The sequence below is a fragment of the Streptomyces sp. NPDC093252 genome, from assembly GCF_040683675.1.
Classification (GTDB): domain Bacteria; phylum Actinomycetota; class Actinomycetes; order Streptomycetales; family Streptomycetaceae; genus Streptomyces.
In genome coordinates this window covers 157859-346411 of record NZ_JBFBEM010000011.1, presented here as the reverse complement: position 1 = coordinate 346411, position 188553 = coordinate 157859, and the positions used below count along the sequence as shown (strand labels likewise).

The following is a 188553-nucleotide window of genomic DNA, read 5'->3' as shown; positions in this document are numbered from 1 at the left end:
CCGTGCGGCTCCTCGGCCGTCCCCTCCGACCTCGGGAAGAACTCGTACCAGGACCCGAACAGGGCCCGCTCCCGCTCCACCAGCAGCGGCAGGGGCGGGGACGAGGAGACCAGCTCCCGCAGCGGATGACGGCCGAGCACCCGCCCCACCTCCGGGGTCAGCGCCCCCGCCAGCCGGGCCGACGCGGGCCGCGACTCGTCCCGCAGCGCCGCCACCGCCTCCCGGACGGCGGTCCGTTCCGCGCCCTCCGGTACGCCCTCGGCGGCCCGCTCATGCAGCCGGGCGCCCTCCTCCAGCACCAGGGCGGTGTCCATGCCCGCCGGGATCTTGATACCGGCGTGGTGCCGCCAGGTGGCGATCGGATCGCTCCACGCCTCGACGGTGAACGTCCAGCGCCCGACGGCGTCCGGGGTGACCCGGGCACCCCAGCGGTCGGTGCCGGGGGCGAGTTCCCGCATCGGCGTCCAGGGGCCGGGGCGGCCCTCGGGATCGTGGAGGACGACATTCGCGGCGACCGCGTCATGGCCCTCGCGGAAGACGGTCGCCGAGACCTCGAACGCCTCGCCGGTCACCGCCTTCGCGGGCCGCAGCCCCTGCCGGACACAGGGGCGGACATCGAGCACGGGAATGCGCCCGACGCTGGTGGGAGCCGGGGGAGGGGGTGGGGGGTGAGGGGCGTCGGTGGTGGTCGGGGGTGCCGACGAGTCGTGCGTGCGGGGCATCACCGCTCCTGTCCGCGTCAACGAGGGTGGGCCGAGGGCTGTAGGGAGGACGGTTCGGCGGGAGGTGTCTGCGGGGCGTACCGCAGAAACCTTCCCACTCGGGTCGGGGCGGCAATCCGGCCCCGTGTTAACTACTCACGCGTATGCCCATCCATACGTTCTCTCCCTCCGCTCCGTGGGCAGCCTCTCGTGCGTGCCGAAGACCCACAAGGTGGCCGAGGGACCCGGAATCGGCCATACCGGCCACAGAGGGGCAGGGAGAGTGACCCGTCCTGCCCTGGTGGATCATCGAATGGGTGCCCGTCGGGGCAGCGCGGAGATGCCCGTGCGGGCAGCGCGGATACGACCCGTCCGGGCATCGGGGGTGTGCCCGTCCGGGCAGTGTGGATGCGGAGTGTGCGGGCAGGGGCGACGCGGGGGCCGGCCGGGCGGGCAGGGTGGGTGTGGCCGCGCGGGCTGTGTGGGCTGTGCGGATGTGCTCCGCGGGGGCTGCGTGGATGCGTTTCGCGTGGGCTGGGCGGATGCGCTCCGTGCAGGCTGTGTGGGCTGTGCGAGATGTGTGAGATGTGCGCGTGCCGGGCGGATGTGGCCGGGAGGTCCGGGTGGGCCGCGCGGACCGGACGTGCCGGATGTACAGGGCGTGCCGGATCTGCCGGACGTGCCGGGCGGATGCGGATGTGGTCTGTCCGGGCATCAAGGACGGCCGTTCAGGCTGAATACGCGGGTTTGGGGGCGGAGTCCCCGGCAACGGCACGATCACGCCAGTACCTTTTCAACCGACGTCGACGTCAATGACCGGTCATCCAGCGAAGCGCCGAGGTGGAATGTGAAGGCGATCCGTCGATTCACCGTCCGACCCGTTCTCCCCGAACCCCTCCAGCCGCTGAGCGACCTGGCGCGAAATCTGCGCTGGTCCTGGCACCCCGAGACCCGGGAACTGTTCCAGTCCGTCGATCCGGGGCGCTGGGCCGCCTCGGACGGCGATCCGATAAGGCTGCTCGGCAGTGTGCCGACCGCGCGGCTCGCGGAACTGGCGGAGGACGGGGAGTTCCTGGCCCGTCTCACCGCCGTCTCCGACGAACTGCGCGCCTACGTCGAGGGCGACCGCTGGTACCAGCAGCAGTCCCGGTCGGCGGAGCTGCCGGCCGCCGTCGCCTACTTCTCGCCCGAGTTCGGCATCACCGCCGCGCTGCCCCAGTACTCCGGCGGACTCGGCATCCTCGCCGGGGACCACCTGAAGGCGGCCAGCGATCTGGGCGTCCCCCTCATCGGGGTCGGGCTGCTCTACCGGCACGGCTACTTCCGCCAGTCCCTCTCCGGCGACGGCTGGCAGCAGGAGCACTACCCGGTGCTCGACCCGCACGAGCTGCCGCTGATCCAGCTCAAGGAGCCCGACGACACCCCGGCGCAGGTGATGCTGGCGCTGCCCGGCGGGCGTTTCCTCCGGGCCCGTATCTGGCTGGCCCAGGTGGGCCGCATCCCCCTGCTCCTCCTCGACTCCGACGTCGAGGAGAACGACCTCGGCGAACGCGGGGTGACCGACCGGCTGTACGGCGGCGGCAGCGAGCACCGGCTGCTCCAGGAGATGCTGCTCGGCATAGGAGGTGTCCGGGCGGTCCGTACGTACTGCCGACTGACGGGGCATCCCGCGCCCGAGGTGTTCCACACCAACGAGGGGCACGCCGGGTTCCTGGGCCTGGAGCGGATCAACGAACTGTGCGGCGGCGACGACGCCCTCGGCTTCGACGCGGCCCTTGAGTCGGTGCGCGGCGGAACGGTCTTCACGACCCACACCCCCGTCCCCGCCGGTATCGACCGCTTCGACCGGGACCTGGTGGCCCGCCACTTCGGCCCGGCCGCCGAACTCCCCCGGATCGAGGTGGACCGCATCCTGCGCCTCGGCGCGGAGAGCTACCCGGGCGGCGAGGCCCACCTCTTCAACATGGCGGCGATGGGCCTGCGCCTCGCCCAGCGCGCCAACGGGGTCTCCCTCCTCCACGGCCAGGTGAGCCGGGGCATGTTCGCCGGACTGTGGCCGGGGTTCGACGCCGAGGAGGTGCCGATCACGTCCGTGACCAACGGGGTGCACGCGCCGACCTGGGTGGCGCCCGAGGTGCTGCGGCTCGGCGGCACGTCCGCCGAGGACGGCGACGAGCGCTGGGACGCCGCCGCCGGGCTCCCCGACCCCGACCTCTGGGCCCTGCGCCGCACCCTGCGCGAACGGCTCGTGGACGAGGTACGGGACCGGCTCCGGGCCTCCTGGCGCCAGCGCGGCGCGGGCTCCGCTGAACTGGGCTGGATCGACGGCGTCCTCGACCCCGACGTCCTCACCATCGGTTTCGCCCGCCGCGTCCCCTCCTACAAGCGCCTGACTCTGATGCTCCGCGACAAGGACCGGTTGACGGAGTTGTTGCTCCACCCGGAGCGCCCGGTGCAGATCGTCGTCGCCGGCAAGGCCCACCCCGCCGACGACGGCGGCAAGCGCCTCATCCAGGAGCTGGTGCGGTTCGCGGACGACCCGAAGGTCCGCCACCGGATCGTCTTCCTCCCCGACTACGGCATGGCCATGGCCCAGAACCTCTACCCGGGCTGTGACATCTGGCTGAACAACCCGCTCCGCCCCCTGGAGGCATGCGGCACCTCCGGCATGAAGGCGGCCCTCAACGGCTGCCTCAACCTCTCGGTGCTGGACGGCTGGTGGGACGAGTGGTTCCAGCCCGACTTCGGCTGGGCGATCCCCACGGCGGACGGCGCCGCCGCCCTGGACACCGACCGCCGCGACGACATCGAGGCATCAGCCCTCTATGACCTCCTGGAGCAGCGGATCACCCCCCGCTTCTACGAGCGCGGCGGGGCCGGGCTGCCCGACCGCTGGATCGAGATGGTCCGCCGCACCCTGACCCAGCTCGGCCCGAAGGTGCTGGCGGGGCGGATGGTCCGGGAGTACGTCGAGCGGCTCTACGCGCCGGCCGCCCGCGCCCACCGCGCGCTGGGCCCCGAACAGGCCGCGGAACTGGCCGCCTGGAAGACCCGGGTACGGGCCGCCTGGCCGTCCGTGGGGGTCGACCACGTCGAGACCTCGGCGGCGACGGCCACGGCCGAACTCGGCACGGCGGTGTCGCTGCGCGTGCGGGTCGCGCTGGGTGATCTGCGCGCCGAGGACGTGGAGGTGCAGGCGGTCTCCGGCCGGGTGGACTCCGAGGACCGGATCACCGACGCGGCGAGCGTCCCGCTGAAGCCGGTGTCCGGCCCGGACACGTACGGGCGCTGGCTCTACGAGGGCCCGCTCTCCCTGGACCGCACGGGACCCTTCGGCTACACGGTCCGCGTCCTCCCGGCCCACCACCTGCTCGCCTCCCCGGCGGAGCCGGGTTTGGTGGCGGTGGCGTCGGACGCGGTGGGGCGGGAGGGGGCGGGGGTGCTGTTGCGGTGAGTTGGTGAGGGGGCGGGGGTGCGGGTGCGTGGGTACCGGGTTCGCGCAGTTCCCCGCGCCCCTGGAGGGGTCGTGGGTCCGCGCGGGTGAGTGGGGCTCGTTCGCGCAGTTCCCCGCGCCCCTGGGGGTGGCGGGGGTTGTGGTCGGGTGCGGCCCGGTGGGGCGGATTCGCGCAGTTCCCCGCGCCCCCAAAAACCCCCACGGCCCCGCACCCAACGACGGCGGGTTCCCCACCCCAGGGGCGCGGGGAACTGCGCGCCCAGCCACAACCCACCCGCACCCAACAACGGCGACGCCCGTCCGTCAGGGGCGCGGGGAACTGCGCGACCAACCCCCACGCACCCGCACTTGACGACGGCGATGTCCGTCCGTCAGGGGCGCGGGGAACTGCGCAATCAACCCCCACGCACCCGCACCCAACAACGACGCCTCCCCCTCCCCCTCTCAGGGGCGCGGGGAACTGCGCAAACCCGGTACAAACCTCACCCCGCATCCAAATGCGCACACAACCGCCGCAACGCCACCCCCGCCCGACGCGCATACGCATGCTGAAGCCCCCGAGTCGCAGCCCCACCCGCCTTCGCATACCACTTCGCCGGACGACTGAACGCCGTCACGGTCAGCCACACAGTCCCATCCCCCGTCCGCTCCACCACGAACGACTCCTCCCCGCACTCCGGATGCCCGTCGAGCGTGCCGTACGCCCACCCGGACCGGCGGTACTCCTCCACCGTCCACACCACCCGGCACGGCGCCTTGATCACCCCCGCCAGGGTGACCGTGACATCGACATCCGGCGCGGCCCGCTCGGCGGCGGCGTCGACGCCCATGCCCATCGCCCGGTGCAACTCCCACCCCGCGACCGCGTCGGCGGCCCGCCGGAACAGAGCGTGTCCCTCGCCGATGCGGGTACGGACCTGGAGCCGGTGGAATCCGGGCGGGCAGAAGCCGGGGTCGCGGGTGCCGCCGACATCCTTGTACGTGAAGGACATGGGCCAAGCGTAGGGCCTGAGATGAAGCGCCTTCAGAGGGTCCGGCGGGCGGAGGGGCGCTTACGTCGGGGTACGTCCCACTCGTCCAGCCGCTCACCGACCCAGGTCGGACTGACCTTGAACTCCCGGGCCAGCGCGCTGACGGACTGACCCTCCTCGTACTGCGCGATCACGGTCGCGCGCAGCCGGACGAACTCCGCCTGGGCGGCCCGCATCTCCGCGGTGGAGCGCGGCGCGGCCGGACGCCCCCGGAAGACATGCCCGGCGGCCCGGCGGTGCAGGTGGGCCGCGTAGAGGGGGCGGCGGGGTTCGCCCCATTCGTCGAGCCGCGCCCGCACCCAGCCGGCCGGGACGCCGTAGGAGGCGGCGATGAGGGCGACGGGTTCCAGTGCTCGGTAGCGGGCGATGACCGTCGGCCGGTCGGCCCGTAGGGCGGCCCGTGCCTCTTCCACCTCGACCGGATCCACAGGGCTGCCTCCCGGGCCGTCGCTCACAGCCGGGCACCCCGGCTGCGGGCATTGACCCGGGCCGTCTCGGCGTGCAGCCGCTCCGCCGGGGTGGCGGGGCGGGTGTCCTCCGGCCTGACTTCCCACTCGGTGCCGCCGCGCACGGGGCGCAGGAACCAGTAGGGCCCGATGGCGTCCCGGAATTCACCGACGCGGTCGCCTTGGCTGGTATCCACCATGATCGTGCCGGGTTCGGGAACACTCCGTGCGATCATAGGTATTCCTCTCCGTAGTTGCCTGACTACCGGGAGGCAAAGAGTGGCTGAGAGCTGGGAAGACTTCAAACTGCTCAGGTAGAACGAAAGGTTGGTGAACGGCCTTTGAATCGCAAGGAATTGAACCCGGACGCCTCGGCGCAAGCGGCCTTCGGCGCGCGTTTACGCAGCATGCGGGAGGGGCGCGGCTGGACCCAGGATCAGCTCGCGCTGCGTATGGACTATTCCAGCGTGCATATCTCCGCCGTGGAAACCGGCCGCAAGTCTCCGACTCTTCGTTTTTCGCGTAGTGCGGATGTCGCCTTCGGACTGGTGGGCGCGACGGACGCGTTCGAACGCGGGTATCGGGAGATCCGGCTGGGCGCGATGCTGGAAGGGTTCCCGGAGTACGTGAAATTCGAGGGCCGGGCGGTGGAGATCCGGCTCTTCAACATCGGCGTCATTCCCGGTCTGTTGCAGACCCCTGAGTACGCCCGGGTGCTGGCCGACAGCGCGATAAGGCGGGGTGCCATCACTCCCGAACAGGCCGAGCGGCGGGTCGCGTTGGTGGCGGAGCGCCAGGCGACGCTGCTCCGGACCGTGCCGCCCATGGTGTTCGTGACCATGGACGAGAGCTGTATTCGGCGGCCGGTCGGCGGGGCCGAGGTCATGGACGCCCAACTGGCGTCGCTGATCGAGTTCGCCGACCGGCCCAACACCCTGCTCCAGATGGCGCCTTACGAGATCGGCGAGCGCCGGACCTTCAACCTGCCGGTCAATCTCCTGACCATGCCGGACCGGTCGGTGGTCTACTACGCCGAGTCCCAGGCACAGGGAAATCTCGACCGGGAGACCACTTCCGTAGCGGCCGTCTTTACGGCATACCATCAACTACAGGCCGTAGCCCTGTCTCCGGCGGCATCCGTGGCCATGATCGAGCAGGTACGAAAGGGCATCCCGTGACGACCGACGACTCCCCGCGCTGGTTCACCTCGTCCTACAGCGACAACGGCGGCGACTGCGTCGAGGTCGCCACCAATCTCGCCGCCTCCGGCGGTGTGGTCCCGGTCCGGGATTCCAAGAGCCCGGCCGGTCCCATACTCGACTTCCCGGCCGACGCGTTCGCCACGTTCGTGGCGGGGGTGCGGGGCGGGCGGTTCGGGGCGGTCTGACCGCTTCAGCTTCGGAAGGAGGCACACCTGGTGACCGATCCGCAGTTCTTCACGTCCTCCTACAGCAGCAACGGCGGCGACTGCATCGAGGTCGCGGCCAACCTTGCCGTCCCGTACGGCATCGTTCCTGTCCGCGACTCCAAGGACCCGTCCGGTCCCGTTCTGGACCTCCCCGTCGCCTCGTTCACCTCCTTCATCGCGAGCGTCAAGCTCGGGGAGTTCAGGGCGGTCTGACGAGACGACCGAAGCCCCGCCATCCCCTCCCCGGGGGCCTGGCGGGGCCATCCCGCATCTGCTGCTACTCGGCAGCCCTCCCCTCGTCGGCGAACAAGAGCGTCGGTTCGGCGAGGATGTCGCGGGCGGCCTCGCTCTTGTAGATCTCGTCGACGCTGCCGAACCGGGCCTCGGCGTAGTCGAGGTCCAGCAGCGCGGCGGCCTCCCGGACGGATGCCTCGTCAGGTCCTTCGATCTCCAGGAAGGTGGGCAGGCCGGGCCAGGTGTCGAAGTCGAAGGCGACCTCGCCCAAGCGCCACTCCTCGCGGTAGTTCTCCTGGTAGCGCACCTCGGTGAGGCCGACCCGGCGCAGGATGTCGGCCATGGCGTGCAGGTCGGACACCTCGGTCTCGATCTCCTGGGTGCCGTCGATCACCGTGGCGTCGGTGACCTGCTTGAGCGTGAGCGTCGAGCGCGTGCCCTCGTCGCGCAGGCGCAGCCAGGCCCCGTCGTCGAGGACGTCGTTCTCGAAGATCTTGCGGGTGAGGAGGGTGCGGGGGAGCGCCTGAACGGCGCCGAGCGCGACCAGCCCGGCCCGGAGGCCGACGGTGTCGACGGCCAGAAACTTCGCCTCGTACTCGTTCTTCATTCGGCCTTCTCTCGGAAGCGGTCGGTGCGGGGGGACGTTCGGGCCGCGATGGGCAGGCCCATGCGGTGGGTGTGTTCGTGCGGCCTGCCGACGTGGGGTCGCTCGGTGAACTCGTCCGTGGACAGAGTGAGCAGGACTTCCCAGCCGTTGTGGAAGTGACGACGCAGTCGCTCGGGGGAGGTGTAGTGCTCGATCACGTGGTGACGTCTCTCGACCGGCATCATGAACTCCGCTCCGAACACGCCTCCCGTACCGACCAGACGTTGCATGCGGTCGACGAACTCGGCGAGCGGTCGGCGGTGGTTGGCACTGTAGTGCCAGGAACAACTGGTCCAGACGGCATCACACCTCAGCTCCAGCGGCGTACCGTTGAGGAAATCGCCCTCAACTACCTCTACGCGGCTGGTCAGTTCCTCGCGCTTCAGCCCGAAACGTCCTTGCCCCATCCGGCGCGGTGGCGTTTCGATGGCCGTGTGAACGACCGACTGCGCACGGTGCTCGGCCAGCGGGGAGTCTCGCCCGAGGCGCTTGCCGAGGTCTGCGAGGTGGATCCCAAGACGGTGAGCCGATGGCTGGGCGGACGGATCCCCCATCCCCGGCACCGCTTCCGGGCCGCGCGGCACCTGCGCGTGGAAGAGACCTTCCTCTGGCCGCCCGCCCCGCCCGAGCACCCCGGCCGCCCGCTCGACGGGTCGGGCACCGAACTGGTGGGCACCTATCAGAACCGCGCCAGCGTGCCACGCGATGTCTGGCTCGCGCTGCTGCGGGGAGCCCGGCACGAGATCAGCGTCCTCGTCTTCTCCGGCACGTTCTTCGCCCAGTCCAACCCCCACATCGCCGAGATGCTCTCCGAGCGCGCAGCGGACGGAGTGCGCGTGCGTCTGTGCTTCGGCGACCCGGCAGGGCGGGCGGTGTCCGTCCGGGGCCGCGAGGAGGGAATCGGCGACACCCTCGCCGCCAAGATCCGCGCCTCATTGACCTACTACCGTCCGCTGCTGGGCAGGTCGCCCTGCGCCCTGCGCCTGCACGACACCACGCTCTACGCGTCCTTGTTCCGCTACGACGACAACCTGCTCGTCAACCCACACATCTGGGGACAACCGGCCAGTGCCAACCCACTCCTCCACCTCAAGAGGGTGGACGGCACGGGGTGGTTCGACGCCTATGCTCGAAGCTTCGGCGCCATCTGGGCCGCCGCCCGACCGTGGGCGCCCGAAGAGGAGAGGACCGCCGGCCATGGGCAGGACCGAGTACTACAACGACCCGACCGCCCCCAAGGCGAACACCCTCATCCCGGCCAGCAACCTGCTGGTGGCCGATGAGACCGGTGCCATCCTTCTTCAGCGCCGCCGCGACACGGGCCAGTGGGCCCTTCTTGGCGGCGCCCAGGAGATCGGCGAGACCGCGGCCCAGTGCGCGATCCGCGAGTGCCTGGAGGAGACGGGCATCATCGCGGACATCACCGGCTTCCTCGGCGTGTACACCAACCCGAACCACATCGTGGCCTACACCGACGGCGAGATCCGCCAGCAGTACGAGAACACCTACATCGGCCGCCCCGTCGGCGGAGCGCCCACGATCAACGACGAGGCCGACGGGGTCCGCTTCGTCCAGCCGTCCGATCTGGACCGGTACGACATCCACCCCAGCATGCGGCAGCAGATCGGCGACTATCTCGCCGGTACTTATCCCTATCTGGGCTGAGCTGTCAGCGCCACCTCGATCCGCTCGACCGAGGAGAAGATCTCCGGTGCCGCCGACCGGATGAACCGTCCCACCACATGGTCCGCGCCGTAGCGGCCGATGATCTCCGCCACCCGCCGCTGTGCGGTGGTCCGGCCGCCGTCGGGCGTTGTCGTCATGTCGCAGTACACGAGGGCGTCCAGCAGAAGCGGGTCCTCCGGCAACGGGAACTCCGCCGCCAACTCCGCCCTCAGCCCCCGTTCCTCCGCCTCCAGGAGCGCGAACGAGTGGTTCGCCACCAGCCCGGTGACCCGCTCGCCCACACCGTGCTCGTCCCGGAGGAAGCGCGCTCCGTCGAGCGGATGAAACCCGGTGACCGCCAGCCGAGGCGCGTAACCCACGTCGTGCAGAGCGGCGGCGGCGACCAGCAGACCGGCTTTCCCGCCCAGGAGGATCCCCACCTCTGCCGCGCGGGCGGCCACCCCCACTGAATGCGCCCACCGCCGGGGGAGTTCGCGGCTGAGCTCCCTCTCGGCGAGCCGCCGCGCCTGCGCGGCAGGAAGGCCGTTCATGGTCTTCAGCCTGCCCAGCGGAGGGGCCGGGCAGACGGACGGTCCTCTGGAACGACGCGTCCGCGGGGACGCCGACAGCCCCGCCGCACTTCCCCGGAGGGAAGACGCGGCGGGGCTCAGCTCACCCAATGCCTGCGCCCCCTACGGGAACGTCAGCTTCCACCCGTTGATGTACCCGGTGTCCTGTGCCGCCACATCCTGGACGCGGAGCTGCCACGTGCCGTTGGCGGTTTCGGAGGAGGCGTTGACCGTGTACGTCTCCTGGACGTTGTCCGCGGAGTCGGAGCCGCTGGAGTTCTTGAGGCGGTACAGGGTGCCGTCCGGGGCCACCAGGTCGAGGACCAGGTCGCCGCGCCAGGTGTGGATGATGTCCACCTCGACCGGGAGCGCCGCCGGGGCGTTGCCGGTGCGGCCGGTGACGCTGATCGCGGAGTTCACGGCGGCGCCGTTGTCCGGGATGGAGACGTCCGTCGTGGACTCGAAGGACGTGCCGCCGGGGGTGCCGGAGCGGGTGCCGACAGCGACGGCCGCCCATGCGTCCTGTACGGCCTTGTACTCGGTGGAGGTGGTGCCTCCGTAGAGTTCGCTCGCTACCGCGAGGGTGCCGGTGCGGGCCGCCGAGTAGTTCGTGGTGGTGGTGAACTTGGTGGTGAGGGCCTTGAACCAGATCTGCTCGGCCTTCGCCCGGCCTATGCCGGTCACCGGCAGTCCGTCGGAGGTCGGGGAGTCGTAGGTGACGCCGTTGATGGTCTTCTGGCCGCTGCCCTCGCTGAGCAGGTAGAAGAAGTGGTTCGCGGGGCCCGAGGAGTAGTGGACGTCGATCGAGCCGATGCCCGAGTACCAACTGTCCTTGGACGCCCCGTCCTTGCTGGGCTTGTCCATGTACCGCAGGGGCGTTCCGTTGCCGTTGATGTCGATCTTCTCGCCGATGAGGTAGTCACCGACGTCGGAGGCGTTGTTGGCGTAGAACTCGACCGTCGTGCCGAAGATGTCGGAGGTGGCCTCGTTCAGGCCGCCGGACTCGCCGCTGTAGACCAGGCCGGCGGTGGCGGAGGTCAGGCCGTGGGTCATCTCGTGCCCGGCCACGTCGATCGACGTCAGCGGCTTGGCGTTGCCCGCGCCGTCGCCGTACGTCATGCAGAAGCAACTGTCCGACCAGAACGCGTTGATGTAGTTGTTGCCGTAGTGGACGCGGGAGTAGGCGCCGACGCCGTCACCGCGGATGCCGTTGCGGCCGTGCACGTTCTTGTAGTAGTCCCAGGTCAGCGCGGCCCCGTAATGGGCGTCGGCGCCGGCGGTCTCCAGGTTGGCGGCGGTGCCGTTGCCCCAGGTGTCGTCCGGGCCGGAGAAGAGGGTGCCGGTGCCTGAGGTGCCCCGGTTGAGGTTGTACGTGCGGTGGTTGCCGCGGGCGCCGTCGGTGAGGTTGTACGTCGTCCCGGACTGGGTCGTCGTCAGGGGGACCGTGCCGCTGTACTGGGTGTTGCCGGTGCCGTTGCGCACCGCCTGCCACTCGTACAGCTTCTTCCCGTTCGTCGCGTCGGTCACGACGTGCAGTTCCTGCGGGGTGCCGTCGTGCTGGAGGCCGCCGACGACCGTCTCGTACGCCAGGGTGGGGGTGCCTCCGGCGGCCCAGACCACCTTGCGGGGGGCCGTTTCGATCGCGGGGCTCTTCGCCTTCTCCGCGCGGGCCTCGGTGAGCGCCTGGCTCTCGGCCTTGGAGGGGGCGAGGGTGGGGGTGAGGGAGGGGACCGCGATCGTGGCGCGGGTCGCCCTGACCGTGCTCTCCGTCGTGCCGTTCTTCGCCGTCGAGACGACCAGGTCGCCGCCCAGTACCGGCAGCCCGCCGTAGGTCCGCTCGTAGCGGGTGTGCAGGGTGCCGTCCTGGTCCTTCGCCACATCCCGGACGACCAGCTTCTGCTTCGCGCCGAGGCCGAGTTCGGCCGCGGTGGCGGTCCTGTCGGCGTCGGCGGCGCGGATCAGCGCGGTGCGCTGCGCGGGGGTGAGGTCGGCGGGCAGGGCGCCGGGGTCGGCGGCGGTGACCGGCGCGGACCGGGGTGCCTGCTCGGGGGCGGCGGTCGCGGCGCCGGACTGCACGGCCGCGGCCAGGAAGGCAGCGACCCCGACGAGGGCGACGGCCGTGACGCGGCGGCGGCGCGGGGTGTGGGGGGTGTGGGGGGTGGGTCTGTGGGAGGGAGTACTGCTCAACACTGACTCCTTCTGCGTGGCCACGGGTCGCGCGGCCAGGGATGACCGGGCGGCCGAGAGACCGTCCGGGCAGAACGGGACACCAGATGCGTACGGCCCGGGGTGCTCCCGGCGGGGTGCGTGGGGTTGCCGGGAGGGGCCTTGGGAAGGGTGGCACTCGGGGAGTGGAGTTGTCAGGGGCGCGTCAAAGGTTGGCCGGAATTCGTTCGTTGGACAGGAGGGTGCGTTCGATATGCGGAGGGGTGGCGGGGCCCTTTTACTCTCCGTGCCAGGTCAAATGGGGTTCAAGGGTCGGTCAAGGGTGGGTTGCCGACGGGTCTCTCGCCGTGTCACTCGCGGTGGCTCGCCGTGCCGGGTCTACCGGGTCTACCAGGTCTGCCGGGTCTACCGGGTGTGCCAGGTGTTCCAGAGGCGGGCGTACGCGCCGTCCGCCGCCACCAGCTCGTCGTGCGTGCCGAGTTCGGTGAGACGGCCGTCCTCCATCACCGCCACCCGGTCCGCGTCGTGCGCGGTGTGCAGCCGGTGCGCGATGGCGATCACCGTACGGCCCTTCAGTACGGCGGCCAGCGCGCGCTCGGTGTGCCGGGCCGTCGTCGGGTCCAGCAGTGCCGTCGCCTCGTCCAGGATCAGGGTGTGCGGGTCCGCCAGCACCACCCGGGCCAGCGCCAGTTGCTGGGCCCGCGAACCGTCGGCCGCGTGGCCCCCTGCGCCACCGCCGCCACCGCCGCCGAGCCGGGTGTCCAGGCCGTCCGGCAGGTCCCGTACCCAGCCCTCCGCGCCGACCGCCGCCAGCGCCGACCACATCGCCGCGTCCGACGCCGCCGGGTCCGCGATCCGCAGATTGTCCCGGACCGTACCGAGGAAGACATGGTGCTCCTGCGTCACCAGCACCACCTGGCGGCGCAGTTGCTCCGGGTCCAGCGCCGCCACCGGCACCCCGCCCACCGTCACCGCCCCCGCGCTCGGCGCCTCCACCCCGGCGAGAAGCCTGCTCAGCGTCGTCTTGCCCGCGCCCGACGGGCCCACCACCGCGAGCCGCTCACCCGGCCGGACCGTCAGATCCACCCCGCGCAGCACCTCACCGCCCCGGTCGTACGCGTACCGCGCCCCCCGCACCTCGATCAGGTCGCCCGCCGGGGCCGCCGCCGGGCCCTCCTGCGCGGTGGACCGGGGTGCCCGCGCCAGCCCCTCCACCCGCGCGAACGACGCCCCGCTGCTCTGCAACTGCTCCACCCGCACCAGGATCTCGTCCAGCGGGCCGCTCAACTGCTGGAGATACAGCGCTGCCGTCACCACCGCGCCCAGGGTCATCGCCCCGTTCGCGTGCAGCGCCCCGCCGATCAGCAGCACACCGGCCACCGGCAGGACGTAGGAGATCTCGACGACCGGGAAGAAGACCGAACGGAGGGCGAGGGTGCGCAGGCGGGTGCGGCGGGCCGTCTCCAGGCGGTCCCGGCTCACCGCGGTGCGCTTGCGGGCCAGCCCGAACGCGTCCACCGTACGGGCCCCCGCCGCCGTCGCCGCGATCACCTCGGCGACCTCGGAGGTGGCCGCGCCCTCCGCGAGATAGGCGTCCCGCGCGCGGCGCAGATACCAGCGCAGGACCAGCGCGATCGGGGTCAGACAGAACACCCCGAGGGCCCCGAAGAGCGGGTCCAGGGTGAAGACGGCGACCAGGAGGAAGAGGGCCTGGACGCCGCTGACGAGGAGTTCCGGCGCCGCGTCGCGCAGGGTGGTGCCGACGACGGCGACATCCGCGGTGCCGCGGGCGGTGAGATCGCCGGTACCGGCCCGCTCCACGGTGGCGGCGGGGAGGTCGAGGACGCGGTCCACGAAGCGTTCGCGGATCCGGGCGAGGGTGCGTTCGCCGAAGCGGTGGCCCGCGTTGCGCGCCGCGCGGGAGAGGAGGAGCTGGGCGAGGGCGGCGAGGAGGATGCCGAGGGCCAGGTGGTCGATGGTGGTGACGGTGGTGCCGGTGCGGACCTCGTCGATGATGCGGCCGAGCAGCCAGGGGCCGATGAGGCCGGTGAGGGCGGCGAGGGCGTTGAGGGTGAGGACGGTGGTGAAGAGAGGGGTGTCGGCGCGGATGAGGGTGGTGGCGGCTCGGCGGACCTCTTGGCGGGTGGCGATGGGGAGGTGGGGTGGGGTTGGGGTTGGGGGTGGGGTGGCGGTGGGTTGTCGGGTGCGGGTGGGTGGGGGCTGGTCGGGCAGTTCCCCGCGCCCCTGAGGGGGTGGGGGTGCTGGGGTTTTCGTGCGCGGTTCCTCGCGGCCCTGAGGGGGGTGTGGTGCGGTTGGTCGGGGGCCCTTTCGGTCGTCCTGGGTTTCCGTCACTCGGGGTCGTCCTCCGTGGTTCGGGACACCAGGGTGCGGTAGTCCGGGTCGGTGTGCAGGAGGTGGGTGTGGGGGCCCGTGGCCGTCGCCTTGCCGTCGCGTACGTGGATCACCGTGTCCGCCTGGGCCAGGACCAGGGGGGACGTCGAGGTGAGGAGGGTCGTGCGGCCGGACCTCGTGGCGCGGACCCGGTCGGCGACCGCCGCCTCCGTGTGGGCGTCCAGCGCCGACGTGGGTTCCGCGGCCAGCAGGATCTCCGGGTCGGCGAGCAGCGCGCGGACCAGGCGGACGCGTTGCCGCTGGCCGCCGGAGAGATTGCGGGCCTGGGCGGTGAGGGGGGACTCGGCGCCGTCGTGGAGGGCCTGGACGATGTCGTCCGCGGCGGCTGCCCGCACCGCCCGCTCGAACTCCGCGTCCGGCCGGTCCTCGCCGTCCACCACCTCCCGGAACGGGCCCGCGAACAGGTCCGCCTCGTGATCGGCCAGCAGGATCCGCGCCCGGACCTGCGCGAGCGGGATCTCGTCCAGCCGTACCCCGCCCCAGGTCGCCGCCGATTCCGTGTGCCGGGCGAGACGGTCGAGGATGGCGGCGGCGTCGGCCGGACGGTCCGTGGCCAGCGCGGTGAGCCGGCCCGGCAGGACGCTGACGCCCGACTCCGGGTCGTGCAGCACCGACGGTTCGGCGGGGGCGTCCGCCGTCCCCGCGTCCGCCGCGGGCGCCAGCCGCAGGAACCGTACGACCCGGTCGGCCGCCACCAGCGCGCGGCTGATCTGGTGGGCGCACTCCACCAGGAACGCCATCGGGATCACCAGCACCGCGACATAGCCGTACACCGCGACCAGTTCGCCCGCCGTGATCTCGCCGCGCGCCGCCGAACGGGCCGCCAGCCAGCTCACCACCGCCAGGAACAGCGTCGGCAGACCGATGCCGAGCGCCTGCATCCAGCTCGTCACCCGGCCGACCCGGTAGCCCTGCGCGCGCAGCCGCCGCGAGTCGGCGCGGAAGGCGTCCGCGAAGAGGCTCTTGCCGCCGAGCCCGTTGAGGACGCGCAGGCCGCCTGCGAGATCGCCGATCCGGGCCGTCAGCAGGCCCTGCGTCTCCCGGTACGCCGCCTCCCGGCCCTGGATCCGGCGCATCAGCGGGCCGATCAGCACCACGATCACCGGCACCCCGAGCAGGATCACCCCGGCGAGCTGCGGCGACACCGACAGCAGCAGCGCCGCGACCACCGCGTACGCGACGAGGGAGCCGACGCCGGGGCCGATCGCCGTCATGGCGGTGGCGATGGTCTGGACGTCACCGACGCCGATCGTGGTGACCTCGCCCGCGCCGGTCTGCGGCCCCAGCCGGGAGCCGAGCCGTACCGAGTGGTCCACGACCACCTTGACCGTGCGGAAGTTGGCGTCCATCCGCACCCGGGTCATCGTGCGGTGCCGCATGATGCTCAGCCAGGCGTTCAGCACCCCCGCGCCGAACAGGGCCGCGCTCCAGCCGACCAGCGCCGGGTAGTCGCCCGCGGCGAGCCCCTCGTCGACCGCCCGGGCCATCAGGAACGGGGTCGCCGCGAGCAGCACCATCCAGACACTGGCCAGCATCGCCCCGGCCACCGACCGCCCCGGCTGGCTCCGCACCAGCCACCACAGATACCGGGCGGGGCCGCGCCGGTCGGGGGTGCCGGGGTCGCCGTACGTGTCGATCATGACGCCCCGCCGGGCCGCCGAGCGCCGGTCGCTCGGGCCACGCCCGGCCGGTCCCCGTTCGGCCCGTTCAACCCCGTCGTGCCCGGCCGGTCGCCGTTCAGCCCGTTCAGCCCCGTCGTGCCCGGCCGGTCACCGTTCAGTCCCGTCGCGTGGGGCTGGTCACCGTTCAGCCCGTTCAGCCCCGTCATCACAGGAGACCGGTCGCCGTTCAGCCCCGTCGCACGAGGCCGGTCACCGGTCAGTCCGGTTGCGCGAGGCCGAGGCCCAGCAGCAGCGCGCCCGTCGTCGCGAACAGCGCTCCCGGCCAGTGCGGCCATGTCCGCCACGCCCGCCGGGTCGGCCATCGGCGTCCCGCCACCTCGCCGATCGCCACCCCGGCCGCCGCGGGCCACAGCACCGCGAACGCGGTGGAGCCGAGCGACAGCCCGCCCGTCAAGGGGAGGGACACCGCGTACCCGGCGACCGCACCGCCCGCGGCGAGCGGGAAGCGCGGCCCGAACGGGTTCCAGCCCTCGGCCCCCGGATTGCGCCGCCGCTCCCGGATCGCCGGCACCAGCGCCGTGGCCTGCGCCAGGATCGCGACGACATTCCACAGCGTCGCCGGAACCAGGACCGCGAGACCGGCGGGCTCCGCCGCGACAACCTCTCCTGTCATGACAACCCCCTCCGCTCCGAACGCGCACCCCGCCCGGCGACCTCCCCGACGACCCCGCCATCACACCCGCCATCACACCAGACTCTCCCGCCACGCCCGGTGCAGATCCGCGAAGCGGCCCGCGCCCGCGATCAGTTCGGCCGGAGTGCCGTCCTCCACCACCCGGCCGTGCTCCATCACCAGCACCCGGTCCGCGATCTCCACCGTCGACAGCCGGTGGGCGATCACCACCGCCGTGCGGCCCTTGAGGACCGTGGCCATCGCGCGCTGCACCGCCCGCTCCCCGGGCACGTCCAGGGAACTCGTCGCCTCGTCCAGGATCAGGACCGCCGGGTCGGCGAGCAGCGCCCGCGCGAAGGCGACGAGCTGGCGCTGCCCGGCCGAGATCCGGCCGCCGCGCTTGCGGACGTCCGTGTCGTAGCCGTCCGGCAGCGCGGTGATGAACGCGTGCGCGCCGATCGCCTTCGCCGCCTCCTCGATCTCCTCGCGGGAGGCGTCGGGGCGGCCGATGGCGATGTTCTCGGCGACCGTGCCGGAGAACAGGAACGCCTCCTGCGTCACCATCACCACCCCGCGCCGCAGCTCCGGCACGGCGAGGTCGCGCAGATCCGTCCCGTCCAGCAGCACCCGGCCGCCGGTCGGGTCGTAGAACCGGGCCAGCAGCTTGGCCAGGGTCGACTTCCCGGCGCCGGTCGTGCCGACCACGGCGACGGTCTGCCCGGCCGGGAGGGTGAGATCGAAGCGGGGCAGCACCTCACCGCCCGTGCGGTACGCGAACCGCACCCCGTCGAAGACCACCTCGCGGCCCGGCTGCCCGGCCGACTCCAGCGGCGGCAGCGGACGGGGCCGTTCCGTCTCCGGCACCGACGGGGTCTGCGCCAGCAGCCCGGCTATCTTCTCCAGCGACGCCGCCGCCGACTGGTACGAGTTGAGGAACATGCCGAGCCGGTCGATCGGGTCGTACAGCCGCCGCAGGTACAGCACGGCCGCCGCCAGCACCCCCAGTTCCAGACCGCCGTCCGCCACCCGGTAGGCGCCCCACAGGACGATGCCCGCGACCGCCGTGTTGGCGATCAGCCGGGAGCCGACCACATAGCGGGCCATCTCCAGCAGCGCGTCCCCGTTGGTGCGCTCGTGGCGCCGGTTCAGCACCTGGAAGTCGGCGTCGTTCGCGGCCTCCCGGCGGAACGCCCGCACCGGGCGGATGCCGTTCATCGTCTCCACGAACTTCACGATCACCGAGGCGATGGCGGTCGACCGGACCCGGTAGATCCGGCCCGCCCGCCGCAGATACAGCCGCACCAGCCCGTACAGCGGGACGAACGACAGCACCGCAACCGCGCCCAGGCCCAGGTCCAGCCAGAGCAGCATCGCCGAGATGTAGACGAAGGAGAGGACGACCGTGAGCAGTTCCTGGAGGCCCTCGTCCAGCAGCTCGCGCAGGGACTCCACATCGGTGGTGGAGCGGGAGATCAGCCGCCCGGAGGTGTACCGCTCGTGGAAGTCCACACTCAGCGCCTGCGCGTGCCGGAAGATCCGGCCGCGCAGATCCAGCAGCACATTCTGGTTGACGTGCGCCGCGGCCCGGATGAACGCCGCCTGGAGCAGCCCGGACGCCAGCGCGCAGCCCAGATAGGCGACGGCCACCGCGATCAGCGGCCCGTTGTTCCCGTCCTCCCGCAGCGCCGGTACGGCCCGGTCGATGGCGTACGCCACCAGCAGCGGGCCCGCCTGCACGGCCGCCTGGCCGAGCAGGAGGAGGACGGCGGTCAGCGCGACGCGGGCCTTCATGGGGGCCAGCAGTGAGCGCAGCAGCCGGCCGGTGGAGCCGGGCGGGGAGGGCAGGACGTCCTGGTCGAAGGCGTCGGCGGCGCCGGGGTCCGGAGGGGCTTGGGGGAGGAGGCCGGGTTCCTCGGCGGTGGCGGCCTCGGTGGCGGCCTTCGTCGGCGCGGTCATCGTGCCCCGTCCTTCCCCGGAGAGGTGTGGCCCCCGGCGGCCTTCTCCGGAGAGGCATGGCCCCCGGCGGCGTCCACCGGTCCGTCCGTGCCCGACATCAGATGCGCGTACTCGGCGTGCGTGCGCAGCAGTTCCTGGTGGGTGCCGACCGCGGCGATCCGGCCGCCGGACAGCAGCGCCACCCGGTCGGCCAGCAGCACCGTCGAGGGGCGGTGGGCCACGATCAGCGCGGTGGTGTCGGCGAGCACCTGCCGCAGCGCCGCCTCCACCGCCGCCTCGGTGTGCACGTCCAGCGCGGACAGCGGGTCGTCCAGCACCAGGAAGCGCGGGGCGCCGACGACCGCGCGGGCGAGCGCGAGGCGCTGGCGCTGCCCGCCGGACAGGCTCAGGCCCTGCTCGCCGACCTCGGTGCCGGTGCCCTGCGGCAGGGCGTGCGCGAAGTCGGCCTGGGCGACCGACAGCGCCCGGTCCAGCTCGGCGTCGCCCGCCGGGCCGCCCGCGCCCATCAGCACGTTCTCCCCGACGGTGGCCGAGAAGAGGGTGGGTTCCTCGAAGGCGACGGCGACCGCGGCGCGCAGCTCCTCGCGGGGCATCGCGGTGATGTCGACGCCGTCGAGGGTGATCCGGCCGCCGGTGACCTCGTGCAGCCGGGGGACCAGTGCGGTCAGGGTGGTCTTGCCGCTGCCGGTCGCCCCGACCAGCGCCATCGACTCGCCCGGCCGGATGTGCAGATCTATGCCGGTGAGCAGGGGCGGGGAGCCGGGCGGGGCGTCGGGGTAGCGGAAGGTGACGTCGTGGAAGCGCAGTCCGGTGCCGCCCCCGGCCGACGCGGAGCCACCGACGGTCCCCGACCTCGGCCCCGACCCCGGCCCCGAATCCGCCCCCGACTCCGGCGCCGAATCCGATCCCGACCCCGATCCCGACTCCGGCTCCGCGTCCAGCACCTCGAAGTACCGCTCCGTCGCCGTCGCCGCCTCCTGGCTCATCGCCAGCAGGAAGCCGATGGAGTCCACCGGCCAGCGCAGCGCGAGCGCCGTGGACAGGAAGGCCACCAGCGTGCCCGCCGACAGCACCCCGTCCGCGACCTGGACCACCCCCACCACCAGCGCCGCGCCGATGGCTATCTCCGGCAACGTGATGATCACGCCCCAGATCGCCGCCAGCAGCTTCGCCTTGCGCAGCTCCGTGCCCCGCAGCGTGCGGGACAGCTCCCCGAACGCCCGCGCCTGGCTGCGATGGCGGCCGAACCCCTTGATGATCCGGATGCCGAGGACGCTCTCCTCGACCACCGTCGTCAGATCGCCGACCTGGTCCTGCGCCCGCCGCGCCACCGTCGCGTACCGCTTCTCGAAGATCACGCAGGTGACGATGACCGGAATCACCGGGCCCAGGATGACCAGCCCGAGCGTCCAGTCCTGGAGCAGCATGATGATCACGCCGACCAGAATGGTCACCCCGTTGACCAGCAGGAACGTCAGCGGGAAGGCGAGGAACATCCGCAGCAGCATCAGATCCGTCGTGCCCCGCGACAGCAACTGGCCCGAGGGCCAGCGGTCGTGGAACGCCATCGGCAGCCGCTGGAGGTGCCGGTACAGCGCGGCCCGCATGTCCGCCTCCACCCGGGCCAGCGGCCGGGCCACCAGCCACCGCCGCAGCCCGAACAGCAGCGCCTCCGCGATGCCGAGCAGCAGCAGGAAGAGCGCGCCCAGCCACACCCCCGCCGTGTCCCGGTCCGTGACCGGCCCGTCGACCAGCCATTTCAGGACGAGCGGGATCACCAGCCCGGTACAGGACGCGACGATGGCGATGAAGGCGGCGGTGAACAGCCGGGCCCGGACCGGCCGGACGAACGGCCACAGGCGCAGCAGACTGCGCACGGCGGAGCGGTCTCGCGGCTCCTCGGTGGGTGCATGGGTCGTGGACATCAGGAGCGAGCCTACGGTTCACCACTGACACTGCCCAGTGGGTTTCGCCCCGGGCAGACTCCGTCAATGGTCCTACGACCTGCGCGTTCACCGCCGGACACGGGCTCGGCACGGAGGAGAACGTATCCCCGGATCAGCCCTCCGTCCGCCCGGGACCAGCCCGCTGCCCGTCCCGGATCAGCCCTCCGTCCGCCCCGGGATCAACCCTCCGCCCACCCCCGGTCCGACCTCGGGCGGCCGTCGTATCAACCGATCGGCCGATGCCGGATCGAGCGGGTCGTCCGATGCGGCGCACCCCGCGCCGGCCCGAATCTGGGGGCATGCCCGTCATCGAAGTCAGCGAACTGCGCAAGTACTACGGCGGCCGGCCCGTCGTCGACGGAGTCTCCTTCACCGTCGAGGAGGGCGAGATCTTCGGCGTCCTCGGCCCGAACGGAGCTGGCAAGACCACCACCGTCGAATGCGTCGAGGGCCTCCGGGTCCCCGACGGCGGCCGGGTCCGGGTCGCCGGACTCGACCCCGTGGCCCAGCACGAACAGGTCGCCCGGATTCTCGGCGCCCAGCTCCAGACCAGCCGCCTCCAGCCGAAGCTCACCGTCCGCGAGGCCCTCGACCTGTACGCCTCCTTCTACCGCCGCCCCGCCGACTGGCGCCCGCTCGCCGAGCGCCTCGGCCTCACCGACCGGCTCACCGTGCCGTTCGCCAGGCTCAGCGGCGGCCAGCAGCAGCGGCTGTTCATCGCGCTCGCCCTGATCGGCGACCCGCGGATCCTCGTCCTGGACGAACTCACCACCGGACTCGACCCGCGCGCCCGCCGCGACACCTGGCAGTTGATCGAGGACATCCGCGCCCGGGGCGTCACCGTGCTCCTGGTCACCCACTTCATGGCGGAGGCCCAGCGGCTCTGCGACCGGATCGCGGTGATCGACCGCGGCCGGACCGCCGCCCTGGACACCCCCGAGGGCCTGATCCGCCGCTCGGCGGGCGGCACGGTCCTCAGCTTCACCCCGTCCCGGCCCCTGGACCCGGAGGAACTGCGCGAACTGGACCAATTGCCCGAACTGGTCTCCGTCGCCGAGCGCGACGGCCGGTTCACCCTCACCGGCACCGACACCACCGTCGACGCGGTCCTCACCCTCCTCGCCCGCCGCCGGATCACCGCCCATCAGCTCCGCGTCGGCGCCGCCACCCTCGACGACGCCTTCCTGGACCTCACGGAGAACCCCGCATGAGCACCGCCGTCCTGCGCACCGAGGCCCGGCTGTTCGCCCGCGAACCCGGCGCGCTCTTCTGGATCCTCGCCTTCCCGCCCCTGCTGCTCGCCCTCGTCGGCGCCGTCCCCGCGTTCCGCGAGCCCCAGGACGGCCTGGGCGGACTGCGCCTGATCGACACCTATGTGGCCGTCACCGTCCTCCTCGGCGTGATCGTCGCCGGGGTCCAGGCGTTCCCGGCCGGGCTGACCGCCTACCGCGAACAGGGCGTCCTGCGCCGGATGTCCACCACCCCCGTCCGCCCCGCCGCCCTGCTCACCTCGCACATGCTGGTGCACGGACTCGCCGGGCTGCTCGCCGCCCTCCTCCCGCTGCTCCTCGGCCGCCTCCTCTACGACGTGGCCCTGCCCGGGCAGCCCCTCGGCTATCTCCTCGCCCTGCTCCTCGCCGTCCTGGCCGCCCTCGCCCTGGGCGGGGTGATCGCGGCCGTCGCCCCGAACGTACGGATCGCGAACGCGATCGGTACGGCGGCGCAGTTCCTGATGATGTTCTGCGCGGGGGTGTGGGTGCCGGTGCAGGTCATGCCGGACCTGCTGGCCGACCTCGTCGGCTGCACCCCGTTCGGCGCCGCCGCCGAGGCCCTCGGCCAGGCCGCCCGCGGGGAGTGGCCCAACTGGTTTCCGCTGCTGGTGCTGACCATCTGGACGGTGGTGCTGTCGTCGGCGGCGGTGCGCTGGTTCCGCTGGGAATAGGGGAAGTGGGGCAAGCAGGGGACGACCCGTGACGCCGGAAGTGGACGAACAGATATCAAAAAGACATGAAGCGGACATGAAACGCCCATGAAGAGCACGGGCCGCGCCGGGCAGACTGAACGGATGGGCGGCGGCGACACGGACCGGGACATCGAACAGCGCTGGGAGCAGTTCCGCCGCTGGGGCCCCTACGGACTGCTCGCCGTGGGCACGGCGATGTCCGCGGCCACCGCCCCGGAGCTGATGCCGGACACCGCCGAGCGCTGGGCCGCCGGGGCGTTGGTGGTGACCTCGGTGGTGCTCCAGGAGAGCTTCGACCGGGCCCGCCACCGCGCCGAGCGGGCCGGACGCCCGCTCACCCCCTCCCCGCTCGGCCTGGCCTTCTTCCTGCTGCGCTGGGGCATCGGCCTCACCCTGATCTGGCTGAACCCGTTCTTCGCCTTCGCCGGCGCCATCGGCTTCTTCGACGTGGCCGAACTGATCGAGGGCCGCCGCGCCCAGCAGTTCGGGGTGTTCGTCACCGCCCTCAGTGTCTCGCTGGCCCAGGGCGGGGGACTGCCCCTGCGCGGCCCCGCGCACCTGGTGGTGCTCGCCGGGCTGGTCGCCGCCAACACCGCGCTGTACCTGGTGATCGGGCACATCTCCGAGAAGGAGGAGGCCCGCTCCAGGGAACGGGCCGCGACCATAGCCGAGCTGGAACGCACCAACGCCGCCCTCACCCGCGCCCTCGACGAGAACAAGGCCCTGCACAGCCAACTGCTGGTGCAGGCCCGCGAGGCCGGGGTGGCCGACGAGCGGCGCCGCCTCGCCGCCGAGATCCACGACACCATCGCCCAGGGCCTGACCGGCATCATCGCCCAGCTCCAGGTCGTCGCCGCCACCCCCGACCCCGGCCTCGCCCGCACCCACCTGGACCGTGCCGCCGACCTCGCCCGGCACAGCCTCGGCGAGGCCCGCCGCTCCGTGCACAACCTCGCCCCCGTCGCCCTCGCCGGGGACGGGCTGCCCGGGGCGCTGAAGAAGACCGTCGCCGACTGGGGCGACCGCACCGGCGTCCGGGCCGGGTTCACCGTCACCGGCACCGCCGAGCACCTCCACGACGAAGTGTCCGCGACCCTGCTGCGGATCGCCCAGGAGGCCCTGTCCAACGCCGCCCGGCACGCGGCGGCCTCCCGGGTCGGCGTCACCCTCTCCTACATGGGCGACGAGGTCGTCCTCGACATCCGCGACGACGGACGAGGCTTCGACCCGGCCGCGCTGCCCGGCCGCACCCGCATCGGCGGCTTCGGCCTGGAGGGCATGCGGGCCCGCGCCGCCCGGATCGCCGGGTCGTTCGCCGTCGAGTCCGAGCCGGGCGGCGGCACCGCCCTGTCGGCTCGCGTACCGTTGGTCCGCCATGAGCAGCCCTGACGACACCCCGCCGATCACCCTGCTCGTCGTGGACGACCATCCCGTGGTCCGCGACGGGCTGCGCGGCATGTTCGACTCCGCGCCCGGCTTCACCGTCCTCGGCGAGGCGGCGGACGGCGTCGAGGCGGTCTCCCGGGCCCTCGCCCTGGACCCCGACGTGATCCTCATGGACCTCCGCATGCCGGGCGGCGGCGGGGTCGCCGCCATCGCCGAACTCACCCGGCGCGCCACCCGCGCGAAGATCCTCGTCCTCACCACCTACGACACCGACACCGACACCCTCCCCGCCATCGAGGCGGGCGCCACCGGCTACCTCCTCAAGGACGCTCCCCGCGACGACCTGTTCACCGCGGTACGCGCCTGCGCGGAGGGCCGTACGGTGCTCTCCCCGGCGGTCGCCTCCCGGCTGGTCTCCGCCGTCCGCGCCCCCGCCCCCGCCGACGAACGGCTCTCCGCCCGCGAGCGCGAGGTCCTCGCCCTGGTCGCCAAGGGCACCTCCAACCGCGAGATCGCCCGCGCCCTGTTCATCAGCGAGGCCACGGTCAAGACCCACCTCACCCACCTCTACACCAAACTCGGCGCGAAGGACCGCGCGGCGGCGGTGGCGGTCGCCTACGAACGGGGCATCCTGGGCCGCACCTCGCCCTAGCCCCGCACCCTCTCCCTAGAAACCCACCCCTCTCACCCCGCCACCCGCAGCAGCAGCACCGCCCGCCCCGGCACCTCCACTCCCACCCCCGCCGGCAGGATCACCCCGGGGGCGGCCCCCTGCTCCTCCCTCGACGTGTCCACCACCACCTCGTACGACGCCGCCCACGGCGGCCCCGGCAGGACGAACTCCACCGGGTCCGCGCCCGCGTGCAGCACGGCGAGGAAGCTGTCGTCCAGGATCGGCGCCCCGTCGGCGTCCCGGCCGGGGATGTCCCGCCCGGAGAGATACATGCCGAGCGTGGCGGCGGGGGCGTACCAGTCGGCCTCCGTCATCTCCGTGCCCCGCGCGGTGAACCAGGCGAGGTCGCGCAGCCCGTCCGCCGAATGGGACCGCCCGGAGAAGAACGCCCGGCGGCGCAGCACCGGATGCCGGTGGCGCAGCGCGATCAGCCGCGCGGTCAGCCCGTACAGGGCGCGCCAGCCCGGGTCGGCCAGCAGGGACCAGTCCAGCCAGCCGGTCTCGTTGTCCTGGCAGTACGCGTTGTTGTTGCCGCCCTGGGTGCGGCCCAGTTCGTCGCCCGCGACCAGCATCGGCACGCCGGTCGACAGGAGCAGGGTGGTGAGGAGGTTGCGGAGCTGGCGGCGGCGCAGGGTGAGGATCTCCGGGTCGTCGGTCTCGCCCTCGGTGCCGCAGTTCCAGGAGCGGTTGTCGTCGGTGCCGTCCCGGTTGGCCTCGCCGTTGGCCTCGTTGTGCTTGCGCTCGTAGGAGACCAGGTCGCGCAGGGTGAAACCGTCGTGCGCGGTGACGAAGTTGACGGAGGCGTAGGGCCGCCGCCCGCCCCAGGCGTACAGGTCGCTGGACCCGGACAGCCGGTAGCCCATCTCCCGTACGTCCGGCAGCGCGTGGCGCCAGAAGTCGCGCACGGTGTTGCGGTAGCGGTCGTTCCACTCAGTCCACAGCGGCGGGAACGCGCCCACCTGGTAGCCCCCGGCGCCCACGTCCCACGGCTCGGCGATCAGCTTCACCCGGCGCAGCACCGGGTCCTGCGCGATCACCGCGAGGAACGGGGAGAGCATGTCGACGTCGTGCATCGAGCGGGCCAGCGCCGCCGCGAGGTCGAAGCGGAAGCCGTCGACGCCCATCTCGGTGACCCAGTAGCGCAACGAGTCGGTGATCAGCCGCAGCACCTGGGGCTGCACCACGTGCAGGGTGTTGCCGCAGCCGGTGTAGTCGGTGTAGTGGCGGGCGTCGTCCTGGAGCCGGTAGTAGCCGCGGTTGTCGATGCCCTTGAGGGAGAGGGTGGGGCCGAGTCCGCCGCCCTCGGCGGTGTGGTTGTAGACCACGTCCAGGATCACCTCGATCCCGGCCGCGTGCAGCGCCCGCACCATCCGCTTGAACTCCCCGACCTGCTGCCCGGCGGTCCCGGTGGCCGCGTACCCGGCGTGCGGGGCGAAGTAGCCGATGGAGTTGTAGCCCCAGTGGTTGGTCAGGCCCCGGCGCAGCAGATGGTCCTCGTGCGCGAACTGGTGCACCGGCAGCAGCTCCACCGCCGTGACCCCCAGCGACACCAGGTGCTCGATCGCCGCCGGATGGGCCAGCCCGGCGTACGTCCCGCGCAGTTCCTCGGGGATGCCGGGGTGGAGCTTGGTGAAGCCGCGGACGTGCAGTTCGTAGATCACCGAGTCCGCCCAGGGCGTCTTCGGCCGCCGGTCGTCCGCCCAGTCGTCGTCATCGTGGACGACGACCCCCTTCGGGACGTACGGCGCCGAGTCCCGGTCGTCGCGGACGGTGTCGGCGACCTCCTCCTCGGGCCAGTCCCGGACATGCCCGTACACCTCCGGCGGCAGGGTGAAGTCGCCGTCCACCGCGCGGGCGTACGGGTCCAGGAGCAGCTTCGCCGGGTTCCAGCGGGCGCCGGTCCAGGGGTCCCAGCGGCCGTGCACCCGGTAGCCGTAGCGCTGGCCCGGCATCACCCCCGGGACGAAGCCGTGCCAGATCTCGTGGGTCAGCTCCGTCAGGGCCGCCCGGGTCTCCCGCCCGTCCGCGTCGAACAGGCACAGCTCCACCGCCTCCGCCCCGCCCGCCCACAGCGCGAAGTTGGTGCCCGCCACCCCCTCCGCCCCCGGCCGGAACCGGGCCCCCAGCGGCGACGGGGAGCCCGGCCGCACCGGCACCCCCGGCGGCCGGGGCCGTTCGCGGACCTCCCGCACCCCGGCGGGCTGCTGCTCCGGCACGGTCCTCTGCTCGGCTGTGCTGGACACGTCGGCGCCTCCCGCGGCTCATCGCGCGACGCGGTCGGCCGGGGTCCCGGCGTCCCTTGCCGGGCGTCCCGTCACGTCGTCTTCCCCCCGATTCTGCCCAGCGGGCGGCTCGCACTCACGTTTCCCCGGGACGGGCATGCTCGTTGTGCACATTCGTGAAGCACGTACACGGGCGCGCGCGGCGCGCGAGCGTCGTTCCGGCCATCCTTCTGACCTGCGCGGCCCTGCTGGCCACCGCGTCCGGCTGCACCGCGAACGGCTCCGCGATCGACGAGATGCTCGGCAAACCACCCGCCCCTCAGGACATCATCCGCATCACCCCCGACGACCGCGCCGAGGACATCACGGCCGCGCCCCCCCTCGCCGTCCGGGTGAACGAGGGCCGGCTGGAGTCGGTCCGGGTGGTCCGGACCCAGGACGCCGAGTCCGGCGAGGTCCCCGGACGGCTCACCCCGGACGGCCGCGGCTGGCATCCGGAGGAGCCCCGCCTCGCCCTCGCCGCCCGCTACACCGTCGACGCGGTCGCCGTCGACGGCTCCGGCCGCCGCACCGCCCGTCACACCAGCTTCACCACCCGGGTCCCCGCCGAACGCTTCATCGGCTATGTCGCCCCCGAGCACCGCTCCACGGTCGGCACCGGAATGATCGTCTCCGTCGCCTTCAACCGGGAGATCACCCACCGCGCCGCCGTCGAACGGGCCGTCAGGGTCACCGCCGACCCGCCCGTCGAGATCCGCCCGCACTGGTTCGGCGCCGAACGCCTCGACTTCCGCCCCGAGCGCTACTGGACCCCCGGCACCCGCGTCACCGTCGAACTCGGCCTGCGCGATGTCGAGGGCGCCCCGGGCGTGTACGGGCTCCAGCACAAGACGGTCTCCTTCACCGTCGGCCGCAGCCAGGTCTCCCGCGTGGACGCCGCCGCCCACACCATGGAGGTGCGCCGCGACGGCGAACTCCTCGCCACCGTGCCGGTCACCGCGGGCGGCCCCAGGTCCACCACCTACAACGGCCGGATGGTGGTCGCCGAGATGTTCGAGGTCACCCGGATGAACGGGGCCAGCGTCGGTTTCAAGAAGTCCGACGGCAAGAGCGAGTACGACATCCCGGACGTCCCGCACGCCCTGCGGCTGACCGACTCCGGCACCTTCCTGCACGGCAACTACTGGGCGGACGACTCGGTGTTCGGCCGCACCAACGTCAGTCACGGCTGCGTCGGGCTGCGCGATGTGAAGGGCGGCGCGGGGGACACCCCGGCCGGCTGGTTCTTCGACCGCACCCTCGTCGGCGATGTCATCGAGGTCGTGCACAGCAATGACCGGACGGTGGCTCCCGACAACGGCCTCGGGGGCTGGAACATGGGCTGGAAGGCATGGACGGCGGGCAGCGCCGTGAAGTGAGGCCCCCGGCCACGGGGTTTGGGACGAAACGGTGACCTTCACGCCCGTCCGGCCCTCCTGACCATGTGGTTACGATGCGGCCAGCGCGCGCGGGACGCGCGGGCCCGGGGTCCGGGGAACCCGGCGAGAATCCCCGGGGCGGACCCCCGGGGCGGACCCCGGGGAGCCCGGGGACATCGGGGACACCGGGGGAAGGGGAGAGGGAACTTGACAGCGGGACCGATATCGGGGGCGTCGGTCGGGGCGCGCACCCACCGGACACGGGGCATCCACCGCACACACGGGCGCGCGGGAGCGCTGCTGGCGGGTGTGCTGCTGCTGACCGTGACCGCCTGCGGCGGCGGGTCGGAGCCGGGACCGGGCACCGACGAGGGCAAGGGCGCGGGCAAGGACTCCACGGCGGCGCGGAGCGAGGAGTCCCGGGCGGTCGTCTCGATCGCCCCCGAGAACGGCGCCAAGGCGGTCGACACCAGCGGCGACCTCAGGATCACGGCGGCGGGCGGCGAACTGACCGAGGTCGTGGTCGCGGACGCCGAGGGCGCCGAGGTCGACGGGACGATCGCCGCGGACGGCGCCTCCTGGACGCCGTCCCGCCATCTGGCCGCCGCCACCACCTACCAGGTGCGCGCGGTCGCGAAGGACGCCGAGGGGCGCAGCGCGACCCAGGAGTCCCGTTTCACCACCCTCACCCCGAAGGCCACCTTCACCGGCACCTTCACCCCCGAGGACGGCTCCAAGGTCGGCGTCGGGATGCCGTTCTCGATCCGCTTCGACCGGGGCATCACCGACCCGGCGGCCGTCGAGAAGGCCATCGAGATCACCACCGAACCGGCCGTCGACGTCCAGGGCCACTGGTTCGGCAACGACCGCCTCGACTTCCGCCCCGAGGAGTACTGGAAGCCCGGCACCGAGGTCACCGTCCGGCTCGGCCTGGACGGCGTCGAGGGCCGCCCCGGCGTCTACGGCGAGCAGGCCAAGACCGTCGCCTTCACCATCGGCCGCTCCCAGGTCACCGTGGTCGACGCCAAGAAGCTGACCATGGAGGTCAAACGGGACGGCAAGGTCCTCAGGTCCCTCCCGGTCACCACCGGCGCGCCCGGCTACGAGACCTGGAACGGCCAGATGGTCATCACCGAGAAGCACGCCGAGAAGCGGATGGACGGCGCGACCGTCGGCTACCCCGGTGAGTACGACATCCCGGACGTGCCCCACGCCATGCGGCTGAGCGACTCGGGCACCTTCATCCACGGCAACTACTGGGGCGGCAGCGCCTTCGGCAACCGCAATGTCAGCCACGGCTGCATCGGTCTGCGGGATGTGAAGGGCGCCTGGGACGAGAAGGCGCCGGGCGCCTGGTTCTTCGAGAACTCGATGCTCGGGGACGTGGTCGTGGTGAAGAACTCCAACGACGACACCATCGCCCCGGACAACGGCCTCAACGGCTGGAACATGTCCTGGGCGGACTGGACGGCGTAGGCCGCCCTCCGGCGGGACCCGGACCCAGACCCGGACCCGGTGTGACCGACCGCACCGGGCCCGGCCCGTTAGGCGCCGTTAACCTGCTGCCATGACCGTGAATCTCGAAGTCGCCGAAGGCGTCGGCACGCTCCGGCTCGACCGTCCGCCGATGAACGCGCTGGACGTCGCCACCCAGGACCGGCTCAAGGTGCTGGCCGAGGAGGCCACCGCCCGCGACGACGTCCGCGCGGTGGTGATCTACGGCGGGGAGAAGGTGTTCGCGGCGGGCGCGGACATCAAGGAGATGGAGAACATGGACCACACCGCGATGGTCCTGCGCTCCCGCGCCCTCCAGGAGTCGTTCACCGCGGTCGCCCGGATCCCCAAGCCGGTGGTGGCCGCCGTCACCGGGTACGCGCTCGGCGGCGGCTGCGAACTCGCCCTGTGCGCGGACTACCGGATCGCCGGCGACAACGCCAAGCTGGGCCAGCCCGAGATCCTGCTCGGACTGATCCCGGGCGCGGGCGGCACCCAGCGCCTGGCCCGGCTGATCGGCCCCGCCAAGGCCAAGGACCTCATCTTCACCGGCCGCCAGGTCCGCGCCGACGAGGCCCTCACCCTCGGCCTGGTGGACCGGGTGGTCCCCGCCGCCGAGGTCTACGAGCAGGCGCACGCCTGGGCCGCCCGGCTCGCCAAGGGCCCGGCGCTGGCGCTGCGCGCGGCGAAGGAGTCGGTGGACAGCGGGCTGGAGACGGACATCGAGACCGGGCTGGCGGTGGAGCGCACCTGGTTCGCCGGGCTGTTCGCCACCGAGGACCGGGAGCGCGGGATGCGCAGCTTCGTCCAGGACGGCCCCGGCAAGGCGAAGTTCCGCTGAGCACCGTGCCCGGAAGGCGCCGCGGGGCTTGCAATTGACGCGATGTCTCATTCCGGGTCCCTCGATGGGGCGGTTTATGGCAGCCTTAAGCCAGCCTTAAGTCTGCCGCGTCGAGGGAGACCGCCTGTTGCCATCCTCCGAGCCCTCTCCGCAGGTCGGACGCGCCCTGCCGGAGTCCGAACTGCCGACGGCATATGTCGATCGCATGCACCGGAATGGTTCGTTCCGGGGGGCGTATTCCCCCGGAACGGCCACGCCCGATCCACCGGACGGCCATGATGGGTCCATGGCGGGGCTGGACGGCATCGAACAGCCGCGGGGACACGGCCGTGCGACCGCGGCGCGCTGGTCGCCCGCGGTCGAGGACGAACGGGCGCTCAGGGCGCTGGAGTTGTACGGCAATCCCACCGTCGCCGAGGTCGCCCTCCCCTCCCGCCCCGAGTCCGCCGCCACCGCCCGCCGCCTCGCCCAGGTGGTGGTCCTGCGTGAATGGGGCTGCACCCCCAAGCTCACCGAGGACGCCGTCCTGCTGGTCTCCGAACTCGTCGGCAACGCCGTACGGCACACCGGCGCCCGGATCTTCGGACTGCGGATGCGCCGGCGCCGGGGCTGGATCCGGGTCGAGGTCCGTGACCCGTCCCGGGGACTGCCCTGTCTGATGCCGGTCCAGGAACTCGACATCAGCGGCCGGGGCCTGTTCCTGGTCGACCGCCTCGCCGACCGCTGGGGCGTGGACCTGCTGCCCCGAGGCAAGACCACCTGGTTCGAAATGCGCGCAGCCGACCGCTGACCCCTCACCCTCCTCACTGCCCTCACTGCCCTCTGAGCAGCACCTCCGACCCCACCGGAAGGTAACCCGCCGCCAGGAACGCCCGCAGACTGCGGGCGTTCCCCGCCGCGATCTGCGCCCACACCGGCTCACCCCCGGACAGCCGCCGCGCCTCGGTCACCAGCCGCCGCCCCGTCCCCCGCCGCCGCGCCCCCTCGGCCACCTCCACCGCGACCTCCAGCCGCCCCCCGACCCCGCGCCCCAGCACCAGCACCCCGCCCTCCCCGTCCTCCCACACCCGCACCCCGTCCCGCCGCCGCAGCGCGCTGACGACCCGGGGATGCGAGGGGTCCGCGACCTCCCTGAGCCCGGCGCCGGGTGCCCCCGGCAGCGGCCCCGCCACGGCCAGCACATCGACGGTGTCGGTACGGCGCCCGGTGCGGGCCAGCAGGGCGCCCAGGAAGGAGGGGTGCATGGCCGCGGCCAGCGGATCGGCCGGGGTGGCGGCCAGCGCCCCGTGCACCCAGGCGGGATCCTCGTCCGTGAAGACGACGGAGTGCGCGGTGAAGGCGAGGACCCCCGCGTCCCGCGGGTTGTCCTGGGGGACGACGACGGCCGACCCGTCGGGCGCCGGGAACACCCCCCGCCCCGCATCCGCCAGAATCTCCCGCAGCCCGGTCCCGGTCCCCGTCCCCGCCATCCGCCCCGCTCCCGTCCTTGAGTCTCCACCCGCTGGAAGGCCCAGACTCACACACATGATCGACACCGGCACCGGACTTCTCACCATCGGCAGCCTCGCCCGCGCCACCGGACTGTCCGTGCGCACCATCCGCTACTGGTCCAACGAGGGCGTCCTCACCCCGGTCACCCGCTCCCCGGGCGGCTACCGGCTCTACGACGCCGGGTCGGTGACCCGCCTCGAACTGATCGGCACCCTGCGCGAACTGGGCCTCGGCCTGGAACACGTACGGCAGGTGCTGGCCGGGGAGACCACGGTCGCGGACGTGGCGGCGGCGCATGTGGCGGCGCTGGACGCACGGATCCGGACGCTGAAGGTCACCCGGGCCGTGCTGTCGACCGTGGCGCGGGACATCGCCCCGGAATCGCCGGAGGCGACCCGGCTCCTGCGGGACCTGGCGCCTGTCGACAAGGACATGGACTGGACCGCCGTACAGGAGCGGCTGGAGGCGATGACCGACGAGCGGGTGGCGCGCTACCGGGAGCTGGTGTCCCGGGTGAAGGGCGGGGACCCGGCCGCCGCCCGCCGGGAGGAGTTCGCCTGGGTGGTCGCCGCCGTCCGCCATCGGGCGGCCCGATAATCTGACCCTCGTACACCTGCACAGACACGATGAAGGGGCGGATCGGTGGCGGACATCGAGGCGGCGCGCAAGGAGTTCGAGCGGATCGACACCGACGGTGACGGACAGATCACCGCGGCGGAGTTCAAGACCGCTCTCGCGCAGGGGGGCGACTGGAATGTCACCGAGGCGGTGGCCGAGGCGATCATCGCGAGCCGCGACCTCAACGGCGACAAGCTGCTGTCGTTCGACGAGTTCTGGGCGCACCTGAACAAGTGAGGCGGGCGAGGGAGGGGAGAGGCCCAACAGCCTCCTCCCTCCCTCCCTCTCCTCAGGCGCCGCCCGCCCACTCCTTGAGGGCGGCCATGGACGCGAAGTCCCCGACGTTCTGGTCCAGCGGGGTGTCCGTGTACTGATGGAAGCGCCACTTCGCCGTGATCCGGGGCTCGCCCGCCGTGACGTAGTCGGCGATCCAGAGACCGTCGCCCGCGTAGGAGGTGGTGTCGATGGTGAGCCAGAAGTTGCGGTTGCAGTACAGGACCACCCGGTTGTCCGGGCGGAGTTCCTTCACCTTCTTGAGGAAGCTGTCCTTCTCCGCGTTCGAGGCGTAGGTGCCCGCGCCGGTGGTCTCCCAGTCGACGGCGAGGAGGTCGCCGGGCTTGTCGGGGGCCTGGGCGACGAAGTACTCGGCCTGGGCGGTGAGGTTGCCCGGCCACAGGAAGTGATAGAAGCCGACGACCAGCCCGGCGTCCCGGCCGTGCTTGGTCTGGTCGATGAGCTTCGGATTGGTGAAGCTGCGGCCCTCCGTCGCCTTGATGAAGACGAAGGACAGCCCATCGGTGTCGTAGGTCGACGACTGGTGGGAACTGACGTCGATGCCGTTGAGCAAGGGGACTCCCGGAAGGGTGCGTGGGGGGGAAGGGGGAGTTGGGGTACCGAGGTCTGCTGGAGGGCCCATGCCCACGATCGTCGGCGCTGACGCGGGGCGCGCGTCAGCACTCGATGATGTTCACCGCGAGCCCACCGCGCGCCGTCTCCTTGTACTTCACCGACATATCGGCGCCGGTGTCCTTCATGGTCTTGATGACCTTGTCCAGGGACACCTTGTGACTGCCGTCGCCGCGCATCGCCATCCGGGCGGCCGTGACCGCCTTCACCGCGGCCATGCCGTTGCGCTCGATGCACGGGATCTGGACGAGGCCGCCGACGGGGTCGCAGGTCAGGCCGAGATTGTGCTCCATGCCGATCTCCGCCGCGTTCTCCACCTGCTCCGGGGAGCCGCCCAGCACCTCGGCCAGCGCGCCCGCCGCCATCGAGCAGGCCGAGCCGACCTCGCCCTGGCAGCCGACCTCGGCGCCGGAGATGGAGGCGTTCTCCTTGAAGAGCATGCCGATCGCGCCCGCGGCGAGGAGGAAGCGGACCACGCCGTCGTCGTCCGCGCCCGGCACGAAGTTGAGGTAGTAGTGCAGGACCGCCGGGATGATGCCCGCGGCCCCGTTGGTCGGGGCGGTCACCACCCGGCCGCCGGCCGCGTTCTCCTCGTTCACGGCCATCGCGTAGAGCGTGATCCACTCCATGGCGAGGGCCTGCGGGTCGCCCTCGGAGCGGAGCTTGCGCGCGGTGGTCGCGGCCCGGCGGCGGACCTTCAGACCGCCCGGCAGGATGCCCTCACGGGACATGCCCCGGGTGACACAGGCCCGCATCACCCCCCAGATGTCCAGCAGCCCCTCGCGGATCTCCGCCTCGCTGCGCCAGGCCCGCTCGTTCTCCAGCATCAGCGCGGAGATCGACAGACCCGTCTCCCGGGTGAGCCGCAGCAGCTCGTCACCGGTGCGGAAGGGGTGCTTCAGGACCGTGTCGTCCAGCTTGATCCGGTCGGCGCCCACCGCGTCCTCGTCGACCACGAACCCGCCGCCGACCGAGTAGTACGTCTTGGAGAGGAGTTCGGTGCCGTCCGGCCCGTACGCCCACAGGGTCATGCCGTTGGCGTGGTAGGGGAGGGCCTTGCGGCGGTGGAGCTTGAGGTCGGTGTCGAAGGCGAAGGGGATCTCCCGCTCGCCGAGCAGGCTCAGCCGCCCGGTCGCCCTGATCTCCTCCACCCGGTCGTCCGCCTTCTCCACGTCCACCGTGCGCGGCGAGTCGCCCTCCAGACCGAGCAGCACCGCCTTCGGGGTGCCGTGGCCGTGGCCGGTCGCGCCCAGCGAGCCGTACAGCTCGCAGCGGACGGAGGCGACGGCGGGCAGCAGGTCCTCGTTGCGCAGTCGGCGCGCGAACAGGCCCGCCGCCCGCATCGGGCCGACCGTGTGCGAGCTGGACGGGCCGATACCGACCGAGAACAGGTCGAAGACCGAGATGGCCACGGGAACAACCTCCAGAGCGGGCGGGGGCACACATCCTCGGATGCCCCCGCCGGGGAACTACAGGAACTACAGGAACTACAGGAACTGCACGAACTGCACGAACTACGGGGTGAGCGTCGGGTACAGCGGGTGCTTCGCGGCCAGGGCCGTGACCCGGGCCCGCAGCGCCGCCGCGTCGGCCTCCCCGAAGGGATCGGGCGCCTTGAGCGCCTCGGCGATGACATCCGCGACCTCGGCGAAGTCCTCCGCCGTGAAGCCGCGGGTGGCCAGCGCCGGGGTACCGATCCGCAGCCCCGAGGTCACCATCGGCGGACGCGGGTCGTTGGGGACGGCGTTGCGGTTGACCGTGATGCCGATCTCGTGGAGCCGGTCCTCGGCCTGCTGTCCGTCCAGCTCGGAGGCGCGCAGATCCACCAGGACGAGGTGCACATCCGTGCCGCCGGTCGCCACGGCCACCCCGGCCGCGCGGGCGTCCTCGGCGGTCAGCCGCTCGGCGAGCAGCCGCGCCCCCTCCACCGTACGCCGCTGGCGCTCCTTGAACTCCTCGCTCGCGGCGACCTTGAAGGAGACCGCCTTGGCCGCGATCACATGCTCCAGCGGGCCGCCCTGGAAACCGGGGAAGACCGCCGAGTTCAGCTTCTTCGCGAACTCCTTCGACCGGGCCAGGATGATCCCGCCGCGCGGCCCGCCCAGCGTCTTGTGGGTGGTGGAGGTGACGACATCCGCGTACGGCACCGGGTTGTCGTGCAGCCCCGCCGCGACCAGCCCCGCGAAGTGCGCCATGTCGACCCAGAGGTACGCCCCGACCTCGTCGGCGATCCGCCGGAACGCGGCGAAGTCGAGCCGGCGCGGGTACGCCGACCAGCCCGCGATGATCACCTTCGGCCGGTGCTCCTTGGCGAGCCGCTCCACCTCGGCCATGTCGACCAGCCCGGCGGCGTCGACGTGGTAGGCGACGACCTCGAACTGCTTGCCGGAGAAGTTCAGCCGCATGCCGTGGGTGAGGTGCCCGCCGTGTGCCAGGTCCAGGCCGAGGATGGTGTCCCCGGGCTGGGCGAGGGCGAACAGCGCGGCCTGGTTGGCGGAGGCCCCGGAGTGCGGCTGGACATTGGCGTACTCGGCGCCGAACAGCTCCTTCACCCGGTCGATGGCGAGCTGCTCGGTGACATCGACGTACTCGCAGCCGCCGTAGTAGCGGCGGCCGGGGTAGCCCTCGGCGTACTTGTTGGTCAGCACCGAGCCCTGCGCCTCCATCACCGCGACCGGCGCGAAGTTCTCGGAGGCGATCATCTCCAGCGTGGACTGCTGGCGGCGCAGCTCGGCGTCGACGGCGGCGGCGACCTCGGGGTCGAGGTCGTGCAGGGGGGTGTTCAGGGAGTCCTGGGCAGTCATCGGTGGGGGTCCCCTCAGCCGGCCGAGAAGGCGGTGTACTCGTCGGCGGAGAGCAGCTCGGCCGGCTCGTCGGCGATCCTCACCTTGAACAGCCAGCCGCCCTCGAAGGGGGCCGAGTTCACCAGCGCCGGGTCGTCCACCACGTCCTGGTTGGACTCCACGACCTCGCCGGTGACCGGGGAGTAGAGGTCGGAGACGGACTTCGTGGACTCCAGTTCGCCACAGGTCTCCCCGGCGGTGACCGCGGCCCCGGCCTCCGGGAGCTGGGCGTAGACGACATCGCCGAGCGCGTTCGCGGCGAACTCGGTGATGCCGACCGTGGCCACACCGTTCTCGTCGGTGGCCGACAGCCACTCGTGTTCCTTGCTGTACCGCAGTTCCTGGGGGTTGCTCATGGCCTGAATTCTCCTGTACGGGGATGGCTGGTGAGGGGCGGGGGCGGGGGGGAGTGCCGGTGGCACCCGGGGGTGCGGCGGGCGCAGTTTCCGTCGGTGTTTCCGTCGGTGTTTCCGTCGGTGTTTCCGTCGGTGTTTCCGTCGCAGCGTCCAGCGCTGCTTCGGCGCTACTTCCGGCGCTTGTAGAACGGCAGGGCCACGACCTCGTACGGCTCGTGGCTGCCGCGGATGTCGACGCCGACCCCGGCGGTGCCCGGCGCGGAGTGCGCCGCGTCGACGTACGCCATGGCGATCGGGCGGCCCAGGGTGGGGGAGGGGGCGCCGGAGGTGACCTCGCCGATCACCCGGCCGTCCGTGACCACCGGGTACCCGGCGCGCGGCACCCGGCGGCCCTCGGCGACCAGGCCGACCAGCACCCGGGGCGGGTCGGTCTCGGCCCGCTCCGCCGCGTCGGCGAGCGCCGCCCGCCCGACGAAGTCGCCGTCCTTGTCGAACTTCACCACCCGGCCGAGCCCGGCGTCGAAGGGCGTGAGGTCCGCGGTCAGCTCGTGCCCGTACAGCGGCATGCCCGCCTCCAGGCGCAGGGTGTCCCGGCAGGACAGCCCGCACGGGACGAGCCCGGCGGCGGCCCCGGCCTCGGTCAGCGCCTCCCACAGCACGACCGCGTCCTCCGGCTGCGCGAACAGCTCGAAGCCGTCCTCGCCGGTGTAGCCGGTGCGGGCGATCAGCGCGGGGACGCCCGCGACCGTGCCGGGGAGCCCGGCGTAGTACTTCAGGCCGTCGAGGTCGGCGTCGGTGAGGGACTTCAGGATGCCGGGGGACTCGGGGCCCTGGACGGCGAGCAGCGCGTAGGCGTCCCGGTCGTCGCGGACCTCGGCGTCGAAGCCGTCCGCCCGCTCGGTGAGGGCGTCCAGCACGACCTGGGCGTTGGAGGCGTTGGCGACCACCAGGTACTCGGTCTCCGCGAGCCGGTACACGATCAGGTCGTCCAGGATGCCGCCGTCGGCCCGGCAGATCATGGTGTAGCGGGCGCGGCCGGTGCCGACGGCGGCGATATTGCCGACCAGGGCGAAGTTCAGCAGGGCGGCGGCCCCGGGGCCGGTGACGGTGATCTCGCCCATGTGGGAGAGGTCGAAGAGCCCGGCCCGGGTGCGGACGGCGACGTGCTCGTCCCGCTCGGAGCCGTAGCGCAGCGGCATGTCCCAGCCCGCGAAATCGGTCATCGTCGCCCCGAGCGAGCGATGCAGGGCATCGAGCGCGGTACGGCGGGGTGCGGGTGCGGCACTGCTCATCGGTCGGTCTCCCAGGCATGACGGCACGGCAGGACGGCGGGACGGTCCTCTCCGTCACGGGGACGGTGAGGCGGTCCTCCCCATCTGTCATCGGAACCTGAGAGGTTCGCCATGATCATTGATCATCACGGCTTGCACCTTGGGTGGGGCCACCGCGCCACTGCGGCGGCGGCCCGCTTTTCAGATGTGCCTCGCCCGCGCGGTACGGGGCCTGAGAGATTCAAGGGAGGGACTTGCTCCTTCGGCGCCCCGGTGATCACCGGGGACTCTCCCGCGCGGATTCAAGCGGCCGGTATGCAGTTAGGGCCTGTCACAGGCGCCGCCATCATTGCACGCATCGGCCCGGCACGTCAGGGGGAGGCCCTCCGGGCGTCGGCCCGGGTATCGGCTCAGGCGTCGGCTTGGTGATCGGCTCGGGCATCGGTGACGTATGGGCAGGTTTGACAGGGCATGCTCAGTGGGCACGGAGATCGACAGCTCTCTGTAGCAGGCTTGTTGCGCCACGCTGACGGAATGACGAGACACCGCGAATTACCTTCTCTTTACACTCGACGGGGAGGGAACCTCGTGAACCGCCCCAGGGGAGGACGATCACGGTGAACAGGACCACGGCGTACGCGACCACCACCGGCGCCGCACTGCCCGGGCAGCCCCCCGCCCCGGCCCGGGAGGCATGCCCCCCGCTGCCCGCCCCCGTCGTCCGCGACCTGCGCGAGCGGGCCGGCCGCAGCCCCCACGCCCTCCTCTTCGGCCCCCGCGACCTGGTCGTGGTCACCGGCCTGCCCGGCAGCGGCAAGTCCACCCTGATGCGGCGCACGGTGAAGTCGGCGCGGATCGACTCCCAGGACACCCGCGACCGCTGGGACCAGCGCGCCCCGGCCCTCCTCCCGTACACCGTCTACCGCCCCCTGGTCCGGATCGCCCACTACACCGGGCTGTACCGGGCCCTGCGCACGGGCGAGGGGGTCGTCGTGCACGACTGCGGCACCCAGGCGTGGGTGCGGGCCTGGCTGGCCCGCGAGGCCCGGCGGCGCGGCGGCCGGCTGCACATCCTCCTTCTCGACGTCACCCCCGAGCAGGCCCTCCAGGGTCAGCGCGAGCGCGGCCGGGGTGTCTCCCGCTACGCCTTCCGCCGCCACCGGGGGGTCGCGGCGCGCCTGCTCCACCGCATCCAGAAGGACCGCCTGCCGACCGGCGTCGGCTCGGCGGTCCTCCTCGACCGCGCCGCAGCGGACCGACTGCGCCGGATCGGGTTCACGGGGTAGGGGACCGGGACCACCGGGTTCCCCGGGGTGAGGGGCGCCGGACGCCGGGGGTTCGGTCGGGGGCCCGACCCGGGCCGCGGCGCCGGGGCGCGGCAGCCGGCCACAGCACCACCCCGGGCACGACCACCGCGCCCCGCACCACCACCGCCCCCACCGCGCCCTCGCCCCCCTCGCCCGGTTACCCCCGGAGGGACCCTCACGCGCTAGCCTTTCCAGCCCGAAGAGCAGTGGCAGTGGCACGTGGTACTCGGCAGGCGGTAGCAAGATGGACTTCCCGGCGGATCTTCCCGCGGACTTCCCGGTGGGGGCGCACCCCCACCCGCACGGTGGCTGGCCCGGCAACGAGCTGGAGGAGGTGCTCTCCGCCGCCCTCGGGGTCCCGTCGGCCGGTCCGCGGATCGTGGAGGTGCTGGGCCGCAGCTTCCTCTGGGTGCCGCTGCCCAACGGCGGCGGGCCCGACAGCGGCCCCCTGGACCTGCCCACCACCGAGATCGACGGCCAGGTCTACGTCCCGGTGTTCAGCTCCGAGGAGCAGTTCCGCCAGGTCGTCGGCGCGCATATGTCGTACACGATCGCGCCCGCCGTCGAGTTCGCCCGGGGGCTGCCCCCGCAGGCCGGGATCGTGCTCAACCCGGGCGGCACCGTGGGCATCCCGCTGCCGCCGCCCGCCGTGGCCGAGCTGTGCCGGGCGGGCCGTACCGCGCTGGACGGGCCGGCCGGCGGCGGCCGGGTGCGGCTGTTCGAGCCGGACTGGCAGGACGACCCGGTGGACTTCCTGGCCGCCGCGTCCGCCGAGTTCGCCGCCCTCGGGGTGGTGGTGACGGCCCGTCGCTGCCTGGCCGCCGTCGAGACCGCCGAACCGGCGCTGTTCGTCGGGGTCGAACTCGACCGGTGGGACGGCGACATCCGGGCGCTGCCGCTGGCCGCCCTGGAGCGGGCGGTGACCGGCGCCCCGCCCAAGTGGCCGGTCAACCTCGTCCTGTTGGACGTGGCGCAGGACCCGGTGGGGACCTGGATGCGGGACCGGGTGCGGCCGTTCTACACGCGGGACGCGTGACCGGCTCGCGGCGGGCGCGCCGGGCCCCGGATCCGGCGTCGCACGTAAGCTAGTGTCACGGTCGAAAAAAGGGCGTTGCAAGCAGCCCACGAAGGGGCGGGGAAGACAGTGAGCGCGAGCGGCACCGCCGCAACCGGCCAGGTCGAGCACACCCTGCGACAGGTGACGCCGGGTCGGTACGACACCTACGAGGCGCTGCTGCACGCCCTCGCCACCCCCACCGCGGGCCAGATCTGGATGCTGCTCTGGCACGGCCAGGCCGGCTCCCCGGACGCCCAGTACGGAAACATGGAGGTCGAGGGCTACGCGTACGCCCCCTGCGTCACCTCCGCCCAGGAGCTGTCGGCCAGCGGCTGGAACCGCTCCTACGAGGTGGTCGACGCCCTCGACGTGGCCCGCACCCTCTACCCCGACCACTACGGCCTCTGGCTCAACCCGCACTCCCCGGGCGGCGGCGTCGGAGTGCCCTGGCTCGATCTGCGCCGGATCGCCCTCGGCCTCGACCGCCAGCCCGCCGGACCGCTCCGGCTGACCGAGCCCACCGTCGAGGTCCCCCAGTTCTACGCGCTGCTCGCGCAGAACGCCCACCGCACCCCCGCGCTGCGCTCCCTGCGCCGGGCCTGGGTGCAGCCCGCGCTCGGAGCGCCGTATCTCGCCATCGGCCTGGAGGTGTACGACACCTCCCCGACGGCGGTGGACGCGGTGCGGGCGATGATGCACCAGTCGATCGGCGCCTGCCCGGACGGGCTGCCGGTGTCCACGGTGGCGATGTCCGACGCGTACTGCCCGGTGGCGATGTGGATGCGGGCCAACGCCCGGCCGTTCTACGACCGGGAGGCACACGCCCCGGCCGCCGCTCCCGCCCCGGCCCAGGTACCCGGCGGCGGCTACGGCTATCCTCCGCCCCGGAGCTACTGACCGGTCACCCCGGGACGGCGGCCCCACAGCCACCGACCCCCATCACCCCCCCCCGGGCGGCAGCAACCCCGGCACCACCGACCGGCCGCCACCGGACAGCGACCCGGGACCCACCGCCCCCAGTCCCCGCCAATCCCCGCAAGTCCCCCCAGTCCCCGCCAGTCCCCGCCAGTCCCCCCAGTCCCACCGGGTCCCCGCCGGACAACCCCACCAAGCGCCCCCGCCCCACCCTCCCCTCGCCTTCCCCCGCGCCCCCGCGCGTTTCACCCCCGCCCTCCCCGCTGCCCACGTTCTGGACAGCCACGCCCCGCCGCCCGGTTCCGATCCCTCTCTCCGCGCGTAGAAGTGGGTGGATTAAAGGGCGTTCGGCTGACTTGTCTGGATTCATCCTTGTCCTGCCGCCGCCACCCGCTGTCCGGATAACGGAACTCCCAGGACAGCATCACGGTTACGCATCCATTCACCGTCAAGTCTGGCAACAGATCGCCAAAGCGTTGAAGACTCCCGCTCCAGGGGTGTGGACCAGGTGTGTGCCCCCTGTGTACGACGGACTGAAGACGCCGCCACCGCGGCAAGTGCGGGCCGGCTACCGCCGGTTGAGAGGGGTCCCTGCCAGATGACGGCACCAATCCACGAGCCGACCGCCGAGGCGGCCCCGAGCGCGGCCGAGGAAGCGACGGCGCCCGGCGCCGCGAAGGCCGTACAGGGCCGGTCCCTGGGCCGGATCGCCTGGGAGCGTCTCAAGCGGGACAGGCTCGCGCTCGCGGGCGGTGTCCTCGTGCTCCTGCTCATCCTGGTCGCCGTGCTCGCCCCCGTGATCACCTCGCTCGCCGGTCAGGACCCCGAGTCCCACCACGAGGACCTGATCGACCCGCTGTTCGGCACCCCGACCGGCTCCCTGGGCGGCATCAGCGGCGACCACTGGCTCGGCGTCGAACCCGTCAACGGCCGCGACATCTTCGCCCGGATCGTCTACGGCGCCCAGATCTCGCTGCTGGTCGGCTTTCTGTCCGCGCTGGTCGCGGTGGTGCTCGGCACCGTGCTGGGCATCCTGGCGGGCTTCTTCGGCGGCTGGGTCGACTCGGTCATCAGCCGGGTGATGGACGGTCTGCTGGCCTTCCCGCAGTTGCTGTTCATCATCGCCCTGGTCTCCGTGATGCCGAACGAGATGCTGGGCCTCACCGGCACCGGGGTCCGGCTGTTCGTGATGATCCTGGTCATCGGCTTCTTCGGCTGGCCCTACATCGGACGTGTGGTGCGCGGCCAGACGCTCTCCCTGCGCGAGCGGGAGTACGTCGAGGCGGCCCGGTCGCTGGGCGCCGGGCGCTTCTACATCCTGTTCAAGGAACTGCTGCCCAACCTCGTCGCCCCGATCATCGTGTACACGACGATGATGATCCCCACCAACATCCTCACCGAGGCGGCGCTCAGCTTCCTGGGCGTGGGCGTCAAACCGCCCACGGCCTCCTGGGGACAGATGCTCTCCAGCGCGATCGACTACTACGACTCGGACCCCATGTACATGGTGATCCCGGGCGTGGCGATCTTCATCACCGTGCTGGCGTTCAACCTCTTCGGCGACGGCGTGCGCGACGCGCTCGACCCCAAGGGCTCCCGCTGACACCGCCGTCCCGAGCGGCCGAACCCCCAAGCGACCCGTGGATCTTCACGGGGTCTCTCATCAAATCCGGAGGATCCGAGATCGTGACTACCCAACGCACCTCAGGGCGGCGCAAAAAGGCCATGGCCGCTGCCGCGGTGGTCGCCGCGCTGCTGGCCACGGCGGCGTGCGGCGGCGGCGGTGGCAACGACGACAACGATGGCGGCGGCTCGAAGAACGGCGCGGCCGGCTTCGACGCGGCCAACAACAAGGTCGCCCAGGCCGAGCAGGCCAAGAAGGGCGGCACGCTGAAGTTCGCCGCCGCCCAGGACGCCGACTCGTGGGACACCACCCGCGGCTACTACGGCTTCATGTGGAACTTCTCCCGCTACTACTCCCGCCAGCTCGTCACCAACAAGACGGAGCCCGGCAAGGCCGGCGCGGAGATCACCCCGGACCTCGCCACCGCGGTCGCCGAGGTCAGCGACGACGGCAAGACCTACACGTACACCCTGCGTGACGGTGTCACCTGGGAGGACGGCAAGCCGATCACGTCCAAGGACGTGAAGTACGGCATCGAGCGCCAGTGGGCGCAGGACGTGCTGGCCGGCGGTCCCGTCTACCTCAAGGACGTCCTGGACCCCGAGGGCGAGTACCCGGGCCCCTACAAGGACAAGTCCGCCGACAAGCTCGGTCTGAAGGCCATCGAGACGCCGGACGACAAGACCATCGTCTTCAAGCTGCCGAAGGCCAACTCGGACTTCGAGGAGATGCTGGCGCTGACCTCGGCGTCCCCGGTCCGCCAGGACATGGACACCAAGTCCAAGTACGGCCTCAAGCCGTTCTCCTCCGGCCCGTACAAGTTCGAGTCCTACGAGCCCGGCAAGTCGCTGACGCTGACCCGCAACACGAGCTGGGACCAGGCGTCCGACCCGGTGCGCAAGGCGTACCCGGACAAGATCACGGTGAACTTCTTCACCAACGCCAATGACATGGACGCCCGTCTGATCAACGGCGACTTCGACCTGGACCTCAACCAGACCGGCATGTCCCCGCAGGGCCGCACCACCGCCCTGAAGGAGCACAAGGCCAACCTGGACAACCCGGTCTCCGGCTACATCCGCTACGCGGTCTTCCCGCAGAGCGTCAAGCCGTTCGACAACGAGGCGTGCCGCAAGGCCGTCATCTACGGCGCCGACCATGTCTCGCTCCAGAACGCGCGCGGCGGCCCCATCGCCGGCGGTGACATCGGCACGAACATGCTCCCGCCGTCGGTGCCGGGCTCCGAGGGCCAGGCGTACGACCCGTACAAGCTGGCCACCGACAACAAGAGCGGCAATGTCGAGGAGGCCAAGAAGCTGCTCGCCGAGTGCGGCCAGCCCAACGGCTTCAAGACCACCATCGCGGTCCGCAACAACAAGCCGGTCGAGGTGGCCACCGCCGAGTCGCTCCAGGCGTCCCTGAAGAAGATCGGCATCGACGCCGAGATCGACCAGTACGACGGCTCCCAGACCGCCGGCATCATCGGCAGCCCCTCCAACGTGGAGAAGAAGGGCTACGGCATCATCATCATGGGCTGGGGCCCGGACTTCCCGTCCGTGCAGGGCTTCGGTCTGCCGCTGTGGGACAGCAGCTACATCCTGGAGAGCGGCAACAACAACTACGCGCTGATCGACGACCCGGCCATCGACGGCCTGTTCGACGACTACGTCAACACCCTGGACGACGCGGGCAAGACCCAGATCGCCCAGGACATCAACCACAAGGTCATGGAGGGCGGCTACTACCTGCCCTTCGTCTTCGAGAAGTTCATCAACTGGCGCTCGGACCGGCTGGCGAACATCTACACCTCCGACGGCTACAGCGGGATGTACGACTTCGTCAACCTCGGCCTGAAGTCGTCCGCCTCCGCGGAGTAACCGGTACACCCGCCGTACGGCACGAAAGGCAGGTGAAGGCCGGCGTGGCCGGACCGCGGACCATCTGATGATCTCGGGTGGTCCGCGGTCCGTGCCGCGGGCCGAGCGCTGTGCTCACTTATCTCATCAGGCGGCTGTTCGCCGCCGTTGTGATGCTGGTCGTCGTCATCGTCGTCGTCTTCAGCATCTTCTTCCTCGTCCCCAAGTGGGCGGGCGTGGACATCGCCACGAGCTTCGTGGGCAAGCAGGCCGACCCGGCCGCGGTCGAGGCCGTGCGGACCAAGCTGGGCCTGAGCGAGCCCATCTACGTCCAGGTCTGGGAGTTCTTCAAGGGCATCTTCACCGGTCGCACCTATGCCTCCGGCGGCGATGTCACGCACTGCTCCGCGCCCTGCTTCGGCTACTCCTTCCGCAGCGAGCAGGCGATCTGGCCGGTCCTCACCGACCGCTTCCCGGTCACCCTGGCGCTGGCCGTCGGCGCGGCGGTGCTGTGGCTGCTGATCGGCGTCACCGCCGGTGTGGTCTCGGCGCTCAAGCGGGGCACCCTGTGGGACCGCGGCGCGATGGTCGTCGCGCTCGCCGGTGTCTCCCTGCCGATCTACTTCACCGGTCTGCTCAGCCTCGCGGTCTTCTCCTACGGACTGGGCTGGATCGACGCCCAGTACGTGCCCTTCGAGGAGAGTTTCACCGGCTGGTTCGGCGGCATGATCCTGCCGTGGATCACCCTGGCGTTCCTGTACGCCGCCATGTACGCCCGGATCACCCGGGCCACCATGATGGAGATCCTCGGCGAGGACTACATCCGCACGGCCCGCGCCAAGGGCCTGCGCGAGACGGTCGTCATCCGCAAGCACGCCATGCGCTCCACGATGACCCCGATCCTGACCATGCTGGGTATGGACATCGGCGCCCTGATGGGCGGCGCGATCCTGACCGAGACCACCTTCAGCCTGCCCGGCCTCGGCCAGGCCGTGCTGGGCGCGATCAAGAACCAGGACCTGCCGATCATCCTCGGCGTCACCCTGATCACCTCGCTCGCGGTGCTCATCGCCAACCTCGTGGTGGACGTCCTGTACGCCGTGATCGATCCCCGAGTGAGGCTCGCATGACCGACCTGAGTAAGACCGGAGCGACCGGAGCGGCGGGCGGGACCGGAACGACCGGAGCCGCGGTGGGCGAGCCCGTGGCCGCCAAGGCGCCGAGCGCCTTCCTGGAGGTGCGCGACCTCAAGGTGCACTTCCCGACCGACGACGGCCTGGTCAAGTCCGTCGACGGGCTCAGCTTCCAGTTGGAGAAGGGCAAGACCCTCGGCATCGTCGGCGAGTCCGGCTCCGGCAAGTCGGTGACCAGCCTCGGCATCATGGGCCTGCACACGGCCGGGCAGTACGGCAAGCGCAAGGCGCGGATCTCCGGTGAGATCTGGGTCAACGGCACCGAGCTGCTGTCCGCCCCCGCCGACCAGGTCCGCCGGATGCGGGGCCGGGAGATGGCGATGATCTTCCAGGACCCGCTGTCCGCGCTGCACCCGTACTACACGATCGGCCAGCAGATCGTGGAGGCGTACCGGATCCATCACGACGTCGACAAGAAGACCGCCAAGCGGCGGGCCGTGGAGATGCTCGACCGGGTCGGCATCCCGCAGCCCGACAAGCGCGTCGACAACTATCCGCATGAGTTCTCCGGCGGGATGCGCCAGCGCGCGATGATCGCGATGTCGCTGGTCAACAACCCCGAACTGCTGATCGCGGACGAGCCGACCACCGCCCTGGACGTCACCGTCCAGGCGCAGATCCTGGATCTGATCCGCGATCTCCAGACGGAGTTCGGCTCGGCGGTCATCATCATCACCCACGACCTGGGCGTGGTCGCCGAACTCGCCGACGACCTGCTGGTGATGTACGGCGGCCGGTGCGTGGAGCGCGGCCCGGCCGAGAAGGTGTTCTACGAGCCCCGCCACCCCTACACCTGGGGACTGCTCGGCTCGATGCCCCGCCTCGACCGCGACCAGCAGGAACGGCTGGTGCCCGTCAAGGGCTCCCCGCCCTCCCTGATCAACCTCCCGTCCGGCTGCGCCTTCAACCCGCGCTGTCCCTACGCCGATGTCCCCAAGGACAATGTGACCCGTACGGTCCGCCCGGAACTGGCCGAGGTCGGCAGCCGGCACTGGGCCGCCTGCCATATGTCCCCGGAGCAGCGCGAGCGGATCTGGACCGAAGAGATTGCGCCCAAGCTGTGAGTGACGCCAAAGACGGAAACGACGGCAAGGCCGGGAGCACGAAGGTGACCATCCCCGCGCAGAGCGCCGAGGGGACCGCCACCCTGACGAAGGACCCCGCCCCCGGCGAGGTCCTGCTGCGGGTGAGCGGGCTCCAGAAGCACTTCCCGATCCGCAAGGGCCTGCTCAAGCGGCAGGTCGGCGCGGTCCGCGCGGTCGACGGGCTGGACTTCGAGGTGCGCGCCGGGGAGACCCTCGGCGTGGTCGGCGAGTCCGGCTGCGGCAAGTCGACCATGGGGCGGCTGATCACCCGGCTGCTGGAGCCCACGGCCGGCACGGTGGAGTTCGAGGGCCGGGACATCACCCATCTCGGGGTGAGCGGGATGCGCCCGCTGCGCCGCGATGTCCAGATGATCTTCCAGGACCCGTACTCCTCCCTGAACCCCCGCCACACCATCGGCACGATCATCGGCGCCCCCTTCAAGCTCCAGGGCGTCACGCCCGAGGGCGGGATCAAGAAGGAGGTGCAGCGGCTGCTGTCGGTGGTGGGGCTCAACCCGGAGCACTACAACCGCTACCCGCACGAGTTCTCCGGCGGCCAGCGCCAGCGCATCGGCATCGCCCGCGCGCTCGCCCTGAACCCCCGCCTGGTGGTGGCGGACGAGCCGGTCTCCGCGCTGGACGTCTCCATCCAGGCCCAGGTCGTCAACCTCCTCGACGACCTCCAGAGCGAGCTGGGCCTGACCTATGTGATCATCGCCCACGACCTCTCCGTCGTCCGGCATGTCTCGGACCGGATCGCGGTGATGTACCTCGGCAAGATCGTGGAGCTGGCCGACCGCGATCTGCTCTACAAGACGCCGATGCACCCGTACACCAAGGCCCTGATGTCGGCGGTGCCGATCCCGGACCCGTCCCGCCGGTCCGCGAAGAGCGAGCGGATCCTGCTGCGCGGGGACGTCCCCTCGCCGATCTCCCCGCCGAGCGGCTGCCGCTTCCACACCCGGTGCTGGAAGGCGACGGAGATCTGCAAGGCCCAGGAGCCGCCGCTGATCGAGCTGCGCCCCGGCCAGCAGGTGGCCTGCCACCACCCGGAGAACTTCGAGGACCAGGCCCCCCAGGACACCGTGCTGCTGACGGTGGCCAAGGAGGCGGCCGAGCTGGTCGCCGACGAGGTGCTGGCGGAGTCGGCGGAGACCAGCGCGGCGGTGGCGAACGCGGTGGCCGAGGATTCTCCCGAGGGCGAGTCCGGCGAAAAGTAGAAGAGACGCATGCGGCAAGTAGAAGAGACGCATGCGACACCCGCCCCCTGCCTTGTTTCATAAGGCAGGGGGTGTGTCTTGCGTCAGAATGTCAGGGTGCTCGAACCGTTCTTCAGCCCTTCCGTCCAGCACACGCTCGACCTGATCGGCATCTTCGTCTTCGCGATCTCCGGCGCCCTGCTGGCGGTCCGCAAGAACTTCGACGTCTTCGGCATCGCCGTCCTCGCCGAGGTCACCGCGCTGGGCGGCGGGCTGTTCCGGGACGTGGTGATCGGCGCGGTGCCCCCGGCCGCCTTCACCGACCTCGGCTACTTCCTCACCCCGCTCCTCGCCGCCCTGCTGGTGATCTTCCTCCACCCCCAGGTGGAGCGGATCCAGACCGGGGTGAATGTCTTCGACGCGGCCGGCCTCGGCCTGTTCTGCGTGACGGGCACCATCAAGGCGTACGAGTACGGGCTCGGGCTGCACGCGGCGGCGGCCCTCGGCCTGGCGACCGCCGTGGGCGGCGGCGTACTGCGGGACGTGCTGGCCAACGAGGTCCCGTCCCTGCTCCGCTGGGACCGCGACCTCTACGCCGTCCCCGCCATCGTCGGCGCCGTCCTGGTCGTGCTCTGCATCCGCTACGACGCCCTCACCCCCCTGACCAGCGGCCTCGCGGCCCTCACCGCCTTCGTGCTGCGCCTGCTGGCGATGCGCTACCACTGGCGGGCCCCGAGGGCGTGGAACCGGCGGTCGACGGTACGGGAGGGGGAGGGGGCGTGAACCCTCCAGGGGACCGGCCGCTAAAAGCTACCGCTTAGTATCTCATTCCTGTACCGTACCGCCATGGCTCAGGCATCCCAGGCGGTCATCGGCGACAGCGAGTTCGACCGCGACACCGCGGTGACCCGCCGCTCCGAGGGCGTCTACGACATCGACCTCTCGCCCGGCTGGACGATCCTCGGTGCCGTCAACGGCGGCTATCTGCTGGCCGTCCTCGGCCGCGCCCTCCGGGACGCGCTGCCGCACCCCGACCCGTTCACCATCTCCGCGCACTACCTCACCGCCTCGCACCCCGGCCCGGCGACGGTCCGCACGGACGTGGTCCGCACCGGCCGCACCCTCTCCACCGGCCAGGCGTCCCTGTTCCAGTACGACGACGAGGGCCGCGAGACCGAACGCATCCGGGTCCTGGCCTCGTACGGCGATCTCGACGCCCTCCCCGAGGACATCCGCACCTCCGCGCGGCCCCCCGCCCTCCCGCCGATCGAGGGGTGCTTCGGGCCGGAGGACGCCCCGGAACCCCTGCCCGGCGACTCCGCCATGACCGACCGCCTGATGATCAAACTCGACCCGGCCACACTGGGCTGGGCGCTCGGACAGCCCTCCGGCAAGGGCGAGATGCGCGCCTGGTTCGGCCTGGCCGACGGCCGCGACGCCGACCCCCTCTCCCTCCTGCTGGCGGTGGACGCCCTTCCGCCGACCGCGTTCGAGATGGGCATCCAGGGCTGGGTGCCCACCGTCGAACTGACCGTCCACGTCCGCTGCCGCCCGGCCCCCGGCCCGCTCCGGGTCTCCGTCACCACCCGCAATCTGGCGGGGGGTTTCCTGGAGGAGGACGCCGAGATCTGGGACACGGCGGACCGGCTGGTCGCGCAGTCACGGCAGTTGGCACGGGTGCGGACGGGCTGATCGCCGCGGTCGGCGACCGTTTGGCGGCGCCGCCTCGCCGTGCGGTACGGCGGCGGTACCCGGCCCCGCCGTCCCGGCTCGTCCCCCCGGCCCGTCCCCCCGGGGAACGAGCCCGGCGGTCCGCCGTAGAATCGGCACACCATGGCTTATCTCGACCACGCCGCGACGACTCCGATGCTTCCGGAGGCGGCCGAGGCACTCACCGCCCACCTGGGCATCACGGGCAACGCCTCCTCCCTCCACGCGTCCGGCCGCGCCGCCCGCCGCACGGTCGAGGAAGCCCGGGAGAGCCTCGCGGAGGCGCTCGGCGCCCGGCCCAGCGAGGTCGTCCTCACCTCCGGCGGCACCGAGGCCGACAACCTCGCCGTGAAGGGCCTGTACTGGGCCCGCCGCGACGCCGACCCGGCCCGCACCCGGGTGCTGGCCAGCCCGGTCGAGCACCATGCCGTGCTGGACGCCGTGCACTGGCTCGGCGAGCACGAGGGGGCCACCGTCGAGTACCTCCCCGTCGACTCCTTCGGCCGGGTCCACCCCGACGCCCTGCGCGAGGCCATCGCCCGCGACCCCGGCGATGTCGCCCTCGCCACGGTGATGTGGGCCAACAACGAGATCGGTACGGTGATGGCGGTCCGCGAACTCGCCGACGCCGCCGCCGAGTTCGGGATCCCGCTGCACTCCGACGCCGTCCAGGCGTTCGGCCAGGTGCCGGTCGACTTCGGGGCCTCCGGGCTCGCCGCGCTGACCGTCTCCGGCCACAAGATCGGCGGGCCGTACGGGATCGGGGCGCTGCTGCTCGGCCGGGAGTACAGCCTCGTACCCGTGCTGCACGGGGGTGGGCAGGAGCGGCATGTGCGGTCCGGGACGCTGGATGTGCCGGCCATCGCCTCCTTCGCCGTCGCGGGACGGCTCGCCGCCGAGCGGCGGGAGTGGTTCGGGCGGGAGATCGGGGCGCTGCGGGACCGGTTGGCCGACGCCGTGCGCACGGCGGTGCCGGACGCGATCCTCGGCGGCGACCCGGCACCCGGGGGGCGACTTCCGGCCAACGCCCACTTCACCTTCCCCGGCTGCGAGGGCGACTCCCTCCTCCTGCTCCTCGACGCCCAGGGCATCGAGTGCTCCACCGGCTCCGCCTGCACGGCCGGGGTGGCCCAGCCGAGCCATGTCCTGCTGGCGACCGGCGTCGATCCCGACCTCGCCCGGGGCACCCTGCGCTTCTCCCTGGGGCACACCTCCACCGGGGCGGACGTCGAGGCGGTCGCCAAGGCGATCGGCCCGGCGGTGGAGCGGGCACGGGCGGCCGGGCTGAGCTGAACCCCGCCGGGCCGCCGGCCGCTACGGACTCGGGCTCGGTGCGGGGGTGACGCTCGCCGTGGCGGCGTTGCGCACCAGCCCCAGATAGCGGTCCCAGTCCCAGTGCGGACCCGGGTCCGTGTGGTCCGTGCCCGGGACCTCGACATGGCCGAGTATGTGCTCCCGGTCGACGGGTATGCCGTACCGCGTGCATATCCCGGCCGTCAGCCGCGCCGACGCCTCGTACATCGCGTCCGTGAAGTCCTCCGGGCGGTCCACGAAACCCGCGTGCTCGATGCCCACACTGCGTTCGTTGTAGTCCCGGTTGCCCGCGTGGTAGGCCACGTCCAGCTCGCGGATCATCTGGGTGATCGCCCCGTCCTGCCCCACGATGTAATGGGCCGCCGCGCCGTGCCCCGGGTCCTGGAAGACCCGTACCGCGCTGTCGAAACTGCCCTGGGTGACATGGACGATCACCATGTCCACCGTGAAGTCGGCGGGGCGGTCCGCCCGGCGCCAGTTCGCCGAGGACGCCGCCACCCAGCTCGCGCCCGTGAAGTCCACCGCCCCCTCGACCCGGGGTTTCTCCACCCCCGGCACCTGCCACCACAGCCGCGACAACCGGTCGTGCGCCGCCCAGGCGCCCGCGCCGACGACCGCGGCCACACCGCCCCCGATCAGCGCCCGCCGCCCGATCCGCGATCCCGAACCGGACCCCTTCGTCTCCTCCATGTGATCGAGAACGGATACTCGCGGGCCCAGGTTCCCGGCCGCCCTTACCCTGGAGGGGCTATGACTGACACCCCGCAGCGCACCCGTCCCCTCCGCGTCCTCGCCGCCATGTCCGGCGGGGTCGATTCCGCCGTCGCCGCCGCCCGGGCCGCCGAAGCGGGCCACGACGTGACCGGCGTCCACCTGGCCCTCTCCGCGAACCCGCAATCGTTCCGCACGGGCGCGCGCGGCTGCTGCACCATCGAGGACTCCCGCGACGCCCGCCGCGCGGCCGATGTCATCGGCATCCCCTTCTACGTCTGGGACCTCGCCGACCGCTTCCGCGAGGACGTGGTGGAGGACTTCGTCGCCGAGTACGAGGCGGGCCGCACCCCGAACCCCTGCCTGCGCTGCAACGAGAAGATCAAGTTCGCCGCGCTGCTGGACAAGGCCCTCGCGCTCGGCTTCGACGCGGTGTGCACCGGCCACTACGCCAAGGTCGTCACCCTCGCGGACGGCTCCCGCGAACTGCACCGCGCCTCCGACATGGCCAAGGACCAGTCGTACGTCCTCGGGGTGCTGGACGAGCGGCAGCTCGCGCACGCCCTGTTCCCGCTCGGCGACACCCTCACCACCAAGGACGAGATCCGCGCGGAGGCCGAGCGGCGGGGCCTGGCCGTCGCCAAGAAGCCCGACTCGCACGACATCTGCTTCATCGCCGACGGCGACACCCAGGGCTTCCTGGCCCGCCGCCTGGGCACCGCCGAGGGCGCCATCGTGGACGAGTCCGGCACCCGCCTGGGCACCCACGAGGGCGCCTACGGCTTCACCATCGGCCAGCGCAAGGGCCTGCGCATCGGCACCCCGGCCCCCGACGGCAAGCCCCGCTACGTCCTGGACATCTCCCCGGTCGACAACACGGTGACGGTCGGCCCCGCCGCCGCCCTCGACGTCACTGCCCTCACCGCGATCCGCCCCCGCTGGTGCGGCACGGCCCCCACCGGCCCCGGCGCCTACACCGCCCAGCTCCGCGCCCACGGCGGCGAGACGGAGGTCATGGCGGAGGTGGCGGCCGACGGCGACCTGCACGTCCGCTTCACGGATCCGGTCCGGGGGGTGGCCCCCGGCCAGGCGATCGTCCTGTACGACGGCACCCGGGTGGTCGGCTCGGCGACGATCGCGACGACGACGCGGGCGACGGCGGCTGCGGCGGTCTGACGCCGCCCTGGTGGCGGCCTACTCTGCCGGGTCCACCTCGACCTGGTAGAAGCACAGATGGTCCTTGATCGGCGCCACGCCCTCCTTGGGCTCCGGATACCCCCACACCAGGTCGGCGGCGTCCGGCAGGGACCAGTAGGACGCCGTGCCCTTGAAGGGGCAGTAGGTGTGGGTCCCGGACGGGGTGAGGAGGTCCAGGCGGACGTCCTCGGCCGGGAGGTAGTAGCGCGGGGGACAGCCGGTCTCGCGCAGGACGAGGGCCCGGTCGCTCTCGGCCAGCACCTGGCCGTCGTGGACCGCGCGCACGCGGTCGGGGCTCGCTTCGATGGTGATCGTGTGTCCGTCAGCAGTCATGAAGGCGTCAGCGCGTACCGGCCCCGGGTTCTTCCCCGGCACACCCCCGTACGGTGGTCCTCATGCGTATCTGTGTCTTCCTCTCCGCCAACGATCTCGCCGACCGCTACACCCGCCCCGCGCGCGAGTTCGCGGAACTGATGGGCAAGGGCGGGCACACCCTCGTCTGGGGCGGCTCGGACACCGGACTGATGAAGGTCGTCGCGGACGGGGTCCAGGAGACGGGCGGGCGCCTGGTGGGCGTCTCGGTGGAGTTCCTGGCGGCGAAGGCACGGCCCGGGGCGGACGAGATGGTGATCACCCGGGACCTCGCCGAACGCAAGAGGCTGCTCCTGGAGAAGGCCGACGCGGTCGTCGTCATGGTCGGCGGCACCGGCACCCTCGACGAGGCCACCGAGATCCTGGAACTGAAGAAGCACGGGCACACCGACAAGCCGGTGGTGCTCTTGAACACCGCGGGCTTCTACGACGGGCTGAAGGAGCAGTTCCGGCGGATGGAGGAGGAAGGTTTCCTGCCGGTTCCGCTGAGCAGCCTGGTGTTCTTCGCGGAGGAGCCGGTGGGGGCGCTGGCGTATCTGGAAGGGACCCAGGGGGCCGTCTGACGACCGTTCGCCGGTGTGGTGCGAGCATGGCGGCATGGCTACACATGTGATCACCGGGGCCGGTTCCGGTATCGGCGCGGCCGTCGCCGCCAGGCTCCACGCGCGCGGGGACGGGATCGTGCTCCACGCGCGGGACGCGGGCCGCGCGAAGGAGCTGGCGGCGCGGTTCCCGGGCGCCCGCACCCTGGTCGGCGACCTCGCCGACCCCGGACGGCTCTCCTGGGCGCTGTCCCACCAGAGCCTCCCCGACCGGGTCGACTCCCTCCTCCACATCGCCGGGGTCATCGACCTCGGGGCGGTCGGCGACCTCACCCCCAAGACCTGGCGCCACCAGCTCGACGTCAATCTGATCGCCCCCGCCGAGCTGACCCGTCTCTTCCTGCCCCAGCTCCGGGCCGCGCGCGGGCACGTCCTGTTCGTGAACTCGGGTGCGGGACTGCGGGCCAGCGCCGACTGGTCGGCGTACGCCGCCTCCAAGCACGGCCTCAAGGCCCTCGCCGACTCCCTGCGGCACGAGGAGCACGGGAATGGGGTCCGGGTCACCTCCGTCTACCCGGGGCGCACGGCGACGCCCATGCAGGTCCGCACCCACCAGCAGGAGGGCAAGGACTACGACCCGTCGCTGTGGATCGACCCCGAGTCGGTGGCGACGACGATCGTGACGGCGCTGGATCTGCCCAGGGACGCGGAGCTGAACGATGTGACGATCAGGCCGGGGCGGTAGGGGGCGGCGTTTTGGGCGTTCCCCTTTTCACGTACCGAGACGGGTGGCTGGGTGGGCATAGGTCACGGGGGTCTGGGGGCGGAGCCCCCAGGGCGGTCACAGGGGCGCCGGGTACGTACCCTTCGGGGGTGAGTGAGAACACCCCCCGCTTCGGCGGAGCAACCGGCGTCGGGTCCATGCCGGGAGGCGACGCCAGGGAGACGGCCAGGACCGTCACCGGGACCTTCGAGGACTTTCCGTATCTCGCCGAGCTGCCCGCCCGGGGCCCCGGCGCCGACATGATCGGCCGTACCGCCGGGCTCCTGGTCGAGCTGTACGCGCGCGTGGAGCCCAGCGGCTGGCGGATCGGGGACCGGCCCGGCCGGGACACCCGCAGGGCCCGCTCCTGGCTCGGCGAGGATCTCGACGCGCTGGAGGAGTTCACCCAGGAGCACACCGGCCCGCTCAAGGTCCAGGCGGTCGGCCCCTGGACCCTCGCCGCCGCGCTGGAATTGCGGGGCGGCGAGGTCGCGCTCTCCGACCCGGGCGCCTGCCGCGACCTCGCCGCCTCCCTCGCCGAGGGCCTGCGCCTGCATCTCGCGGAACTGCGCCGCCGTATCCCCGGGGCCCGGCTCGTGCTCCAGCTCGACGAGCCGTCCCTCACCGCCGTACTGCGCGGGCAGGTGAAGAGCGCCAGCGGCTACCGGACCCACCGGGCGGTGGACCGCCAGGTGGTGGAGGGGACGCTGCGGGATGTCATCGGCGTCCATGGGGAAGGGCCGGTGATCGTGCACTCCTGCGCGCCCGACGTGCCCTTCGGGCTGCTCCGCAGGGCCGGGGCGCAGGGGATTTCCTTCGACTTCAGCCTGCTCACCGAGCGTGACGACGAGGCGATCGGGGAGGCGGTGGAGGCCGGGACGCGGCTGTTCACGGGTGTCGTGCCGGGCACGGACGGCCCATTGTCAGACCCTGCCGGTAGCGTCATGGGTGTCAGGACGCTGTGGCGCAGGCTGGGGCTGCATCCGGGCCTGCTCGCGGACGCCGTCACGATCACCCCGGCGTGCGGTCTCGCGGGCGCTTCGCCCGACTACGCCCGCAAGGCCCTCGCCCACTGCGTCCGGGCGGCGAGATCCCTCGCGGACAACCCAGAGTAACGGGAGGACGACACGGTGGCCGGCGACAAGCAAGCGGAGACGACGGCGGTGCCCGCCGAGGCACGCGAGAAGCACGCCAGGCTCGCGGAGCAGGTCGAGGAGCACCGCTTCCGGTACTACGTGAAGGACGCCCCGATCGTCAGCGACGCGGAGTTCGACCGGCTCCTGAAGTCCCTGGAGGCGCTGGAGGACCAGTACCCCGAGCTGCGCACGCCCGACTCGCCGACCCAGAAGGTCGCCGGGTCCTACGAGACGGAGTTCACGGCGGTCGAGCACCGCGAGCGGATGCTGTCGCTGGACAACACGTTCAACGACGAGGAGCTGGCCGCCTGGGCGGACCGCATCGCGCGCGAGCTGGGCGAGCAGGAGTACCACTTCCTGTGCGAGCTGAAGGTCGACGGCCTCGCCGTCAACCTCACCTATGAGCAGGGCCGTCTCACCCGCGCCGCCACCCGCGGCGACGGCCGCACGGGCGAGGACATCACGCCCAATGTGCGCACGATCGCCGAGATCCCGGACCGGCTGCACGGCGACCGGGTGCCGGACGTGGTGGAGATCCGCGGCGAGGTCTACTTCCCGATGGACGAGTTCGAGGCGCTCAACGCCCGGCTGGTCGAGGCCGGTGACAAGCCGTTCGCCAACCCGCGCAACGCGGCGGCCGGTTCGCTGCGCCAGAAGGACCCGCGGGTCACCGCCACCCGCCCCCTGCACATGGTGGTGCACGGCATCGGCGCGCTCTCCGGCTTCGACGGCATGGCCCGGCTCTCGGAGGCGTACGGCCTGCTCAAGACCTGGGGCCTGCCCACCTCCCCGCACAACCGGGTGGTCGACGACCTGGACGGCGTACGGAAGTTCATCGCCCACTACGGCGAGAACCGCCACTCGGTGGAGCACGAGATCGACGGGGTCGTCGTCAAGCTGGACGAGATCCGCCTCCAGGGCCGACTGGGCTCCACGGCCCGCGCGCCGCGCTGGGCCATCGCCTACAAGTACGCGCCGGAGGAGGTCAACACCAAGCTGGTCAACATCCGGGTGGGCGTCGGCCGCACCGGCCGGGTCACCCCGTACGCGCAGGTGGAGCCGGTGACGGTGGCCGGTTCGGAGGTGGAGTTCGCCACCCTGCACAACCAGGACGTGGTCAAGGCCAAGGGCGTCCTCATCGGGGACACGGTGGTGCTGCGCAAGGCCGGTGACGTCATCCCGGAGATCCTCGGCCCGGTCGCCGATCTGCGGGACGGCAGCGAGAAGCCGTTCGAGATGCCCGCCGAGTGCCCCGAGTGCGGTACGCCGCTCAGGCCGATGAAGGAGGGCGATGTCGATCTGCGCTGCCCCAACGCGCGCGGGTGCCCGGCCCAGTTGCGGGAGCGGCTGTTCTATCTCGCGGGCCGCAAGGCGCTGGACATCGAGCACTTCGGCTATGTGGCCGCCGCCGCCCTCACCAAGCCTCTGGAGCCGGGCGAGCCGCCCCTCGCCGACGAGGGCGATCTGTTCGACCTGACCGTGGAGCAGTTGCTGCCCATCAGGGCGTACGTCCTGGACCAGGACAGCGGGCTGCCCAAGCGGGACCCGAAGACCGGCGAGGAGAAGATCGCCACGGTCTTCGCCAACCAGGAGGGCGAAGCGAAGAAGAACGCGGTCGCGATGCTGGCCAACATCGCGGCGGCCAAGGACCGTCCGCTGGCCCGCTTCCTGACCGGGCTGTCGATCCGGCATGTCGGCCCGGTCGCCGCGCAGGCGCTCGCGCGGGAGTTCGGCTCGATCGAGCGGATCGAGCAGGCGAGCGAGGAGGAGCTGGCGGCCACGGAGGGGGTCGGCGCCATCATCGCCGCCTCGCTCAAGGAATGGTTCGCCGAGGACTGGCACCAGGAGATCCTGCGCAAGTGGCGGGCCGCGGGCGTCCGGATGGCGGACGAGCGCTCCGCCGAGGACGAGGGGCCGCGCCCCCTGGAGGGCCTCACCGTCGTCGTCACGGGCACGCTGGAGCACTTCACCCGGGACGGCGCCAAGGAGGAACTCCAGCGGCGTGGAGCAAAGGTGACCGGCTCGGTTTCGAAGAAGACAGCTTTTGTGGTCGTAGGTGACAATCCGGGGTCGAAGTACGACAAGGCGATGCAGTTGAAGGTGCCGGTGCTGGACGAGGACGGCTTCACCGTGCTGCTCGAACAGGGTCCCGAGGCGGCGACGGAAGCAGCGCTTCCGGTCGAGGAACCGACCGGCTGAGTCCAGCGTGCCACGCCCGCCGGGGGTGAAATGGCGGTCGAAGGCCACCCGTTCGGCGCATATCCGACGCATACGGGTGGCCGGGGCGCATTCGGGCAACCGTCGTCGACCGCTGCCCGTGGAAGCCCTCAGCGGCCTACTGTTGAGAGGTGCGCCTGCCGTGCCAAGCCGCGGCCGGGGCAGGCCCCGTGCTGTTCAGGAGCCGGGGAGAGGGCTTTCCGACGCGGTGCCCGGGTGGAAGCCGGGCAGCGGGCCGCCTGGCACGGGCACCGCCGGCCGTGAGAGGGACGGGAATGGAACCGACCGAGAGCGCCGCCCCGGACTCACGGCTGCGCCGACTGGCCGGCGCCTGGCGGGAGAGCCGTACGGCGCCGGGCCGGGCGGGCGCACCGGCGCGCGCGACGGCGCGGCCCCCGGCGGACGCGCCGGTCACCGTCCGGCCACCCGTGCTCCACACCGGCCCGCCCGCCCACGGCGACCCCGACGCCGAGCGGCACACCTGGCCCGCGCTCCCGGCGGCCGTCGTCGCCGCCGCGGCCTTCGTCCTCGGCGCCGGTTTCTACCACGCCTTCAGCAGCCGGCACGCGCTGTTCCCGTCCGGCGCGGTCGGCTGGTCGCTGGCGCTGCTCACCGGCATCGTCGTCGGCCACCTGGTGCTGCTCGGCCGCGCCCGCTGGAGCGGCGGCACCGGCTCCGGCGCCGCCCTCACCCTCGCCGTCCTGCTGCTCTACGGCTGGCTCCCGGCCGGCATGGTCAGCCTCACCGTCGTCGTCCTGGTCGGCATAGCCCGGCGCCACCGCTGGCGGCAGGGCGTCCTGGTCGGCGCGGTCGACATCCTCGGCATCGGCGCCGCCGCCCTGCTGCGGTCCTTCTTCGGCCCCGTGCCCTCGGTGGAGCGGCCCTGGCTGCCGGAGACCTGGACCCCGTACACCGCCACCGATGTGATCCTGGTGGCGCTCGCCTACCTCGCCGTCACCCGCGCCCTGCTCTGGTACCTGAACGCGCAGGGCGCCGGGAGGCTCCCCACCGTCGCCCGCACCACCCTGGTCCGACAGGGGCTCCTCGCCCTCGCCCTGCTCGGGATCGCCCCGCTGATCTGCGTCATCGCCATCGCCAAGCCGATCCTGCTGCCGCTGTTCGCCATCCCCCTGATCGCCTTCGACTCCACCCTGTGGATGGCCCGCGCCCGCGCCGAGGAGCAACTGCGCGACCCCCTCACCGGCCTGCCCAACCGCCAGTGGCTGCTGGAGCGCATCTGGACCGCGCTGGACGACGCCGAACGCATCGGCGCCCGCACCGCCCTGATGCTGATCGACCTCGACCGCTTCCGCTCGGTCAACGACACCCTCGGTCATCTCGCCGGGGACCGGCTGCTGCTCCAGACCGCCGACCGGGTGCGCGGGGCGCTGCCGCGCGGCGCGGAGGTGGCCCGGCTCGGCGGTGACGAGTTCGCCGTCCTGCTGCCGGTCGCCGACTCCATCACCGCCGCCACCCGCGTCGCCCGCTCCATCGTCGCCGAACTGGGCTCCCCGCTCGACCTCGACGGACTCACCCTGGTGCTGGAGGCCAGCGCCGGAGTCGCCGTCTACCCGGACCACGCGCTGGACGCCGAGGGGCTGCTGCGCCGCGCGGACGTCGCCATGTACCAGGCGAAGCGGGACCGCACGGGCGTCGAGGTCTACGAGTCCAAGCGGGACTCCAACACCCCCGACCGGCTCGGCCTGCTCGCCGATCTGCGCCGCGCGCTCGACGCGCACGAGGTGCAGTTGCACTACCAGCCCAAGGTGCGCTTCGACGGCGAGGTCGCCGGGCTGGAGGCGCTGGTGCGCTGGGTGCACCCGGAGCGGGGGAAGGTGCCGCCGGACGAGTTCATCGCCATCGCCGAGTCCTCCGGGCTGATGCCGCATCTCACCGAGTACGTGCTGGACACCGCGCTGGCACAGGTCGCCCGGTGGCGGGCGCAGGACCTGTTCGTGCCGGTCGCGGTGAACGTCTCGCCGCGCGATGTGCACACCCCGGGCTTCGCCGGGTCCGTCGCCGCCCGGCTGGCCCGGCACGGAGTGCCCGCGGGAGCGCTCCAACTGGAGATCACCGAGCATGTCCTCCTGGAGGACCCGCAGCGGGCCGCGGACACCCTCGCCGGGCTGACCGGGCACGGGGTGAAGATGTCCCTGGACGACTTCGGCACCGGGTACTCGTCCCTGGTGCATCTGCGGCGGCTGCCGGTGAGCGAGCTGAAGATCGACCGGTCGTTCGTGGCCCGGCTCGCGGTGGACACCGAGGACGCGGAGATCGTGCGCTGCACGGTCGATCTGGCGCACTCGCTGGGGCTGCTGGTCGTCGCGGAGGGCGTCGAGGACGACGAGACGTGGGAGCGGTTGCGCGACCTGGGGTGCGACGCGGTGCAGGGCTGGCTTGTCGCTGCCGCCATGCCGCCGGACGAGACGACGGCGTGGCTGCGGGCGCGGGGGGCTCGGGGGGCGTCGGGAGTGGTCTCCCACCCCGCCCGCCCATGACTCCCCGCCCGCCCATGACTCCCCGCTGAACAGGTCACCCTCGTCACCCGCCCTCCCCACCCCCAGCGGCTCCCCGTCACCACGACGGAGCGCACCGCACGCCACAGCGAGCCCCTCCCCGCGCGCCGCAGCGAGCCCCTCGCGTGCCACGGGGAGTCCCGCCCACCCTGGTCCCCCCAACCCGAGGCCCGCCCATCCCCGTCCCCCCCAACCCGAGCCCCGCCCACCCCCCTCCCCCCAACCGTTTAACGCCCACCCACCCCCTCCCCATAGGATTGAGCCAAACCACACACCACCACCCAGAGGATCGCTGCATGCCTGGCATTACGCGCGAGGAGGTCGCCCACCTCGCCCGGCTGGCGCGTCTGGAGCTGAAGCCCGAAGAACTCGACCACTTCGCCGGCCAGCTCGACGACATCATCGGCGCGGTCGCCCGCGTCAGCGAGGTCGCCGACCAAGACGTACCCCCGACCTCCCACCCGCTGCCGCTGACGAACGTCATGCGGCCGGACGAGGTCCGTCCGTCGCTCACCCCCGCGCAGGCGCTCTCCGGCGCCCCGGCCCAGGAGCAGCAGCGTTTCAAGGTGCCGCAGATCCTGGGAGAGGAGTGACCGCCATGACCGACAAGGTGACCGACAAGGTGACCCACACCGTGACCGACCACGTGATGGACGACAACAGCATCATCCGGCTCACCGCCGCCGAGACCGCCGCGAAGATCGCCTCCGGCGAGCTGACCGCCGTCCAGGTCACCGAGGCGCACCTCGCCCGGATCGACGCCGTCGACGAGAAGGTGCACGCCTTCCTGTACGTCGACCGGGAAGGGGCGCTCGCGCAGGCCCGTGCCGTGGACGAGAAGCGGGAGCGCGGCGAGAAGCTCGGCCCGCTGGCCGGGGTCCCCCTCGCGCTGAAGGACATCTTCACCACCGAGGGCATCCCGACCACCGTCGGCTCCAAGATCCTCGAAGACTGGATCCCGCCCTACGACGCCACCCTCACCCAGCGCCTCAAGGCCGCCGACGTGGTGATTCTCGGCAAGACCAACATGGACGAGTTCGCCATGGGGTCCAGCACCGAGAACAGCGCCTACGGACCGACCGGCAACCCCTGGGACCTCACCAAGATCCCCGGCGGTTCCGGAGGAGGCTCCTCCGCCGCGCTCGCCGCCTATCTCGCGCCCCTCGCCATCGGCACCGACACCGGCGGCTCCATCCGCCAGCCCGCCTCGGTGACCGGCACGGTCGGCGTCAAGCCGACGTACGGGGCGGTGTCCCGGTACGGCATGGTCGCGTTCTCGTCCTCCCTCGACCAGGGCGGGCCCTGCGCCCGTACGGTGCTCGACGCCGCCCTGCTGCACGAGGTGATCGCCGGGCACGACCCGCTGGACTCCACCTCCATCGACGCCCCGGTCCCGCCGGTCGTCGAGGCCGCCCGCAACGGCACGGTCGCCGGGATGCGCGTCGGCGTCGTCCAGCAGTTCCGCGGCGAGGGCTACCAGGCCGGGGTGATCCAGCGGTTCGACGAGTCGGTGGCGCTGCTCAAGGAGCTGGGCGCCGAGATCGTCGAGCTGGACTGCCCGTCCTTCGACCTCGCGCTCTCCGCGTACTACCTGATCGCGCCCTCCGAGTGCTCCTCCAACCTCGCCCGCTTCGACGGCCTGCGCTACGGCCGCCGCACGGGTGACGACGGCACCCACTCGGCCGAGGAGGTCACCTCGCTCACCCGCGAGGCCGGTTTCGGCCCCGAGGTCAAGCGCCGGATCATGCTCGGCACGTACGCCCTGTCCAGCGGCTACTACGACGCGTACTACGGCAGCGCCCAGAAGGTCCGTACGCTGATCACCCGGGATTTCGAGAAGGCGTTCGAGCAGGTCGACGTGATCGTCTCGCCGACCACCCCGACCACTGCCTTCGCGATCGGCGAGCGCGCCGACGACCCGATGGCGATGTACCTCGCCGACCTGTGCACCATCCCCACCAACCTGGCGGGCAACGCGGCCATGTCGCTGCCCTGCGGTCTCGCTCCGGAGGACAACCTCCCGGTCGGCCTCCAGATCATCGCCCCGGCGATGAAGGACGAGCGGCTCTACCAGGTCGGGGCCGCCGTCGAGGCCGCCTTCGTGGAAAAGTGGGGACATCCGCTCCTGGAGGAGGCTCCGTCGCTGTGAGCAATGCACTGTCCAAGGCCAAGGGCTTCAAGAAGTCCAAGTCCGGCACGTACCTGTCCATGGCCACCACCGCGTTCGGCGCGGTGGGTGTCGCCAAGCAGATCAAGAAGGCCCGCGCCGAGCACGACAATCTGCGGCTCATCGACGCGACCGTGTCCGCCGTCGCCATCGTCACCGGCCTCGCCATCCTCTACCGCGAGCTGAAGCGGCTGGGCGACGACGACGTCCTGCTGGGCTGAGAGGGAAGTTTCACCGTGACCACCACGACCGACCTGGTGTCGTACGAGGACGCCCTCGCGTCCTACGACCCCGTCATGGGCCTTGAGGTCCATGTCGAACTCGGCACCAGCACCAAGATGTTCTGCGGCTGTTCGACCACCCTCGGCGCCGACCCGAACACCCAGACCTGCCCCACCTGCCTCGGCCTGCCCGGCGCGCTGCCCGTCGTCAACGCGACCGGCGTCGAGTCCGCGATCAAGATCGGCCTCGCGCTGCACTGCGAGATCGCCGAATGGTGCCGCTTCGCCCGGAAGAACTACTTCTATCCGGACATGCCGAAGAACTTCCAGACCTCCCAGTACGACGAGCCGATCGCCTTCAACGGCTACCTCGACGTCCAGTTGGAGGACGGGGAGACCTTCCGCGTCGAGATCGAGCGCGCCCACATGGAGGAGGACACCGGCAAGTCCACCCACGTGGGCGGCGCCACCGGCCGTATCCACGGCGCCTCGCACTCGCTCCTCGACTACAACCGCGCGGGCATCCCCCTCATCGAGATCGTCACCAAGCCGATCACCGGTGCGGGCGAGCGCGCCCCCGAGGTCGCGCGGGCCTACGTCCGCGAGCTGCGCGAGCTGATCCGCGCGCTCGGCGTGTCCGAGGCCCGGATGGAGATGGGCCAGATGCGCTGCGACGTCAACCTGTCGCTGATGCGCAAGGACGCCGACACGTTCGGCACCCGCAGCGAGACCAAGAACGTCAACTCGCTGCGGTCCGTGGAGCGCGCGGCCCGCTTCGAGATCCAGCGCCACGCGGCCGTCCTGGACGCGGGCGGGACGATCGTCCAGGAGACCCGGCACTTCCACGAGGACACCGGCTCCACCACCTCCGGCCGGATCAAGGAGGAGGCCGAGGACTACCGGTACTTCCCCGAGCCCGACCTCGTCCCGGTCGCCCCGTCCCGCGCCTGGGTCGAGGAACTGCGCGCCACGCTCCCCGAACTGCCCCTGGTGCGCCGCAACCGGCTCCGCGAGGAGTGGGGGATCAGCGGCACCGAGATGCAGGCGATCCTCAACGCCGGGGCGCTGGACCCGATCGTCGCCACCATCGACGCCGGTGCCGACGCGGCCTCCGCCCGCAAATGGTGGATGGGTGAACTGGCCCGCAGCGCCAACGAGTCCGGTACGGCGCTGGAGGAGCTGGCCATCACCCCGGCGCAGGTCGCCCGGGTGACCGAGCTGGTGACCTCCGGCGACCTCAACGACAAGCTGGCCCGCCAGGTCATCGAGGGCGTCCTCGCGGGCGAGGGCACCCCGGACGAGGTGGTCGACAAGCGCGGCCTCAAGGTCGTCTCCGACGAAGGCGCCCTCGGCACCGCCGTGGACGAGGCCATCGCTGGCAACCCGGCCATCGCGGACAAGATCCGCGGCGGCAAGGTGGCGGCGGCGGGCGCGCTGGTCGGCGCGGTCATGAAGGCCACCCGGGGCCAGGCGGACGCGGCCCGCGTCAAGGAGCTGATCCTGGAGCGGCTGGGCGTCACCGAGGGCTGACCGGTCCTCCCCGAGGGGGCCGCACCGGCATCGGTGCGGCCCCTTTCGTATGTCCGTTTCCGGGTCGGGAACCCTCGGCGGCGGGTCCCCGTTCTTGTGGGTAACCGGTTCTTGTGAATAAACACACGAACCCGGCAAAGGATCATTTCCGCCTGTAAGAGTGGTCCGCGACTGCTCATCCGTTCTTTGCGGGCCGTTCAGCGCACGGACAACTGGTCCCGACTCTCCCCGGACTGTTCCCGACTGCTCCCGGTTCCCGGCCAAAGACCACCCTCCACCTCTGGGAGCACGTTCCGTGGCAGCCCTCGCGCGCTGGTGTGTCCGGCACCGCCTCGTCGCCGTACTGCTGTGGCTGCTGGCGTTCGGCGGGGTGAGCGCCACCGCCGCCGTCATGGGCTCGGCCTACTCCAACGACTACGAGGTCCCCGGCACCGAGTCCGGCCGCGCCACCCAGCTCCTCGCCGACGGCTTCCCCGGCGTCGGCGGCGAGGACGCCACCGTCGTCTGGCACACCGCGACCGGCACCGTCCGCGCCGCCGATGTCGAGCAGACCATGACCCGCGCCCTGGACGAGATCGCCGCCCTCCCCTCCGTCGCCGCCGTCAGCGGCCCCTACGACGACCAGGGCGCCGCCCGGATCAGCGCCGACGGCCGCACCGCCTACGCCGGGGTCACCTTCGACGGCCCGGCCGACCAGGTCGGCGAGGCGCCGGTACGGGCCGTGGTGGACACCGCGCGGGCGGCGGGGACCGACGGGCTCCAGGTGGAGGTCGGCGGCAGCGCGACCGGCGGGACCGCGACACCCGGCGGGCATCTCGCCGAGGTCGTCGGGGTCGCGGTGGCCGCCGTGGTGCTGTTCCTGGCGTTCGGCTCGCTCGCCGCCTCCCTGCTGCCCATCGCTACCGCCCTGGTCAGCGTCGGCACCGGATACGCCGGGATCGTGCTGCTGGGCCACGCCATGACCGTGGCCGACTTCGCGCCCATGCTCGGGATGCTGATCGGGCTCGGGGTGGGCATCGACTACGCCCTGTTCATCGTCACCCGGCACCGGCGCGGACTGAAACGCGGGATGACCGTCCCCGAGGCCGCCGCCCACGCCGTGGCGACCACCGGACGGGCCGTGGTGTTCGCGGGTGCGACGGTCTGCATCGCCCTGCTCGGCATGCTCATCCTCAGACTGAGCTTCCTCAACGGGGTCGCCGTCGCCGCCTCCCTCACCGTGCTGCTCACCGTCGCCGCCTGTGTCACCCTGCTGCCCGCCCTGCTCTCCCTGATCGGCATGCGGGCGCTGAGCCGCCGCGAGCGCCGCCGCCTCGCCGAGCACGGGCCCGAACCGGAGCTGCCCACCGGGTTCGCCGCCCGCTGGTCGGCGTTCGTGGAACGGCACCCCAAGAAGCTCGGCGCCCTCGCCCTACTGGTGATCACGGTGCTGGCGCTGCCCACCCTCGCCCTCCGCCTCGGCACCTCCGACCAGGGCAACGACCCCGCGCCCAGCACCACCCGCCAGGCGTACGACCTGCTCGCCGACGGCTTCGGCCCCGGCGTCAACGGCCCCCTCACCCTGGTCACCGAGGTGCACGGCGCCGCCGACAAACTCGCCCTCGACAACCTCGACGCCACCCTCCGCGCCACCGACGGCGTCGCCGCCGCCACCCCGGTGGTGTTCAACGCCGGCGGGGACACCGCGTACCTCACCGTCGTCCCCGAATCCGCCCCCCAGTCCGGCGCCACCAGCGACCTGGTCGACCGGCTGCGCGCGGACGTCCTGCCCCGCGCCGAGACCGGCACCACCCTCGACGTCCAGGTCGGCGGGGTCACCGCGGGCTACGACGACTTCGCGGATGTGATCATCGGCAAGCTCCCGCTGTTCATCGGTGTGGTCATCGGGCTGGGCTGTCTGCTCCTCCTCCTGGCGTTCCGTTCGATCGGCATACCGCTCAAGGCCGCCGCGATGAACGTCGCCGCCGTCGCCGCCGCCTTCGGAGTGGTCGTCGCGATCTTCCAGTGGGGCTGGGGCAGCGACCTGCTCGGCCTCGGCAGCGCCGGACCCATCGAACCCTTCCTCCCGGTGATCATGGTCTCGGTCCTCTTCGGCCTCTCCATGGACTACCAGGTGTTCCTGGTCGGCCGGATGTACGAGGAGTGGCTGGAGACCGGTGACAACCGGCGCGCGGTCCGGATCGGGCTCGCCGAGACCGGCCGGGTGATCAACTCGGCCGCCGTCATCATGATCTCCGTCTTCCTCGCCTTCGTCCTCAGCGGCGACCGGGTGATCGCCATGTTCGGCATCGCGCTGGCCGCCGCTGTCGCCCTGGACGCCTTCGTGCTGCGGACGCTGCTGGTACCGGCCCTGATGCATCTGCTCGGCGGCGCCAACTGGTGGCTGCCCAGGGCCCTGGACCGACGGCTGCCCCGGATCAGCATCGAGCCGCCCGAGTGCCGCACTGGGCGCCCGAGCCCTCCGGCGGCCGTCCATGAGAGGCTCTCGGCAGTCGCAGAACAGTTCGAAGGCCATGAGATCGAAGGCCAGGGTAGGGAGCGGAACCGGGATGTACGCGATATCGCTGGGTGACGACGGCGCCGAACTGCGCCCCCTGGAGGTCTGGCACGCCGAGGAGTTCCTCGCCCACCTCGACCGCGGCCGGGACTTCATCACCCGGTACATCCCCTTCGGCGCCCAGGCCACCGACACCGGTTCCGCCCGCGAGATCCTCAAGCGGTACGCCGACCTCCGCGCCACCGACAGCGGCTCCCTGCACGGGCTGTGGCTGGACGGCACCCTCGTCGGCGGGGTCCTGTTCCGGATCTTCGACACCGCCACCGGGGTCTGCGAGATCGGCTGCTGGCTGGAGCCCGCCGCCACCGGCCGTGGCCTGGTCACCCGCGCCTGCCGGGTCCTGATCGACTGGGCCGTGGACGACCGCGGCATGCATCGCGTCGAATGGCACGCGGCGAGCCTCAACACCGCCAGCGTCCGCACCGCCGAGCGCCTCGGCCTCACCCGCGAGGGCGTGCTGCGCGCGTCCTTCCCCTGGCAGGGCGTCCGCCAGGACACCGAGATCTGGGCGGTCCTGGCGGACGAGTGGCGCGCGGCCCGCGGCGATCATCCCCACAGCGATCATTAAGGGACTTCTCAGACTCGGTCCGTACGGTGCCCGGCATGGCAACGAAGACGACTGAAGAGGCGGCCGGCACCCCCGCCCCCGAGCACGACGAGGCGGCGGCCACACCCGTGCCCCTCCAGAAGGAGACCCCGGCGGACACCCAGGGCGCCGACCTCGACACCGAGACCCCGGACGAGCAGGACGAGACCGGCGAGACCGAGCCCCCGCTCGCGGAGCCCTCCTCCTTCGTCGGCCAGGGCGCCGCCGCCATCGTCGCCGCCGTCCTCGGCCTGGTCTCGCTCACTGGTGGCTGGATCGGTACGGTCGCCTCCGCGCGGGAGTCGCTGATCGGCCAGCTCCAGACCTCGTCGTCCTCGGACGTGGCCGCCCTGGTCAAGGAGGGCTACGGCGACGCCTGGAACGCCACCGCCCTCTACGCCGGCGCCTTCGCCCTGCTCGGACTGCTCGTGGCGGTCGTGACGCTGGTCCGGCCCGCGTTCGGGGCGCCGGGCGCGCCGCAGCCGGCCTGGATCAAGTCCGTGGCCTGGGCCGGAGCGGCCCTCGGTGTCATCGGCCTGATCCTGGCCGTCCTCAAGTACACCGAGCTGATCCTCGGCCTCCCGGCCACGAGCTGACCCCCTAGGGGGACCCTCCTCAGGGGGCCTCAGAACGTACGTAGGTCATTCCCGTACGTCCTGAGGCCCCTTAGCCGTTTCCAAGGCCCCGGCCGCCGTCGAAGATGCGGAACTCTCCCGATGTGGCGGCACCCCCTGGGAGACGAAGGTAGAGGCATCGCGGAGAACGCTCCGCGAGACCACCTCTCCCAGGAGCAGAGATGTACGAGTACGAGATCCACCGCTACCGCTCGGACGAACTGATCCGCCAGGCCGAGCAGGCGCGCCTGGCCCGCGAGACCGTCCGCCGGGGCCGTGACGCCCGCCGCACGGCGGAGCAACAGACCCAGGGAAGCGGCGCGACCGGCGAGGACCATACCTCCCGCCGCCACCGCCGCCTCCGCTTCCCCCGAGCAGCATGACAACGGAGGCCAGGGCCGGCGCCGGGACACCCCCGACGACCGGCCCTGCCGCACGCCCCGAAGGGGCACGGGGAACTGCGCGCCTAGCCACGACGCCGGGCGAGCCGAACCCTGAAGGGGCGCGGGGAACTGCGCGCCCAGCCCCCACGGCGGGCGAGCCGACCCCTGAAGGGGCGCGGGGAACTGCGCGACCAACCCCCACGGCGGGCAAGCCGAACGCCGAAGGGGCGCGGGGAACTGCGCGACAAGCCCCCACGGCGGGGAAGCCGGACATCGAAGGGGCGCGGGGAACTGCGCGACCAACCACGACGCCGGCCCAGCCAAAAGACAACCGCACCCCCCACCCCCTCACCCCGCCCCCACAGAAAACCGTTCTCCCGATGTCAGACCCCCATGCCATGCTCGCCCTCGTGGAGAACAGGTCCCTCAGCCCGGTATTCGTCGGCCGCGCAGACGAGCTGAGCGCGCTCGAAGACGCACTGTCCCGCGCCGCGACCACCCCCGCCGGAGAACCCCAGGTCCTCCTCCTCGGCGGCGAGGCGGGCGTCGGCAAGACCCGCCTCGTGGAGGAGTTCGCGGCGACCGCCGACCACCGCGGAGCGGTCGTCGCCCTCGGCGGCTGTGTCGAGATCGGCGCCGACGGCCTCCCCTTCGCCCCCTTCTCCGCCGCCCTGCGCGCCGTCCGCCGCGCCCTGCCGAAGGCCCTCGCCGACGCCGCCGCGGGCCAGGAGGAGGAACTCGCCCGGCTGCTCCCCGAACTCGGCGAGACCGGCGCCGGCCGCCACGACGAGGAGGGCATGGCCCGCCTCTTCGAACTCACCGCCCGCCTCCTGGAGCGCGTCGCCGCCGACCGCACGGTCGTCGTCGTCCTGGAGGACCTGCACTGGGCCGACGCCTCCACCCGCCACCTCCTCGCCTACCTCAGCCGCACCCTGCGCACCGGCCGCCTCGTCGTCCTCGCCACCTACCGCGCCGACGACATCCACCGCCGCCACCCCCTGCGCCCCCTGCTCGCCGAACTCGACCGGCTGCGCACCGTCCGCCGGATCGACCTGGGCCGCTTCAACCGCGAGGAGGTCGCCCGCCAGATCGCCGGCATCCGCGCCGCCGAGCCCGACCCCGCCCAGGTCGACGCCATCTTCGAGCGTTCCGACGGCAACGCCTTCTTCGTCGAGGAACTCGCCGTCGCCGCCAGCGAGGGCTGCCAGGCCGGGCTGACCGACTCCCTGCGCGATCTGCTGCTGGTCCGGGTCGAGGCGCTGCCCGAGAGCGCCCAGCGGATCGCCCGGATCGTCGCCGAGGGCGGCTCCACCGTGGAGTACCGGCTGCTCGCCGCCGTCGCCGGGCTCACCGAGGACGATCTGATCGAGGCCCTGCGCGCCGCGGTCGGCGCCAACATCCTGCTCGCCACCCCCGAGGCCGACGGCTACCGCTTCCGCCACTCCCTGGTCCGCGAGGCCGTCAGCGACGATCTCCTCCCCGGCGAGCGCTCCCGCCTCAACCGCCACTACGCCGAGGCCCTGGAGGCCGACCCCACCCTCGTCCCCGAGGGCGAGCGCCTGGCGCGCCTGGCGAACTACTGGTACCACGCCCACGACTCCGCCAAGGCCCTCCCCGCCGTCCTCGATGCCTCCGTCGCCGCCCGCCGCCGCCACGCCTACGCCGAGCAACTGCGGCTGCTGGAGCGCGCGATGGAGCTGTGGGACAGCGCCCCCGAGCCCGTCCGCACCGCCCTGCGCCCCGCCGACTACGCCGACATCTACCGCACCCCCGACACCGGCGACTCCGCCTGCACCCCGCTGCGCTATCTCGACCTGATGGCCGCCGCGACCGACGCCGGCCGCTTCTGCGGCGAGCGCGACCGCGCGCTGAAGATCACCAAGCGGGCCCTGCGGCTGCTGGACGAGGAGAACGACCCGCTGTTCGCCGCCTGGTTCTGGGTCCAGCGCTCCCGCCTGGTCCAGGGCAACGGCCGCGGCGACGGCTGGACGGAACTGGCCACCGCCCAGGACCTGGTCCGCGGTCTGCCCCCGTCCGAGGTGCACGCCGAGGTGCTCAGCAATGTCGCCGGCTGGTCCATGCTGCACACCCCGGGCGCCGAGGCCCTCGCCGCCGCCGAACGCGCCGTCGACTACGCCCGCATGGTCCACTCCCGGGAGATCGAACTCGACGCCCGGGTCACCCGCGGCATCCTCCTCGTCGACTCCGGCGGCACCGACGCAGGACTGGACGAGCTGTACGAGGTCCGGGATCTCGCCCTGGCCGAGGGCATCCCGCACGCGGCAGGCCGCGCCTACGTCAATCTCTCCCACGGCCTGGAGACCGTCAGCCGCTCCCAGGAGGCCGTCGAACTCCTCCAGGAGGGCGTCGGCTTCGCCCGCCGGTACGGACTGCTCGGCTCCGAGACCTGGATCTGGGGCAACCTCTCCGAGTCCCTGTTCTCCCTGGGCCGCTGGACGGAGGCCGCGGACGCCGCCGCCACCGCCCGCCGCCGCGGCCTGGGCGACAAACCCCAGGGCACCGGCGCCCTCTGCCTCGCCCAGATCGCCCTGGCCCGCGGCGACCTCGCCGAGGCCGCCCGCCAACTGGCCGCCGCCGACGCCCACTTCGGCACCCACGACCCCATGCCCCAGCAGTGGATACCCGTCGCCACCATGAGCATCGGCGTCGCCACCGCCGAGGGCCGCCTCACCGACGCCCGCGCCGCCCTCGACCGCGCCCTGGAAGCGGGCCTCCCGCCCGGCACCCAGGTCTACGGCTGGAAGCTCCTCGTCGCCGCCGCCACCGCCGAGGCCGACCACCGCACCCTGCCCGAGGCCGCCCGGGATCGCGAAGCCGCCCTCACCCGCATCCTGGACACCGCCAAGCGCCTCACCACCGGCGCCCCCGTCTGGCGCGCCCACGAGCAGTGGGTCCGCGCCGAACTCCACCGCGCCGACGGCACCGACACCCCCGACACCTGGTCCGAGATCGTCACCGCCTTCGAACACCTCGGACGCCCCTACGACCTCGCCCGCGTCCGCCACCGCCTCGCCGAATCCCTCCTCGCCACCGGCCCGGACGCCCCGGACACCGCCACCTCCCTCACCGAGGACCACCGCGCCCGCGCCACCGAACTGCTCCGCCTCGCCCACACCGTCGCCGACCATCTCGGCGCCCGCCCGCTCGCCGAGACCACCGGCCGGCTCGCCCAGCGCGCCCGCCTCACCCTCCGCCGGGACCAGGACCGTGTCCTCGGCCCCGCCGGTCCCACCGCCACCGGTCCCGCCGACCCGGCCGAGGCCCTCGGCCTCACCAGCCGTGAACGCGATGTCCTGCGCCTGGTCTCCGCCGGGCGCACCAACCGCCAGATCGCCGAGGAACTCTTCATCTCCCCGAAGACCGCGAGCGTCCATGTCTCCAACATCCTCGGCAAGCTCGGTGTCTCCGGCCGGGGCGAGGCCGCGGCCCTCTCCCACCGGCTGGGCCTCTTCCCCGCCCCGGCCGACGGCGGGCGTCTCGCGGCGGGATGAGGCGGGAACCCCCGGTCGTTGTGCCTGTGAATGCCTTTGAGGGCGCTGTGCCGAACCGCCGAGTCGGCGCCGCCGCGTCGGACCGCGACCAGGGAGAGCCATGTTCAACCCGTTCGAGGAACTCTTCGCCCCCGGCCGCAAACACACCAGCGACGAGCAGAACCGCCTGGCACTGACCCGCGAGGACGTGGGCGACGCGGACCCGGGCAGGGGCCCGATAGACCTGGAGTCGGGAAAGGTAGTGGTCCGCCCGACCCCACCCACCGACCCCACGACCACCCCCGAGCGCCTCGCGCCCACCCCGAACACTCCCGCCCCCAGCGAAGCTCCCCCCGACGCAGAACCCCCCACCCGCAGCAAGACCACCCCCCAGAACGACCACCTCCGCCCCTAAACCGCCGCCCCTCAAACCCGGCAGCGCCGCGCCCTACCGCACCTTCACCTCCAGAATCCGGTCATCCCCCTCCCCAGGAGACCCCCGACCGTCCGTCTCGCTCGTCACCACCCAGAGTCTCCCGTCCCCTGCCGCCACCACCGTCCGCAGCCGCCCGTACTCGCCCTCCAGGAACGACTGGGGCTCCGCTGCGGCCTCCGTGCCGTCCAGCGGAATGCGCCAGAGCCGCTCGCCGCCCAGACCGGCCATCCAGATCGACCCCTCGGCGAAGGCGATCCCGCTGGGGGAGGCGTCGTCCGTGCCCCACTGGGCCAGCGGATTCCGGAACCGGCTGTCGTCCGCCTCGCCCTCGACCTCGGGCCAGCCGTAGTTGGCGCCGGGCTCGATCGCGTTCAGCTCGTCCCAGGTGTCCTGGCCGAACTCGGCGGCGAAGAGGCGCTGTTCGGCGTCCCAGGCGAGACCCTGCACATTGCGGTGCCCCAGGGTGTAGACCGTCGAGTCGGGGAACGGGTTGCCCGGCGCGGGCTCGCCCTCCGGGGTCATCCGCAGGATCTTGCCGCCCAGGGAGTCCCGCTGCTGGGACAGCCCGGTGTCCCCGGCCTCGCCCGTGGCCACGTACAGCATCCTGTCCGGGCCGAAGGCGATCCGGCCGCCGTTGTGGGTCAGGCCCTTGGGGATGCCCCGGAAGACCGTGTCCGGGGCGCCGAGCTGCTGGCCGGCCGGCTCCTCGGGGTCATAGAGCATCCGCACCACCCGGTTGTCCCCGGTGGAGGTGAAGTACGCGTAGATCATGCGGTCCGAGGCGAAGTCGGGGGAGAGGGCCAGGCCCATCAGCCCACCCTCGCCCGCCGGGGCGACGCCCGGCACCTCGCCCACCTCCGTCCGCTGCCCGGTCCCGGTGTCGATCAGGGAGATCGTCGCCTCGTCGCGCGAGGAGACCAGCAGCCCGCCGTCCCCCGGGACCGGGGCGACGCCCCAGGGGCTGTCCAGGCCCTCCGCGACCGTGCGCACCACGTCCGCCGAGCCCTTGGCGGGCGGCGGGGCGTCGGAGGCGGGCCCGGACGGTGACCCCGAGCCCGCCCCGGGGCTCGGGCCCGTCGCGCCGCCCGTCGTACTCGGCGGGGAGGCGGCCCCCGGGTCGTCGGAGGTGCAGCCGGCCGTCAGCAGCAGCGCGGTCGCGGCCAGCACGGCCGTCACAGCATGACGTCGCACGATCAGATCCCTTCGACGCGGGTCGGCTCGGCCTCTTCCCGGCCCCTGCCCCGCCACTTCCCTCGCGGTCCCTCCTTGTCATACACCGCTCGCGCCCCACAGGTTCCCGATCAAGAAATCCACGCACCCTCCGCAGCCGTCCCCCCCTCATTCCCACGACCCCCGAGCCCCCACGCCCCCCACGCCCCCGCCGTCCCCTCACGCCCACTACCCCCACGCCCCCCCCGCGCACTCTCCGTCCCCTCACTCCCACGACCCCCGAGCCCCCGGCAGCCCCTCCAGCTCCGCCAGGTCGCGCGGGGTCAGCCGCAGCTCGGCCGCCCCGGCGTTCTCCGCCACCCACCGCTCCCGCTTCGTGCCCGGCACCGGGATCACCTGGGGCCCCTGGGCCAGCGTCCAGGCCAGGGCCACCTGCGCCGGGGTCGCCTGCGGCCCGTGCCGGGCGGCGATCCGCCGCAGCCCGGCGACGATCGGCTGGTTGGCGGCCATCATCTCGGCGGTGAAGCGCGGGTGCCGGGCCCGCATGTCGTCCGGCTCGAAACCCTCGCCCGGCGTCAGGGTGCCGGTGAGGAAACCGTTCCCCAGTGGCATCGCCGCGAGCAGGCCCACGCCCCGGGCGGCGCACCACGGCAGCAGCGCCTCCAGCGCCTCCGGCGACCACACCGACAGCTCCGCCTCGACCGCGCTCACCGGGAACACCTGCTGCACCCGCCCGAGCTGGCGGATCGTGGTGTCGTACAGCCCCGTCCCCCCGGTGCGCCGGCCGCCCCGCGCGCCCACCGCGCAGAAGCCCAGCGCGCGCACCTTCCCGGCCCGCACCAGGTCCGCCATCGCACCCCAGGTCTCCTCGACGGGGACCTCGGGATCGGGGCGGTGCAACTGGTAGAGGTCGATGACATCGGTCTGGAGCCGCCGCAGCGAGGCGTCACAGGCCCGCCGCACATAGCCGGGCCGCCCATTGGCCACGATGTGCTGCTCGCCGACCAGCAGCCCCACCTTGGTGGAGACGAACGCCTCCGCGCGGCGCTCCCGCAGCACCCGCCCCAGCAGCAGCTCATTGGTGAAGGGGCCGTACATATCGGCCGTGTCCAGCAGATTCGCGCCCAGATCCAGGGCCCGGTGCACGGCCCTCAGCGATGTGTCCCCCCGCTGCCGGGAGGAGCTGTACCCCCAGCTCATCGGCATGCACCCGAGTCCGACGGCCCCCACCGCGAGCGCCGCCGCGCCGATCGTCCTGCGCTCCACCTGCCCGTAACCCTCCCTGTCCGCGGCACCCAACCTAACCTCTGCCCGCGCCCGCCCCCGACGCCGCCCGGGGGAGAGGAATCCGGCGACAGCCTCTAGCCTCCTGACCATGAACCGCGCACAGATATGGCTCTCCCTCCCCCCGGACGACATCGAAGGGCTCCCGGAGGGACCCGACTACCGCTACTGGAACGGCGGTGACGAGTACCCGGGGGACCCGGCCGACTGCGTGTTCTACGTCGTGCCCTATATGAAGCCGCCCGGGATCGCCCTGCGCCCGATGCCCGCGATGCGCGCGCTGGAGGTGGTGCAGACGCTGTCCGCCGGTGTCGACCATGTGGAGCCCGGCCTGAGGCATCTGCGCCCCGGTGTACGGCTGTGCAACGCGCGCGGGGTCCACGAGGCGAGCACCGCCGAGCTGACGCTGGCCCTGATCCTGGCCTCGCTGCGCGGCATCCCGGACTTCGTGCGGGCCCAGGACCGGGGCGAGTGGCTCGGCGGCTTCCGCCCCGCCCTCGCCGACCGGACGGTACTGATCGTGGGGTACGGGTCCATCGGTGCCGCCATCGAGGACCGGCTCACACCGTTTGAACCCGCGCGGGTCGTGCGCGTCGCGCGCTCCGGGCGCACAACCGAACGCGGTCCCGTGCATCCACTCACCGAACTGCCCGCTCTGCTTCCGCGAGCGGATGTGGTGATCCTGTCCACGCCCCTCAACGACAGCAGCCGCGGCCTGGTCGACGAAACGTTTCTGGCGGGGATGCGGGACGGGGCGCTGCTGGTGAACATCGCCCGGGGCGGGGTGGTGGACACCAAGGCCCTGCTGGCCGAGCTGGAGAGCGGGCGGATCACCGCCGCCCTCGATGTCACCGACCCTGAGCCGCTGCCGCCCGAGCACCCGCTGTGGCGGGCGCCGGGCGTGCTCATCAGCCCCCATGTCGGCGGCCCCACCTCCGCGTTCCTGCCGCGTGCCCGGCGGCTGCTGGTCGACCAGGTGACCCGCTATGTGAACCGCGAGCCCCTGGCGAACGTGATCCTTACGACGTAACCTCCCGGCACCCGCTCACCGACCCACCGCCCGATCCCCGACCGCTCACCGCCCGACCGCCCCCGGATCACCGGGACTTCACCCGTGGATCCGGCCAACCGGCGTCAGGCAAAGGTGGGTTGACGGGTACAGCCCGCCGGGCCCGCGACCCCCGCACGCGGGCCCGGACCCCGCTTCGCGCACCCTCCGCAGTCCCCCGGAAGCGGTCCGTGCCCGCATCGCCGCTGGTCGTCACAGAGCGTAGAGAAGCTATGTCCCTGAGTGACGAGACTGGTGTATCGTCCCGGACAGGGGCTGCGCCGGGCGCCGTTCGGCGCCGGGGATGGACATTTCAGACTGCGAGGGGGGCGACGGGCGATGCACGGCCTATGGACGAACCATCCGACGCGGCGAGGCCGCCGGCGACGGCCCTGGCGCACGGCCGCGCACAGACGCGGGCATCACACGGGACACGGCGGCCATCACTGCCACCACCGCAGGCATGGCGACCGAAGGAACGGCGCACTCCGGGACCCGCGGGACCCCGCGGCGGCACGGACCGGGAGGCCCCGGTGAACTCGCTGTCACCTCCCACGGCCGCCCTCGACGCAGGGCCGCGCCCCCCGTCCGTACCGAGGCCCCGCCCCGCCCCGCCGGCCCTCGGCGGCGGCTGGAGCACCCTCCACCAGCTCGCCCTGGCCGTCGTCTGCGCGGGCTACGGCGTCGGCTCCGCCCTCGGCTGGGGCTCCGAGCAAGTCGCCCTGATCATGGGCGACTTCGGACTGAGCGCCGCCGCCGGTGCTGCGGCCGTCTCCTGCTTCCTCTACGCCCGCACCCGCCGGGTCCGCTTTCGAGCCGCCTGGCTGCTGTTCGCCCTCTCCTCGGCGATGGCCGCCATGGGCAACCTGGTCTGGGGCTGGTACGAGGTGGTCCTCGACCGCCCGGTCCCCACCCCCAGCTCGGCGGATGTGTTCTTCCTCTGCTTCGCGCCGCCCGCCATCGTCGGACTGCTGGTCCTGGCCAAACGGCCGGTGACCCGGGCCGGGTGGGTCTGCCTCGGACTGGACGCCTGGCTGATCGGCGGCTCGCTGCTCACCCTGTCCTGGAGCCTCGCCCTCGCCCAGACCGCCAGCTCCGGCGGCGCCGGCGTCGCCCACACCGCGCTCTCCCTCGCCTACCCGCTGCTGGACATCGCGCTGGTCAGCATGGTCCTCGCGCTGCACTTCCGGCGCACCGGCGCCAACCGCTCGGCCATCAACACCGCGATCGGCGCCCTGGCCCTGACGGTCATGTGCGACGCCCTGTTCACCTCACCGCTGCTGCACAGCAACTACCGCTCGGGCCAGCTCCTCGACGCGGGCTGGTTCGCCGGCTCGGTACTGCTGGCCTACGCCCCCTGGGCCACGGTCCGCTGCGCCCGCCGCGCCGCCGAGGCCCACCCGCGGGGGGCGCGCCCCCCGGCCCCGGGAGCGCGCCCCCCGCTGCCGCCCGCCGAGCAGCACGGCCGCTATCCGGCCACCCGCCCCATCACCGGCTCGCTGGCCGCCCTCACGCCCTATCTGGCGGCGGCGGTCTGCACCCTGGGCATCCTCTACAACGTCCTCAACGGCCGCAGCGTCGACCGCGTGGTCCTCTTCACCGGGGGCACGGTGGTGCTGGCGCTGGTGGTCCGCCAGGGGATCATGCTGCTGGACAACATCACCCTCACCCAGGAACTGGCCCACAAGGAGAACCACTTCCGCTCCCTGGTCCAGAGCTCCAGCGACGTCATCATGATCGCCACCCCCGCCGGGACGCTCCGCTATGTCTCCCCGGCCGCCGCGGGCGTCTACGGGCGGCCCGCGGAGGACCTGGTGGGCAGCGAGCTGGCCGAGCTGATCCACCCGGACGACCTGGGCTGCGTGGTGCACGAGGTGCGCCGCTTCCTGACCGCCAACCCGCTCGAAGAACCCATCACCCGGATCGAGTGCCGCTTCCGCTCCGGCGGCGGCGACTGGCTGAACGTCGAGTCCACCGTCAACCGCCACCACGGCGGCCTGATCTTCAACAGCCGGGACGTCACCGAGCGCGTCCGCCTCCAGGCCCAGTTGCAGCACAACGCCGAGCACGACCCGCTCACCGACCTGCCCAACCGCGCCCTGTTCACCCGGCGCGTCCAGCAGGCCCTGTCCGGCCGCCGCACCTCCGACCGCGGCCCGGCGCTGCGCAACACGGCGGTGCTCTTCATCGACCTCGACGGCTTCAAGGCCGTCAACGACACCATCGGCCACCAGGCCGGTGACGAACTGCTGGTGCACGCCGCCCGCAGGCTCCAGGACGCGGTCCGCCAGACCGACACCGCCGCCCGCCTCGGCGGCGACGAGTTCGCGGCCCTGATCGTCGGCGACGCCACCCGCGACCGCGCGGCCCGCGAGCGCCACATCCTGGAACTGGCCGACCGCCTCAGACTGACCCTCTCCCAGCCCTACGACATCGATGGCAACGACGTCCGGGTGGCCGCCTCCATCGGCGTCGCCTTCGCCGAACCGGGCCTCGGGGCGGGGGAGCTGCTGCGCAACGCCGACCTCGCGATGTACCGGGCGAAATCGGCCGGCAAGGGCCGCGTCGAGCTGTACAAACCCCAGATGCAGCAGGACGTCGTCCGCAAGGCGGAGCTGGCCACCCGGCTGCGGGCCGCGCTGCACGACGGGGAGTTCACCCTGCTGCACCAGCCGGTGGCGCGGCTGGAGGACGGGCGGATCACCGCGGTCGCCGCACAGGCGCGCTGGCGCTCCTCGCAGGGGGTGCTGTTCACCCCCGCGGAGTTCCTGCGGGTGGCCGCGGACGGCGACCGGACCGCCGAGCTGGGCCGGTGGATGCTCCAGGAGGCCGTCGAGCAGGCCGCCGAGCGCACCGCGAACGGACTCGCGGTGCCGGTCGCGGTCCGGCTGAGCGCCCGCCGCCTGCTGGACCGCTCCACCCCGCTCGGCTCCATCGAGACGCTGCTCACCCGGCACGGGCTGGCGCCCGGGGCGCTCCAGATCGAGCTGTGCGATCCGGAGGCCAGCGGCTCCCTGGAGGAGCTGGAGCGGCGGCTGGCCGCCCTCAGAAGGCTCGGCGTCCGGATCGCCCTCGACGGCTACGGCACCGGCTGCGCCCCCGCCACCGTCCTCGGCAGGCTCCCGCTGGACCTCGTCAAACTCGACCGCACCCTGGTCGAGGGGGTCGTGGAGTCCGCCCGGCTGCACAAGATCACCGCCGGGCTGCTGCGGATCGCCGGTGATCTGGGAATGCAGTCCGTGGCGGACGGGGTGGATCTGCCGGAGCAGGCGGTGGCGCTGCGCGCGATGGGGTGCACGCACGGACAGGGGATGGCGTTCTCGGGCCCGCTGGACGAGTACCGGCTGCGCCGGGCCCTGTCCTCGGGCCAGTGCCCGCCGCCCCACTCCCCGGCCGAACCCGCCTACGCGGGGGCGCGCGGCGAGCGGGCCATGGAGAGCAGCGGCGCCGGGATGTACGGCGGGCCGGGGGTCGCGGCGGTGTTCGGCGGCGGATCGGCACTGCGCTCACATCATGAGACTCCCATCCCACCCGCTTGACAGTGAGTGTGTGCGAGGGAGAGGGTCTGTGCCATGCGCACCCGAATTCTCGTACTTGGACAGCGCGTCGGCTGAGCTGGGAATCACCGGATCGAAATCCGGAAACCCAGCGACCACACCCGGCGCGCTCCCCTCGCTTGCCTTTCGGCACGAGGGGTTTTTTGTTGCACCAGAACCTGCCGTACAGCAGCCGCACAGCAGCCGTACACCGTACAAACCTCGCAAAAACCCTCAGCATCGAGAAGAGAATGCCGATGACCGAGCAGGCCACCGGGGCCCATCATCCGCAGCCGCGGCCCCGATCCGGAGGACAGCCGTCCGCCCCCGAGCACGTCACGGGTGCGCAGTCCCTCATCCGCTCGCTTGAGGAGGTCGGGGCCGACACGGTATTCGGCATTCCCGGTGGTGCGATCCTTCCCGCGTACGACCCGCTGATGGACTCCACCAAGGTCCGCCACGTCCTGGTCCGCCACGAGCAGGGCGCCGGGCACGCCGCCACCGGCTACGCCCAGGCCACCGGCAAGGTCGGCGTCTGCATGGCCACCTCGGGACCCGGCGCCACCAACCTGGTCACCCCGATCGCCGACGCCCACATGGACTCGGTGCCGATGGTGGCGATCACCGGCCAGGTCGCCTCCAAGGCGATCGGCACGGACGCCTTCCAGGAGGCGGACATCGTCGGCATCACCATGCCGATCACCAAGCACAACTTCCTGGTCACCAAGGCCGAGGACATCCCCCGGATCATCGCCCAGGCGTTCCACATCGCCGCCACCGGCCGCCCCGGCCCGGTCCTGGTCGACATCGCCAAGGACGCCCTCCAGGCCCGCACCACCTTCTCCTGGCCGCCGGTCATGGACCTGCCCGGCTACCGCCCGGTCACCAAGCCGCACGCCAAGCAGATCCGCGAGGCCGCCAAGCTGATCACCGGCGCCAAGCGGCCCGCCCTCTACGTCGGCGGCGGCGTCATCAAGGCCCACGCCACCGCCGAGCTGAAGGTCCTCGCCGAACTCACCGGAGCGCCCGTCACCACCACCCTGATGGCGCTCGGCGCATTCCCCGACGGCCACCCGCTGCACGTGGGAATGCCGGGCATGCACGGATCGGTCACCGCCGTCACCGCGCTCCAGAAGGCCGACCTGATCGTCGCCCTGGGTGCCCGCTTCGACGACCGCGTCACCGGCAAGCTGGACAGCTTCGCCCCCCACGCCAAGATCGTGCACGCCGACATCGACCCGGCGGAGATCGGCAAGAACCGCGCCGCCGACGTCCCGATCGTCGGGGACGCCCGCGAGGTCATCGCCGATCTGGTCCAGGCCGTCCAGAAGGAGCACGCCGACGGCCACCAGGGCGACTACACCGCCTGGTGGAAGGATCTCGGCCGCTGGCGCGAGACCTACCCCCTCGGCTACGACCAGCCCGCCGACGGCTCGCTCTCCCCGCAGCAGGTCATCGAGCGCATCGGCCAGTTGGCCCCCGAGGACACGATCTTCGCCGCGGGCGTCGGCCAGCACCAGATGTGGGCCGCGCACTTCATCCAGTACGAGCAGCCCGCGACCTGGCTGAACTCCGGCGGTGCCGGGACCATGGGCTACGCCGTGCCCGCCGCCATGGGCGCCAAGGCCGGGGTCCCCGGCCGGACCGTCTGGGCCATCGACGGCGACGGCTGCTTCCAGATGACCAACCAGGAACTCACCACCTGCGCCCTGAACAACATCCCGATCAAGGTCGCCATCATCAACAACGGCGCCCTCGGGATGGTCCGCCAGTGGCAGACCCTGTTCTACAACCAGCGCTACTCCAACACCGTGCTGCACTCCGGCCCCGACGACGTCAACCCGCAGGCCAAGGGCACCCGCGTGCCGGACTTCGTGAAGCTGTCCGAGGCCATGGGCTGTGTGGGCCTGCGCTGCGAGTCCCCCGAGGACCTGGACAAGGTCATCGAGGAGGCCAACGCGATCAACGACCGCCCGGTCGTCGTCGACTTCGTCGTCCACGAGGACGCGATGGTCTGGCCGATGGTCGCCGCCGGCACCTCCAACGACGAGATCATGGCCGCCCGGGACGTCCGCCCCGACTTCGGCGACAGCGAAGACGACTGAGCGAGACCGAGCGAGAGAGAACCTCACGACCATGTCCAAGCACACCCTCTCCGTCCTGGTGGAGAACACCCCCGGCATCCTCGCCCGGATCGCCGCCCTGTTCTCCCGCCGCGGCTTCAACATCGACTCCCTCGCCGTCGGCGTCACCGAGCACCCCGACATCTCCCGCATCACCATCGTGGTGGGCGTGGAGGAACTCCCCCTCGAACAGGTCACCAAGCAGCTCAACAAGCTGGTGAACGTGCTGAAGATCGTCGAGCTGGAACCCGGCTCGGCGGTGCAGCGCGAACTCGTTCTGGTGAAGGTCCGCGCCGACAACGAGACGCGCTCCCAGATCGTCGAGATCGTCCAGCTCTTCCGCGCCAAGACCGTGGACGTCTCCCCGGAGGCCGTGACCATCGAGGCCACCGGCTCCAGCGACAAGCTGGAGGCCATGCTGAAGATGCTGGAACCCTTCGGCATCAAGGAACTGGTCCAGTCCGGCACGATCGCGATCGGCCGCGGCGCCCGTTCCATCACCGACCGGTCGCTGCGCGCCCTGGACCGGTCCGCGTAGACACGGGAGCGGGCGGCCCAGGGGAAACCCCGCCGCCGCCCGTATTCCGAGACCCCGAAACTTCCCCTCCCCCCGCCGTCATACGGTGGGACGCACCATCTGCACCCCAAGGAGAGAACCCAAAGTGGCCGAGCTGTTCTACGACGCCGACGCCGACCTGTCCATCATCCAGGGCCGCAAGGTCGCGGTCATCGGATACGGCAGCCAGGGCCACGCCCACGCGCTGTCGCTGCGCGACTCGGGTGTCGACGTCCGTGTCGGTCTGCACGAGGGCTCCAAGTCCAAGGCCAAGGCTGAGGAGCAGGGCCTGCGCGTGGTCACCCCCGCCGAGGCCGCCGCCGAGGCCGACGTCATCATGATCCTCGTCCCGGACCCCATCCAGGGCCAGGTCTACGAGGAGTCCATCGCCCCGAACCTGAAGGACGGCGACGCGCTGTTCTTCGGCCACGGCTTCAACATCCGCTTCGGCTTCATCAAGGCCCCCGCCGGTGTCGACGTCTGCATGGTCGCCCCCAAGGGCCCCGGCCACCTGGTCCGCCGCCAGTACGAGGAGGGCCGCGGCGTCCCCTGCATCGCCGCCGTCGAGCAGGACGCCACCGGCAACGCCTTCGCGCTCGCCCTGTCCTACGCCAAGGGCATCGGCGGCACCCGCGCCGGGGTCATCAAGACCACCTTCACCGAGGAGACCGAGACCGACCTCTTCGGCGAGCAGGCGGTCCTCTGTGGCGGTACGTCCGCCCTGGTCAAGGCCGGTTTCGAGACCCTGGTCGAGGCCGGTTACCAGCCGGAGATCGCCTACTTCGAGTGCCTCCACGAGCTGAAGCTGATCGTCGACCTGATGTACGAGGGCGGCCTGGAGAAGATGCGCTGGTCGGTCTCCGAGACCGCCGAGTGGGGCGACTACGTCACCGGCCCGCGGATCATCACCGACGCCACCAAGGCCGAGATGAAGAAGGTCCTCACCGAGATCCAGGACGGCACCTTCGCGCAGAACTGGATGGACGAGTACCACGGCGGTCTGAAGAAGTACAACGAGTACAAGCAGCAGGACTCCGAGCACCTGCTGGAGACCACCGGCAAGGAGCTGCGCAAGCTGATGTCCTGGGTGAACGAGGACGCCTGAGCCGTATCCCGTTCCGTGGCGGCGCCCCGAGACCGGGGCGCCGCCACGCGCGGTCGCCCGGACCCGTCAGGAACTCATACACACTGTCGCTTCCCGTCCGGGTGATCCTTCCGCCAAGGCGCAAGACGCCCGGTGCCGCGCCGATACACTGCCGTACTACATACGCGTCAGGCCCACAGCGTCGTGCGTCTTCCACGCGGCCGAGCGACACCGGCCCAGCCCGGTGTGCTCCCCCTCCACCGCCTGCGGCCGTCGGGACGGCCGTCCGCATCGGACATGTGAGGACTCACGTGAGCTCGAACCCCGTCGTACTCATCGCCGAAGAGCTGTCGCCCGCCACCGTCGACGCCCTCGGCCCCGACTTCGAGATCCGGCACTGCAACGGCGCGGACCGCGCCGAGCTGCTCCCCGCCATCGCCGACGTCGACGCGATCCTGATCCGTTCCGCGACCAAGGTCGACGCCGAGGCCATCGCCGCCGCGAAGAAGCTGAAGGTCGTCGCCCGCGCCGGGGTCGGTCTGGACAATGTCGACGTCTCCGCCGCCACCAAGGCCGGTGTGATGGTCGTCAACGCCCCGACCTCCAACATCGTGACCGCCGCCGAACTGGCCTGCGGTCTGATCCTGGCCACCGCCCGCAACATCCCGCAGGCCAACGCCGCCCTCAAGCAGGGCGAGTGGAAGCGCAGCAAGTACACCGGCGTCGAGCTGGCCGAGAAGACCCTCGGTGTCGTAGGCCTCGGCCGGATCGGCGCGCTGGTCGCCCAGCGGATGAGCGCCTTCGGGATGAAGGTCGTCGCCTACGACCCCTATGTCCAGCCCGCGCGGGCCGCGCAGATGGGCGTCAAGGTCCTCTCCCTGGACGAGCTGCTCGAAGTCTCCGACTTCATCACCGTCCACCTCCCCAAGACCCCCGAGACCCTCGGTCTCATCGGGGACGAGGCGCTGCGCAAGGTCAAGCCGACCGTGCGGATCGTGAACGCCGCGCGCGGCGGGATCGTCGACGAGGAGGCGCTGTACTCCGCCCTCAAGGAGGGCCGGGTCGCCGGTGCCGGGCTCGATGTGTACACCAAGGAGCCGTGCACGGACTCGCCGCTGTTCGAGTTCGACCAGGTCGTCGCCACCCCGCACCTCGGTGCCTCCACCGACGAGGCCCAGGAGAAGGCCGGTATCGCCGTCGCCCGCTCGGTGCGGCTCGCCCTCGCCGGTGAGCTGGTCCCGGACGCGGTGAACGTGCAGGGCGGGGTCATCGCGGAGGACGTCAAGCCGGGGCTGCCGCTCGCCGAGCGGCTCGGCCGGATCTTCACCGCGCTCGCCGGTGAGGTCGCCGTCCGCCTCGATGTCGAGGTCTACGGCGAGATCACCCAGCACGATGTGAAGGTGCTCGAACTCTCCGCGCTCAAGGGTGTCTTCGAGGATGTCGTCGCCGAGACGGTGTCCTACGTCAACGCCCCGCTGTTCGCCCAGGAGCGTGGCGTCGAGGTGCGGCTGACCACCTCCTCCGAGTCGCCGGACCACCGCAATGTGGTCACCGTGCGCGGCACGCTCGGCAGCGGCGAGGAGGTGTCCGTGTCCGGCACGCTCGCCGGTCCCAAGCACCACCAGAAGATCGTCGCCGTCGGGGAGTACGACGTCGATCTCGCCCTCGCGGACCACATGGTCGTGCTGCGCTACGAGGACCGTCCCGGTGTCGTCGGCACCGTCGGCCGGATCCTCGGCGAGGCCGGGATCAACATCGCCGGGATGCAGGTCGCCCGCGCGGCGGTGGGCGGGGAGGCACTGGCCGTGCTGACCGTCGACGACACGGTGGCGCCCGGGGTGCTGGCGGAGGTCTCGGCGGAGATCGGCGCGACGTCCGCCCGGTCGGTGAACCTCTCCTGATCCTGAGGTGAGCGCCGGGCCGGGGGCTGCCGCCCCCGGGTCCCGCTGCGGCCCTGAAGGGCCCCGTCCTCAAGCGCCGGACGAGCCGAGGAGACTCGGTTCGTCCGGCGCCTTCGTGTCCCCGGGCCGTACGTTCCGCAGCGCCACCGTCGCCAGCGCCGCCGCCCCCACCAGCAGCACCGCCGCCGCCACGGCCGCCGCCCGCATCCCGTCCGTGAACGCCGTCCGCGCCGCCGCGGTCAGGGCGTCGGACGCCTCCGCGGGGAGCCGGGCGGCGACGGCCAGGGCGCCGCCCAGGGTCTCCCGGGCCTCGGGCGCGGCACCAGCCGGCATCGCATCGCGGTAGACCGCCGTCCCGATGGAGCCGAGGACGGCCATGCCGAGGGCGCCGCCGAACTCGGCCGCGGTCTCCAGCAGCGAGGACGCCGAACCGGCGCGGGCCACCGGAACCGTGCCGAGGGCCAGGTCGACCATCTGGGACAGGGCGACGGTGATGCCGGAGGCGAGGACCCCGCACGCGGCCAGCACCAGCCAGAGGGAGTCGGTGCCGGCCAGGGCGAGCAGGGCGTAGCCGGTCGCGGCGATGAGGAACCCGGCGGTGACGACCCGGGCGCGGTGGACGCCCCTCTGCACCAGCGCGGCGGCGGTCGGGGCGGCGACCGCGATCGGCACCGAGGGGAGCAGCGCCCACAGGGCCGCCTCCAGCGCGCTCTTGCCGAGGACCGACTGGAGGTACTGGGTGGTGAAGTACGCCGAGCCCATCATCCCGAACAGCGCGATCAGATTGAGGGAGAGCGCGGCGGAGAAGCCCCGGCCCCGGAAGAGCGCGGGGGAGATCATCGGGGAGCGCGCGGTGCGCTGGCGGTGCACGAACAGCGCGGCGAAGAGCAGACCGACGGTGACCGAGACGACGTGGCCGGGGTTCCAGCCGTCGGCGGCGATCTCCTTGAGGCCGTGGATCACCGGCAGCACGGCGGCCAGGGACAGGGGGACGCTGATCCAGTCGAAGCGGCCGGGGTCGGGGTCGCGGGCCTCGGGGAGCAGGACGGGGCCGACCAGGAGCAGCAGCGCCATCGCCGGGAGATTGACCAGGAAGACCGAGCCCCACCAGAAGTGCTCGACCAGTACCCCGCTCATCACCGAGCCCAGTGCCACGCCCGCCGTCATCACCGTCGACCACAGGGCGATGGCCTTCGCCCGCTGGCCGGGGTCGGTGAACAGGGTGCGCAGCAGGGCCATCGTGGAGGGCATCAGGGTGGCGCCGCCGATGCCGAGGAGCGCGCGGGCGGCGATCAGCATCTCGGCGGTCTGGGCGTAGGCGGCGGCGAGGGAGGCCAGGCCGAAGGCGGTGGCGCCGATCAGCAGCAGCCTGCGGCGGCCGATGCGGTCGCCGAGCGAGCCCATGGTCATCAGCAGACCGGCCACGGCGAAGGCGTAGATGTCGAAGATCCAGAGCTGCTGGGTGCCGGTCGGGGCCAGATCGGCGCTGATCGCGGGGACCGCGAAGTACAGCACCGAGACATCCATCGAGACCAGCATCAGCGGCAGCATCAGCACGCCCAGCGCGGTCCATTCCCGGCGGCCTGCGCGGGCGGGGGGTGCGGGCGGATGCCCGGACGTCATCGGGGTCGTCGTCATGGCAGGGAATGTACGGGCGTCTTAAACGCTTGTCTAGTACGGGTGTTTATTACGCTTGTTTAATACGGCCGTATAGTGCTCCCTTTACTATGGCCGCATGGGTCACCGTGAGGATCTGCTCGAAGGCGCCAAGCGCTGTCTGCTGAAGAAGGGCTTCGCGCGCACCACCGCGCGCGACATCGTCAAGGAGTCCGGGACCAACCTCGCCTCCATCGGCTACCACTACGGCTCCAAGGACGCGCTGCTCGCCCAGGCGTATCTGTCGCTGGTGGGGGAGACGGGCGACGCGTTCGGGCCGGACAGCGGGGAGTTCAGCACCCCCCCCGGCTCCCTCGAACGGTTCGGGGAGGTCTGGTCCGGCATCATCGCCACCATGGGCCCCGGCTCCGTCTGGCGGCTCACCATGGAGGTGCTGACCATGGGGGACCGGCTGCCCGAGGTCCGGGAACGGCTGGCCCAGGCGCAGGGCGAGGCCGGGCGCGGGCTGATGGGCATCCTGCTGGACGTCCCCGAGGAGGACATCCCCGACGACCAGGCCGACACCCTCGGCAAGCTCTGCTCGACGCTGATGACCGGTGTGATCGCCCAGTGGGCCTTCGATCCGAAGACGGCACCGACGGCGGACGAACTGACCGAGGGGATGCGGGCGCTGATGGAGGCGGCGCAGCGGGCCCGCTGAACGTCAGCCCAGTCGGCGGGCCTTGAGGGCCATGTGCAGGAGCAGCCGGTCCTCGCCGTCGTCCAGGTCCAGGCCCGTGAGCTGCTCCACCCGGGACAGCCGGTAGTAGAGGGTCTGGCGGTGGATGCCCAGCTCCGCCGCCGTCCGGGCGGCCTGGCCCGCGCGGTCGAGATAGGTCTCGGCGGTGCGCACGAGGTCGCGGTGGGCCGGGGTCAGCAGCGCCGCCACGGCCGGATCGTCGGCGGCGTCCGGGGGCAGCGCCGTCAGCAGCCGGTACGGGCCGATCGAGGTCCACTCGGCGACCGGGCCGAGCCGGGGTTCGGCGAGCGCGGCGCGGGCGGCGGCCGTCGCCCGGTGCCAGGCGATGCCCAGCCCGGCCAGCTCGGTGAGCGGGGCGGCGATCCCGGCGGCGGGAGGTCCGGCGTCCGGACGGGCGTCCGCCGGGCGGTCGAGGAGCCGGGTGGCCGCCGACACCGCCGGGCCCAGGTTCTCCGTCGTACGCAGTCTGATCAGGACCGCCAGGGACTGGGCGGCGGCGCCCCAGGGGACGGTGCAGCGGGCCGTCGCGCCCGGGAGGGTGCGGACCGAGGGGGCGTCGTCGGGGTCGGCGGACGGCCAGGGGGCCACGCAGAGCAGGGTGTGCGGACCGGTGGCCCGGGTGCCGAGGGCGGTACGGAGTTCCGCCACCGCCATGTCGTGCTGCCAGTCGCGTTCCGCGGTCAGCACCGCCCGCAGTTCCCGGGTGAGGTCGGCGCCGTGCTGGGCCTCGTCGGCGAGCAGGGCGCCGATCCGGCCGGCCACCTCCATCGCCGCCGTCAGCCGGGCGTCGGAGGGGCCGGGGTCGGTGTCCAGGAGCCAGACATAGCCGAGGACGACACCCCGATGGCGTACCGGGAGGCAGATCCGTCCCCGGTTCACCCCGGCCTCGGGGGTCGGCGGGATACGGACCGGGCCGGTCGCCCGGGTGATGCCGAAGCTCTCGAACCAGGTGCGGACGGCGGCCGTGGAGCGGCGGGTGACGATCGAGCGGGTGCGGACCGGGTCCAGTGCGGAGGGGTCCAGCTCCTCCTCGCTGTCGTAGGCGCCGAAGGCGATCAGCTCGAAGTCGCGGTTCTCCAGGGTGGCGGGGGCGCCGAGCAGCTCGGACAGCTCGTCGACCAGCTCCTGGTAGTCGCCGCGGTGGTCGCCGTACTCCGGTGTCACCCTCCGCATTCTGCCGCATCCACGGGCGGCCTTCATACATCTGTCTGAGATCTGCGGCACGGATGCGTGACGTCTGTCGATGGCCCACGATCGAAGGGATCTCTAGGTTTCACGGTGATCCCCCCGTGCCGTCCCCGGAAGCCCGGACGACGGCCGTCTGTTGAGTGTGTGTTGTGTGGAGGTGCCCGTGCTGGGTCCCGTGATTCTCGCCGCGTCGCGCAGCGACCGGATGCGCCGGCTGATCTCGGCGGCGCCGGTCACCAAGCAGGTGGTGGACCGGTTCATCCCCGGCGAGAGCGTCGACGACATCGTGCCGATCGTCGAGCGGCTGACCGGGCAGGGCCTGGAGCTGACCCTGGACGTGGTCGGCGAGGACATCGCCACCCCGGAGCAGGCCACCGCCGCCCGGGACGCCTATCTGGAGCTGATCGACCGGCTCACCCCGCTGGGCCTCGGCGACCGCGTCGAGATGTCGGTCAAGCTGTCGATGTTCGGACAGGCGCTGCCGGGCGGGCACCATCTCGCCCTCGCGAACGTCCGGCCCGTCGTCGAGCGCGCCGCCGGGATCGGCACCACCGTCACCCTGGACGCCGAGGACCACACCACCCTCGACTCGATGTTCGCCATCCACGAGGAGCTGCGCAAGGACGTCCCGGAGACCGGCTGCGTCATCCAGGCGTACCTCTTCCGCACCGAGGCCGACGCCCGCCGCCTCGCCGCCGCCGGCAGCCGGGTCCGGCTGGTCAAGGGCGCCTACAAGGAGCCCGCCGAGGTCGCCTACCAGCAGAAGCACGAGATCGACAAGGCGTACGTCCGCGTCCTGCGGATCCTGATGGAGGGCGAGGGGTACCCGATGATCGGCTCCCACGACCCCCGGCTGATCTCCATCGCCCAGGAACTCGCCCACCGGGCGGGCCGCAAGCCCGACGAGTACGAGTTCCAGATGCTGTACGGCATCCGCGGCGAGGAGCATCTGCGGCTGGCCGCCGAGGGCCACCGGATGCGCGTCTACACGGCGTACGGCACCGACTGGTACGGCTACTTCATGCGGCGGCTCGCCGAGAAGCCCGCCAACCTGCGGTTCTTCGCCCGCAGCATGATCACCAAGGGCTAGCACCCCCCTCACCCTTCCGCACCCGCTCTTCCGTTCACCCGCTCACGTACAAGGAGTTACGGATCCCATGGACGCTGTGACCCAGGTCCCCACCCCCGTCAACGAGCCGGTGCACGGCTATGCCCCCGGCTCTCCCGAGCGCGCCCGGCTGGAGGTCAGGCTCAAGGAGCTGGCCGAGAACCCGCTCGACCTCACGATGACCATCGGCGGCGAGCGCCGGATGGGCGGCGGCGACCTCTTCCAGGTCGTCCAGCCCCACCACCACAAGTCCGTCCTCGGCACCTACCGCAACGCCACCCACCAGGACGCCCGCGACGCCATCGACGCGGCCCTCGCCGCCGCCCCCGCCTGGCGCGCGACGTCCTTCGACGACCGCGCCGCGATCATCCTGCGCGCCGCCGAACTGCTCGCCGGACCGTGGCGCGAGACGCTGGCCGCCTCCACCATGCTGGGCCAGTCCAAGACCGCCCAGCAGGCCGAGATCGACACCCCCTGCGAGCTGGTCGACTTCTGGCGCTTCAATGTCGCCTACGCCCGCCAGATCCTGGCCGAGCAGCCCCCGGCGAACTCGCCCGGCGTCTGGAACCGCCTCGACCACCGCCCGCTGGAGGGCTTCGTCTACGCGATCACGCCGTTCAACTTCACGGCCATCGCCGGCAACCTGCCCACCGCGCCCGCCCTGATGGGCAACGTCGTGGTCTGGAAGCCGTCCCCGACGCAGACCCACGCCGCCGTGCTGCTGATGCGGCTGCTGGAGGAGGCCGGGCTGCCCAAGGGCGTGATCAACCTGGTCACCGGCGACGGCATCGCCGTCTCCGAGGTCGCCCTGGAGCACCGGGACCTCGCGGGCATCCACTTCACCGGCTCGACCAAGACCTTCCAGTACCTGTGGAAGACGGTCGGCGCCAACATCGAGAAGTACCGCTCCTACCCGCGGATCGTCGGCGAGACCGGCGGCAAGGACTTCGTGGTCGCCCACCCGAGCGCCGACCGTGCCGTCCTCAAGACCGCGCTGACCCGGGGCGCCTTCGAGTACCAGGGCCAGAAGTGCAGCGCCACCTCCCGCGCCTACATCCCGGCCTCCCTCTGGAACAGCGGCTTCAAGGAGGAGTTCGCCGCCGAGGTCGACTACCTCACCATGGGCGATGTCACCGACCTCGCCAACTTCCTCGGCGCCCTCATCGACGACCGCGCCTTCGCCAAGAACAAGGCCGCCATCGAGCGCGCCAAGCAGGACCCCACCTGCACGATCGTCGCGGGCGGCTCCTACGACGACTCGGTCGGCTACTTCGTCCGCCCGACCGTCATCGAGTGCTCCGACCCGGAGAACGAGATCTTCCGCACCGAGTACTTCGGCCCGATCCTCGCCGTGCACGTCTACGAGGACGAGAAGTACGAGGAGATGCTGGAGCAGATGGAGTCGGTCTCCGACTACGCCCTCACCGGCTCGGTGATCTCCGCCGACCGCGCGGCCACCGCGTACACCATGGACAAGCTGCGCTACGCGGCCGGCAACTTCTACATCAACGACAAGTCGACCGGCGCGGTCGTCGGCCAGCAGCCCTTCGGCGGCGGGCGGGCCTCCGGCACCGACGACAAGGCGGGCGCCCCGCAGAACCTGATGCGCTGGACCCTGACCCGCGCCATCAAGGAGACCCTGGTCGCCCCGACCGACTACACCTACCCCCACATGGGCTGACCCCTCCCCCCACGGGCCGACTTCCCCTCGGCCCGTACCCCACCGGGCCGCCGCTCCCCACCCCCCGGGAAGCGGCGGCCCGGTCCGTTTCCCGGGGGGGGTCTTCCCCGGGACCACCGGGGAAGACCCCCCCCATGACCTCCACGGGAACCGGTCCGGTACGGACCGACGACGGCGTACGGCTCTGGGCGGCCCGGTCGGGCACGGGCGCCGCGCCGCTGATCCTCGTCCACGGCGGCCCCGGCCTCTGGGACATGTTCGGCCCCTTGGCCACCGCGCTGGGCGACCTCGCCACCGTCATCCGCTGGGACCAGCGCGGCTGCGGTCGCTCCGAGCGCTGCGCCGGGCCCTGGACCCTGGCACGGTTCGTCGCCGATCTGGACGCCGTGCGCGCGCACTTCGGGCTGGAGCGCACGGCCCTCCTCGGGCACTCCTGGGGCGCCCAGCTCGCGCTGGCCTACACGCTCGCCCACCCGGAGCGGGTGAGCACGCTGGTGTACGTCTCCGGGACCGGCATCGGACCGGTGGCGGACTGGCAGGGCCGCTACAAGGCGAACTTTGCGACCGGGCTCGCCGCCGACCCCGCCCGCACCGACCGCTTCGAGGCGCTCATGGACCGCGACGACCTCACCGTTGAGGAGGAGCGCGAGTACGCGGCGCTCCGCTGGGCCCTGGACTTCACCGACCGCGCCCCCGAACACGGCTCCGCCCCCGCCCCCGCCCCCGACCGCGGCCCCAGCCCCGCCGGCCACGCGCTCGCCCTGGCCCTCACCGACCCCTGGTTCGGCGTCAACCACGCCTGCAATCACGCCCTCAATGAGGAGGCCCGGCGCACCTGGGGCACCCCGGAGCTGCGCGCCGCCTGCGCCGCGCTGGACGTCCCCGTGCTGATCGTCGACGGGGCGAAGGACATCCGTCCGCGCGATGCCGTCGACTCCCTGGAGGCCGCGCTGCCGAGGGTGCGTCGGGTGGTGTTCCCCGACGCCGGGCATCTGCCGTGGATCGAGGAGCCGGAGGGGTTCCGGCGGGCGCTGGAGGGGCTGGCGGTGCGGCACCCTCCACAAACGCCTGGAGCGGGATGCCCGGGGCGCGAATACTGAGGGGATGACCCCCTCCGTATGCCTCGTCCATACCTCCGGCCTCACCCCCGTCGAGCTGGCCGCCGTCCACGCCCTGCTGACCGACGTCTTCGACGGGGACTTCACCGACGAGGACTGGGACCACACGCTGGGCGGGATGCACGCCGTGGTGGTGGACGGGCGGGGGCCCGTGGCGCACGGGTCGGTGGTGCTGCGCCGGGTGCGCGCGGGCGGGCGCTGGCGCCGGGTCGGGTATGTCGAGGGGGTCGCGGTGCGCCGGGACGCACGGCGGACCGGGCTCGGCGGACGGATCATGGCCGCCCTGGAGGGCGTGATCGACCGGGCCCACGACTTCGGCGCGCTGGGCGCCGGCGACGACGGGGCGCTGCTGTACGCGGCCCGGGGCCGGCGGGTCTGGGGCGGGCGGATCAGCGCGGCGGGCCCGGACTAGGTGGTCCGGTTCCGGGAGGAGGAGGGCGCGGTGTTCGTGCGGGGGGCGGGGGCGGGCCCCGGCGGCGAGGGCGACGAGCTGGTCTTCGACTGGCGGGACCGGGATGTGCTCTGGTCCACAGGGCGCTGAGGCGGGTATCGGTGCAGGTCAGCCGTGGATGATCGATCGTCGCGTCTCAGATAGTAGGAAGTCCGAGTAATTGTGGAGACAGCGGCGGTTCGCTCCCTTAGCTTGGTAGGAGCCGAACGAATCGCTCGATCCAGCGAATGGCGGTCGTGAGCCGGCCCCGTACAGGCAACCCCTGTGGCCGACGCTCCCCGCCCTCCGGCGTCTCGCACTCTCATCCGCGCTCCCGCACTTCTCAAGGAGTCGAACCCCCATGGCCGAGACGACCGCCCGCCGCCGTGTCCGTCATCACTCCCGCACCACCGAGTCGGACCGCAAGAACGCCGCCGCGGCCCTCCAGCGCGCCCTCGACCGCCGGGACAACGGCGGCCAGACCGGACACTGAGAGCCCGCAGCCCTCCAGGGCCCGCGACGCGCCCGGACGATCCGAACGACAGCCCCTAGCCGCCCCGCCGCACCTCGAAGGCGTCGACGCGCTCGCCCTCGTGGTTCAGCGCCGTCACCTCCAGGCGGGGTGAGGCGCCCGCGTGGGCCGTCACCGACAGCACCGAGAAGCCCCGGTACCGTACCCGCGACCACTCCACCCGCTCTTGCGGGGTGTCCCGTGACCGCGTCCAGCGCAGGGCGGGCACCGACTCGGTGTCGTGGACGTGCCCGGCGTAGCTCTCCGGGGTGCCCGCCGGGAAGCCGTACAGATCCTTGCCGCCGCCACCTGCGGTGACGTACACGGTCCCGTCGCGGACCGGGTCCGTCCGCCCGCCGATGGGCACGGCCCGGCCGACCTCGCCGTCCCGGATCGCGTCGGTGCGCTCGTAGACATGGTTGTGGCCGTTGATCACCAGATCCACCCGGTGCTCGGCGAAGAGCGGTACCCACTCCGCGCGCACCCCGCCGTCCGAGCCGTGCGAGGAGGTGGAGTAGGCGCAGTGGTGGAAGAAGACCACGACGAACTCGACCCCGTCCGCCGCCCGCAGCTCCCTCAGCCGCCGCGCCAGCCACGCCGTCTGGCGGCCGTCGGTGCAGCCGAGGTTCGCCGGGATCTCGTAGGAGACGTCATTGGCGTCCAGGGCGATCACCCCGACATTGCCGTAGACGAAGGAGTACACCCCCGGCGCCGAGCGCGGGTCGAAGCCGGTGCCGGGGAGGGAGAAGCGGGCCAGGTGGCCGCCGTAGCCGTCGGGGGAGTACCACGCCTCCATATCGTGGTTGCCGGTCGTCACCATCCAGGGCACCGACCGCGCCACCGGCTCGTTCTGCTTCAGGAACAGGTCCCAGTGCGTGGCGTCGTAGGTGTCCCCGGCCGTGCCCCGGCCGGTCGGGTTGGCGTAGCAGAGGTCCCCGGCGTGGAGGTGGAAGGCGGGGTCGGCGCCCCGCAGCACCCGGCCGCCCGCGGCGGCGGCCTCGCCCACGCCCTGGTCGCCGAACGCGGTGAAGGTGAAGGTGCCCGGGGTGACGGGGGCGGTGCGGAAGCTGCTGATCGTCGCGCGGTGGGCGGGGTCGGCGGGGTCGAGGCCCTCGTGGCCGACGCCGTAGTAGTAGGTGGTGCCGGGGAGCAGTCCGGTGAGGGAGGCGTGGACGTAGTACTGCTCCACGGCGGCCCGGATCCCCCTCAGTTCCGGGGTGTTCAGGGCGCGCACCTCGGCGGGCGTCCGCCCGCCCAGGTCGTCCGGGCGGCTGCCCAGCCGCAGATACGGTCCCCGCACCGGCGCCGGGACCTGCCAGGAGACCCGCATCCCGGTGCGCGGGTCGTCGCCCAGGGCGAGATGCCGGCCGAAGGGTACGACGGCCGCACCGGACACCGGGGACGCGGCCAGCCCTGACGCGGACGACCGTGACGCGCCCGGTCGGTCCGGCGACCCGCCCGCCCCGCAGCCCGTGAGCGCACCCCCCGCCACCGCACCCCCCGCCACCATGCCCGCCGTCACCAGCGCCCGGCGCCGGGAGAGCCGGGACCGCAGATACGCGTGCTGCTCCGCCATGCTCAGCCGGGCGGCCAGCCGGGGCGGAATGCCGAAGTCGGGGGTCTCCATGGCGGTGAAGTTCCCAGCACCGGCCGACGGCCGCAACGCATCGGGGTGAACGGCCGGTGACGGATGGCCGGAACACCCACCCCGCTGTCCGTATCGCGGACGTACCGTGTCATCCCATGGGACGAGGGGTAGGGTGCCCGCATGTCTCGCAGCATCAATCTCGCAGTGATCCCCGGTGACGGCATCGGCCAGGAAGTCGTGACCGAGGGCCTGAAGGTCCTCTCCGCCGTCCTTCCGCAGGATGTGAAGCTGGAGACCAAGGAGTACGACTTCGGCGCCCGGCGTTACCACGCCACCGGTGAGACCCTCACCGACGCCGACCTCGACGCCCTCAAGCAGCACGACGCCATTCTGCTCGGCGCCATCGGCGACCCGTCCGTGCCGTCCGGCGTCCTGGAGCGCGGCTTCCTGCTGAAGCTCCGCTTCGCCTTCGACCACCATGTCAATCTGCGGCCGAGCAAGCTGCTCGCCGGAGTGGCCACCCCGCTCGCGGGCGAGCCCGGCATCGACTTCGTCGTGGTCCGCGAGGGCACCGAGGGCCCCTACACCGGCAACGGCGGCACCATCCGCAAGGGCACCCCGCACGAGGTCGCCACCGAGGTCTCCGTCAACACCGCCTTCGGCGTCGAGCGCGTCGTCCGGGACGCCTTCGCCCGCGCCCAGGCCCGCCCGCGCAAGAAGCTCGCCCTCATCCACAAGAACAATGTGCTGACCTTCGCCGGTCATCTGTGGACGGATGTCTTCAACCGGGTTGCCACGGAGTTCCCCGAGGTCACCACCGAGTACATGCACGTCGACGCGGCCACCATCTATCTGGTCACCCAGCCCGAGCGCTTCGACGTCATCGTCACCGACAACCTCTTCGGCGACATCATCACCGACCTCGCCGCGGCCGTCTCCGGCGGCATCGGCGTCGCCGCCAGCGGGAACATCAACCCGAGCGGCGACTTCCCCTCCATGTTCGAGCCGGTGCACGGCTCCGCCCCGGACATCGCCGGCCAGGGCAAGGCCGACCCCAGCGCCACGGTGCTCTCGGTCGCCCTGCTGCTGCGCCACCTCGGCCACGAGGCCGAGGCCGCCCGGATCGAGGAGGCGGTCGCCGCCGACCTCGCCGACCGGGTCGGCAAGCCCGCCCGCTCCACCGCCGAGATCGGCGACGCGCTCGCGGTACGGGTGACCGGCTGACCCCACGGTCCTCTCGATCACTCGAATCAGGCCGCCGGGTCGCGTCAGCGCCCGGCGGCTTTCGTCTGCCCCAACGGGGTGCCACCATCACCCCTGGGCCTGCCACCATCGCCCCAGGGCCGCTTCACCCCGTTTCTTCCGCCCCCACCTCCGGGCGATAATCGGACAAGCGACCGCGCCACGAGGTGATGCTCGGACGTCCTACTAATGACGGCCGGACACCCCCCGAACCTCGGCCGACCGGAGCTGCCCCGCCCCTGCCAGGAAGCAAAGGAACCGACTCATGACGACGCCCACGATCGAGCTCAAGCCCTCCGCCGCCCCCCTCTCCGCGGCCGAGCGCGAGGCGATCCTGGCCAGCCCCGGCTTCGGTCGCCACTTCACCGACCACATGGTCACCATCAAGTGGACCGAGGGCCGCGGCTGGCACGACGGACAGCTCGTTCCGTACGCGCCGATCTCGCTCGACCCGGCCACCGCGGTGCTGCACTACGCCCAGGAGATCTTCGAGGGGCTCAAGGCGTACCGCCGCCCCGACGGCTCGGTCGCCACCTTCCGCCCCGACCAGAACGCCCTGCGCTTCCAGCGCTCGGCCCGCCGCCTCGCCATGCCCGAACTCCCGGTCGAGACCTTCGTCGCCGCCTGTGACGCCCTGGTCGGGCAGGACAGGGACTGGGTCCCCGCCCACGGCGGCGAGGAGTCCCTCTATCTGCGCCCCTTCATGATCGCCACCGAGGTCGGGCTCGGGGTCCGCCCGGCGAGCGAGTACCTCTTCCTGGTCATCGCCTCCCCGGCCGGCGCCTACTTCCCCGGCGGGGTCCGGCCGGTCTCCATCTGGGTCTCCGAGGACCGGGTCCGCGCGGTCCCCGGCGGCATGGGCGACGCCAAGACCGGCGGCAACTACGCCGCCTCCCTGCTCGCCCAGGCCGAGGCCGCCGCCCACGGCTGCGACCAGGTCTGCTACCTCGACGCGGTCGAGCACACCTGGGTCGAGGAACTCGGCGGCATGAACCTCTACTTCGTCTACGGCGACCGGATCGTCACCCCCACCCTCACCGGCTCCATCCTGGAGGGCGTCACCCGCGACTCCCTGCTCACCGTCGCCCGCGACCTCGGCTACACCGCCGAGGAGCGCCGGATCTCGCTGGCCCAGTGGCAGCGGGACACCGAGAGCGGCGCCCTGACCGAGGTCTTCGCCTGCGGCACGGCCGCCGTCATCACCCCGGTCGGCACGGTCAAGCGGGCCGGCACCGAGTGGCAGCACGGCGGCGGCGAGCCCGGCGAGGTGACCCTGCGGCTGCGCAGCGCCCTGCTGGACATCCAGCGCGGCACGGCGACGGACGCCCACGGCTGGATGCACCCGCTGGGCTAGAGCCAGGATCCCCTGGAGGCCCGCCCCTGTCACCTTCCGTGACGGGGAGCGGGCCTCTTTGTTTTCTCCTCTATTTTGAACGCCACTCAAGCAAAGCCATCAAGGATCAGTCCGCATCCCTTCCCCATCGTTAGAGCAATGCTCTAACCTGGCTCACCGAGGAGGTACCCGCCATGAGACTGACCCCCACCGAACGCGACCGGCTGCTGCTCTTCGGCGCCGCCGAGCTGGCCCGCGCCCGCCGGGCCCGCGGGCTGCGGCTGAACGTCCCCGAGGCCACCGCCCTGATCGCCGACACCGTCTGCGAGGCGGCCCGCGACGGGGTGCGGCTGGCCGAGGCGGTCGAGCGGGCCCGCGCCGTCCTCGGACCCGGGGACGTGCTGCCGGGGGTCGCCGACGTGGTGACCGAGGTGCAGGTGGAGGCCGTGTTCGAGGACGGGTCCCGGCTGGCCGTGGTCACCGACCCCATCGGCGGCGGGCTGGGGGAGGAGGCCCCCGGGGCGCTGCTGCCGGGTCCGGAACACGCCGGGCACGCCGGGCACTCAGGGGATACCGGGCACGCCGGATACTCCGATCCGGAGGCGGCCGTCCGGCTCACCGTCACCAACACCGCCACCGTCCCGGTCTCCGTCACCTCCCACTTCCACTTCTTCGAGGCCAACCCGCGCCTGGACTTCGTCCGGGAGGCGGCCTACGGGATGCGGCTCGCGGTGCCCGCCGGGTCGTCGGTGCGGTTCGGGCCGGGGGAGACCACCGAGGTCGGGCTGCTGCCGATCGGCGGTGACCGGATCGCCATCGGGTTCGCCGGACTGGTCGACGGGGCGCTGGACGCGCCCGGGGCCAAGGAGGAGGCCCTGCGCCGGGCCGCCGCCTGCGGATATCTCGGAGTGGAGCCGGGGGACGAGCGATGAATCCGTACGAGTACGCCGCCACGCACGGCCCGCGGGCCGGGGACCGGATCCGGCTCGGGGACTCGGGGCTGGTGATCCGGGTCGAGGACGACTCCCAGCGGCCCGGGGACGAGTTCCTCGCCGGGTTCGGGAAGACCGCGCGGGACGGGCTGCATCTGAAGGCCGCCGCCGTGCGGGACACCTGTGACGTGGTGATCAGCAATGTCGTCGTCATCGACGCCGTGCTCGGGATCCGCAAGGTGTCCATCGGGATCCGCGAGGGGCGGATCTCGGCCATCGGGCGGGCCGGGAACCCCGACACCCTCGACGGGGTGGACGTGGTCGTGGGCACCGGGACGACGATCGTGTCCGGCGAGGGACTGATCGCCACCGCCGGGGCCGTCGACACCCATGTGCATCTGCTCTCGCCCCGGATCATGGAGGCGTCGCTCGCGTCCGGGGTCACCACGATCATCGGGCAGGAGTTCGGCCCGGTCTGGGGCGTCGGCGTCAACTCGCCCTGGGCCCTGCGGCACGCCTTCGGCGCCTTCGACGCCTGGCCGGTCAACATCGGCTTCCTGGGCCGGGGTTCGTCCTCCGACCCGGCCCCGCTGGTCGAGGCGCTCGCCGAGGGCGGGGCGTCCGGGTTCAAGGTGCACGAGGACATGGGGGCGCACACCCGGGCCCTGGACACCGCGCTGCGCGTCGCCGAGGAGCACGACGTGCAGGTGGCCCTGCACAGCGACGGCCTCAACGAGTGCCTCTCCGTCGAGGACACCCTCAAGGTGCTCGAAGGGCGGACCATCCACGCCTTCCACATCGAGGGCTGCGGCGGCGGACACGTCCCGAACGTGCTGAAGATGGCGGGCGTCCCGAACGTCATCGGCTCGTCCACCAACCCCACCCTGCCCTTCGGCCGGGACGCCGTCGCCGAGCACTACGGGATGATCGTCTCCGTCCACGACCTCAAGACCGACCTGCCCGGCGACGCCGCCATGGCCCGCGACCGCATCCGCGCCGGGACCATGGGCGCCGAGGACGTGCTGCACGACCTGGGCGCCATCGGCATCACCTCCTCCGACGCCCAGGGCATGGGCCGCGCCGGGGAGACCGTCCGGCGGACGTTCGCGATGGCCGGGAAGATGAAGGCCGAGTTCGGCGCCCCGGACGACGGGCACGACAACGAACGCGTCCTGCGGTACATCGCCAAGCTGACCATCAACCCGGCCCTCGCCCACGGCCTCGCCCACGAGGTCGGCTCCATCGAGCCCGGCAAACTCGCCGACCTGGTGCTCTGGCGGCCCGAGTACTTCGGCGCCAAACCCCAGCTCGTCCTGAAGGCGGGCTTCCCCGCCTACGGGGTGACCGGCGACCCCAACGCCGCCACCGACACCAGCGAACCCCTGATCCTCGGCCCGCTCTTCGGAGCGTACGGCGCCGCCCCGGCCGAACTCTCCGTGGCGTTCGTCGCCCGGGCCGCCCTCGACCTCGGCGCCGACCGGATGCCCACCCGGCGCCGCCGGGTCGCGGTCCGCCACACCCGCGGCATCGGCCCTGCCGACCTGCGGCGCAACTCCCGTACCGGAGCCGTCGACGTCGACCAGCGGACCGGGCTGGTCACCCTGGACGGCGAGCCGATCCGCTCGGCGCCCGCCGAATCCGTCTCCCTGAACCGTCTGTACTTCCTGTGAGGACCGCCCCCATGCCTGCCTCTGCCCTGTCCGCCGCCGCCGACGGCTTCTCGATGCCCGCCGAGTGGACCCCGCACGAGCGCACCTGGATGGCCTGGCCCGGCCCCAACCCCACCTTCGACTCCCCGGACGACCTCGCCGCCGCCCGGATCGCCTGGGCGGCGGTCGCCCGTGCCGTCCGCCGCTTCGAGCCGGTGACGGTGGTGTGCGGGCCCGGACAGTCGGCCGGGGCGCGGGCGCTGCTCGGCCCGGACATCCAGACCGTCGAACGCGAACTGGACGACGCCTGGATGCGGGACATCGGCCCGACCTTCCTGACGGACGGGCGCGGCGGACTCGCCGCCGTGGACTGGACGTTCAACGGCTGGGGCGCCCAGCACTGGGCCCGCTGGGAGCACGACGCCAAGATCGGCGCCCATGTCGCCGACCTCGCCGGGGCCCGGACCTACGCCTCGCGGCTGGTCAACGAGGGCGGGGCGATCCATGTCGACGGCGAGGGCACGGTCCTGCTGACCGAGACCGTCCAGCTCGGCCCCGAGCGCAATCCGGGCTGGACGCGCGAGGAGGTCGAGACCGAGATCCACGGCATGCTCGGCACCCGCAAGGCGATCTGGCTCCCGCGCGGCCTCACCGCCGACTACCCCCCGTACGGCTACGGCACGCTCGGGCATGTCGACATCGTCGCCGCGTTCGCCCGGCCCGGGGTCGTCGTCGCCCACCACCAGACCGACCCCGCCCACCCCGACTTCGAGGTCAGCCGCGAGGTCATCGGCATCCTGCGCGCCGCCACGGATGCCGCCGGACGGCCCCTGGAGGTGGTCGGGGTGCCCGCGCCGACCACCCTGGAGACCGACGGCCACTGGGCCGACTACTCCTACATCAACCACTACCTCTGCAACGGCGGGGTCGTCCTCTGCGCCTTCGACGACCCGCGCGACCAGGAGGCCGCCGCCCTCTTCGGCCGCCTCTTCCCCGAGCGCGCGGTCACCCTGGTCGACGCCCGTACGATCTTCGCGGGCGGCGGCGGCATCCACTGCATCACCCAGCAGCAGCCCAGGGTCTAGCGAGCGAGGAGCACGGACATGGCCGGAGGGCCCCGAGGGCGCCGACAGGCCCCGCCCCGCGAGGACGTCCTCTCCGCCGCCATGGAGATGATCGCCGCGCGCGGTCTGGAGAAGCTCACCATGGCGGCGCTCGGCGCCGAGGTCCGGATGAGCAGCGGGCATCTGCTCTACTACTTCGGCTCCAAGGACGAACTCCTGCTGCGCACCCTGGAGTGGAGCGAGGGCCGGCTCGGCGCCGAGCGCTCCCGGCTGCTCACCCGCGAGGCCCCGGCCCGCGCCCGGCTCGACGCCTATGTCGGCCTCTACGTCCCCGACGGCCACCGCGACCCGCACTGGACGCTCTGGCTGGAGGTCTGGAACCGCTCGCAGAACGCCACCGCCGACGCCCGCGACCGGCAGGCGGCCATCGAGGGCGCCTGGCACCGGGACCTGGTGGCGCTGCTCGCCGAGGGCGTCTCGCGCGGCGAGTTCCGGGCCGTCGACCCGGACCGGTTCGCGGCCAGGCTGCGGGCCCTGCTCGACGGCTTCTCGATCCAGGTGGCCATCGGACTGCGCGGCGCCGACCGGGAGACGATTCTCGGCCATGTCGGGGAGTTCCTGGACGAGTCACTGGGCCGGACCGGCTGACCCCGACGGCTGAACTGCCGTCCGGGTTGTACGCGTTGCGGCTGATTGACCGCGCGGCGCGCGGTGCGATTCCCTCGGTGACGACCATGAACGGGGCCGCGGCGACCACGCGCCCCACGGGGAACAACGGGGAACACAGGGGGAACTGTGCCCACACCTGCGCGCGCACTGACCGTCGCGACGATCGCCGCGACGGCGCTCGCCCTCACCGCGACGACCGCCACGGCCGCCCCGCCACCGCGCACCGAGCGGATCACTCTGTCGGCCACCGGAGGCCAGCTCACCGGCGGCTCCGGCGGACCGGCCCTCAGCGCCGACGGCCGCCACGCCGCCTTCGCCTCCGACGCCGCCGACGTGGTGCCCGGCGACACCAACGGGGTGAGCGACGTCTTCGTACGGGATCTGCGGCGCGGGACCGTGGAGCGGGTCACCCGGGCATCGGACGGCACCCCCGCCGACGCCGGGACGTACACGGCACGGCTCAGCGCCGACGGCCGGTACGTGGCCTTCACCACCCGGGCGTCGAATCTGGTCGACTGGCCGGTGCCGCAGGCCCCGTACAGCGCCGACGTCTATGTGCACGACCGGCGGACCGGGACGACCGAGCGGGTCACCGTGGCCGCCGACGGGGGATCGGCCGGCGTCTCCGACGGCCTCGGGCTGTCCGCCGACGGCCGGCTCGTCGCCTTCACCGCGGCGGCGGACCGGATCGAGGGCGGGGGCGCGCCGCCGCATGCCCGCGCCTATGTCGTCGACCGGGTCACTGGCGAGCGACGCACGATCAGCGACCGGCTGCCTGCCGACTGGTACGTCCAGAATCTGCGGCTCAGCGCCGACGGCACCCACGCCGCCTACGTCCCGCGCCACCCGCGCGGCGGCCCGGGACAGCTCTGGCTGGCCGATCTGCGCACCGGCGAGCAGCGGCAGCTCAACCTCACCCCGGACGGCGAGCCGACCGGCGGCGGACCGGCGGGCCTGTCGCTGTCGGCGGACGGCAGCCGGGTGGCGTACGGCTCCTTCGACGACCGGGTGGTGCCCGGGGCGCCCGAGTACACCTGGGAGCTGTATCTGTACGACGCCCGGACCGGCACCACCCGCTGGATCACCCACGAGGGCGCCGGCGGGCTCGGCGGGGGCCTCCTCAGCCCCGACGGCCGCAGGCTGGCGTACACCCACGAGACCGAGCGGCCGGACGGGACGACCGTCGGCAACATCCACATCCGCGAGCTGGACGGCCCCGGACGGACCGTACGGGCCACCGACGACATCGGCGGCGGGGCGCTCACCGAGGGCTACTCGGCCGCCACCGACTTCGCCGCCCGGGGCCGGGTCCTCGGCCTGTACTCGACCTCGTCCCGACTGGTGGCCGACGACACCAATGGGGAGGGCGACGGCTTCACGGTGCGGCCGTGACGGCCACGCGCTGACCGCATCCTGAGACACACGGTGAGCACGGGGACGGTCTGTGCCAGACTGCCCCCGTGCTCTCGTTCGCCACGATTATTGGCAGCAGGCGCGCCGGTCCGCAGTGACCGCCTGGTACGACCACGTACAGGCGGCCACCGTCGTTCTCGACCCGCGCGCAGACCTCTCGCACCCGCGAGAGGTTTTTCGCATTTCTGGCCCACCCGCAGCCGGTGGCGGAGCGCGAGGGATCATAGGGGGACGGTGGAGCCGGTCATTCCGGTACAGACCGCGATCATCATCTCAGGAGCCTTGAACCATGACGGAAACCAGCGAGCGCGACGACTCGTTCCATGTCTTCGACACCACCCTGCGCGACGGTGCGCAGCGGGAGGGCATCAACCTCACCGTCGCCGACAAGCTGGCCATCGCACGGCACCTGGACGACTTCGGGGTCGGCTTCATCGAGGGCGGCTGGCCCGGTGCCAACCCCCGCGACACCGAGTTCTTCGCCCGCGCCCGGCAGGAGATCACCTTCCGTCACGCCCAGCTCGTCGCCTTCGGCGCCACCCGCCGGGCCGGTGGCAGGGCCGCCGAGGACCCCCAGGTCCGGGCCCTGCTGGAGTCCGGCGCCCCGGTGATCACCCTGGTCGCCAAGTCCCACGACCGCCATGTCGAGCTGGCCCTGCGCACCACCCTGGACGAGAACCTGGAGATGGTCCGCGACACCGTCTCCCATCTCCGGGCCCAGGGCCGCCGGGTCTTCGTCGACTGCGAGCACTTCTTCGACGGCTACCGGGCCAACCCGGAGTACGCCAAGGCCGTCGTCCGCACCGCCGCCGAGGCCGGTGCCGACGTCGTCATCCTCTGCGACACCAACGGCGGCATGCTCCCCGCCCAGGTCCAGGCCGTCGTCACCACCGTCCTCGCCGACACCGGCGCCCGGCTCGGCATCCACGCCCAGGACGACACCGGCTGCGCCGTCGCCAACACCCTCGCCGCCGTCGACGCGGGCGCCACCCACGTCCAGTGCACCGCCAACGGCTACGGCGAGCGGGTCGGCAACGCCAACCTCTTCCCGGTGGTCGCCGCGCTGGAGCTGAAGTACGGCAAGCGGGTGCTGCCCGAGGGCAGGCTGCGGGACATGACCCGGATCTCGCACGCCATCGCCGAGGTCGTCAACCTCACCCCGTCCACCCACCAGCCCTACGTCGGGGTCTCCGCCTTCGCCCACAAGGCCGGGCTGCACGCCTCCGCGATCAAGGTCGACCCGGACCTCTACCAGCACATCGACCCCGAGCGGGTCGGCAACACCATGCGGATGCTGGTCTCCGACATGGCCGGCCGCGCCTCCATCGAGCTGAAGGGCAAGGAACTCGGCATCGACCTCGGCGGCGACCGCGAACTCGTCGGCCGGGTCGTCGAGCGGGTCAAGGAGCGCGAGCTGAGGGGCTACACCTACGAGGCCGCCGACGCCTCCTTCGAACTGCTGCTGCGCGCCGAGGTCGAGGGCGGTCCGCTGTCCTACTTCCAGGTCGAGTCCTGGCGGGCGATCGTCGAGGACCGCCCCGACGGCACCCACGCCAACGAGGCCACGGTGAAGCTGTGGGCCAAGGGGGAGCGGATCGTCGCCACCGCCGAGGGCAACGGCCCGGTCAACGCCCTCGACCGGGCGCTGCGGGTGGCGCTCGAAAAGATCTACCCGCAGCTCGCCAAGCTGGAGCTGGTGGACTACAAGGTCCGCATCCTGGAGGGCGTCCACGGCACCCAGTCCACCACCCGCGTCCTGATCTCCACGACGGACGGGGCGGGGGAGTGGTCGACGGTGGGGGTCGCGGAGAACGTCATCGCCGCGAGCTGGCAGGGCCTGGAGGACGCGTACACGTACGGGCTGCTGCGGGCCGGGGTGACACCGGCGAGGTAGGCCGTCGGGTGCGGGTCGGTGGGGGCCGATCGCGCAGTTCCTCCCCCAGAGGGGGCACCCCCAGCGCCCCTGAAACGCCCTTGCGGGCAACGTGCCTGAAAGGGGCGCGGGGAACTGCGCGACCAGCCCCCACCGTCCCGCACCCGGCACCACACCCCCACGTCCCCCTACATCGCCGAATCCCGCGACCGAGGCACCTCGGGCCCCCGATCCCGCCCCGCCACCCGATCCAGCCGGAAAAGCCCCGCGCCAGCGCCCCGCGGGGCCGACCCCGAGGACGTCGACCGCGTCAGCTCCTCCATGCTCTCGGAGAGATACCCCACCCAGGTGGCGCTCTCCTCCTCCATGATCCGCTGCGCGTCCCCCCGCAACCGCTCGATCACCACCAGCAGCGCCGTCTGCTCCTTCTCGCTCGGCGTCTCACCGCTGCGCAGATACGCCTGCGTGAAGTCCGACTGCGCCTTTTTCAGCACCTGCTGGAGCGCTATCTCGGTCCGTATGTACCGCGTCCAGGACGCCGAGAAGCCGAAGATCCGGTCGAACAGCACACACCCCGCGCCCGCCGCGAGGAACACGAAGCCCCACTCCGGCTGGAGCAGCGTCGGGTCGGCCGCGTGCACCAGCGGGGTGAGCGTCCCGACGATCCCGAGCAGTCCGGCGAGCGCGCGCAGCGAGCGCGACCAGCGTGAGGGCGCCTTGCGCCGCCCCAGGTACCAGCCGATCGCCGTGGTGACCTCGGCCTCCGCCTGCTTGAACAGCTCCCACAGCACCTCCGGCCGGGAGCGCGTCCGGTCCAGTTCGGTGAGTTCGGACACCGTCATGTCCGCCACCTTGCGTCTCCTCGGCATGCCCGTCCCTGTCCTCCCGGCCGATCCAGTGCTTGGGGCATGGTATGCGCCACTCGCGCCACTGTCCCACGCACCGTCAAGAAGTGCGTCCGGCATAGGCAGTTGAGGCGGTCCGGGGTGCTTGACACCCCCTCCGGAGGGGCAATGGCCCGCATAAGCTGTTCCGCGTCACAGGCAAGCCGGGGGTGTTCCGTGCGCATCGTCCACATCAGTGATCTGCACGCCAGAGACGACTGGCAGACCGACCAGAAAAAGGTGCTGCGGGCCTTCCTCACGGATGTGGCCGAACAGCACGCGGACACACCGGTCGACTGCGTGGTCTTCAGCGGCGATCTCGCCTACGGCGGCAAGCCCGAGCAGTTCGCCCAGGCCCGGGAGCTGCTCCTCGACCCCTTGCAGGAGACGCTCGGCCTGGACCGGGAGCGGATGATCCTCGCGCCCGGCAACCACGATGTCGACATCTCCCGGATCAACGAGTACCAGGAGGCCGGACTGCGCGCCCGGCTCACCGACCGCGACCAGGTCAACACCTTCCTCGACCGGGACGACCTGCTGGCCCAGCTCGACCGGCTGGCCGCCTGGGTGGAGTTCAGCGACGCCTACTACGCCGGGACCGCGGTCGAGCGCCTCTCCCCGCTGATCACCCTGCACCGCTTCACCGTCGGCGCCGCCGAGGTCGCCGCCGCCTCCCTCACCTCCTGCTGGCGGGCCACCGGCGCCGGGGACGACGCCGACCGGGCCCATCTCATCGTCGGCGACCGGCAGCTCACCGCGGCCGTCGAGCGGCTCGGCGACGCCGATCTCAAGCTCGCCGCGATGCACCACCCCGTCGACTGGCTCGCCGAGTTCGACCGCGCCGACGTCCGCCGCGAGCTGGGCCGGTTCGACGTGCTGTGCACCGGCCATGTCCATGTGGTCGACCCGGCCGGGATCGCGGGCCGCACCGGCACCCTGATGCACAGCGCCGCCGGGTCCCTGTTCCAGTGGCGCAACTACCTCAACGCCTACAGCGTCATCGACGTCCGCGCCCTGCGCGCGCCGCGCGCCTACACCGTCCACATCCGCAGCTACTACGACGACCGGGACGCCTTCGACACCGGCGTCAACGCGGTCGCCCGGGGCCGGCTCGACATCGACTTCGCGGCACCCGGCGACCCCACCACGTCCACCACCGGCGCCGCCCCCACCACCCCCACCACCGCCACCACCCCGGGCGCCCCCGCCGCCGCGCCGGAGCCCCCCGCCCCCCTCGCGCCCGCCGACCTGGCCGCCGAGACCCTGGTGGACGCCGTCCGCGAGCGGAGTCTGATCCTCGGGCCCGAGCGGGAGGAGCTGCCGATGGAAGGGCTGCTGGTGCCGCCCGTGCTGCTGCGGATGAGCGTCGACCAGTGGATGGCGCTCCAGGACCTGGAGGAGGGCCGGGTCGGCGCCGACGAGATGATCGAGAGCCTCGCCGAGCACCGCCACTTCCTGATCGTCGGCGACGAGTACACCGGACTCACCAGCACCCTCCAGTGGCTCGCCCACTCCGCCTACCGGGGCGACCCCCAGTACGTGCCCGTCGTCATCGACTTCACGGCCGTCGAGACCGGGCCCAGCGGGGTCGAGAGGGAGATCCGCCGCCAGCTCGCCGGGGCCGGTATCGCCCTCGGCCGGCGCGACCCGCTGCCCCGCCTCGCCCTCGCCGTCGACAACATCGACCCCCGCTCCGAGAAGCGGCTACGGCATCTGCTGAAGTTCCTCACCCAGCACCCCGAGCACCTCGCCTTCCTGGGCTGCCGCACCACCGCCCACCACCGCGTCTCCGACGCCATGACCGCCGAGGGCTGCCCCGCCCGGATCCGCCACCTCGGCCCCTTCGGGCGCCGGGAACTGCGGGCGCTGGTGCGGCTGCTGCGCCCCGACGAGTCCGAGGCCGATGTCAACGCCATGCTGGACCTGCTGGCCCGCGGCGGACTGCCCCGCACCCCGGTGATGCTGGCCGCCCTGCTGTCCACCGCGGGACAGCGCGACTGGACCACCGGCGCCAACAGCACCGCCATCCTGGAGTCCTACCTCGGACTGCTGCTGGGCCGCGACGACCCCCGGGTCGACCGCCGCTTCGAACTCGACTTCCTCGCCCTGCGGGACATCGTCGCCTGCGTCAACGAGCATCTGATGCTCACCGGACAGGACTCCCTGCCCCGGATCGACGCCGAGCAGTTCCTGCTGGACTACTTCAAGGGCCTCGGCTGGTCCGAGCCGCCCGGGGCCGTCCTGGACGCCCTCATAGCCAAGCGGCTGCTCACCGAACGGGACGGCGCCATTCACTTCTGCCAGCCGATGATCCGCCCGCTGCTGGCCGCCTACCGGATGGACGCGTCCACCGACCTGAAGGACCTGGTGCTGGCCACCCCCCTGCGCCACGCCCAGGTCATCCGGCACACCGCCGCCCTGCGCCGCAACGACGCCGATCTGCTGAGCACCACCGCCCAGGGCTTCCGGGCCCTGCGCGAACGCCTCGGCGACGGCGGCAACGACCCGTTCTCCGTGCTGGCCACCAAGGAGGGCTGGCTGGAGGACGCCAAGGCCGCCCTGGACGACTTCTTCCCCGCCGACCTGGCCTACGAGTCCGCCCCGCCGACCGAGGTCCCCGGCGACTTCCGGGTGATGATGGACGACCTCCAGGACCAGGCCGACGCCATGCAGACACTCGCCCAGGACCAGCGCCAGGGCGCCGGCTTCAACCCCACCGAGTTCGAGGCGTACGTCGAGGCCCTCGATCTCCTCGCCGACGTGCTGCGCAGCAGCGAACTGGTCCGCAATCTGGAGCTGAAGAACGAGACCCTGCGGCTCTGCCTGAACGGCTACGGGGTGCGGGCCGCGCTGATGGCCGCCGAGTGGAGCGACCGCGACGGCCGCAGCGTCTTCCGCGACTCCCTCGCCGAGGTCCTGGACCGGCAGGAGATCGGCGAGGAGGAGTTCGAGAGCTTCATGGGCCGGGTCGAGCTGTACTCGCCGGTCCTGTCCTCCTACTGGGCGCTGTCCCAGGTGCTGGCCAGCGGCAAGCTGTCCCGGCTGACCGGCGAGGCGCTCGGCGACACCGGCTTCGTCGAACAGCCGGGACAGGCCCTGATGGCGGTGCTGCTGATGCGGCACATGGGCGACCGGGACTGGGTCAGGCACGCCTCGGCCGTGATCAGGCGGCACGGCGAGCGGGAGGTGATCGGCGAGATCCTGCGGCTGTTCGCCGTCACCAGCTATCTCCAGCCCGACCTGGGCCGGGACGAGCTGGGCGCGCTGGAGAGCCTGCTGTGCGACATCGCCCTGCACCGCAAGGAGGTCCCGCCCGGCCCGGCCCGCACCCAGCACTTCAACCACATCATCCAGGGCATGCGCCAGCGCCGCCTCCAGTCCCTCCAGCGCGGCGACGACTACGCCATCTCGCCCGGCCTGTGAGCCACTCTCCGGCCCGGCCGGAGATCCCCTTGTGAACCTCGCGAGAATGCCCGATTACCCGCCATTCAGGTACGTTCGTACCTATGAAGGGCAAGGGCACTCTCGTCCGGAATGCCGTACGTCTGCTGGCCGTGCCGGTCGCGGCGGGGCTGGCGGTGCTGCTGGGCGCGCCGGGCGCGCAGGCCGACGCCGACCTCTCCACCGTCGCCGCGGCCCTGCGCGAGAGCCCGGTCTACGTCGACCCCGCGGCGACGGACATCCTCGCCACCTCGGACGCGCGCGCCCTCGCCGACAAGATCGAGGACGCCGGGAAACCGGTCTTCGTCACCGTCCTCCCGCCCGGCTACCCCACCCAGAACCTCTTCCAGAACCTCCGCACCGACACCGGCATCACCGGCCTGTACGGCATCCGGCTCGGCGACCGTTTCGACGCCCGCGCCGACAGCAGCGTGCTCAGCCGCCAGGGCGTGGCCAACCTGGTCACCGCCGCCCAGGGCAGCGGCGACGCCAAGGCCCAGCTCAACGACTTCGTGGACGACGCCCTGCGCAATGTCGGCGGCACGGCCCCCGCGAGCTGGGGCGACGGCACCGGCACCGGCGTCTCCGCCACCGGTCTGATCACCGCGGGCGGCGTCCTCGCGGCGGGCGGCGTCGCCGCGTACGCCCTGGTCCGCCGCAACCGCACCCGGCACGAGCAGGAGCGCCGGGCCGCGCTGGAGAAGCTGGCCGTGGTCGTCGACGAGGACATCACCGCCTACGGCGAGGAACTCGACCGCCTCGACTTCCACCCCGGCGAACCCGGCGCCGACGACGCCATGCGCGCCGACTGCACCCACGCCCTGGACGCCTATGAACAGGCCAAGTCCCGGATGGCCGCCGCGACCCGCCCCGAGGAGGTGCGCGGGGTCACCGAGGCCCTCCAGGACGGCCGTTTCGCGCTCGCCTCGCTCGCCGCGCGCCGGGCCGGTCAGCCGCCGCCCGAGCGCCGCCCGCCCTGCTTCTTCGACCCGCGCCACGGCCCCTCGGTCGCCGACGCCACCTGGACCCCGCCCGGCGGCGCCACCCGCGAGGTACCGGTCTGCGCGGCCGACCGCACCCAACTGGAGGACGGCGAGCCCCCGATGGTCCGCGAGGTCGAGACGCCCACCGGACGCCGCCCCTACTGGGACGCCGGACCCGCCTACGGCCCCTGGGCGGGCGGCTACTTCGGCGGCGGCCTCCTCCCCGGCCTGCTGGTCGGCACCCTCCTCGGCAGCGCCATGGCCACCCCGTCCTACGCCGCCGACTACGGCTCCGGCTACGGCGACTTCGGCGGCTACCAGGGCGGCGATGTCTCGGGCGCGGACTTCGACCCCGGAGACTTCGGCGGGGGCGGCGGCTTCGGCGGCGGGGACGGCTTCGGCGGAGGCGACTTCGGAGGCGGCGGCGGCTTCTGACCCGCGCCCCCTCCAGAACTAGGCCACGTTCTGTCCTACATCCCCCCTACGGTACGGACATGACCACGACGACACCCACGCCCGTACCCTCCACACCCCCCACCCCCGACGGCTCCACCCCCCTCCCCTTCGCCTCCACCCAGACCCTCGACGCCTGGCTCGCCGCGCACCCGGCACCCCATCCCGGCCTGTGGGTGAAAGTCGCCAAGAAGGACTCCGGGCTGCCCTCGGTCACCTGGGAGGACGTCAACGACGTGGCCCTGTGCCACGGCTGGATCACCGGTCAGCGGCGCACCCTGGACGTCACCCACTACCTCCAGCGCATCACCCCGCGCCGGCGCGGCAGCCACTGGTCCATGGTCAATGTGCGCCGGGTGGCGGAACTGGAGGCGGCCGGCCGGATGCGGTCCGGCGGGCGTGCCGAGGTGGACCAGGCCCGCGCGGACGGCCGCTGGGACGCGGCGTACGAGTCGCAGCGCCACGCGACCGAGCCCGATGATCTGGCGGCGGCGCTGGACGCCAGCCCCCGCGCCCGCGCGGCCTTCGACGCGCTGGGCCGCACCGACCGCTATCTGATCATCCTGGGCCTGCTGCGCACCCGTACGGCCAAGGGCCGGGCGTCCCGGCTGGCCGCCGATCTGGCCCGGCTGGAGAGCGCCGGGGCGTGACGGGGCGGCGGGACAGGGCGGCATGACAGGGCGGCGTGACGCGCGAAGGCCGCCCCGGAGGGCGGCCCGCGGAGGTGAGGGTCAGGCGTTCTTGATCGCCGAGATGTCGAAGATCAGCTTGATCTTGTCGGAGACCAGGAAGCCGCCGGTCTCCAGCGCGGCGTTCCAGGTCAGACCCCACTCGGAGCGCTTGATCTCGGTCTTGCCCTCGAAGCCGACGCGCTCGTTGCCGAACGGGTCCTTGGCGGCGCCGTTGAACTCCAGGTCGATGGTGATCGGCTTGGTGACCCCGAGCACCGACAGATCGCCGGTGATGCGGTAGTCCTCGTCACCGAGGGCCTCGGCCTGGGTGGAGCGGAAGCTCATCGTCGGGAACTCGTCGATCTTGAAGAAGTCCGAGCTCTTCAGATGCCCGTCGCGGTCGGCGTTGCCCGTGTCCACGCTCTCCATCTTCACGTCGATGACCGCCGTGGACTTGGCCGGGTCCGAGCCGTCCAGGTGCAGCGTGCCGGTGAAGTCGAGGAACTTGCCTTTGACGTTGGTCACCATGGCGTGCCGGGCGGTGAAGCCGATGGTGGTGTGGGCCGGGTCGAGGGTGTACTCACCGGTCAGCGTGGAGAGATCGGTCATGGCATGCTCCCTGGGGTGTGAACGGCCGAACAGCCGTTCGGTTGAATCTTCAATCACTGCTGTGATGCTGACCATAGACCCATTCGGTTCAAGTTTCAACATCACGCCGGACATGTTGCGCGTGCTTGCCTTCCGGTTGCCCGTGCATGTCTTCTTGTCCACCGGAAGCGTGCCGCACAAACGCCCCGGACACCCGGCACATCACTCCGGCGACGGCATGCCGCCGACGAGAATGTGACGCGGCGAACGGGTGACGGCTTTGTACGACCCCCACAACGGCCACGCCGTCTGAGCAGTCGGAATGCCTGCATGGCGGTGAGGTTCTGTTCAGTGGTACCAGGAAAACGGGCCGGAGACTGTACGGAGTCGACGTCTCGCTTTCCTCGGCGGACTTCGTAAGGTCGCTACATGACCGTTTTGGAAGAGACGACGGGTGAGCCCACCGGTGAGCCGACGGACGCGCGCGGGCGCGTCGCCGAGCTGCACGAGATCCGGGCACAGGCCGTCGCCGGGCCGAGCGAGAAGGCCACCGCGGCGCAGCACGCCAAGGGCAAGCTGACGGCGCGGGAGCGCATCGAGCTGCTCGTGGACCCGGGGTCCTTCCAGGAGGTCGAGCAGCTCCGCCGGCACCGCGCGCAGGGCTTCGGCCTGGAGGCCAAGAAGCCCTTCACCGACGGTGTCATCACCGGCTGGGGCACGGTCGAGGGCCGGACGGTCTTCGTGTACGCGCATGACTTCCGGATCTTCGGCGGCGCCCTGGGCGAGGCCCACGCCACCAAGATCCACAAGATCATGGACATGGCCATCGCGGCCGGCGCTCCGCTCGTGTCGCTGAACGACGGTGCGGGCGCCCGCATCCAGGAGGGCGTCTCCGCCCTCGCCGGATACGGCGGCATCTTCCAGCGCAACACCAAGGCGTCCGGTGTCATCCCGCAGATCTCGGTGATGCTCGGCCCGTGCGCGGGCGGCGCGGCCTACAGCCCGGCGCTCACCGACTTCGTCTTCATGGTCCGCGAGACCTCGCAGATGTTCATCACCGGCCCGGACGTCGTCAAGGCGGTCACCGGCGAGGAGATCACCCAGAACGGCCTCGGCGGCGCCGATGTGCACGCCGAGACCTCGGGCGTCTGCCACTTCGCCTACGACGACGAGGAGACCTGCATCGCCGAGGTGCGCTACCTCCTCTCCCTCCTCCCGCAGAACAACCGCGAGAACCCGCCCCGCGTCGACGCCACCGACCCCGTCGACCGCCGCGGCGACACCCTGCTGGACCTCGTCCCGGCCGACGGCAACCGCCCGTACGACATGGCCAAGGTGATCGAGGAGATCGTCGACGACGGCGAGTTCCTGGAGGTCCATGAGCGCTGGGCGCGGAACATCATCTGCGCGCTGGCCCGGATCGACGGCCAGGTCGTCGGCATCGTCGCCAACCAACCCCAGGTGCTCGCCGGGGTCCTGGACATCGAGGCATCCGAAAAAGCTGCGCGCTTTGTGCAGATGTGTGACGCTTTCAATGTCCCGATCGTGACCTTCCTGGATGTCCCCGGATTCCTGCCGGGCGTCGACCAGGAGCACGGCGGAATCATCCGCCATGGAGCGAAGCTGCTCTACGCCTACTGCAACGCCACCGTGCCGAGGCTCTCCCTGATCCTCCGTAAGGCGTACGGCGGGGCCTACATCGTGATGGACAGCCAGTCCATCGGTGCCGACCTCACCTACGCCTGGCCGACCAACGAGATCGCCGTGATGGGCGCCGACGGTGCCGCCAATGTCATCTTCCGCCGGCAGATCGCCGACGCCGAGGACCCCGAGGCCATGCGGGCCCGCATGGTCAAGGAGTACAAGTCCGAACTCATGCACCCGTACTACGCGGCCGAGCGCGGTCTGGTCGACGACGTCATCGACCCCGCCGAGACCCGCGAGGTGCTGGCCAAGGCCCTGGCGATGCTGCACACCAAGCACGCCGACCTGCCGTCCCGCAAGCACGGCAATCCCCCCCAGTAACCCGGCGGACCCGCCGCGGCAACCCCGCGGACCTCTCTTCCACGGAGACTGACAGCCATGAACACCCCTGACATCCGCGTCGAGAAGGGCCATGCCGAGCCCGAGGAGGTCGCCGCCCTCACGGCGATCCTGCTGGCCCGCGCGAGCGCCCACGCCCCCGAGCCCGCCCCCGCGGCCACCCGCCGCGCCCCCTGGCGCCGCCTGGAACGCGAGCCGGGCTTCCGAGCCCCCCACAGTTGGCGCTGAGCACCCGGAAGGGCCCTTCTCCACCCAGGAGAAGGGCCCTTCGCATGTCCGCTTTTCGCTCTCAGGGAGGCGGGGAACCGCGCGAGAAACCACGAACCACCCGCACCCGGCTCCCCACAGCAACCCCGCCCCCCGGCAGCCGAGTCACCCCTACCTCAACCGCGCCATCAGCGCATGCTCCACCAGCGTGATCAGCGTGGACTTCGCATCCGCCCGATGCCGCGCATCCGTCGTGATGATCGGGGTGTCCGGCCCGATCTGCAACGCCTCGCGCACCTCGTCCGGCGAGTACGGCTGATTCCCGTCGAACCCGTTCAACGCGATCACGAAGGGCAGTCCGCTGTTCTCGAAGTAGTCGACGGCGGGGAAGCAGTCCGCGAGGCGCCGGGTGTCGACCAGCACGACCGCGCCGATCGCGCCCCGTACGAGGTCGTCCCACATGAACCAGAACCGGTCCTGTCCGGGGGTGCCGAACAGGTAGAGGATGAGGTCCTGGTCGAGGGTGATGCGGCCGAAGTCCATGGCGACCGTGGTGGTCGTCTTGTCCCCGGTGTGGGTGAGGTCGTCGATGCCGGCGCTCGCGGACGTCATGACGGCCTCGGTGCGCAGCGGGTTGATCTCCGAGACGGCGCCGACGAACGTGGTCTTGCCCACGCCGAAGCCGCCCGCCACCACGATCTTCGCGGAGGTGGTGGAGCGGGAAGGCCCTCCGCTAGAGCTTGCGAAGTCCACTGAGCACCCTTTCGAGCAGTGTCACGTCTGGCTGGCCGCCGGCGCTCTCGTCGCCGCCGGGCTGATGGATGGCGACCAGTCCCGCCTCCGCCAAGTCGGCGACGAGGATCCTGGCCACGCCGAGGGGGATCGAGAGCAGCGCCGAGACCTCGGCCACCGACTTGATCTCCCGGCACAGGTTGCAGATCCGCTGGTGCTCGGGCAACTGCCCGTGCAACTGGTGCGGAGCCGCGGTGGTGTGCACCAGCGCCTCGATGGCGAGCTGGTACCGCGGCCTGGTGCGCCCGCCCGTCATGGCGTACGGGCGCACCAGGGGGTTGTTCATCGCCCCGGCGGGTGCCGGTTCCGGGGCACGGCGCTGCGGCTGCACCGGCTGGACGCGGGGTGCCCCCGGCCGGTCGTAGTGCGAGGGACCGGGGCCCTGCGGGGCGTACGGCTGACGGTGGCTGGGCGCGGAGGGGAAGTTGTACGGGTTCGCGGACCCGTCGCCGTGCCCCTGACCGGGGCCGTACGACCAGTTGCCCGAGGAACCGCCTTGGGGTGTTGCCACTTTCTCCTCCTCCGACTGTGCCTGTGTCGGGCACCCATCGCTGTGGAGCCGCGTTCCGAAACCTTACGGCCATGGGACCCGAAAACGCACCGTTGTCTGTTAGTTGAGAAGGCTCCCCTGGAGCTCCGCCCGGAGATCCGGCGTCAGCACCGTGCCCGCACGGTCGACCAGAAGCGCCATCTCGTACCCGATGAGACCGATGTCCGCCTCCGGGTGGGCCAGCACCGCCAGCGACGACCCGTCGGAGATGGACATGATGAAGAGAAAGCCGCGTTCCATCTCCACGACCGTCTGATTGACGCTGCCGCCCTCGAAGATGCGCGAGGCACCGGCGGTCAGCGAGGTCAGACCGGAGGCGACGGCCGCGAGCTGGTCGGCGCGGTCGCGGGGAAAGCCTTCGGACATCGCCAGAAGGAGTCCGTCGGCGGAGACCACCACCGTGTGCGACACCCCGGGGGTGTTGTCCACGAAGTTGGTGATCAACCAGTTCAGGTTCTGTGCCGCCTGGCTCATCGGGCTCACACTAACGCTCCTGGTTGTAGGTGCTGTCAGGACCACCGGTTTGGCTGCTGGTGGCCTGGCCGTTGTTCTTGTCACTTCCTGCGCTGCGTCCCCGCTGGACACCCCGGCGCAGGTTGCTCAGCCTGCCCCGGACGTCCTCGGGGGCGCGGGAGACCTGTGGGCCGCCCTGCGGAGTCGTCTCCGCGGCGCCCTCGACCAGATTGGCCTTGGGCACCCGCCGCGGCAGGCCGGAGGAGGTGACCCCGCCCGCCTTGGGCTTGCGGAGCTGCGCGGCCTGCTGCCAGCGCTCGTCGTTCGCCGACCGCCAGTCGTCATTGTCCTGGGCCGTGCCGTTCGCGACGCCGTTCGTCGTGCCGTTCGCGGTTCCGTTCGTCCCGGGAGCCACCGGTTCCCGGTTCATGGGACGGCCCGCGCCCGCGCCTGCGCCGCTCGCCGTCGAGCCGCGGCGCGGAAGCCCGGCGTCGGTCAGCTCATGGCCAGCGGCGGGGGTTGGTCCCGGACGCTCGAAGCCTACGCGCTCCCGCTCACTCGCGTCAGCGGCCCGCGGGGATTCCGCTTCCGGAGCGTACTGGTCCGGATAACCGTTCTGATAGCCGTTCGGCTGGGGCCAGTCGTCCTGGTAGGACCGCTCTTCGGGCCCGGGGTAACCATTCTGCCCGGCGGTCCCCGACCGGCCCTGCGGCTGCTCCGCATAGGGGGCCTGCGGATAGCCGTCCTGCGTCGGATAGTCGCCCTGAACCGGGTAGCCGTCCGGGGCCGGGTAGCCGTCCTGGCCGGGGTAGCCGTCCTGCTGCGGCACCTCGGTGCCGGGCGCCGCGAAGTACCGCTCGTCGTACGCCGACTGCTGGGGCTGCTGGGGCTGCTGGGGCTGCTCCTCGTACCCGGGCTGCGGCGGGCGGCCGAAGGCGTCCGGCTCGGCGTAGCCGGGCTGGGCCGGGGCGGCGTCGTAGCCGGTCGGGCCGGTGCTGCCGTGGTAGGACGGCGGCTGCTGGGCGGTGCCGAACCCGTCGAAGGTCGGGCTGCTGGCCGGGAGGTCCGTACCGGGCTCCGGCTGGGTCTGGGCCTCCAGGGCCGCCCGGCGCTCCTCGCGCCCCAGGGAGCGGCCGACCGGGTCCAGGTCCCGCGCGTCGTCGGGGACCTCGGTGCCGTAGCGGCTGTCGTCGAAGCCCAGGTCGGCCGCGGTGAGCTGGGGCTGCGGCGGACGGGGCGGCTGGACGAAGCTCTCGCCGCCGCTGAAGTCCTGCTCCGGGATGATCTGGGAGACCGTGAACTCCTCGCGCTCCAGCGGGCTCCCGCCGCCACCGCCGTGGGTGATGGCGTCCGGGAGCATGACCAGCGAGGTGGTGCCGGCCTGCTCGCCGGAGGGGCGCAACTGGACCCGGATGCCGTGCCGGTCGGACAGTCGGCCGACCACGAACAGGCCCATGCGCTGCGAGATCGCGGCGTCCACGGTGGGCGGGTTGGCCAGCTTGTGGTTGATGTCCGCGAAGTCCTCGGCGGTCAGGCCGATGCCCTTGTCATGGATCTCGATCATCACCCGGCCGTCGGGCAGCCGGGTCGCGGTGACCCGCACCTTGGTCTGCGGGGAGGAGAACGTGGTGGCGTTCTCCAGCAACTCGGCCAGCAGATGGACCAGGTCGGTGACGGCCCGGCCGTGGATCTCGGCCTCGGGCACGCCCTGGAGTTCGATGCGCTCGTACTGCTCCACCTCGGAGGAGGCGGCCCGCAGCACATCGACCAGCGGCACCGGCTGTTCCCAGCGGCGGCCGGGCTCCTCGCCCGCGAGGACCAGGAGGTTCTCGCCGTTGCGGCGCATCCGGGTGGCGAGGTGGTCCAGCCGGAAGAGGTTCTCCAGTTGGTCGGGGTCGGCCTCGTTGTTCTCCAGGTCGGTGATCAGGGTGAGCTGGCCCTCGATGAGGGACTGGTTGCGGCGCGAGAGATTGGTGAAGATCGCGTTGATGTTGCCCCGCAGCAGCGCCTGCTCGGCGGCGAGCCGCACCGCCTCACGGTGCACCTGGTCGAACGCGCGGGCGACCTCGCCTATCTCGTCGGTCGAGGTGATCGGGATCGGCGCCACCCGGGTGTCCACCCGGCCGGGGTCGGTGCGCGAGAGCTGGTCGACCAGCATCGGCAGCCGCTGCTCGGCGATGCCGAACGCGGCGTTGCGGAGCCGGCGCATCGAGCGGCTCATCTGGCGGGCCACCATGCCGGCCAGGATGAACGCGGCGAGCAGGGCGACGACAACGATGGCGCCCGTGAGGAAGGCGTCCCGCTGGGCGTTGTCGGCGAGGGTCGCGGCCTCGTCGACCGCCTTGTCGACCATCTCCTTCTCGATCTGGTCGTAGCCCTCGAACTTGGCGGTGGCGACCCCCATCCAGGTGGTGGGGGTGACCCCGCGCCGCTCCAGCGCGTCCGCGTCCAGCCAGCCCGCGATGCCCTGGACCATGGTGTCCGCGAGCGGCATGGCCGAGTAGGCGCCGCCCTGGGTCGAGGTCCCGGCGTCGACGGCCTCGCCCCGGTCGCCGACCTCCTGGCGCTTCTCGGCCATGACCGCGTTGAGCCGCTCGACATCGGCGGTCTCGGCGCCGGAGACGAACTCGTTGACGGCGATGCCTTCGAGATAGCGGTACGAGGCGAGGGAGACCCGCTGCTGGGCGGCGACGGCCGCCTCGTCGGCGGGGCGCAGCAGCAGATGCACACCGATCGCGCGCTCCAGCGAGGCGGCGGCCTTCGCGAGCGAGACGGCGTAGACGGTCCGGCCGTAGCTGGTGACATTGCCGGTGCCGAGGCCCAGCTCATTGGCGAACTCGGTCAGTGAGTGCTGGACCGCGACATAGCCCTCCTCGGTGGCCACCGGGTCCATGGCGGGGGTGTAGGCGCGCTCGCGCAGCCCGGCCAGCTTGGTCTCGTTGGAGCGGAACAGCTCCATCCGGCGGTCGAGGCGCGCGGTGTCCGGCAGACTCTGCGCGGCGTCGTCGAACCGCTGCTTGGCGGCGTCGGTGTCCTCGCGGAGTTTGCGGACGGCGTCCGTCTCGCCCTTGCCGGTCAGCAGATCGGCGGCGGACAGGTCGCGCTCGTTGAGGAGGGCGGTGCCGTAGTCGTCGGCGGCGCGGACCAGGAGGGCCACCTTGTGGGCGTTCTCGGCCTCGCGCCAGGTGTCGGTCGAGCTCTTCACCTGGAAGCCGCCCATGACCAGCCCGACGGCCACGGGTATGAGGAGGATCGCGTTCAGCCGGGTGGGCACCCGCCAGTTGCGGGGCGAGAGCCGGCCGCCGCTGCGGGCGGGAGGCGCCGACCTGTCCGGGCCGGGCACAGGGGCGGGTGCCGCTCCGCGCGCCGGCGGGGTGAAGTTGCCCCGGGCGGGCGGCTCGGGACCTCTGTTGCTTCGCCTCACTCGACCAACAACCTCTCGGCGGTCGGCACCTTCGTCGTGCCGCAATGTCTCAGAGCCCGGTGGCAGCGACGCCGTCGACGGAAAGTACGTCGCCGACCCCTGGGCAGTTCAGGCATTCCAGCACGTCATCCGGGACTACTCCAAACATGGGGAACCCCGGATTCCAGGTGATGTAAGTACTAGATAAAACGGTCATAAAGAGCGAGCCCCGTCAAAAGACGGGGCAGTCGTACGCATAGCGGCACCACATGAACGCGACGCGTTGCGGTACCACCCGATTCCTCTGCCGAAACGTTATGAACAGCGGAGCCGACCGTGTCAAAGGCCACAGCCGGCTCCGAAGGTACTACGACAACTGCCGTACGCGCTGACGGACTTGAGCGCTACCTCAGCCGCGCCATCAGCGCGTGCTCCACCAGCGTGATCAGCGCGGACTTCGCATCCGCGCGGTGCCGGGCGTCGGTGGTGATGATCGGGGTGTCCGGCCCGATCTGCAACGCCTCGCGCACCTCGTCGGGGGAGTAGGGCTGCTGTCCGTCGAACCCGTTGAGCGCCACCACGAAGGGCAGTCCGCTGTTCTCGAAGTAGTCGACGGCGGGGAAGCAGTCCGCGAGGCGCCGGGTGTCGACCAGCACGACCGCGCCGATCGCGCCCCGTACGAGGTCGTCCCACATGAACCAGAACCGGTCCTGTCCGGGGGTGCCGAACAGGTAGAGGATGAGGTCCTGGTCGAGGGTGATGCGGCCGAAGTCCATGGCGACCGTGGTGGTCGTCTTGTCCCCGGTGTGGGTGAGGTCGTCGATGCCGGCGCTCGCGGACGTCATGACGGCCTCGGTGCGCAGCGGGTTGATCTCCGAGACGGCGCCGACGAACGTGGTCTTGCCCACGCCGAAGCCGCCCGCCACCACGATCTTCGCGGAGGTGGTGGAGCGGCCCGGTGCCGCCGGCCCCGCGCTAGAGCTTGCGAAGTCCACTGAGCACCCTTTCGAGCAGTGTCACATCGGGCGCACCGGTGGTCTCGTCGCCGCCCGGCTGGTGGATGGCGACCAGACCGGCCTCGGCCAGGTCGGCGACAAGGATCCGGGCGACGCCCAGCGGCATGGTCAGCAGCGCCGAGACCTCGGCGACCGACTTCACCTCACGGCACAGATGGCAGATGCGCTGGTGCTCCGGAAGGAGCCCCATGAGCGCCGCCGGGTCGGCCGTGGTGCTGATCAGCGCCTCTATGGCGAGCTGATAGCGCGGCCGGGTCCGGCCACCGGTCATGGCATACGGGCGTACCAGCGGCTCGTCACCCTCGTCCCCGTACGCCTCTGTGTACGGATCGTGAGGAGCGGTGGGCGGGGTCATGAATCCTCCGGGCGGGACAGCATGTGGGTCAGTCGTGCTATCTGACGTGGCCGGTGGGGGGAGTGTGGCGGCCGGATGTCGATGGGGTGAGACGGGTGGATCCAGAGCCGGTCAGTGAAGCAGACTTCCTTGGAGTTCGGCGCGCAGATCGGGCGTGAGCACCGCCCCCGCGCGGTCGACCAGGAGAGTCATCTCGTAGCCGACGAGACCGATGTCGCACTCCGGGTGCGCGAGCACGGCGAGGGACGAACCGTCCGAGATGGACATGAGGAAGAGAAACCCTCGCTCCATCTCCACCACGGTCTGCGCCACATTGCCGCCCTCGAAGATCCGGGACGCACCGGCCGTCAGCGAGGTGAGACCCGACGCGACCGCCGCCAGTTGGTCGGCCCGGTCCCGCGGAAAGCCCTCCGACATCGCCAGGAGGAGACCGTCGGCGGACACGACGACGGTGTGGGACACCCCGGGGGTGTTGTCCACGAAGTTGGTGATCAACCAGTTCAGGTTCTGTGCCGCCTGGCTCATCGGGCTCAACTAACGCTCCTGCTGGTGAGTGGGGCTCGTGAAGCTGCCCGTCTGACCGGTACCACCGGCCTGACGGCCCTGCGCGATGCCCCGACGGAGGTTGGTCAGCCGGCCGCGCACGTCCTGTGGGGCGCGCGAGACCTGCGGACCGCTCTGCTGCGGCTGCTGCTGAGCCGTGCCCGGGACCAGGTTGGCCCGGGGCACCCGGCGCGGAAGGCCGGACGTCGTCACTCCGCCGGCGGCGGGCTGCCGTACCCGCTCGGCCCGGCGGACCAGCTCGTCGTTGGGCGAGCTGCGCCATGAACCGCCGGGACCACCGGGACCGCCCGGAGCGGTCACGGGACGCTGCGGGGCGGCGGCGGGCGGCTGCTGGGGAGCGGGCGGCACGACCGGGGCGTCACCGCCGTGCCCCGCCGTGCGCTGCTGCTCCTGCTGGCCGCGGAACCAGTCCGTCTCCAGCGTGTCGAACAGCGGGGTCCGCCCGTCGCCCGGACCGGTGGCCGGGGGCAGCGCCTCCGGCTCGCGCACCGGCCGCTGCGGGATCTGGGGCCGCTCGAACTGACCGGTCCGGTGCGGGGCGGGCGGCCCGGCCTGCTGTCCGTTCGGCCGGCCGTCGTGCCCGGCGGGCGGCGCCTGCCGTCCCGTGTCCGCCCGGCCCGGCACCGGGAACTGCCCGGTGGAGCCGCTGTCGTACCCCTGCGGCACCGGGAACTGGCCCGTGGAGCCGTTGTCGTACCCCTGCGGCACCGCGAACTGCCCGGTGGAGCCGCTGTCATAACCCTGCGGCACCGGGGTCTGCCCGGTGGAGCCGCTGTCGTAGCCCTGCGGGACCGGTGCCTGTCCGGGGCCGCCGAAGACATCGGAGCGGACGAACGGGGCACCGCCCTGACGGCCGTCGCCCTGACCCTGCTGGGCGGCGAACGGGTCGGGGTCCTGCGGGGTGTTCGTGCCGGGCTGCGGGAACTGCCCGGTGTCCTGGGGGCCGTTGCCGCCGGGGGCGGTGAACGGGCCGGTGGGTCCCGGGTACGGGCCGGAGCCGACCCGGGGGATCTCGGTGGTGGAGCCCGGACCCTGGCGGTCGTCCACCCGGGGGATCCGCGAGGTACGCGCGCTGTCCGGCTCGTCATGGCCGCGCGGGGCGTCCAGGGAGGCCGGGGAGAGCGGCGGCTGCGCGTTCTCGTCGCTCCAGCTCGGGCGCGGCTGCGGGTTCCCGCCGGGCAGCTCGGCCCGGGGTCCGCCACGCGGCGGCAACTGCGGCTGACGCCCGCGCGAACCCTGCCGGTCCGTCCGCTCCGGCCGGTCCTGCCCGTCGCCCGCCCCACCGCGCGGCGGCGGTACGGGACCCCGCGCGCCGCCGAACAGGTCCTGGCCCGTGCCCGTCCCGGCCGCCTGGAGCCCCTGCGGGGCACCCGGAGCCTGACCGCCGAAGCCGGCCCCCGCACCCGCGGGCTGCGGCCGGCCCTGCTGCGGACCACGGGGCCCGCCGGGCCCGCCCGGTCCACCGGGGCCGCCCGGACGCCCGCCCGGGTCGCCGGGCAGCGCGGCCCGCGGGCCCTGACCGGCACCGAGCAGCCCACCGGGCGCACCAGCGCCCGCACCGACCGCGCCGCCGTTCTGGCGACGGGCCGCGGCCACTCCGGCGGCGGCCTGCGCGGCGGCCGGACCGCCCGCGGGAACCCCGGCCTGACCGGGCTGACCCGGCTTGCCCTGCGGCTTCTTGCCGCCCTGCGCCACATCGACGGGCAGCATGACCAGCGCGGTCGTGCCGCCCGAGTCGGACGGGCGCAACTGGATCCGGATGCCGTGCCGCTGCGACAGCCGGCCGACCACGAACAGACCCATGCGGCGGGAGACCGAGACATCCACGGTGGGCGGCGAGGCGAGCCGCTCGTTGATCGCCGCGAGGTCCTCGGGGGAGAGGCCGATACCGGTGTCGTGGATCTCGATCAGCACCCGCCCGTCGGGCAGCGCGTGACCGGTGACCTTGACCTTGGTCTGCGGGGAGGAGAACGAGGTGGCGTTCTCCAGCAGCTCGGCGAGCAGGTGCACGAGGTCGTTGACGACCCGCCCGGCCACCTCGGTGGTCGGCACGGACGCCAGCTCGATCCGCTCGTACTGCTCCACCTCGGACGCGGCGGCCCGGAGCACGTCGACCAGCGGCACCGGACGCGTCCAGCGGCGGCCCGGCTCCTCACCCGCGAGGACGAGGAGGTTCTCACCGTTACGGCGCATACGGGTGGCGAGGTGGTCCAGCTTGAAGAGCGAGGCGAGCTGGTCCGGGTCGGCCTCGCGCGACTCCAGTTCGGAGATCAGCGAGAGCTGGCGCTGGATGAGGCCCTGGGAGCGGCGCGAGAGGTTGGTGAACATCGCGTTGACGTTGCCCCGCAGCAGCGCCTGCTCGGCGGCGAGGCGGACCGCCTCGCGGTGGACGTCGTCGAAGGCCGCGGCGACCTGGCCGATCTCGTCCCGGGAGTGCACACCGACCGACTCGACCGAGGTGTCGACATCCTGCGGGTCCGACTCGGAGAGCTGCTTGACCAGCTCGGGCAGCCGGTCCTGGGCGACCTTGGTGGCGGTCTCCTGGAGCCGGCGCAGCGAGCGGATCATGGACCGGGCGACGACGAACGCGCCGACCAGCGAGACACCGAGGACCAGCAGGATCAGCGCACCGGAGATGTACGCCTCGCGCTCGGAGTCGCTGCGCAGCGTACGGGCGGTCTGCTCCAGGTCCTCCAGCAGGCGCCGCTCGATGTTGCGCATCTGCTGGATCTTGGTGGAGCTGTCGTCCACCCAGTCCTGGTACGAGCGGTTGGGCCGGTCGGCCAGACCGTCGCGGCTGCTCAGCGCGCGGGAGGCGTAGGTGTCCGTCGCCTCGATGATCGCGTTGCCCTCTTCGATGGGCTGGAGCAGTTCGGCGGCGGACTCGTCGCCGTAGATGGAGCGGAAACTGCTCAGCTCCGAGGACTCGCTCTCCAGCGCGGACTCGGCGTAGAGGCGGTCGTTCTCGGATAGGTCACCGGCGGTGGTCTTGTTGGCGGGCAGGGCCGCCGCGATCACCGCGCGCTGGATGGAGGCGTACTCCTTGGCCGAGGAGAAGGCGGCGAGGGTACGGGTCCGGGCGATCATCTCCGGGTTGCTGGTCGCCTCCGCCATGTCCTGGGAGAGGTCCAGCAGATGGCTGATGACCCGGTGGTAGGCGTCCACCGTCTGGGTCGCGTTGTCCTCGGCCTCGTACGCGGTGTTGCGGATCCGGGCCAGGGTGCCCAGTTCGCCGACCAGGCCGACCAGGGTGTCGCGGACGCCCTGGAGGTTGCCGTCCCGGGCGGAGGCGTCGATCTCCTCGGAGGCGTTGACGAAGTTCTCGACGGCCCGGTCGGTCTTGTCCTGGAGGCCCTTGACCGTGATCGCGCTGGAGGTCGAGCCGTTGGCCAGCGGACCGGCCGACTTGTCGCGCTCCTCCTGGAGGGCGGTGGCCAGCTCGGTGGCCTGCTTGGTCATGTCCGTCAGCAGCTTCATGTTGTCGAGCTGCTGGATGTCGTCCATCGACTGGTCGATGCGGAGCGCGCCCAGGGTGGTGGCGGCGACCACGGGAAGGGTCAGCAGGGCCACCAGCCGGGTGGAGATGCGCCAGTTGCGCAGCGCTATTCGCGGACCGGGCCCGGTCGCCCCCTTCGGCGGCTTGACCGGGGGGGAGGGCACGGCCGGCGGCGGGGTCGCGCCGGGGCGCCCGGACCGCTCACCGCCGTCCGCGGCTGCCGGCCGGCCTGGGTTCTGGGCGTGCTGGGGCGAGGAGCTGACGGCCATCGGGCCAGTCCCGCCGTGCGGCTCCGGCTCCGCCGAAGCGCTGCCATCCCTCTTGAAACGTCCCTGCACTAGCGTCGCAACCTCTGGACCAGGCGCCCTTCCGGGTGACCGGACGGACGGTGTCGGCGTGGTCGGAAACGTCCTGAATTACGTCCCCGAGTGGTCGTGAGTGACCGGCGCTGGCTCCCCCTTGTCTCGCCGCCACTCGGCGCGCGTTCCGCGCCCCCTGCGCGCCGGCTCGATCCTGCGGCGGTCGCTGGAATTCCAGCACAGTGCCGCATCTCCAACAAGGCCAGTTGGTCAGGCTGTGACATCTGTGACTGCTTGTGAGGGACGGATCACCGGGCGTGGGTCAACGTATCCCATATATCGGGCATACCGGAGCGAGTTGCCGGAGTGGTCCAGGTGTCCCAGTCGCCATGATCAGGAGCGGAATCATCGCTTCGATGGACCAATGTCCGATTCACCGATGTGCGATACGCGATGGGTATGGGTGGTTTTGGGCTTGACGTCGTGAGCAAACTCACACGCCGATCATGGGGTCCCGGCCCGGTCGGCGGGGAATCGGATGTTTAGCCTGACGGTTTACAAGAGGTGACACTCTGACAACCCGGCGTGCCCGGCACCGCCCCGGCGGCCCGGAACGCCCGAACACGACAAGGTCCCGGACACCCGTGAAGACGATGATGTTCCACACGACGGCCAACCCGCGCCGCACCACCCTGGCACATCTGGCGGACGCCGACGAGTTGCAGACCCCGGAGCTGGAGCACTCGGTCGACCTCCCCGCGTCGACCGCCAACCCGCGGCGCACGGTGCTCATGGAGATCCCGGCCACCACGGCCGCCGCCCCGGAGTAGCCCGCACCCGTACCCCATCAAGACCCCACAAGAGGGCCCACCCGTACGAGGGCTCTATGAGGGGGCCTTGTGCGAGAGCCTTGTGAGAGGGGCCGCCCCGCAAGCACGCGGGGCGGCCCCTCTCTCCCGTTCCCGGGCCGTTCCCGCCCTTTCCCGCCGCCGCCCGCCCCGTGCGCGGAGCGCCCCTCCGTCGCCGGGATAGCCTGGAGCGTCAGACTCCAGCCGGTTCAGTGAGGGGCGCGAGGATCCCGTGCGCATCGCCAGGTTCTCCATCGACGGGAATGTCGCCTTCGGCGCGGTCGAGGGCGAGCAGCCCGACCAACTCGTCCTCGACATCATCAAGGGCATCCCCTTCACGGACTTCGAGCTGTCCGGCACGAAGGTCCCGCTGAGCAAGGTGCGGCTGCTGCCCCCGGTGCTCCCCAGCAAGATCATCGCCTACGGCCGCAACTACGCCGAGCACGCCCGCGAACTCGGCAACGAGGTGCCCGACGCCCCGTTCGCCTTCCTCAAGCCGTCCACTTCGGTCATCGGCCCCGGGGACGACATCCAGTACCCCGCCTTCTCCACCGAGGTCCACCACGAGGCCGAGCTGGCCGTCGTCATCGGCCGGCTCTGCCGCGAGGTGCCCCGCGAGCGCGTCCAGGACGTGATCTTCGGCTACACCTGCGCCAACGACATCACCGCCCGGGACATCCAGCGCAGCGAGAAGCAGTGGGCGCGGGCCAAGGGCTTCGACACCGCCTGCCCGCTCGGCCCCTGGGTGGAGACCGGCCTCGACCTGGCCACCGCCTCCGACCTCACCCTCCAGCTCACGGTCAACGGAGCCCAGCGCCAGCTCGGCCGCACCGGCGAGATGATCCACTCCATCGCGGATCTGATCGTCCACATCACCGAGGCGATGACCCTGCTCCCCGGAGACGTCATCCTCACCGGCACCCCCGCGGGGGTCGGCCCCCTCACCGTCGGCGACGAGGTCGCCGTCAGCATCGAAGGCATCGGCACTCTCACCAACAAGGTTGTCAAGCGTGGCTAGCGCACCCGCCCCCGTACGCGTCCGTTTCTGCCCCTCGCCCACCGGTAACCCCCATGTGGGCCTGGTCCGCACCGCCCTGTTCAACTGGGCGTTCGCCCGGCACCACCAGGGCACCCTGGTCTTCCGCATCGAGGACACCGACGCCGCCCGCGACTCCGAGGAGTCCTACGAGCAGCTCCTCGACGCGATGCGCTGGCTCGGCTTCGACTGGGACGAGGGCCCCGAGATCGGCGGCCCCCACGCCCCCTACCGCCAGTCCCAGCGCATGGACCTCTACGCCGACGTGGCCGCGAAACTCCTCGACGCCGGGCACGCCTACCACTGCTACTGCTCCCAGGAGGAGCTGGACTCCCGCCGCGAGGCCGCCCGCGCCGCCGGAAAGCCCTCCGGCTACGACGGCCACTGCCGCGACCTCACCGACGACCGGGTGGCCGAGTACCGCGCCCAGGGCCGCACCCCCATCGTCCGCTTCCGGATGCCCGACGAGACGATCACCTTCACCGACCTGGTCCGCGGCGACCTCACCTTCACCCCGGAGAACGTCCCGGACTACGGCATCGTCCGCGCCAACGGAGCCCCGCTCTACACCCTGGTCAACCCGGTCGACGACGCCCTGATGGAGATCACCCACGTCCTGCGCGGCGAGGACCTGCTCTCCTCCACCCCCCGCCAGATCGCCCTCTACAAGGCGCTGATCGAACTCGGCATCGCCAAGGACATCCCCGCCTTCGGCCACCTCCCCTACGTCATGGGCGAGGGCAACAAGAAGCTCTCCAAGCGCGACCCGCAGTCCTCCCTCAACCTCTACCGCGAGCGCGGCTTCCTCCCCGAGGGCCTGCTCAACTACCTCTCCCTGCTGGGCTGGTCGCTCTCCGCCGACCAGGACATCTTCACCCTCGCCGAGCTGGTCGCCGCCTTCGACATCAAGGACGTCAACCCCAACCCGGCCCGCTTCGACCTCAAGAAGTGCGAGGCGATCAACGCCGACCACATCCGCCTCCTGGAGGTGAAGGACTTCACCGAGCGCTGCGCCCCCTGGCTGCGCGCCCCCTTCGCCCCCTGGGCCCCCGAGGACTTCGACGAGACCAAGTGGCAGGCCATCGCCCCGCACGCGCAGACCCGCCTCAAGGTCCTCTCCGAGATCACCGACAACGTCGACTTCCTCTTCCTCCCCGAGCCGGTCCTCGACGAGGCGAGCTGGGCCAAGGCCATGAAGGAGGGCTCGGACGCCCTGCTGCGCACGGCCCGCGAGAAACTCGAAGCCGCCGACTGGAACTCCCCGGACTCCCTCAAGGACGCCGTCCTCGCCGCCGGTGAGGCCCATGGCCTCAAGCTCGGCAAGGCCCAGGCCCCGGTCCGGGTCGCCGTCACCGGACGCACGGTGGGCCTGCCGCTCTTCGAGTCCCTGGAGGTCCTCGGCAAGGACACCACCCTCGCCCGGATCGACGCGGCCCTGGCCCGGCTCGCCGCGTAACCCGCCCCGGGGCGGCGCCCGGCATCCGGGTTGCCGCCCCCGGTCCGTCCCCCAGGCGCTACCGTCGGCTCATGAGCATCCGAGCCGTGGTCTGGGACGTCGACGACACCCTCTTCGACTACACCACCGCCGACCGGTCAGGCATGGGCAGCCATCTCGCCGCCGAGGGCCTCCTCGACGCCCACGGCGGCGCCGAGGCCGCGCTCGTCCGCTGGCGCGCGATCACCGACAGCCAGTGGCAGCGCTTCGCCGCCGGCGAGGTCACCTTCGAGGAACAGCGCCGCGACCGGGTCCGCGCCTTCCTCGGCCAGGACCTCACCGACCCCGAGGCCGAGACCTGGTACGAGCGGTACGTCACCCACTACGAGGCCGCCTGGACGCTCTTCCCGGACGTCCTCCCGGTCCTCGACGCCCTCGCCGCCAGCCACCGGCACGCAGTGCTCTCCAACTCCAGCCTCCTCGTGCAGGACCGCAAGCTGCGGATCCTCGGCGTGCGGGACCGCTTCGAGTCGGTGCTCTGCGCCGCCGAACTCGGCGTGAGCAAACCGGAGCCGGCCGCCTTCCGCGCCGCCTGCGAGGCCCTCGCCCTCGCCCCGCACGAGATCGCCTACGTCGGCGACCACCCGGAGATCGACGGCCGCGGCGCGGTGACCGCCGGGTTGCTGTCGGTGTGGATCGACCGCACCGGGACGGACACCGCCGCCGTCCCCGAGGGCGGCCACCGGATCGTCTCCCTCGCCGAACTCCCCGCGCTCCTCGGCGCGGATACCCGTTTTGGAGCCCCGTCCACCTTCGGGTAATGTTCTTCCTGCGCCGCCGGGGAGCGGGCCGAGAGGCCAAACCCAGCGTCGCAGACTAGAACAAGATCCCCGCAAGGGCTTGCGTTCCAGTGGCCTATGGTGTAATTGGCAGCACGACTGATTCTGGTTCAGTTAGTCTTGGTTCGAGTCCAGGTAGGCCAGCTCGCAGAGCTTTATCTGCACCGCGGATCTCATCCGCAAAGCCCCCGTTGTGTAGCGGCCTAGCACGCTGCCCTCTCACGGCAGTAGCGCCGGTTCGAATCCGGTCGGGGGTACAGATCCTTCCCGCGACGACAGTCGGGTCGCACCCACTGATGTCGATGCAGGATCGCTAGGGCCCCCGTTGTGTAGCGGCCTAGCACGCCGCCCTCTCAAGGCGGTAGCGCCGGTTCGAATCCGGTCGGGGGTACAAACTGGTCTAAACCACATTGGTCTATGGTGTAATTGGCAGCACGACTGATTCTGGTTCAGTTAGTCTTGGTTCGAGTCCAGGTAGACCAGCTCGGATCTGCGGAAACGCAAGATCCTCGCCCCCGTTGTGTAGCGGCCTAGCACGCCGCCCTCTCAAGGCGGTAGCGCCGGTTCGAATCCGGTCGGGGGTACGACGACGATGGCTCTTCGCCTGACCGGGAGGTCGGGCGGGGGGCCATTTTTCGTGTGCGGTGGGGTGTCGCCGGGGTGTGCGCCTGAGGGGTGGGGCAGCTTGGCTGGGGGTGGCGGGTGCGGGTTGTGGTCGCTTCTCGCGCAGTTCCTCCCCCAGAGGGGGTACCCCCAGCGCCCCTGAAAGCAAGAGCCTTTGAGCGTGCTGTGGAATGAAGGGGGTCGCGGCGTTGGGGCCCCCTCTTCCTTTTCTGCTGGTCAGCCCGTGCGGCGGAGGGCCTCTGAGAGGCGGGAGGCGGCGTCGATCACGGCCTGGGCGTGCATCCGGCCGGGGTGGCGGGTGAGGCGCTCGATGGGGCCCGAGACCGAGACGGCGGCCACCACGCGGTTGGACGGGCCGCGTACCGGCGCGGAGACCGAGGCCACCCCGGGCTCGCGCTCACCGATCGACTGGGCCCAGCCCCGGCGGCGTACGCCCGACAGGGCCGTGGCCGTGAAGCGGGCGCCCTGGAGGCCGCGGTGCAGGCGCTCCGGCTCCTCCCAGGCCATCAGGATCTGCGCGGAGGAGCCCGCCTTCATGGTGAGCGTCGAGCCGACCGGGACCGTGTCCCGCAGGCCCGAGAGGCGCTCCGCCGCCGCGACGCAGATACGCATGTCGCCCTGGCGCCGGTAGAGCTGGGCGCTCTCGCCCGTGATGTCGCGCAGGTGGGTCAGGACCGGGCCGGCCGTGGCCAGCAGTCGGTCCTCACCGGCCGCCGCCGCGAGTTCGGCCAGGCGCGGGCCCAGGATGAAACGGCCCTGCATGTCGCGTGCCACCATGCGGTGGTGTTCCAGGGCCACGGCCAGGCGGTGAGCCGTGGGTCGTGCCAGTCCGGTGGCCGTGACCAGACCCGCGAGGGTGGCCGGGCCGGACTCCAGAGCGCTCAGGACGAGGGCCGCCTTGTCCAGAACGCCGACGCCGCTACTGTTGTCCATGCAACGATATTCGCGTCTCACTCTGTGAAACGCAAGTTCAATTTTTCGTGGAACGCGCCACTCTGGAGGTACACGAAGGCACAGGGGCCCGCGGTTGCGAAGGGGCCCGGCGGTCCGCGCCCGGAACCGAGGGGGAGGGCGCCGCCGCCTCTCGATCTCTAGTTGGGCCGTCGCGCAGTGCGCCGGCCGGAGGGAAAGCGATGGGTAGGACACTCGCGGAGAAGGTCTGGGACGACCATGTCGTCCGGCGCGCGGAGGGCGAGCCCGACCTTCTCTACATCGATCTGCACCTGCTGCACGAGGTGACCAGCCCGCAGGCGTTCGACGGCCTCCGCAAGACCGGGCGGACCGTGCGCCGCCTGGACCTGACCATCGCCACCGAGGACCACAACACCCCGACCCTCGACATCGACAAGCCGATCGCCGACCCGGTCTCCCGGGCCCAGCTCGAGACGCTGCGCAAGAACTGCGCCGAGTTCGGCGTCCGGCTGCACCCGCTCGGTGACGTCGAACAGGGCGTCGTCCATGTCGTCGGCCCGCAGCTCGGGCTCACCCAGCCCGGGACGACCGTGGTCTGCGGCGACTCGCACACCTCCACGCACGGCGCCTTCGGCGCGCTGGCGTTCGGTATCGGCACCTCGCAGGTCGAGCATGTGCTGGCCACCCAGACGCTGCCCATGGCCCGCCCCAAGACCATGGCGATCACGGTCGACGGCGAGCTGCCCGACGGGGTCACCGCCAAGGACCTGATCCTGGCGATCATCGCCCGGATCGGCACCGGCGGCGGCCAGGGCTATGTCCTGGAGTACCGGGGCGCGGCCATCGAGAAGCTCTCGATGGAGGCCCGGATGACCATCTGCAACATGTCGATCGAGGCCGGTGCCCGCGCGGGCATGATCGCCCCCGACGAGACCACCTTCGCCTACCTCAAGGGCCGCGCCCACGCCCCCGAGGGCGCGGACTGGGACGCCGCCGTCGCCTACTGGCAGACGCTGCGCACGGACGACGACGCCGAGTTCGACGCCGAGGTGGTCATCGACGCCGCCGGGCTGTCGCCGTTCGTCACCTGGGGCACCAACCCGGGTCAGGGTGCCCCGCTTTCGGCGGACGTCCCCGACCCGGCTTCGTACGAAGACGCCTCGGAGCGGTTCGCCGCCGAAAAGGCCCTGGAGTACATGGGGTTGGCGGCCGGGCAGCCGCTGCGGTCCATCAACGTGGACACCGTCTTCGTAGGTTCCTGCACCAATGGGCGGATCGAGGATCTGCGGGCCGCGGCCGAGATCCTGAAGGACCGCAAAGTCGCCGACGGGGTACGGATGCTGGTCGTACCGGGCTCCGCGCGGGTCGGGCTCCAGGCCGTCTCCGAGGGTCTGGACGTGGTCTTCAAGGAGGCCGGCGCCGAATGGCGGCACGCGGGCTGCTCGATGTGCCTGGGCATGAACCCGGACCAGCTCGCCCCGGGGGAGCGCTCGGCGTCCACCTCCAACCGCAACTTCGAGGGGCGGCAGGGCAAGGGCGGCCGTACGCATCTGGTGTCTCCGCAGGTCGCAGCCGCGACCGCGGTGCTGGGACACCTCGCCTCCCCGGCCGACCTGACCGACGACCGCACGCCCGCTGGAGTCTGAACCGCCATGGAAGCATTCACCACCCACACCGGCCGGGCCGTCCCGCTGCGCCGCAGCAATGTGGACACCGACCAGATCATCCCCGCCCACTGGCTCAAGAAGGTGACCCGGGACGGGTTCGAGGACGGGCTCTTCGAGGCGTGGCGCAAGGACGAGACGTTCGTCCTCAACCGGCCGGAGCGGCAGGGGGCGACCGTGCTGGTCGCCGGGCCCGACTTCGGTACCGGCTCGTCCCGAGAGCACGCCGTCTGGGCGCTCCAGAACTATGGCTTCAAGGCCGTGATCTCCTCCCGGTTCGCCGATATCTTCCGGGGCAACTCGCTGAAGAACGGCCTGCTCACGGTGGTGCTGGAGCAGAAGACCGTGGACGCGCTGTGGGAGCTGACCGAGCGCGACCCCGAGGCCGAGGTGACCGTCGACCTGGAGCGGCGCGAGGTCCGCGCGGAGGGCGTCACCGCCTCCTTCGAGCTGGACGAGAACGCCCGCTGGCGGCTGCTGAACGGCCTCGACGACATCTCGATCACCCTCCAGAACGAGGCGGACATCGCCACCTACGAGGCCGGGCGGCCCTCCTACAAGCCGCGCACCCTGCCCGTGTGAGCCGGGCGGGTCCCGAAGGAGCCGCGGAGGGATCGCGGAGGAACCTGCGGAGGGCCCGCCCAACGGTCGAATTTCGGCCACCGAACACCCCGGCTGTACCCCCGATCGGCCCGATCGGGGGTACAGCCGTTTCTGTACCCGTACGGCGGCATGCCCGGCCGGAGGCGGGCGCAACTGCCCATGTCAGCGGGGTGGTTGGCGGCGGAGGCCGGTTCGGCGGGGGGTCGGGCGGCGGGCCCCGAAAGGGCCGTTGGAGGGGGCAGTTGCCCCCCGAGCAGGCGACAACTCGCCCCAGATGGCACAATCTGTGCATGGGACACGACGGCCAACTCAAGCTCTATGCGGCGGTCGCGGACCAACTCAAGGAAGCGCACACAACTGTGCGCGCACTGCAAGTCCCGGAGGGCGTACGGATGGCGCTGACCCGGAAGCTGCTGGTCATTACGGCCGCGGCCAAGCACGATCTCGCCGATGCGGCAAGGCGTCTGGAGGCGTTCACCGCTGACCTCGACGAGGGTCGATTCCCCGACGAGGAAGGCTGAACGAGACAGGGCAGTCGAGTCCGTTGCGGCACAAGGGTGATAAGCCCGTTTCGTGTTTGATTTGCGGTATATATCTGCCTAACGTGCGAAAAAGCCTGAACACTTTCGTTCCGGCGATGTCTCCGAAGGGGAAGACGTGAACAAGGCGCAGCTCGTAGAAGCGATTGCCGACAAGATGGGTGGCCGCCAGCAGGCCGCCGATGCCGTCGACGCGGTCCTGGACGCCATCGTCCGCGCGGTCGTCGCCGGGGACCGGGTCTCGGTCACCGGGTTCGGCTCGTTCGAGAAGGTCGAGCGTCCCGCTCGCTACGCCCGCAACCCCCAGACGGGCGAGCGGGTTCGGGTCAAGAAGACCTCCGTGCCGCGCTTCCGCGCGGGTCAGGGCTTCAAGGACCTGGTCAGCGGCTCGAAGAAGCTCCCGAAGGGCGACATCGCCGTGAAGAAGGCCCCCAAGGGCAGCCTGACCGGCGGCGCCTCGGCCACCGTCAAGAAGGCCGCGGCCAAGAAGACCACCGCGAAGAAGGCCGCCACGAAGGCCGTCGCCAAGAAGACCACGGCGGTCGCGAAGAAGACCACCGCCGCGGCGAAGAAGGCGACCACCGCCGCCAAGAAGACCACCGCCAAGAAGACCACGGCGGCGGCCAAGAAGACGGCCGCGAAGAAGACCACAGCCAAGAAGGCGACGGCCAAGAAGGCCCCGGCGAAGAAGGCGACCGCCAAGAAGGCCCCCGCCAAGAAGTCGACGGCCCGCAAGACCACCGCCAAGAAGGCCACCGCCCGCAAGTAGGCGGACCGCAGGGCACTCACACGCCGGGCCGGACTCCCTCGGGAGCCCGGCCCGCGGCGTGTTCCGGCCCAGGTCAGGGGCTGTTACCGGGGGTTTGGCGCAGGGGCTACAGGGTCTGGAGCGTCACCAGTGTGATCCGCCGGTCGGTGCCCTCGCCCGCCGTCTCGATCCGCACCCGCTGCCCCGGCCGCAGCAGCCGCAGCCCACCCGCGTCGAACGCGGCGGCGTCGAAGGGCACCGGCGTGCCGTCGTCCAGCAGCACCTGCCCGCTGCGGGTGCCGGCGTCGTACGTGTATGCGGTGGCCTGCATGGGTGCAGGGTACTGGGCGGGAGGGTGCCGCTGGCCGCGGGGGCGCTGGGTGTCGGTTCTGCCGTTGGGTGTGGTGGGCGTTGGTCTGCTGCCGGGTGCGGGGTGTCTGCCCAAGGTTCGGGGCGGGGTGCTTGTCGGTGGCTCGGTGCGGTGGGTTTCCGCCGGGTGCCGGGTGCCGGGTGCCGGGTGCCGGGTGCCGGGGGGCGGGTCGCGGGAGGGCGGGTGCCGGGTGTCAGGTGTCTGTCCATGACCCGGCCCCGGATGCGTGCCGACGGCTCGGTGCTGGGCGTCTGCCTGCTGCCGGGTGCTGTGCGCTGTCCATTGCCCTGCACCGGACGTCTGCCGGGTGCTCGGCGTCAGACCGCTGCCGTGTCCCGAGTGTCCGCCGGGTGCTCGGCGTCAGACCGCTGCCCCGCGCGGAGCGCCACCCCTGCGCGGAGCGCCCCCGGTGCCCCCTCCCCCGGCGATTCGCCTCCCCGGCGCCCCCCAGCGACCCGCCCCCCCCAATGACCCCCCTCCCCCCTACTGCCCCGAGATGAGCAGCCCCGCGGTCGATGTCGCTGTTCGGGGGCCCACTCCGAGGGTCAGGGCCGCGCGGAGGTCGGCGCCGGTGTCCACGTCCTGGCGTACCGAATCCACCGAGTCGAGGAGGAGTTCTTGGGCCCCCGAGGCGTGGTGCTGGGTGCGGGAATCCGGGCCGAATGCCGGGCGCAATTCCAGGCCGGGGGATGCGGTGAGCAGCGTAGTGCCGACGCCGGCCGCATCCGGCAGGAAAGCGCGCGGGAATTGCGCCGCCGCGTCCAGTACCCGGGCCAATTCCGCCGGGCGCAGTGCCGGGAGATCGGCGTTGAGAGCGGCCACCGGGGTATTGGGGAGAGCGGACCGCACCTTTGCCGCGCCGAACTCCAGGGCGGCGTTCAGCCCGCGGCCCGGTTCGTCGGGGAGGACCGACGCGCCCAGCGCGGACAGTTCCCGGGCGGCCAGAGCGTCGTCCGTGACGACTGCCACACCGCGCACCGCGGGGCAGGCCAGCGCCGCTGCCACCGTGTCCTGGGCGAAGGCCAGCGCCAGCCCCGGGCGCAGCGCGTCCGCCGCGGTGTCCGCGAGCCTGCTCTTGGCCCGAGCCAAGGGCTTCAGGGGTACCACCAAGGTCCACTGCACCAGCGTTTCCGTCCTTCTCTTGTCGCGGTCATTGTCACCCGGGCCGTCGCGCGGTTTCCTCTGCCCAGGCGCGATACACCGCTCCGGGAAGCGGTGGCCGGGGACCGGCGGGCGTACGGTGTTCTCGACAGACAGGCGGCCTGGGGCGACACTTGTGCGGCCCCCCAGGCCCTAGAGGAAGGTGTTCCCGTGCCCCGCCGCAGAAAGGGCTTCTGGTACCGCCTGGCCGCGGTGCTCTGCAAACCGCCCCTGCTGGTTCTGCTCAAGCGGGACTGGCGCGGAATGGAGCACATTCCGGCCGAGGGCGGATTTATCACCGTGGTGAACCACAATTCCCACGTCGACCCCTTCGCGTACGCGCACTTCCAGTACAACACCGGACGTGTTCCGCGATTCCTGGCGAAGAGCGGTCTTTTCAAGAAGGGGTTCGTGGGCGCCGCCATGCGCGGCACCGGGCAGATCCCCGTCTACCGGGAGAGCACCGACGCCCTCAGCGCCTTCCGCGCCGCCATCGACGCCGTGGAGCGCGGTGAGTGCGTCGCCTTCTACCCGGAGGGCACCATCACCCGGGACCCGGACGGCTGGCCCATGACCGCCAAGACCGGTGCCGCCCGGGTCGCCCTGAAGACCAGGTGCCCGGTGGTGCCGGTCGCCCAGTGGGGCGCCAACGAACTGCTCCCGCCGTACGCCAAGAGGCCGAGTCCGCTGCCGCGCAAAACCCACCATGTGCTGGCCGGGCCGCCGGTGGACCTGTCCCGCTTCTACGGCCGGGAGATGACTGCGGACGTGCTCAGGGAGGCGACCGAGGTCATCATGGCCGCCATCACCCGCCAACTGGAGGAGATCCGCGGCGAGCGGGCACCCGCCACGCCCTACGATCCCCGCACGGAGCGGATCGAGCAGCGCCGGCGCACCCAGGAACAGACCCGGACCCAGGAGGAGCACGGGGACGGGCACGGGGACGCGGGCGGGGACGAGGGCCGGGAGAGGACCCCGCGGCAGACCCGGGGGTCGGCCGCGGGGGCGCGGAGCAGGGCACGGACGCAGGGCGAGCAGGCGGAGGGGCGGAGCAAGTGAGCAAGGCGGTCAAGGCGGCGGTGTTCAGCGCCGGTTCATGGGGTACGGCGTTCGGCATCGTGCTCGCCGACGCGGGGTGCGAGGTCACCCTGTGGGCGCGGCGCGCGGAGGTCGCGGACGCCATCAACTCCACCCGGACCAACCCCGACTACTTCCCCGGCGTCGAGCTGCCGCGCAATCTGCGCGCCACCACCGACCCCGCCGAGGCCGCCGCGGGCGCCGACTTCACGGTGCTGTCCGTCCCCTCGCAGACCCTGCGGGCCAACCTCGCCGCCTGGTCCGGGCTGCTGGCCCCCGGCACGGTCCTGGTCTCCCTGATGAAGGGCGTCGAACTCGGCACCACCATGCGGATGAGCGAGGTCATCGCCGATGTCACGGCGACCGACCCCGACCGGATCGCCGTCGTCACCGGCCCCAACCTGGCCCGGGAGATCGCCGCGCGGATGCCGGCCGCCGCCGTCGTGGCCTGCGCCGACGAGGAGGTCGCCCAGCGTCTCCAGGCCGCCTGCCACACCCCCTACTTCCGCCCGTACACCAACACCGATGTCGTCGGCTGCGAGCTGGGCGGCGCGGTGAAGAACGTCATCGGGCTGGCCGTCGGCATCGCGGACGGCATGGGGCTCGGCGACAACGCCAAGGGCTCGCTCATCACCCGCGGCCTCGCCGAGACCACCCGCCTCGGCCTCGCCATGGGCGCCGACCCGCTGACCTTCTCCGGCCTCGCGGGCCTCGGTGACCTGGTCGCCACCTGCTCCTCGCCGCTGTCCCGCAACCACACCTTCGGCACCAACCTCGGCAAGGGCATGACCCTGGAGCAGACCATCGCGGTCACCAGGCAGACCGCCGAGGGCGTCAAGTCCTGCGAGTCGGTGCTCGATCTGGCCCGCCGCCACGGCGTCGACATGCCCATCACCGAGACGGTCGTCGGCATCGTCCACGAGGGCAAGCCGCCGGTGGTCGCCCTGAAGGAACTGATGTCCCGCAGCGCCAAGCCGGAACGCCGCTGAGGAGTTGCCCGCCGCCGGGGCCCGCCCCGGGACCCTCCGACGAGCCGCCTCCGCCGCCCCGCCCCCGCAACCCCGTGGACGGCGGACACCTGTGCGACGCCCCGGGCCGGGAACGCTAGGAGCGGGCGGGGGCAGCGGGTACGCTCAACGCGATATGAGCAGCGAGAACCTCCCCCAGAGCCCTGGGCCGGGACAGCCCTTCCGTAAGCCGCGTGTGGCCGTCGTGTTCGGCGGGCGCAGCTCCGAGCACGGGATCTCCGTGGTCACCGCCGGCGCCGTCCTGCGGGCCATCGACCGGACCAGGTACGAGGTCCTGCCGATCGGCATCACCCAGGACGGCCGCTGGGCGCTCACCGCCGACGCCCCGGAGCGGATGGCGATCACCGACCGCCGTACGCCCAGCGTCGACGAGCTGGCCGAGTCCGACGAGGGCGTCGTCGTCCTCCCCGTCGACCCCGCCGACCGCGAGGTCCTCTACAGCGAACCCGGCGCGGTGCCCAAGGCGCTGGGCGAGGTCGATGTCGTCTTCCCGGTGCTGCACGGCCCGTACGGCGAGGACGGCACGCTCCAGGGGCTGCTGGAACTGTCCGGGGTGCCCTATGTCGGCTCCGGGGTGCTCGCCTCGGCCGTCGGCCAGGACAAGGAGTACATGAAGCGGGTGTTCACCTCCTTCGGGCTGGCGGTGGGCCCGTATCTGGTGATCCGCCCCCGGGAGTGGGAGCGCGACGAGGCGACCGCGCGCGGACGGATCGCGGCGTTCGCCGCCGAGCACGGCTGGCCGCTGTTCGTGAAGCCGGCCCGCGCCGGGTCCTCCATCGGCATCACCAAGGTCGACGACCCCTCCGGGCTGGACGAGGCCCTCGCCGAGGCCCGCCGCCACGACCCGAAGCTCCTGATCGAGGCCGCGCTGCGCGGCCGGGAGATCGAGTGCGGGGTGCTGGAGTTCGAGGACGGCCCCCGGGCCTCCGTACCCGCCGAGATCCCGCCGCCGCAGAGCCACGCGTACTACGACTTCGAGGCCAAGTACATCGACTCCACCCCCGGCATCGTCCCCGCGCCGCTGACGCCCGCGGAGACCGCCGAGGTGCAGCGGCTGGCGGTGGCCGCGTTCGAGGCCGCGTCCTGCGAGGGCCTGGTCCGCGCGGACTTCTTCCTCACGGACTCCGGCGAGTTCGTGATCAACGAGATCAACACGATGCCCGGCTTCACGCCGATCTCGATGTACCCGCAGATGTGGGAGAAGAGCGGCGTCGGCTACGCGGAGCTGGTGGACCGTCTGATCCAGGCGGCCCTGAACCGCTCGACGGGACTGCGGTAGCGCGGCGGGCCTCCGCTCGACGGGGCTGCGGCGGAGCGGCCGGACGGTCAGTCGGCGATGCCCTCCGGGATCGCCGACTTGATCGCCGGGGCGAGAGCCACCAGCACCCCCGCGCTGTCCCCGGCCCGCTCCCCGTCCACCGCCACCTCCACATACGCGACCCGGCTCGCGGTGGTGAAGCGGAACGCCCCGTCATCGGCCTTCTCCTGGAGCCAGTCGACCCCGTCGACCCCGCCCGCGACGGCATCGGCGTCCCCGCCCACCGCCACTTTGGGATCGATCATCTTCGGCGGCCGGATCACCCCGCACCGCAGTATGATCGCCGGGCCGCGCCCCCACCCCGCGGTCAGCGCGGAAGCGGGTTCCGGATCGTCCCGGTCCTGACCGGCCACCGTCGCGGGCAGCGCATCGTCCAGCTTTCCGCACAGTTCGGTCACCGTCGCGTCCGGCGACGGAACCGCCGCGGTGGCGGTGTCGTCTGCTGATGAGCAGCCCGCGACAGTGATCGCGAGCACGAGTGCGAGCGGGGGCAGGCCGAGCGGCCGGTGACGGAAGAGAGGCACCGGCCCAGCGTAGACGGGGGCTACAGATGGACCACCGGGCAGGTCAGGGTGCGCGTGATGCCGTCCACTTGCTGGACTTTCGCGACCACCATGCGGCCCAGGTCATCGACGGTGTCGGCCTGGGCGCGGACGATGACGTCATAGGGTCCCGTCACGTCCTCGGCCTGGATCACTCCAGGGATCTTGCTGATCGTATCGGCGACGGTCGACGCCTTGCCGACCTCAGTCTGGATCAGGATGTACGCCTGTACCACGGAACCTCCAGGGCGGCCACGAGGATCATGTGGGGAAAAGGAACGCCACGGTATCGCGTCGCCGCTCGCCGCGGGGAGACCCGGTGGGGCGGGGCGCGCACGCGCCGGGATGCGCGGCCGGGGGGCGTTGATCTCCGCGGTGGCGATATCGGGTCATATGGGGTCGTATCAGATTCTCTCTGGAGAGAAGGGGTGCAAGGGCGATGAAGGGCACTGTGGGCGAGCTGGGTGAGTTCGGGCTCATCAGGGAGCTGACCTCCCGGCTCACCACCAACCCGGCGGTCCGGGTCGGCCCCGGCGACGACGCCGCGGTGGTCGCCGCACCCGACCGGCGTGTCGTGGCGAGCACGGACATCCTGCTGGAGGGCCGGCACTTCCGCCGCGACTGGTCCACCGCCTACGACGTCGGCCGCAAGGCCGCCGCCCAGAACCTGGCGGACATCGCCGCCATGGGCGCCGTACCGACCGCCCTGCTGCTGGGGCTCGTGGTGCCCGCCGAACTCCCGGTCACCTGGCCGACCGAGCTGATGGACGGACTGCGCGACGAGTGCCAGGTCGCCGGTGCCTCGGTGGTCGGCGGCGATGTGGTGCGCGGGGACACCATCATGGTGTCGATCACCGCGCTCGGCGATCTGCGCAACCAGGAGCCGGTCACCCGGGCCGGTGCCCGCCCCGGCGACCTGGTCGCGGTGACCGGCTGGCTCGGCTGGTCCGCCGCCGGGTACGCGGTGCTCTCCCGGGGCTTCCGCTCGCCCCGCGCCTTCGTCGAGGCCCACCGCCGCCCCGAGCCGCCTTACCACGCCGGACCGGCCGCCGCCGGGCTGGGCGCCACCGCGATGTGCGATGTCAGCGACGGGCTGATCGCCGACCTCGGGCACATCGCCGAGGCCAGCAAGGTACGGATCGACATCCGCTCCGGCGCGATCGACATCCCGTCCCAGATGAACGACATCGGCCAGGCCGTCGGCGTCGATCCGCTCCAGTGGGTGCTGACCGGCGGAGAGGACCACGCGATCGTCGCCACCTTCCCGCCGGACGTGAAACTGCCCGCGCGCTGGAAGGTGATCGGCGAGGTGCTCCACCCCTCGGCGCTGCCGCAGGTGACCGTGGACGGGGCGCCCTGGACCCGCAAGGGCGGCTGGGACCACTTCGGGGACCTGGGGGACATCGAGTCATGAGCACCGCACCTCTCATGGGCACCGCACCTCCCCGCGTCCTCACGGTGGCCGGGTCCGACTCCGGCGGCGGCGCCGGCATCCAGGCCGACCTCAAGACCATGCTCGCCCTCGGCGTGCACGGCATGAGCGTGATCACCGCCGTCACCGCGCAGAACTCCCTGGGCGTCCAGGGCGCCTGGGAACTCCCGGTGGAGGCCGTGCGCGCCCAGTTCCGCAGTGTCGTGGACGACATCGGCGTCCAGGCGGTCAAGACCGGGATGCTGGCCTCCGCCGCCCTCGTGGAGACAGTCGCCGAACTGATCGACGGCACGGACGCGCCCGCCGTGATCGACCCGGTGGGCGTCTCCAAGCACGGCGACTCCCTGCTCGCCGCCTCCGCACTGGACTCCGTCCGCACCCAACTGCTGCCGCTGGCGACCGTCGTCACCCCGAATCTGGACGAGGTGGCCCAGCTCAGCGGCGTCCGGGTCGGCGCCGAGGACGATCTGCGGACGGCCGCCGCCGCCCTGCTCGACCTCGGCCCCCGCTGGGTGCTGGTCAAGGGCGGGCATCTGCCCGGCGAAGCGGTCGACCTGCTCACGGACGGTTCCGCCGAGCACTGGCTGCGGGCCCCCCGCCACGACAACCGCCACACCCACGGCACCGGCTGCACCCTCGCCTCCGCGACCGCCGCCCGGCTCGCCCTCGGCGACACGGTCCCGGAGGCGGTGACGGCGGCGAAGCGCTATGTGACCGGCGCCATCGCGGCGGGCTTCGCCCTGGGGGGCGGGATCGGTCCGGTGGACCATGGATGGGAGCTGCGGCGTGCGCGTCCCTGAGGGGACGGCAAAAAGCCGACCCACCGAAGTGGGTCGGCTCGATGCGGCGAACCAGCTATGGCCGTGCGCTCAACTGAGCGTCAGCGCGAGACCTTGCCGGCCTTGATGCACGAGGTGCAGGCGTTCACGCGCTTCGGCGTCCCGCCGACCACGGTACGCACACGCTGGATGTTCGGGTTCCAGCGACGGGGCGTACGGCGGTGCGAGTGCGAGATGTTGTTGCCGAAGCCCGGCCCCTTGCCGCAGACGTCGCAGTTGGCAGCCACGGGTCACTCCAAAGACTTCAGATGCACTTACGGTGGATCCCGGCATGCCCGGATCCAGGGATCTGAGTGGCGGTGCCGGGGGGAATGGCCCGATCAGGATCGGGCAACCGAAGCAGCATACAACGGCTGCGTCGGTACAACGAAATTACCATGGCTGCTCAGGGGCCTGTCCGGCTCCCCGGGCGCTCGTCCCGCCCCCTTCCGCCGTCCACCGGGCCCGGCACTACGCTGCGTCCCACGTCCGGCAGGTTCCTAGGAGGCGCAGTGGCGCAGGTGCCGCAGACATTCTTCGATGCTCTCGCGGTGCGCACCTGGTGCGGTCTCGCGCTGGAGGCACTGGGTCGCGCGCGCGAGGAGATCGACGCGATCAACGTGTACCCGGTCGCGGACGGGGACACCGGTACGAATCTCTATCTGACCGTGGAGTCGGCGGTGGCCGCCGTGGAGGCGGTCTTCGCGGGCTACGGGGTCGACGCCCGCAACGCCGGGGGCCCCTCCCTGGAGGACGCCGCGCGGGCCATGGCCCACGGGGCGCTGATCGGCGCCCGCGGGAACTCCGGGACGATCCTGGCGCAGCTCCTGCGCGGGATGGCCCAGGTGCTGGCCGCCGGCGCGGGGGAGAAGGGGCACGCGGGCGGGGCCGAGCTGGGGCTCGCCCTGCGGCACGCGGCCGGTGCCGCGCGCGAGGCGGTGGCGCATCCCGTGGAGGGAACGGTGCTGTCGGTGGCCTCGGCCGCCGCCGGGGCGGCGGGGACGGCTGCGCCGGGCGCGGACTGCGGGACGGTCGCCCGAGCGGCCTACGAGGGCGCCCGAACGGCCCTGGCGGCGACCCCGGGGCAACTGGCCGTGCTCGGGCGGGCCGGGGTCGTGGACGCCGGGGGGCGGGGCCTGGTGGCGGTGCTGGGGGCGCTGGTGGAGACGTTCACGGGGGAGGTGCCCGGGGCGCCGCCCGTGAGCCTCGCGGGGACCCCCTCCGGGGCCGCCCCGGAGTGCGCCGACGGGGGCGGGAACGGGAGCGCGGGCGGGGCCGACGACGGGCCCGCCTACGAGGTGATCTACCTCCTGGAGGCCGCCGACCCGGCCGTGGCCCGGCTCCGGGAGCGGCTCGACGGGCTGGGGGACTCCCTGGTGGTGGTCGGCGGCGACGGGCTGTGGAACGTCCATGTGCATGTCGACGACGCCGGGGCCGCAGTGGAGGCCGGGGTCGAGGCCGGGCGGCCGTACCGGATCCGGATCACCCACTTCGGCGCCGACGACGTGCACAGCGCCCGGACCGAGCGGATGCCCCGGGAGCGGGCGCAGCGGGCGGTGGTGGCGGTGGTGCCGGGCGAGGGCCTGGCGGGGCTGTACACGGAGGCGGGCGCCACGGCCGTACTGGCCCGCCCCGGGGAGCCGCCCGCGAGCGGGGAGCTGGTGGAGGCGGTACGGCGGGCCCACGCGCGCGAGGTGGTGCTCCTGCCCAACGACGCCGAGCTGCGCCACACGGCCGCCGCGGCGGCGGAGCAGGCCCGCGCCGAGGGGGTCAGGGTGGCGCTGATCCCGACCCGGTCGGCCGTCCAGGGCCTCGCGGCGCTCGCCGTGCACGCGCCGGAACGGCGGTTCGACGAGGACGTGGTCGCCATGACCTCGGCGGCGGGCGCCACCCGCTACGCCGAGGTCGCGGTCGCCGAACGGCAGTCCTGGACCATGGCGGGGATCTGCCAGGCCGGGGACGTCCTGGGGCTGATCGACGGCGATGTCGCGGTGATCGGCTCCGAGGTCGGGGCCACCGCCGAAGCGGTCCTCGACCGGATGCTCTCGGCGGGCGGTGAGCTGGTCACCCTGGTCCTCGGCGACGACGCCCCGCCCGCTGTCGCCGGGCGGCTGGAGGCGCGGGTGCGGGAGTCGTATCTCGCGGTGGACACGGTGGTGTACCGGGGCGGGCGGCAGGGGGCGTTGCTGCTGATCGGGGTGGAGTAGGGGCGGGGTCCCGGCCGGTGCAGCCCCCCCACGGGGGGTGGGGGAGGGGGAGCGGCCGGGACCCCCTACTGCGGGTCACTCCTTGTTGTCGCCGCTCTCGCCCTTGTCCTGCGCGTCCTCCGTGTCCTCCGTGTCCTCCGCCAGGGTCTCCAGCATGCGTTCCGCCTCGCGGGTGCGCAGGGTGGCCGCTTCGGTGCCGGGCTCGTCCTCGCCGTCGCCTTCCGGGGGCGTGGACGCGTAGGCGGCGAGGACCGCCCGCGCGCGGGTGCGGGCGGCGTCCGGGCGGCCGAGGTCGGCCTCCAGCCAGCCGGCGGCGAGTTCGGCGCCGGTACGGGCGTGGAGCGCGGCGGGGCCCAGGGACGCGAACACCTCGACGGCGTGGTCCAGCTCGGTCAGCGCCGCCGCGAAGCCGGGCTCGTGACCGGCGCCCTCGTCGTCGCCCGCCGCGCGGGCCAGCAGATCGCCGAACTGGCGGTGGGTGTGGCCCAGTTCGAGGGCGAGTGCCCGGCGGACCTCGCCGTCGGGGGCCGCGCTCCGGGCCGCCGCGCACTCCTTCACGGCCCGGGACATCAGGTCCGGCGCGCCGTCCCGGGTGGACTCGTCGCGCAGGGCCAGCCAGGCGCGGGCGCGCAGGGCCCGGACCAGGCCGGGCGGATCGCCCAGGGAGCGCCACAGGTCGCCCGCGCGGTCGTACGCCCGGTCGGCCTCGGCGAGCATCCCGGCGGCGCCCAGGGACTCGGCGGCGAGATGGGCGAGGGTGGCGTGGTCCTGCTGCTCGGGCCAGTGCCGGGCGAGGTCGGCCGCCTGGAGCCGCCGCTCGGCCGCCGCGCGGTGCTCGCCCAGTTCGCTGAGCGCGTCCCCGAGCCACCACTGCGTCTGGACCACCGCCCCGTCGCCATGGGTCTCCACGGTCAGGTCGGCCAGCGCCGACTCCAGCACCTCGGCGGCCTCCGCGAAGCGCCCCTGGGGCAGCAGGAAGCCGCCGAGGAGCTGCCGCGCCCAGGCGCCCAGCTCGGCGCCCTCGCCCGCCTCGTCGGCCCAGTGCGCGGCCTCCAGGGCGTGTTCCGCGGCCTCGGCGGGGCGCCCGGCGCCGCCGAGCACCTCGGCGAGCTGGAGGTTCAGCCGGGCCCGGCCGGGCGGCTCCAGATACGCCCCGCCGTGCTCCAGGGCCGCCCGCAGCGCCCGCTCCGCCCCGGCCGGGTCGCCCAGGTGGTGCGCGAGCCCCGCGAGCCGGGCCTCGTACTCCACGGCGAACCACGGCAGACCCGCGTCCACGAACCCGGCCGCCGCCCCCTCGAACAGCTCCGCCGCGCCCGGCAGGTCCCCGGTGCGCGCCGCCAGCTCGGCGAGCATCGCCCGCGCCTCCGCGTCCCGCGCCGCGAGCCGTACGTCCTCCCCGGTCCGGCCCTCGACCAGGGCCGCCACCTCGCGCACGGCCGCCCCGGCGGCGTCCAGGACGTCCCGCTCGATCTCCTCCCCGGCCTCGTGCACCTCCCGCATCAGGATCCGCGCCCGCGCCATCACCACCGACACGGTCTGCCGCACCCCGGTGCCCTCGGCGGCGTACAGCGCGAGCACCTCGTCGTACAGCCCCGTCACCGCCGCGAGGGCCTCGGCGACACGCCCGGCGAGGGCCTGTACGTAGGCCCCCCGCGCGCGGGCGGCCAGTGCCTCGCCCGGGTCGCCCGCCTCGGCGTAGTGCTCCGCGGCCCGCTCGAAGAACTCCAGCCCCTCCGGACCCAGCTCCATCGCCCGGTGGTCGGCGATCTCGGCGCGGTCCCGGGCGTCCAGCCCGGCGCCCCCGTCGGCCGCCCGCGCCACCGCCGCCCATGCCTCCACGGCGTGCGGGCGCAGCGTGTCCGACTGGCGCCGGGCCTCGGCCAGCAGCGCCGCGAGATCGGCACCCGCGGGAGCCTCGGCGGCCTCCGGGGCGGGTGCGGGCGCGGTGCGTATGGAGCGGATGCCCAGGGGCAGGCGGTCCGCCAGGGGGCGCTGGTCCATCCGCGCGCGGGCCCGCTCACTCACGTACGGCGTGCCGTTGCGGGCGTCGAAACGGGCCGCCAGCGCGAGGGCCTCCGCGCGGGCGTGCCCGGCCAGGGCGGCGGCCGTCCAGGCACGGCCCGCCGGACCCGGCACCGGACCGTCGCCCAGGCCCAGCTCCGTCAGCCGGTCCATGAGCAGTGCCACCACGCTCAGGAAGTCCAGCCGGCTGCGCGGGTGCCCGGTGTCGGTGAAGTACGCCGGGCGCTCCGCGAGCAGCTCCAGCGCGCGGGCCTCGTTCCCGCTCAGCGCGCAGAACTCCACATGGTCCGCGTAGGCGCCCCGCATGCTCTCCATCGGCCGCACCAGCCGGAACCCGCGCAGATGGTGGGCGCGGGCCTCGTCGTGGCGGCCGAGCCGCAGCAGCGGCAGCAGCGAGGAGGCGAGCGCGGTGTGCGGCTCGTGGGCGCAGGTGTACTCGCCCTCCAGGACCGGCCCCCACAGCTCCAGCGCCCGCGCGTCCCGGCCCCGCTCCGACTGCCACCAGCCCTGGCCGTGCAGCTCGCAGGCGTGGCAGTCGGCCATGTCGTCGCGGTCCGCCGCCAGCCAGGCCGTGTACGCCCGCTCGGCCCGCTCCACATCGCCCACATGGGCGGCCACACTGAACTCCGCGCTGCGCACCGCGCGTTCCGAGTGCCCGGCGAGCCGGTAGCGGTGCTCCATCTCGCCGAGCCACTTCTCGACCGAGGCGAGCGGGATGTGCGGCTGGTCCAGCATGCCCGCCGACATCCACTTGAAGACCCAGTGCAGCGAGTGCGCCTCGTAGGCGTCGAAGTCCTCCGGGCGCTCGTCCCACATGCGCAGCAGGCGCGCGAAGGGGACGAACATCTTGTCCTTCTCGGAGCTGTAGTTGTAGACCTTGAGCTGGTGGCCGAGCGCCTCGATCACGGCGAGCGGGACGTCCAGCTTCTCGGCCTCGGCGAGCAACTGCTCCGCGCGCGCGTTGCGGGCCGGGCCCTCGGGGCGCTCGGAGTTCTCCGCCATGGCGTGGCGCAGCGCGTCGAAGTCGGTGATCTCACTCATCGGTGACCGTTCCCGGGGGAGTCTGAGCCGGGGCCACCGGGTGCGCCGGGGCCGGAGGGGCTGGGTGGACCGGAGGGGCCTGAGGGGCTGGAGGGGCCTGAGGGGCCTGGGTTCCTTGGGCCGGGCGGGCCGGGTGGCCCGGAGTTCGCGGGGCCGGGCGGGCCGGACGGGCCCGGGTTCCCGGGGCCGGGGGCCGTCGGGTCCTCGCCGTGCGTGGCCCACTCCAGGAGCCCGATGAACGCGCGGTTCAGCAGGGCGGAGTCCGCCGGCCGCAGCGGGCGCTGGGCCATCAGCAGGGCCTGGCCGTACAGCGACTCCGTGGCCGTGCCGATCAGCTCCCGGTCCTGGAGCGAACTGATCCGCCGGATCAGCGGGTTGAGATGGTTGAGCACCAGCCTCGCGCGCGGGGCGCTGCCCCGCAGGGAGCCCAGGATGCCCGCCCACAGATCGTCGGCCTCGGCCTCGGCCGCCGCGCGGGCCTGCTCGTGCCGCGCCTGCCGGTCGTCCAGGTGCAGCGCGGGCACCGACAGCGGATGGAACGCGCGTAGCACCACATCGCAGCCCAGCGGGTCCAGCGCGGCGCGGGCCGCGCCCAGGAAGCCCGACAGGGCCAGCTCCTCCGCCGGGTCAACGGCGTCCAGATGGGCCGTCACCGTGTCGGCGTCCAGCTCCGCCACCGACGAACCCGGCCGCACCGACGGCAGCGCCTCCACCAGCTCGCTGTCATACGTGTAGCCGCCGTTGACGACCCCGATGCCCTGGGCCGAGGCGATCGGGGCGACCTGCCGGAACTCCTCGACCGTGCGGGTGAAGTGCACCACCGGGTGGCGCTGCGCGAACTCCTCCAGGGACAGTTGCCCGTCGGTCGTCTCGAACGGCAGCCACGGCAGCATCGTGCGCAGCATGTCCTTGTCGTGCCGGGCGAGCGACTTCACGCCCAGGTGGTGCACCGACAGGAACGCCGCCAGCCGCTGCGGGTCCCCGGCCGCGAGCCCCGTCAGCCAGGAACGGATCCGCTCGCCCAGCGCCTCGCGCACCGCGGCCAGCGTCTCGTCCTCGTACAGCGCCTCGCGCGAGGCGGTCGGCCGGAGGCTGTCGGTGTCCAGGACACAGCGCACGAAGAACGCCCAGTCGGGCAGGAGCTGTTCGGCGCGCTCGGTGAGCAGCATGCCCTTGAGGTGCACCCGGTGCCGGGCGCGCTGGGCGGGGCTGACCGCCGACGGCAGCACATAGGCCACGCCCCGGATCCCGGCCAGCGGCACACTCAGGTCGATCGAGTCCAGCGGTGTGAACCCGAACAGGTCGTGGCAGTGCCGGGCCAGCGCCACCCGCCGGGTCGCGGGCGACGGATAGGGCCGGTCCCAGGGCGCCGGGAGGTCGGTGACCTCCTCCGCGCCCACCCGTACGTCGTACGGCAGCAGGGAGCCGAAGTCCCGGGCCAGTTCCAGCACCCGGTCCCCGGCCAGCCACTCGGCGGCGCCCGCGCGGGGCTCCAGATGGACGGTGGTGCCCGGTTCGGGCCGGGCCGAGTGCGGGAGGGTCCGCACGGTGTACGAGCCGTCGTCGGTCGCCGTCCACTCCACCGGCCGGGCGTCCGGCGTGCGGGCGCTGCGGCTGACCACGCGGATCTTCTCGGCGACCACGAAACACGCCAGCAACCCGATGCCGAACTGCCCGAGGAAGTCCGAGCGGGCCTCCTGGAGCCCCTCGGCCCGCTTCGAGCTGCGGCCGATGGTGGCCAGCAGGGTGTGCACGTCCGGCTCGGTGAGCCCGACGCCGGAGTCCTCCACGCGCAGGGCGCCGCCCTCCGCGTACAGCCGCACCCGGGCGGGCGCACCGGGCTGCTCGGTCCGGCGGGCGGTGATCGCGTCGACGGCGTTCTGCATCAGCTCGCGCAGATACACCCGGGGACTGGAGTAGAGGTGATGGGAGAGCAGGTCCACCAGACCACGCAGGTCGACCTGGAAGGTATGGGGTGAATGGGGAGGCTGAGGAGCCTGGGATGACTGTGAGGTCTGTGAATCCATCGTCGCTGCGCCGGTGGGGGGTTTCGCGACGGCGCGGGGTCGGGCGGCCCCGGGTGGGGTGACCGCGGATGGGCGGACGGAGCGGAACGCACGGACAAGCGAACGGACAGCCACAGGGGCCGCCACAGCGGCAGCCACACGGACAGCCGAGTGGACAACCGTAGGGGCAACCGGCCGGCGATGGCCCGGGGCGGGCCATCCTAGAGCCCGAACGAGCCGTCTGACCAGGGGTTTCCTCAGACGTATACGGCAATGTCAGTGGCGTGGTGTGCAATGGATCTCGTGCCCGCGCTGGAAGAACCACTGAAGAAGGTGCTCGGCCCCCCCACCGCCAAGGTGATGGCCGAGCACCTCGGCCTGCTCACCGTCGGCGACCTCCTCCACCACTACCCGCGCAGATACGAGGAGCGCGGCCAGCTCACCCACCTCGCCGACCTCCCCATGGACGAGCACGTCACGGTGGTCGCGATGGTGGCGGACGCCCGGCTGCACACCTTCGCCTCCGCCCGCGCCCCCCGCGGCAAGGGCCAGCGCCTGGAGGTCACCATCACCGACGGCAGCGGCCGGCTCCAGCTCGTCTTCTTCGGCAACGGCGTCCACAAACCCCACAAGGACCTCCTGCCGGGCACCCGCGCGATGTTCGCCGGAAAGGTCTCCGTCTTCAACCGCAGGCTCCAACTCGCCCACCCGGCCTACGCATTGCTGCACGGCGACGGCGAGGAGCCGGGCGAGTCCGTGGAGTCCTGGGCCGGCGCCCTCATCCCGCTCTACCCGGCGACGGCCAAGCTGGAGTCCTGGAAGATCGGCAAGGCCGTCCAGACCGTCCTGCCCCGCGCCCAGGAAGCCCTGGACCCGCTGCCGGACTCCCTGCGCGAGGGCCGCGGTCTGCTGCCGCTCCCGGAGGCCCTGCTCAAGATCCACCGCCCCGCGACCAAGGCCGACATCGAGGACGCCCGCGCCCGCCTCAAGTGGGACGAGGCGTTCGTCCTCCAGGTCGCCCTGGCCCGCCGCCGCCACGCCGACGCCCAGCTCCCGGCAGTTCCCCGCGCCCCCGCGCCCGACGGCCTGCTCACCGCCTTCGACGCCCGGCTGCCCTTCACCCTCACCGAGGGCCAGCGCAAGGTCTCCCGCGAGATCTTCGCCGACCTCGCCACGGACCACCCCATGCACCGCCTCCTCCAGGGCGAGGTCGGCAGCGGCAAGACGATGGTCGCCCTGCGCGCGATGCTCGCCGTGGTCGACGCCGGGGGGCAGGCCGCGATGCTGGCGCCCACCGAGGTGCTGGCCCAGCAGCACCACCGCTCGATCGTGGAGATGCTGGGCGAGCTGGCCGAGGGCGGCATGCTGGGCGGCGCCGAGCACGCCACGAAGGTCGTGCTGCTCACGGGCTCCATGGGCGCCGCCGCCCGCCGCCACGCCCTGCTCGACCTGGCCACCGGCGAGGCCGGGATCGTCATCGGCACCCACGCCCTGATCGAGGACAAGGTGCAGTTCCACGATCTCGGTCTGGTCGTGGTGGACGAGCAGCACCGCTTCGGGGTGGAGCAGCGCGACGCCCTGCGCGGCAAGGGCAAGCAGCCCCCGCACCTCCTGGTCATGACGGCCACCCCGATCCCGCGCACGGTCGCGATGACCGTCTTCGGCGACCTGGAGACCTCGGTCCTCGACCAGCTCCCGGCCGGCCGCTCACCCATCGCCAGCCATGTCGTCCCGGCCGCCGACAAACCCCACTTCCTGGCCCGCGCCTGGGAGCGGGTCCGCGAGGAGGTCGCGAACGGCCATCAGGCGTACGTCGTCTGCCCCCGGATCGGCGACGAGGAGGACGCCCCCGGGAAGCCCGCGAAGGGGTCGGGGACCCAGCCCGCGAAGGGGTCCGGGAACGCCGCCAAGGGCGCCGGACAATCCGCCGGCGCGGCGGATCAGGTCGCCGACGCCGACAAGCGCCCCCCGCTCGCGGTCCTGGAGGTCGCCGACCAGCTCGCCCGGGGGCCGCTGTCCGGCCTGCGGATCGAGGTGCTGCACGGCCGGATGCACCCCGACGACAAGGACGCGGTCATGCGCCGCTTCGCCGCCGGGGAGACGGACGTCCTGGTCGCCACCACCGTCATCGAGGTCGGCGTCAACGTCCCCAACGCCACCGCCATGGTGATCATGGACGCCGACCGCTTCGGGGTCTCGCAGCTCCACCAGCTCCGGGGCCGGGTCGGCCGGGGTTCCGCGCCCGGCCTGTGCCTGCTGGTCACCGAGATGCCGGAGGCGAGCCCCGCCCGTCAGCGCCTGGCCGCGGTCGCCGCCACCCTCGACGGCTTCGAGCTGTCCCGGATCGACCTGGAGCAGCGCCGCGAGGGCGATGTCCTCGGCCAGGCCCAGTCCGGCGCCCGCTCCAGCCTGCGCGTCCTGGCGGTGATCGAGGACGAGGAGATCATCGCCGAGGCCCGCGAGGAGGCGACGAGACTGGTGGCCGCCGACCCCGCCCTCACCGCCCTCCCCGGCCTGCGCACCGCCCTGGACGCCCTCCTGGACGAGGAGCGGGAGCAGTACCTGGAGAAGGGCTGACCCCCACCCCAGGGGCGCGCGCAGCCCCGCGACCGGCGACACTGAACACGCGAACGCCCCGCTCCACCCCACCCCACTCAAACCCGCACCCCACCCCGAAGGACCCCCACCATGACCCGCGTGATCGCCGGCGCCGCCGGCGGACGCCGCCTGACCGTCCCGCCGGGGACGGGCACCCGCCCCACCTCCGACCGCGCCCGCGAGGGACTCTTCTCCACCTGGCAGTCCCTCCTCGGCGGCCCGCTGGACGGCGAACGCGTGCTCGACCTGTACGCCGGTTCCGGCGCCGTGGGCCTGGAGGCGCTGTCGCGCGGGGCGGGCCACACCCTGCTGGTGGAGGCCGACGCCCGCGCCGCCAGAGTCGTCCGGGACAACGTGCGGAACCTGGGCCTGCCCGGCGCCGAGGTCAGATCGGGCAAGGCCGAGCAGATCATCCAGTCGCCGCCCCCGGACCCGTACGACCTGGTGTTTCTCGATCCGCCGTACGCCGTCAGCGACGACGATCTTCGGGAGATACTGCTCACACTCCGCTCGGAGGGCTGGCTCGCGGCGGAAGCCCTCGTCACCGTGGAACGCAGCACCAGAGGCGGGGAATTCGGGTGGCCGGGCGGTTTCACGGCCCTGCGGTCCCGTCGCTACGGCGAAGGGACCTTTTGGTACGGTCGCGCCGCCTCACAGTGCGAAGACGCACGATGACCGGACCGGAGAGCGAGGGATCTCAAGTGCGACGCGCCGTCTGTCCCGGGTCGTTCGACCCGATCACCAACGGACATCTCGACATCATCGCCCGCGCGTCCCGTCTCTACGACGAGGTCTATGTCGCGGTCATGATCAACAAGTCCAAGAAGGGCCTGTTCGAGATCGAGGAGCGGATCGACCTGATCCGCCGGGTCACCACCGAGTACGACAACGTACGCATCGAAGCCTTCCACGGCCTGCTGGTCGACTTCTGCCAGCAGCGCGACATCCCGGCCATCGTCAAGGGCCTGCGCGCGGTCAGCGACTTCGACTACGAACTCCAGATGGCCCAGATGAACATCGGCCTCTCGGGCATCGAGACCCTCTTCGTGCCGACCAACCCCACCTACTCCTTCCTCTCCTCCTCCCTGGTGAAGGAGGTCGCCACCTGGGGCGGCGATGTCTCCCACCTGGTCCCCCCGGAGGTCTTCGACGCGCTCACCGCCCGGCTGAAGCGGGACTGAGACCGGCGGAGCCCCGCCCCCGGCGCCCGCCGCCTGGCCCCGGGAACCGGTGTCCCCCCGGCGCCCCGGGGCCGTACAGTCGTCCCGTCCGTCTCCAACACAGCTTCAGAGAATGGCGAGCACACGGTGGACGTGCAGAAGAAGCTCGACGAGATCGTCGCCGCGGTCTCCAGCGCCCGGTCGATGCCCATGTCGGCCTCGTGCGTGGTCAACCGCGCGGAGGTGCTCGCGCTGCTGGAGGAGGTCCGGGCGGCACTGCCCGACTCCCTCGCGCAGGCGCGGGAGCTGATCGGCGGCCGGGAGCAGATGGTCGAGCAGGCCCGGCTGGAGGCCGACCGGATCATCCAGGGGGCGCACGCCGAGCGCGGCTCCCTGATCTCCGACACCGAGGTCGCCCGGGTCTCCCAGGGCGAGGCCGAGCGCATCCTCACCGAGGCCCGCACCGAGGCCGAGGAGATCCGCGCCGAGGCCGACGACTACGTCGACTCCAAGCTCGCCAACTTCGAGGTCGTCCTCACCAAGACCCTCGGCTCCGTCGGCCGAGGCCGGGAGAAACTCCTCGGCACCGGCCCCGGCCTGGACGAACAGGGCTACGAGGACCCGGACGCCCCCGAGCGCAGCCACGACCCGGAGACCCTGCGCCGCACCGCCGACCAGTACGTCGACATCAAGCTCGGGGCGTTCGAGGCGGTGCTCGCCAAGACCCTGGACGCCGTCGGCCGCGGCCGGCAGAAGCTGCACGGCCGGATCGCCTCCGACGACCTCGGCGCCCTCGCCGACGACCTCTCCACCGTCCAGCACTCCAGCGACGCCGACTACCTCGCCGGCCTGGCGGGCCTCGCCGACCACCCGGCCCCCCGCCGGCCCGCCCCCCCGGCCGCCGCACCCGCCGTACCCGTACCCGCCGTACCCGTCCCGCCCCCGCCCGCGCAGCCCCCCGCCGCCCCCGAGCCGGCCTACGCCGCCTACCAGCAGCAGGGCTACGACCCCCCGCAGGACCCGTACGGCTACCCGCAGGACCCCTACGGCTACCAGCAGGCCGACCCCTACGCCGCCGCCCCCGCCCCGGCCTACCAGGGCTACGACCAGCAGCAGCCGTCGTACGACCCGGACCCCCACGCGGCCCCGCAGCCGGGCTACGCCCTCGACGAGACCAGCCTCTTCGACACCAGCATGATCAGCGCGGAGCAGCTCCGCGCGTACGAGCAGGGCCGGGGCCTGTAGCGAGGCCCCACGGGCGACGAACCGGAACCCGCGGGCGACGGAACCCGTAGGCGACGGAAAACCCGCGGGCGTCAGGCGACGAACCGGAACCCGCGGGCGCCGATCCGGGCCCCGTGGGCAACGAACCGCGCCCCGCAGGCGACAAGCCTCGCCCCGTGGGCGGCGAACCAGGAGCCGAGGGCGACCGGATTGGGCCATGAGCGAATGGTCCAGTATCCTGGCTCTTCGGTCGTGTGTACTTCCGCGATCAGCGCTGCCCAGGCACACCGGCGGGCAGCGTTTCCTCTGAAGCTCGCAGATCGAAAGCAGGAATGGCCCTGAACGCCCGCCTCGACCACCGCAACCCCCTCGTGTTCGACACGCACGAGCTGGGCCGGCGGCCCGGTGCGCTCCAGCGCCTGACCCGTACGGTCGACGCCCCCAAGGACCTCGGTCTCCAGGGCGTCGTCGCGGTGCCGGAGGGCACCCCGGTGGAGCTGGTGCTCCGGCTGGAATCGGTCATGGAAGGGGTGCTTGTCACAGGCACCGCCCGTGCGCGGGCCGCGGGGGAGTGCGTAAGGTGTCTGGAGCCGCTGGAGCTGGCGCTCGTAGCGGAATTCCAGGAGATGTTCTCGTACCCTGACGCCGACGACCGGGGCCGTGTGATCGCGGAACCGGGCGACGACGCCGAGGACGACGAGGACAGGCTCTTCATCGAGGACGGACTGTTCGACCTCGAACCCGTGCTGCGTGATGCGGTGGTGCTCGCACTGCCGATGCAGCCGGTGTGCCGGGAAGACTGCCCGGGTCTGTGCTCCGAGTGCGGAGCCCGGCTCGCGGACGACCCGGACCACCACCACGACGCCGTCGACATCCGTTGGGCGGCATTGCAGGGAATCGCCGATTCACTCGAAACCGGCGATCAGGATCCGATGGGCGGCGCCGAACCGGGCGTCGACGAGAAGCAGGAGAAGTAGCCGTGGCTGTTCCGAAGCGGAAGATGTCGCGCAGCAACACGCGCCACCGCCGGTCGCAGTGGAAGGCTGCGGTCCCCACCCTGGTTGCGTGCGAGCGCTGCCACGAGCCCAAGCAGCAGCACATCGCGTGCCCGTCGTGCGGCACCTACAACAAGCGCCAGGTCCTAGAGGTCTGAGCGGCTGGTGAGAGGCACTGTGTCCACGCCAAAGAAGGCGGATGACGCCAACCCGGACCCAAAGGGCCGGACCTCGGCGGACCACCAGTCCTCGTCCCACGCACTTCTGGAAGGGCGGCTCGGCTACCACGTCGAGTCCGCCCTTCTGGTGCGTGCGCTGACCCATCGCTCGTACGCGTACGAGAACGGCGGGCTGCCCACCAATGAGCGGCTGGAGTTCCTCGGGGACTCCGTGCTCGGTCTGGTGGTCACCGACACGCTGTATCGCACCCACCCCGATCTGCCCGAGGGCCAGTTGGCCAAGCTGCGGGCCGCGGTGGTCAACTCGCGTGCGCTGGCGGAGGTCGGCCGCGGTCTCGACCTGGGCGCCTTCATCCGGCTCGGCCGGGGTGAAGAGGGCACGGGCGGCCGGGACAAGGCGTCCATCCTCGCCGACACCCTGGAAGCGGTGATCGGCGCGGTCTATCTCGACCGGGGTCTGGACTCGGCGGCGGAGCTGGTGCACCGGCTGTTCGACCCGCTGATCGAGAAGTCCTCCAATCTCGGCGCCGGCCTGGACTGGAAGACCTCCCTCCAGGAGCTGACCGCGACCGAGGGGCTCGGCGTCCCCGAGTACCTGGTCACGGAGACCGGCCCCGACCACGAGAAGACCTTCACCGCTGCCGCCCGCGTCGGAGGCGTCTCGTACGGCACCGGCACCGGCCGCAGCAAGAAGGAGGCGGAGCAGCAGGCCGCCGAGTCCGCCTGGCGCGCCATCCGCGCCGCCGCGGACGAACGCGCCGAGGCCGAGGCGAAGGCGAAGGCGGCGGAGACCGCAGCAGCCGGGCCCGAGACCGAGGCCGCCGCCGAGGCCGACGCCGAGTCCGCGGCGGACGACGGCCCCCCGGCCGCCGCCTCCGCCTGACGAGCAGCACAACTCAAGCCCCGGTCTCCGCGCACGAGACCGGGGCTCACGGGTACTCACCGTGCGCTACGGGGAGCTGGTGGCATATGACCGGGGACATTGCACACATGGCCCAGGAGGCGGTCCCTTTCGTGACGGCGGCCGTTGGCGCGTACGGCTTGGCCGTACTCGCCCGTACCCAGGAAGAGGCCGCGAACGCGACGGTCGATCTGGGGCGGCGGATCGCACAGCGGATCTTCGGGACACGCGCCGAGGGGGAGGAACCTCCCGAAGTGATAGAGGACATGGCAGCGGACGCGAACGATCGCGACATCGAGGCAGTGCTGCGCCAAACGATCCGGAAGGCTCTGCTCACCGATGAGGCCCTCGCTTCCGATCTGCGCGCCCTGCTGTCGCGGGCCCCGGCGAGTGCCGGGATCGGCGGCGGTTCCCAGGCCGTTGTCCACAGCGTGATCGGCGGAGACAGTATCCAGATCGGCTCGGTCGGCGGGGACGTCCGTTTCGGATCCGCCGTCGGCGACTGACCGGGACGGGTATGACGGGGACAGCGGACGGGAACCGGGTGGAAGGCTCGTCCATCGGTGGGGATGTCTTTCAGATCGGGCATGCCGACAGTGTCTCCGTGATCAAAGGCACTGCTGGACTGACGGCCGCCGTCACGTCGCCCCTTCCAGATCCGGGTTTCGTCCGGGTACGGGACGCCGATCCGATACGGCTGGGAGTGCACCGCCCTATCCGGGTCACCGGTGCCGGGTCCGCCGTGCTGCCGGCCTATGTGCACCGGGACCTGGACACCCGGGCCGGTCACGGGCTGCGCCCACTGATCGAGGCAGCCGCACTGGACGGCGGATTCGTCCTTCTGGTCGGTGGTTCCTCGGTCGGCAAGACCCGGTCGCTGTACGAAGCGATCCATGCGCTGCTTCCCGACTGGTGGCTGCTGCATCCGGCCGACAGCAGTCGGCTCGCGGAACTCGTCGAGCAGGCGCCAGGACCCCTGGTGGTGTGGCTCGACGAGTTGCAGAACCATGTGTCCGGCACTCGCGAGCTGACCGCTGCGACGGTCCGTGTTCTGCTGGCCCGATCCCATCCGGTAGTGCTGGTGGGCACCTTGTGGCCGCACTACTACGACACCTGGACGGCGACCACTCTTTCCGTGCACGAAGAGGACCGTTACCGCGCCGAGCGTGAGCTGCTGAAGCTCGCTGAGGTGGTGGCCGTCGGCGCCGACCTCACGTCGGCGGAGCGCGGACGGGCCGGGGACCTCGCGGCATCCGATGATTGGTTGTGTATCGCCCTGAAGTCGAAGGACTTCGGCCTGACCCAGGTCATCGCCGGTGCACCACAGTTGGTCCAGCGCTGGGAGACCGCAGGGCCCTACGCCCGCGCGCTGTTGACCGCAGCCGTCGACGCGACGCTCATGGGAGTTCAGGCGGCCCTCCCCGAGCATCTGCTGCGTGCGGCGGCACCGGGTTACTGCGATCCCGCGCAGCGAGCCCGTGCATCCGGCGACTGGTTCGAGGAGGCTCTGGGCTATGCGACCCAACCGCTGCTGGGTGCGGCCTCGGCCCTCGTGCCGGTCAGCGACAGCGCCGGCATGGGGCACCTGGACGGCTACCGGGTGGCGGACTACTTGCTCCATCACACCGGGCGTGCCCAACGCTTCGTACCTCCTCCGGAGACCTTCTGGCAGGCGTGCGCGGACCACCTCAGCGATCCCACGGACCTTGTGCGAACCGGCGCTGCGGCCGTGGCCCGACAGCGACTCGCAGCGGCCGTACCCCTGCTGCGCAGAGCGATCGAGGCGGGCTCTGCCCCGGCCATGCAGGTGCTGGGCGATCTGTACCGCAGGACGGGTGATGAGGCCGGAGCACAGGAGATGGCCGATCGGCTGACCGAGTCCCAGGCTCCCGATGCCGCTCTGTACCGCACGATCCTGGCCGGCTGGGACTTCGAGGAACTGCTCGACCTTGCTGAGGCGGGCAACGAGTACGCGATCAGTCATGTCATCGAGTACGGGCATCCGCAATTGGCCATCTCGCTGCTGCTGGAGGATCTCGATCCGGACAATCTGTGGGCCTGGTACCGGCTGGCCGAGCTGTTCCGCGAAGAGGACGAGGTCGACCGGGCCCTCCTGATCCTGGAGATGCTCCACGAGCGGGAGTACGAGGACGCACATCTCGTGCTCGCCGAGTTGTGCAGGGAAGTCGGCGATGTCGACCGACTGTACGAGCTGGCCGAGGAGGGGTACTTCACGGCGGCTTGCTCCCTCGCCGAACTTCTCCACGAGAAGGGACGTACGGACGAGGGCATCGAGGTCCTGTGGGACTTCGTCGACCACGGCGATGCCGACACCGACTGGGTGCTGGCCCATCTACTCGCGGAGCGGGGCGATCTCGACACCCTGCTCAGCCGGGCGGCGCAGGGCCATGCCGATGCGGGGGGTGAAGCAGCCAGGCTGCTGCGTGAGCGGGGTGAAAGCGAGAGGGCGATCACCGTCCTGGCTCGGCTCGTTGACGCTCATCCCCGTTTCTGCGGTGAACTGGCCGAACTGTTGCGCACCACGGGCCGGATCGACAGGCTGCGGGCTCGTGCGGAGGATGGCGACCGCTACGCCATCGGCGAGCTGACCAGGCTGGCCATCGAGACAGGCGACCTGGAGCAGGCGATACGCCTGCACGGGCAAGGGGGACTGACCTCGGAGATCTTCGACGTGACGACCGCTCTGGTGGATGCCCTCGTGGCACGCGGCGAGAAGGACCGAGCGATAGCCCTGCTCGGCCATGCCGACGGGAATGTCCCGGACCACCGACGCCGTGACCTGCTCAAGAAACTCGGCCGAACCGAGGAACTGCGCGTTCTCCTCGACCGGGGCGACCGTCATGCGCTGCACGACCTCGTCGAGGTGCTGCGGGCCCAGGGCCGTGATGAGGAGGCCGACGCCTTGCTGACCAATGGGCTCACTGCGGACGGACGGGTACGGCCCACCGGCCTGGCTGGGTGACGACGCGCCCGGACTAGGCTGTGTGCGCCGGTTCCCCATGCCGGGGCGGCCAATCTGAGCGAGGGAGAGCAGTGCCCGAACTGCCCGAGGTCGAAGTCGTCCGGCGTGGTCTGGAGCGGTGGGTCGCCCATCGCACCGTCGCCGGGGTCGAGGTGCTGCACCCGCGTGCGGTGCGCCGGCATCTCGCCGGTGGCGAGGACTTCGGGCACCGGCTCACCGGGCACCGGGTGGGAGTGCCGAGCCGGCGCGGCAAGTACCTCTGGCTGCCGCTGGAGGACACCGGTCAGGCGGTGCTCGCGCATCTCGGGATGAGCGGGCAACTGCTGGTCCAGCCGCAGGGGGCGCCGGACGAGAGGCATCTGCGGATCCGCGTCGGCTTCGCGGACGCCCTCGGCACCGAACTCCGCTTCGTCGACCAGCGCACCTTCGGCGGCCTCTCGCTGCACGACACCGGGGCCGACGGACTGCCCGACGTCATCGCGCACATCGCCCGCGACCCGCTCGACCCGCTCTTCGACGACGAGGCGTTCCACCGCGCCCTGCGCCGCAAGCGCACCACGATCAAGCGCGCCCTGCTCGACCAGTCCCTGATCAGCGGCGTCGGCAACATCTACGCCGACGAGGCGCTCTGGCGATCCAAGCTGCACTACGAACGCCCCACCGCCACCCTCACCCGCCCCCGCACCGCCGAACTCCTCGGCCATGTCCGGGAGGTGATGAACCAGGCCCTCGCCGTCGGCGGCACCAGCTTCGACAGCCTGTACGTCAACGTCAACGGCGAGTCGGGCTACTTCGACCGCTCGCTCGACGCGTACGGCCGTGAGGGACTGCCCTGCAAGCGGTGCGGTACGCCGATCCGCCGCCGCCCCTGGATGAACCGGTCGAGCTACTACTGCCCGACCTGCCAGCGCCCGCCGAGGGTCACCCCCTGACGGGGTCCCCGTGCCGCTCGTCGTAGCGGACCCGGGCGGCCACGACCTCGTCCATGCCGGTCTCCACGCTGGTCATCAGGGCGAGCAGGCGGTCGGTGATGCGGCGGCCGAGCGGGGTGAGCCGGTAGTCCACCCGGGGCGGGTTGACCAACTGGGCCTCGCGGTGGACCAGGCCGTCGCGCTCCAGGGCGTGCAGGGTCTGGGAGAGCATCTTCTCGCTGACCCCGTCGACCCGGCGGCGCAGTTCGTTGAAGCGCAGCGAGCCCTCGTGGAGCGCGCCGAGGGTGAGAGCGCCCCAGCGGCCGGTGACATGCTCCAGCGTGCGGCGCGAGGGACACGCCCTGGCGAACACGTCGTAGGGGAGGTCCGGGGTGCCCGGGGCGTCCGGGCCGGCCGAGGTGTCCATGAAACGGAGCGTACGGGAGCGCAGCGCCGCCCGGCAGCGTGCGCTGACCGGTGGAAAGTGGTTCCGGGGATGGTCAGTAGCCGAAGTTCTGGGTCCACCAGGGGCCGCCGGAGCCGAACTCGACGCCCACGCCGAGCGTGGTGAAGTCGCAGTTCAGGATGTTGGCGCGATGGCCCTCGCTGTTCATCCAGGCGTCCATCACGGCGGCGGCGTCGGTCTGGCCGCGGGCTATGTTCTCGCCGCCGAGGTTGGCTATCCCGGCCTGCGCGGCCCGGTCCCAGGGGGTGTCGCCGTCGGGGTCGGTGTGGTCGAAGAAACCGCGGGCGGCCATGTCCTCGCTGAAGTTCTGGGCCAGCCCCGACAGCGCGCTGTTCGCGGCGACCGGGCTGCACCCCGCTGCGGCCCGCTCCACATTGACCAGCCGCAGCACCTCGGCGGCGGCAGCGGCCTCCTGGGACACCGTCCCGGGGGTGGAGGGGCGGGCCGAGGCGGAGGGCGGGGCGACCGGCGCCTTGGTGGCCGTCCGGCTGGGGGAGGGGGTGGCGGGCCGGGTGGCGGGCGGCTGGGACGCGGACTTCGAGGGGGTGGTCGCCGACGGCTTCTTCGGCTCCGGGGTCTTCTCGGGGGCGGGGGAGCCGGGCTTCTTCGACTCCGGTGCCTTCTTGTCCGGGGTCTTCTGGTCGGCGGGCGCTTCGGGCGAGGCCGTGGCGGTGGAGCCCTGGGTGCCGCCGGTGCCGGTGCCGGTGGCGTCCGTGCCCGGTGCCGGGCTCTCGGCGTCGCCCGAGGTGCCGCCCTGGGCGCTGGGGGTGCCGGTCGGGGTGTCGGCGGCCTCGATCCGGTCGCCGTCGCCGCCGAACCGGTAGGTGTCGGTGCCGGGCACCACCCCGGCGGCCACCGCGACCGTACCGATCGCGACCGCGGCGGAGACGCCGAGCAGTCCGGTGCGCACCGGGCGGGCGCCCTTCTTGCGGGGGCGGCGGTGCGAGCCGGTGTCGCCGCTTCCGCCGTGAGGGAGGGGGACCGGGTCCGGCGCGGGGCGCGGGTAGTCGTCGTCGGTCGCGTAGAGGAACTCCTCGCTGCGGGCCGCGGACTGCGCGTACGCCTCCGGATTCAGATAGGGAGCGATGCCCCGGACCCGGCGGCCGTCCCCGTGGTCCCCGGTGCCGGAACCCTGCGGTACGCCCCCCGTGGCGCGGTCCCTGGCGGCGCGTCCGGCGTCCGAGCGTCGGTGGCGTCCCATGTCCTGGCCTTCCTCGTGGCGTGCGGTCGACTGGTCCTTCCGGTCAACGCAAGTCACTCGATCGAGTGAGTTTCAGATGAGATTCACTGCGTCGGGACGGTACCGCATGGCGCCTGAGGCGGAAGTGTCGTGAGTGACACCGCCCGGTTAAGTTGCAGTCATGAACGAGGATGTGCGGCTGGTCGCCTGGGTGCGAGGGCGGGTACAAGGGGTGGGTTTCCGCTGGTTCACCCGGGCCAAGGCGCTGGAGATCGGGGGCCTGAGTGGCTTTGCTCTCAATTTGGGGGACGGCCGGGTCCAGGTGGTGGCCGAAGGGCCGCGGACGGGCTGCGAAGGGCTGCTGGAATGGCTCCGGACCGGCGACACGCCCGGCCGCGTGGACGGTGTGACCGAGATCTGGGACACACCGCGCGGCGGCTACGACGGCTTCGCCGTCCGCTGATCCGGCGACCGCACGGGCCCGCGGGGCCGCTCCGGGGTGGGTGCCCCGGAGTGCGCCCCGAGGGGAAAGCTCCTGGTGATTGCCGAGAAACCCTTGCCCTGACCGGCTCCGCGGGGAAAGATGATCGGCAGGCCCTGCGGGCCCGCAGGAGTCGCCGCGTCGCCGTCACCGGCCGCGCGCCCCCGGGCTGCCCGCCAATACGGGGCGTGATCGTGTTGACCGTCAAACTTTTTGGTGAGACGCTGAAAGCCCCGCGCACCTTAGCTGTTTGGCATGGCAGAACAGCAGAGTCACCACTCAATGTGCCAAGCACCGCGGGTGCGATTCCCTCACGACCCACACCGTTTCGGTCGGTCACTCAGTGTGGAGGACCATTCCAATGGCAAAGGCGCTTCTCGGTTACGTCGGCGGCTCCGACCCTCGACTCCTCGCCGAGATGCGACGGCTCCAGCAGCGTGTCCAGGACCTGGAATCCGAGCTGGTACGAATCCAGGCGGAGAACGACGCGCTTGCGGCTGCCGCTTCTCACCACGAGATCATGGAGAGCATCGACGCACACCAGGCGGAGCCTGCGCTCACCTGATCACTGCATCGCACCACATCGCACCACGACACGCAGCGGTCGGGCTGCCCGTACAACCCGCTTCGACCACTAAGTTGTCAAGAAGTCGCAAGGGACGCTTCGGCGTCCCTTCTTTCTTTCCCCCCGCATTCTTTCACCCTCTTTAACGTCTGGTGTGCCCTGCGCGTTCAGCGGCGAAACCGCGGGTTCATGGAGTGAGACAACCCCGGAAGGTAGAGTCCAGCGGCGTGCACCTCAAGGCCCTGACCCTCCGGGGGTTCAAATCGTTCGCCTCGGCGACCACGCTCCGGTTCGAGCCCGGCATCACCTGCGTCGTCGGACCGAACGGCTCGGGCAAGTCCAATGTGGTGGACGCGCTGAGCTGGGTGATGGGGGAGCAGGGCGCCAAATCGCTGCGCGGCGGAAAGATGGAGGACGTCATCTTCGCCGGCACCACCGGCCGCCCCCCGCTGGGCCGCGCCGAGGTGTCCCTGACCATCGACAACTCCGACGGGGCGCTGCCCATCGAATACGCCGAGGTCACCATCACGCGGATCATGTTCCGCAACGGCGGCAGCGAATACCAGATCAACGGCGACACCTGCCGTCTCCTCGATATCCAGGAACTGCTCTCCGACTCCGGTATCGGCCGGGAAATGCATGTGATCGTCGGACAGGGCCAGCTCGACTCCGTTCTGCACGCCGATCCGATGGGGCGCCGCGCCTTCATCGAGGAGGCCGCCGGGGTGCTCAAGCATCGCAAGCGCAAGGAGAAGGCGCTGCGGAAACTGGACGCGATGCAGGCCAACCTGGCGCGGGTGCAGGACCTCACCGACGAACTCCGCCGCCAGCTCAAACCGCTCGGCCGGCAGGCCGCCGTCGCCCGCCGGGCCGCCGTCATCCAGGCCGATCTGCGCGACGCCCGGCTCCGGCTGCTCGCCGACGACCTGGTGCGGCTGCGGGACGCGCTGAGCGCCGAGATCGCCGACGAGGCCGCCCTCAAGGAGCGCAAGGAGGCCGCCGAGCAGGACCTGCGCAAGGCCCTCCAGCGCGAGGCCCTCCTGGAGGACGAGGTCCGCCGCCTCACCCCGCGCCTCCAGCGCGCCCAGCAGACCTGGTACGAGCTGTCCCAGCTCGCCGAGCGGGTGCGCGGCACGGTCTCGCTGGCCGACGCCCGGGTCACCAGCGCCACCTCCGCCCCGCCCGAGGAGCGGCGCGGCCGGGACCCCGAGGACTTGGAGCGCGAGGCCCACCGGGTGCGGGAGCAGGAGGCCGAACTGGAGGCCGCCCTCGAAGCGGCCCAGCACGCCCTGGACGACACCGTCACCCACCGCGCCGAACTGGAGCGCGAACTCGCCGCCGAGGAACGCCGCCTCAAGGACGCCGCACGGGCCATCGCCGACCGGCGCGAGGGCCTCGCCCGGCTCGGCGGCCAGGTCAGCGCCGCCCGCTCCCGCGCCGCCTCCGCCCAGGCCGAGATCGACCGGCTCGCCGCCGCCCGCGACGAGGCCGAGGAGCGCGCGATCACCGCGCAGGAGGAGTACGAGCAGCTCAAGGCCGAGGTCGACGGCCTCGACGCGGACGACGCGGAACTCTCCGATCGGCACGACACCGCCCAGGCCCGCCTCACCGAGGCCGAGTCCGCCGCCACCGCCGCCCGCGAGGCCCTCACCGCCGCGGAACGCGCCCGCGCCGCGACCCAGGCCCGCCACGAGGCCCTCGCCCTGGGCCTGCGCCGCAAGGACGGCACCGGAATGCTCCTCGACTCCCGCGACCGCCTCACCGGCATCCTGGGCCCGGCCGCGGAACTCCTGACGGTGACGCCGGGCTACGAGGCCGCCCTGGCGGCGGCGTTCGGCGCGGCGGCGGACGCCATCGCCGTCACCACCCCCACCGCAGCGGCCGACGCCCTCCGCCTCCTGCGCAAACAGGACGCGGGCAGAGCATCCCTCCTCCTGACAGCAACCCCGGAAACGGGCCCCTCGGAACCCCGGCACACCCCCACCCCCTCCAGGGGCGCGGGGAACTGCGCACCCAGCCCCCACTCACCCGCACCCGCCACCCCCTCCGCCACCACCCCCCACCCGGCGCGCCCCACCCCCCACTCACCCGCACCCGCCACCCCCTCCGCCCCCACCCCCCACCCCCCGCGCCCCACCCCCCAAGCGGAGCGCCCCGCAATCACCTTCGTCAAAGCCCCCCCAGACCTCACCCCTGCCCTCCACCGCCTCCTCCACGACATCACCGTCGTGGACACCCTCGACGACGCCGAAGAACTCGTCCGCCGCCGCCCCGACCTCACCGCGGTCACCGCCGAAGGCGACCTCCTCGGCGCCCACTTCGCGCACGGCGGCTCCGCCGGGGCCCCCAGCCTGCTGGAGGTCCAGGCGTCCGTGGACGAGGCCGCCGCCGAACTGGCGGAGCTGGCCGTCCGCTGCGACCGCCTCACCGAGGCCCGGACCACCGCCCAGACCCACCGCACGCAGTGCCGCGCGCTGGTCGAGGAACTCAGCGAGCGTCGCCGCGCCGCCGAGCGCGAGAAGTCCTCCGTCGCCCAGCAGCTCGGCCGCCTCGCCGGCCAGGCCCGGGGCGCGGCCGGCGAGGCCGAGCGGAGCGTCGCCGCGGCGGCCCGTGCGCAGGACGCCCTCGACAAGGCGCTCCAGGAGGTCGAGGAACTCGCGGAGCGGCTCGCCGTCGCCGAGGAGATGCCGGTCGACGAAGAACCTGACACCGCCGTCCGCGACCGGCTCGCCGCCGACGGCGCCAACGCCCGGCAGACCGAGATGGAGGCCCGCCTCCAGGTCCGTACGCACGAGGAGCGGGTGAAGGGGCTGGCCGGGCGGGCGGAGAGCCTGGACCGGGCCGCGCGCGCGGAGCGCGAGGCGCGGGCGCGGGCCGAGCAGCGCAGGGCCCGGCTGCGCCACGAGGCGGCCGTCGCCGGGGCGGTGGCCGCGGGCGCCCGCCAGTTGCTGGCGCATGTCGAGGTGTCCCTCGGGCGCGCGGAGCGGGAGCGTGCCGTCGCCGAGGCCGCCAAGGCGCGCCGGGAGCAGGAGCTGACCGCGGCGCGCGGGCAGGGCCGTGACCTCAAGGCCGAGCTGGACAAGCTGACCGACTCGGTGCACCGGGGCGAGGTGCTCGGCGCGGAGAAGCGGATGCGGATCGAGCAGTTGGAGACCAGGGCGCTGGAGGAGCTGGGCGTCGAGCCCGCCGGGCTGGTCGAGGAGTACGGCCCGCATCTGCCCGTACCGCCGTCGCTGCCCGCCGAGGGCGAGGTGCTGCCGGACGACCCGGAGCATCCCCGCAACCGGCCCAGGCCCTTCGCGCGCGGGGAGCAGGAGAAGCGGCTGAAGGCGGCCGAGCGGGCGTATCAGCAGCTCGGCAAGGTGAACCCGCTGGCGCTGGAGGAGTTCGCCGCGCTGGAGGAACGTCATCAGTTCCTCAGTGAGCAGTTGGAGGACCTGCGCAAGACCCGGGCCGATCTGCTCCAGGTGGTGAAGGAGGTCGACGAGCGGGTCGAGCAGGTCTTCACCGAGGCGTACCGGGACACCGCACGGGAGTTCGAAGGGGTCTTCGGGCGGCTCTTCCCGGGCGGTGAGGGACGCCTTGTCCTCACCGACCCGGACAACATGCTCACCACCGGCGTCGATGTCGAGGCCCGGCCGCCCGGCAAGAAGGTCAAGCGGCTGTCACTGCTCTCGGGCGGCGAGCGCTCGCTGACGGCGGTGGCCATGCTGGTGTCGATCTTCAAGGCGCGGCCGAGCCCGTTCTATGTGATGGACGAGGTGGAGGCGGCCCTCGACGACACCAACCTCCAGCGGCTGATCCGGATCATGCAGGAGCTCCAGGAGGCGTCCCAGCTCATCGTCATCACCCACCAGAAACGGACCATGGAGGTCGCCGACGCGCTGTACGGGGTCTCCATGCAGGGTGACGGCGTGTCGAAGGTGATCAGCCAGCGGCTCCGCTGAAACCCACCGCCCCCGACCTCACCGTCCCCCGCGTTCCCGACGGATGCGCCCAAGTGGTGGGCGGCGCGGACCTGTGCGCCACTGGTACCACCAACGGGTGGCCCGAGGAGGGGCATGTGACGAGCACAGCGCAGCCGCAGTCGCCGCAGCCGGGGACGGAACCGGCCCACCCCGAGCATCTCGCGCATGTCATCTTCATCGCCGCCGCCGCGGCGATGGGCGGTTTCCTCTTCGGCTACGACAGCTCCGTCATCAACGGCGCGGTCGAGGCCATCCGGGACCGCTACGACATCGGCTCGGCCGCGCTCGCCCAGGTGATCGCCATCGCGCTGATCGGCTGTGCCATCGGTGCCGCCACGGCGGGGCGGATCGCCGACCGGATCGGCCGCATCCGCTGTATGCAGATCGCGTCCGTGCTGTTCACCATCAGCGCCGTCGGCTCCGCCCTGCCCTTCGCGCTCTACGACCTGGCCTTCTGGCGGATCGTCGGCGGCTTCGCCATCGGGATGGCCTCGGTCATCGGCCCGGCCTACATCGCCGAGGTGTCCCCGCCCGCCTACCGGGGCCGGCTCGGCTCCTTCCAGCAGGCCGCGATCGTCGTCGGCATCGCCGTGTCGCAGCTCGTCAACTGGGGGCTGCTGAACGCGGCCGGCGGCAATCAGCGCGGGGAACTGCTGGGCCTTGAGGTCTGGCAGGTGATGCTGGGCGTGATGGTCATCCCGGCGGTGCTGTACGGGCTGCTGTCGCTGGCGATCCCGGAGTCGCCGCGCTTTCTGCTCTCGGTCGGCAAGCGGGAGCGGGCCCGGAAGATCCTCGCCGAGGTCGAGGGCGACCACCCCGGTCTGGACGCCCGGGTGGACGAGATCGAACAGGCCATGCGGCGCGAGCACAAGTCGACGTTCAAGGACCTGCTCGGCGGGTCCTTCTTCTTCCAGCGGATCGTCTGGATCGGTATCGGCCTGTCGGTCTTCCAGCAGTTCGTCGGCATCAACGTGGCCTTCTACTACTCGGCGACCCTGTGGCAGTCGGTCGGCATCGACCCGACGGACTCGTTCTTCTACTCCTTCACCACCTCGATCGTGAACATCATCGGCACGGTCATCGCCATGATCTTCGTGGACCGCATCGGACGTAGACCGCTCGCGCTGATCGGCTCCACCGGGATGGCCATCGCCCTCGCCCTGGAGGCCTGGGCCTTCTCCGCGCCCCTGGTCGACGGCAAGCTCCCGTCCACCGAGGGCACGGTGGCGCTGATCGCCGCCCATGTCTTCGTGCTGTTCTTCGCCCTGTCCTGGGGCGTGGTCGTCTGGGTCTTCCTCGGCGAGATGTTCCCGAACAGGATCCGCGCCGCCGCGCTGGGCGTGGCCGCCTCCGCTCAGTGGATCGCCAACTGGGCCATCACCGCGAGCTTCCCGTCCCTGTCCGAGTGGAATCTGTCGGCGACCTATGTGATCTACGCCTGCTTCGCGACCCTCTCCATCCCGTTCGTGCTGCTGTTCGTGAAGGAGACCAAGGGCAAGGCGCTGGAGGAGATGGGCTGAGGGCATCCGCCCTGGTCCGCTGGGTCTGCCCCGGGTCCCTGGGTTTACCCCGGTCACCTGAGTTCGTCCCGGTCTGGGGTTCGTACCGGTTCCCTGGGCCCCGCCCTGGCTCCCCCGGTCCCGGTCCCCTGGGCCCCACACCCCGAGGGCACCTCTGCGCCGGGCTCCCCGGCCCCGGTCTCATGGGCCCCGCCCCGCTCTCACCCGCCCGGTACATCCGCACCCGGGGCACCCCCGCCCGGGACACCCCCACCCCCGTCAGGCTGCGCCTCCCCTCCGCCACCGTCCCGGCCACGGAGCCCACCGCCGACCGCACCGCCGAGCCCACCGCCGACCGCACCCCGCCCGACTGCCAGCCGGCATAGGCGCGGACCTCGTGCGGAAAGCACTCCCCCTGGCGGGCCCAGATCTCGTCCGGGTCCTCGGCGGGAAACAGCAGCGGGGTCCGCGCGTCCGGCATCATCGTCCAGCCGTCGGTGCCGTACCCCGCGAGCCGTCCCTTGCAGTGGGCCGACAGCGCGGGCAGCCGGGCGCCGGGGAAGAACGGCAGGCCGAGGCAGGCGGCGCGGCGGGCGGCGACCCGGGAGGAACCGCCGATCAGCAGCGGCGGATGCGGCCGGGTGAACGGGTGCGGGGTGACCCGGACCGTACGGCCCCGGTAGCCGAACTCCTCGCCGGTCCACCCCGTCAGCAGGGCCTCCGACAACTCGTCCTGGAGCCGCCCCCGCCGCTCCCACTCCACCCCGAAGTGCGCGGTGAGGATGGTCCGGCGCGAGGGCGAATAGCTGACGATGCATCAGGTATCCAGAGAGGCACCACCCGCCACCGGCGGTTTCGGCAGCAGTGCGTACAGCAGGCCGGAGACGACGATGGTGGCCGCCCAGCCGAGGCCGTACGCGCCGACCGGGTTGCTGGTGGCGAAAGGGCCGGTGAACCAGTCCGACCGGGTGAACAGCAGGCCCGTGACCAGGCCCAGCGCCCAGGCGGTGACCGCGGCCGGGCCGAACCCGCCCCGGTACCAGTAGGCGCTGGTCGGGCCGGTGTCGAGCAGGGCCACGGGGTCGTAGGAGGTCCGGCGGAGCATGTCCGTGCCGAACACGCCGGCCCAGGCCGAGAAGGCGACCGCCAGCAGGGCGAGGAAGGCGGTGAAGGAGCCCAGGAAGCTGGTCGCGGCCAGCATCAGGACCGCGCCGAGGACCAGCGAGATCACGGCGTTCAGCGAGACCGCCCAGGGGCGCGGGACGCGGAAGCCCAGGGTCTGCGCGGTGAACCCGGCCGAGTACATCGACATGGAGTTGATCAGCACCATCCCGGCCAGCGCCATCAGCAGATACGGCACCGCCAGCCACAGCGGCAGGATCTCCCCCAGGAACGCCACCGGGTCCGCCGCCGACGCCAGATCCGGCGTGCCCGCCGCCATCACCGCGCCCATCAGCACCAGGGGCAGGACGACGATCCCGGCGCCGGTGACCGCATGGCGCACGATCGCCGCCGAGGACGCCGTACGCGGCAGATAGCGGGTGAAGTCGGGGGAGGTCGGGGCCCAGCTCATACCGCCCGCCGAGACCAGGCCGATGCCGGTGATCATCGCGGCGGTGGAGCCAGGCCGCCGGCCGAAGACCTCCGCCCAGTCGGTCTCCATCACCAGATGGCCCAGCACCAGCACCGAGAAGGCGCCGAAGAGACAGGCCGCCCAGGTGGTGCCCCGCTGCACCGCCCCGATCCCGAACCCGGAGATGGCGAAGGTCGCGGCGACGAACACCACCAGGGTGACCACGATCAGCGGGGTCGTCCGGCGCACCCCGAAGACGATGTCCAGCACCGCGAGCAGCGCGTACGAGCCGGTCACCGCGTTGATGGTCTCCCAGCCCCAGCGCGCCACCCAGATCAGCGAACCCGGCAGCAGATTCCCGCGCTGCCCGAACACCGCCCGCGACAGCGCCATCCCCGGCGCCCCGCCCCGCTTGCCCGCGATCCCGATCAGCCCGACCAGCCCGAACGCCAGCAGGGGCGCGGCCACACCCACGGTCAGCGCCTGCCAGAAGTTCAGCCCGTGGGTGACGGACAGGCTCGCGCCGATGGTCAGCAGCAGCACGGTGAGGTTGGCCGCGGCCCAGGTCGGGAAGAGCCCGCCGGTCCGCGCGGTGCGCTCGGTGTCCGGGACGGGTTCGATGCCCCGGGTCTCCAGGCGGTGGCGGGCGGACGCGGGCCGGGAGTGCTCCCGGTGAACGGCGGGGCGCATGAGCAGTCATCGTACGTTGGTCCAGTTATGGGCGGAAATGCCGTGATGTCGGTCGGGGAGGCCGCCGCGGGGGTTCCGGCGCGGGGCCATGGCCGATACTGGTCGGGTTATGGATACCGTCATCCTTGCCGTAGTCATCGCCGTGGTCGTGCTCGCCGCGGTCGGCGGGCTGGTCGTCGGCGGCAGGCGCCGCAGGCCGCTGCCCCCGCCGACCACCAGGCCCGACCTCACCGCCCCGCCGGCCGAGCCGCATGTCGGCGACGAGGCCGAGACCCCCCGGGACGAACCCCGCCGCACGATCGAGGAGGTGGACCTCCCCGGCGGCGCGGCCCCGCCCACCGTCGAGGAACCCCCCGCCGGGGAACTCCCGGCCGAGGAACTCCCGGCCGTCGAGATCGAGGTCCCGGAGCCCACCGCGGGCCGTCTGGTGCGGCTGCGCGCCCGGCTCTCCCGCTCCCAGAACGCGCTCGGCAAGGGCCTGCTCGCCCTGCTCTCGCGCGAGCACCTGGACGACGACACCTGGGAGGAGATCGAGGACATCCTGCTCACCGCGGATGTCGGGGTGCAGCCCACCCAGGAGCTGGTCGAACGGCTGCGCGAGCGGGTCAAGGTGCTCGGCACCCGCACCCCCGCCGAGCTGCGCACCCTGCTGCGCGAGGAACTCCTCACCCTGGTCGGCCCCGAGCTGGACCGGGCGGTGAGGACCGAGCCCGAGACCGGGAAGCCCGGCGTCGTGATGGTCGTCGGGGTCAACGGCACCGGCAAGACCACCACCACCGGCAAGCTCGCCCGGGTGCTGATCGCCGACGGGCAGACCGTGGTGCTGGGCGCCGCCGACACCTTCCGGGCCGCCGCCGCCGACCAGCTCCAGACCTGGGGCGAGCGGGTCGGCGCCTACACCGTGCGCGGACCGGAGGGCGGCGACCCCGCCTCCGTGGCGTTCGACGCGGTCAAGGAGGGCAAGGAGATGGCCGCCGATGTCGTCCTCATCGACACCGCCGGGCGGCTGCACACCAAGACCGGTCTGATGGACGAGCTGGGCAAGGTCAAGCGGGTGGTCGAGAAGCAGGCCCCGCTGGACGAGGTGCTCCTCGTGCTGGACGCCACGACCGGGCAGAACGGTCTGGTCCAGGCCCGGGTCTTCGCCGAGGTCGTCGACATCACCGGCATCGTGCTGACCAAGCTCGACGGCACCGCCAAGGGCGGCATCGTCGTGGCCGTCCAGCGGGAGCTGGGCGTCCCGGTCAAGCTGGTCGGGCTCGGCGAGGGCGCCGACGATCTGGCCCCCTTCGAGCCGGAGGCGTTCGTTGACGCCCTTATCGGGGAGTGACGTCGGCGCCACCGCGCACGCACGGACCACGAAGCGCCCGTTTCCCGGGAGGGGGAGCGGGCGCTTCGGTGTGAGCGGGGGGCTTACGGGGGTGGGGGGTGGGTTTCGGGAACGGGGTCCCCTGGGCCCGGGTTCGGGGGCGGGCCCCTGGGGGTGGGTACGGGGTGGGCCCTCGGGAGTGGGTCGGGGAGCAGGCCCTTGGGTGTGGTTTCGGGGGCGGGGCCTTGAGGGTGGGCTCGGGGGCGGGCCCCCGGCGGTGGGTTCGGGGGCGGGCGCCTGGGAGTCGGTCCGGGAGCAGGGCTCTTGGGAGTGGGTTCGCGGGTGGCCCTCTGGGGAGGGGCGGATCCTTGGGGATGGGTCCGGGAGCGGGGTCCCTTGGGAGTGGGTTCGGGAGCAGGACCCCTGGGTCCGGGTTCGGGGGCGGGCCCAGGGGAATGGGTGCGGGGTGGGCCCTCGGGAGTGGGTCGGGGAGCGGGTCCTTGGGGGTGCTCTCAGGGGGCGGGCCCCTGGGAGGTCCGGGGGCGGGGTCCAGGGAGTGGGTTTCGGGAGCGGGCCCCGGGTCCGGGGCCCGGGGCCGGGTCGGGAAGCGGGCCCCGGGGCCGGGGCCGGGGCACCAGGGCCAGGTCTGGAAGCGGGCCCCAGGCCCAGGTCCGGAAGCGGGGCCCGAGGCCAGGCGCGGGGCCCCAGGGTCAGATCCCGGGCCGGCCCCCGGCGCTACGTCCGAGAACGATGCGCCACGTACGCCAGGGTCCCCAGCAGCAGTCTGGCCGTGGGCGGGCGGGTCGCGGTGTCGAGTTCGGGGGTGCGCAGCCACTGGACCGGGCCGAGGCCGGCGCGGTCGGAGGGCGGGGCGGTGAGGTGGTCGCCGCGGCCGAGGGCGCGCAGATCGAGCCGGGGGTCGTCCCAGCCCATGCGGTAGAGCAGGGTGGGGAGTTCGTCGGCGGCGCCGGGCGCGACGAAGAACTGGGCGCGGCCGTCGGGGGTGAGGGCGACCGGCCCCAGCGGCAGCCCCATGCGCTCCAGCCGGACCAGCGCGCGGCGCCCGACCGGGTCGGCCACCTCCAGGACGTCGAACGCCCGGCCGACCGGCAGCATGACCGCGGCGCCCGGGAACCGGCCCCAGGCCGCGGTCACCTCGTCCAGGGTGGCCCCGGCGGGCACCTCGGGTGCGAAGTCCAGTGGATGTGCCCCCGGGGCGGGGCAGTCGGTACGGCCGCAGGAGCACAGGCCCTGGGCCGCTCGGGCGCCCGGCACCACGGCCCAGCCCCACAGTCCGGTGTACTCGGCCACGGCGGTGCAGTCCGAGGCCCGGCCGCGGCGGCGGGTGCCGCCCCGGATGTCGCGAATGCTCCGGCTGGTGCCGATCGTGAAGCCCATGCCTCCTCCAACGCTCCCCACATACCGGGGGTTACGAGACGAGCGCGGAACGTGACCGCCCATCGTTCCCGCTTCCCACTGCCGCCCGATCCAGGCAGCGCCTTGAAGCGCGAGGGGTGGTGCACCGAATTCCGTACGCCCCTTTGTGCATCGCTCCGTCAATTCGCGCCTGGTCTCTGTCAAGTGAATCGTGTGAAGGCGATCGGCAGTTCATTCGAAGGGGTGGCGAATGGTGGCGTTTCCGGGATCGCCATGGCTGGTCGGTGATCGTAGGATTACTTTGAGTGCGCGGCGGTCGGAGGCACATGCGTCGGTGGGTATGCCGGAGGCAAGCTGCTTCTCCGTTCGAAGGGTGAGAATCGCCGGACGCGCGGCCCGGTTGACGGGCAGTCTGATAGGGCTTGGCGCAGCAGGGCGACAGGCGGTCGGAGGAATGGGGGCGCTCCAGTGGGCGGCAACGGCGCAGGCGGGGCGAACGCCGAGAAGCGTCCCAACGAGCTGCTGAACTCCTGGTTCGTGCGCAGCGGTTGGTCCAAGGGCGAGCTGGCCCGCCAGGTCAACCGGCGGGCCCGGCAGCTCGGCGCCCACCACATCTCCACCGACACCTCCCGGGTGCGCCGCTGGCTGGACGGCGAGAACCCGCGCGAGCCGATCCCCAGAATCCTCTCCGAGCTGTTCTCCGAGCGCTTCGGCTGTGTCGTCTCCATCGAGGACCTGGGCCTGCGCACGGCCCGTCAGACCCCCTCGACCGCCGGCGTCGACCTCCCCTGGACGGCCCCGCAGACCATCGCCCTGCTCGGCGAGTACTCCCGCAGCGATCTGATGCTCGCCCGGCGCGGCTTCCTCGGCACCTCCCTCGCCCTGTCCGCCGGGCCCTCCCTGATCGAGCCCATGCAGCGCTGGCTGGTGCCCACCCCCGCCGCCCAGGTGCCCGACTCCGAGCCGTCCCCCGCCGACCGCACCCGCAACAAGCTCTCCGGGCCCGAGCTGGAGCTGCTGGAGTCCACCACGGTCATGTTCCGCCGCTGGGACGCCCAGTGCGGCGGCGGCCTGCGCCGCAAAGCCGTCGTCGGCCAGCTCCACGAGGTGACCGACCTGCTCCAGGAACCCCACCCCGCGGCCACCACCCGGCGGCTGTTCAAGGTCGCCGCCGAACTCGCCGAGCTGGCCGGCTGGATGAGCTACGACGTGGGCCTCCAGCCCACCGCCCAGAAGTACTTCGTGCTCGCGCTGCACGCCGCCAAGGAGGCCGGCGACCGCCCCCTCGGCTCGTACATCCTGTCCAGCATGAGCCGTCAGATGATCCACCTCGGACGCCCCGAGGACGCGCTCGAACTGATCCATCTCGCCCAGTACGGCAGCCGCGACTGCGCGAGCCCGCGCACCCAGTCCATGCTGTATGCGATGGAGGCCCGCGCCTACGCCACCATGGGCCAGCCCGGCAAGTGCAAACGCGCGGTCCGGATGGCCGAGGACACCTTCACCGACGCCGACGACTGGGACGAGCCCGACCCCGACTGGATCCGCTTCTTCTCCGAGGCCGAGCTGTACGGCGAGAATTCCCACTCCTTCCGCGACCTCGCCTATGTGGCCGGCCGCAGCCCCGCCTACGCCTCCCTCGCCGAACCCCTGATGCGCCGCGCCGTCGACCTCTTCGCCGTCGACGACGAGCACCAGCGGTCGTACGCGCTGAATCTGATCGGGCTGGCCAGTGTGCATCTGCTGCGCCGGGAGCCCGAGCGGAGCACGGTCCTCGCCGAGCAGGCCATGCGGGTCGCCGCCAAGGTCCGCTCCGAGCGGGTCAACACCCGTATCCGCAAGACCGTCGACACCGCCAACCGCGAGTTCGGCGATCTCGCCGAGGTCGTCGACCTCACCGGCAAACTCGCCGTCGAGCTGCCGGAGGCCGCCGAGGCCGTCTGACCCGGCGCGGGCACCGGCCCGAACCCCCCAGAGCCCCGGCCGCGGCCGGCCCTCCCGAACTGCCCGACTCGGCTCCCCCAGCCAGGTCATCGGAGGGCCGACCGCGGCCGGTTTCCGTGCGCCCGCGACGGCCGCCCGGCGGCCTCCGCGACGGCGATCGACCCAAGGTTGCGTCACCATAACGATCGCCCCGGCGGGCACCCGGCAATTCATCGACGCGTAACACGCGCGGTGCCTTCGTCACCGCCGCGAAACAACGCGGGGCCTCCACCGAAACCGCGCTGCGCCAATCTCTTGGCCCATCGACCGGCCCAGCCCTTCAGCCCGCTCAGGCTTGGCCCGCACGGGGCCGTATCCAACGACGAGGAGACGCCGATGACAGAATTGTCGGCCGCGAACACAGGTTTCATGCTCATCTGTTCCGCCCTGGTGATGCTCATGACCCCGGGCCTGGCCTTCTTCTACGGCGGCATGGTCAGGGTCAAGAGCACCCTGAACATGCTGATGATGAGCTTCATCAGCCTCGGCATCGTCACCATCCTGTGGGTGCTGTACGGCTTCTCCATCGCGTTTGGCACGGACAGCGGCGGCCTCATCGGCTGGTCGTCCGACTATGTGGGCCTCACCGGTATCGGTATCGGTGACCTGTGGGACGGCTACACCATCCCGGTCTATGTCTTCGCCGTCTTCCAGCTCATGTTCGCGATCATCACCCCCGCCCTGATCAGCGGCGCCCTCGCGGACCGGGTCAAGTTCAGCGCCTGGGCGCTGTTCATCACCCTGTGGGCCACGATCGTGTACTTCCCGGTCGCCCACTGGGTCTGGGGCGCCGGCGGCTGGGCCTTCGAGCTGGGCGTGATCGACTTCGCCGGTGGTACCGCCGTCCACATCAACGCCGGTGCCGCCGCCCTCGGTGTCATCCTCGTCATCGGCAAGCGCATCGGCTTCAAGCGCGACCCCATGCGCCCGCACAGCCTGCCGCTGGTCATGCTCGGCGCCGGTCTGCTGTGGTTCGGCTGGTTCGGCTTCAACGCCGGTTCCTGGCTCGGCAACGACGACGGCGTCGGCTCCCTGATGTTCATCAACACCCAGATCGCCACCGCCGCCGCCATGCTCGCCTGGCTGATCTACGAGAAGATCCGCCACGGTGCCTTCACCACCCTCGGTGCCGCCTCCGGCGCGGTCGCCGGTCTGGTCGCCATCACCCCGGCGGGCGGCGCGGTCGACCCGCTCGGCGCCATCGCGGTCGGCGCCATCTCCGGCCTCCTGTGCGCCATGGCCGTCGGCCTGAAGTACAAGTTCGGCTACGACGACTCCCTGGACGTCGTCGGTGTCCACCTGGTCGGCGGTATCGCCGGGTCGCTGCTCATCGGCTTCTTCGCCAGCGGCGAGGGCCAGTCCGACGTGGCCGGGCTGTTCTACGGCGGTGGCCTCGACCAGTTCTGGAAGCAGTGCGCCGGTGTCTTCGCGGTCCTCGCCTACTCCCTGGTGGTCTCCGCGCTCCTCGCCTTCGTCCTCGACAAGACGATCGGCATGCGGGTGAGCGAGGATGACGAGGTCGGGGGCATCGACCAGGTCGAACACGCCGAGACCGCATACGACTTCAGCGGTGCCGGCGGCGGAGCCGTCCGTACGACCGCCACCGCCGCCGCCCCGGCGGACCAGGCCGCATCCAAGAAGGTGGACGCATGAAGCTCATCACGGCAGTCGTCAAGCCGCACCGGCTGGACGAGATCAAGGAGGCCCTCCAGGCGTTCGGAGTGCACGGCCTGACCGTCACCGAGGCCAGCGGCTACGGCCGCCAGCGCGGCCACACCGAGGTCTACCGGGGCGCCGAGTACACCGTCGACCTGGTGCCGAAGATCCGGATCGAGGTCCTCGCCGAGGACGATGACGCCGAACAGCTCATCGACGTCATCGTCAAGGCCGCCCGGACCGGCAAGATCGGAGACGGCAAGGTCTGGTCGCTGCCCGTCGAGACGGCCGTCCGGGTCCGCACCGGAGAGCGCGGGCCGGACGCGCTCTGACCGGCAGGGCCCCGACCGACCGGGCCCTGGACAGACAGAAAGAACAGGAGTCGCCGGGTGACGAGTACGGATGTACGGCACGAAGCAGAGGACTCGGGACCCGGCGGCTACGCGGCGGCCCGGCTGCGCCTCCTCACCGAGGGGGTGCGGTCCGGGCCGCCGCGCCGTTCCGCCCTCTCCGCGCTGACGGACACCTGGCTCGCCGGGCTCTTCGGCGCCGCCGCCGGAACCCTGCGCGGGGTGTCCCTGATCGCCGTCGGCGGCTACGGCCGCGGCGAACTCTCCCCGAGATCCGATCTCGACCTGGTCCTGCTGCACGACGGCTCCGACCCCGCCGCGGTCGCCGCCCTCGCCGACAGCGTCTGGTACCCGGTCTGGGACCTCGGCATCGCCCTCGACCACTCCGTGCGCACCCCCGCCGAGGCCCGCAAGACCGCCGCCGAGGACCTCAAGGTCCAGCTCGGCCTGCTCGACGCCCGCCATCTCGCCGGAGACCTCGGCCTCACCGCCGCCCTGCGCACCACCGTCCTCGCCGACTGGCGCAACCAGGCACCCAAGCGCCTCCCCGAACTCCAGGAGCTGTGCGCCGACCGCGCCGCCCGCCAGGGCGAACTGCAATACCTCCTCGAACCCGACCTCAAGGAGGCCCGCGGCGGCCTGCGCGACGCCACCACCCTGCGCGCGGTCGCCGCCTCCTGGCTCGCCGACGCCCCCCGCGAGGGCCTGGACGACGCCCGGCGCCGCCTCCTGGACGTCCGCGACGCCCTCCACCTCGCCACCGGCCGCGCCACCGACCGCCTCGCCCTCCAGGAACAGGACCAGGTCGCCGCCGAACTCGGCCTCCTCGACGCCGACACCCTGCTCCGCCAGGTCTACGAGGCCGCCCGGGTCATCTCCTACGCCAGCGATGTCACCTGGCGCGAAGTGGGCCGCGTCCTGCGCTCCCGGGCCGGACGGCCCCGGCTGCGGACCCTGCTGGGCGGCGGCCCCAAGCCGGTCGCCGAGCGCTCCCCGCTCGCCGAGGGCGTCGTCGAGCAGGACGGCGAGGTGGTCCTCGCCCGCGCCGCCCGCCCCGAACGCGACCCCGTGCTGCCGCTGCGCGCCGCCGCTGCCGCCGCCCAGGCCGGCCTCCCGCTCTCCCTGCACGCCGTCCGGCGCATGGCCGCCACCACGCGCCCGCTGCCCACGCCCTGGCCCGCCGAGGCCCGCGAGCAGCTCGTCACCCTGCTCGGCTCCGGCCGCCCCACCGTCGAGGTCTGGGAGGCGCTGGAGGCCGAGGGCCTCATCACCCGCCTGCTGCCCGACTGGGAGCGGGTGCGCTGCCGCCCGCAGCGCAACGCCGTCCACATCTGGACCGTCGACCGGCACCTCATCGAGACCGCCGTCCGCGCCTCCGAGTTCACCCGCCGGGTCAGCCGCCCCGATCTGCTGCTGGTCGCCGCCCTGCTGCACGACATCGGCAAGGGCTGGCCCGGCGACCACTCGGTGGCCGGCGAGATCATCGCCAAGGACGTCGCCGCCCGCATCGGCTTCGACCGCGACGACGTCACCGTCCTGGCCACCCTGGTCCGCCACCATCTGCTGCTCATCGACACCGCCACCCGGCGCGACCTGGAGGACCCGGCCACCGTACGGGCGGTCGCCGAGGCCGTCGGCGACCGGGGCACCCTGGAGCTGCTGCACGCCCTCACCGAGGCCGACGCCCTCGCCACCGGCCCCGCCGCCTGGTCGACCTGGCGCGGCTCCCTGGTCGCCGACCTCGTCAAGCGGGTCTCGGCGGTACTCGCCGGGGAGGTCGCCGAAGACGCCCCGGACACCGGCGCCGCGCCCACCGCCGAGCAGGAACGGCTCGCGATCGAGTCGGTGGCCACCGGCGGCCCCGTCCTCGCCCTGCGCGCCCAGACCGAACCCCCGGTGGATCCGGCGGAGGCGCCCGCCGGAGACCCCGAGCCGCTCGGCGTCGAACTCGTCATCGCCGTCCCCGACCAGCCCGGGGTGCTGCCCGCCGTCGCCGGGGTGCTCTCCCTGCACCGGCTCACCGTCCGCACCGCCGAGCTGCGCACCCTGGAACTGCCGGACGGCGTCGAGGGCTCGGTGCTGCTGCTGGACTGGCGGGTCGCCGCCCAGTACGGCTCGCTGCCGCAGGCCGCCCGGCTCCGCGCCGACCTGGTCCGGGCGCTGGACGGCTCCCTGGACATCGCCGGCCGTCTCGCCGAGCGCGACGCCGCCTACCCGCGCCGCCGGGGGGTGCTCGCCCCGCCGCCCCGGGTGACCGTCGCCCCGGCCGCCTCCCGGCACGCCACCGTCATCGAGGTCCGCGCCCAGGACGCCCCCGGTCTGCTGTTCCGGATCGGCGCCGCCCTGGAGAAGGCGGGGGTCCGGGTGCGCAGCGCCCACGCCTCCACGCTGGGCTCGAACGCGGTGGACGCCTTCTACGTGACCTCGGGGACGGGACTGCCGCTCTTGGGCGAGGAGGCCACCACGGTGGCCAGGGCCCTGGAGGAGACCCTGCGGGGCTGACGCCGGGGCGGGCCGGGGCGACCGTCCCGCCCTCCGGTGGACCCGGGATACCCTGGAGGGCGATTCCACCGCCAGCCCCCGACCGCGAGGACCGACGCCGCCGTGTTCGATACTCTCTCCGATCGCCTCTCAGCAACCTTCAAGAACCTGCGGGGCAAGGGGCGCCTCAGCGAGGCGGACATCGACGCCACGGCGCGGGAGATCCGGATCGCGCTCCTGGAAGCGGACGTGGCCCTCCCGGTCGTCCGTACGTTCATCAAGAACGTCAAGGAGCGGGCGCTCGGGGCCGATGTCTCCAAGGCGCTGAACCCCGCCCAGCAGGTCCTGAAGATCGTCAACGACGAGCTGGTGCAGATCCTCGGCGGCGAGACCCGGCGGCTCCGCTTCGCCAAGCAGCCGCCGACGGTCATCATGCTGGCCGGTCTCCAGGGCGCCGGCAAGACCACCCTCGCGGGCAAGCTCGGCAAGTGGCTCAAGGAGCAGGGGCACTCCCCGCTGCTGGTCGCCTGCGACCTCCAGCGGCCCAACGCGGTCAACCAGCTCAGCGTGGTCGCCGAGCGCGCCGGTGTCGCCGTCTACGCCCCCGAGCCGGGCAACGGCGTCGGCGACCCGGTGAAGGTCGCCAAGGACTCCATCGAGTACGCCAAGAGCCGCGTCCACGACATCGTGGTCGTCGACACCGCCGGCCGCCTCGGCATCGACCAGGAGATGATGCGGCAGGCCGCGGACATCCGCGACGCCGTCTCCCCGGACGAGATCCTCTTCGTCGTCGACGCGATGATCGGCCAGGACGCGGTCAACACCGCCGAGTCGTTCCGCGACGGCGTCGGCTTCGACGGTGTGGTGCTCTCCAAGCTCGACGGCGACGCCCGCGGCGGCGCGGCGCTGTCCATCCGCCAGATCACCGGCAAGCCGATCATGTTCGCGTCGAACGGCGAGAAGCTGGACGACTTCGACGCGTTCCACCCGGACCGGATGGCCTCCCGGATCCTCGACATGGGTGACCTGCTCACCCTGATCGAGCAGGCCGAGAAGACGTTCGACCAGGCCGAAGCCCAGAAGATGGCCGAGAAGCTGGCCTCCAAGAAGGGCCAGGACTTCACCCTCGACGACTTCCTGGCCCAGATGGAGCAGGTCAGGAAGATGGGCTCCATCTCCAAGCTGCTCGGCATGCTCCCCGGCATGGGCCAGATCAAGGACCAGATCAACAACCTGGACGAACGGGACGTCGACCGCACGGCGGCCATCATCAAGTCGATGACCCCGGCCGAGCGCCAGGAACCGACGATCATCAACGGCTCCCGCCGCGCCCGGATCGCCAAGGGCTCCGGGGTCGAGGTCAGCGCGGTGAAGAACCTGGTGGAGCGGTTCTTCGAGGCCCGCAAGATGATGAGCCGGATGGCCCAGGGCGGCGGGATGCCCGGGATGCCGGGCGTACCGGGCATGGGCGGCGGTCCCGGCCGGACGAAGAAGAAGCAGAAGGTGGCCAAGGGCAAGCAGCGCTCCGGCAACCCGATGAAGCGCAAGCAGCAGGAGCAGGAGGCCGCCGCCCGCCGCGAGGCCGCCGCACAGGCCGGGGGCGCGTTCGGGCTGCCGGGGCAGCAGGCGGGGCAGGACTTCGAACTGCCGGACGAGTTCAAGAAGTTCATGGGCTGAGCCGCCCGGCGGAGCCGGATCGGTACGTTCGGATCGGTACGTTCATCGGGGGCGCTCTTCGCCGGGGCGCCCCCGATGCCGTAGGGGCCTCAGTGCACCCGGGCGATCAGATAGCGAAAGACGTTCGGCATCCACACCGTGCCGTCCGGCCGCCGGTACGGGTGCAGTGCCTCGGTGAGTTCCTTGTCGACCCGCTCCCGCCCCGCCGCCGCGACGGCGGTGTCCAGGAACCCGGTGCAGTGCAGCCCGCGCAGGGCACTGGCGAGGTCGGCGTACCCGAACGGGCAGGCGACCCGGCCGGAACCGTCGGGGCGCAGACCCACCCGCGCGGCCACCTCCTCCAGATCGTCCCGGTGCGCGGGCCGCCAGCCGCCGCCGTCCGTCGGCTCCGTCGCCCTGCGCGCGGTCCGCAGCACCGCGCCCGTCGCACACCGCTCCGGCGGCCCCCACCCGGCCAGCACCACCGGCGTCCCGCGCGGGACCACCGCCCGCGCCGCGCCGAGGGCGTCCGCCAGCCGCTCACCGTCCCCCGCCAGGCACCCGACCGGCTCGAACGCGGTCACCAGGGTGTACGGCTCAGCGACGCGCGGCACGGCCTCCAGCAGCCGGGCGGCGGTCCGCGTACGGGGGTCCCAGGGGCGCGGGAGCAGGCGCTCGCGCGCGAGGGCCAGGCGTTCGGGGAAGGCCGCTTCCACCCCGGTGACGGCGGCGCCCCGGGAGGCCGCGGTGAGCAGGGCCAGCCCGCTGCCGCAGCCGAGGCCGAGCAGCCGGGTGGCGGGTCCCACGTCCAGTCGCTCGTAGACGGCCTCGTGGAGCGGGACCAGCATCCGCTCCTGGATCTCCGACCAGTCACGCGCGCGTGCGCCGAGGTCCACGCGGAGGACCGGGCCGGTGTGAGGCGGGTGCTGCCGCACGAGCGTGGAAGTCATCTATTGCGCCCCATTTCGCCATTGGTTGGCTCGCTGACTCGCTGCTGAAACGTTGCTGCCGCGCTGTTCGCCGATGGACCGGTGGGTGGTGACGGGCGGAGGAGGAGCGGGGCCGCCGGGCAGGGCCGCTCCGCGGGGGTCCCGGTACGGGGGCATACGGGTGCACCCGATACGGGCCCTGCGAGGCGCGTTCCGTATCGCTCCCGTAAGCCAGGTAACTCCGGGCGCGCGACGGCGTCCAGGGGTCGCGGGCCCCCGCTTGCCCCGGACCCGGCCACGTGGCGAGATTTCACGTCCCGGAAACCTGGGGCGTAGTCGGCCCGTCATCCACCCGGCGACCGGCCGGAACGCGCCGGGCGGCCGGGTGCGCGGAGCCGGGGTCCGTTCCGGCCGGGGTACGGCCGAGTTCGGCCGAGGCGGGCGGGGCGCGGCACCCCGCGCGGGACGGCTGTAGCGATCCGGGGGACCCGTACCCGACGAGTGCGGGACGGTGCCCCGCGCGCGGGAGCGCTGGCGCAGCGACAGCCGACGGCGCAACCGCGACGGGCGTCGGCACCCCGCGCGCGCGGGGGCGCCGGACGGGGGCGCACTGACACTCACGGGACGAGGTTCGGCACCTCGCGCGCGGGAGCGCCGGTCCGGGACGACCATGTCGTCCGGCGCGCGGAGGCCGGCACCCCGCGTGCACGGGAGCCCCCGAAGGAACTGCCCCCGGCGACCGACGCGACGATGCGGCACCCCGCAGGCACGGGAGCCCCCGGCGTGAGGACGTGACGCACAGGGAGGGGAAACGGGACGGCGCTCCCGCGCGCGGGAGGGCCGGGCGGTCCGGGAGCAGCAGGCTGTCGCAGACGAAGGACGGCCCCCCCCGCGCGGAACGCCTGTGGCGATCCCGGCGACCCGTACCCGACGTATGTGGACGGGGCGCCCCACGCGCGGGAGGCCCGTAGTGGCTCCGGCTCCTTCCGGACCCGGCGGGCGGTGTCATGGGGGGGGGATGCCGGACGCGATAACGTCGGGGCGTCATGGGCACCGGCCGGGACGGGCTCCGCGCGCCGGACAGGTGGGCCGAAACACCCCTTGCGCATCGCGCCGCCCGGGAAACCCCCCGCCTACACGCGCCTCCGTAGCGCGGACTACGCACCGGCTTGGTACGGACTGCGAGGCTTCTCCGCAGATCAGCGCACCCGTACTCGTCGGGACGCATCAGCGGCAACTGACGGGTACGTGCAAATTATTTGGGATGCCCGGAATAGGAACACAGCGCAACCCCGGCTCGTTGTCATTACGTGAGCACGACACCACCTGTTCTCGCCGCAGAGCTGGCGCAGGCGTGGGCCGACATTCAGCGGTACCACCCCGAGCTGCCCGATCTTGCCGCGCCCGAGTCCCTGATCGGAGAGTCCTCGTCCGCCTGCGGGCATGAGCTCTCCTTCGAGCGACTGCTCCATGAGGCAGTCCATGGCATCGCCGCCGCGCGCGGCGTTCGCGACACATCCCGCGCCGGTCGGTACCACAACCGCAGATTCCTCGCGATCGCCGAGGAAATGGGTCTGGACCACCCCGAGGAGCCCCATCCCAGCAGCGGATTCTCCCTGGTCACGCTGAATCCCGAGGCCAAGCGCCGGTACCGCTCGACCATCGAGCGGCTCCAGCGCGCGCTGAAGGCGCACACCGTGGCGACCGCCTCCGACACCACCCGTTCGTTCCGCGGCCCGGCCGCCCGGCACGGCTCGTCCGGCGGCGGGGTGCGGGTCAAGGCGGTGTGCGACTGCGGGCGCAATGTGCGCGTGGTCCCCTCCGTCCTGGCCCAGGCGCCGATCATGTGCGGCGGCTGCGGGAAGCCGTTCCGGATCCCCGAGGTGGTGGGCGCGGGCGCGGCGGGCTAGCTCCCGGCATTTCGTGGATGCCGGGCGCCTGCCGCCGTGTACCGCACCCCCGAGGGGCCGCGAGGGACATCCGACCCGTGCGGGTCGCCCCCGCGCCCCGGCGGGTTCCGGTGCTCCCCGCCGCCCCGCGCGGCCGGGGGCGGGCGCCGGGTGCCGTCCAGCGCCCGGCGCCCCTCAGGCGTGCCCCGAGGCAGGCCCCGGCGGCCCCGCTCCGGGCTCCGGTCGGACCGGCCGGAGCCGTGTGGCACAATGGCTAGCTGTACTCGACAGCCGCACAGGACCCCTCTCTCCTCCGGCTGACGCGTCCATCGGGCACTCGGGTACCGCAACCCCACGCGGCATCTCTCGCCGTGCCCAACCACGTCAAATCCAGGAGAACCCACTCCCGTGGCAGTCAAGATCAAGCTGAAGCGTCTGGGCAAGATCCGTTCGCCTCACTACCGCATCGTCGTCGCCGACTCCCGCACCCGCCGTGACGGCCGTGCGATCGAGGAGATCGGCAAGTACCACCCGACGTACAACCCGTCGGTGATGGAGGTCGACGCCGACCGTGTCGCCTACTGGCTCGGTGTCGGCGCCCAGCCGACCGAGCCCGTGCTCGCCATCCTGAAGAAGACCGGCGACTGGCAGAAGTTCAAGGGCGAGCCCGCCCCGGCGCCGCTGCTGGTCGCCGAGCCCAAGGCCACCCGCCCCTCGTTCGAGGCGCTCGGCGGCGAGGACGAGGGCAAGGGTGAGGCGATCACCCAGAAGAAGAAGGCGGAGAAGAAGGACGAGGCCGCCGCCGAGTCCGAGTCGGCCGGGGCCTGAGCAGCATGCTCGAAGAGGCGCTTGAGCACCTCGTGAAGGGCATCGTCGACAACCCCGACGATGTGCAGGTCGCCTCGCGCAACCTGCGCCGCGGGCGCGTGCTGGAGGTCCGGGTCCACCCCGACGACCTCGGCAAGGTGATCGGCCGCAACGGCCGCACCGCGCGCGCCCTGCGCACCGTCGTGGGCGCCATCGGCGGACGCGGTGTCCGGGTCGACCTCGTCGACGTGGACCACATCCGCTGACGTCAGTGGGCTGACGCCGGGTTCGCTGAGTTCGCCGAAGAAACACCGGCTCGGGCCGGGGAGGGCCGTACGGGCCTCCCCGGCCCGTCGTCGTGGAGCGGGTGGACCAAGCGGGTGGAACAGCAGTCCAGGAACGTGACAGGAGATCCAGCACCGTGCAGCTCGTAGTCGCCCGGATCGGCCGCGCCCATGGCATCAAGGGCGAGGTCACCGTGGAGGTCCGCACCGACGAACCGGAGCTGCGGCTCGCGCCCGGTGCCGTTCTGGCCACCGACCCGGCCGCCACCGGACCGCTCACCATCGAGACCGGCCGGGTGCACAGCGGCCGGCTGCTGCTGCGCTTCGAGGGCGTCCGCGACCGCACCGGCGCCGAGGCCCTGCGCAACACCCTGCTCATCGCCGAGATCGACCCGGAGCAGCTCCCCGAGGACGAGGACGAGTACTACGACCACCAGCTCATGGACCTGGACGTGGTCACCGTCGACGGGACCGCGGTCGGCCGGATCACCGAGATCTCCCATCTGCCGTCCCAGGACCTGTTCATCGTGGAGCGCCCGGACGGCACGGAGGTGATGATCCCCTTCGTCGCGGAGATCGTCACCGAGATCGACCTGGAGGAGCAGCGGGCCGTGATCGACCCGCCGCCGGGGCTGATCGACGACCGCGCTGAGACCGCCTCCGGCCGCGAGGACGAGCGGGACGGCGAGCAGGACGGCGGCGACGCCTGATGCGGCTCGACGTCGTCACGATCTTCCCCGAGTACCTCGACCCGCTGAACGTCTCCCTGGTCGGCAAGGCCCGCGCGCGGGGGCGCCTCGACGTCCGGGTGCACGATCTGCGGACCTGGACCCACGACCGCCACAACACCGTCGACGACACGCCCTACGGCGGCGGTCCCGGCATGGTGATGAAGACCGAGCCCTGGGGCGACGCCCTGGACACGGTCCTCGCCGACGGCTACGAGACCGGCTCGGGCGCGCCCGCGCTGATCGTCCCCACCCCCAGTGGCCGCCCCTTCACCCAGGAACTCGCCGTCGAACTCTCCGCCCGCCCCTGGCTGATCTTCACCCCGGCCCGCTACGAGGGCATCGACCGGCGGGTCGTCGACGAGTACGCGACCCGGATGCCCGTCTACGAGGTGTCCATCGGCGACTACGTCCTGGCCGGCGGGGAGGCCGCCGTACTCGTCGTCACGGAGGCCGTGGCGCGGCTGCTGCCCGGGGTGCTGGGCAACGCCGAGTCGCACCGGGACGACTCCTTCGCGCCCGGCGCCATGGCGAACCTGCTGGAGGGGCCCGTCTACACCAAGCCGCCCGAGTGGCGCGGCCGGGACATCCCCGAGGTGCTGCTCAGCGGGCACCACGGGAGGATCGCCCGCTGGCGGCGGGACGAGGCCCTGCGCCGGACCACGGCCCACCGCCCCGATCTGATCGAGCGCTGCGACCCGGGGACGTTCGACAAGAAGGACCGCGAGATGCTCTCCATCCTGGGCTGGTCACCCGACCCGGAGGGCGGATCCCACGGCCGATTTTGGCGCAGGACCGAGGGCGTGGAAGAATAGGCGGCTGTTGTGCGCCCGTCCGGCGTGCGCCCCTGCCGCAGGGGGACACGACGCCCGCCCCGACCCGCACGGCCTCCTGAGGAAAACCCTAGTTTCCGTTGATGACCTGTGGCATCAGCGAGGAAAGCAGACGAACATGTCCCACCTGCTCGACTCCGTCGACTCCGCGTCGCTGCGCAGCGACGTCCCCGCCTTCCGTCCGGGCGACACGGTCAACGTGCACGTCCGCGTCATCGAGGGCAACCGCTCCCGTGTGCAGCAGTTCAAGGGCGTCGTGATCCGCCGCCAGGGCTCGGGCGTGCGCGAGACCTTCACGGTCCGCAAGGTCTCCTTCTCCGTCGGCGTCGAGCGCACCTTCCCGGTGCACACCCCGATCGTGGAGAAGATCGAGCTGGTCACCCGTGGTGACGTCCGTCGCGCCAAGCTGTACTACCTGCGGGATCTGCGCGGCAAGGCCGCCAAGATCAAGGAGAAGCGCGACAACTGAGCGCGCCGAGGCGTC

General features: G+C 72.2%; 159 protein-coding genes, 5 tRNA genes, 2 pseudogenes and 1 riboswitch. Of the genes and pseudogenes, 115 read left to right on the top strand and 51 right to left on the bottom strand.

All coding sequences use genetic code 11. The annotated features are described in order from the left end of the window. Window positions 1-722 (bottom strand): maltotransferase domain-containing protein (locus AB0O01_RS24415; protein ID WP_365316420.1); only part of this gene is annotated, 722 nt, incomplete at its 3' end. Window positions 723-1548: 826 nt separating this feature from the next. Here AB0O01_RS24415 and glgP point away from each other — a divergent pair. Further along, window positions 1549-4155, top strand: a complete 2607-nt coding sequence (gene glgP, locus AB0O01_RS24410) for an alpha-glucan family phosphorylase (RefSeq protein WP_365316419.1) — start codon at window positions 1549-1551, stop codon at window positions 4153-4155. Window positions 4156-4637: 482 nt separating this feature from the next. On the opposite strand, the gene AB0O01_RS24405 is transcribed toward glgP, so the two are convergent. From AB0O01_RS24405 to AB0O01_RS24395, 3 genes are read right to left on the bottom strand one after another with little or no spacing between them, the layout of a single operon-like run. Then, complete coding sequence (locus tag AB0O01_RS24405) at window positions 4638-5147, bottom strand: DUF1990 domain-containing protein (protein WP_365316417.1); 510 nt, start codon at window positions 5145-5147, stop codon at window positions 4638-4640. A 32-nt stretch (window positions 5148-5179) separates the two neighbouring features. After that, entirely contained in the window at window positions 5180-5614 is a 435-nt protein-coding gene (locus tag AB0O01_RS24400; protein WP_365316415.1) for a hypothetical protein, read from the bottom strand. A gap of 23 nt (window positions 5615-5637) precedes the next feature. Continuing rightward, on the bottom strand, window positions 5638-5868 hold the full coding sequence (locus tag AB0O01_RS24395) for a hypothetical protein (protein WP_365316413.1): 231 nt from the start codon (window positions 5866-5868) through the stop codon (window positions 5638-5640). 105 nt (window positions 5869-5973) lie between these two features. Between AB0O01_RS24395 and AB0O01_RS24390 the strand changes: the two genes are divergently transcribed. Genes AB0O01_RS24390 through AB0O01_RS24380 form a run of 3 tightly spaced genes read left to right on the top strand, consistent with a single transcriptional unit; the run spans window position 5974 to window position 7253 of the window. Further along, window positions 5974-6810, top strand: coding sequence for a Scr1 family TA system antitoxin-like transcriptional regulator (locus AB0O01_RS24390; protein ID WP_365316411.1), 837 nt, complete (start codon window positions 5974-5976; stop codon window positions 6808-6810). Further along, window positions 6807-7019 carry a DUF397 domain-containing protein gene (locus AB0O01_RS24385; protein WP_365316410.1) on the top strand — a complete coding sequence of 71 codons (213 nt, stop codon included), beginning with the start codon at window positions 6807-6809 and terminating at the stop codon, window positions 7017-7019. The genes AB0O01_RS24390 and AB0O01_RS24385 overlap by 4 nt, the downstream gene beginning before the upstream one ends. Before the next feature lie 27 nt (window positions 7020-7046). Next, complete coding sequence (locus AB0O01_RS24380) at window positions 7047-7253, top strand: DUF397 domain-containing protein (protein WP_365316466.1); 207 nt, start codon at window positions 7047-7049, stop codon at window positions 7251-7253. A gap of 64 nt (window positions 7254-7317) precedes the next feature. On the opposite strand, the gene AB0O01_RS24375 is transcribed toward AB0O01_RS24380, so the two are convergent. Together AB0O01_RS24375 and AB0O01_RS24370 are read right to left on the bottom strand one after the other, a co-directional pair. Further along, entirely contained in the window at window positions 7318-7881 is a 564-nt protein-coding gene (locus AB0O01_RS24375) for a class IV adenylate cyclase (protein WP_365316408.1), read from the bottom strand. Then, window positions 7878-8327, bottom strand: a complete 450-nt coding sequence (locus tag AB0O01_RS24370) for an SAM-dependent methyltransferase (RefSeq protein ID WP_365316406.1) — start codon at window positions 8325-8327, stop codon at window positions 7878-7880. Before AB0O01_RS24370 ends, AB0O01_RS24375 begins: the two co-directional genes overlap by 4 nt. Window positions 8328-8354: 27 nt before the next feature. On the opposite strand from AB0O01_RS24370, the gene AB0O01_RS24365 reads away from it, so the two are divergent. Continuing rightward, the gene (locus AB0O01_RS24365) at window positions 8355-9203 is read left to right on the top strand and encodes an XRE family transcriptional regulator (protein WP_365316404.1); all 849 of its coding nucleotides are present in this window, start codon (window positions 8355-8357) and stop codon (window positions 9201-9203) included. Then, a complete protein-coding gene (locus AB0O01_RS24360; RefSeq protein ID WP_365316402.1) occupies window positions 9118-9585 on the top strand; it encodes an NUDIX domain-containing protein in 468 nt (155 codons plus the stop codon). Before AB0O01_RS24365 ends, AB0O01_RS24360 begins: the two co-directional genes overlap by 86 nt. Here AB0O01_RS24360 and AB0O01_RS24355 read toward each other — a convergent pair. The 7 genes from AB0O01_RS24355 to AB0O01_RS24325 form a co-directional block, all read right to left on the bottom strand. Further along, window positions 9573-10136 carry an HD domain-containing protein gene (locus AB0O01_RS24355; RefSeq protein ID WP_365316400.1) on the bottom strand — a complete coding sequence of 188 codons (564 nt, stop codon included), beginning with the start codon at window positions 10134-10136 and terminating at the stop codon, window positions 9573-9575. The genes AB0O01_RS24360 and AB0O01_RS24355 overlap by 13 nt on opposite strands. Before the next feature lie 141 nt (window positions 10137-10277). Beyond that, entirely contained in the window at window positions 10278-12341 is a 2064-nt protein-coding gene (locus AB0O01_RS24350; RefSeq protein WP_365316397.1) for a M4 family metallopeptidase, read from the bottom strand. Between the two features lie 384 nt (window positions 12342-12725). Then, on the bottom strand, window positions 12726-14471 hold the full coding sequence (locus AB0O01_RS24345) for an ABC transporter ATP-binding protein (RefSeq protein ID WP_365316464.1): 1746 nt from the start codon (window positions 14469-14471) through the stop codon (window positions 12726-12728). 197 nt (window positions 14472-14668) lie between these two features. After that, window positions 14669-16372 carry an ABC transporter ATP-binding protein gene (locus tag AB0O01_RS24340; protein WP_365316396.1) on the bottom strand — a complete coding sequence of 568 codons (1704 nt, stop codon included), beginning with the start codon at window positions 16370-16372 and terminating at the stop codon, window positions 14669-14671. A gap of 238 nt (window positions 16373-16610) precedes the next feature. Next, window positions 16611-17027 (bottom strand): hypothetical protein, encoded by a 417-nt coding sequence (locus tag AB0O01_RS24335; RefSeq protein WP_365316394.1) that lies wholly within the window; start codon window positions 17025-17027, stop codon window positions 16611-16613. 72 nt (window positions 17028-17099) lie between these two features. After that, window positions 17100-18983 (bottom strand): ABC transporter ATP-binding protein, encoded by a 1884-nt coding sequence (locus AB0O01_RS24330; RefSeq protein ID WP_365316392.1) that lies wholly within the window; start codon window positions 18981-18983, stop codon window positions 17100-17102. Next, window positions 18980-20908: an ABC transporter ATP-binding protein gene (locus AB0O01_RS24325; protein ID WP_365316390.1), complete on the bottom strand. Its 1929-nt coding sequence runs from the start codon at window positions 20906-20908 to the stop codon at window positions 18980-18982. Before AB0O01_RS24325 ends, AB0O01_RS24330 begins: the two co-directional genes overlap by 4 nt. Window positions 20909-21228: 320 nt before the next feature. Between AB0O01_RS24325 and AB0O01_RS24320 the strand changes: the two genes are divergently transcribed. The 4 genes from AB0O01_RS24320 (at window position 21229) to AB0O01_RS24305 (ending at window position 24930) form a co-directional block, all read left to right on the top strand. Then, window positions 21229-22140, top strand: a complete 912-nt coding sequence (locus AB0O01_RS24320; RefSeq protein WP_365316388.1) for an ABC transporter ATP-binding protein — start codon at window positions 21229-21231, stop codon at window positions 22138-22140. Beyond that, the gene (locus AB0O01_RS24315) at window positions 22137-22871 is read left to right on the top strand and encodes an ABC transporter permease (protein WP_365316386.1); all 735 of its coding nucleotides are present in this window, start codon (window positions 22137-22139) and stop codon (window positions 22869-22871) included. The genes AB0O01_RS24320 and AB0O01_RS24315 overlap by 4 nt, the downstream gene beginning before the upstream one ends. A gap of 123 nt (window positions 22872-22994) precedes the next feature. Beyond that, window positions 22995-24281, top strand: coding sequence for a sensor histidine kinase (locus AB0O01_RS24310; protein WP_365316462.1), 1287 nt, complete (start codon window positions 22995-22997; stop codon window positions 24279-24281). Further along, entirely contained in the window at window positions 24268-24930 is a 663-nt protein-coding gene (locus AB0O01_RS24305) for a response regulator transcription factor (protein WP_365316384.1), read from the top strand. The genes AB0O01_RS24310 and AB0O01_RS24305 overlap by 14 nt, the downstream gene beginning before the upstream one ends. A 32-nt stretch (window positions 24931-24962) precedes the next feature. On the opposite strand, the gene glgX is transcribed toward AB0O01_RS24305, so the two are convergent. Further along, complete coding sequence (glgX, locus tag AB0O01_RS24300) at window positions 24963-27167, bottom strand: glycogen debranching protein GlgX (protein ID WP_365316460.1); 2205 nt, start codon at window positions 27165-27167, stop codon at window positions 24963-24965. Between the two features lie 182 nt (window positions 27168-27349). Between glgX and AB0O01_RS24295 the strand changes: the two genes are divergently transcribed. From AB0O01_RS24295 to AB0O01_RS24280, 4 genes are all read left to right on the top strand, one after another. Then, window positions 27350-28591, top strand: a complete 1242-nt coding sequence (locus tag AB0O01_RS24295; RefSeq protein ID WP_365316382.1) for an Ig-like domain-containing protein — start codon at window positions 27350-27352, stop codon at window positions 28589-28591. Window positions 28592-28858: 267 nt separating this feature from the next. Beyond that, window positions 28859-30067 carry an Ig-like domain-containing protein gene (locus tag AB0O01_RS24290; protein WP_365316458.1) on the top strand — a complete coding sequence of 403 codons (1209 nt, stop codon included), beginning with the start codon at window positions 28859-28861 and terminating at the stop codon, window positions 30065-30067. Window positions 30068-30158: 91 nt separating this feature from the next. Continuing rightward, window positions 30159-30926, top strand: a complete 768-nt coding sequence (locus tag AB0O01_RS24285) for an enoyl-CoA hydratase-related protein (protein WP_365316381.1) — start codon at window positions 30159-30161, stop codon at window positions 30924-30926. Window positions 30927-31212: 286 nt separating this feature from the next. Further along, entirely contained in the window at window positions 31213-31716 is a 504-nt protein-coding gene (locus AB0O01_RS24280; protein WP_365316379.1) for an ATP-binding protein, read from the top strand. Between the two features lie 22 nt (window positions 31717-31738). On the opposite strand, the gene AB0O01_RS24275 is transcribed toward AB0O01_RS24280, so the two are convergent. Then, a complete protein-coding gene (locus AB0O01_RS24275; protein ID WP_365316377.1) occupies window positions 31739-32395 on the bottom strand; it encodes a GNAT family N-acetyltransferase in 657 nt (218 codons plus the stop codon). A gap of 55 nt (window positions 32396-32450) precedes the next feature. Between AB0O01_RS24275 and AB0O01_RS24270 the strand changes: the two genes are divergently transcribed. Next, window positions 32451-33014 carry a MerR family transcriptional regulator gene (locus AB0O01_RS24270; RefSeq protein ID WP_365316374.1) on the top strand — a complete coding sequence of 188 codons (564 nt, stop codon included), beginning with the start codon at window positions 32451-32453 and terminating at the stop codon, window positions 33012-33014. A gap of 45 nt (window positions 33015-33059) precedes the next feature. Next, on the top strand, window positions 33060-33272 hold the full coding sequence (locus tag AB0O01_RS24265; RefSeq protein WP_365316372.1) for an EF-hand domain-containing protein: 213 nt from the start codon (window positions 33060-33062) through the stop codon (window positions 33270-33272). A gap of 52 nt (window positions 33273-33324) precedes the next feature. Here the strand turns inward: AB0O01_RS24265 and AB0O01_RS24260 are convergent, their stop codons facing one another. The 5 genes from AB0O01_RS24260 to gcvT all read right to left on the bottom strand — a co-directional run bounded on the left by AB0O01_RS24260 (window position 33325) and on the right by gcvT (window position 38432). Next, window positions 33325-33882, bottom strand: a complete 558-nt coding sequence (locus tag AB0O01_RS24260) for a GH25 family lysozyme (protein WP_365316369.1) — start codon at window positions 33880-33882, stop codon at window positions 33325-33327. Between the two features lie 103 nt (window positions 33883-33985). Continuing rightward, window positions 33986-35353: an L-serine ammonia-lyase gene (locus AB0O01_RS24255; protein ID WP_365316367.1), complete on the bottom strand. Its 1368-nt coding sequence runs from the start codon at window positions 35351-35353 to the stop codon at window positions 33986-33988. A 102-nt stretch (window positions 35354-35455) separates the two neighbouring features. After that, window positions 35456-36745 (bottom strand): serine hydroxymethyltransferase, encoded by a 1290-nt coding sequence (gene glyA / locus AB0O01_RS24250; protein ID WP_365316365.1) that lies wholly within the window; start codon window positions 36743-36745, stop codon window positions 35456-35458. A gap of 14 nt (window positions 36746-36759) precedes the next feature. Continuing rightward, complete coding sequence (gcvH, locus tag AB0O01_RS24245; protein WP_365316364.1) at window positions 36760-37140, bottom strand: glycine cleavage system protein GcvH; 381 nt, start codon at window positions 37138-37140, stop codon at window positions 36760-36762. A 167-nt stretch (window positions 37141-37307) separates the two neighbouring features. After that, window positions 37308-38432, bottom strand: a complete 1125-nt coding sequence (gcvT, locus tag AB0O01_RS24240) for a glycine cleavage system aminomethyltransferase GcvT (protein ID WP_365316362.1) — start codon at window positions 38430-38432, stop codon at window positions 37308-37310. A 190-nt stretch (window positions 38433-38622) separates the two neighbouring features. Continuing rightward, a riboswitch (glycine riboswitch) is annotated at window positions 38623-38716 on the bottom strand. A gap of 312 nt (window positions 38717-39028) precedes the next feature. On the opposite strand from gcvT, the gene AB0O01_RS24235 reads away from it, so the two are divergent. From AB0O01_RS24235 to AB0O01_RS24185, 11 genes are all read left to right on the top strand, one after another. Further along, complete coding sequence (locus tag AB0O01_RS24235; RefSeq protein WP_365316361.1) at window positions 39029-39697, top strand: AAA family ATPase; 669 nt, start codon at window positions 39029-39031, stop codon at window positions 39695-39697. A 265-nt stretch (window positions 39698-39962) separates the two neighbouring features. Continuing rightward, window positions 39963-40754, top strand: coding sequence for an enhanced serine sensitivity protein SseB (locus AB0O01_RS24230; protein ID WP_365316359.1), 792 nt, complete (start codon window positions 39963-39965; stop codon window positions 40752-40754). 108 nt (window positions 40755-40862) lie between these two features. Continuing rightward, complete coding sequence (locus tag AB0O01_RS24225; RefSeq protein ID WP_365316357.1) at window positions 40863-41672, top strand: enhanced serine sensitivity protein SseB C-terminal domain-containing protein; 810 nt, start codon at window positions 40863-40865, stop codon at window positions 41670-41672. 616 nt (window positions 41673-42288) lie between these two features. Continuing rightward, window positions 42289-43293, top strand: coding sequence for an ABC transporter permease (locus AB0O01_RS24220; protein WP_365316355.1), 1005 nt, complete (start codon window positions 42289-42291; stop codon window positions 43291-43293). Between the two features lie 83 nt (window positions 43294-43376). Then, the gene (locus AB0O01_RS24215; RefSeq protein ID WP_365316353.1) at window positions 43377-45191 is read left to right on the top strand and encodes an ABC transporter substrate-binding protein; all 1815 of its coding nucleotides are present in this window, start codon (window positions 43377-43379) and stop codon (window positions 45189-45191) included. Between the two features lie 110 nt (window positions 45192-45301). Then, entirely contained in the window at window positions 45302-46300 is a 999-nt protein-coding gene (locus tag AB0O01_RS24210; RefSeq protein WP_365316351.1) for an ABC transporter permease, read from the top strand. After that, the gene (locus AB0O01_RS24205; RefSeq protein WP_365316349.1) at window positions 46297-47427 is read left to right on the top strand and encodes an ABC transporter ATP-binding protein; all 1131 of its coding nucleotides are present in this window, start codon (window positions 46297-46299) and stop codon (window positions 47425-47427) included. Before AB0O01_RS24210 ends, AB0O01_RS24205 begins: the two co-directional genes overlap by 4 nt. Next, entirely contained in the window at window positions 47424-48668 is a 1245-nt protein-coding gene (locus tag AB0O01_RS24200) for a dipeptide ABC transporter ATP-binding protein (RefSeq protein WP_365316347.1), read from the top strand. Before AB0O01_RS24205 ends, AB0O01_RS24200 begins: the two co-directional genes overlap by 4 nt. A 96-nt stretch (window positions 48669-48764) precedes the next feature. After that, the gene (locus tag AB0O01_RS24195; protein WP_365316344.1) at window positions 48765-49430 is read left to right on the top strand and encodes a trimeric intracellular cation channel family protein; all 666 of its coding nucleotides are present in this window, start codon (window positions 48765-48767) and stop codon (window positions 49428-49430) included. 63 nt (window positions 49431-49493) lie between these two features. Continuing rightward, window positions 49494-50339, top strand: a complete 846-nt coding sequence (locus AB0O01_RS24190; RefSeq protein WP_365316342.1) for a thioesterase family protein — start codon at window positions 49494-49496, stop codon at window positions 50337-50339. Between the two features lie 141 nt (window positions 50340-50480). Further along, window positions 50481-51650 carry a cysteine desulfurase family protein gene (locus tag AB0O01_RS24185; protein ID WP_365316340.1) on the top strand — a complete coding sequence of 390 codons (1170 nt, stop codon included), beginning with the start codon at window positions 50481-50483 and terminating at the stop codon, window positions 51648-51650. Between the two features lie 21 nt (window positions 51651-51671). Here AB0O01_RS24185 and AB0O01_RS24180 read toward each other — a convergent pair whose 3' ends face one another. Next, window positions 51672-52361 carry an N-acetylmuramoyl-L-alanine amidase gene (locus AB0O01_RS24180; RefSeq protein WP_365316338.1) on the bottom strand — a complete coding sequence of 230 codons (690 nt, stop codon included), beginning with the start codon at window positions 52359-52361 and terminating at the stop codon, window positions 51672-51674. Between the two features lie 60 nt (window positions 52362-52421). Between AB0O01_RS24180 and mnmA the strand changes: the two genes are divergently transcribed. Further along, entirely contained in the window at window positions 52422-53558 is a 1137-nt protein-coding gene (gene mnmA / locus AB0O01_RS24175) for a tRNA 2-thiouridine(34) synthase MnmA (RefSeq protein WP_365316336.1), read from the top strand. Window positions 53559-53576: 18 nt separating this feature from the next. Here mnmA and AB0O01_RS24170 read toward each other — a convergent pair whose 3' ends face one another. After that, entirely contained in the window at window positions 53577-53912 is a 336-nt protein-coding gene (locus tag AB0O01_RS24170) for a DUF427 domain-containing protein (RefSeq protein WP_365316334.1), read from the bottom strand. Window positions 53913-53974: 62 nt separating this feature from the next. Here AB0O01_RS24170 and AB0O01_RS24165 point away from each other — a divergent pair, with 62 nt between their 5' ends. From AB0O01_RS24165 to AB0O01_RS24095, 15 genes are all read left to right on the top strand, one after another. Continuing rightward, complete coding sequence (locus tag AB0O01_RS24165; protein ID WP_365316332.1) at window positions 53975-54514, top strand: TIGR00730 family Rossman fold protein; 540 nt, start codon at window positions 53975-53977, stop codon at window positions 54512-54514. 34 nt (window positions 54515-54548) lie between these two features. Next, window positions 54549-55238: an SDR family oxidoreductase gene (locus AB0O01_RS24160; RefSeq protein ID WP_365316330.1), complete on the top strand. Its 690-nt coding sequence runs from the start codon at window positions 54549-54551 to the stop codon at window positions 55236-55238. A gap of 128 nt (window positions 55239-55366) precedes the next feature. Next, window positions 55367-56371 carry a methionine synthase gene (locus AB0O01_RS24155; protein ID WP_365316328.1) on the top strand — a complete coding sequence of 335 codons (1005 nt, stop codon included), beginning with the start codon at window positions 55367-55369 and terminating at the stop codon, window positions 56369-56371. A 15-nt stretch (window positions 56372-56386) separates the two neighbouring features. Continuing rightward, a complete protein-coding gene (gene ligA, locus AB0O01_RS24150) occupies window positions 56387-58591 on the top strand; it encodes an NAD-dependent DNA ligase LigA (RefSeq protein ID WP_365316326.1) in 2205 nt (734 codons plus the stop codon). A 293-nt stretch (window positions 58592-58884) separates the two neighbouring features. Continuing rightward, on the top strand, window positions 58885-61107 hold the full coding sequence (locus AB0O01_RS24145; protein WP_365316324.1) for an EAL domain-containing protein: 2223 nt from the start codon (window positions 58885-58887) through the stop codon (window positions 61105-61107). A 314-nt stretch (window positions 61108-61421) separates the two neighbouring features. Next, window positions 61422-61718, top strand: coding sequence for an Asp-tRNA(Asn)/Glu-tRNA(Gln) amidotransferase subunit GatC (gene gatC, locus AB0O01_RS24140; protein ID WP_023546575.1), 297 nt, complete (start codon window positions 61422-61424; stop codon window positions 61716-61718). 53 nt (window positions 61719-61771) lie between these two features. Continuing rightward, complete coding sequence (gene gatA / locus AB0O01_RS24135; protein WP_365316456.1) at window positions 61772-63274, top strand: Asp-tRNA(Asn)/Glu-tRNA(Gln) amidotransferase subunit GatA; 1503 nt, start codon at window positions 61772-61774, stop codon at window positions 63272-63274. Further along, complete coding sequence (locus AB0O01_RS24130; protein WP_362758508.1) at window positions 63271-63513, top strand: hypothetical protein; 243 nt, start codon at window positions 63271-63273, stop codon at window positions 63511-63513. The genes gatA and AB0O01_RS24130 overlap by 4 nt, the downstream gene beginning before the upstream one ends. 15 nt (window positions 63514-63528) lie before the next feature. Next, window positions 63529-65043 carry an Asp-tRNA(Asn)/Glu-tRNA(Gln) amidotransferase subunit GatB gene (gatB, locus tag AB0O01_RS24125; protein WP_365316322.1) on the top strand — a complete coding sequence of 505 codons (1515 nt, stop codon included), beginning with the start codon at window positions 63529-63531 and terminating at the stop codon, window positions 65041-65043. Between the two features lie 295 nt (window positions 65044-65338). Beyond that, on the top strand, window positions 65339-67615 hold the full coding sequence (locus AB0O01_RS24120) for an MMPL family transporter (protein WP_365316320.1): 2277 nt from the start codon (window positions 65339-65341) through the stop codon (window positions 67613-67615). Then, on the top strand, window positions 67593-68168 hold the full coding sequence (locus tag AB0O01_RS24115; protein ID WP_365316318.1) for a GNAT family protein: 576 nt from the start codon (window positions 67593-67595) through the stop codon (window positions 68166-68168). Before AB0O01_RS24120 ends, AB0O01_RS24115 begins: the two co-directional genes overlap by 23 nt. Window positions 68169-68203: 35 nt before the next feature. Then, window positions 68204-68782 carry a hypothetical protein gene (locus AB0O01_RS24110; RefSeq protein ID WP_365316316.1) on the top strand — a complete coding sequence of 193 codons (579 nt, stop codon included), beginning with the start codon at window positions 68204-68206 and terminating at the stop codon, window positions 68780-68782. A gap of 200 nt (window positions 68783-68982) precedes the next feature. Continuing rightward, on the top strand, window positions 68983-69183 hold the full coding sequence (locus AB0O01_RS24105; RefSeq protein ID WP_365316314.1) for a hypothetical protein: 201 nt from the start codon (window positions 68983-68985) through the stop codon (window positions 69181-69183). Window positions 69184-69563: 380 nt separating this feature from the next. Further along, window positions 69564-72695: an AAA family ATPase gene (locus AB0O01_RS24100; RefSeq protein ID WP_365316312.1), complete on the top strand. Its 3132-nt coding sequence runs from the start codon at window positions 69564-69566 to the stop codon at window positions 72693-72695. A gap of 100 nt (window positions 72696-72795) precedes the next feature. Continuing rightward, window positions 72796-73089, top strand: coding sequence for a DUF6191 domain-containing protein (locus tag AB0O01_RS24095; RefSeq protein ID WP_365316310.1), 294 nt, complete (start codon window positions 72796-72798; stop codon window positions 73087-73089). 33 nt (window positions 73090-73122) lie between these two features. On the opposite strand, the gene AB0O01_RS24090 is transcribed toward AB0O01_RS24095, so the two are convergent. Together AB0O01_RS24090 and AB0O01_RS24085 are read right to left on the bottom strand one after the other, a co-directional pair. After that, complete coding sequence (locus AB0O01_RS24090; protein WP_365316454.1) at window positions 73123-74307, bottom strand: PQQ-dependent sugar dehydrogenase; 1185 nt, start codon at window positions 74305-74307, stop codon at window positions 73123-73125. Window positions 74308-74544: 237 nt separating this feature from the next. Further along, a complete protein-coding gene (locus AB0O01_RS24085; RefSeq protein ID WP_365316309.1) occupies window positions 74545-75546 on the bottom strand; it encodes an aldo/keto reductase in 1002 nt (333 codons plus the stop codon). A gap of 109 nt (window positions 75547-75655) precedes the next feature. Between AB0O01_RS24085 and AB0O01_RS24080 the strand changes: the two genes are divergently transcribed. From AB0O01_RS24080 to serA, 6 genes are all read left to right on the top strand, one after another. Beyond that, on the top strand, window positions 75656-76594 hold the full coding sequence (locus tag AB0O01_RS24080) for a 2-hydroxyacid dehydrogenase (RefSeq protein ID WP_365316307.1): 939 nt from the start codon (window positions 75656-75658) through the stop codon (window positions 76592-76594). Between the two features lie 560 nt (window positions 76595-77154). Next, complete coding sequence (locus AB0O01_RS24075) at window positions 77155-80151, top strand: EAL domain-containing protein (RefSeq protein ID WP_365316452.1); 2997 nt, start codon at window positions 77155-77157, stop codon at window positions 80149-80151. Between the two features lie 254 nt (window positions 80152-80405). After that, window positions 80406-82253, top strand: coding sequence for an acetolactate synthase large subunit (locus AB0O01_RS24070; RefSeq protein WP_365316305.1), 1848 nt, complete (start codon window positions 80406-80408; stop codon window positions 82251-82253). Window positions 82254-82284: 31 nt separating this feature from the next. Continuing rightward, window positions 82285-82809, top strand: coding sequence for an acetolactate synthase small subunit (gene ilvN / locus AB0O01_RS24065; RefSeq protein ID WP_355743970.1), 525 nt, complete (start codon window positions 82285-82287; stop codon window positions 82807-82809). A gap of 124 nt (window positions 82810-82933) precedes the next feature. Continuing rightward, window positions 82934-83932 carry a ketol-acid reductoisomerase gene (gene ilvC, locus AB0O01_RS24060; RefSeq protein ID WP_365316303.1) on the top strand — a complete coding sequence of 333 codons (999 nt, stop codon included), beginning with the start codon at window positions 82934-82936 and terminating at the stop codon, window positions 83930-83932. 290 nt (window positions 83933-84222) lie between these two features. Continuing rightward, a complete protein-coding gene (gene serA / locus AB0O01_RS24055; RefSeq protein WP_365316301.1) occupies window positions 84223-85812 on the top strand; it encodes a phosphoglycerate dehydrogenase in 1590 nt (529 codons plus the stop codon). Window positions 85813-85881: 69 nt separating this feature from the next. On the opposite strand, the gene AB0O01_RS24050 is transcribed toward serA, so the two are convergent. Beyond that, entirely contained in the window at window positions 85882-87450 is a 1569-nt protein-coding gene (locus tag AB0O01_RS24050) for an MFS transporter (RefSeq protein ID WP_365316300.1), read from the bottom strand. Window positions 87451-87547: 97 nt separating this feature from the next. On the opposite strand from AB0O01_RS24050, the gene AB0O01_RS24045 reads away from it, so the two are divergent. Further along, on the top strand, window positions 87548-88129 hold the full coding sequence (locus AB0O01_RS24045) for a TetR/AcrR family transcriptional regulator (protein WP_365316299.1): 582 nt from the start codon (window positions 87548-87550) through the stop codon (window positions 88127-88129). 3 nt (window positions 88130-88132) lie between these two features. On the opposite strand, the gene AB0O01_RS24040 is transcribed toward AB0O01_RS24045, so the two are convergent. Then, window positions 88133-89332, bottom strand: coding sequence for a helix-turn-helix domain-containing protein (locus AB0O01_RS24040; protein WP_365316298.1), 1200 nt, complete (start codon window positions 89330-89332; stop codon window positions 88133-88135). A 187-nt stretch (window positions 89333-89519) separates the two neighbouring features. On the opposite strand from AB0O01_RS24040, the gene AB0O01_RS24035 reads away from it, so the two are divergent. The 5 genes and pseudogenes from AB0O01_RS24035 (at window position 89520) to AB0O01_RS24015 (ending at window position 94186) form a co-directional block, all read left to right on the top strand. Then, the gene (locus AB0O01_RS24035) at window positions 89520-90446 is read left to right on the top strand and encodes a proline dehydrogenase family protein (RefSeq protein ID WP_365316296.1); all 927 of its coding nucleotides are present in this window, start codon (window positions 89520-89522) and stop codon (window positions 90444-90446) included. Between the two features lie 67 nt (window positions 90447-90513). Beyond that, the gene (gene pruA / locus AB0O01_RS24030) at window positions 90514-92145 is read left to right on the top strand and encodes an L-glutamate gamma-semialdehyde dehydrogenase (protein ID WP_365316294.1); all 1632 of its coding nucleotides are present in this window, start codon (window positions 90514-90516) and stop codon (window positions 92143-92145) included. 134 nt (window positions 92146-92279) lie between these two features. Continuing rightward, entirely contained in the window at window positions 92280-93245 is a 966-nt protein-coding gene (locus AB0O01_RS24025; protein WP_365316292.1) for an alpha/beta hydrolase, read from the top strand. A gap of 4 nt (window positions 93246-93249) precedes the next feature. Next, window positions 93250-93804: pseudogene (locus AB0O01_RS24020) on the top strand (GNAT family N-acetyltransferase). Between the two features lie 250 nt (window positions 93805-94054). Beyond that, window positions 94055-94186 (top strand): hypothetical protein, encoded by a 132-nt coding sequence (locus AB0O01_RS24015; protein ID WP_355743993.1) that lies wholly within the window; start codon window positions 94055-94057, stop codon window positions 94184-94186. Window positions 94187-94241: 55 nt separating this feature from the next. On the opposite strand, the gene AB0O01_RS24010 is transcribed toward AB0O01_RS24015, so the two are convergent. Beyond that, window positions 94242-95831, bottom strand: coding sequence for a metallophosphoesterase family protein (locus AB0O01_RS24010; RefSeq protein WP_365316290.1), 1590 nt, complete (start codon window positions 95829-95831; stop codon window positions 94242-94244). Between the two features lie 141 nt (window positions 95832-95972). Here AB0O01_RS24010 and AB0O01_RS24005 point away from each other — a divergent pair, with 141 nt between their 5' ends. The 8 genes from AB0O01_RS24005 to cimA all read left to right on the top strand — a co-directional run bounded on the left by AB0O01_RS24005 (window position 95973) and on the right by cimA (window position 105988). Continuing rightward, window positions 95973-97016: a 3-isopropylmalate dehydrogenase gene (locus tag AB0O01_RS24005; protein ID WP_365316288.1), complete on the top strand. Its 1044-nt coding sequence runs from the start codon at window positions 95973-95975 to the stop codon at window positions 97014-97016. Window positions 97017-97299: 283 nt separating this feature from the next. After that, on the top strand, window positions 97300-98388 hold the full coding sequence (locus AB0O01_RS24000) for a branched-chain amino acid aminotransferase (RefSeq protein ID WP_365316286.1): 1089 nt from the start codon (window positions 97300-97302) through the stop codon (window positions 98386-98388). A gap of 173 nt (window positions 98389-98561) precedes the next feature. Continuing rightward, the gene (ureA, locus tag AB0O01_RS23995; RefSeq protein WP_365316284.1) at window positions 98562-99299 is read left to right on the top strand and encodes an urease subunit gamma; all 738 of its coding nucleotides are present in this window, start codon (window positions 98562-98564) and stop codon (window positions 99297-99299) included. After that, window positions 99296-100969 carry an urease subunit alpha gene (locus AB0O01_RS23990; protein ID WP_365316282.1) on the top strand — a complete coding sequence of 558 codons (1674 nt, stop codon included), beginning with the start codon at window positions 99296-99298 and terminating at the stop codon, window positions 100967-100969. The genes ureA and AB0O01_RS23990 overlap by 4 nt, the downstream gene beginning before the upstream one ends. An 11-nt stretch (window positions 100970-100980) precedes the next feature. After that, window positions 100981-102033: an agmatine deiminase family protein gene (locus AB0O01_RS23985; RefSeq protein WP_365316280.1), complete on the top strand. Its 1053-nt coding sequence runs from the start codon at window positions 100981-100983 to the stop codon at window positions 102031-102033. Window positions 102034-102051: 18 nt separating this feature from the next. Beyond that, window positions 102052-102660 (top strand): TetR/AcrR family transcriptional regulator, encoded by a 609-nt coding sequence (locus AB0O01_RS23980; protein WP_365316278.1) that lies wholly within the window; start codon window positions 102052-102054, stop codon window positions 102658-102660. A gap of 147 nt (window positions 102661-102807) precedes the next feature. Beyond that, the gene (locus AB0O01_RS23975) at window positions 102808-104073 is read left to right on the top strand and encodes a hypothetical protein (RefSeq protein WP_365316276.1); all 1266 of its coding nucleotides are present in this window, start codon (window positions 102808-102810) and stop codon (window positions 104071-104073) included. A gap of 310 nt (window positions 104074-104383) precedes the next feature. Next, window positions 104384-105988, top strand: coding sequence for a citramalate synthase (cimA, locus tag AB0O01_RS23970; RefSeq protein WP_365316274.1), 1605 nt, complete (start codon window positions 104384-104386; stop codon window positions 105986-105988). A 167-nt stretch (window positions 105989-106155) separates the two neighbouring features. Here cimA and AB0O01_RS23965 read toward each other — a convergent pair whose 3' ends face one another. Further along, on the bottom strand, window positions 106156-106809 hold the full coding sequence (locus tag AB0O01_RS23965; RefSeq protein ID WP_365316272.1) for an SLATT domain-containing protein: 654 nt from the start codon (window positions 106807-106809) through the stop codon (window positions 106156-106158). A 219-nt stretch (window positions 106810-107028) separates the two neighbouring features. On the opposite strand from AB0O01_RS23965, the gene AB0O01_RS23960 reads away from it, so the two are divergent. The 3 genes from AB0O01_RS23960 to AB0O01_RS23950 all read left to right on the top strand — a co-directional run bounded on the left by AB0O01_RS23960 (window position 107029) and on the right by AB0O01_RS23950 (window position 112378). Next, window positions 107029-110274: a metallophosphoesterase gene (locus AB0O01_RS23960; RefSeq protein WP_365316270.1), complete on the top strand. Its 3246-nt coding sequence runs from the start codon at window positions 107029-107031 to the stop codon at window positions 110272-110274. 83 nt (window positions 110275-110357) lie between these two features. Further along, window positions 110358-111710 (top strand): hypothetical protein, encoded by a 1353-nt coding sequence (locus AB0O01_RS23955; RefSeq protein WP_365316268.1) that lies wholly within the window; start codon window positions 110358-110360, stop codon window positions 111708-111710. Window positions 111711-111769: 59 nt separating this feature from the next. Next, window positions 111770-112378 carry a YdeI/OmpD-associated family protein gene (locus tag AB0O01_RS23950; protein ID WP_365316266.1) on the top strand — a complete coding sequence of 203 codons (609 nt, stop codon included), beginning with the start codon at window positions 111770-111772 and terminating at the stop codon, window positions 112376-112378. A gap of 81 nt (window positions 112379-112459) precedes the next feature. Here AB0O01_RS23950 and AB0O01_RS23945 read toward each other — a convergent pair whose 3' ends face one another. Next, on the bottom strand, window positions 112460-113008 hold the full coding sequence (locus tag AB0O01_RS23945) for a YceI family protein (RefSeq protein WP_365316264.1): 549 nt from the start codon (window positions 113006-113008) through the stop codon (window positions 112460-112462). 61 nt (window positions 113009-113069) lie between these two features. On the opposite strand from AB0O01_RS23945, the gene AB0O01_RS23940 reads away from it, so the two are divergent. From AB0O01_RS23940 to AB0O01_RS23930, 3 genes are all read left to right on the top strand, one after another. Then, on the top strand, window positions 113070-113246 hold the full coding sequence (locus AB0O01_RS23940; RefSeq protein WP_365316262.1) for a hypothetical protein: 177 nt from the start codon (window positions 113070-113072) through the stop codon (window positions 113244-113246). A 170-nt stretch (window positions 113247-113416) separates the two neighbouring features. Further along, window positions 113417-115012 carry an acyl-CoA carboxylase subunit beta gene (locus AB0O01_RS23935; RefSeq protein WP_365316260.1) on the top strand — a complete coding sequence of 532 codons (1596 nt, stop codon included), beginning with the start codon at window positions 113417-113419 and terminating at the stop codon, window positions 115010-115012. Window positions 115013-115069: 57 nt separating this feature from the next. After that, a complete protein-coding gene (locus AB0O01_RS23930; protein ID WP_365316258.1) occupies window positions 115070-115258 on the top strand; it encodes an acyl-CoA carboxylase subunit epsilon in 189 nt (62 codons plus the stop codon). 150 nt (window positions 115259-115408) lie between these two features. Here the strand turns inward: AB0O01_RS23930 and AB0O01_RS23925 are convergent, their stop codons facing one another. From AB0O01_RS23925 to AB0O01_RS23890, 8 genes are all read right to left on the bottom strand, one after another. Next, window positions 115409-115990: an ATP/GTP-binding protein gene (locus AB0O01_RS23925; RefSeq protein WP_003997631.1), complete on the bottom strand. Its 582-nt coding sequence runs from the start codon at window positions 115988-115990 to the stop codon at window positions 115409-115411. Then, a complete protein-coding gene (locus AB0O01_RS23920) occupies window positions 115971-116540 on the bottom strand; it encodes a DUF742 domain-containing protein (RefSeq protein ID WP_365316256.1) in 570 nt (189 codons plus the stop codon). Before AB0O01_RS23920 ends, AB0O01_RS23925 begins: the two co-directional genes overlap by 20 nt. Window positions 116541-116639: 99 nt before the next feature. Further along, window positions 116640-117053 carry a roadblock/LC7 domain-containing protein gene (locus tag AB0O01_RS23915; RefSeq protein WP_004983065.1) on the bottom strand — a complete coding sequence of 138 codons (414 nt, stop codon included), beginning with the start codon at window positions 117051-117053 and terminating at the stop codon, window positions 116640-116642. A gap of 10 nt (window positions 117054-117063) precedes the next feature. Then, window positions 117064-120456 carry a nitrate- and nitrite sensing domain-containing protein gene (locus AB0O01_RS23910; RefSeq protein WP_365316254.1) on the bottom strand — a complete coding sequence of 1131 codons (3393 nt, stop codon included), beginning with the start codon at window positions 120454-120456 and terminating at the stop codon, window positions 117064-117066. 383 nt (window positions 120457-120839) lie between these two features. After that, window positions 120840-121430 carry an ATP/GTP-binding protein gene (locus AB0O01_RS23905; protein ID WP_365316252.1) on the bottom strand — a complete coding sequence of 197 codons (591 nt, stop codon included), beginning with the start codon at window positions 121428-121430 and terminating at the stop codon, window positions 120840-120842. Then, window positions 121411-121806, bottom strand: a complete 396-nt coding sequence (locus tag AB0O01_RS23900) for a DUF742 domain-containing protein (RefSeq protein ID WP_362758586.1) — start codon at window positions 121804-121806, stop codon at window positions 121411-121413. Before AB0O01_RS23900 ends, AB0O01_RS23905 begins: the two co-directional genes overlap by 20 nt. 111 nt (window positions 121807-121917) lie before the next feature. After that, entirely contained in the window at window positions 121918-122331 is a 414-nt protein-coding gene (locus AB0O01_RS23895; RefSeq protein WP_355744125.1) for a roadblock/LC7 domain-containing protein, read from the bottom strand. 9 nt (window positions 122332-122340) lie between these two features. Next, window positions 122341-126204, bottom strand: coding sequence for a nitrate- and nitrite sensing domain-containing protein (locus AB0O01_RS23890; protein WP_365316250.1), 3864 nt, complete (start codon window positions 126202-126204; stop codon window positions 122341-122343). A gap of 605 nt (window positions 126205-126809) precedes the next feature. Between AB0O01_RS23890 and AB0O01_RS23885 the strand changes: the two genes are divergently transcribed. The 9 genes from AB0O01_RS23885 to AB0O01_RS23845 all read left to right on the top strand — a co-directional run bounded on the left by AB0O01_RS23885 (window position 126810) and on the right by AB0O01_RS23845 (window position 130907). Further along, the gene (locus AB0O01_RS23885; protein WP_365316468.1) at window positions 126810-126995 is read left to right on the top strand and encodes a hypothetical protein; all 186 of its coding nucleotides are present in this window, start codon (window positions 126810-126812) and stop codon (window positions 126993-126995) included. A 250-nt stretch (window positions 126996-127245) separates the two neighbouring features. After that, window positions 127246-128031: a fumarylacetoacetate hydrolase family protein gene (locus tag AB0O01_RS23880; protein ID WP_365316248.1), complete on the top strand. Its 786-nt coding sequence runs from the start codon at window positions 127246-127248 to the stop codon at window positions 128029-128031. Then, entirely contained in the window at window positions 128024-129505 is a 1482-nt protein-coding gene (gltX, locus tag AB0O01_RS23875; protein WP_365316247.1) for a glutamate--tRNA ligase, read from the top strand. Before AB0O01_RS23880 ends, gltX begins: the two co-directional genes overlap by 8 nt. Window positions 129506-129576: 71 nt before the next feature. Continuing rightward, on the top strand, window positions 129577-130305 hold the full coding sequence (locus tag AB0O01_RS23870; protein WP_365316246.1) for an HAD family hydrolase: 729 nt from the start codon (window positions 129577-129579) through the stop codon (window positions 130303-130305). Between the two features lie 90 nt (window positions 130306-130395). Further along, a tRNA-Gln gene (locus AB0O01_RS23865) sits at window positions 130396-130467 on the top strand. A 40-nt stretch (window positions 130468-130507) separates the two neighbouring features. Further along, window positions 130508-130580, top strand: a tRNA-Glu gene (locus tag AB0O01_RS23860). Window positions 130581-130641: 61 nt separating this feature from the next. Continuing rightward, window positions 130642-130714: transfer RNA gene (locus AB0O01_RS23855), tRNA-Glu, on the top strand. A gap of 20 nt (window positions 130715-130734) precedes the next feature. Further along, window positions 130735-130806, top strand: a tRNA-Gln gene (locus tag AB0O01_RS23850). Window positions 130807-130834: 28 nt separating this feature from the next. Beyond that, a tRNA-Glu gene (locus tag AB0O01_RS23845) sits at window positions 130835-130907 on the top strand. 256 nt (window positions 130908-131163) lie between these two features. Here the strand turns inward: AB0O01_RS23845 and ndgR are convergent. Beyond that, window positions 131164-131880 (bottom strand): IclR family transcriptional regulator NdgR, encoded by a 717-nt coding sequence (gene ndgR / locus AB0O01_RS23840; RefSeq protein WP_365316245.1) that lies wholly within the window; start codon window positions 131878-131880, stop codon window positions 131164-131166. Between the two features lie 200 nt (window positions 131881-132080). Here ndgR and leuC point away from each other — a divergent pair, with 200 nt between their 5' ends. From leuC to AB0O01_RS23820, 4 genes are all read left to right on the top strand, one after another. Continuing rightward, window positions 132081-133505 carry a 3-isopropylmalate dehydratase large subunit gene (gene leuC / locus AB0O01_RS23835; RefSeq protein WP_365316244.1) on the top strand — a complete coding sequence of 475 codons (1425 nt, stop codon included), beginning with the start codon at window positions 132081-132083 and terminating at the stop codon, window positions 133503-133505. Window positions 133506-133511: 6 nt separating this feature from the next. Next, the gene (gene leuD / locus AB0O01_RS23830) at window positions 133512-134105 is read left to right on the top strand and encodes a 3-isopropylmalate dehydratase small subunit (protein WP_365316243.1); all 594 of its coding nucleotides are present in this window, start codon (window positions 133512-133514) and stop codon (window positions 134103-134105) included. 311 nt (window positions 134106-134416) lie between these two features. Continuing rightward, the gene (locus AB0O01_RS23825; protein ID WP_365316242.1) at window positions 134417-134647 is read left to right on the top strand and encodes a hypothetical protein; all 231 of its coding nucleotides are present in this window, start codon (window positions 134417-134419) and stop codon (window positions 134645-134647) included. Window positions 134648-134783: 136 nt separating this feature from the next. Further along, window positions 134784-135434: an HU family DNA-binding protein gene (locus tag AB0O01_RS23820; RefSeq protein ID WP_365316240.1), complete on the top strand. Its 651-nt coding sequence runs from the start codon at window positions 134784-134786 to the stop codon at window positions 135432-135434. 106 nt (window positions 135435-135540) lie between these two features. On the opposite strand, the gene AB0O01_RS23815 is transcribed toward AB0O01_RS23820, so the two are convergent. Both AB0O01_RS23815 and cofC read right to left on the bottom strand, forming a co-directional pair. Then, window positions 135541-135744, bottom strand: a complete 204-nt coding sequence (locus tag AB0O01_RS23815; RefSeq protein WP_365316238.1) for a hypothetical protein — start codon at window positions 135742-135744, stop codon at window positions 135541-135543. 522 nt (window positions 135745-136266) lie between these two features. After that, window positions 136267-136905, bottom strand: a complete 639-nt coding sequence (gene cofC / locus AB0O01_RS23810; RefSeq protein ID WP_365316237.1) for a 2-phospho-L-lactate guanylyltransferase — start codon at window positions 136903-136905, stop codon at window positions 136267-136269. Window positions 136906-137094: 189 nt separating this feature from the next. Between cofC and AB0O01_RS23805 the strand changes: the two genes are divergently transcribed. From AB0O01_RS23805 to AB0O01_RS23795, 3 genes are all read left to right on the top strand, one after another. After that, window positions 137095-137982, top strand: coding sequence for a lysophospholipid acyltransferase family protein (locus AB0O01_RS23805; RefSeq protein ID WP_365316236.1), 888 nt, complete (start codon window positions 137095-137097; stop codon window positions 137980-137982). Next, window positions 137979-138989, top strand: coding sequence for an NAD(P)H-dependent glycerol-3-phosphate dehydrogenase (locus tag AB0O01_RS23800; RefSeq protein ID WP_365316234.1), 1011 nt, complete (start codon window positions 137979-137981; stop codon window positions 138987-138989). Before AB0O01_RS23805 ends, AB0O01_RS23800 begins: the two co-directional genes overlap by 4 nt. 154 nt (window positions 138990-139143) lie before the next feature. Further along, window positions 139144-140307: a D-alanine--D-alanine ligase family protein gene (locus AB0O01_RS23795; RefSeq protein ID WP_365316232.1), complete on the top strand. Its 1164-nt coding sequence runs from the start codon at window positions 139144-139146 to the stop codon at window positions 140305-140307. Window positions 140308-140354: 47 nt separating this feature from the next. Here AB0O01_RS23795 and AB0O01_RS23790 read toward each other — a convergent pair whose 3' ends face one another. After that, window positions 140355-140870, bottom strand: coding sequence for a DUF3515 domain-containing protein (locus AB0O01_RS23790; RefSeq protein WP_365316231.1), 516 nt, complete (start codon window positions 140868-140870; stop codon window positions 140355-140357). A gap of 20 nt (window positions 140871-140890) precedes the next feature. Beyond that, the gene (locus tag AB0O01_RS23785) at window positions 140891-141124 is read right to left on the bottom strand and encodes an Lrp/AsnC ligand binding domain-containing protein (protein ID WP_019068732.1); all 234 of its coding nucleotides are present in this window, start codon (window positions 141122-141124) and stop codon (window positions 140891-140893) included. Between the two features lie 203 nt (window positions 141125-141327). On the opposite strand from AB0O01_RS23785, the gene AB0O01_RS23780 reads away from it, so the two are divergent. Next, complete coding sequence (locus AB0O01_RS23780) at window positions 141328-142302, top strand: thiamine-phosphate kinase (RefSeq protein ID WP_365316230.1); 975 nt, start codon at window positions 141328-141330, stop codon at window positions 142300-142302. Beyond that, complete coding sequence (gene thiD, locus AB0O01_RS23775; RefSeq protein WP_365316229.1) at window positions 142299-143120, top strand: bifunctional hydroxymethylpyrimidine kinase/phosphomethylpyrimidine kinase; 822 nt, start codon at window positions 142299-142301, stop codon at window positions 143118-143120. The genes AB0O01_RS23780 and thiD overlap by 4 nt, the downstream gene beginning before the upstream one ends. An 80-nt stretch (window positions 143121-143200) precedes the next feature. Here the strand turns inward: thiD and rpmB are convergent, their stop codons facing one another. Then, window positions 143201-143386 (bottom strand): 50S ribosomal protein L28, encoded by a 186-nt coding sequence (rpmB, locus tag AB0O01_RS23770; RefSeq protein ID WP_004924906.1) that lies wholly within the window; start codon window positions 143384-143386, stop codon window positions 143201-143203. 264 nt (window positions 143387-143650) lie between these two features. Between rpmB and AB0O01_RS23765 the strand changes: the two genes are divergently transcribed. Next, window positions 143651-145345 carry a DAK2 domain-containing protein gene (locus tag AB0O01_RS23765; RefSeq protein WP_365316227.1) on the top strand — a complete coding sequence of 565 codons (1695 nt, stop codon included), beginning with the start codon at window positions 143651-143653 and terminating at the stop codon, window positions 145343-145345. Window positions 145346-145420: 75 nt separating this feature from the next. On the opposite strand, the gene AB0O01_RS23760 is transcribed toward AB0O01_RS23765, so the two are convergent. Then, a complete protein-coding gene (locus tag AB0O01_RS23760; protein WP_365316226.1) occupies window positions 145421-148408 on the bottom strand; it encodes a tetratricopeptide repeat protein in 2988 nt (995 codons plus the stop codon). After that, entirely contained in the window at window positions 148405-150435 is a 2031-nt protein-coding gene (locus tag AB0O01_RS23755; protein WP_365316224.1) for an HSP90 family protein, read from the bottom strand. The genes AB0O01_RS23760 and AB0O01_RS23755 overlap by 4 nt, the downstream gene beginning before the upstream one ends. Before the next feature lie 273 nt (window positions 150436-150708). Between AB0O01_RS23755 and recG the strand changes: the two genes are divergently transcribed. The 10 genes from recG (at window position 150709) to mutM (ending at window position 161386) form a co-directional block, all read left to right on the top strand. Further along, entirely contained in the window at window positions 150709-152991 is a 2283-nt protein-coding gene (gene recG, locus AB0O01_RS23750; RefSeq protein ID WP_365316223.1) for an ATP-dependent DNA helicase RecG, read from the top strand. Between the two features lie 111 nt (window positions 152992-153102). Next, window positions 153103-153687: a 16S rRNA (guanine(966)-N(2))-methyltransferase RsmD gene (gene rsmD / locus AB0O01_RS23745; RefSeq protein ID WP_365316222.1), complete on the top strand. Its 585-nt coding sequence runs from the start codon at window positions 153103-153105 to the stop codon at window positions 153685-153687. 26 nt (window positions 153688-153713) lie between these two features. Further along, a complete protein-coding gene (gene coaD / locus AB0O01_RS23740; protein WP_365316220.1) occupies window positions 153714-154193 on the top strand; it encodes a pantetheine-phosphate adenylyltransferase in 480 nt (159 codons plus the stop codon). A 126-nt stretch (window positions 154194-154319) separates the two neighbouring features. Then, entirely contained in the window at window positions 154320-155417 is a 1098-nt protein-coding gene (locus AB0O01_RS23735; protein ID WP_365316219.1) for a cell division initiation protein, read from the top strand. 311 nt (window positions 155418-155728) lie between these two features. Then, the gene (locus AB0O01_RS23730; RefSeq protein WP_365316217.1) at window positions 155729-156373 is read left to right on the top strand and encodes a YceD family protein; all 645 of its coding nucleotides are present in this window, start codon (window positions 155729-155731) and stop codon (window positions 156371-156373) included. 2 nt (window positions 156374-156375) lie between these two features. Beyond that, a complete protein-coding gene (gene rpmF / locus AB0O01_RS23725; RefSeq protein WP_003951102.1) occupies window positions 156376-156549 on the top strand; it encodes a 50S ribosomal protein L32 in 174 nt (57 codons plus the stop codon). Window positions 156550-156556: 7 nt separating this feature from the next. Continuing rightward, the gene (gene rnc / locus AB0O01_RS23720; RefSeq protein WP_365316215.1) at window positions 156557-157453 is read left to right on the top strand and encodes a ribonuclease III; all 897 of its coding nucleotides are present in this window, start codon (window positions 156557-156559) and stop codon (window positions 157451-157453) included. Window positions 157454-157560: 107 nt separating this feature from the next. Next, window positions 157561-157977 (top strand): hypothetical protein, encoded by a 417-nt coding sequence (locus tag AB0O01_RS23715; protein WP_365316214.1) that lies wholly within the window; start codon window positions 157561-157563, stop codon window positions 157975-157977. A 98-nt stretch (window positions 157978-158075) separates the two neighbouring features. Continuing rightward, window positions 158076-160454 (top strand): hypothetical protein, encoded by a 2379-nt coding sequence (locus AB0O01_RS23710; RefSeq protein WP_365316212.1) that lies wholly within the window; start codon window positions 158076-158078, stop codon window positions 160452-160454. Window positions 160455-160525: 71 nt separating this feature from the next. Then, complete coding sequence (gene mutM, locus AB0O01_RS23705; RefSeq protein ID WP_365316211.1) at window positions 160526-161386, top strand: bifunctional DNA-formamidopyrimidine glycosylase/DNA-(apurinic or apyrimidinic site) lyase; 861 nt, start codon at window positions 160526-160528, stop codon at window positions 161384-161386. Here the strand turns inward: mutM and AB0O01_RS23700 are convergent. Both AB0O01_RS23700 and AB0O01_RS23695 read right to left on the bottom strand, forming a co-directional pair. Next, the gene (locus AB0O01_RS23700) at window positions 161376-161792 is read right to left on the bottom strand and encodes a helix-turn-helix domain-containing protein (protein WP_365316209.1); all 417 of its coding nucleotides are present in this window, start codon (window positions 161790-161792) and stop codon (window positions 161376-161378) included. The genes mutM and AB0O01_RS23700 overlap by 11 nt on opposite strands. 73 nt (window positions 161793-161865) lie before the next feature. After that, a complete protein-coding gene (locus AB0O01_RS23695; protein WP_365316207.1) occupies window positions 161866-163032 on the bottom strand; it encodes a CAP domain-containing protein in 1167 nt (388 codons plus the stop codon). A 160-nt stretch (window positions 163033-163192) separates the two neighbouring features. Between AB0O01_RS23695 and AB0O01_RS23690 the strand changes: the two genes are divergently transcribed. The 5 genes from AB0O01_RS23690 (at window position 163193) to AB0O01_RS23670 (ending at window position 169910) form a co-directional block, all read left to right on the top strand. Then, window positions 163193-163474 carry an acylphosphatase gene (locus AB0O01_RS23690; RefSeq protein WP_355742415.1) on the top strand — a complete coding sequence of 94 codons (282 nt, stop codon included), beginning with the start codon at window positions 163193-163195 and terminating at the stop codon, window positions 163472-163474. 379 nt (window positions 163475-163853) lie between these two features. Continuing rightward, complete coding sequence (locus tag AB0O01_RS23685) at window positions 163854-164057, top strand: hypothetical protein (RefSeq protein ID WP_365316205.1); 204 nt, start codon at window positions 163854-163856, stop codon at window positions 164055-164057. 227 nt (window positions 164058-164284) lie between these two features. Next, entirely contained in the window at window positions 164285-168004 is a 3720-nt protein-coding gene (locus AB0O01_RS23680; protein ID WP_365316203.1) for an AAA family ATPase, read from the top strand. 116 nt (window positions 168005-168120) lie between these two features. After that, window positions 168121-169545: a sugar porter family MFS transporter gene (locus AB0O01_RS23675; RefSeq protein WP_365316202.1), complete on the top strand. Its 1425-nt coding sequence runs from the start codon at window positions 168121-168123 to the stop codon at window positions 169543-169545. 182 nt (window positions 169546-169727) lie between these two features. Next, on the top strand, window positions 169728-169910 hold the full coding sequence (locus AB0O01_RS23670) for a hypothetical protein (RefSeq protein ID WP_365316201.1): 183 nt from the start codon (window positions 169728-169730) through the stop codon (window positions 169908-169910). Here AB0O01_RS23670 and AB0O01_RS23665 read toward each other — a convergent pair. Both AB0O01_RS23665 and AB0O01_RS23660 read right to left on the bottom strand, forming a co-directional pair. Beyond that, window positions 169862-170293 (bottom strand): annotated as a pseudogene (locus tag AB0O01_RS23665) (LLM class flavin-dependent oxidoreductase); the annotation flags it as partial. The gene AB0O01_RS23670 and the pseudogene AB0O01_RS23665 overlap by 49 nt on opposite strands. Before the next feature lie 48 nt (window positions 170294-170341). Beyond that, window positions 170342-171787 carry a cytosine permease gene (locus AB0O01_RS23660; RefSeq protein ID WP_365316200.1) on the bottom strand — a complete coding sequence of 482 codons (1446 nt, stop codon included), beginning with the start codon at window positions 171785-171787 and terminating at the stop codon, window positions 170342-170344. 109 nt (window positions 171788-171896) lie between these two features. On the opposite strand from AB0O01_RS23660, the gene ftsY reads away from it, so the two are divergent. Further along, on the top strand, window positions 171897-173117 hold the full coding sequence (ftsY, locus tag AB0O01_RS23655; protein WP_365316198.1) for a signal recognition particle-docking protein FtsY: 1221 nt from the start codon (window positions 171897-171899) through the stop codon (window positions 173115-173117). A gap of 714 nt (window positions 173118-173831) precedes the next feature. On the opposite strand, the gene AB0O01_RS23650 is transcribed toward ftsY, so the two are convergent. Next, window positions 173832-174494: a bifunctional DNA primase/polymerase gene (locus AB0O01_RS23650; RefSeq protein ID WP_365316196.1), complete on the bottom strand. Its 663-nt coding sequence runs from the start codon at window positions 174492-174494 to the stop codon at window positions 173832-173834. A gap of 447 nt (window positions 174495-174941) precedes the next feature. On the opposite strand from AB0O01_RS23650, the gene AB0O01_RS23645 reads away from it, so the two are divergent. The 5 genes from AB0O01_RS23645 (at window position 174942) to ffh (ending at window position 182620) form a co-directional block, all read left to right on the top strand. Further along, window positions 174942-176417, top strand: coding sequence for a hypothetical protein (locus AB0O01_RS23645; protein WP_365316194.1), 1476 nt, complete (start codon window positions 174942-174944; stop codon window positions 176415-176417). Window positions 176418-176792: 375 nt separating this feature from the next. Continuing rightward, entirely contained in the window at window positions 176793-178109 is a 1317-nt protein-coding gene (locus AB0O01_RS23640; protein WP_365316192.1) for an ammonium transporter, read from the top strand. Then, window positions 178106-178444 carry a P-II family nitrogen regulator gene (locus AB0O01_RS23635; RefSeq protein WP_003997576.1) on the top strand — a complete coding sequence of 113 codons (339 nt, stop codon included), beginning with the start codon at window positions 178106-178108 and terminating at the stop codon, window positions 178442-178444. Before AB0O01_RS23640 ends, AB0O01_RS23635 begins: the two co-directional genes overlap by 4 nt. A gap of 57 nt (window positions 178445-178501) precedes the next feature. Continuing rightward, window positions 178502-180964 (top strand): [protein-PII] uridylyltransferase, encoded by a 2463-nt coding sequence (locus AB0O01_RS23630; RefSeq protein ID WP_365316190.1) that lies wholly within the window; start codon window positions 178502-178504, stop codon window positions 180962-180964. 102 nt (window positions 180965-181066) lie between these two features. Then, entirely contained in the window at window positions 181067-182620 is a 1554-nt protein-coding gene (gene ffh / locus AB0O01_RS23625; RefSeq protein WP_365316187.1) for a signal recognition particle protein, read from the top strand. An 89-nt stretch (window positions 182621-182709) separates the two neighbouring features. Here ffh and AB0O01_RS23620 read toward each other — a convergent pair whose 3' ends face one another. Next, window positions 182710-183549: an SAM-dependent methyltransferase gene (locus AB0O01_RS23620; protein WP_365316185.1), complete on the bottom strand. Its 840-nt coding sequence runs from the start codon at window positions 183547-183549 to the stop codon at window positions 182710-182712. Between the two features lie 1289 nt (window positions 183550-184838). Here AB0O01_RS23620 and AB0O01_RS23615 point away from each other — a divergent pair. The 6 genes from AB0O01_RS23615 (at window position 184839) to rplS (ending at window position 188538) form a co-directional block, all read left to right on the top strand. Then, window positions 184839-185438: a hypothetical protein gene (locus AB0O01_RS23615; protein ID WP_365316183.1), complete on the top strand. Its 600-nt coding sequence runs from the start codon at window positions 184839-184841 to the stop codon at window positions 185436-185438. Window positions 185439-185825: 387 nt separating this feature from the next. Further along, window positions 185826-186245, top strand: coding sequence for a 30S ribosomal protein S16 (rpsP, locus tag AB0O01_RS23610; protein ID WP_365316181.1), 420 nt, complete (start codon window positions 185826-185828; stop codon window positions 186243-186245). Window positions 186246-186250: 5 nt separating this feature from the next. Continuing rightward, window positions 186251-186490, top strand: coding sequence for an RNA-binding protein (locus AB0O01_RS23605; protein WP_189926610.1), 240 nt, complete (start codon window positions 186251-186253; stop codon window positions 186488-186490). Window positions 186491-186645: 155 nt separating this feature from the next. Then, complete coding sequence (gene rimM / locus AB0O01_RS23600; protein ID WP_365316179.1) at window positions 186646-187218, top strand: ribosome maturation factor RimM; 573 nt, start codon at window positions 186646-186648, stop codon at window positions 187216-187218. Further along, window positions 187218-188051: a tRNA (guanosine(37)-N1)-methyltransferase TrmD gene (gene trmD, locus AB0O01_RS23595; RefSeq protein WP_365316177.1), complete on the top strand. Its 834-nt coding sequence runs from the start codon at window positions 187218-187220 to the stop codon at window positions 188049-188051. The genes rimM and trmD overlap by 1 nt, the downstream gene beginning before the upstream one ends. A gap of 136 nt (window positions 188052-188187) precedes the next feature. Beyond that, the gene (gene rplS, locus AB0O01_RS23590; protein WP_365316175.1) at window positions 188188-188538 is read left to right on the top strand and encodes a 50S ribosomal protein L19; all 351 of its coding nucleotides are present in this window, start codon (window positions 188188-188190) and stop codon (window positions 188536-188538) included. Window positions 188539-188553 lie beyond the last annotated feature (15 nt).

Coding starts and splice junctions, on each gene's coding strand:
- AB0O01_RS24205 (WP_365316349.1), top strand. CDS start 46,297: ATGACCGACCTGAGTAAGACCGGAGCGACCGGAGCGGCGGGCGGGACC.
- AB0O01_RS24100 (WP_365316312.1), top strand. CDS start 69,564: ATGTCAGACCCCCATGCCATGCTCGCCCTCGTGGAGAACAGGTCCCTC.
- leuC (WP_365316244.1), top strand. CDS start 132,081: ATGGGTAGGACACTCGCGGAGAAGGTCTGGGACGACCATGTCGTCCGG.
- AB0O01_RS24330 (WP_365316392.1), bottom strand. CDS start 18,983: ATGACCGCGCCGACGAAGGCCGCCACCGAGGCCGCCACCGCCGAGGAA.
- AB0O01_RS24015 (WP_355743993.1), top strand. CDS start 94,055: ATGGCCGAGACGACCGCCCGCCGCCGTGTCCGTCATCACTCCCGCACC.
- AB0O01_RS24160 (WP_365316330.1), top strand. CDS start 54,549: ATGGCTACACATGTGATCACCGGGGCCGGTTCCGGTATCGGCGCGGCC.
- AB0O01_RS24360 (WP_365316402.1), top strand. CDS start 9,118: ATGGGCAGGACCGAGTACTACAACGACCCGACCGCCCCCAAGGCGAAC.
- rsmD (WP_365316222.1), top strand. CDS start 153,103: ATGACCCGCGTGATCGCCGGCGCCGCCGGCGGACGCCGCCTGACCGTC.
- gcvT (WP_365316362.1), bottom strand. CDS start 38,432: ATGAGCAGTGCCGCACCCGCACCCCGCCGTACCGCGCTCGATGCCCTG.
- leuD (WP_365316243.1), top strand. CDS start 133,512: ATGGAAGCATTCACCACCCACACCGGCCGGGCCGTCCCGCTGCGCCGC.
- pruA (WP_365316294.1), top strand. CDS start 90,514: ATGGACGCTGTGACCCAGGTCCCCACCCCCGTCAACGAGCCGGTGCAC.
- AB0O01_RS24335 (WP_365316394.1), bottom strand. CDS start 17,027: ATGACAGGAGAGGTTGTCGCGGCGGAGCCCGCCGGTCTCGCGGTCCTG.
- AB0O01_RS23930 (WP_365316258.1), top strand. CDS start 115,070: ATGAACACCCCTGACATCCGCGTCGAGAAGGGCCATGCCGAGCCCGAG.
- AB0O01_RS23985 (WP_365316280.1), top strand. CDS start 100,981: ATGCCTGCCTCTGCCCTGTCCGCCGCCGCCGACGGCTTCTCGATGCCC.
- AB0O01_RS24000 (WP_365316286.1), top strand. CDS start 97,300: ATGACGACGCCCACGATCGAGCTCAAGCCCTCCGCCGCCCCCCTCTCC.
- AB0O01_RS24010 (WP_365316290.1), bottom strand. CDS start 95,831: ATGGAGACCCCCGACTTCGGCATTCCGCCCCGGCTGGCCGCCCGGCTG.
- AB0O01_RS23620 (WP_365316185.1), bottom strand. CDS start 183,549: ATGACTTCCACGCTCGTGCGGCAGCACCCGCCTCACACCGGCCCGGTC.
- AB0O01_RS24315 (WP_365316386.1), top strand. CDS start 22,137: ATGAGCACCGCCGTCCTGCGCACCGAGGCCCGGCTGTTCGCCCGCGAA.
- AB0O01_RS24375 (WP_365316408.1), bottom strand. CDS start 7,881: ATGAAGAACGAGTACGAGGCGAAGTTTCTGGCCGTCGACACCGTCGGC.
- ftsY (WP_365316198.1), top strand. CDS start 171,897: ATGGATACCGTCATCCTTGCCGTAGTCATCGCCGTGGTCGTGCTCGCC.
- AB0O01_RS23715 (WP_365316214.1), top strand. CDS start 157,561: ATGGCCCAGGAGGCGGTCCCTTTCGTGACGGCGGCCGTTGGCGCGTAC.
- rplS (WP_365316175.1), top strand. CDS start 188,188: ATGTCCCACCTGCTCGACTCCGTCGACTCCGCGTCGCTGCGCAGCGAC.
- AB0O01_RS24170 (WP_365316334.1), bottom strand. CDS start 53,912: ATGACTGCTGACGGACACACGATCACCATCGAAGCGAGCCCCGACCGC.
- AB0O01_RS24180 (WP_365316338.1), bottom strand. CDS start 52,361: ATGGAGGAGACGAAGGGGTCCGGTTCGGGATCGCGGATCGGGCGGCGG.
- AB0O01_RS24220 (WP_365316355.1), top strand. CDS start 42,289: ATGACGGCACCAATCCACGAGCCGACCGCCGAGGCGGCCCCGAGCGCG.
- AB0O01_RS24080 (WP_365316307.1), top strand. CDS start 75,656: ATGAACCGCGCACAGATATGGCTCTCCCTCCCCCCGGACGACATCGAA.
- AB0O01_RS24025 (WP_365316292.1), top strand. CDS start 92,280: ATGACCTCCACGGGAACCGGTCCGGTACGGACCGACGACGGCGTACGG.
- AB0O01_RS23895 (WP_355744125.1), bottom strand. CDS start 122,331: ATGAGCCAGGCGGCACAGAACCTGAACTGGTTGATCACCAACTTCGTG.
- AB0O01_RS24325 (WP_365316390.1), bottom strand. CDS start 20,908: ATGTCCACGACCCATGCACCCACCGAGGAGCCGCGAGACCGCTCCGCC.
- AB0O01_RS23685 (WP_365316205.1), top strand. CDS start 163,854: ATGGCAAAGGCGCTTCTCGGTTACGTCGGCGGCTCCGACCCTCGACTC.
- gatC (WP_023546575.1), top strand. CDS start 61,422: ATGCCTGGCATTACGCGCGAGGAGGTCGCCCACCTCGCCCGGCTGGCG.
- trmD (WP_365316177.1), top strand. CDS start 187,218: ATGCGGCTCGACGTCGTCACGATCTTCCCCGAGTACCTCGACCCGCTG.
- AB0O01_RS24270 (WP_365316374.1), top strand. CDS start 32,451: ATGATCGACACCGGCACCGGACTTCTCACCATCGGCAGCCTCGCCCGC.
- AB0O01_RS23650 (WP_365316196.1), bottom strand. CDS start 174,494: ATGGGCTTCACGATCGGCACCAGCCGGAGCATTCGCGACATCCGGGGC.
- mnmA (WP_365316336.1), top strand. CDS start 52,422: ATGACTGACACCCCGCAGCGCACCCGTCCCCTCCGCGTCCTCGCCGCC.
- AB0O01_RS23605 (WP_189926610.1), top strand. CDS start 186,251: ATGCTCGAAGAGGCGCTTGAGCACCTCGTGAAGGGCATCGTCGACAAC.
- AB0O01_RS24005 (WP_365316288.1), top strand. CDS start 95,973: ATGTCTCGCAGCATCAATCTCGCAGTGATCCCCGGTGACGGCATCGGC.
- AB0O01_RS24305 (WP_365316384.1), top strand. CDS start 24,268: ATGAGCAGCCCTGACGACACCCCGCCGATCACCCTGCTCGTCGTGGAC.
- AB0O01_RS24110 (WP_365316316.1), top strand. CDS start 68,204: ATGGCAACGAAGACGACTGAAGAGGCGGCCGGCACCCCCGCCCCCGAG.
- AB0O01_RS24115 (WP_365316318.1), top strand. CDS start 67,593: ATGTACGCGATATCGCTGGGTGACGACGGCGCCGAACTGCGCCCCCTG.
- AB0O01_RS23670 (WP_365316201.1), top strand. CDS start 169,728: ATGGGCCCCGCCCCGCTCTCACCCGCCCGGTACATCCGCACCCGGGGC.
- AB0O01_RS23730 (WP_365316217.1), top strand. CDS start 155,729: ATGGCCCTGAACGCCCGCCTCGACCACCGCAACCCCCTCGTGTTCGAC.
- ilvN (WP_355743970.1), top strand. CDS start 82,285: ATGTCCAAGCACACCCTCTCCGTCCTGGTGGAGAACACCCCCGGCATC.
- AB0O01_RS23955 (WP_365316268.1), top strand. CDS start 110,358: ATGAAGGGCAAGGGCACTCTCGTCCGGAATGCCGTACGTCTGCTGGCC.
- AB0O01_RS23635 (WP_003997576.1), top strand. CDS start 178,106: ATGAAGCTCATCACGGCAGTCGTCAAGCCGCACCGGCTGGACGAGATC.
- recG (WP_365316223.1), top strand. CDS start 150,709: ATGGATCTCGTGCCCGCGCTGGAAGAACCACTGAAGAAGGTGCTCGGC.
- AB0O01_RS24370 (WP_365316406.1), bottom strand. CDS start 8,327: ATGGGGCAAGGACGTTTCGGGCTGAAGCGCGAGGAACTGACCAGCCGC.
- AB0O01_RS23795 (WP_365316232.1), top strand. CDS start 139,144: ATGAGCAGCGAGAACCTCCCCCAGAGCCCTGGGCCGGGACAGCCCTTC.
- thiD (WP_365316229.1), top strand. CDS start 142,299: ATGAGCACCGCACCTCTCATGGGCACCGCACCTCCCCGCGTCCTCACG.
- AB0O01_RS23990 (WP_365316282.1), top strand. CDS start 99,296: ATGAATCCGTACGAGTACGCCGCCACGCACGGCCCGCGGGCCGGGGAC.
- AB0O01_RS23915 (WP_004983065.1), bottom strand. CDS start 117,053: ATGAGCCAGGCGGCACAGAACCTGAACTGGTTGATCACCAACTTCGTG.
- AB0O01_RS23870 (WP_365316246.1), top strand. CDS start 129,577: ATGAGCATCCGAGCCGTGGTCTGGGACGTCGACGACACCCTCTTCGAC.
- cimA (WP_365316274.1), top strand. CDS start 104,384: ATGACGGAAACCAGCGAGCGCGACGACTCGTTCCATGTCTTCGACACC.
- AB0O01_RS24185 (WP_365316340.1), top strand. CDS start 50,481: ATGGCTTATCTCGACCACGCCGCGACGACTCCGATGCTTCCGGAGGCG.
- glyA (WP_365316365.1), bottom strand. CDS start 36,745: ATGACTGCCCAGGACTCCCTGAACACCCCCCTGCACGACCTCGACCCC.
- AB0O01_RS23965 (WP_365316272.1), bottom strand. CDS start 106,809: ATGACGGTGTCCGAACTCACCGAACTGGACCGGACGCGCTCCCGGCCG.
- AB0O01_RS23825 (WP_365316242.1), top strand. CDS start 134,417: ATGGGACACGACGGCCAACTCAAGCTCTATGCGGCGGTCGCGGACCAA.
- AB0O01_RS24405 (WP_365316417.1), bottom strand. CDS start 5,147: ATGTCCTTCACGTACAAGGATGTCGGCGGCACCCGCGACCCCGGCTTC.
- AB0O01_RS24355 (WP_365316400.1), bottom strand. CDS start 10,136: ATGAACGGCCTTCCTGCCGCGCAGGCGCGGCGGCTCGCCGAGAGGGAG.
- ureA (WP_365316284.1), top strand. CDS start 98,562: ATGAGACTGACCCCCACCGAACGCGACCGGCTGCTGCTCTTCGGCGCC.
- AB0O01_RS23690 (WP_355742415.1), top strand. CDS start 163,193: ATGAACGAGGATGTGCGGCTGGTCGCCTGGGTGCGAGGGCGGGTACAA.
- AB0O01_RS24285 (WP_365316381.1), top strand. CDS start 30,159: ATGACCGTGAATCTCGAAGTCGCCGAAGGCGTCGGCACGCTCCGGCTC.
- AB0O01_RS23950 (WP_365316266.1), top strand. CDS start 111,770: ATGACCACGACGACACCCACGCCCGTACCCTCCACACCCCCCACCCCC.
- AB0O01_RS23695 (WP_365316207.1), bottom strand. CDS start 163,032: ATGGGACGCCACCGACGCTCGGACGCCGGACGCGCCGCCAGGGACCGC.
- AB0O01_RS24310 (WP_365316462.1), top strand. CDS start 22,995: ATGGGCGGCGGCGACACGGACCGGGACATCGAACAGCGCTGGGAGCAG.
- AB0O01_RS24145 (WP_365316324.1), top strand. CDS start 58,885: ATGGAACCGACCGAGAGCGCCGCCCCGGACTCACGGCTGCGCCGACTG.
- AB0O01_RS24045 (WP_365316299.1), top strand. CDS start 87,548: ATGGGTCACCGTGAGGATCTGCTCGAAGGCGCCAAGCGCTGTCTGCTG.
- AB0O01_RS24395 (WP_365316413.1), bottom strand. CDS start 5,868: ATGATCGCACGGAGTGTTCCCGAACCCGGCACGATCATGGTGGATACC.
- AB0O01_RS23755 (WP_365316224.1), bottom strand. CDS start 150,435: ATGGATTCACAGACCTCACAGTCATCCCAGGCTCCTCAGCCTCCCCAT.
- AB0O01_RS23640 (WP_365316192.1), top strand. CDS start 176,793: ATGACAGAATTGTCGGCCGCGAACACAGGTTTCATGCTCATCTGTTCC.
- AB0O01_RS24095 (WP_365316310.1), top strand. CDS start 72,796: ATGTTCAACCCGTTCGAGGAACTCTTCGCCCCCGGCCGCAAACACACC.
- ndgR (WP_365316245.1), bottom strand. CDS start 131,880: ATGGACAACAGTAGCGGCGTCGGCGTTCTGGACAAGGCGGCCCTCGTC.
- AB0O01_RS24280 (WP_365316379.1), top strand. CDS start 31,213: ATGGCGGGGCTGGACGGCATCGAACAGCCGCGGGGACACGGCCGTGCG.
- AB0O01_RS24320 (WP_365316388.1), top strand. CDS start 21,229: ATGCCCGTCATCGAAGTCAGCGAACTGCGCAAGTACTACGGCGGCCGG.
- AB0O01_RS23700 (WP_365316209.1), bottom strand. CDS start 161,792: ATGGACACCTCGGCCGGCCCGGACGCCCCGGGCACCCCGGACCTCCCC.
- gcvH (WP_365316364.1), bottom strand. CDS start 37,140: ATGAGCAACCCCCAGGAACTGCGGTACAGCAAGGAACACGAGTGGCTG.
- AB0O01_RS24190 (WP_365316342.1), top strand. CDS start 49,494: ATGGCTCAGGCATCCCAGGCGGTCATCGGCGACAGCGAGTTCGACCGC.
- AB0O01_RS24050 (WP_365316300.1), bottom strand. CDS start 87,450: ATGACGACGACCCCGATGACGTCCGGGCATCCGCCCGCACCCCCCGCC.
- AB0O01_RS23760 (WP_365316226.1), bottom strand. CDS start 148,408: ATGAGTGAGATCACCGACTTCGACGCGCTGCGCCACGCCATGGCGGAG.
- AB0O01_RS23935 (WP_365316260.1), top strand. CDS start 113,417: ATGACCGTTTTGGAAGAGACGACGGGTGAGCCCACCGGTGAGCCGACG.
- AB0O01_RS23900 (WP_362758586.1), bottom strand. CDS start 121,806: ATGACCCCGCCCACCGCTCCTCACGATCCGTACACAGAGGCGTACGGG.
- AB0O01_RS23660 (WP_365316200.1), bottom strand. CDS start 171,787: ATGCGCCCCGCCGTTCACCGGGAGCACTCCCGGCCCGCGTCCGCCCGC.
- AB0O01_RS24340 (WP_365316396.1), bottom strand. CDS start 16,372: ATGATCGACACGTACGGCGACCCCGGCACCCCCGACCGGCGCGGCCCC.
- AB0O01_RS23945 (WP_365316264.1), bottom strand. CDS start 113,008: ATGACCGATCTCTCCACGCTGACCGGTGAGTACACCCTCGACCCGGCC.
- AB0O01_RS24165 (WP_365316332.1), top strand. CDS start 53,975: ATGCGTATCTGTGTCTTCCTCTCCGCCAACGATCTCGCCGACCGCTAC.
- AB0O01_RS24275 (WP_365316377.1), bottom strand. CDS start 32,395: ATGGCGGGGACGGGGACCGGGACCGGGCTGCGGGAGATTCTGGCGGAT.
- AB0O01_RS24070 (WP_365316305.1), top strand. CDS start 80,406: ATGACCGAGCAGGCCACCGGGGCCCATCATCCGCAGCCGCGGCCCCGA.
- AB0O01_RS23980 (WP_365316278.1), top strand. CDS start 102,052: ATGGCCGGAGGGCCCCGAGGGCGCCGACAGGCCCCGCCCCGCGAGGAC.
- AB0O01_RS23780 (WP_365316230.1), top strand. CDS start 141,328: ATGAAGGGCACTGTGGGCGAGCTGGGTGAGTTCGGGCTCATCAGGGAG.
- AB0O01_RS23815 (WP_365316238.1), bottom strand. CDS start 135,744: ATGCAGGCCACCGCATACACGTACGACGCCGGCACCCGCAGCGGGCAG.
- AB0O01_RS24105 (WP_365316314.1), top strand. CDS start 68,983: ATGTACGAGTACGAGATCCACCGCTACCGCTCGGACGAACTGATCCGC.
- AB0O01_RS24230 (WP_365316359.1), top strand. CDS start 39,963: ATGGACTTCCCGGCGGATCTTCCCGCGGACTTCCCGGTGGGGGCGCAC.